The sequence below is a fragment of the Chitinophaga sp. G7 BAM 1005 genome (genome assembly GCF_057126945.1).
The window spans coordinates 2,998,914-3,229,599 of sequence record NZ_CP181478.1; the positions used below are offsets into that span (position 1 = coordinate 2,998,914).

General features: G+C 47.2%; 193 protein-coding genes, 3 tRNA genes, 1 pseudogene and 1 riboswitch (1 of these 198 running past the window's edge). Of the genes and pseudogenes, 107 read left to right on the forward strand and 90 right to left on the reverse strand.

All coding sequences use genetic code 11. The features are described from left to right. The first annotated feature begins 120 nt into the window (after positions 1-120). From ACMXI2_RS11830 to ACMXI2_RS11840, 3 genes are all read left to right on the forward strand, one after another. Positions 121-3,441 carry a HEAT repeat domain-containing protein gene (locus ACMXI2_RS11830; RefSeq protein ID WP_483781792.1) on the forward strand — a complete coding sequence of 1,107 codons (3,321 nt, stop codon included), beginning with the start codon at positions 121-123 and terminating at the stop codon, positions 3,439-3,441. A gap of 14 nt (positions 3,442-3,455) precedes the next feature. Further along, the gene (locus tag ACMXI2_RS11835) at positions 3,456-5,108 is read left to right on the forward strand and encodes an SWIM zinc finger family protein (protein ID WP_483781793.1); all 1,653 of its coding nucleotides are present in this window, start codon (positions 3,456-3,458) and stop codon (positions 5,106-5,108) included. Between the two features lie 437 nt (positions 5,109-5,545). Next, on the forward strand, positions 5,546-7,063 hold the full coding sequence (locus ACMXI2_RS11840) for a reverse transcriptase family protein (RefSeq protein WP_483781794.1): 1,518 nt from the start codon (positions 5,546-5,548) through the stop codon (positions 7,061-7,063). A 73-nt stretch (positions 7,064-7,136) separates the two neighbouring features. Here ACMXI2_RS11840 and ACMXI2_RS11845 read toward each other — a convergent pair whose 3' ends face one another. Both ACMXI2_RS11845 and metX read right to left on the reverse strand, forming a co-directional pair. Next, on the reverse strand, positions 7,137-9,998 hold the full coding sequence (locus ACMXI2_RS11845; protein ID WP_483781795.1) for a TonB-dependent receptor: 2,862 nt from the start codon (positions 9,996-9,998) through the stop codon (positions 7,137-7,139). A 158-nt stretch (positions 9,999-10,156) separates the two neighbouring features. Then, complete coding sequence (metX, locus tag ACMXI2_RS11850; protein ID WP_483781796.1) at positions 10,157-11,194, reverse strand: homoserine O-acetyltransferase MetX; 1,038 nt, start codon at positions 11,192-11,194, stop codon at positions 10,157-10,159. Between the two features lie 125 nt (positions 11,195-11,319). On the opposite strand from metX, the gene ACMXI2_RS11855 reads away from it, so the two are divergent. The 6 genes from ACMXI2_RS11855 (at position 11,320) to trhO (ending at position 17,952) form a co-directional block, all read left to right on the forward strand. After that, positions 11,320-11,739, forward strand: a complete 420-nt coding sequence (locus ACMXI2_RS11855) for an OsmC family protein (protein ID WP_483781797.1) — start codon at positions 11,320-11,322, stop codon at positions 11,737-11,739. Positions 11,740-11,760: 21 nt separating this feature from the next. Next, positions 11,761-12,948 (forward strand): O-succinylhomoserine sulfhydrylase, encoded by a 1,188-nt coding sequence (locus tag ACMXI2_RS11860; protein ID WP_483781798.1) that lies wholly within the window; start codon positions 11,761-11,763, stop codon positions 12,946-12,948. Positions 12,949-13,204: 256 nt separating this feature from the next. Beyond that, complete coding sequence (locus ACMXI2_RS11865) at positions 13,205-13,558, forward strand: hypothetical protein (protein WP_483781799.1); 354 nt, start codon at positions 13,205-13,207, stop codon at positions 13,556-13,558. Between the two features lie 80 nt (positions 13,559-13,638). Next, positions 13,639-16,158, forward strand: coding sequence for a DUF5686 and carboxypeptidase regulatory-like domain-containing protein (locus ACMXI2_RS11870; protein WP_483781800.1), 2,520 nt, complete (start codon positions 13,639-13,641; stop codon positions 16,156-16,158). Positions 16,159-16,615: 457 nt separating this feature from the next. Continuing rightward, positions 16,616-16,822 (forward strand): hypothetical protein, encoded by a 207-nt coding sequence (locus ACMXI2_RS11875; protein ID WP_483781801.1) that lies wholly within the window; start codon positions 16,616-16,618, stop codon positions 16,820-16,822. 113 nt (positions 16,823-16,935) lie between these two features. Further along, positions 16,936-17,952 carry an oxygen-dependent tRNA uridine(34) hydroxylase TrhO gene (gene trhO, locus ACMXI2_RS11880; RefSeq protein WP_336388620.1) on the forward strand — a complete coding sequence of 339 codons (1,017 nt, stop codon included), beginning with the start codon at positions 16,936-16,938 and terminating at the stop codon, positions 17,950-17,952. A gap of 189 nt (positions 17,953-18,141) precedes the next feature. On the opposite strand, the gene ACMXI2_RS11885 is transcribed toward trhO, so the two are convergent. The 7 genes from ACMXI2_RS11885 to ACMXI2_RS11915 all read right to left on the reverse strand — a co-directional run bounded on the left by ACMXI2_RS11885 (position 18,142) and on the right by ACMXI2_RS11915 (position 28,138). Continuing rightward, positions 18,142-21,240, reverse strand: a complete 3,099-nt coding sequence (locus tag ACMXI2_RS11885) for an efflux RND transporter permease subunit (RefSeq protein WP_483781802.1) — start codon at positions 21,238-21,240, stop codon at positions 18,142-18,144. A 12-nt stretch (positions 21,241-21,252) separates the two neighbouring features. Next, on the reverse strand, positions 21,253-21,498 hold the full coding sequence (locus ACMXI2_RS11890) for a carbohydrate porin (RefSeq protein ID WP_483781803.1): 246 nt from the start codon (positions 21,496-21,498) through the stop codon (positions 21,253-21,255). Positions 21,499-21,588: 90 nt separating this feature from the next. Beyond that, positions 21,589-22,680, reverse strand: a complete 1,092-nt coding sequence (locus ACMXI2_RS11895; RefSeq protein ID WP_483781804.1) for an efflux RND transporter periplasmic adaptor subunit — start codon at positions 22,678-22,680, stop codon at positions 21,589-21,591. A 4-nt stretch (positions 22,681-22,684) separates the two neighbouring features. After that, entirely contained in the window at positions 22,685-23,962 is a 1,278-nt protein-coding gene (locus ACMXI2_RS11900; protein ID WP_483781805.1) for a TolC family protein, read from the reverse strand. A gap of 82 nt (positions 23,963-24,044) precedes the next feature. Beyond that, positions 24,045-25,415 (reverse strand): HAMP domain-containing sensor histidine kinase, encoded by a 1,371-nt coding sequence (locus ACMXI2_RS11905; RefSeq protein WP_483781806.1) that lies wholly within the window; start codon positions 25,413-25,415, stop codon positions 24,045-24,047. 9 nt (positions 25,416-25,424) lie between these two features. After that, complete coding sequence (locus ACMXI2_RS11910; RefSeq protein WP_079467387.1) at positions 25,425-26,111, reverse strand: response regulator; 687 nt, start codon at positions 26,109-26,111, stop codon at positions 25,425-25,427. 59 nt (positions 26,112-26,170) lie between these two features. Next, entirely contained in the window at positions 26,171-28,138 is a 1,968-nt protein-coding gene (locus ACMXI2_RS11915) for an ABC-F family ATP-binding cassette domain-containing protein (RefSeq protein WP_483781807.1), read from the reverse strand. Positions 28,139-28,267: 129 nt separating this feature from the next. Here ACMXI2_RS11915 and ACMXI2_RS11920 point away from each other — a divergent pair, with 129 nt between their 5' ends. Both ACMXI2_RS11920 and ACMXI2_RS11925 read left to right on the forward strand, forming a co-directional pair. After that, on the forward strand, positions 28,268-28,858 hold the full coding sequence (locus tag ACMXI2_RS11920; protein WP_483781808.1) for a DUF3347 domain-containing protein: 591 nt from the start codon (positions 28,268-28,270) through the stop codon (positions 28,856-28,858). 69 nt (positions 28,859-28,927) lie between these two features. After that, the gene (locus ACMXI2_RS11925; protein WP_483781809.1) at positions 28,928-31,291 is read left to right on the forward strand and encodes a TonB-dependent receptor; all 2,364 of its coding nucleotides are present in this window, start codon (positions 28,928-28,930) and stop codon (positions 31,289-31,291) included. 78 nt (positions 31,292-31,369) lie between these two features. Here the strand turns inward: ACMXI2_RS11925 and ACMXI2_RS11930 are convergent, their stop codons facing one another. After that, positions 31,370-31,906: a hypothetical protein gene (locus ACMXI2_RS11930; protein WP_483781810.1), complete on the reverse strand. Its 537-nt coding sequence runs from the start codon at positions 31,904-31,906 to the stop codon at positions 31,370-31,372. A 631-nt stretch (positions 31,907-32,537) separates the two neighbouring features. Here ACMXI2_RS11930 and thrS point away from each other — a divergent pair. Beyond that, positions 32,538-34,478, forward strand: coding sequence for a threonine--tRNA ligase (gene thrS / locus ACMXI2_RS11935; RefSeq protein ID WP_483781811.1), 1,941 nt, complete (start codon positions 32,538-32,540; stop codon positions 34,476-34,478). A gap of 170 nt (positions 34,479-34,648) precedes the next feature. Beyond that, positions 34,649-35,347 (forward strand): translation initiation factor IF-3, encoded by a 699-nt coding sequence (gene infC / locus ACMXI2_RS11940; RefSeq protein ID WP_483781812.1) that lies wholly within the window; start codon positions 34,649-34,651, stop codon positions 35,345-35,347. Between the two features lie 84 nt (positions 35,348-35,431). Here the strand turns inward: infC and ACMXI2_RS11945 are convergent, their stop codons facing one another. Then, positions 35,432-36,022, reverse strand: coding sequence for an HD domain-containing protein (locus tag ACMXI2_RS11945; RefSeq protein ID WP_483781813.1), 591 nt, complete (start codon positions 36,020-36,022; stop codon positions 35,432-35,434). Positions 36,023-36,206: 184 nt separating this feature from the next. On the opposite strand from ACMXI2_RS11945, the gene ACMXI2_RS11950 reads away from it, so the two are divergent. Next, positions 36,207-37,184, forward strand: coding sequence for a cation diffusion facilitator family transporter (locus ACMXI2_RS11950; RefSeq protein ID WP_483781814.1), 978 nt, complete (start codon positions 36,207-36,209; stop codon positions 37,182-37,184). 76 nt (positions 37,185-37,260) lie between these two features. Here the strand turns inward: ACMXI2_RS11950 and ACMXI2_RS11955 are convergent, their stop codons facing one another. Next, positions 37,261-38,472 carry a serine hydrolase domain-containing protein gene (locus ACMXI2_RS11955; protein WP_483781815.1) on the reverse strand — a complete coding sequence of 404 codons (1,212 nt, stop codon included), beginning with the start codon at positions 38,470-38,472 and terminating at the stop codon, positions 37,261-37,263. 313 nt (positions 38,473-38,785) lie between these two features. On the opposite strand from ACMXI2_RS11955, the gene serA reads away from it, so the two are divergent. The 3 genes from serA (at position 38,786) to ACMXI2_RS11970 (ending at position 42,566) form a co-directional block, all read left to right on the forward strand. Then, positions 38,786-40,021, forward strand: a complete 1,236-nt coding sequence (gene serA, locus ACMXI2_RS11960; protein ID WP_483781816.1) for a phosphoglycerate dehydrogenase — start codon at positions 38,786-38,788, stop codon at positions 40,019-40,021. Positions 40,022-40,190: 169 nt separating this feature from the next. Further along, complete coding sequence (locus ACMXI2_RS11965) at positions 40,191-40,955, forward strand: hypothetical protein (RefSeq protein ID WP_483781817.1); 765 nt, start codon at positions 40,191-40,193, stop codon at positions 40,953-40,955. A 33-nt stretch (positions 40,956-40,988) separates the two neighbouring features. Next, complete coding sequence (locus ACMXI2_RS11970) at positions 40,989-42,566, forward strand: S41 family peptidase (protein WP_483781818.1); 1,578 nt, start codon at positions 40,989-40,991, stop codon at positions 42,564-42,566. A gap of 108 nt (positions 42,567-42,674) precedes the next feature. On the opposite strand, the gene ACMXI2_RS11975 is transcribed toward ACMXI2_RS11970, so the two are convergent. Beyond that, positions 42,675-42,968 (reverse strand): phosphoribosylpyrophosphate synthetase, encoded by a 294-nt coding sequence (locus ACMXI2_RS11975; protein ID WP_483781819.1) that lies wholly within the window; start codon positions 42,966-42,968, stop codon positions 42,675-42,677. A 106-nt stretch (positions 42,969-43,074) separates the two neighbouring features. After that, complete coding sequence (locus ACMXI2_RS11980) at positions 43,075-58,131, reverse strand: T9SS type B sorting domain-containing protein (RefSeq protein WP_483781820.1); 15,057 nt, start codon at positions 58,129-58,131, stop codon at positions 43,075-43,077. Positions 58,132-58,559: 428 nt separating this feature from the next. On the opposite strand from ACMXI2_RS11980, the gene rpmI reads away from it, so the two are divergent. Beyond that, a complete protein-coding gene (gene rpmI, locus ACMXI2_RS11985) occupies positions 58,560-58,757 on the forward strand; it encodes a 50S ribosomal protein L35 (RefSeq protein WP_079471802.1) in 198 nt (65 codons plus the stop codon). Between the two features lie 49 nt (positions 58,758-58,806). Continuing rightward, a complete protein-coding gene (rplT, locus tag ACMXI2_RS11990; RefSeq protein ID WP_106531095.1) occupies positions 58,807-59,151 on the forward strand; it encodes a 50S ribosomal protein L20 in 345 nt (114 codons plus the stop codon). A 3-nt stretch (positions 59,152-59,154) separates the two neighbouring features. Here the strand turns inward: rplT and ispE are convergent, their stop codons facing one another. The 4 genes from ispE to ACMXI2_RS12010 all read right to left on the reverse strand — a co-directional run bounded on the left by ispE (position 59,155) and on the right by ACMXI2_RS12010 (position 62,571). After that, positions 59,155-59,964 carry a 4-(cytidine 5'-diphospho)-2-C-methyl-D-erythritol kinase gene (gene ispE, locus ACMXI2_RS11995; protein ID WP_483781821.1) on the reverse strand — a complete coding sequence of 270 codons (810 nt, stop codon included), beginning with the start codon at positions 59,962-59,964 and terminating at the stop codon, positions 59,155-59,157. A gap of 69 nt (positions 59,965-60,033) precedes the next feature. Next, positions 60,034-60,633, reverse strand: a complete 600-nt coding sequence (locus ACMXI2_RS12000) for a bifunctional nuclease family protein (RefSeq protein WP_079471804.1) — start codon at positions 60,631-60,633, stop codon at positions 60,034-60,036. Positions 60,634-60,822: 189 nt separating this feature from the next. Continuing rightward, positions 60,823-61,794: an electron transfer flavoprotein subunit alpha/FixB family protein gene (locus ACMXI2_RS12005; protein ID WP_483781822.1), complete on the reverse strand. Its 972-nt coding sequence runs from the start codon at positions 61,792-61,794 to the stop codon at positions 60,823-60,825. Positions 61,795-61,830: 36 nt separating this feature from the next. After that, positions 61,831-62,571: an electron transfer flavoprotein subunit beta/FixA family protein gene (locus tag ACMXI2_RS12010; RefSeq protein WP_111578129.1), complete on the reverse strand. Its 741-nt coding sequence runs from the start codon at positions 62,569-62,571 to the stop codon at positions 61,831-61,833. A gap of 136 nt (positions 62,572-62,707) precedes the next feature. Here ACMXI2_RS12010 and ACMXI2_RS12015 point away from each other — a divergent pair, with 136 nt between their 5' ends. Together ACMXI2_RS12015 and tilS are read left to right on the forward strand one after the other, a co-directional pair. Next, entirely contained in the window at positions 62,708-63,019 is a 312-nt protein-coding gene (locus tag ACMXI2_RS12015; RefSeq protein ID WP_483781823.1) for a hypothetical protein, read from the forward strand. A gap of 24 nt (positions 63,020-63,043) precedes the next feature. Continuing rightward, positions 63,044-64,381: a tRNA lysidine(34) synthetase TilS gene (gene tilS / locus ACMXI2_RS12020; RefSeq protein ID WP_483781824.1), complete on the forward strand. Its 1,338-nt coding sequence runs from the start codon at positions 63,044-63,046 to the stop codon at positions 64,379-64,381. A 46-nt stretch (positions 64,382-64,427) separates the two neighbouring features. Here tilS and ACMXI2_RS12025 read toward each other — a convergent pair whose 3' ends face one another. Next, positions 64,428-65,048 carry a rhomboid family intramembrane serine protease gene (locus ACMXI2_RS12025; protein ID WP_483781825.1) on the reverse strand — a complete coding sequence of 207 codons (621 nt, stop codon included), beginning with the start codon at positions 65,046-65,048 and terminating at the stop codon, positions 64,428-64,430. A 30-nt stretch (positions 65,049-65,078) separates the two neighbouring features. Further along, a complete protein-coding gene (locus tag ACMXI2_RS12030; RefSeq protein ID WP_483781826.1) occupies positions 65,079-65,552 on the reverse strand; it encodes a 23S rRNA (pseudouridine(1915)-N(3))-methyltransferase RlmH in 474 nt (157 codons plus the stop codon). A gap of 124 nt (positions 65,553-65,676) precedes the next feature. Here ACMXI2_RS12030 and ACMXI2_RS12035 point away from each other — a divergent pair. Then, a tRNA-Arg gene (locus tag ACMXI2_RS12035) sits at positions 65,677-65,750 on the forward strand. Positions 65,751-66,085: 335 nt separating this feature from the next. On the opposite strand, the gene ACMXI2_RS12040 is transcribed toward ACMXI2_RS12035, so the two are convergent. Then, positions 66,086-67,201: an Acg family FMN-binding oxidoreductase gene (locus tag ACMXI2_RS12040; protein ID WP_483781827.1), complete on the reverse strand. Its 1,116-nt coding sequence runs from the start codon at positions 67,199-67,201 to the stop codon at positions 66,086-66,088. 391 nt (positions 67,202-67,592) lie between these two features. Between ACMXI2_RS12040 and ACMXI2_RS12045 the strand changes: the two genes are divergently transcribed. The 10 genes from ACMXI2_RS12045 to ACMXI2_RS12090 all read left to right on the forward strand — a co-directional run bounded on the left by ACMXI2_RS12045 (position 67,593) and on the right by ACMXI2_RS12090 (position 76,286). After that, entirely contained in the window at positions 67,593-67,943 is a 351-nt protein-coding gene (locus ACMXI2_RS12045) for a GNAT family N-acetyltransferase (protein ID WP_483782397.1), read from the forward strand. 138 nt (positions 67,944-68,081) lie between these two features. Then, positions 68,082-68,155, forward strand: a tRNA-Arg gene (locus ACMXI2_RS12050). A gap of 145 nt (positions 68,156-68,300) precedes the next feature. Then, a tRNA-Arg gene (locus ACMXI2_RS12055) sits at positions 68,301-68,374 on the forward strand. Between the two features lie 515 nt (positions 68,375-68,889). Beyond that, complete coding sequence (locus ACMXI2_RS12060) at positions 68,890-69,285, forward strand: hypothetical protein (RefSeq protein ID WP_483781828.1); 396 nt, start codon at positions 68,890-68,892, stop codon at positions 69,283-69,285. Positions 69,286-69,333: 48 nt separating this feature from the next. After that, on the forward strand, positions 69,334-70,185 hold the full coding sequence (locus ACMXI2_RS12065) for a universal stress protein (RefSeq protein WP_483781829.1): 852 nt from the start codon (positions 69,334-69,336) through the stop codon (positions 70,183-70,185). Positions 70,186-70,230: 45 nt separating this feature from the next. After that, complete coding sequence (locus ACMXI2_RS12070) at positions 70,231-71,079, forward strand: universal stress protein (protein WP_483781830.1); 849 nt, start codon at positions 70,231-70,233, stop codon at positions 71,077-71,079. A gap of 180 nt (positions 71,080-71,259) precedes the next feature. Continuing rightward, complete coding sequence (locus ACMXI2_RS12075) at positions 71,260-72,270, forward strand: sodium:calcium antiporter (RefSeq protein ID WP_483781831.1); 1,011 nt, start codon at positions 71,260-71,262, stop codon at positions 72,268-72,270. A gap of 10 nt (positions 72,271-72,280) precedes the next feature. Then, positions 72,281-74,878, forward strand: coding sequence for a cation-translocating P-type ATPase (locus tag ACMXI2_RS12080; protein WP_483781832.1), 2,598 nt, complete (start codon positions 72,281-72,283; stop codon positions 74,876-74,878). A gap of 98 nt (positions 74,879-74,976) precedes the next feature. Next, positions 74,977-75,249, forward strand: coding sequence for a hypothetical protein (locus ACMXI2_RS12085; RefSeq protein ID WP_483781833.1), 273 nt, complete (start codon positions 74,977-74,979; stop codon positions 75,247-75,249). 32 nt (positions 75,250-75,281) lie between these two features. Beyond that, complete coding sequence (locus tag ACMXI2_RS12090; protein ID WP_483781834.1) at positions 75,282-76,286, forward strand: glycoside hydrolase family 130 protein; 1,005 nt, start codon at positions 75,282-75,284, stop codon at positions 76,284-76,286. Here the strand turns inward: ACMXI2_RS12090 and ACMXI2_RS12095 are convergent. From ACMXI2_RS12095 to ACMXI2_RS12120, 6 genes are all read right to left on the reverse strand, one after another. Further along, entirely contained in the window at positions 76,274-77,020 is a 747-nt protein-coding gene (locus ACMXI2_RS12095; protein WP_483781835.1) for an HAD-IIB family hydrolase, read from the reverse strand. The genes ACMXI2_RS12090 and ACMXI2_RS12095 overlap by 13 nt on opposite strands. Positions 77,021-77,029: 9 nt before the next feature. After that, the gene (gene tkt / locus ACMXI2_RS12100) at positions 77,030-79,156 is read right to left on the reverse strand and encodes a transketolase (protein WP_483781836.1); all 2,127 of its coding nucleotides are present in this window, start codon (positions 79,154-79,156) and stop codon (positions 77,030-77,032) included. Positions 79,157-79,242: 86 nt separating this feature from the next. Then, a complete protein-coding gene (locus ACMXI2_RS12105; RefSeq protein WP_079471824.1) occupies positions 79,243-79,656 on the reverse strand; it encodes a hypothetical protein in 414 nt (137 codons plus the stop codon). A gap of 8 nt (positions 79,657-79,664) precedes the next feature. Continuing rightward, positions 79,665-80,027, reverse strand: a complete 363-nt coding sequence (locus ACMXI2_RS12110; RefSeq protein ID WP_483781837.1) for a DUF1304 domain-containing protein — start codon at positions 80,025-80,027, stop codon at positions 79,665-79,667. A gap of 28 nt (positions 80,028-80,055) precedes the next feature. Then, on the reverse strand, positions 80,056-80,439 hold the full coding sequence (locus tag ACMXI2_RS12115; RefSeq protein WP_483781838.1) for a ribosomal maturation YjgA family protein: 384 nt from the start codon (positions 80,437-80,439) through the stop codon (positions 80,056-80,058). A gap of 111 nt (positions 80,440-80,550) precedes the next feature. Continuing rightward, positions 80,551-80,871, reverse strand: coding sequence for a KGG domain-containing protein (locus ACMXI2_RS12120; protein ID WP_200817321.1), 321 nt, complete (start codon positions 80,869-80,871; stop codon positions 80,551-80,553). A 270-nt stretch (positions 80,872-81,141) separates the two neighbouring features. On the opposite strand from ACMXI2_RS12120, the gene ACMXI2_RS12125 reads away from it, so the two are divergent. The 3 genes from ACMXI2_RS12125 to ACMXI2_RS12135 all read left to right on the forward strand — a co-directional run bounded on the left by ACMXI2_RS12125 (position 81,142) and on the right by ACMXI2_RS12135 (position 82,865). Beyond that, on the forward strand, positions 81,142-81,561 hold the full coding sequence (locus ACMXI2_RS12125) for a DUF6496 domain-containing protein (RefSeq protein ID WP_483781839.1): 420 nt from the start codon (positions 81,142-81,144) through the stop codon (positions 81,559-81,561). 106 nt (positions 81,562-81,667) lie between these two features. After that, positions 81,668-81,922, forward strand: a complete 255-nt coding sequence (locus ACMXI2_RS12130) for a hypothetical protein (RefSeq protein WP_483781840.1) — start codon at positions 81,668-81,670, stop codon at positions 81,920-81,922. A 58-nt stretch (positions 81,923-81,980) separates the two neighbouring features. Next, the gene (locus tag ACMXI2_RS12135; RefSeq protein ID WP_483781841.1) at positions 81,981-82,865 is read left to right on the forward strand and encodes a mechanosensitive ion channel family protein; all 885 of its coding nucleotides are present in this window, start codon (positions 81,981-81,983) and stop codon (positions 82,863-82,865) included. Here ACMXI2_RS12135 and ACMXI2_RS12140 read toward each other — a convergent pair. After that, complete coding sequence (locus ACMXI2_RS12140; RefSeq protein ID WP_483781842.1) at positions 82,862-83,992, reverse strand: histidine decarboxylase; 1,131 nt, start codon at positions 83,990-83,992, stop codon at positions 82,862-82,864. The genes ACMXI2_RS12135 and ACMXI2_RS12140 overlap by 4 nt on opposite strands. 166 nt (positions 83,993-84,158) lie before the next feature. On the opposite strand from ACMXI2_RS12140, the gene ACMXI2_RS12145 reads away from it, so the two are divergent. Continuing rightward, positions 84,159-84,623, forward strand: coding sequence for an Lrp/AsnC family transcriptional regulator (locus tag ACMXI2_RS12145; RefSeq protein WP_111578145.1), 465 nt, complete (start codon positions 84,159-84,161; stop codon positions 84,621-84,623). Here ACMXI2_RS12145 and ACMXI2_RS12150 read toward each other — a convergent pair whose 3' ends face one another. Next, positions 84,624-86,696, reverse strand: a complete 2,073-nt coding sequence (locus tag ACMXI2_RS12150; protein ID WP_483781843.1) for a tetratricopeptide repeat-containing sensor histidine kinase — start codon at positions 86,694-86,696, stop codon at positions 84,624-84,626. Positions 86,697-86,839: 143 nt separating this feature from the next. Here ACMXI2_RS12150 and ACMXI2_RS12155 point away from each other — a divergent pair, with 143 nt between their 5' ends. The 8 genes from ACMXI2_RS12155 (at position 86,840) to ACMXI2_RS12190 (ending at position 96,642) form a co-directional block, all read left to right on the forward strand. Further along, positions 86,840-87,118 (forward strand): Rdx family protein, encoded by a 279-nt coding sequence (locus ACMXI2_RS12155; RefSeq protein WP_483781844.1) that lies wholly within the window; start codon positions 86,840-86,842, stop codon positions 87,116-87,118. 52 nt (positions 87,119-87,170) lie between these two features. Further along, positions 87,171-88,358: a hypothetical protein gene (locus ACMXI2_RS12160; protein WP_483781845.1), complete on the forward strand. Its 1,188-nt coding sequence runs from the start codon at positions 87,171-87,173 to the stop codon at positions 88,356-88,358. 81 nt (positions 88,359-88,439) lie between these two features. After that, positions 88,440-89,456 carry an outer membrane beta-barrel protein gene (locus ACMXI2_RS12165; protein ID WP_483781846.1) on the forward strand — a complete coding sequence of 339 codons (1,017 nt, stop codon included), beginning with the start codon at positions 88,440-88,442 and terminating at the stop codon, positions 89,454-89,456. A 156-nt stretch (positions 89,457-89,612) separates the two neighbouring features. Next, a complete protein-coding gene (locus ACMXI2_RS12170) occupies positions 89,613-90,431 on the forward strand; it encodes a DUF6630 family protein (RefSeq protein WP_483781847.1) in 819 nt (272 codons plus the stop codon). 87 nt (positions 90,432-90,518) lie between these two features. Further along, on the forward strand, positions 90,519-90,875 hold the full coding sequence (locus ACMXI2_RS12175; protein WP_483781848.1) for a hypothetical protein: 357 nt from the start codon (positions 90,519-90,521) through the stop codon (positions 90,873-90,875). A gap of 66 nt (positions 90,876-90,941) precedes the next feature. Further along, positions 90,942-92,321: a TolC family protein gene (locus tag ACMXI2_RS12180; RefSeq protein WP_483781849.1), complete on the forward strand. Its 1,380-nt coding sequence runs from the start codon at positions 90,942-90,944 to the stop codon at positions 92,319-92,321. Positions 92,322-92,333: 12 nt separating this feature from the next. After that, complete coding sequence (locus ACMXI2_RS12185; RefSeq protein ID WP_483781850.1) at positions 92,334-95,549, forward strand: efflux RND transporter permease subunit; 3,216 nt, start codon at positions 92,334-92,336, stop codon at positions 95,547-95,549. A gap of 4 nt (positions 95,550-95,553) precedes the next feature. Beyond that, entirely contained in the window at positions 95,554-96,642 is a 1,089-nt protein-coding gene (locus tag ACMXI2_RS12190; RefSeq protein WP_483781851.1) for an efflux RND transporter periplasmic adaptor subunit, read from the forward strand. 396 nt (positions 96,643-97,038) lie between these two features. On the opposite strand, the gene ACMXI2_RS12195 is transcribed toward ACMXI2_RS12190, so the two are convergent. The 3 genes from ACMXI2_RS12195 to ACMXI2_RS12205 form a co-directional block, all read right to left on the reverse strand. Further along, positions 97,039-97,686 carry a MarC family protein gene (locus tag ACMXI2_RS12195; protein ID WP_483781852.1) on the reverse strand — a complete coding sequence of 216 codons (648 nt, stop codon included), beginning with the start codon at positions 97,684-97,686 and terminating at the stop codon, positions 97,039-97,041. Between the two features lie 42 nt (positions 97,687-97,728). Next, positions 97,729-97,992 carry a trimeric intracellular cation channel family protein gene (locus ACMXI2_RS12200; protein WP_483781853.1) on the reverse strand — a complete coding sequence of 88 codons (264 nt, stop codon included), beginning with the start codon at positions 97,990-97,992 and terminating at the stop codon, positions 97,729-97,731. A gap of 256 nt (positions 97,993-98,248) precedes the next feature. Then, positions 98,249-98,512 (reverse strand): hypothetical protein, encoded by a 264-nt coding sequence (locus ACMXI2_RS12205; protein WP_483781854.1) that lies wholly within the window; start codon positions 98,510-98,512, stop codon positions 98,249-98,251. A 220-nt stretch (positions 98,513-98,732) separates the two neighbouring features. Between ACMXI2_RS12205 and ACMXI2_RS12210 the strand changes: the two genes are divergently transcribed. Further along, entirely contained in the window at positions 98,733-100,895 is a 2,163-nt protein-coding gene (locus tag ACMXI2_RS12210) for a S9 family peptidase (protein WP_483781855.1), read from the forward strand. 28 nt (positions 100,896-100,923) lie between these two features. Further along, complete coding sequence (locus ACMXI2_RS12215; RefSeq protein ID WP_079471846.1) at positions 100,924-101,319, forward strand: hypothetical protein; 396 nt, start codon at positions 100,924-100,926, stop codon at positions 101,317-101,319. 55 nt (positions 101,320-101,374) lie between these two features. Here the strand turns inward: ACMXI2_RS12215 and ACMXI2_RS12220 are convergent, their stop codons facing one another. The 3 genes from ACMXI2_RS12220 to ACMXI2_RS12230 are packed head-to-tail and all read right to left on the reverse strand — an operon-like array spanning position 101,375 to position 103,592. Continuing rightward, positions 101,375-102,019, reverse strand: coding sequence for a VIT1/CCC1 transporter family protein (locus tag ACMXI2_RS12220; protein ID WP_483781856.1), 645 nt, complete (start codon positions 102,017-102,019; stop codon positions 101,375-101,377). Positions 102,020-102,030: 11 nt separating this feature from the next. Then, positions 102,031-103,269, reverse strand: coding sequence for an ornithine--oxo-acid transaminase (gene rocD / locus ACMXI2_RS12225; RefSeq protein WP_483781857.1), 1,239 nt, complete (start codon positions 103,267-103,269; stop codon positions 102,031-102,033). Between the two features lie 59 nt (positions 103,270-103,328). Beyond that, positions 103,329-103,592, reverse strand: a complete 264-nt coding sequence (locus ACMXI2_RS12230; protein ID WP_079471849.1) for an acyl-CoA-binding protein — start codon at positions 103,590-103,592, stop codon at positions 103,329-103,331. A gap of 249 nt (positions 103,593-103,841) precedes the next feature. Between ACMXI2_RS12230 and lepA the strand changes: the two genes are divergently transcribed. The 11 genes from lepA (at position 103,842) to ACMXI2_RS12285 (ending at position 114,896) form a co-directional block, all read left to right on the forward strand. Then, entirely contained in the window at positions 103,842-105,635 is a 1,794-nt protein-coding gene (lepA, locus tag ACMXI2_RS12235; protein WP_483781858.1) for a translation elongation factor 4, read from the forward strand. Positions 105,636-105,850: 215 nt separating this feature from the next. Further along, positions 105,851-106,405 carry a thioredoxin family protein gene (locus ACMXI2_RS12240; RefSeq protein WP_483781859.1) on the forward strand — a complete coding sequence of 185 codons (555 nt, stop codon included), beginning with the start codon at positions 105,851-105,853 and terminating at the stop codon, positions 106,403-106,405. 257 nt (positions 106,406-106,662) lie between these two features. Then, positions 106,663-106,965, forward strand: a complete 303-nt coding sequence (gene ureA, locus ACMXI2_RS12245) for an urease subunit gamma (RefSeq protein ID WP_079471851.1) — start codon at positions 106,663-106,665, stop codon at positions 106,963-106,965. Positions 106,966-106,986: 21 nt separating this feature from the next. Continuing rightward, positions 106,987-107,361 (forward strand): urease subunit beta, encoded by a 375-nt coding sequence (gene ureB, locus ACMXI2_RS12250; RefSeq protein WP_336388574.1) that lies wholly within the window; start codon positions 106,987-106,989, stop codon positions 107,359-107,361. Further along, the gene (ureC, locus tag ACMXI2_RS12255; RefSeq protein WP_483781860.1) at positions 107,358-109,079 is read left to right on the forward strand and encodes an urease subunit alpha; all 1,722 of its coding nucleotides are present in this window, start codon (positions 107,358-107,360) and stop codon (positions 109,077-109,079) included. The genes ureB and ureC overlap by 4 nt, the downstream gene beginning before the upstream one ends. A 12-nt stretch (positions 109,080-109,091) precedes the next feature. Beyond that, on the forward strand, positions 109,092-109,595 hold the full coding sequence (gene ureE, locus ACMXI2_RS12260) for an urease accessory protein UreE (RefSeq protein WP_483781861.1): 504 nt from the start codon (positions 109,092-109,094) through the stop codon (positions 109,593-109,595). Positions 109,596-109,600: 5 nt separating this feature from the next. After that, positions 109,601-110,281 (forward strand): urease accessory protein UreF, encoded by a 681-nt coding sequence (locus ACMXI2_RS12265; RefSeq protein ID WP_483781862.1) that lies wholly within the window; start codon positions 109,601-109,603, stop codon positions 110,279-110,281. Positions 110,282-110,298: 17 nt separating this feature from the next. Further along, positions 110,299-110,934, forward strand: coding sequence for an urease accessory protein UreG (gene ureG, locus ACMXI2_RS12270; RefSeq protein WP_483781863.1), 636 nt, complete (start codon positions 110,299-110,301; stop codon positions 110,932-110,934). After that, positions 110,931-111,710, forward strand: coding sequence for an urease accessory protein UreD (locus ACMXI2_RS12275; protein WP_483781864.1), 780 nt, complete (start codon positions 110,931-110,933; stop codon positions 111,708-111,710). The genes ureG and ACMXI2_RS12275 overlap by 4 nt, the downstream gene beginning before the upstream one ends. Before the next feature lie 9 nt (positions 111,711-111,719). Further along, complete coding sequence (locus ACMXI2_RS12280) at positions 111,720-112,424, forward strand: hypothetical protein (protein WP_079471858.1); 705 nt, start codon at positions 111,720-111,722, stop codon at positions 112,422-112,424. Positions 112,425-112,469: 45 nt separating this feature from the next. Beyond that, complete coding sequence (locus ACMXI2_RS12285; RefSeq protein WP_483781865.1) at positions 112,470-114,896, forward strand: AsmA family protein; 2,427 nt, start codon at positions 112,470-112,472, stop codon at positions 114,894-114,896. A 43-nt stretch (positions 114,897-114,939) separates the two neighbouring features. Here the strand turns inward: ACMXI2_RS12285 and ACMXI2_RS12290 are convergent, their stop codons facing one another. Continuing rightward, positions 114,940-116,244 (reverse strand): O-acetylhomoserine aminocarboxypropyltransferase/cysteine synthase family protein, encoded by a 1,305-nt coding sequence (locus tag ACMXI2_RS12290; protein WP_483781866.1) that lies wholly within the window; start codon positions 116,242-116,244, stop codon positions 114,940-114,942. 146 nt (positions 116,245-116,390) lie between these two features. Here ACMXI2_RS12290 and ACMXI2_RS12295 point away from each other — a divergent pair, with 146 nt between their 5' ends. Genes ACMXI2_RS12295 through ACMXI2_RS12315 form a run of 5 tightly spaced genes read left to right on the forward strand, consistent with a single transcriptional unit; the run spans position 116,391 to position 123,163 of the window. Next, complete coding sequence (locus tag ACMXI2_RS12295) at positions 116,391-117,764, forward strand: 3' terminal RNA ribose 2'-O-methyltransferase Hen1 (RefSeq protein WP_483781867.1); 1,374 nt, start codon at positions 116,391-116,393, stop codon at positions 117,762-117,764. After that, a complete protein-coding gene (locus ACMXI2_RS12300; RefSeq protein ID WP_483781868.1) occupies positions 117,761-118,522 on the forward strand; it encodes a nucleotidyltransferase domain-containing protein in 762 nt (253 codons plus the stop codon). The genes ACMXI2_RS12295 and ACMXI2_RS12300 overlap by 4 nt, the downstream gene beginning before the upstream one ends. Next, positions 118,512-119,588 carry a DNA polymerase beta superfamily protein gene (locus tag ACMXI2_RS12305; protein ID WP_483781869.1) on the forward strand — a complete coding sequence of 359 codons (1,077 nt, stop codon included), beginning with the start codon at positions 118,512-118,514 and terminating at the stop codon, positions 119,586-119,588. Before ACMXI2_RS12300 ends, ACMXI2_RS12305 begins: the two co-directional genes overlap by 11 nt. After that, entirely contained in the window at positions 119,572-122,175 is a 2,604-nt protein-coding gene (locus tag ACMXI2_RS12310) for a polynucleotide kinase-phosphatase (RefSeq protein WP_483781870.1), read from the forward strand. The genes ACMXI2_RS12305 and ACMXI2_RS12310 overlap by 17 nt, the downstream gene beginning before the upstream one ends. Before the next feature lie 37 nt (positions 122,176-122,212). Then, positions 122,213-123,163 (forward strand): NADP-dependent oxidoreductase, encoded by a 951-nt coding sequence (locus ACMXI2_RS12315; protein WP_483781871.1) that lies wholly within the window; start codon positions 122,213-122,215, stop codon positions 123,161-123,163. A 222-nt stretch (positions 123,164-123,385) separates the two neighbouring features. Here the strand turns inward: ACMXI2_RS12315 and manA are convergent, their stop codons facing one another. Continuing rightward, a complete protein-coding gene (gene manA / locus ACMXI2_RS12320) occupies positions 123,386-124,588 on the reverse strand; it encodes a mannose-6-phosphate isomerase, class I (RefSeq protein WP_483781872.1) in 1,203 nt (400 codons plus the stop codon). Between the two features lie 146 nt (positions 124,589-124,734). Here manA and ACMXI2_RS12325 point away from each other — a divergent pair, with 146 nt between their 5' ends. Both ACMXI2_RS12325 and ACMXI2_RS12330 read left to right on the forward strand, forming a co-directional pair. Then, entirely contained in the window at positions 124,735-125,085 is a 351-nt protein-coding gene (locus ACMXI2_RS12325; protein WP_483781873.1) for a YraN family protein, read from the forward strand. Between the two features lie 87 nt (positions 125,086-125,172). Then, positions 125,173-125,325 (forward strand): hypothetical protein, encoded by a 153-nt coding sequence (locus ACMXI2_RS12330; protein ID WP_483781874.1) that lies wholly within the window; start codon positions 125,173-125,175, stop codon positions 125,323-125,325. Between the two features lie 170 nt (positions 125,326-125,495). Here the strand turns inward: ACMXI2_RS12330 and purB are convergent, their stop codons facing one another. After that, positions 125,496-126,833, reverse strand: a complete 1,338-nt coding sequence (purB, locus tag ACMXI2_RS12335; protein ID WP_483781875.1) for an adenylosuccinate lyase — start codon at positions 126,831-126,833, stop codon at positions 125,496-125,498. Between the two features lie 144 nt (positions 126,834-126,977). Between purB and ACMXI2_RS12340 the strand changes: the two genes are divergently transcribed. After that, positions 126,978-127,730, forward strand: a complete 753-nt coding sequence (locus ACMXI2_RS12340) for a menaquinone biosynthetic enzyme MqnA/MqnD family protein (protein ID WP_483781876.1) — start codon at positions 126,978-126,980, stop codon at positions 127,728-127,730. Positions 127,731-127,925: 195 nt separating this feature from the next. Beyond that, positions 127,926-128,585 (forward strand): NADPH-dependent F420 reductase, encoded by a 660-nt coding sequence (locus tag ACMXI2_RS12345; RefSeq protein WP_483781877.1) that lies wholly within the window; start codon positions 127,926-127,928, stop codon positions 128,583-128,585. A gap of 81 nt (positions 128,586-128,666) precedes the next feature. Here the strand turns inward: ACMXI2_RS12345 and ACMXI2_RS12350 are convergent, their stop codons facing one another. Next, complete coding sequence (locus tag ACMXI2_RS12350; RefSeq protein ID WP_483781878.1) at positions 128,667-130,298, reverse strand: M1 family metallopeptidase; 1,632 nt, start codon at positions 130,296-130,298, stop codon at positions 128,667-128,669. Positions 130,299-130,343: 45 nt separating this feature from the next. Here ACMXI2_RS12350 and ACMXI2_RS12355 point away from each other — a divergent pair, with 45 nt between their 5' ends. Beyond that, the gene (locus tag ACMXI2_RS12355) at positions 130,344-131,987 is read left to right on the forward strand and encodes an ABC transporter substrate-binding protein (RefSeq protein ID WP_483781879.1); all 1,644 of its coding nucleotides are present in this window, start codon (positions 130,344-130,346) and stop codon (positions 131,985-131,987) included. A 112-nt stretch (positions 131,988-132,099) separates the two neighbouring features. Continuing rightward, positions 132,100-132,876: an acyl-CoA desaturase gene (locus ACMXI2_RS12360; protein ID WP_079471872.1), complete on the forward strand. Its 777-nt coding sequence runs from the start codon at positions 132,100-132,102 to the stop codon at positions 132,874-132,876. Positions 132,877-133,160: 284 nt separating this feature from the next. On the opposite strand, the gene ACMXI2_RS12365 is transcribed toward ACMXI2_RS12360, so the two are convergent. From ACMXI2_RS12365 to ACMXI2_RS12380, 4 genes are read right to left on the reverse strand one after another with little or no spacing between them, the layout of a single operon-like run. Further along, entirely contained in the window at positions 133,161-133,748 is a 588-nt protein-coding gene (locus ACMXI2_RS12365; protein WP_483781880.1) for an HAD family hydrolase, read from the reverse strand. Then, positions 133,745-134,476: an SDR family oxidoreductase gene (locus tag ACMXI2_RS12370; RefSeq protein ID WP_483781881.1), complete on the reverse strand. Its 732-nt coding sequence runs from the start codon at positions 134,474-134,476 to the stop codon at positions 133,745-133,747. The genes ACMXI2_RS12365 and ACMXI2_RS12370 overlap by 4 nt, the downstream gene beginning before the upstream one ends. Positions 134,477-134,501: 25 nt before the next feature. Continuing rightward, positions 134,502-135,833 (reverse strand): FAD-binding oxidoreductase, encoded by a 1,332-nt coding sequence (locus tag ACMXI2_RS12375; RefSeq protein WP_483781882.1) that lies wholly within the window; start codon positions 135,831-135,833, stop codon positions 134,502-134,504. After that, positions 135,833-136,720 carry a decaprenyl-phosphate phosphoribosyltransferase gene (locus ACMXI2_RS12380; protein ID WP_483781883.1) on the reverse strand — a complete coding sequence of 296 codons (888 nt, stop codon included), beginning with the start codon at positions 136,718-136,720 and terminating at the stop codon, positions 135,833-135,835. Before ACMXI2_RS12380 ends, ACMXI2_RS12375 begins: the two co-directional genes overlap by 1 nt. 114 nt (positions 136,721-136,834) lie before the next feature. Between ACMXI2_RS12380 and ACMXI2_RS12385 the strand changes: the two genes are divergently transcribed. From ACMXI2_RS12385 to ACMXI2_RS12400, 4 genes are all read left to right on the forward strand, one after another. Then, on the forward strand, positions 136,835-138,466 hold the full coding sequence (locus tag ACMXI2_RS12385) for a hypothetical protein (RefSeq protein ID WP_483781884.1): 1,632 nt from the start codon (positions 136,835-136,837) through the stop codon (positions 138,464-138,466). 330 nt (positions 138,467-138,796) lie between these two features. Beyond that, on the forward strand, positions 138,797-139,411 hold the full coding sequence (locus tag ACMXI2_RS12390) for a CGNR zinc finger domain-containing protein (protein WP_483781885.1): 615 nt from the start codon (positions 138,797-138,799) through the stop codon (positions 139,409-139,411). Next, a complete protein-coding gene (locus ACMXI2_RS12395; RefSeq protein ID WP_483781886.1) occupies positions 139,408-140,310 on the forward strand; it encodes an EamA family transporter in 903 nt (300 codons plus the stop codon). The genes ACMXI2_RS12390 and ACMXI2_RS12395 overlap by 4 nt, the downstream gene beginning before the upstream one ends. Before the next feature lie 239 nt (positions 140,311-140,549). Beyond that, complete coding sequence (locus tag ACMXI2_RS12400) at positions 140,550-142,736, forward strand: bifunctional alpha,alpha-trehalose-phosphate synthase (UDP-forming)/trehalose-phosphatase (protein WP_483781887.1); 2,187 nt, start codon at positions 140,550-140,552, stop codon at positions 142,734-142,736. Between the two features lie 53 nt (positions 142,737-142,789). Here ACMXI2_RS12400 and ACMXI2_RS12405 read toward each other — a convergent pair whose 3' ends face one another. After that, positions 142,790-144,571, reverse strand: a complete 1,782-nt coding sequence (locus ACMXI2_RS12405; protein ID WP_483781888.1) for a glycoside hydrolase family 15 protein — start codon at positions 144,569-144,571, stop codon at positions 142,790-142,792. Between the two features lie 164 nt (positions 144,572-144,735). Here ACMXI2_RS12405 and glk point away from each other — a divergent pair, with 164 nt between their 5' ends. The 4 genes and pseudogenes from glk to ACMXI2_RS12425 form a co-directional block, all read left to right on the forward strand. After that, the gene (gene glk / locus ACMXI2_RS12410) at positions 144,736-145,791 is read left to right on the forward strand and encodes a glucokinase (RefSeq protein WP_483781889.1); all 1,056 of its coding nucleotides are present in this window, start codon (positions 144,736-144,738) and stop codon (positions 145,789-145,791) included. A gap of 16 nt (positions 145,792-145,807) precedes the next feature. After that, positions 145,808-145,879: riboswitch (Fluoride riboswitch) on the forward strand. Between the two features lie 45 nt (positions 145,880-145,924). Next, complete coding sequence (locus tag ACMXI2_RS12415; protein ID WP_483781890.1) at positions 145,925-147,202, forward strand: voltage-gated chloride channel family protein; 1,278 nt, start codon at positions 145,925-145,927, stop codon at positions 147,200-147,202. 50 nt (positions 147,203-147,252) lie between these two features. Further along, positions 147,253-147,570, forward strand: a complete 318-nt coding sequence (locus ACMXI2_RS12420; protein ID WP_483781891.1) for a VOC family protein — start codon at positions 147,253-147,255, stop codon at positions 147,568-147,570. Between the two features lie 15 nt (positions 147,571-147,585). Next, positions 147,586-147,774, forward strand: a pseudogene (locus ACMXI2_RS12425) (RidA family protein); the annotation flags it as partial. 489 nt (positions 147,775-148,263) lie between these two features. Here the strand turns inward: ACMXI2_RS12425 and ACMXI2_RS12430 are convergent. Genes ACMXI2_RS12430 through ACMXI2_RS12440 form a run of 3 tightly spaced genes read right to left on the reverse strand, consistent with a single transcriptional unit; the run spans position 148,264 to position 152,264 of the window. Then, positions 148,264-149,859, reverse strand: coding sequence for an MFS transporter (locus ACMXI2_RS12430; RefSeq protein ID WP_483781892.1), 1,596 nt, complete (start codon positions 149,857-149,859; stop codon positions 148,264-148,266). Positions 149,860-149,861: 2 nt separating this feature from the next. Continuing rightward, a complete protein-coding gene (locus ACMXI2_RS12435; protein ID WP_483781893.1) occupies positions 149,862-150,935 on the reverse strand; it encodes an HlyD family secretion protein in 1,074 nt (357 codons plus the stop codon). Between the two features lie 3 nt (positions 150,936-150,938). After that, positions 150,939-152,264 carry a TolC family protein gene (locus ACMXI2_RS12440; RefSeq protein ID WP_483781894.1) on the reverse strand — a complete coding sequence of 442 codons (1,326 nt, stop codon included), beginning with the start codon at positions 152,262-152,264 and terminating at the stop codon, positions 150,939-150,941. A gap of 86 nt (positions 152,265-152,350) precedes the next feature. On the opposite strand from ACMXI2_RS12440, the gene ACMXI2_RS12445 reads away from it, so the two are divergent. The 5 genes from ACMXI2_RS12445 to ACMXI2_RS12465 all read left to right on the forward strand — a co-directional run bounded on the left by ACMXI2_RS12445 (position 152,351) and on the right by ACMXI2_RS12465 (position 157,311). Continuing rightward, complete coding sequence (locus ACMXI2_RS12445; protein ID WP_483781895.1) at positions 152,351-153,142, forward strand: helix-turn-helix domain-containing protein; 792 nt, start codon at positions 152,351-152,353, stop codon at positions 153,140-153,142. 71 nt (positions 153,143-153,213) lie between these two features. Next, positions 153,214-154,758 carry a S10 family peptidase gene (locus ACMXI2_RS12450; protein WP_483781896.1) on the forward strand — a complete coding sequence of 515 codons (1,545 nt, stop codon included), beginning with the start codon at positions 153,214-153,216 and terminating at the stop codon, positions 154,756-154,758. Between the two features lie 184 nt (positions 154,759-154,942). After that, a complete protein-coding gene (locus ACMXI2_RS12455) occupies positions 154,943-155,458 on the forward strand; it encodes an FUSC family protein (RefSeq protein WP_483781897.1) in 516 nt (171 codons plus the stop codon). Positions 155,459-155,516: 58 nt separating this feature from the next. Next, complete coding sequence (locus ACMXI2_RS12460) at positions 155,517-156,347, forward strand: phosphatase PAP2 family protein (RefSeq protein ID WP_483781898.1); 831 nt, start codon at positions 155,517-155,519, stop codon at positions 156,345-156,347. A 442-nt stretch (positions 156,348-156,789) separates the two neighbouring features. Further along, positions 156,790-157,311 (forward strand): hypothetical protein, encoded by a 522-nt coding sequence (locus ACMXI2_RS12465; protein WP_483781899.1) that lies wholly within the window; start codon positions 156,790-156,792, stop codon positions 157,309-157,311. Here the strand turns inward: ACMXI2_RS12465 and ACMXI2_RS12470 are convergent. Continuing rightward, the gene (locus ACMXI2_RS12470) at positions 157,300-157,944 is read right to left on the reverse strand and encodes a phosphatase PAP2 family protein (protein ID WP_483781900.1); all 645 of its coding nucleotides are present in this window, start codon (positions 157,942-157,944) and stop codon (positions 157,300-157,302) included. The genes ACMXI2_RS12465 and ACMXI2_RS12470 overlap by 12 nt on opposite strands. A gap of 4 nt (positions 157,945-157,948) precedes the next feature. Continuing rightward, positions 157,949-158,380, reverse strand: coding sequence for a DinB family protein (locus ACMXI2_RS12475; RefSeq protein WP_483781901.1), 432 nt, complete (start codon positions 158,378-158,380; stop codon positions 157,949-157,951). Positions 158,381-158,485: 105 nt separating this feature from the next. Here ACMXI2_RS12475 and ACMXI2_RS12480 point away from each other — a divergent pair, with 105 nt between their 5' ends. Then, on the forward strand, positions 158,486-159,316 hold the full coding sequence (locus ACMXI2_RS12480) for an ion transporter (protein WP_483781902.1): 831 nt from the start codon (positions 158,486-158,488) through the stop codon (positions 159,314-159,316). A gap of 4 nt (positions 159,317-159,320) precedes the next feature. Here the strand turns inward: ACMXI2_RS12480 and ACMXI2_RS12485 are convergent, their stop codons facing one another. Then, positions 159,321-159,743, reverse strand: coding sequence for a hypothetical protein (locus tag ACMXI2_RS12485; protein ID WP_483781903.1), 423 nt, complete (start codon positions 159,741-159,743; stop codon positions 159,321-159,323). Positions 159,744-159,777: 34 nt separating this feature from the next. On the opposite strand from ACMXI2_RS12485, the gene pncB reads away from it, so the two are divergent. After that, positions 159,778-160,944, forward strand: coding sequence for a nicotinate phosphoribosyltransferase (pncB, locus tag ACMXI2_RS12490; RefSeq protein ID WP_483781904.1), 1,167 nt, complete (start codon positions 159,778-159,780; stop codon positions 160,942-160,944). A gap of 63 nt (positions 160,945-161,007) precedes the next feature. On the opposite strand, the gene ypfJ is transcribed toward pncB, so the two are convergent. Then, entirely contained in the window at positions 161,008-161,871 is an 864-nt protein-coding gene (ypfJ, locus tag ACMXI2_RS12495; protein WP_483781905.1) for a KPN_02809 family neutral zinc metallopeptidase, read from the reverse strand. A gap of 148 nt (positions 161,872-162,019) precedes the next feature. Here ypfJ and ACMXI2_RS12500 point away from each other — a divergent pair, with 148 nt between their 5' ends. The 4 genes from ACMXI2_RS12500 to ACMXI2_RS12515 are packed head-to-tail and all read left to right on the forward strand — an operon-like array spanning position 162,020 to position 166,731. Then, complete coding sequence (locus ACMXI2_RS12500; RefSeq protein ID WP_483781906.1) at positions 162,020-163,030, forward strand: NADP-dependent oxidoreductase; 1,011 nt, start codon at positions 162,020-162,022, stop codon at positions 163,028-163,030. An 8-nt stretch (positions 163,031-163,038) separates the two neighbouring features. Next, complete coding sequence (fdhD, locus tag ACMXI2_RS12505; RefSeq protein ID WP_483781907.1) at positions 163,039-163,863, forward strand: formate dehydrogenase accessory sulfurtransferase FdhD; 825 nt, start codon at positions 163,039-163,041, stop codon at positions 163,861-163,863. A gap of 18 nt (positions 163,864-163,881) precedes the next feature. Beyond that, positions 163,882-166,176 carry an FdhF/YdeP family oxidoreductase gene (locus ACMXI2_RS12510; protein WP_483781908.1) on the forward strand — a complete coding sequence of 765 codons (2,295 nt, stop codon included), beginning with the start codon at positions 163,882-163,884 and terminating at the stop codon, positions 166,174-166,176. A 3-nt stretch (positions 166,177-166,179) separates the two neighbouring features. Then, a complete protein-coding gene (locus ACMXI2_RS12515) occupies positions 166,180-166,731 on the forward strand; it encodes a putative glycolipid-binding domain-containing protein (protein ID WP_483781909.1) in 552 nt (183 codons plus the stop codon). Here ACMXI2_RS12515 and ACMXI2_RS12520 read toward each other — a convergent pair. Both ACMXI2_RS12520 and ACMXI2_RS12525 read right to left on the reverse strand, forming a co-directional pair. After that, complete coding sequence (locus ACMXI2_RS12520) at positions 166,721-167,788, reverse strand: NAD(P)H-dependent flavin oxidoreductase (RefSeq protein ID WP_483781910.1); 1,068 nt, start codon at positions 167,786-167,788, stop codon at positions 166,721-166,723. The genes ACMXI2_RS12515 and ACMXI2_RS12520 overlap by 11 nt on opposite strands. 57 nt (positions 167,789-167,845) lie before the next feature. Continuing rightward, positions 167,846-169,594 (reverse strand): hypothetical protein, encoded by a 1,749-nt coding sequence (locus tag ACMXI2_RS12525; protein ID WP_483781911.1) that lies wholly within the window; start codon positions 169,592-169,594, stop codon positions 167,846-167,848. Positions 169,595-169,920: 326 nt separating this feature from the next. Between ACMXI2_RS12525 and ACMXI2_RS12530 the strand changes: the two genes are divergently transcribed. Next, a complete protein-coding gene (locus ACMXI2_RS12530; protein ID WP_483781912.1) occupies positions 169,921-170,082 on the forward strand; it encodes a DUF1328 domain-containing protein in 162 nt (53 codons plus the stop codon). Between the two features lie 216 nt (positions 170,083-170,298). On the opposite strand, the gene ACMXI2_RS12535 is transcribed toward ACMXI2_RS12530, so the two are convergent. Beyond that, a complete protein-coding gene (locus ACMXI2_RS12535; RefSeq protein WP_079471908.1) occupies positions 170,299-171,057 on the reverse strand; it encodes a DUF695 domain-containing protein in 759 nt (252 codons plus the stop codon). A gap of 348 nt (positions 171,058-171,405) precedes the next feature. Here ACMXI2_RS12535 and ACMXI2_RS12540 point away from each other — a divergent pair, with 348 nt between their 5' ends. Both ACMXI2_RS12540 and ACMXI2_RS12545 read left to right on the forward strand, forming a co-directional pair. Then, positions 171,406-173,898: a TonB-dependent receptor gene (locus tag ACMXI2_RS12540; RefSeq protein ID WP_483781913.1), complete on the forward strand. Its 2,493-nt coding sequence runs from the start codon at positions 171,406-171,408 to the stop codon at positions 173,896-173,898. A gap of 30 nt (positions 173,899-173,928) precedes the next feature. Beyond that, the gene (locus ACMXI2_RS12545; RefSeq protein WP_483781914.1) at positions 173,929-174,402 is read left to right on the forward strand and encodes an acyl-CoA thioesterase; all 474 of its coding nucleotides are present in this window, start codon (positions 173,929-173,931) and stop codon (positions 174,400-174,402) included. 228 nt (positions 174,403-174,630) lie between these two features. Here ACMXI2_RS12545 and ACMXI2_RS12550 read toward each other — a convergent pair whose 3' ends face one another. The 3 genes from ACMXI2_RS12550 to ACMXI2_RS12560 all read right to left on the reverse strand — a co-directional run bounded on the left by ACMXI2_RS12550 (position 174,631) and on the right by ACMXI2_RS12560 (position 177,054). After that, on the reverse strand, positions 174,631-176,403 hold the full coding sequence (locus ACMXI2_RS12550) for an ABC transporter ATP-binding protein (RefSeq protein WP_483781915.1): 1,773 nt from the start codon (positions 176,401-176,403) through the stop codon (positions 174,631-174,633). Between the two features lie 138 nt (positions 176,404-176,541). Continuing rightward, positions 176,542-176,781 (reverse strand): hypothetical protein, encoded by a 240-nt coding sequence (locus ACMXI2_RS12555; RefSeq protein ID WP_483781916.1) that lies wholly within the window; start codon positions 176,779-176,781, stop codon positions 176,542-176,544. A gap of 75 nt (positions 176,782-176,856) precedes the next feature. After that, positions 176,857-177,054 (reverse strand): hypothetical protein, encoded by a 198-nt coding sequence (locus tag ACMXI2_RS12560; RefSeq protein WP_483781917.1) that lies wholly within the window; start codon positions 177,052-177,054, stop codon positions 176,857-176,859. Between the two features lie 134 nt (positions 177,055-177,188). On the opposite strand from ACMXI2_RS12560, the gene ACMXI2_RS12565 reads away from it, so the two are divergent. Next, complete coding sequence (locus ACMXI2_RS12565) at positions 177,189-177,854, forward strand: MgtC/SapB family protein (RefSeq protein ID WP_483781918.1); 666 nt, start codon at positions 177,189-177,191, stop codon at positions 177,852-177,854. Between the two features lie 19 nt (positions 177,855-177,873). Next, positions 177,874-179,082, forward strand: coding sequence for a DUF763 domain-containing protein (locus ACMXI2_RS12570; protein ID WP_483781919.1), 1,209 nt, complete (start codon positions 177,874-177,876; stop codon positions 179,080-179,082). A gap of 171 nt (positions 179,083-179,253) precedes the next feature. On the opposite strand, the gene ACMXI2_RS12575 is transcribed toward ACMXI2_RS12570, so the two are convergent. The 5 genes from ACMXI2_RS12575 to ACMXI2_RS12595 all read right to left on the reverse strand — a co-directional run bounded on the left by ACMXI2_RS12575 (position 179,254) and on the right by ACMXI2_RS12595 (position 186,887). Next, positions 179,254-180,876 carry a hypothetical protein gene (locus ACMXI2_RS12575; RefSeq protein WP_483781920.1) on the reverse strand — a complete coding sequence of 541 codons (1,623 nt, stop codon included), beginning with the start codon at positions 180,874-180,876 and terminating at the stop codon, positions 179,254-179,256. 60 nt (positions 180,877-180,936) lie between these two features. After that, positions 180,937-182,100 (reverse strand): efflux RND transporter periplasmic adaptor subunit, encoded by a 1,164-nt coding sequence (locus ACMXI2_RS12580; protein ID WP_483781921.1) that lies wholly within the window; start codon positions 182,098-182,100, stop codon positions 180,937-180,939. A 25-nt stretch (positions 182,101-182,125) separates the two neighbouring features. Next, positions 182,126-183,358: a TolC family protein gene (locus tag ACMXI2_RS12585; protein WP_483781922.1), complete on the reverse strand. Its 1,233-nt coding sequence runs from the start codon at positions 183,356-183,358 to the stop codon at positions 182,126-182,128. Further along, complete coding sequence (locus tag ACMXI2_RS12590) at positions 183,355-186,486, reverse strand: efflux RND transporter permease subunit (protein WP_483781923.1); 3,132 nt, start codon at positions 186,484-186,486, stop codon at positions 183,355-183,357. The genes ACMXI2_RS12585 and ACMXI2_RS12590 overlap by 4 nt, the downstream gene beginning before the upstream one ends. 95 nt (positions 186,487-186,581) lie before the next feature. Further along, a complete protein-coding gene (locus tag ACMXI2_RS12595; protein ID WP_483781924.1) occupies positions 186,582-186,887 on the reverse strand; it encodes a DUF6660 family protein in 306 nt (101 codons plus the stop codon). A gap of 103 nt (positions 186,888-186,990) precedes the next feature. Here ACMXI2_RS12595 and ACMXI2_RS12600 point away from each other — a divergent pair, with 103 nt between their 5' ends. The 4 genes from ACMXI2_RS12600 to ACMXI2_RS12615 all read left to right on the forward strand — a co-directional run bounded on the left by ACMXI2_RS12600 (position 186,991) and on the right by ACMXI2_RS12615 (position 190,700). Next, positions 186,991-187,686 (forward strand): LytR/AlgR family response regulator transcription factor, encoded by a 696-nt coding sequence (locus tag ACMXI2_RS12600; RefSeq protein ID WP_483781925.1) that lies wholly within the window; start codon positions 186,991-186,993, stop codon positions 187,684-187,686. Between the two features lie 127 nt (positions 187,687-187,813). Next, positions 187,814-188,008, forward strand: a complete 195-nt coding sequence (locus ACMXI2_RS12605; protein ID WP_483781926.1) for a hypothetical protein — start codon at positions 187,814-187,816, stop codon at positions 188,006-188,008. A gap of 136 nt (positions 188,009-188,144) precedes the next feature. Continuing rightward, a complete protein-coding gene (locus ACMXI2_RS12610) occupies positions 188,145-190,343 on the forward strand; it encodes a hybrid sensor histidine kinase/response regulator (protein ID WP_483781927.1) in 2,199 nt (732 codons plus the stop codon). A 156-nt stretch (positions 190,344-190,499) separates the two neighbouring features. Then, entirely contained in the window at positions 190,500-190,700 is a 201-nt protein-coding gene (locus ACMXI2_RS12615; RefSeq protein WP_142687064.1) for a hypothetical protein, read from the forward strand. A gap of 183 nt (positions 190,701-190,883) precedes the next feature. Here ACMXI2_RS12615 and ACMXI2_RS12620 read toward each other — a convergent pair whose 3' ends face one another. The 3 genes from ACMXI2_RS12620 to gyrA form a co-directional block, all read right to left on the reverse strand. Next, entirely contained in the window at positions 190,884-191,318 is a 435-nt protein-coding gene (locus ACMXI2_RS12620; RefSeq protein ID WP_483781928.1) for a group II intron maturase-specific domain-containing protein, read from the reverse strand. Positions 191,319-192,028: 710 nt separating this feature from the next. Then, on the reverse strand, positions 192,029-193,291 hold the full coding sequence (locus ACMXI2_RS12625; protein ID WP_483781929.1) for a tetratricopeptide repeat protein: 1,263 nt from the start codon (positions 193,289-193,291) through the stop codon (positions 192,029-192,031). 159 nt (positions 193,292-193,450) lie between these two features. Then, on the reverse strand, positions 193,451-196,057 hold the full coding sequence (gene gyrA / locus ACMXI2_RS12630; RefSeq protein WP_483781930.1) for a DNA gyrase subunit A: 2,607 nt from the start codon (positions 196,055-196,057) through the stop codon (positions 193,451-193,453). 423 nt (positions 196,058-196,480) lie between these two features. On the opposite strand from gyrA, the gene ACMXI2_RS12635 reads away from it, so the two are divergent. Continuing rightward, positions 196,481-197,803, forward strand: coding sequence for a saccharopine dehydrogenase C-terminal domain-containing protein (locus tag ACMXI2_RS12635; protein WP_483781931.1), 1,323 nt, complete (start codon positions 196,481-196,483; stop codon positions 197,801-197,803). A gap of 86 nt (positions 197,804-197,889) precedes the next feature. Here the strand turns inward: ACMXI2_RS12635 and ACMXI2_RS12640 are convergent, their stop codons facing one another. The 7 genes from ACMXI2_RS12640 to pdhA all read right to left on the reverse strand — a co-directional run bounded on the left by ACMXI2_RS12640 (position 197,890) and on the right by pdhA (position 202,459). After that, entirely contained in the window at positions 197,890-198,567 is a 678-nt protein-coding gene (locus ACMXI2_RS12640) for an SIR2 family NAD-dependent protein deacylase (RefSeq protein ID WP_483781932.1), read from the reverse strand. Positions 198,568-198,585: 18 nt separating this feature from the next. Further along, on the reverse strand, positions 198,586-198,825 hold the full coding sequence (locus ACMXI2_RS12645; protein WP_483781933.1) for a hypothetical protein: 240 nt from the start codon (positions 198,823-198,825) through the stop codon (positions 198,586-198,588). A 63-nt stretch (positions 198,826-198,888) separates the two neighbouring features. After that, positions 198,889-199,302 (reverse strand): EVE domain-containing protein, encoded by a 414-nt coding sequence (locus tag ACMXI2_RS12650; protein WP_079472477.1) that lies wholly within the window; start codon positions 199,300-199,302, stop codon positions 198,889-198,891. 34 nt (positions 199,303-199,336) lie between these two features. After that, positions 199,337-200,056, reverse strand: a complete 720-nt coding sequence (locus ACMXI2_RS12655; protein WP_483781934.1) for a (Fe-S)-binding protein — start codon at positions 200,054-200,056, stop codon at positions 199,337-199,339. Between the two features lie 25 nt (positions 200,057-200,081). Beyond that, on the reverse strand, positions 200,082-200,582 hold the full coding sequence (gene ribH, locus ACMXI2_RS12660) for a 6,7-dimethyl-8-ribityllumazine synthase (protein WP_483781935.1): 501 nt from the start codon (positions 200,580-200,582) through the stop codon (positions 200,082-200,084). A gap of 65 nt (positions 200,583-200,647) precedes the next feature. Continuing rightward, a complete protein-coding gene (locus tag ACMXI2_RS12665; RefSeq protein WP_483781936.1) occupies positions 200,648-201,346 on the reverse strand; it encodes a tetratricopeptide repeat protein in 699 nt (232 codons plus the stop codon). A gap of 120 nt (positions 201,347-201,466) precedes the next feature. Further along, positions 201,467-202,459, reverse strand: coding sequence for a pyruvate dehydrogenase (acetyl-transferring) E1 component subunit alpha (gene pdhA / locus ACMXI2_RS12670; RefSeq protein WP_079472478.1), 993 nt, complete (start codon positions 202,457-202,459; stop codon positions 201,467-201,469). A 228-nt stretch (positions 202,460-202,687) separates the two neighbouring features. Here pdhA and recF point away from each other — a divergent pair, with 228 nt between their 5' ends. Both recF and ACMXI2_RS12680 read left to right on the forward strand, forming a co-directional pair. Then, positions 202,688-203,767, forward strand: coding sequence for a DNA replication/repair protein RecF (gene recF / locus ACMXI2_RS12675; RefSeq protein ID WP_336388527.1), 1,080 nt, complete (start codon positions 202,688-202,690; stop codon positions 203,765-203,767). Positions 203,768-203,847: 80 nt separating this feature from the next. Continuing rightward, entirely contained in the window at positions 203,848-204,135 is a 288-nt protein-coding gene (locus tag ACMXI2_RS12680; RefSeq protein WP_079471932.1) for a DciA family protein, read from the forward strand. Positions 204,136-204,138: 3 nt separating this feature from the next. Here the strand turns inward: ACMXI2_RS12680 and ACMXI2_RS12685 are convergent, their stop codons facing one another. The 6 genes from ACMXI2_RS12685 to ACMXI2_RS12710 all read right to left on the reverse strand — a co-directional run bounded on the left by ACMXI2_RS12685 (position 204,139) and on the right by ACMXI2_RS12710 (position 208,728). Beyond that, on the reverse strand, positions 204,139-204,648 hold the full coding sequence (locus tag ACMXI2_RS12685; RefSeq protein ID WP_483781937.1) for a DUF4252 domain-containing protein: 510 nt from the start codon (positions 204,646-204,648) through the stop codon (positions 204,139-204,141). Positions 204,649-204,665: 17 nt separating this feature from the next. Then, complete coding sequence (locus ACMXI2_RS12690) at positions 204,666-205,187, reverse strand: DUF4252 domain-containing protein (protein WP_483781938.1); 522 nt, start codon at positions 205,185-205,187, stop codon at positions 204,666-204,668. A gap of 34 nt (positions 205,188-205,221) precedes the next feature. Then, entirely contained in the window at positions 205,222-205,695 is a 474-nt protein-coding gene (locus ACMXI2_RS12695) for a hypothetical protein (protein ID WP_483781939.1), read from the reverse strand. Continuing rightward, entirely contained in the window at positions 205,685-206,200 is a 516-nt protein-coding gene (locus tag ACMXI2_RS12700) for an RNA polymerase sigma factor (protein WP_483781940.1), read from the reverse strand. Before ACMXI2_RS12700 ends, ACMXI2_RS12695 begins: the two co-directional genes overlap by 11 nt. A gap of 381 nt (positions 206,201-206,581) precedes the next feature. Continuing rightward, positions 206,582-207,637, reverse strand: coding sequence for an ABC transporter permease (locus ACMXI2_RS12705; protein WP_483781941.1), 1,056 nt, complete (start codon positions 207,635-207,637; stop codon positions 206,582-206,584). Between the two features lie 8 nt (positions 207,638-207,645). After that, entirely contained in the window at positions 207,646-208,728 is a 1,083-nt protein-coding gene (locus ACMXI2_RS12710) for a BT_3928 family protein (RefSeq protein WP_483781942.1), read from the reverse strand. Positions 208,729-208,975: 247 nt separating this feature from the next. Between ACMXI2_RS12710 and folP the strand changes: the two genes are divergently transcribed. Beyond that, the gene (gene folP, locus ACMXI2_RS12715; RefSeq protein WP_483781943.1) at positions 208,976-209,839 is read left to right on the forward strand and encodes a dihydropteroate synthase; all 864 of its coding nucleotides are present in this window, start codon (positions 208,976-208,978) and stop codon (positions 209,837-209,839) included. A gap of 24 nt (positions 209,840-209,863) precedes the next feature. After that, positions 209,864-210,676 (forward strand): diadenylate cyclase, encoded by an 813-nt coding sequence (locus tag ACMXI2_RS12720; RefSeq protein WP_483781944.1) that lies wholly within the window; start codon positions 209,864-209,866, stop codon positions 210,674-210,676. A 119-nt stretch (positions 210,677-210,795) separates the two neighbouring features. Here ACMXI2_RS12720 and ACMXI2_RS12725 read toward each other — a convergent pair whose 3' ends face one another. Next, entirely contained in the window at positions 210,796-211,671 is an 876-nt protein-coding gene (locus tag ACMXI2_RS12725; protein WP_483781945.1) for an FKBP-type peptidyl-prolyl cis-trans isomerase, read from the reverse strand. Positions 211,672-211,709: 38 nt separating this feature from the next. Continuing rightward, positions 211,710-212,714, reverse strand: a complete 1,005-nt coding sequence (locus ACMXI2_RS12730) for a DHH family phosphoesterase (protein WP_483781946.1) — start codon at positions 212,712-212,714, stop codon at positions 211,710-211,712. A 165-nt stretch (positions 212,715-212,879) separates the two neighbouring features. On the opposite strand from ACMXI2_RS12730, the gene ACMXI2_RS12735 reads away from it, so the two are divergent. After that, positions 212,880-213,296, forward strand: a complete 417-nt coding sequence (locus tag ACMXI2_RS12735) for a nucleoside-diphosphate kinase (protein WP_079471943.1) — start codon at positions 212,880-212,882, stop codon at positions 213,294-213,296. 281 nt (positions 213,297-213,577) lie between these two features. On the opposite strand, the gene ACMXI2_RS12740 is transcribed toward ACMXI2_RS12735, so the two are convergent. Further along, a complete protein-coding gene (locus tag ACMXI2_RS12740) occupies positions 213,578-213,733 on the reverse strand; it encodes a hypothetical protein (RefSeq protein WP_483781947.1) in 156 nt (51 codons plus the stop codon). On the opposite strand from ACMXI2_RS12740, the gene xerD reads away from it, so the two are divergent. Then, positions 213,721-214,620: a site-specific tyrosine recombinase XerD gene (gene xerD, locus ACMXI2_RS12745; RefSeq protein WP_483781948.1), complete on the forward strand. Its 900-nt coding sequence runs from the start codon at positions 213,721-213,723 to the stop codon at positions 214,618-214,620. The genes ACMXI2_RS12740 and xerD overlap by 13 nt on opposite strands. 117 nt (positions 214,621-214,737) lie before the next feature. Here xerD and ACMXI2_RS12750 read toward each other — a convergent pair whose 3' ends face one another. Next, the gene (locus tag ACMXI2_RS12750) at positions 214,738-215,628 is read right to left on the reverse strand and encodes a hypothetical protein (RefSeq protein WP_483781949.1); all 891 of its coding nucleotides are present in this window, start codon (positions 215,626-215,628) and stop codon (positions 214,738-214,740) included. Between the two features lie 484 nt (positions 215,629-216,112). Here ACMXI2_RS12750 and ACMXI2_RS12755 point away from each other — a divergent pair, with 484 nt between their 5' ends. From ACMXI2_RS12755 to ACMXI2_RS12770, 4 genes are all read left to right on the forward strand, one after another. Then, positions 216,113-216,526, forward strand: a complete 414-nt coding sequence (locus tag ACMXI2_RS12755; protein WP_483781950.1) for a hypothetical protein — start codon at positions 216,113-216,115, stop codon at positions 216,524-216,526. Between the two features lie 711 nt (positions 216,527-217,237). Then, positions 217,238-218,047, forward strand: a complete 810-nt coding sequence (locus ACMXI2_RS12760) for a sensor histidine kinase (protein WP_483781951.1) — start codon at positions 217,238-217,240, stop codon at positions 218,045-218,047. 118 nt (positions 218,048-218,165) lie between these two features. Next, positions 218,166-218,822, forward strand: coding sequence for a response regulator (locus tag ACMXI2_RS12765; protein ID WP_483781952.1), 657 nt, complete (start codon positions 218,166-218,168; stop codon positions 218,820-218,822). Positions 218,823-218,841: 19 nt separating this feature from the next. Beyond that, complete coding sequence (locus ACMXI2_RS12770; protein ID WP_483781953.1) at positions 218,842-219,693, forward strand: DUF2911 domain-containing protein; 852 nt, start codon at positions 218,842-218,844, stop codon at positions 219,691-219,693. Positions 219,694-219,871: 178 nt separating this feature from the next. Here ACMXI2_RS12770 and ACMXI2_RS12775 read toward each other — a convergent pair whose 3' ends face one another. The 8 genes from ACMXI2_RS12775 to ACMXI2_RS12810 all read right to left on the reverse strand — a co-directional run. Then, a complete protein-coding gene (locus ACMXI2_RS12775; RefSeq protein WP_483781954.1) occupies positions 219,872-221,581 on the reverse strand; it encodes a sodium:solute symporter family protein in 1,710 nt (569 codons plus the stop codon). After that, positions 221,578-221,709: a hypothetical protein gene (locus tag ACMXI2_RS12780; RefSeq protein ID WP_483781955.1), complete on the reverse strand. Its 132-nt coding sequence runs from the start codon at positions 221,707-221,709 to the stop codon at positions 221,578-221,580. Before ACMXI2_RS12780 ends, ACMXI2_RS12775 begins: the two co-directional genes overlap by 4 nt. 3 nt (positions 221,710-221,712) lie before the next feature. Continuing rightward, positions 221,713-221,889 (reverse strand): hypothetical protein, encoded by a 177-nt coding sequence (locus ACMXI2_RS12785; protein WP_159454401.1) that lies wholly within the window; start codon positions 221,887-221,889, stop codon positions 221,713-221,715. Between the two features lie 12 nt (positions 221,890-221,901). After that, the gene (locus ACMXI2_RS12790; protein WP_483781956.1) at positions 221,902-224,379 is read right to left on the reverse strand and encodes a PIG-L family deacetylase; all 2,478 of its coding nucleotides are present in this window, start codon (positions 224,377-224,379) and stop codon (positions 221,902-221,904) included. Positions 224,380-224,574: 195 nt separating this feature from the next. After that, entirely contained in the window at positions 224,575-226,020 is a 1,446-nt protein-coding gene (locus ACMXI2_RS12795) for a RagB/SusD family nutrient uptake outer membrane protein (RefSeq protein ID WP_483781957.1), read from the reverse strand. 7 nt (positions 226,021-226,027) lie between these two features. Further along, positions 226,028-229,270, reverse strand: a complete 3,243-nt coding sequence (locus ACMXI2_RS12800; RefSeq protein WP_483781958.1) for a SusC/RagA family TonB-linked outer membrane protein — start codon at positions 229,268-229,270, stop codon at positions 226,028-226,030. A 220-nt stretch (positions 229,271-229,490) separates the two neighbouring features. Further along, on the reverse strand, positions 229,491-230,522 hold the full coding sequence (locus tag ACMXI2_RS12805) for a FecR family protein (protein WP_483781959.1): 1,032 nt from the start codon (positions 230,520-230,522) through the stop codon (positions 229,491-229,493). 108 nt (positions 230,523-230,630) lie between these two features. Further along, positions 230,631-230,686 carry the 3' end of an RNA polymerase sigma-70 factor gene (locus ACMXI2_RS12810; RefSeq protein ID WP_483781960.1) on the reverse strand. 511 nt of this gene lie beyond the right edge of the window, so 56 of the gene's 567 nt are visible here — the last part of the coding sequence; the start codon falls outside the window, past its right edge; the stop codon is at positions 230,631-230,633.

A 230,686-nucleotide genomic window follows, 5' to 3' on the forward strand; every position in this document is an offset into this window, starting at 1 on the left:
GGCCATCCGGCCCGTTGCTATGTTACCCCTAACGTATATGCATATATTAATTATATAACCCCCGCGCTCCGAATTTAAAATTCTTTTATTAGCTTAGCCACCTATTTTTAATGTTAGCTCATGCGTATTGTCAGGAACGTAAAACTCTTTTTCCGGGAAGGAAATTCGGATAAGACCTATGAAATCGATCTTTGTGAGGTTGGCCCGGAACAGTATATTGTTAACTTCAGATATGGTAAACGCTTTGGTACGCTGAAAGATGGCACCAAAACAGTAAGCCCCGTAACATTATCTGCCGCCACCACCATATTCGATGGCCTTGAAAAAGAAAAAAGAAGTAAAGGTTATCTGGGAGAACAGGAAGCTGTTCAGGATCTGTCGTTTACACCGGTAGACACTACCCTCGTGGAAAATGTGAAGCACCGTGCCATCCTGAAAAGATTACAGGATGCCGTGGAAGGGAAAAGCAGCTTTAAAACTGCCTGGGGAACTTCCCGCGTAATATGGCGGGCCGGGGAAGAAAAGATAAAGGAAGCAGTTCCTTACCTGATCAAACTGGTGGAGAAAGGCGACGGACTGCAACGCTATGCAGCCCTTTGGGCGCTGGGCAAGTCGGGCGACCCCGCCGCGGCCCCGGTACTCCGCTCTTATGCTGATAACAGCTCCCGCCCGCTGAACATCCGGATGCTGGCCGCCAATGGCCTGTTGCTCGTACTGCCGCCGGAAGCGCGCGCGGAACATGTACGTTCCTACCTCCAACGGCTACCCGAAGTTTTCCAGCAGGCAGTTGCCAAAGGAAATACGGAAGAACTGCTGGCACTGCTGCAGCAACGGGTGATCACACAACAGGAGCAAAGCTATCCTTTGCTGGAAGACTTATACATCGTAGCCTTTGAACAACCCGCGGTAAGGATTGCCATCGGCAACCTCCTCATGCACCTGCCTTTCAGGCCCTCCTGGTTCCGGCATATCCGCCATATCTTCAAACAGGCGGAACTGCGTGGCGACCAGGGAATCGTTGCCATCCTGGCCGCACGCTTTGAAAGGGAAGATGCCATGTTCAGGAATCCGGGTACAAGAATAGATTACAACGATAAACCATTTGTTCCTGCCACCTACATACACGAACTGGAAGAATCTTTACAGGCAGATAAGGAACTGAAAAAGCCCACCAGTAGAGTTGCATTTTCAGACAGGACCCGTAACTACCTTCACTACCGCGTATTTCGCAACCTGCGGCAGTTCGGGGAACAGGATGACGACCATTACGTTCGTCTCGCTACCGCCTTGTTGCTGCAATATGAAGAAAGCAGGGACGCAGCCAAAGAATACCAGACCCGGGAATATACCTGGGTAAATGGCCGTTATGTGGACTTCTACCGGCAGTTCCCGGCCAACTCCAGGTTGGTATACCTCAACTATATCCTCCGCGGAAACGCCGCAAACCTGCAACTGACAGCCAACCGCAGGGAATGGGTTTTCAAAGACCAGGGAACGCCTAACGCACAGGGACAAAGGAAACCGGTACCTGGTAATAACCCCGACGCCGCGAATGACAAAGGCGGCCTCCTGAAAAAACTCTTCGGCTGGCTGGGTGGGGAGAAGAACTTAACCGCATCCGCTGTTCCACCTGAGTATAAAGCCACGCCGGCGCCCGCAAAACCGGCAGGCGACGTACCTTTCCTGCCGCTATGGCAAAAGTTACCACAGGCTTTTATCCAGCTGCTGGTATCTGCCCGCATGGAAGTGATTCACATCTTTGCGATGGAGCAACTGAAAGCCCACCCGGATTACAATGCCCTGAAAGATAAAATGGATGAAGGCGTGATTGCCGGACTCCTCGCCAACGCATTCTCCATTCCATCTATGTTCGGCCTGGAACTGGCCAAAGAAAGATACGATCCCGCCAATCCATCGTTGCGGTTATTATATATACTGGTAATGAGCCCACTGGAACTGGCCCGCATACAGGGCCTGCAGTGGATCAGCGACAATGAAGCCGTTTGCTTTGCAGACATGGATTTCCTCATGCAGCTGATATTCTCACCGTATAAAGAGGTGCGTGATTTTGTCCGTAAAAAACTCAGCCCCGGGTATTTATCACCGGAGAAAATGAGGATCCTCTGCGCAAAAGCAGTTACCGCATTGCTGGCGCTGGAAACATCCACGCCCGCAGGTAATGAAAACCTCAATGACGGCTGCGATATCCTGGAACAATATTGCCGGGAGGCACTAACGGAAACGGGTATGCCGGATATAGAAGCATTGCTGCAAAGCCCGGTGCCCGCCAGTCAGGCTTTCGCCGCGAGGTTACTGCTCCTGAAACAGGGACAGTTTAACTTCAGTAAAGTATCAGACGCTATGCTGAAGCGCCTTATCAGCAATGAGTTCCAGCCGGTAAGAACCGCCGGCGTGAAAGTGCTGGAAGCAATGGGCACGGATGAATTATTGAGAAGACCGGAACTGGTACTCCATATATTATTAAGTACGTACACGGATGTACGTAATGCGGTGCGTCCGCTCATCAGCCGGTTGGTGCAGCAGGATAAACGCCTCGCCGTTTACCTGGTCAATGAACTGGTGCCGTTGCTCATGCGTAAGGAAACCGCCGAAGGTATGCATGCGGATATTGAAGCTACCCTCAGCAATGAGCTGGCAGACTATCTGCAGGACATCGACACCGCTACGGCTTTACGCCTGCTATACGCCAACTACAGGTCGGCACAGCAATTCGGATTACTGGTGTTGGATAAATATATCCCGGCATCGGCGTTATCCCTGAAACAGGTAATTGCGGCCGGTAACCACGAGTTGTTGAAAGTAAGGGAGTGGAGCTGGCATTTCTATTATAATAACGCGGCGCGTATCCGTTTTGAAAGGGATGCTGCCATCGGCATGCTGGATGCAAAATGGGACGACACCAGGCAGGAAGCAATGGAGTTTTTCCGGATGCAGTTTACTGATAACGACTGGTCGCCGGAAACGCTGGTGGCAGTGGCCGACAGCGTACGCCCCGATATACAGGCATTTGGCAGGGAATTGCTGCTGCGCTTTTTCCGCGAGCAGGACGGACAAACTTACCTGTTGAAACTAAGCCAGCACCCAAGTGAAAGCATGCAGCTATTTGCCACCAACTACCTGCAGCAATATGCTGCCGGCAACCTGGTGTTTTTGCAGGAGCTGGAACATTATTTCCGGGTGGTACTGAGCCGGGTAAATAAAGCCCGCGCCGCAAAGGAAAGGATCTTTGTATTCCTGGAGAAGGAAGCCATGAAATCCACGGAAGCAGCCACTTACATCGGTCATATTATTGCGCATATATCCGCTACGGTAGCCATTGGCGACAAAGCCCGCTGTATCGCCATCATGCGCAGTATACAGGAACGGTATGCCGTAGAGCTGCCTGTTAAAATAGTGCCAACAGCGATTAGAGTATCCTAAAAAGTAATCCATTTATGTTATTCAATTACAGATACAGCGGAAACTCCAACGTGTACAGCAATGCCACAGCTGCAGGCATTTCCTTTGCACCGGATACCCGTCGTGATCCCACTTTTTTTGTGGGCAAGCTGCATAAAAAAATAGCCTTCCGGGAAGCCATCTCGGCCCTGCATGATGTAGTGGTATCTGATTTGCGCTTTAAACCGAAAGATAAAACAGCTTATAAGGAATGGGCGGCTCAGCAGGAAACAGTGTGGCTGGCCGAATTCATGAACGGCTATGATATGCAGGCCGCTGATCAGCGGATAGAGGCGCTGAGGGGAGAACTCAACAGTATTTACCAGGAGCAGGACAAAGTGATGGCCCCGTTTTATAAAGCCCGCAAACATTATTTCGATTATTTATACCAGAAGGACCGCGACGCATGGTTTGTGCTGGACCCGGTGATCAGCGTACATCCGGATGAACTGTTTTTTGAATGTTTCAGCCAGGACGAATCTACCTACGGAAAGCTGAGCGCCAGTTATAATGTTTTCAAAGAAGTGAACGAGTTTGAATGCGGTACTACCAACATTGATTATTCCGCCTCTTTATATAACGAGTTCCAGAAGATCCGCGATTATAAGGAAACAGATTTTAAGATTGACCCGGGAGGCTTCCAGGTACAAACCTCACAGGAGGAATTGTATCATGAAGTAAAGATCGACTTGCCGGATAGCTGGGTACGGGGATTTCTGCAGGTAAGCTCTGCGATGACGCTGCCCGCGGCAACGTTTGATCTGCATCCGATGGATGTATATAATTTCTGTTCCTGGCTGCGGCGGTTCAAAGAAAAACGCGGTCCCCGTTCCATCCGTTTTATACTGGAACCCGGCAAACCCGTACGTGCCGTGTTTGAACCGTGGAACCAGGAAATCGTATGTGCGAGATCGTTATACACCGGCCCGCAAAGCAGGGAAATCAGGATATGGGGGAGAAGACGGTTGCTGATCCTGGAGAGGTTGATTCCAATTGCAAAGAAATTTACCGTGCATCTTACCGGCAACGGGCTGCCATCCTTTTATGTGGCGGATCTCGGCGATATGCAGTTTACACTGGGGCTTAGCGGATGGACCGCCAACGACTGGTCGCGCGCCGGGCAGTTTGACCTCATGGCGCCAAGAGCAGAGGTAAACGACCTGGCAAAGCTCACCGTTTATGAAGACCTGAGAACCAGGTGGATGGCCAAACCGGAAACAATTATGGCGGCCACCGGTCTGGATAGGGCTACGGTACTGGGCGCCCTGGGAATTTATACCCAGGCAGGCAAGGTGATTTACGATCTGCACACCGGCTTTTACCGCCTTCGTGAATTGAGCCGTGAACCACTGCCGCTGGACCAGCTGCGTTTTGCCAATCCGCAGGAAGGCGAAGCCACGAAACTGGTGCAGGCCGGTAAGGTAGAACTAACCGCTACCGACATCCCGGGAGTAGGTTTGCAACTGAAAGGAAATATAAAAGGGGCGCAACGTATATACCATCCCGTTATTACCATTGACGCGGATGAAAGATTGAGTAATGCGCACTGCGATTGTAATTTTTACAGTACGAATAAATTATACAAGGGGCCGTGCGAACACATGCTGGCACTGCGTATAGCGCATTCGGAAAATAAAGCGGTAAATTAATTTAAGGAGGTGTTTTATTTCCGGAAATTATTTTCTACCTTGCTGACTCGTTAATAACAAAGATCTTTGTAAAGAGGAATTGATTGCACTTGCGCCCGAAAAGGGACGAATGATGTTTCGTCATTCAGGTATTCTGACTATACATGCTTCACTAAATGCAATCTTTACTTTGGGAGGGGCCTACTGTACGCATATTTCCAGTAGAAGCCCCGGGGGCTGAAATATGCGTACAGTAGGCCCCTCCCTGGAGTTGATTGATTTAGTCAATGGCTTGCACGAAGGCCTTTTCCTCTTTACAGAATTTTGTTTTCCCCTCTCAGCAGGGCTGCACCGCCGGCCATTTTCCACCTCCTTTTATTTTAAGACGCCCTGATATTTATTACGGATAAACTCCGTTATCAAAGTCATGAAACTGAATAAATACAAACATATTTATCATGTCCTTAACCCGTCAACAACTGTACGATAAGATACGTGCATCCTCCAAAGAGGAATATATATTACAGGAAATGACACGCCTGGGTTTCTGGGCCGAAAACGTTGCGCAGCCTTCACCGGCGGCTACCCTCATCCAGAAGGAAAATGAGGTGCGCCGGCAACTGAACGATCTTCTCAGCGAGCGGCAGAAATACCGCAACAAGCGGGCAATGCTGGAAGACATGCGCAAGGCCCGCATGGCAAAAGCCAAACTGAAAAGAGAAGAAACAAAACAACGCCGCGAAACTGCCCGGAAAGAAAGAGCAGCGGCATGGGCCAACACCAAAGAGCAGCAGATTGTATATCTCGGTGAAGAAGTATCTGCCGGCTTAAATAAAGTGACGCCGGATGTAGCGCAACTGCAGAAGTTCGGACTACCCGTATGGGCCGACGCTACCGCATTAGCTACCGCGATGGGAATCACCATCGGCAAACTGAGGTATTTATCTTTTAACCGTAAAGTGGGGCATCATACACACTATCAACGTTTTCAGATCCCAAAAAAATCCGGTGGCGCCCGTACCATTTCTGCGCCCATGCCACAGCTGAAAGCCGCACAACACTGGATCCTGGAAAATATTCTCTATAAAATAAAAAATGATGAATCTGCCCACGGCTTCGTACCGGGTAGATCCATTGTCACCAACGCTGCGCCACATACCGGTCAGGATATCGTGATCAACATCGATCTGCGCGACTTCTTCCCATCCATTGCATACAAACGTGTAAAAGGATTATTCTGTAAACTCGGATACGCCGAACAGGTAGCTACCATACTGGCGCTTATTTGTACAGAACCCGAAGTAGATGAAGTATTGCTCGATGGCCGCAAATATTATGTGGCTAAAACAGCCAGGCATCTCCCGCAGGGAGCCCCTACCAGCCCCGCTATTACAAACCTGATCTGTTATAAGCTGGACAGGCGTTTTGCAGGTTTGGCAGCAAAATACGGGTACGCCTATACGAGGTATGCGGACGACATGACTTTTTCCGCCAAAGGACCCGCTGCAGATAAAGCAGGGCAGTTACTGCGCGCGGTGAAAATGTTTGTAAAGGAAGAAGGCTTTACCATCCACCCGGATAAACTAAAGGTGATGCGTAAAGGAGATAAGCACGAAGTAACGGGCATCGTGGTAAATGAAAAGCTGAGCCTGGACCGGACTACCCTGCGTAAATTCCGCGCGCTGCTGCACCAGGTGGAGAAAACCGGTTTAGCCAACAAAAGCTGGGGCAAAGGAAAAAATATTATCAGCAGCATGGAAGGCTACGCCAACTTTGTATACATGGTAAAACCAGCGCTGGGCGCAAAACTGAAAGCCACGCTGGGCGCATTGTTACAAAGGGAAGATATTAAAGCAGAAGCCCGTGGCTTGTGGACAGGAGAAAGCACGGCTAAAAAAATTACGCCACCGGTAAATGCCACACCACTCAACAATCCAACCACCTCATCAAACAAACCCTGGTGGGATGTAGTATAGCAAGAAGTTAACAAACATAAAAAGCCCCGGGTATTATTTTCTGATCAGAAAACAGTATCCGGGGCTTCTTCTTTTATAAATTATAACCGATAGAAATATAGCCTTGTGTGCCTATAGTAGGATTACCCCACGACTGCACATATTTTTTGTTCAGGATATTGGCTGCGCCCAGTTTTACGGTGGTTTTAGCCTTCGGGAAAAACTTGCTCACCATCGCATCCAGTGTGCCATAGGCCGGGATTTCACTCAAACCGGCAGCATTTAAATTAGGACCCACAAAAGATGATTGCCATATGAAGGACTCCTGCCATTTCCATAATACATTAAAAGCAAAATTGGAATTGGCAATGTTGCGGTTACCAAAATTCAGGCTGTAGCGCACCTTGGGTGTATTGTACATGGTCATGAATGAGCCCAGGTCTTTTTCATTGGTGAGTTCATTATAAGAGATGTTACCACCTGCAGTGAAATTAAGCGGCAGGCTGTAATCCAGTCCCAATGCCCATCCCCAGGAATGTACAACTTCTGTGGCGCTTACCGGCACAGAGAAGATATTGTTTTTTGCAGGATCGGCGGTTGGCTGCACCAGCACCTGCGTACCATTCATATTTTTGAAATCATTTTTATAGATGTAAGCATCCACCAGCAATTGTTTTGCGATCACTGCTTTATAACCGATTTCATATGCCTGGATCCTTTCCGGGAGGAATTCACGGAAAACATACTGCTTGGGAGCGCCCGCCTGTACCGACTGGAGAGAGAATACCGGTCCTTTATCCAAACCATAACGTTCGCGGAGGAAAGGTAACCCACCGATCAGGTGCGCCTGCGGCGTTACAAGATCGATATACTGATCCTGGTTGTGCGGAATACGGAAACCTGTTTGATAGGAAGCGCGGATATTGTGCGTACCGAGGAAGGTATATACAGCCGACAAACGTGGGCTGAACTGACCTTTAAAGTTCATGTTCTTATCATACCGCAGGGAGCCGGTCAGTTTCACATGATCCTCTATTATCTTTTTCATGATCTGCACATAGCCGCCATATTCATTGATACGGAATTCATCGCCGTTGTCGTCTACAGCAAACAGTGTTTTTTCGGAGTTTAGCGCATAGCGGCGATAGTTACCGCCTACCAGTATTTCTGCAAAGTGAATCAGGTTATGAAAGTTGTACATGAACTCTGCCTGATACAGGTTGGTTTTATCGGTAAACTTAGCGCCTACACCGGAAGCATCGCCGGGGATGGGTTTATTCTTCACCTTATCAGCGGCGGCATCGAACTCCGGTGTGCCGGGAATCAGGCGGCCCTTGTCGGCGTTGGTTCTGGCAGCGCCGATGAAATTGGCCTGTTGCGACTGAACTGCCGCCTGGGCAGCAGCAAATGCGGCAGGGATTCCTTGTCCGAGGTTATTGGTAAAAGTTGTTTTAAAAAGATTGCCCGCGGCAAGTCCGTAAGTACCGAAGTATTCGGTATACCACTGCTGGCTGGTTTTCCAGGCTTCATTGATACCGGAAGCCAGCGTACCACCAGCGTAGCTGTCGCCCGCCCTTTCCTGCGTTGTGTATAATCTTACATAGAAGTCGGGGCTTTTCAATTCCACTTTATACTGACCCATGTTGAAGTTTTTCAGGGAATACCTGTCAGCTCCCGTGTATACGGTAGTACCGGAACCATAGCTGCCCTGCAAAATAGCTTCAAGATTGGTAGTTAGCCGGTAATGCAATGCTGCATTCAGTTTCAGGTTTTTAGTGGTATAATCTACTACGTCCGCTTCGTTGTAACCGGTGCGGGTTACGTTCGACATATTCTGCGGGGGCAGGATAGCGTTATATAACTGATCCGCTGTGAGGGCGCCTCCCAGTTGCTGCGACAATGCAACCATTTGCGGCATCAGGGAAGGTTTCAGGCCGGTGTACATATTTACCGTATTCTCATCTCCATACACATTCACCCCATTATAGCCTTCATTATTGGCGCGGGTACCATTTTCGAGGGTATGACCGTTTGCCAGGCTCTGATCCCGGTGATCATATGCCTGCCAGTCCTTCGCCTGTAAATAGCCTACGTTCAGCTTAAAGGCCACCTTATCACTAAAGGCATGTGCGTAACGTACAGATACGTCGTAATAGCCGGTAGTGGCGGTAGAGCGGCCTGCATCATTCAGGAAGCCGGTTTTTACGAGGGCGCTTAATCCCTGGTACTGGAAAGGGTTTTTGCTGTTCATCAGCAGGATCCCGTTGAGGGCATTGGGGCCATACAGTGCGGAGGCTGCGCCGGGAATGAGTTCCATGTTGTCGAGGTCCACTTCAGGAATACCCACCATGTTGCCCACCGCGAAATTGAGGCCGGGCGCCTGGTTGTCCATTCCGTCATTCAGTTGCAGCACGCGGGTATTGCCATTGCTGTTAAAGCCGCGGGTGTTCACTGATTTAAATGTTAAGCTCTGGGTGCTCATTTCAACGCCTTTGAGGTTAGCCAGCGCATCATAATAAGAAGGTGCGGGAGAGGCTTTCAGGGCGCGGGCGTCCAGCTTTTCAATAGACACCGGCGACTGGAGGATGCTTTCCTGTGTACGACTGGCGGCAACCACTACTTCCTGGCCGAGGATCTCAGTGGAGGTGAGTTCTATCGCCACTTTATCAGTGGCGGAAGAAATTTGCTGCTCCTCCGTTTTAAAGCCTACGTAGGAGAACACCAGTGTTAACGGGAACGCATGTGTGGTTCTGAGGGTGAAGGCGCCTCCGCTGCCGGTGATAGTACCGGTATTGGAGCCTTTAACTGCTACGGTTACACCAGGCATGACATTGCCGGAACCTTTTTCGCGTACAGTACCATTAATAGAGACAGAGTTTTGGGCCGAAATTATCTGGGTCAGGGATAATAAAAGCACCAGACAGCCAATGAAGGCTTTGATTAGAATGCTTCTCATACACGATGGATTTATAAAAGGTTTAGACTCGGTTTAAATAAATATAACGAAAAAAAACCGCATATAGCCATCGGGAGTGTGGGGGATTAAAATAAAGATGCAGCAGGATGACCCTGCTGCATCTATCTTCTTATAATACCTTAAAAATCAATGCGCTGTTATTGCATCCATTCCTGTAATATGTTCCCGATTTTCTCAAATTCTATCAGGAAACCATCATGCCCGTACGAAGAATCTATTTCATGATAAGTAGCATGTGGCAGATGTGCGGCCATAAACTGCTGTTCTTCCGGCGGACACAGAATATCGCTGCTGATACCTATCAGCAGGGTAGGTTGCTGAATATGGGAAAGAGTAATAGTAATATCTTCATGCCGGCCACGGGCAATATTATGACTGTCCATTGCTTTTGTGAGCAGCCAGTACGACTGTGCATTGAAACGTTTTACGAGCTTGTCGCCCTGGTAAATGATATAGGAAGAAGCCCTGAAATTATCGGTCTTCTCTTTATCTTCATCGGACTGGGCGCGCACAAAGGTCTGGTAATTGCGATAGGTAAGCATACCGATAGCCCTGGCGGCTTTCAACCCCTTAGACCCCGCGCTGTGGTAGTTGTCTTTCCAGGTATCATCCGCTTCAATAGCCAGTCGCTGCGCCGTATGAATGGCAATACCCCAGGCGCTTTCCGCGGCTCCGGTACATAACAGGAACAGACGGTCGATAATAGCCGGTTCCTGCAACGACCATTCCAGGGCCTGGTAACCACCCATAGAACCGCCGATCAACAGGTGGATACGGGGAATTTCCAGGTGCTGCCTGAGCAGGATATGCGCCTGTACCATATCGCGGATGGTGATGGCAGGGAATTGCTGGTACCACGGATGCCCGGTTTCCGGGTTAATGGTATGAGGCCCGCTGCTGCCATAACAGGAGCCAATAATATTGGCGCACACAATGAAGTGCCTGGCAGGGTCAATCGCTTTGCCGGGACCAATTAAACCGGTCCACCAGTCAGCCGCATCACTGTTGGCGGTTAAGGCATGACATACCCAAACCACATTACTGCTATCTTCTTTCATCGTACCATATGTATGATACGCGATATGTAATCCCGGTAATACTTCCCCGGATTCTAACCGGAATGCTGTTTGACTGTGAAATACCTTTGCCGACAATGCTTCTTCGAATTTGCGCAAAACTACAATATCAGAATTAAAAATTGCAAAATACAGCCGATGAATTACGAATTAGGGAGGAATGACGGCCACTGCATAAATCCTGATGGTTTTATTTTATCTTTGCTGAAGATAACCTAATAATCATGAAGATAGCATTACAAAGAGTAGATGACGGATTTAATATGGAGGCAGTAGATGAAGGCGGCCACAAAGTACTGATGGACTCATCTCTGGAAAATGGCGGTAAGAATAACGGAGTAAGACCTATGCAAATGGTGATCATGGGCCTGGGTGGTTGCTCTGCCATTGATGTGATGATGATCCTGAAGAAACAACGCCAGGAAGTAACAGATTTTCGTATTGAAATAGAGGCAGAAAGAGAAAAAGGAAAAGAACCTTCTCTCTGGGAAACGGCTCACCTGGTATTTCATTTCAAAGGTAATATTGATCCCGATAAAGCAGCACGCGCTGTAGAATTGTCTATGAACAAATATTGTTCTGTAGCGGAAACCCTGCGTCAGGGTAATACCAAACTGACCTGGGAAGTGAAACTGAACGCTTAAAATGCTGTAATTACCATATCCATGAGCAAAGATAGACATCAATACCAACCGGATACCAATGCGGTAAGAATGCAGACGCCAAAAACGGACCAGATGGAACATTCCGTACCCATGTTCCTGACCTCCAGTTTTTGTTTTGACAATGCAGAAGAAATGCGCGCTACCTTCGCGGATGAAACAGACTTTAATATCTACAGCCGTTTCAGCAATCCCAATGTAGACGAATTTGTACAGAAGATGTGCGCCCTTGAAGGGGGAGAAGCCGGGTATGCCACCGCATCGGGTATGAGCGCTATTTTTGCCAGCTTCATGGCCCTGCTCAAAGCCGGCGACCACCTGCTGTCTGCCCGCTCTATCTTTGGATCCACCCACACCGTGATCACGAAGTTCCTGCCTAAATGGGGTATTGAAACTTCTTATTTCGATATGACAGATCCCGCCGGTATTGAAGCCATGATAAAGCCCAATACCCGGATGATCTTTGTGGAAACGCCGTCCAATCCCGGTCTGGAGATCATTGACCTGGAACTGCTGGCCGGCATCGCCAACAAGCACAATATCATTCTGAACGTAGACAACTGCTTTGCAACGCCTGTACTGCAACGTCCTATTGAATGCGGCGCCCACCTGGTCACCCATTCGGCTACCAAATGGATCGACGGACAAGGACGTGTTTTGGGTGGAGTAGTAGTTGGAAAGGCAGCACTGATCAAGGAAATTCATACTTTTTGCAGAAGCACCGGCCCGGCCATGTCGCCATTCAACGCCTGGGTGCTGAGTAAAAGCCTGGAAACCCTGTACGTGAGGATGGAGCGCCATTCGGCCAGCGCCTTGAAACTGGCGGAGCGCCTGGAAAATAATCCGCACCTGCTGTCAGTGAAATATCCTTTGCTGACCAGTCACCCGCAATACAACATTGCAAAGAAGCAAATGAGCGGCGGTGGCGGTATCGTATGCTTTGAGCTGAAAGGCGGCCTGCAACAGGGCGTTCGTTTCCTGGATGCCTTACAGCTCCTTTCGCTTACCGCTAACCTGGGAGACAGCCGCAGTATTGCTTCCCATCCGGCCAGCACCACCCATGCAAAGCTCTCTGATGAAGAACGGGCAATTGCCGGTATAACGCCAGGGCTGATACGCATTTCCGTAGGACTGGAAAATATTAAGGATATAGTGGAAGATATAGAACAGGCATTAGAGAAGAGTAAATAAAAATAATCACGGAGCTGGCTGAAAGGAAACGCGAGATAACAACCCGGCATAACTTTTTTAGTCAGCTCCTGTAGCAGCATATGGATGTTCCCCCGCAACATCAGCATGAATATCCCGATGTACCGACCCAAATGACATCACGTTGGATAGAGACCAACTTGTGTTTTCCCCGCGGATTTTTAAGAGGTTCAGAAAACAATTCCTTTATTGCGACTAACCCTCCTCTTTTTTGAACTTTTCTACTTATATTAGAATCATGAAATCCTTTGCCCATTTTCTCCTGATCCTTCTCCTGGCTTATGTAGCAGGTATGGTGCTGCCCTGGTGGAGCGTAGCGCTCGTGGCCTTCCTGGTAACGTTGCTGATGTCTTTATCACCGGCTAAATCATTCTTCAGCGCCTTTATGAGCATATTTGTGTTATGGATGATCCTGGCTTTTTATATGGATGTAAGAAATGATCACCTGCTCGCCAATCGTATGAGTGAAATGATCTTGAAGGTACGGAGTGCGCCGCTTATGGGTGTAGTCAGTTCATTCATTGGCGGACTCGTAGCTGGCTTTGCCGCCAGTTCTGCTGCGTTTATCCGCGCCAAAAAAAGGCCCGCCTGATTACTTATCCAGGCTGTTAAAATTCTGATAAAACAGGTTACGCAGATAACCCGTAAGCTGTTCGCCGTTACATTTGGAATATGAAGAACTACCTGTCTGCCCTGTTTTGCATTTTCATTTCCAGTTACTGCCAGGCTATTGCGGTGAAAGGCCGCGTAACGGATGATAAAGATCAGCCGCTTCCATTTGCTACCGTTTTCATAAAAGGAACTACCACCGGCACTACTACCAACGCTGCCGGCCAATACCAGCTTGATCTTGCGCCCGGTCAGTATACCGTGGTTTGCCAGTATATCGGTTTTAAAAGAACGGAACTGCCGCTTAACGTAAACGCCTCTACGCAGATACTCGACTTTCACCTGCAGCCCGTTAATATGCAGATAAAAGAAGTGGTGGTGAAAGCCAATGGTGAAGATCCCGCCTATGCCATCATCCGGCAGGCCATTAAGAAACGGCATTTCTACCAGGAACAAGTAAAAGAATATACCTGTATGTCTTATATCAAAGGCACTATAGGGATGAAAAATGTTCCGGGAAGATTCATGGGACAGAAAATAGATAAGAAAGAAATGGGGGTAGACAGCACCGGGAAAGGCATGATATTCCTGTCGGAATCTGTCACTAAAATATCGGCACGCTTGCCGGATAAAATAAAACTGGAAGTAATTTCCTCCCGCAAAAGTGGTGGTGGCTTTGGTTTAAGCTTCCCTGCCATCATCAGCTTCTATGATAACAATGTTTCCGCCGTTATCACACAAATGGGCCCCAGGGGCTACATTTCTCCCATTGCGGAAAACGCATTGGCCTATTACAAATACCGGCTGGAAGGCACCTTCACAGAAGAAGGCAAAACCGTAAATAAAATACAGGTGATTCCCCGCCGTAAGCAGGAGCCCCTGTTTTCAGGCTATATCTTTATTACAGACGACGACTGGCGCATTCACAGCACAGACCTGATCCTCACCAGCGAATACCAGCTGGAACTAATGGACACACTGGAGATCCGCCAAACCCATGTACCCGTTACCGCCGACATCTGGCGCGTAAAAGACCAGGTGATGCACATATCATTTAACAGGTTTGGTTTCCGCATGGGCGGCAGCTTTGTCAACGTATATTCCGACTATAACGTACATCCTGGTTTTCCGCCGAAGTTTTTCGATAATACTTTCCTTAAATATGACTCCGCTTTTGACAAGCAGGGACATACCTACTGGGACAGTATCCGGCCGGTGCCGCTGGAAACCGCAGAGGTAAAGGATTATCACGAAAAAGACAGCACCGCCAAAGCCGCGCGCGACTCTTCTTTTTCCCGCTATCACCTCGACTCCCTGCAACGCAAACAGAAACCGGTGAAAGCAATGGATGTACTCTGGAACGGTGTAAAACATAAATACTATTTCCGCCGCGACAGCTCTATACAATATCATTCCCTCGGCGTAAAAGGACTGTTGAAATCATTGAAGTATAACACCGTGGAAGGACTGGTCATTGCACTGGAGCCCGATCTGAACATCTATACCGGGGAAGAAAGCAGTTTACGTATCACCCCTTTTCTGCGGTACGGATTGAGCAATACTCACTTCAATGCCTATACGCAAATTGACTATAGTAACAGGAGTAAAGTACAAAAACGCTATGGCCGCAACGACTGGTCGCTGGCAGGAGGGAAGCGCATTTCCCAATTCAACCAGGATAATCCCATTGATAATATTGCCAATGAGTTTTATACCCTGCTCCTGAAGGAAAACTATATGAAGCTCTATGAAAACTGGTTTGGTAAACTACGCTACACACGTACATTCCAGACCAATGACCGCCTGTCCCTCGGCGCTACCTATGAAAGCAGGAACCCGGTAGAAAATACCACCGACTTTGTATTCTTTAAAAACGACCATAAACAGTTCACGCCCAATCATCCTTATGAGCTGGCGAATGTGCCCTTTGAAAGGCACCAGGCGTTGATACTGGATGTGGATTTTACCTTCCAGCCCGGTCAACAGTTTGTGGAGTTGCCCGACCGCAAAATTCCTTTCGGCTCCAAATATCCCACGTTCAAAGTAGGCTATAGCAAGGGGATACCCAATGTGGCAAACAGTATTGTTGATTTCGACAAATGGAGTTTTTCCGTTCAGGATAATATGAACTTTAAATTGCTGGGTGAATTCCGCTACCGTATCGGAGCCGGAGGATTCCTGAACGACCGGAACGTACAAATACCCGATTACCAGCATTTCAATGGTAACCAGACATTTTATAACATGAAGTACCTGAACAGCTTTCAGCTGGCGCCGTATTATCAGTACAGTACTACCGCTCCGTTTTACGCTACCGCCAATGTGGAGCACCATTTTAACGGGCTACTCACTAATAAAATTCCATTGTTCAACCGCCTGAAATGGAACCTGGTGGCCGGCGCCAACGCATTTTATGTAAACGGCGATAATAACTATGTAGAAGTTTTTGGAGGTATTGAAAATATTCTGAAGATGATCAGGGTAGATGTGGTAGCGGGTTATCAGAGTAAAGAAGATACCCGTATAGGTGTCCGGGTTGGCTTTGGTGGTATACTGGGTAATATGGTGAAGTTTAAAAACTAACCGGCAGTGATTCCGGGGACCTGTTACCACCTGTTATTGCTTGCCAGGTAACAAAATCCCCGTATCTCATCATTCACAAAACCGGTTCTAAAATTTCTTCCTGCTCTTTATTTCTTTCTTTTGGTCAAAGAAATATGCCAGCAACCTGTAAATCCAGATACCAACAACTGCATAAATAAAGTAGGTAATGTAAATACTCATAAAATAACATTTTCGGGTTAAACAATATTGCTTCTCTTATTTTCAAAAAGGGTGCCAATTGGGGTTGTAACGTATCCGCAAAGATATATACAATAATTATCAAATAATTATAAAAAAATAAATATTTTTTAGATCTCCGGTGAACTTTTGGTTAAGTTAATTCGTTAGTAAGGTAAGTATATTTTGGACCAGCGTAGTGCACATTTTGCTCACATGTTAGTGCCAAAACGAAGTGTCATCCTTTGAACTATCCGGTATGAGAAAAATCGCCCTCATTGCGCTGCTGTCAGGAATTATCCTGGTCGCGGCCGCCTACATTACGGAAACAAATGACCTGCCCGGTGCGGCAGAACTGAGAACTCCCGGCTTTATTGGTTATATCTTCATTATCAGCGCAATAGCCTGGTTTTCCTTACATCTTCTTTATCAGTGGGGGAAGAAATCAGACCCCTATCACTATTGATATTCAGTGAATTTTGCTACCTTTGCGGCCTAAATCAATTGTTCTTTTACGATTAAAGAGGGTTGATTGGAGTTTTGTTCGCGACGCAGGCGTCCTTAAAATTTCAAGCAATTATGGCATTACACAACAGAGTATCTGCCGCCGAACTGAAAGTACGGCTGGCCAATGAAACGTTTAAACGCGTCACTGTTTCTTTCTACCAGTACGCAAAAATCCCCGATCCACAGGCATTCCGTGATCAGCTGTACGAATCGCTTTTTCAACTCGGCACTTTCGGGCGTATTTATGTAGCCCACGAAGGCATTAATGCCCAGGTGAGCGTTCCTGAGCACCACTTTGAGGCATTTAAGCAACAACTGTATGCTATCGACTTCCTCAATGGCATCCGGCTCAACATCGCCGTGGATGATGACGGCAAATCCTTTTTTGTGCTGAAAATCAAGGTCCGCGAAAAGATCGTGGCCGACGGCATTGAAGATCCCACCTTCGACATGGCCAACCGTGGCCGTTACGTGGATGCCGGCACCTTCAACGAACTCACCGCCGATCCGGATACCGTGATCGTGGACATGAGAAACCACTATGAGTATGAAGTCGGACATTTTGAAGGCGCCATAGAAGTGCCCTCAGATACTTTCCGCGATCAGCTGCCAATGGCTGTAGATATGCTTGCAGATAAAAAAGACAAGAATATCATCATGTACTGCACCGGGGGGATCCGTTGTGAAAAAGCATCGGCTTACATGTTGCACAACGGTTTTAAAAATGTATTCCACCTCGAAGGCGGTATCATTGAATACACCAACAAAGCCCGTCAGCAAGGACTCCCCATTAAGTTCAAAGGCAAAAACTTTGTATTCGACGACAGGCTGGGGGAACGCATCAGCGACGATATTATCAGTCATTGCCACCAGTGCGGAGCGCCCTGTGATACACATACCAACTGTCTGAATGATGGCTGCCACCTCCTGTTTATCCAGTGCGAATCCTGCGCAAAAAAGTATGATGGCTGCTGCAGCGAATCCTGCCAAACCACCCACGCATTACCTCCGGAACAACAGGCGGAACTGCGCAAGGGAGTGGAAAAAGGACTGATGTTCAACAAATCCAGGAGAAGAAAAATAGAATAAAAAATCCGCCCCGCGTTGTTTCTTCTCGGCAGGGCGGAGTAGCTGACCATAAAATTGAACCGGCCGGATCACTCCGGCCTTTTCTTTTCTATGACCATTCTATCAACCTATATGCGAACTAAAAATGTGAACGTATAGCCCTCCGCGTTATAACGTACTAAAGGGAAAGGCTACACGCCATTCAATCCATTACATCTGATCCTTCTTATTTTTATAAGCACCGTAGAAAATGATCGGGAACACCAGCAGGGTAAGTACTGTGGCAGTAATAAGCCCGCCAATTACTACGATGGCCAACGGCTTCTGTGTTTCAGACCCGATGCCATGTGAGATAGCTGCCGGAATCAAGCCTATGGCGGCCATCATAGCAGTCATCACCACCGGCCGTATACGGCTCTGCACACCCAGTTTAATCGATTCATTCAACGATAGTTTTGCCTCCAGGTTTTTATGGAATACGGAAATAAGGATTACCCCATTCTGAATACAAATACCAAACAATGCAATGAAACCCACACCGGCGGAGATACCAAAATTCATATTGGTTACATGCAATGCCAGAATACCACCTATCAACGCAAACGGCACGTTCATTAACACCAGCCCTGCATCCTTTACACTGCCCAGCATAATAAATAACACCATGAAGATGGCAATGATACTGATTGGCACTACCTGTCCCAGTCGTTGTGTGGCGCGCACCTGGTTTTCAAATTCACCCGTCCAGCCAATGCTGTAGCCTTTTGGTAGTTTCACTACCCGGTTGATTTTCGCCTGCGCTTCAGCAATGGTGCTGCCGAGATCGCGGTCACGAACCGAGAATTTCACGCCGATAAAACGTTTGTTGCTGTCGCGGTAAATGAAAGCCGGTCCGGTAATGGTTTTGATCTCTGCGATCTCTTTCAGCGGTATTTTATTGTTATTGATCGTAGGCACCATCAGGTTGGCGAGGTCATCTTCCGTTTTACGATAGTTCTCATCATAACGGATACGGATATCAAATTTTTTCTCGCCTTCATACAGCTGCGTAGCGGTTTTACCACCAATAGCCATTTCAATAACCGCCTGCGCGTCGCCGGTGGCTACGCCATACTGGGCCATTTTGTTGTCGTCGAGATTGATGCTCATTTCAGGCTGACCAATATTCCGGATCACGCCAAGATCCTTAATACCCTGCACGGTTTTCAATTGCGCTACTACCTGCTGTGAGAGCGATTCCAGCTTCACGAGGTCGTCGCCAAAAATTTTTACGCCGTTGGCAGCCTTGAATCCGGCCACTGCTTCAGAAACGTTGTCGCTGATAGGTTGTGAGAAGTTCAGGATGATACCCGGGTATTTCTTCAGGCGTTGTTCCATCTGGGAAATCAGTTCATCCTGCGTAATCCTGCGTTTCCATTCCTCCTTCGGCGCCAGGTCTACCTGGTATTGTACAAAGTAGAAGCCGTTGGGATCTGTACCATCATTGGAGCGGCCTACCTGTGATAATACCCTTTTAACTTCAGGGAACCCACCGAGGTCCTGGCGGATATCATGCGCCATTTTGGTGCTTTCTGTAAGCGACATACTCATGGGCAGTTCCGTGGTTACCCAGAGGGAGCCTTCATTCAGTTGCGGAAGGAACTCCGTTCCCAGGAATTTGGCGGAAACAAAGGTGAGTACCATGAAAGCCAGTGCCAGCGTAAGACTCAGGCGTTTATTCCGGTAGGTCCATCCAAACCCTTTCATTACAAAACGGTCAAAGAAATTTACCAACGGGTTGTTCTTCTCTTTTACGTTTTTGTTGAGCAATATGGAACACAGTACAGGCACCAGTGTTAAGGTGAACAGCAATGCGCCCAGTAAAGCAAATCCCAGCGTCCAGGCCAGTGGCGAGAACATTTTACCTTCTACTTTCTGGAAAGAAAATATGGGGATCAGGGAGATGATGATAATGAGTTTAGAGAAGAAGATGGCTTTGGCCAGTTCTCCACCGGTTTGCTTGATCCAGCCAAGTTTCGCCATTTTATTGAACCGCTCCATGCCGAACTTGTGGGCCTTATGGTCCAGCATCACGAAGATGCCCTCCACCATCACCACGGCGCCGTCTATGATGATACCGAAGTCGATCGCCCCCATCGACAGCAGGTTGGCGCTCATGCCTTTGAGACGCAGGCACATAAAGGCAAACAACAGGGCCAGCGGAATAATGATGGACACGATCACGGTGGTGCGCCAGTCGGCCATGAACAGGAATACGATCACGGTTACAAAAATGATCCCTTCAGCGAGGTTGTGCATCACCGTATGGGTGCAGAACTCCATGAGGTTATCACGGTCGTAAAACGTTTCCATTTTAATATCATCGGGCAAAATGGTTTCATTCAGCTCTTTCAGTTTTTCTTTCAGGCGGGCGAGTACTTCTGTGGGATTTTCCCCTTTACGCATTACCACAATCCCTTCTACCAGGTCGTCGTTGCTGCCTATGCCTACCTGGCCCACACGCGGGGCGGAGGCTTCGTGTACGTTAGCCAGGTCTTTCACCAGGAGGGGCACACCGTTGATATTCTGAACAATGATGTTGTTGATATCGGGGATACTGTTCAGCAGGCCGATACCACGCACCACGTATGCCTGTCCGTTCTTTTCAATTACATCACCGCCTACGTTCACATTACTTTTGGTAACGGCCTGGTATAATTCCAGCGGCGTGATATCATATTTGGCAAGTCGTACCGGGTCAGCGGAAATCTCATAGATCTTTTCTTGTCCGCCAAAGGCCACTACATCCGCTACACCGGGCACGCTGCGGATCTGCCGGTCTATCACCCAGTTTTGCCAGGTGAGCAGATCGCGGGAGTCGCGTTTGCTGCTTTTCAGGTAGTACCGGAATATCTCACCGGTAGGACCGTAAGGGGGCTGTACTTCGGGGCCGGCGCCCTCCGGCAGACTAATACTCTGCAGCATGTTGTTGACCTGTTGCCGGGCGAAGAAATCTTCCACGTCATCGTCAAACATGATCTTTACTACAGATAGTCCGAACATGGTAACAGAGCGCACGCTGGTTTTCTTTTGTACTGCATTCATAGATACTTCTATGGGCAGCGTTACAAAACGTTCCACTTCCTGCGCGCTGCGGCCGTTCCATTTGGTTACAATCACGATCTGTGTATTGGTAACGTCGGGGAAGGCTTCAATGGGCGTATGCAAAAATGAGAATATGCCTGCTGCGATCAGCGTAGCCACACTGATAAAAACAAACAGTTTGTTCCTCAGCGAAAAAGCGACAATATTTCTAATGAATTTATTCATAAGTCCTGTTCTTTAGAATGCCACTCTGGTCCTTAACCCGATGATATTTACCGGTCCGCGGTCCCTGTTGTAGGCAGGGTGCATCACAAACTGGTAGTCAGGGCTTAAGGCTATATGTAGCCTGGTAATGTTACATTGATAGAAAACTTCGGCAATCATTTCCGGTGCGTAGTTCAGCTGGCCGTCGCCGATCATGAAGCCTGTACCGCCTGCCGCCAGGTAGTTGCGGTGTTCTGCTGATAATCCGTTTACGACCAACGCTGCGCCGGCGTTGTCTTTTCCTGTGCCAGCAGGCGGGTACTGCCCAGTGCCAGTATTCCTATGGAGAACAACTGCTTCATTGTGCGTTTAATCTTTAAGTGCATCGTAGATGAGCAATTGGTTTTTGGAGATCACTTTCTCTTCTGCTGCTAAGCCGGAGGAGATATAAGTAATATCGCCGGCGGTTTTATCTACCTCTACCTCGCGTACGGCTATATTAAATTTGTCTTTAAATACCAGCACATAATTTTTGCTGTTATCAAAGATGACGGCCGCAGAAGGGACGGCTATTTTCCGGTCGTTATCCTGGTATTTTACATATACCGTGGCAAACATTTCCGGTTTCAGCAGCATGTTTTTATTATCGATGCTGATCCTTACCTGCATCGTTTTGGTAGCGGGGTCCAGGAAGTTATAGATCTTGTCGATTTTGCCGCGGAAGGGCTGATCAGGGTAGCTTACCGTTACCACGTCTGCTTCATAGCCTTCTTTGATACGGGCGATATCTGTTTCAAAAACATTGGCCATCACCCACACATCATCCAGCTCGGAGATCGTGAAAATATTGGAGCTGTTATCGGTACGTATCTCCATGTTATTATTGATATTCTTCTCAATAATATAACCGGAAATAGGGGCGGTTACCAGGTAGGTAGCGCCTTTACCTTTGCGGTATATTTTAAACAGGTCGTTGAGCCGGTTAATTTCTGCGTCAGACTTTTGTACTTCTCCTTTGGCATTTACCACATCTTTATCGGTGTTCAAACGACTGTCGAACAGGTCCTGGGCTACTTTGAGGTTTTTGTCTGCCACGTTGCGGTCCGACTTAGCCTGTGCCAGCTGCTTTTCGTAATCAGCAATTTCGGCGCTGTGTATAACAGCCAGTACCTGGCCTTTCTGTACATAGTCGCCCAGCTGTACTTTGATATCTTCCACATACCCGCTCACCAGCGGATATACTTTCAATACCTTCCCGCCGTTGGGGGTAACCTTACCGGATAAACGAACTTCATTCACCACCGGTTGCAGATGTGCGGTATCGATACGGATATTTTTCAGCATGGTATCGCTGAGCACAAAGGTGGTTTTCTCCTGATCTTCTGCCTGGCTGTGTTTACAACCACTCCATAGAATAGTTGCCAGCAGCGAAAAGCCAATAAAAAGGAAAGGCTGTTTCATGCGCTTAATTTTTAAATAATTCTTGTCCTGTTGCATAGTTGAGTTCTTCGTAGGCATTTACCCGGTTGGATAAAAACTTGTTGATATTTTTTGCGTTATCGCTGTAACTGTTGAAGTAATCGATGAACTGAAGAAGGGAGATATTTCCTTTGCTGAAATTCTTTGCCACTTCCGCAATCAGTGTATCAAATTCTCCCTGGAACTGATGCAGGTCAAACCCTTTGTAACGCTTTTCCAGTGCCAATATCCGCTGATAAGCATTCAGTACTTCCGATTGTGCGATGGATTGTTGCTGCAATAGCTGTTGTTGTTCTGCGCCTATCTGGAGCTGTGCGGCGCGGATATTTCCCTGGTTACGGTTCCAGGTGGGTAAGTCAATGCCCAGTGTTAAGCCAACGAAGTTTGGCGTGTAACTGCCTTGCTTATCGTAGGTAGCGCCTACATGAAGATCCGGTACTGCCATTGATTTCTGGAGGCGGTAGTTCAGCTGTGCGGTCTGAAACTGCACGTCGGCCATCCGTACATCCGGCCTGTTCTGCGCTACGCTGTCGAGCAGTGGTTGCAGCTGGATTTTATCCAGGTTATATGAAGCCAGGTCCGCAGGTTGCAGCCGGGCTTCATAAAAAACGCTGGTATGTAACAACTGTTGCAGGTTTTTCTGTGATTCCAATTCCTGTTGTTTCAGATCGGCAAAGTCGTTTTCAATGCCTACCTGTAATGCCTGCAACCTTACGAGATCTGCATGGGCCACGCTTCCTTTCTTATCAGCCGTTACATATGCATCCACAATTTTCTGCAGGTTATCCAGCTGTTCTTTCAACACGGTTTCGCTCTGTTGCTGGTAGTATACATTGTAGAAGTTTTCCCGGAGTTGTAAGCGGAGGGTGCGCACCAGTTCATCAAAGTTGGCTTCGCTCATTTTAGCTGCAGCTGCGGCCAGTTGTATGGTTTTATTGCGTTTGCCTGCCAGCTGGATAAGCTGATCCAGGTTGTATTGTGTTTCGCCGCCGGCGCCTACATTAAACGGTTTGAAATTATTGGTGCTACCAAAACCCAGTACGGTGCTGAAGGAGGGGTTGTTCCACATCTTCGCCTGCCGGATCAGCGCTTTTGAAGCGTCTACCTGGTAGCGTTGCGCCAGTAATAAATAGTTTTTTGTAAGAAATGAATCTTCAACTGCCTGCAAGGTGACAGGTTGAGAAGTGATTTGCGCCTGTGCATGTTGAATAAAGCCCAGGCCGGAAACACACGCTGTTAGGAACAGCATCCTGATAGTTCGCATAATGCCAGATTTCATGGCACAAAGCTCACAAAGGTGAATTAAAGCGGCCTTTAAGGAAGATTAAAAAAAACTTAAAAGAAATTTAAACATGTGGGAGGATCACGGAGAATGTGGCGCCTCCTTCCGGGTTGGAGGTAACAGTAATATGGCCGTTGTGGATCTGCACAATTTTTTTACAGATAGATAAACCCAGACCATGACCGCGGATCTGAAGGGCGTTTTGGCCACGGTAAAAGGGCTCAAATATTTTGTTAATGTCGTCCGGTGGAATACCGATGCCGGAATCTTTTATCTGTACAAGGATATGCTTGGTGAAAAAGTCTATCGACACATGCGCCGTGTTATTCTCAGAAAACTTACACGCATTATCAATCAGGTTCAGGAAAAGGACCTTTAACAAATTCTCGTTTCCATAACAGGTTACCAGCAAATCATTATCGGGCACCTTCATAAAATGGATCTCTACTTTGCTGGAGGTTTTTTGTTTCAGCCGGATCAGGGTGGTCATCTCCATCAGTAACTCATCGATCCTTACATTACCCAATACAAATTCCTGTTGCCGCATTTCGGACTGGGCCAGTTGCAGCAGGCCGTTGGAAAGGTCGGAGAGGTTCTCTGCATCTTCCAGCACGGAAGTGAGTAGTACCAGGTATTCTTCTTTGCTGCGGTCTTTGGATAATGCCACCTGTAACTGGCTGATAATGGCGGCCAGGGGAGTTCGCAGCTCATGGGAGGCATTGCTCACAAAGCTTTTTTGCAGGTGGAACGACTCACTGAGGCGTTGCAGCATGGTGTTAAAGTTGGCGCCCAGCTTAGCTATTTCATCTTTTCCTTTCACGGCTACCTGCGTATCCTGCATGTTGTTGGCGTTGATACTATCTACCTGTTGTACCAGCTGATCGATGGGCTGTACCATTTTCCGGGCAAAAAAGTAACCTACGCCTACCAGCACTATCACGGCGGTAATCAGCTCCAGCAGCAGGATCTGGCTGAGGTTCTGCAGGTTTTGAAAACCATATTTATCAAAGGAAGATACAATTACGATGACAGACACATTGCCTTCTGTATAATAAACGCCTACTACTTCGCCAACGCCTTTGTCGTAGCTGTACAGTTTATTTTCTTTGATGTAGTCGAGTAAACTGGGATGCGTGCGGATGGTAGTGTCTTTCAGATTGCTGTACAGCAGGTCGTAATTGGGGTTGTATACGAGGATGGTTTCTTTATAAAGATCCTGGAAGGTGGTCCGGTCCAGTTTCCGCAGCAGGTCTACCTTTACGTTGCCGTCTTCAATGATCACATTGGCAATGGAACGGGCGCGGTATTCCAGTCTTTCCAGGTATTCCGCCTTCCGTGATTTGGCAGAGAAATAATAGGCCAGCACGGCAAATGCAACGAGCATCAGGGTGGCCGAGAGGGTATAATAAAGCGCTATTTTATATTTGATTTTCAACCGGGCGTGTTATTCTTCAGAAAGATAATAACCCATACCTGTTTTGGTGTGCAGGAGTTTCTGATCAAAATCCTTGTCTATTTTTTTGCGGAGGAAGTTCATATACACTTCAATCACGTTGGTACCGGTATCGAAGTCGATATCCCATACTTTTTCAGCGATGGTGATTTTGGAGATAACCTTGCCTTTGTGCATGGCCAGGAATTCCAGCAGCTGGTATTCTTTGGCGGTGAGGGCAATTTTTTTGCCGCCACGTGTTACGTCTTTTTTCTCCCGGTCTATTTCCAGGTCGGCAATGCTGATTTTGTACTGGGTACCGTGAGTGGCGTCAGAGCCGGCTCTTTTCAGGAATACGCGGATACGCGCCAGCAGTTCACGGAAGTCGAAAGGCTTAACGAGGTAATCGTCTGCGCCCAGCTCAAAAGCCTGCATTTTGTCTTCCATGCCACCGAGTGCGGTGAGCATGATCACGGGAACGCGGTTGTTTTTATGACGGATCACTTCGCACAGCTCATAGCCGTTGTTGTGGGGCAGGTTCAGGTCCAGGATCACCAGGTCGTAATCGTTGCTGGTGGCCAATCCTTTTCCTATGCGTCCGTCGTAGGCTACATCCACATCAAAACCGTTTTCTTCCAGCCCTTTCTTTACGGCATTGGCTACTTTAACTTCGTCTTCAACAACCAGTATCTTTTGCATAGAAAGGGTTTAAGTATTGTTATACAGGTATCCCGAAAGATACCTGTATAACAGAATAACTAACTGATAAGGTTCGCTTCCAGCTGCATTATTTTCTCAAATAACTGCTCATATTGCTGATTGGCCCTGTCCAGGTATTTCTGAACATCCTGGTATTCGTTTTCTACCTGGGCAAATTTAGCTTTATCGTTATAGATTTCAGGAGAACCCAGGCTGGCTTCCAGGCCGGCCTTACGTTCCTTCAGGCTGGCCACCTGGCCTTCTACCTGTGAAAACTGTTTTTGTTGTTTCTGCAGTTCGCGCTGTATGTCTTTGTTGATAGCGCCTTTGCCAGCATCTGCGGCAGGAGCGGAGGCTTGCTGGCGGCTTTCTTTTTTCGTATCTGCGTTATTGTTAGTGGCTTTGGCATTGCCGGGCTGTTGCTGGGCAGCCATTCTTTTTTTCCACTCTTCGTATTCGTTGTAGGTACCTTTGAATTCCTTGATTTCGCCGTCAACGATTTCCCAGATCTTGTTGGCTGTCTGGCTTACGAAGTAACGGTCGTGCGATACCAGTACCAGGCTGCCGTCGTATTTGTTGAGGGCGTCTATCAGCATTTGCACGGAGTTCATGTCCAGGTGGTTCGTGGGCTCATCCAGCATCAGGAAGTTGGCCTGGCTGATAATGGTTTTTGCCAGCGCCACACGGGCCTTTTCACCTCCGGACAGGATCTTGATCTTTTTAAATACATCATCGCCGGTAAAAAGGAAGCAACCTAACAACTGGCGTAATTCCAGCTCTGTGCGGCCGCTGCCAAAGTTTTTCAGTTCATCCAGTATTTCGCTGTTCATGTCCAGTGATTCCAGCTGATGCTGTGCATAGAAGCTGGTTACCACGTTGTGGCCGGGTACCCGTTCACCTTCCATCGGCTCCATACCAAAGATGATGCGCAGGAGGGTAGATTTACCCTTACCATTGGCGCCGATTAAGGCTATTTTATCACCACGGTTGATTTCAGCGCTGGTATTTTTTAAGATCTCTATCTTGCCGAAGCTTTTACTGATGTTATTCAGGGTACATAAGATCTTGCCTGGCGTTTTATCTACGGTGAAGTTTATTTTGATTTTAGACGGGCCGTTATCGGTTTGTTCCACACGCTCCAGTTTATCGAGCCTTTTGGCGATACTCTGCGCCTGGGCAGCTTTGGACGCTTTGGCTTTAAAGCGCTCAATAAAGCGTTCCTGCTGGCGGATATAGTCCTGCTGGTTTTCGTAAGCACGTTGCTGCATTTCGCGGCGCAGTTCCTTTTCCACTTCATAGTCGGCATAAGAACCGGCGTAGTGGTGCAGCTGCTGCTGGTATACTTCCACGATCTTGTTCACCATACGGTCCAGGAAGAAACGGTCATGCGATACAATGATCACGGCGCCGTTGTAACCTACCAGGTATCTTTCCAGCCATTCGATGGAGGGAAGATCCAGGTGGTTCGTGGGCTCATCGAGCATCAGCACATCCGGCTGCTGCAGGATAAGACGAGCCAGGAGCACACGCATGCGCCATCCACCGGAGAACTGGCTGTATGGCCGTTCCAGGTCGGAGGTGGTAAAGCCAAGACCTTCCAGCACCTGCGCCGTTTTGTGTTTCATGTTGTAGCCGTCGAGCGCTTCAAATTCATGCAGTTTATCGCTGAATTCATGCAACAGTTCTTCTGTCTGGCTGTCTTCCAGCTCCCGGGTAATACGCTCAATGTCTTTCTCCAGCTCCAATGCTTTGCCAAAGGCCATCATGCCTACGGTAAGGATAGACTCATCAGTTTCAAAGCTGAGCAGGTCCTGGTTAAAGAAGCCAATCGTCAGACTTTTACTTTTATTAACACTTCCTTTGGAAATGGAATATTCCCCATTGATAATGCGCAACAGGGTAGATTTGCCGGTACCATTCAACCCGATAAGCCCCACACGGTCGCCCGGTTCTATATGCCACGAGGAATCTTCCAGGATAACCCTGGACCCAAACTCAAATGTAATGTCCTGTAATGCGATCAACATAAAAAATAGAAAAATTGGATAAAAAACGTGCAAAGTTAAGGAAAAATGCGGACTTTAACCTACTCAAATTCAGTACTCCTAAGAAACAATCCGGTCATTTTATTTAGTTTTGTTACAAAGTGTAAGATTATGAATTTTAAAGTATGCGTTCCGGTTGGCTTATTAATGCTCAGTGCGGCGCTGTTTGCCTGCAACCAGCAGGCCGCCCCAAAGGAGGAAGAAGCGGCGGCAGGCGCTTCCACCGCATTACAGGCGCCATACAGCCAGGTGTTTTATGACTCACTCGGCGCCGCTATGCAATCGTATTATCAACTTTCGGATGCGCTGGTACAGGCGGACAGCATTGCCGCCAACACTGCTGCTGCGGCGCTCAAAGGGCATGTGGATAGTCTCCCGGTGAACCTCTTACAGATGGATAGCAGCCACCTGGCCAATATTACCGGCATCACCGGCAGCGTAAGCGCCGAATTAGCCGGGCTGGCAGGGGAAACTCAGCTCGAAGGTAAAAGAGCGGCTTTCCAGATGGTATCCGATATGCTGTTCGACCTCGTGAAGAATACGGGCCTGAAAGGTCATACTATTTATCACCAGTATTGCCCGATGGCATTTGATGACAAAGGCGCTTACTGGCTCAGCGACAAAGCAGACATACAGAATCCTTACTTTGGTCATAAGATGCTCACCTGCGGTGAAACCAAAGATAGCCTGAGCTATAAATAATAAGTAATCGTTGGATCGTGCGCAGTAAATCGTAAATTACTTTTGCATTTGCTGCTCATGATTTACGGTATGTTCACACGATATAGTCCCTTTTTATTGTTCTTCTTTTTGCTATGTTTCTTCCATGAAACAGCGGGACAGCAATTTACCGTAAGCGGTTTTATTAAAGACAGTACCAATGGTGAATCGCTTCCCGGCGCCACCGTGCAGGTGCTGCATTCCACAAACGGAGTACATACCAACAACTACGGATTTTATTCTATTACACTGCCGGCCGGCAACTACATCCTGCTGTATTCTTTTCTGGGCTATGAATCCAAAGCAGTAGCGCTTACCCTGGATGGGAATACCACCCAGCACCTGCAACTGTACCCACGTTCGTACCAGGCAAGGGAAGTGGTGATCACCGACAAAAGAAAAGATGCCAATGTAAAAAGTACCGACATGGGCAAGGCGGAGTTAACGGCGGTACAGATAAAGAAATTGCCCGCATTAATGGGAGAGGTGGATGTGCTCAAAGCCCTGCAGCTCATGCCGGGCGTACAGGCCGCCGGAGAAGGCAATGCCGGTTTTTATGTGCGCGGTGGCGGAGCCGATCAAAATCTTATCCTGCTCGATGAAGCACCGGTGTATAATACGGGCCATCTCTTTGGCTTTTTCTCCGTGTTCAATGCAGATGCTATCCGGAGCACCACGCTCATCAAAGGCGGTATGCCAGCCAATTACGGCGGTCGGTTATCCTCTGTGGCGGATATCGCCATGAAGGAAGGGAATAATAAAAACTTCCAGGGAGAAGGGGGAATCGGGCTGATTTCTTCCCGGTTGTCTTTCCAGGGACCGCTAAAAAAAGATAAAGCCTCTTTTATTGTCAGCGGCCGCCGCACTTATATCGACCTGGTCACAAAACCATTCATTAATAATACTTCGTATAAGGGTTCGGGTTATTACTTCTACGACCTGAATGTAAAGATGAACTACGCCATTTCAGATAAAGACCGTATTTACCTGAGCGGTTATCTTGGAAAAGATGTATTCAGCTTTAATAACCAGGACCGTTCGTTTGATGTAAAGATCCCCTGGGGCAATACCACGGCTACTTTGCGGTGGAATCATGTATTCAGTCAGAAGTTGTTTGCCAACACCTCCCTCATCTACAACGACTATAAATTTCAGTTCAGCGCCCTGCAGAATAATTTTGATATCAGGCTGTCTTCCGGCATCAGTGATATGAACCTGAAAACAGATTTCGACTACTATGCGCATGTGAAGCATCATATCCGTTTTGGCGGCAACTATATCTATCACACTTTTACGCCGTCTACCATCAGCGGGGAGCAGGATTCCACCAGGTTCTCCCCGGAGAACGTGTTTAAGAAATATGCCCATGAAGTGGCGTTGTACCTGATGGACGACTGGGAAATATCTCCCCGGCTGCAGCTGAACGTGGGCGTGCGTTACAGCGGTTTTATGCAGATAGGCCCCTATACCCGCTACACCCGTGATGCAGCAGGGAATAAAACCGACAGCATCGTGTACCGGCGCTGGCAGCCGATATCCCGTCATGGTGGCTTTGAGCCGCGGGTTATCCTGCGATGGTCGTGGAACGAGGAAAGCTCCGTAAAAGCTTCTGCCACCCGTAACTACCAGTTTATTCACCTCGTATCCAACGCAGGAACTACTTTGCCAACAGATGTTTGGGTGCCCAGCACCTACCTGGTGCAGCCGCAGATTTCCTGGCAATATTCCGCCGGCTACTTCCGCAACTTCAATAACAACATGTATGAAGCGTCTGCAGAGATATATTACAAGAGCCTGCAAAACCAGATTGAATACCGGGAAGGGTATACACCTTCATTGAATGATCCGGAACTGGACTTCGTTTTTGGAAAGGGGGAGGCTTACGGAGTGGAATTATTTGTAAACAAAAAGAAGGGGCGGTTTACCGGCTGGCTGGGCTATACACTGGCCTGGACGTGGCGGCAATTTCCCGCGCTGAATGATGGCAACCGTTATCCCGCGAAGTACGATCGCCGGCATGATTTGTCGCTGGTAGGCACCTACGACCTGAGTAAACGGTGGACCGTGTCGGCTGTGTTTATTTACGGCAGCGGTAATACCACTACGTTACCGGAAAAGTTCTATTTTATAGAAGGTACGCTGGTACAAGGTTACGGCAGCATCAACTCCTACAGGCTGGATGCCTATCACCGGCTGGACCTGTCGGCCATATATACACCGGCGCCTAAAAGGCCCAATAAGCGCGTTAAAGGCAGCTGGACATTCTCTGTATATAATGTTTACAGCAGGAAAAATCCTTATTTCATTTACTTTGACCAGGAGGGGAGCGCCGTAGATGGCACGTTGAAGGTAAGTGCGAAGCAGGTATCGTTGTTTCCGGTGTTACCGTCTGTGACATATAATTTCAGGTTCTGATCCGGAATTCAAAGGGGTGATAGTACGGTAAATTCAAAAGAGGGGATAGTACATACAAATGGGGTGATAGTAGGGGCATTATCTCACTAAGCAGTACCTGATGATTCCTACCAGAGCCGCCACTATAGCAATGAACTGCGCAATGGCGGCATAGTGTACTGATTTGTGAATGGTGTTGATCAGTTCTACTTTGACGTCCTGGATAGTGCCGGATAGCTCCGATTTAACCTTTTGAATATCCAGCGTTAGTTCTGATTTGACCCTCTGGATATCCAGCGTTAACCCTGTTTTAACAGCCGACAGCTCGTCTTTAGTGGCCATCAGATCCATGCGGGTAGCAAGCGTGTGGATATCCTGCTTAAGTTCATTTTTAACAGCGGATAGCTCCTCTCGGGTAGCCATCATATCCATCCGGGAGGCAAGCGTGTGGATATCCTGCTTTAGTTCGTTTTTAACGGCCAATAACTCGCCTTTATCAGCCAGTTGCTCAATTTTCGCGGATGATTTCTTCTCATAATGATCATCCAGCGCGTTTACAACTTCCAGGGCTTTGTCGTCCGACAAATGCAAATCCTTGCGGAAGATGTCATACAATTTTAAGTTCCCGATTGTCATATGTAATGGTTTTATATTACAGGATTAAAACTAATTTATTCTTTATTCCGATATCGCAATTATTACAGATATTTCTTTTAAATATATCAAATGCAGCTTCCCGTTATTATTTATTAAATACGAATGATATTTTGAAGTAAATGAACTAAGAACAGCGCCTGGATTATTACCTGGATAGCGCTCCCATACCTTATTGAATCTTGCGTGCCGGATGATTTTGCAGATGCTATCCGACTACGGGAGCAGTCCTATGCAGGGGAGATATTTACATATCTTATATTATACCTGTAGTAAAGACAATGATAAGCCATAGTTAAGCTGTATCTTATAGATATGACTTATATACGGCTTAACTATGACTTAACTATGGCTTATCTATGGGTTATCCTATAAGGACGGATGCCTGGAAATTGACCCGGGTGGAAAGTAATAGTGCCCTTATTGTAATGGTTTATAATTATAAATGTATAATTCAACTGTATTCACACCGCTGTATAAATATTTATTTTTAAAATCCTTAAGTTCAAGGACATGGTTATCTAAATGCTAACAAACTATTTCTTAACTTCGCAAACATTTTATAAAGGAAATATAGCCCATATGAAAAAGTATGGCGCTAACAGCAAAACGTATGATAAATATCACTTTTCCGGATGGCGCAGTTCGTCAGTATGAACCAGGAGTAACTGCATTGGACATTGCCAAATCCATCAGCGAAGGATTGGCACGCAAAGTATTGGCAGCAAATGTTAACGGGCAGGTAGTGGATGCTACACGCCCGATTTTGACGGATAGCACGCTGCAGCTGCTGACGTGGGTGGATAAGGATGGTAAAGCAACAATGTGGCATTCCTCGGCGCATCTGATGGCCGAAGCACTGGAAGCCCTGTACCCCGGCGTAAAACTCGGCTATGGCCCTTCAATTGAAAACGGATTCTATTACGATATTGATTTGGGCGACCGCACGATTTCTGAAGAAGACCTGAAAGCGATCGAAGCTAAAATGGTGGAGTTGTCTAAACATAACAGCGAATACGTGCGCAAAGACGTAAGTAAGGCAGATGCGCTGACTTACTTTACTGAAAAAGGCGATCCGTATAAAATAGAAACGATCAATGAACTACCTGATGGAAGCATCACTTTCTATACCCAGGGCGGATTCACAGATCTTTGCCGCGGACCGCACATTCCGAATACCGGCTTTATCAAATCTATCAAGCTTACCAGCATTGCAGGCGCTTACTGGCGCGGCAGTGAAAAAAATAAGATGCTCACCCGCATCTATGGCATCACCTTCCCCAATCAGAAAGAGCTGGATGAATACCTGGCCCTGATAGAGGAAGCCAAGAAACGTGATCACCGTAAACTGGGTAAGGAACTGGAATTGTTTGCCTTCTCTGAAAAAGTAGGTTTGGGTTTACCGATGTGGTTACCCAAAGGCGCCATGTTGCGCGAACGCCTGCAGCGTTTCCTCCAGGAAGCCCAGCTGGCCAGCGGTTACCTGCCGGTAGTAACACCGCATATCGGGAATAAAAACCTGTACGTGACTTCAGGCCACTACGAAAAATATGGTAAAGACAGTTTTCAGCCAATCCATACACCGGAAGAAGGTGAGGAGTTTATGCTGAAACCCATGAACTGCCCGCATCACTGCGAACTGTATAAGGTATCGCCAAAGTCGTACAAAGACTTACCCGTGCGTTTTGCCGAATTCGGTACCGTATACCGTTATGAGCAACATGGTGAACTGCATGGTCTTACCCGTGTAAGAGGGTTTACCCAGGATGATGCGCATCTGTTTTGCCGCCCCGACCAGGTGAAAGAAGAATTCCAGAAAGTGATAGACCTGGTGATGTATGTATTCAACAGCCTTAGCTTTACGGATTTCACTGCCCAGATCTCGCTGCGCGATAAAGACGATCGCAGCAAGTACATCGGAACCGATGAAAACTGGGATCTGGCGGAACAGGCCATTATTGAATCTGCGGCAGAAAAGGGTCTTAGCACCGTAGTGGAATATGGCGAAGCGGCTTTCTATGGTCCTAAGCTCGACTTTATGGTGAAGGACGCGCTGGGCCGCAAATGGCAGCTTGGAACCATCCAGGTGGATTATAACCTGCCGGAACGCTTTGAACTGGAGTACATCGGGGCTGATAACCAGAAACACCGCCCGGTAATGATCCATCGTGCGCCATTTGGTTCACTGGAGCGCTTTATTGCGGTACTGATCGAACACTGCGCCGGTAAATTCCCGTTGTGGTTAGCGCCAACACAGGTGAAGATCCTGCCTATCAGTGATAAAAGCCAGGCGTATGCAGAAAAAGTAGCAGAATTGCTAAAAAAAGCGGAAATTCGCGCTGAAATAGATGACAGAAGCGAAAAAATAGGCAAGAAGATCCGGGAAGCAGAGCTGGCAAAGATTCCGTACATGCTCGTACTCGGTGAAAAAGAAGCAGCCGATGATGTAGTAGCCGTTCGTCGTCAGTCAAAAGGTGATTTGGGAACTATGCAACTCGGGCAGTTTACCGCCATGATAAACGAAGAGGTAGCAAACCGGAAGCCAATTGAGTAACATCGCATAAATGTGGAAAAAAGGTATATAAAACAATGAACATTACTCGATTGAGGTATGTTAATTGCTGTAATTTTCCCCGTATTTTTGTAAAGATTGTTTTTGGTCCCTGGACGATATGTGGACCACGGACTAAATGGACAATTAATTAATTAATTTTATTTTTCTTAATGCAACAAAGACCCAGACCAAGCAGTTTTGGCGGCAACAACCGGGGAAGAAACCCCAACTTCCGCAGGGAACAACAACAAGAACATCGCACCAACAGGATGATACGCGTTCCTGAGGTACGACTTGTAGGTGAAAATATTGAGGTAGGTGTCTACAAAACAGAGGATGCACTGCGTATGGCTGAGGAACAGGGTTTAGACCTGGTGGAGATTTCCCCGAATGCTGTGCCTCCCGTTTGTCGTATCATCGACTACAATAAATTCCTCTACGAAAAGAAAAAGAAGGAAAAGGAAATGAAGGCGAAGGCGCACAAAAGTGAAGTGAAGGAAATTCGCTTTACGCCTAACACCGACGACCATGACTTCGATTTTAAAGCGAAACATGCTGAAAGCTTCCTGAAAGACGGTAACAAGGTAAAAACCTATGTACAGTTTAAAGGACGTGCCATCATGTTTAAGGAACGTGGTGAATTGATTCTCCTGAAGTTTGCTGAAAGGCTGGCAGAAGTAGGTGGTCTGGAAAGTATGCCTACTATGGAAGGTAAGCGTATGATCGCCATCTTTGCCCCTAAAGCAGCGAAAAAGAAGGAAAAAGAACCTAAGGAACCAAGAGAACCGAGGGAGCCAAGAGAACCGAAAGAAGCAAAGGCGCCCGTTACGCCTCCAGCCGCTGACGCAGCAGGAGATGCGAACGCATAGCCGATGGTTATATCACATTAAAAAGCAGCACAGCAGGGTATCATACCTTGTTGCGCTGCTTTTGCTTTTAGCGTGTAACCCAGGCTAATTATTATCAGAAGGGCTGTTTGCCAACAGGTAGGCAAGCGTTTTTTCGCGCATCCGCTCTACGTCTCGGGGATTTACCGGCATATCCGCTTCCTTGCCCATATCATCCCAGATCCTGATCTGGATGTATTGATGAAATAAAGGATCGTTGCGGAATGCCAGCGCCTCTTCTTCGTTCATGGGGCCACCCTGGTATTCCAGGGTTTGCTTGCTGGCTTCGGAGAGAGTGTCGTAATAGGCGCTGTCGGACCAGGTAAGATAGCGCTTTGCTGCAACATGGCTGCCCACCAGTTGCGCCATACGTTCCGGAAAGCCGCATTCCAGGAGGAAAGCGCTGCCCAGGTCATCGTGTGCACGGGTACCAAGACCGCCCATCTGGGGGGCATTTTCAAAAAAGTGACCAATATCGTGCAGGAACGCGGCAATGATCATTTCATCGTCAAAGCCGGTGCTTTCTGCTATCAGCGCTGCCTGCATCATATGCATCAGCATCGTTACCTGCTCGCCATATTCCTGGTGGCCATATGCATGGTACAGATCGAAAATTTTATTGATCACAGATTGGGCATGTAATTCACTACCGGTCATTTTCGTACGTTTATAAGGGTTAGTACAGTTTTTTTCATAGTATGCCGTGGCATTATCGCAAATGTAATAGCTGCAACTGCTTTATCAGCATGCCTTATGTTATGTTTTTATTAATACCCGGAGTGATTTTCAAACGCCAATAATCCTTTACCTTTGCCCTTTACGATTACACAAAACTGAACCTTTGCTAAAAAAAGAACTGCGCGTCATACTGGTGTCGCTGATTGTTAGCTTTATTCTAACGGTCGCGAAATTCTCGGCGTACTTTATGACCCATTCTGTGGCCATCCTTTCTGATGCCCTGGAATCCATTATTAACGTGGTGGCAGGTGGTTTTGCCTGCTACAGTATTTACCTCGCCAGTAAGCCGAAAGATGCCAATCATCCTTACGGGCATGGCAAAGTGGAGTTCTTTTCGATCGGCTTTGAAGGCGCTATGATCTTTATCGCCGGCGTGTTGATCCTCGTGAAAACGTTCCAGTATTTTATCCTGCCACGCGAACTGCACCGGATAGAAAACGGTTTATGGGTAATAGGCGCTACCACTGTTGCCAACCTGCTGCTGGGACTGTACCTGGTGCGCTCCGGCAAGCAGCTTTCTTCTATTACTATTTCGGGAAACGGGCAGCATATCATGACCGATGTATACAGCAGCGCCGGGTTGATTGCAGCACTGATCGTAATTCATTTCACCGGCTGGACCTGGCTGGATCCTATGGTATCATTGGTGATGGGCGGGTTGATCCTCGCTAAGGGATACCAGTTGCTGCGCCGTTCTATTTCCGGGTTAATGGATGAAACGGATATGAAAATAGTGGACAAGGTGATCACTATTTTATCAGCCCACCGCAGGGAGAACTGGATTGATATTCATAATATGCGTGTACAGCAGTATGGTAATAATTATCATATTGATTGCCATGTAACGATGCCTTACTACCTGGAGCTGAATGATGCGCATGATGAAATGAAGAAGATTGAAAAGCTCGTGAATGAAGGGTTTGCCGGTAGCGAGGTGGAGTTTTTTATTCATATGGATCCCTGTATTCCTTCCTGTTGCCACTACTGCCTGAAAGGAGGATGCCGGGTCCGGAGCCATGCATTTACCGGCGAAATAATATGGACCCGTGATAACGTACTACCCAACAGGAAACATGGATAGTAATATATCTTGCTAAAAAAACCAGCATAACTGATACAAGCTATGCTGGTTTTTTTATAGTAAGATGTTTAATTGTTTATTCTTCTCCCGCTTCTTCACCATCACCGTGACCAATGATATCACGTATAGGTTTTACTGCCTGGTAAATACCGCGGTTGTATTTGTTTCCCAGGATAACAAGGGTGGTAGAGTCCTGTATGAAACGGTAGAACACCGTATTATTACCATGCCACCAGCCGTTGTGATAAATGATATTTTTTGTGCTGTCGGGATATACCATGAGTCGCCATCCCAGTCCGTAATTGCGGACACCGGGTTTCTCATTGCTGTAAGGAGTGTAGGCGGCCTTTAAGGTAGTTTCGTTCAGGAACTGGCCGGAATAAAGCGCCTGGTCCCATTTGAGCATATCCTGGGCGCTGCTGTAAATGCCCTTATCACCCATTACGCCGTCGAAATAAGTATCCGGTTCAAACTGTCCGTTATATTTATGGCTATGGGTTTGATGCGCGCGCACAGCAGAGGAGGGGTCGTATACAAAAGTACTGGTCATATGCAGCGGCCCGAAAATGGTTTGCTGCATGAAGTCGGCATATCTTTGTCCGCTTACCTTTTCAATAATGGAAGCAAGGAGGAGATAGTTGGTGTTGCAATACTGGAAATGTGTACCCGGCAAATGCTGCATGGCGGGCTTATGTTGTTCCATTAATTTGATCACCTCGCCGTTGGTAATAAAGTTGGCTTCCTCTTTCCATAAACTATCGCAGAAGTAAAGATAGTTGGGCAGGCCGCTCCGGTGGTTCAGGAGCATACGGACATTGATTCCTTTATAAGGAAATCCGGGAAAGAATTTTTGCAGGGAATCTTCCAGGCTCAGCTTCTCATTTTGTACCAGCCACATCACTGCTGCGCCGGTAAAGGTTTTTGTTACAGAAGCCAGCTGAAAAGAAGAACTGTCTATCACCGGTGTTTTAGTCCGGGAGTTTTCATATCCATGATATTTTTCAAAGATAACCACCCCTTTCCTTGCCACTATGATGGCGCCGTTAAAGCCGCTGCGTAGCAGCTTCCCGTTGTAAAATGCTTCCAGTTCCTGTTGCATTTGCTTCGTACGCGGTGATTTAAGGATAGCTTCTTTTTCCGAAGCTGATAGTCCCATAGTAAAGCGTACTGAATCTGCTGCTGCTTTCTTTTTACTTTCTTCCCTTCTTGCTGCATTGCTCTGACAGCTGGAGATAATTGCAATTCCCGATATGGTTAAGATAATACTTAATGCTTTCAATCGCTTCATTAGAGGAGTTGTGACTACTTTCTTAATTCAATTTCCGACCCAAAAATACAAAGCGCTAAATTTAGACTCAAAGTAAAAGACTGCCAAATAAAATCAGTGATTTCTGATTCTTTTAATTGATTTTTAAGCAAAAAAGCGAGAAAAACTTTAAAAATTATCTCTGATTGTTCTGTTTTTTTGATAAAATCGAATTGATTCCCCTGCTATTTGAATATTCCTCAACTTCGAGTAGGTTTGTGCCCTGTTTCCCCGCTATCAGCAATTATTAAGCCAATTGCAACATAGAGATACACATATAACTTAGTATAATATTATGGACCAGCAAAAGTCGACAAGTTATCCGAAAGAGAAGATCAGCATTTTATTATTAGAGAACATCAGCGATGCTGCGGTGGCAGAATTTACTACGGCAGGATACCAGGTGCGCAAACTATCGGGCGCACTGAGCGAGGAAGATCTTATTAAAGAAATCAAGGATGTTCATCTACTGGGCATCCGATCCAAAACCAAAGTTACCCGTAAAGTGCTGGAATCGGCCAGGAAACTGCAGGCCATTGGTTGTTTCTGTATCGGTACCAACCAGGTTGACCTGAAAGCTGCTACAGAGCACGGTGTAACCGTTTTTAACGCACCTTATTCCAATACCCGTTCAGTGGCTGAGCTGGTAATAGGCTTGTCTATTATCCTCATCCGCCGTATCGTGGATAAAAACAATGCAGCACATAACGGCATCTGGCTGAAAGAAGCCACGGGCAGCTATGAGCTAAGAGGTAAAACACTGGGGATTGTAGGTTACGGCAACATCGGTAGCCAGGTGAGCGTACTGGCAGAAGGGATGGGAATGAACGTGATCTATTACGATGCAGAAACCAAACTGCCACTCGGTAATGCAGAACAGCAGCGCACCCTGAAAGAACTCTTCAACAAGGCAGATATTGTTTCCCTGCACGTACCTTCCAGCAAAACCACGGCGAATATGATCACCGCAGAAGTGCTGGCAGATGCAAAGCCCGGGGCTATTTTTATTAACTATGCCCGCGGTGAGGTAGTAGACCTGGAAGCACTGAAAGATGCACTGGAAAGTGGTCGCCTGTCCGGCGCCGCCATCGACGTATTCCCCGTAGAACCGGAGAAGAATGGCGCCGCATTCAGCACGCCGCTGCAAAAATTATCCAACGTAATCCTCACGCCGCATATCGGCGGAAGCACAGAAGAAGCGCAGCACAACATCGGGCTGGACGTGAGCAGTAAAATGCTCAACTACCTGGAAAAGGGCGCGAGCTTTGGCTCCCATACGGTACCGGCTATCAGCGTGCCGCCTATTGAAAACACACACCGTATCCTGCATATTCATCAGAACGTGCCGGGGGTATTGTCTGCTATCAATACGGCTTTATCTGCCAACAAGATCAACATCCTGGGGCAGTACCTGAAAACCAATGACCAGATCGGTTATGTAGTACTGGATGTGGATACCAGGTTATCACAGGAGGCGCTGGCTTTGCTGAAGGAAGTGAAGCATACGATTAAAACGAGGTTATTGTATTAATAAAAGCAACAACGGATTTGCGGGCGAACGGTTTCAGTTTCCCGCAAATCCGCCATGCTCACCCACCATATCCCCCCGTTCACCGATTCTTTTTACTCATATACATTTTTTCTGCCCGTATTTTCAAAATTCTTTGTTAACCTTGTAGTGCAACTGAAAAAATTAGCACATGAAAATGAACAGGGCACTGACAGCAGGAGCAGGGGTAATAGCCGGTCTTTTGTTGTATATAAATGCTTCCGCACAAGATAGTGAACCGAATAAATGGGCGCCAGCCAATATTAAAATCGACGGACAGGCTACTGAATGGCCCAAACCCCTGCAGTTCTATAACAACGTAACCAAGTTATTTTACACCATAGCCAACGACCAGGAAAATTTATACGTAATCGTTAGTGTTCCTGATCCGCAGAGCCAGATGAAAATTATGCGTTCCGGACTTACTGTTTCCATCAATGTTACCGGGAAGAAAAAAGGCGGCGCGGGTATTACATTTCCGCTCACTTATAATATAAATACCGGTGCGCCCGATGTACCGGAAGAATCCAGGGCGCTCATTGCAGGCGAATTAAAGAAACAACTCCTGGCGAACGTAAAGGAGATTAAAGTAGAAGGATTCGACAGCATCCCGGATGGCAATATTCCGGTGAAGAATACGTTTGGTATTCAAACCACCTCCTCATATGATGCCGCCGGTAACCTGGTATGTGAACTGGGTATCCCATTGAAAGTGCTGGGCATTCCCGCCGGAAGTGATAAGCCCATTGCCTATCATTTTAAGGTAAATGCTTTGAAGAGAGAGGATAAAAAAGAACTGGAGGCTAAAAGGGCCAAAGGAGAAAAGCCCCCAATGCCGGGTGAGTATGCGGACAATTTCGCCATGTATTATTCAGCCGACTTCTGGACACGCCAAACACTGGCCACCCAAAAGTAAGCCAATCTGACTACCATCGTCTTAACTGTTTTTATGTATAAAAAACTGTTTTCTGCGGGAACTACAACGATATTGGCGGGCGCCTTGTGTACAGGCGCTTTTATGTCCTGCCACAAAGACAAACCAGCCTCTCCGCCACCTGTTGACATTACAGACGCCCTGAAGAAGGACTCCCTGAAATACCTGATGTACCAGATTATGCAGGTAACCTACGGCGATGGCGGACGAACCGTCAGCAAAGGATTGCCTACCTATTACTGGTATGCCGGTGTACCGCAGCTGGATCCCCTGGCCAGCAAGTATACGGATGCAAACGCGCTGCTGACGGAGATGAAAGGCTATGTCATTAACCCGGCTACCAATGCGGCATACGATCATTACAGCTTCCTGGATGAAGATGGTACTATCACCAATCAGCTGATGAACGGCATATCGGAACAGAATGCCGCTGCAAATCCCTCCAAACTGGGATTTGACATCGGCTTCGCTGCCGGAGCAGACGCCAGTAAAGTCAGGTTGTTTGTAAAGTATGCAGATAAGAACAGCCCGGCCGGTAAGGCAGGCGTTTTAAGAGGGTGGGAGATCATTTCCGTAAACGGCAATACTAATTTCTCCAGCGCTTCATCTGCCATTAACTCGCTTTATAATACTATTTCAACGGCATCCACTATCGCGCTGGGATTTAAAAAACAGGATCAGACTACGGTTACCCTCACTATCAATGCAGCTACCTATAATATAAACCCGGTGCTGTTTGATACTGTTTATACCGTTAAAAATACCGCCAACATAAATATCAAGGTGGGCTATTTTGCGATGTATACGTTTTCAAGTGTGACCAATGATGCCGGGAATGCTACTGCTACCAAAACGGCTTTGGATCAGACAATCGCCAAATTCAAGGCACAGGGCATAAAACAGCTGATCGTGGATTTCCGGTATAACGGTGGTGGAGCCACGTCTACAGCGGAGTACCTCGACAATGCCTTTGCTCCTTCTTCCGCTGCCGGTAAGGTGATGTATACCTATAAGTATAACGACAAGATCATGCAGAACCTGGCCGCTACCAAACTGGATGCACAGGTGAACTTTGCCTCTGCTACAGGCGGCATGGGCCTGGATAATGTATTTTTTATTGTATCCGGCGAAACTGCTTCTGCCAGCGAATTAACGCTGAACAATCTTAAACCGTACATGAATGTAAGGCTCATCGGTAAGAAAACATATGGGAAACCAGTTGGCTTTATTGATTTCAATATCACGATGTATGATAATGATCATAAGCCGGTATATCTCGCGGACCTGTATGCCATCAACTTTGAAACCATGAATGCCAATGGAAACGGCGGCTACTACACCGGCATCCCGGTAGATGCAGAAGCTGTTGACTATGTAAATATCGCATGGGGTAACACAACTTCAGATCAGAACCTGCAACAAGCCATGAACTATATTTCAACAGGCAGTTACCTGGATCTTCGCAGCAGCGCGAGAATCAGTGCAGCGGCTGGTAATGATTTACGTGAGGCGATTCCCAATATCACGCCCACCAGAGGATTTAACGGAATGGTTGACTTCAGGCTGAGCAGGAAAGTAGCAGGGCTTCAATAACATATAACCCTTAGCTGGTTAATTGAAAGCCGCATGGATCGAAAGATTCACGCGGCTTTTCTGTTTTGGGAGATAATGAAAAAGTCCGGATACGTATACCCGGATGTATCAGCGGTGACCCAGTTTACGGATCATATCTTCAGACATATCTTCTGAATAAACACCATACCCATACATCAATACGCCTTTGAGTCCGGATTTGGTTTCAATGGCATACACTACTGCCTCATCGCCGGGGTCACTATCTCCTTCAAAACGATAGGTTTCTGTAATTTCAAAATCCTCTGGATGCACATTCCCGCTGTTACACTGAATACTGTCGAAAACAAGATTGAAATCGGTGGTGTATCCGCGTTTGCGCAGATCTTCCATAGCCGCTGTTACGGTGTCGTACACTTTCATATAAAAACAATTTCCGGTTTACAAATGAAACGGCACTAAGTTATAAAACAAAAAGCATAAAGCCGGGTGGCCTTATGCTTTTTGTTTTATGATCGGGTATCCGTTATTACCGGATAACGGTAACTTCTCCTTTCAGTACGTTGGAGGATCCGCCGGCTACTTTCTTGTAGGAAAGCCACCATACGTAGGTGCCAATATCCACCGGAACTCCCTTGTATTTACCATCCCATCCTTTATGGTTGTCGGACGACATAAAGATCAGTTCACCCCAGCGGTTAAAGATCCGCAATTCGTAGTCGAACATTTGTCCTCTTACTACTGGTCTGAATACATCATTACGTCCGTCGCCGTTTGGTGAGAAGGCGTTTGGTAAGGTTGGTTTAGGTTCACATTCTATAAAGCCTACTGTAATGTCGTCGGTAGCCGATCCGCAATCGTTGAATACGGTTACGGTATAAGTACCTCCGTTGGTAACGGTAAGGGATGGGCCGCCGGAGCCGTTATCCCAGCGTACACCGGTAATACCACCACCTTCAGCGCGCAGTATGAGTGTTTCACCTTTACACAGGGTAGTATCTCTTCCCAGGTTGATAACCGGTAAACCGGTGATGTTTACTTTCACGCTGTCGAGGAACACACGTTGACAGTATTTATCCATCACTGCCAGTTTATAGTTGCCGGCCTGAGAAATTTGTTTAACCGGGTTAGGATCGCCGTCGTTCCAGAGATAAGAAATTGCATCCGGGTTGGTACCGTCCAATGTAATGGCGCCACCAGGGCAGATATTCCTGTCGGGTCCCAGCTCCATTGTGAGCGCTGGTTTCATTCTCACATTCACGGTATCTCTTACTACGCAGTTATCTCTGCTTACGGCTACCCAGTATCCGCCTGGTTTGTTTACCACGATAGAGTTGCTGGTTTCACCTGTCTGCCATTTGATACGGCCGCCGTTTGAATTAACGGTGAGCATAATGGACTGGTCCGGACAGATAGACGTGTCGCGGCTGAGGCTAATATCTGGTGGAGGATTCACGCTCACTTTCACGGTATCAATGGTGATACATCCTGACTTCATCACTTTTACCCAGAATTGTTCCTGTGTTCCTACCAGGATAGAAGGTTCAGTAGAACCGTTACTCCAGAGATAGGAGCCACCACTTACATAGGCATCCAGTTTTACGGTTTGGCCGCGGCAGATGGTTGTATCAGGGATATCGACCAGTGGCGTTGGTACCAGACCTACATGAATGGTATCGGTAGTGGCACATTCGCCGTTGCTTACATTTACCCAGTAGGTGCCTGCCTGGTTAATATTGATCCGCTGCGTGGTTGCGCCGGTAGACCATTTAATCTGGTAAGCAAAGTTAGCAGGGCCTGCATCCAGTACCAGGTTGTTACCGCCACAGATAGTGGTATCGTTACCCAGGTTCACCATTGGCTTCTGAATGTAGCTCAGGTTGTAAGTCACGGTATCGGAAGAGCAACCCGTTCTGCCATCTGTAATAATAAAGGAAGCAGAAGTAGCGCCGTTCAGGTTGAACACGTTGTTGCTTTGTGTTCTTGGTAATCCTGTTACTGCGTTGGCCGGCGTAACTGCTACCAGCGTATAGCTGGGCAGGTATACATTGCCAACTTTGCGTAAAGCGATCCTGCCGTTGTCGGAACAGTTGGATGGCAGGGTAGCTTCCAGTTGCGGTTTATCGCAAGGCTTAATAATTACACGTTGGATAACGTCGTTGGCTTTATTGCCGCAGGCATCCATGATAGTCCATCTTCTTACAATCGTATATCCGTTACAGATATCTTCCACATATGGATCTTCTGTATAGATAGCTCTTTTCGGGAAGCTGTTATCACAGTTGTCTGTTGCGGTTAATACCGGTGCTGTTGGGATTTTATCCTGACAGTAGATTTCCACATCTGCCGGAGCAGGCATGATCACTGGTCTGGTGGTGTCTTTTACGGTTACCACCTGTGTGATGGTAGTGGTATTACCACAGGCATCTTTAGCAATCCAGGTTCTGATGATGCGGTAGTTACCCGCACATTCGCCTGGTGTTCTTTCGGTAGTGATCCTGCGGGATACACTAAGACCATTTCCAATGCTGCTGCAGTTATCAGATACCTGTACATCAGTAGCAGGAGCGGGGATGTTATCACAGCTCACTGTTGTGTCGGCAGGAGGCATCACGGTGAATACCGGTTTAGTAGTATCCTGAACGGTAATGATCTGCTGCATCACTGATTTGTTGCCGCATTCGTCGGTAGCAGTCCAGGTTCTTGTTTCCCGGAAGTTACCGGCGCAGTTGCCTGGTAATTTCACGGTTTTGGTACTGGTGAATACCTGGATGCTGCCGCTGCAATTATCGGTGGCGGTGATCGCAGGCCATGCCGGTACCTTATCGCAATCTACTACGGTATCTTTCGGAGCAGGCATGCTGAATACCGGTCTGGAAGTATCCTGTACCCTGATGATCTGTTGTACTGCACGTGCATTACCACATTCATCAAAGGCTGTCCACTTACGGTAGATCACGTAGTTGTTATTACAGTTGTTCGTGTTATGAGCTGCAGAGTCTTCAGGCACTACTGTAATTACGCCTGGCGTGCAGTTATCGGAGGCTGTGAGATTAAATCCGGCAGGGATCTTATCGCAATCCACGGTGGTATCAGCAGGTGCTGCCATGTTGAATACCGGTGCGGTCATGTCTTTCACGGTGATCACCTGTTTCAGGGTCACGCCTGTATTACATTCGTCTTTGGCGGTCCAGGTGCGGATCAGCAGGTAGTTGTTGGTACAATTGCCTGGCAGATCCTGGCGAACTTCCACTACGGGAACAATGATTTCTCCTGCGCAGTCGTCGTTGGTTTTCAGGTCAGTTCTGGCAGGTACCTTATCACAATCTACGGTGGTATCGGCAGGCGCCGGTGTAGTGAATACCGGTGCTTTGGTATCCTTCACCGTAATGGTTTGTGAAGCGCTCACAGAAAGACCGCATCTGTCTGTCGCTGTCCAGGTACGGGTAATGGTACTGAGGCAAGGCGAGGTAACCACGGTTGCATCATTGTAAGTAATAGTGAGTGTTTCGTTGTTGTAAGGCGCATGACTGAACGCCGGATCTCCGAAGAGGGTGGTGTAGTCTTTACCTCTTTCACATTCCGTTGTAATGGCCGGAGGAGTGAAGGTAACAATCGGGCTGATAGTGATAGCGGTGATTTTCACCACGTTGCTGATGTTGTTGATACAAGCTCCGGAAGCTACTACTCTTCTGTACCAGGTGTTGGCTGCAAGCAAACCAGGCTGGTAAGTAGCGCTGGTGGCGCCGGTGATGTTGGTGAATGGTCCGTTTGCACCGGCAGTGCTTTGTTGCCACTGGTAAGTGTAAGTGCCATTACCGCCGGTCAACGCAATACTGCGTATAGCCATTGGCGTTTCTGTTACGCAAACCGTCTGATCATCCTGGATGGTGTTACCGAGTATCGGTTTACGGTTAATCAGGGTGACACTGGAGCTGGAAGCGTCGCACACGCCGTTGCTTACTACCCACGTTAATTGGGCTGTTTCGCCGGCAGGAACCGTGATGGTAGCATCTTTCCTGTTAAAATCACTGATGTTGATCAGGGCTGCGTTGTTGCTGGTTACGATCCAGGTACCTTTTGCCCCTGCAACACCAGGATCGCTGGCATTCATATTAAAGGTAGCATCATCGCAATGTTCCTGATTACTACCCGCATTGGCAGGTACCGGTAACCTATAGTTGATGAGTGTTACATCATCCCAGGTAGCGCTGCACACGCCGTTGGTCACTGTCCAGCGTAAAGTAACTGTATCACCTACGTTGATGTTTACATTGGAAGTTGGACTGTTGATAGACCTGATCGCAGCATTGCCTTTAATCACAGACCAGAAACCTTTGGCACTTGGTACAGATACCGGATCTGCTGCCAGGGTGAAGTCGCCGGTGTTGTTACACATTTCAATGTCTGTTCCTGCATTTGCAGCAGCAGCGGTTTTGTAGTTAATAAGCGTAACTGTGCTGCTGGTGCTGGTACAGCTACCGTTTGTTACGGTCCATTTCAGGATCACCGTATCGCCAACCGGAACGGTTACCGCGGTATTCGGATCATTTACCGATTTGATAACGGCGTTACCAGGAACACGGCTTACATCTGTCCAGGTGCCTGTTGCACTGGAGGCTCCAGGCTGACTGGCTTTCATGATGAAGTCGGCAGCGGTGTTACATTTTTCCTGGTCAGGACCGGCATTTGCCGTGATGGCTGCTTTGTAGTTGATGATAGTTACCCTGCTGAAGCTGGTATCACATACCCCATTTGCGATAGCCCACTGGAGTACCACGGTATCGCCTACAGGCACCGTAACCGCGGTAGTCGGACTATTGGGTGATTTGATCTTCGCTTTTCCAGGTACCGGGCTGATATCAGTCCAGGCGCCTTTTGCGGTTGGTACGCCTGGTACATTTGCCGCCATGATGAAGTCGCCTGTATTGTTACAGATGGCCTGGTCAGGACCGGCATTTGCTTTATTGGCATTGGCGTAGTTGGTAAGCATTACCGTATCATAAGTAGCGGCGCAGGTACCATTGGTGATTCTCCACACCAGTTTTACGCTAACACCTGCTGCAACAGTTACGGTGGTGTTGTATTGATATGGAGATGAAATATTCACCCCGGCGGTGCCGGCAGGATTTGTCCAGGTACCGGTTACGTGTAAACCAGCAGGTTTGCTGCCATTCAGGATGAAGTTGATGTCATCACATTTTTCCTGGTCAGGGCCAGCCGTGGCGGCAGCAGGTGTTTTGTAGCTGGTGATCCTTACGGTATCTGCCAGGTCTGCGGCGCATTTCGGGTTGGTGATCTTCCAGGTAAACAGGATGGAGCTGTCGGCCGGAACGGTAACGGATGTTTTAGGATCGTTGATGTTGGCAATTTTCACGGAAGCCGTAGCCGGTGAGAAGGTCCAGGTACCAATGGCGCCCAGCTCAGTAGTAGCAGTAGCGTTCATGGTGAAGGTCGTTTGCTCACATGCTATTTTAGTAGTGCCGGCATCACGCATTACCGGTTTTTTCAGGCTGGTGATCCTTACGGTATCGATGTTGTCGGCCGCACACTTCGCGTTGGTGATTTTCCAGGTAAACAGGATAGAGCTGTCTGCCGGAACGGTAACGGAAGTTTTAGGATCGTTGATGTTGGTAATCTTTACCGAAGCCGTAGCCGGTGAGAAAGTCCAGGTACCTTTCGCACCCAGCTCAGTAGGAGCGGTAGCGTTGAGGGTAAAGGTGGTTTTCTCACATTCCATCTGATCGGCGCCTGCGCTGCGCATAACTGGTTTGAGCAGGCTGGTGATTAACACGGTATCCACGTTGTCGGCCGCACATTTCGCATTGGTAATCTTCCAGATCAGCTGCACTGCCGTGTTTGCAGGAACCGTTACGCTGGTTTTCGGATCATTTTTATTCACAAAGGTCACCGCAGCAGTAGCCGGGAGGAACGACCAGGTACCTTTGGCGCCCAGCTCCGTAGGAGCCGTAGCATTGAGGGTAAAGGTAGTTTTCTCGCACTCCATCTGATCGGTACCTGCACTGCGCATAATTGGTTTAAGCAGGCTGGTGATCAATACGGTGTCCGCATTATCAGCCGCACAGGTTACGTTGGTAATCTTCCAGATCAGTTGCACCGCGGTGTTGGCAGGAACTGTTACATTGGTTTTCGGATCATTCTTATTCACAAAAGATACTGCAGCTGTGGCCGGGAGGAACGACCATGTACCTTTAGCGCCCAGCTCCGTAGGAGCGGCAGCGTTGAGGGTGAAGGTAGTTTTCTCACATTCCATCTGATCGGCGCCTGCGCTGCGCATGATTGGTTTTTTCAGGCTGGTGATCCTTACAGTATCATAAGTAGCGGCGGCGCACTCGGAGTTCGAAATCTGCCAGAAGAGCAACACGGTGCTATCAGCCGGAACGGTCACCGTAGTGGTGGCGCTGTTGATGTTGGCAAACTTCACGGAAGCCGTAGCCGGTGTAAATGTCCAGGTACCTTTGGCGCCCAGCTCAGTAGGAGCGGTAGCGTTGAGGGTGAACACCGTTTTATCACAGGCGATCTGGTTGGACCCTGCATCACGAACGATCGGTTTTTTCAGGCTTGTGATCCTAACGGTATCATAAGTAGCAGCGGCACACTCGGAGTTCGAAATCTGCCAGAAGAGCAACACGGTGCTATCCGCCGGAACGGTCACCGTAGTGGTGGCGCTGTTGATGTTAGCAAACTTCACGGAAGCTGTAGCCGGAGTAAACGACCAGGTACCTTTGGCGCCCAGCTCCGTAGGAGCAGTAGCGTTGAGGGTGAACACCGTTTTATCACAGGCGATCTGGTTAGACCCTGCATCACGAACGATCGGTTTTTTCAGGCTTGTGATCCTAACGGTATCGTAAGTAGCAGCGGCACACTCGGAGTTCGAAATCTGCCAGAAGAGCAACACGGTGCTATCCGCCGGAACGGTCACCGTAGTAGTAGCACTGTTGATGTTGGCAAACTTCACGGAAGCTGTAGCCGGTGTAAACGTCCATGTACCTTTAGCGCCCAGCTCCGTAGGAGCGGCAGCGTTGAGGGTAAAGGTGGTTTTATCACAGGCAATCTGGTTAGACCCTGCATCACGAACGATCGGTTTTTTCAGACTGGTGATCCTTACGGTATCATAAGTAGCAGCGGCACACTCGGAGTTAGAAATCTGCCAGAAGAGCAACACGGTGCTATCAGCCGGAACGGTAACAGAAGTTTTAGGATCGTTAATGTTGACAAATTTCACGGAAGCGGTAGCTGGTGTAAACGACCAGGTACCTTTAGCGCCCAGCTCCGTAGGAGCAGTAGCGTTGAGGGTGAATACCGTTTTATCACAGGCAATCTGGTTAGATCCCGCATCACGAACGATCGGTTTTTTCAGACTGGTGATCCTTACGGTATCATAAGTAGCAGCGGTACACTGTGAATTTGAAATCTGCCAGAAGAGCAACACGGTGCTATCCGCCGGAACGGTCACCGTAGTGGTGGCGCTGTTGATGTTAGCAAACTTCACGGAAGCGGTAGCCGGTGTAAATGTCCAGGTACCTTTAGCTCCCAGCTCAGTAGGAGCGGCAGCGTTGAGGGTGAAGACTGTTTTATCACAGGCAATCTGGTTAGACCCTGCATCACGAACGATTGGCTTTTTCAAACTGGTGATTCTAACAGTATCATAAGTAGCAGCGGCACACTCGGAGTTAGAAATCTGCCAGAAGAGCAACACGGTGCTATCCGCCGGAACGGTAACAGAAGTTTTAGGATCGTTAATGTTGACAAATTTCACGGAAGCGGTAGCCGGAGTAAACGACCAGGTACCTTTAGCGCCCAGCTCCGTAGGAGCAGTAGCGTTGAGGGTGAATACCGTTTTATCACAGGCAATCTGGTTAGACCCTGCATCACGAACGATTGGCTTTTTCAGGCTAGTGATCCTTACGGTATCATAAGTAGCAGCGGCACACTGTGAATTTGAAATCTGCCAGAAGAGCAACACGGAGCTGTCGGCCGGAACGGTAACCGTAGTGGTGGCGCTGTTTTTATCTGCAAAGACAACCGAAGCGGTAGCCGGTGTAAACGTCCATGTACCTTTAGCGCCCAGCTCAGTAGGAGCGGCAGCGTTGAGGGTAAAGGTGGTTTTATCACAGGCAATCTGGTTAGACCCTGCATCACGAACGATTGGTTTTTTCAGACTGGTGATCCTTACGGTATCAAAGTTAGCAGCGGCACATTCAGTGTTTGCAATTTTCCAGAAGAGCAGCACGGTGCTATCTGCCGGAACGGTAACAGTTGTATTGGCTTTGTTTTTATCAGCGAAGACAACCGAAGCGGTAGCTGGTGTAAATGTCCATGTACCCACCGCCCCCAGCTCCGTAGGAGCGGTAGCGTTGAGGGTGAATACTGTTTTGTCACAGGCAATCTGGTTGGATCCTGCATCACGAACGATCGGTTTTTTCAGACTGGTGATCCTTACGGTATCATAAGTTGCAGCGGCACATTCAGTGTTTGCAATTTTCCAGAAGAGCAACACGGAGCTGTCTGCCGGAACGGTCACCGTAGTGGTGGCGCTGTTTTTATCTGCGAAGACAACCGAAGCCGAAGCTGGTGTAAATGTCCAGGTACCCACAGCCCCCAGCTCAGTAGGAGCGGCAGCGTTGAGGGTAAAGGTGGTTTTATCACAGGCAATCTGGTTAGATCCTGCATCACGAACGATCGGTTTTTTCAGGCTAGTGATCCTTACGGTATCAAAGTTGGCAGCGGCACATTCAGTGTTTGCAATTTTCCAGAAGAGCAGCACGGAGCTGTCGGCCGGAACGGTCACCGTAGTGGTGGCTTTGTTTTTATCTGCAAAGACAACCGAAGCGGTAGCCGGTGTAAATGTCCATGTACCCACCGCACCCAGCTCTGTAGGAGCAGTAGCGTTAAGGGTGAAGACTGTTTTGTCACAGGCAATCTGGTTAGATCCTGCATCACGAACGATCGGTTTTTTCAGACTGGTGATCCTTACGGTATCATAAGTAGTAGCGGCACATTCAGTGTTTGCAATTTTCCAGAAGAGCAATACGGAGCTGTCTGCCGGAACGGTAACCGTAGTGGTGGCGCTGTTTTTATCTGCGAAGACAACCGAAGCCGAAGCTGGTGTAAATGTCCAGGTACCCACAGCCCCCAGCTCAGTAGGAGCGGCAGCGTTGAGGGTAAAGGTGGTTTTATCACAGGCAATCTGGTTAGATCCTGCATCACGAACGATCGGTTTTTTCAGGCTAGTGATCCTTACGGTATCAAAGTTAGCAGCGGCACATTCAGTGTTTGCAATTTTCCAGAAGAGCAGCACGGAGCTGTCGGCCGGAACGGTAACAGTAGTGGTGGCGCTGTTCTTATCTGCGAAGACAACCGAAGCGGTAGCTGGTGTAAATGTCCAGGTACCCATAGCTCCCAGCTCAGTAGGAGCAGTAGCGTTAAGGGTGAATACTGTTTTGTCACATGCAATCTGGTTAGATCCTGCATCACGAACGATCGGTTTTTTCAGACTGGTGATCCTTACGGTATCATAAGTAGCAGCGGCACATTCAGTGTTTGCAATTTTCCAGAAGAGCAATACGGAGCTATCTGCCGGAACGGTAACAGTAGTGGTGGCGCTGTTTTTATCAGCAAAGACAACCGAAGCCGAAGCCGGTGTAAACGTCCATGTACCCACCGCACCCAGCTCTGTAGGAGCAGTAGCGTTGAGGGTGAAGACTGTTTTATCACAGGCAATCTGGTTAGATCCTGCATCACGAACGGCTGGCTTTTTCAGGCTAGTGATCCTTACGGTATCAAAGTTAGCAGCGGCACATTCAGTGTTTGCAATTTTCCAGAAGAGCAGCACGGAGCTGTCGGCCGGAACGGTAACAGTTGTATTGGCTTTGTTTTTATCTGCGAAGACAACCGAAGCCGAAGCCGGTGTAAATGTCCATGTACCCACAGCCCCCAGCTCAGTAGGAGCAGTAGCGTTGAGGTTGAATACCGTTTTATCACAGGCGATCTGGTTAGACCCGGCATCACGCATCACCGGTTTTTTCAGGCTGGTGATCCTTACAGTATCAAAGTTAGTGGCGGCACACTCGGAGTTTGCAATTTTCCAGAAGAGCAGCACGGAGCTGTCTGCCGGAACGGTCACCGTAGTGGTGGCGCTGTTTTTATCTGCGAAGACAACCGAAGCCGAAGCTGGTGTAAATGTCCAGGTACCCACAGCCCCCAGCTCAGTAGGAGCGGCAGCGTTGAGGGTAAAGGTGGTTTTATCACAGGCAATCTGGTTAGATCCTGCATCACGAACGATCGGTTTTTTCAGGCTAGTGATCCTTACGGTATCAAAGTTAGCAGCGGCACATTCAGTGTTTGCAATTTTCCAGAAGAGCAGCACGGAGCTGTCGGCCGGAACGGTAACAGTAGTGGTGGCGCTGTTCTTATCTGCAAAGACAACCGAAGCGGTAGCCGGTGTAAATGTCCATGTACCCACCGCACCCAGCTCAGTAGGAGCGGTAGCGTTGAGGGTGAATACTGTTTTGTCACATGCAATCTGGTTAGATCCTGCATCACGAACGATCGGTTTTTTCAGGCTTGTGATCCTAACGGTATCATAAGTAGCAGCGGCACATTCAGTGTTTGCAATTTTCCAGAAGAGCAATACGGAGCTGTCTGCCGGAACGGTAACCGTAGTAGTGGCGCTGTTTTTATCTGCGAAGACAACCGAAGCCGAAGCCGGTGTAAATGTCCATGTACCCACCGCGCCCAGCTCCGTAGGAGCGGTAGCGTTGAGGGTGAAGACTGTTTTATCACAGGCAATCTGGTTGGAACCCGCATCACGAACGATCGGTTTTTTCAGACTGGTGATCCTTACGGTATCATAAGTAGCAGCGGCACATTCAGTGTTTGCAATTTTCCAGAAGAGCAGCACGGAGCTGTCTGCCGGAACGGTAACAGTTGTATTGGCTTTGTTTTTATCTGCGAAGACAACCGAAGCCGAAGCCGGTGTAAATGTCCATGTACCCACAGCCCCCAGCTCAGTAGGAGCGGCAGCGTTAAGGGTGAAGACCGTTTTATCACAGGCAATCTGGTTGGATCCTGCATCACGAACGATCGGTTTTTTCAGACTGGTGATCCTTACGGTATCAAAGTTAGCAGCGGCACATTCAGTGTTTGCAATTTTCCAGAAGAGCAATACGGAGCTGTCTGGCGGAACGGTAACAGTTGTATTGGCTTTGTTTTTATCTGCGAAGACAACCGAAGCCGAAGCCGGTGTAAACGTCCATGTACCCACCGCACCCAGCTCAGTAGGAGCAGTAGCGTTGAGGGTGAATACTGTTTTGTCACAGGCAATCTGGTTAGACCCTGCATCACGCATCACCGGTTTTTTCAGGCTGGTAATCCTTACGGTATCAAAGTTAGCAGCGGCACATTCAGTGTTTGCAATTTTCCAGAAGAGCAGCACGGAGCTATCTGCTGGAACGGTAACTGTAGTGGTGGCGCTGTTTTTATCTGCGAAGACAACCGAAGCGGTAGCCGGTGTAAATGTCCATGTACCCACCGCCCCCAGCTCAGTAGGAGCAGTAGCGTTGAGGGTGAATACCGTTTTATCACAGGCGATCTGGTTGGAACCCGCATCACGAACGATCGGTTTTTTCAGACTGGTGATCCTTACGGTATCAAAGTTAGCAGCGGCACATTCAGTGTTTGCAATTTTCCAGAAGAGCAGCACGGAGCTATCGGCTGGAACGGTAACCGTAGTGGTGGCTTTGTTTTTATCTGCGAAGACAACCGAAGCCGAAGCCGGTGTAAACGTCCATGTACCCACCGCACCCAGCTCTGTAGGAGCAGTAGCGTTGAGGGTGAAGACTGTTTTGTCACAGGCAATCTGGTTAGACCCTGCATCACGAACGATCGGTTTTTTCAGGCTGGTGATTCTTACAGTATCATAAGTTGCAGCAGAACACTTTGAATTTGAAATCTGCCAGAAGAGTAACACGGTACTATCTGCCGGAACGGTAACCGTAGTATTGGCTTTGTTTTTATCAGCAAAAACTACAGAGGCAGTCGCGGGTGTAAATGACCATGTACCTTTAGCACCCAGCTCAGTAGGAGCAGTAGCATTGAGAGTAAACACGGTTTTATCACACGCAATCTGGTTGGAGCCGGCATCACGAACAGCCGGCTGTTTATAATTGGTAATAAATACCGTATCACTGGTAGTCAAACATGATCCGTTGGAAATAGTCCACACCAATGAGGCGGTATCACCAACAGGTACTTTCACTGTAGCATTCCACTGTGTTGGATTGGTAATAGTCACTCTTGGATTAGGAGATGTCCATACGCCCGTTGCGCCTGCAGGAGTAGGCGTATTACCGGCTAACTGGAAGTCGGTAGCACGGTCACATTCTGTTTGATCGGTACTTGCGTTAGCAGCATTAGGCTTGGCAAACACTTTTACTGTTACACTTGCGCAGGCGGTGTTTCCACAAGGACCGGTACTTTCCGCACGTACATAATAAGTAGTGGTGGCGGTTACATTATTAAACACCACTTCAGCTCCATTATTAATAGAGGAAGCAGGAGTAACAGCTACACTGCCTGGTGAACCAGGACAGCCGCCGGTATACCATTTCCATTTATGGGTATTACCGAGAGAATCAGTTCCCAGGGAACCGCCGGTCACTTTTAAAGTAACATTACCGGAAACGCATATACTATCTGTGCTGGCATCGATAGCAGTAGGAGCTATGGATGGTTTTTCCACAGAAACAGAGAACGGTACAGTAACGCTACATCCGTGTAGGGTATCTTCCTGTGCCGTAATTACGAAGTCGTAACTACCAGCAGGTGTGTTAGCAGGCAGCTTTACATTAAAAGTACCGGAGGTATTGTTAGATGGCCATGCTTTTGTCACTGTTACAAAACCGGGCATCTTCCGGGTGCTGGCTACATCGAGTACATACTTTGTTAAAGTTCCCGGTTTTACATTGGTGTAGGCTACGGTAAAGGAATCCACATTATTACAAACCGCTGCAGCTGTAACACTCAGCGTAGGTTTATCCTTAATGGTGACGTTAACGGTAGTTGAGTTCGGACCAGGACAAACGCCATTGGAGATAGTCCACGTCAGCACAAAGGTTTTAGGCCGTGCATTGCTGACAACGGAAGCAATCGCATTATAAGCAGTGTCGTAATTAATGGTGATATCCGAAGAGGTGGTACCTGGCTCTAATGTCCATTTACCGGTTTCACCAACACCTGGCTTACTGGCGTACAGCGGGAAATCACGTATCTCGCATTGTACCTGATCCAGGCCGGCAACACTTGGCGTGAGCGGTTTGGTATTAATGAGTGTGACCCGGTTGGTATCTGTACACGCAGACAACGCTTTGTTGGTAATGATCCAGAAGAGATGTACCGTGTCACCCGCGGGAACACCCGTTACGCTGGTGGCGGGAGTAGTGGCACTGGTAATAACAGCTCCTTTGTTTGAACCGTTAAATGACCAGGTACCTTTCTGATCTGCGGGAGGCGTGCTTCTTTTAATATTAAAAGTAGAGGAGTTACATTGTCTGTAGGTAGTATCCACATCCGCTACCGGCACCGACCGCACATTTACCCTGAATGTGTCAACCACCACGCAGGTTTTGTTGGTCACCACAACGTTATACGCTTTGGTACCGGTGTCTGCCGGAACATGGGTAATAGCAGGGACTTTACCTTTGATAGAATCCAGGCCGTATTTCCACATCCAGTTCAAACTATCGGCGGGTGCGCCTGTTATGCCTAAGTTCAGGTTAACGGGTGCACCAAGACAAATATTTACCGGTCCGCCTGTGATAGCAGTTACCGGTTTTTTATCTACAATAACCCGGGCAAATCCGCTGTCCTTACATTGCCGTGGTTCATTCTTCACGGAGTTCCAGCCATAATCAGCAATCCCGATAGCCCAGTAGTCTCTGGTGCTGTCGGGAAATACGGTCATTTTAGGGCCAACATAAACCGGGTCCACTTTCCATTCATAGGTACTATATCCTCCATCTGCCGTCAGGTCCACACTTTCGCCGATACAGATCCTGCCGGACGAAATGGTTACTTTAGGTTTTGGGAGAATGGTGATCTTGGTGTATTTCGAGGGAGACGCACAGTTGCTGACGTTCCCCGATTCGAGGATATTTACCCGGTAGTATTTATGTATTATCTGGTTGGGATCCCCTTTCAGCGCACCATCCGCAAATGTGAGCGTGTTGGTGGCGGCACCCGTTATACCGTTTCCGTTTACAACAGGAAACCAGTCTGCCGGGTTATTTTCGTCCCCGGTGTTACTGTAAAACCATTGGTATATTGGATTCTTAAAATAATCCTGGTTGGGATCATAAGTACCATCCGGCAGATGACCATCCGGACTATATAACGCTTTAATAGTAATAGGAGCGCCTTCACAAAGTGAATCTGCTCTTAATTCTGTATCAATCTGACCATCGATAAATGAGTAGATATCCGGGCTGCAATAATTAAAGCCGATATCATCTATTGCAATATCATTTCCGCAATCACCAAGACGGTCGTTCACAATTTCCAGTGTAACGGCAGTTACACCTCCGGGTGTTTTAAAGCTGCCACCATATTGCTGCCACGCTGAATATGACAGGTTCATGGATACATCGTAGGTTTTAAACCTGGCGAGTGTATCCCACAGGGCAGCGTTAGTGCTGCCTTTTTTATTAATGATCAGGAAGGTAACGCCGGCATAGTGATAGCCATCCCAGTTACCTGACGAACAGTTGTAGTTAAATACATTGTAGCTGTTTACGTTCAGGAACCAGGCGCTGAAATTATAAGAAGAGCCGGGGCATACCTGCACATTATTTTTAGTATAGAAAGATTTTTTATTGATAGATGAGTTGGCGATAAGCATACCACCCACGGAATCTATGGTGCTTCCCGTGTGGTCAGTTGCCTTTACCCACTCACTTCTTATTTGTGTATGCCAGAAGATATTGTAACTGTCATCAATAAAATTAGCCCCGTTCAGAGGCATGGGTACATAGTTATATCCGGTAACCGCTGCGTTGGATCGGCTATCGGTAGCATTCTTTTTAAATTTACCAAAGTCCTCCAGGAAATCGCTTTTACTGGTAGTATTACCCAAACAGGGTTGAATAGTACAGTCTTTTACATAAATGGACCTTGTAACAGGATAGGTATTATTTCCCCTGAACAGCACCACCTTCACCGTGTACGGTCCGGCATCATTGAACTTAATGGTCAGGGAGTTCTTATTGATATTTATGCCGCCTGAGTTATAGGTATCTCTCCGCTGGCCAACTAATTCGTGACCGGGCCGGGTATCAGTGGTAAAGAGCACATCGTAAGCTCCTCCCGTGATGGTCCAGGTAGCGGAATCTGCGTAGTTACTGGTGTTATTCCAGAAAAAGGCATTCATACTGGCGAAACTTCCCTTACATATGGTATCGGGAAGGTTCATAAAAGGAGTGCCGTTTGCCGGCGCAGATTGTGCTGCCACCTGCTTATTAAGCAGCACAACCCCCAGTATCAGGTACAAAAAGGTTAATAGTCGTTTCATAGGTGCAAACAGTTAAGTAAGAAAAGGATCGGAATAGAGCAGTTTGTTTACTCAATCCATATTGTATCTCAACTCTTTACATCGGTTATCTTTTCCGGACGGTTTTTTCCGGCAGAGGGTGGCGTAAGTGTAAAATGGTTTCATAGGCGTCAGGTGTTTATACATGGTATGGCTAAAATATGTAAATGAATTAAGATTAAAATTAGATCTAATATAGGAAAATAAAAAAAGTGTTATTATTTATAATATGACAGTGTGCCAGATAAGTTGAGGAAATGGGATAGCGAAAAATTGATTGTCAATTGCTTAAAGGGGGTAAAAAAATATCAGAAAAGTTATCCACATTCAGGAAGGGAGCTGAATTATTTGCAGGAGACTGTGCTTTATTAAATTATTTTCCTACCTTTGCAGACCAAATTTGATGTAAGATGCCCAAAGTAAAGACACATTCCCGTGCCAAGAAAACGTTCAAGGTTGGTGGGAACGGACAGATTAAGCGGTTCATGGCCTTCAAAAGCCACTTACTGACTAAAAAATCTACGAAAAGAAAACGTAGCTTAAGAGGTAGTACACTGGTTCACGAAGCAAATCTTAACCTGGTTAAGAGAATGCTTGGAATGCGCTAGTATCTGTCAAAAGAATCGAATTTTATAACCTGAGAAAAAAACAAAGCAAATGCCTCGTTCAGTTAATGCCGTAGCTTCAAGAGCCCGGAGAAAAAGGATCTTAAAGCAAGCCAAAGGCTTCTACGGTAAAAGAAAAAATGTGTACACCGTAGCAAAGAACGTTCTTGAAAAAGGACTTACTTATAGCTATGTTGGCCGTAAATTAAAGAAAAGAAACTATCGCCAGCTGTGGATCGCCCGTATCAACGCTGCTGTTAGAGCAGAAGGGTTGACCTATTCTGTGTTTATGAACAAATTAGCCGGTAAAAATATCGACCTGAACAGAAAAGTTCTCGCTGATCTGGCTATGAATGAACCAGAAACATTTAAAACACTGGTAGCTTCTGTAAAGTAAGACTTACCTGATAGTAAATACCCGGTAGCTGGCATCCCACAGGATGTCAGCTATTTTGTTTTTAGGATATATCCCGAATATCGCGGAACCGCTGCCACTCATCGCTGCATATATCGCCCCGGAAGCATACATCTGCTCCTTTATCCCCCCCAGTACAGCATGCGCCAGGAACACCGGCGCCTCAAAATCGTTTGTCACTACATCGTTCCATTCCTCCACCGGCAGTTGGATCGCTGCCCGGAGCGAATGAACCGGGGCACCCGGAATGAGTTGCTTAAATGCCCAGCCCGTATTTACATGAATACCCGGATACACCAGCAAAAAGGAATAGCCCGACAGATCCAGCGTTATCTCCTCCATGATTTCTCCACGCCCGGTAGCATAACAAGGCTTATTGACAATAAAAAAGGGGCAGTCGCTACCCAGCTGAGCAGCATAGTTCACCAGCGCAGTTTCAGAAAGCCCCATCTGGTATTTCTGGTTCAGGAGCTGCAGCATAAATGCGGCATCTGCCGAACCACCACCCAGGCCGGCGCCAATGGGTATGTTTTTCAGCAAATGAATGTTCACCGGCTGCAGCTGCGGAAAGTCGGCCTGCAATAACCGGAATGCCCGTATACAAAGATTATCAGCTGCATCACCGGGAACCGGAATGCCGCTGCTTTCAAACTGAAGTTGGGTATGGGTAATTGCCTCCAATGCATCATTAACAGGCAGGGGGTAGAAGATGGTTTCCAGGTTATGGAAACCGTCGGGGCGCTTACCGGTAATATGCAGGCCCAGGTTTATTTTACAGTTTGGAAATACAATCATAATTGCACAGCAAACCAACAGCTACAGTTTTTACACCGCCGGCTGCAGGGGAGTATATAAAATAAAAAGTTATTTGCTTTTGCGGCTGTTGATCTCATCGCGGATAGCGATGGCACGGATATAATCTTCCTGTTCCAGCACTTCTTGTAACAGGGTAGTTAATTCCTCTACATTCAGTGCTTTCAGGTCATCTTCCACACCTTTCTCATGCTCTGAAATAGTAGGGGTTACCGGCTTATTGGTTTTTTTACCGGCAGGGTCATCCAGCAGGATCCCTGCGCTGTTGAGGATATTTTCAAAAGTATAAATAGGGCATCCAAAGCGAACTGCGAGGGCCAGTGCATCCGATGTCCTGGAATCTATCTCTATTGTTTCATCGTTGTTAGAACAGATAAGCTTTGAGTAAAAAATGCCTTCCTGCAGATTACTGATGACCACCTCCTGTAATTCTACATTAAAGGCGTTCATAAAGTTTTTCATCAGGTCGTGTGTTAAAGGCCGGCTTGGTTGCATTTTTTCCAGAGCTACTGCAATCGCCTGCGCTTCAAAGCCACCAATCACAATAGGTAAACGGCGCAAACCGTTTACTTCTCCCAGTACCACGGCATATGAATGAGTCTGCGTAATGCTGTGCGATAAAGCAACTATTTCCAGTTCTATTTTTCTCATATCTGTCTTGCGTTGTCGCTGAATAGTTTGTAAGACCGTGAAGTTAGAAAAATATTCCTTATCTAAAAAAAATCTATAATGATAAATCTATGATATAAGAATTACGGTACAGGAATTACGAATGAAAAATCAACACGATCTTAAAAATTGAATACCTCATTCGTAATTCTTATACCGTAACACGTTTGCTTAGCGCTGTTTCAGTTTTTTCACAGCTTCCGTAAGCCTGGGCACTATTTCAAATGCATCACCTACTATGCCATAATCTGCCGCCTTGAAAAAAGGCGCTTCCGGGTCCTTGTTAATGACCACAATCACCTTGCTGCCGTTTACACCGGCCAGGTGCTGGATAGCGCCGGAAATACCCACCGCGATGTAAAGGTTGGGACGCACCGTTAAACCAGTCTGACCCACATGCTCATGATGCGGACGCCAGCCGGCATCGGCTACCGGGCGGGAACTTGCGGTTGCAGCTCCCAGCGCCTTTGCCAGGTCTTCCAGGATCCCCCAGTTTTCAGGGCCCTTCATACCACGGCCGCCACTTACAATTACCTCAGCTTCCGTTAATGGCACTTCACCGCTTACGGTTTCAGTTTTCACCACCTTCACTTTAAAATCAGCATCGCTGATAGCGGGAGAGAAGGCTTCTACTGTGGCAGTGGCAGTTCCCGGGTTCACAGGGAAAGTATTGGGTATAATAGCAATCACTTTCTTATCAGAAGTAATATTGATATTGGCAAAAGCCTTCCCGGAGAATACGTTCTTCTTTACCACAAATCCATTGGTCGTATCCGGATAGGAGATGGCGCCAGCTACCAGACCCGCTTTCAGCCTGGCAGATACTCTTGGCGCAATGGCTTTACCATCAAAATTATGAGGGAAGATCAGCACCTTACTGCCTTCTTTTTCTGCTGCTTCAGCAATGGCTTTGGTATATACAATGCTTTCCACTTCATGTAAGCGGGCATCTGAGGCGTGTAAAACTTTCTGTGCGCCATAGTTGCCCAGTGCGGTCAGCTCGGCAGCGTCAACAGGACCCAGTACCAGCGCTGTAGCAGTAGTACCCAGCTGTTCAGCCACTTTAGCGCCATATTGCACGGCTTCCAGCGCCGCTTTCTTGATTTTACCCTGTGCCTGGTCGGCGAATATTAATATAGACATGAATAATTTAATTAGTAGTTGAGAGATAGTTTACCCTTAGATCACTTTGGCTTCTTCGTGGAGTAATTTCACCAGTTCGTCCACGTTATCAGGACTGATCAGCTTAACGCCGGCCTTTGCAGGAGGCAGTTCAAAGCTTACTACGGAAGTGAGGGCATCTGCAGCAACAGGTTCCACCACCGTCAGGGGTTTGGTTCTGGCGGCCATAATACCGCGCATATTGGGGATCCGGGCTTCTGCCATTCCTTTCTGGCAGGAAACAACTACCGGCAGCGATACTTCACATACTTCTTCTCCACCTTCTATTTCCCTGTTAACAGTAGCTACTGTACCATTCAGGTCAAATTTGGCGGCAATGGATACATAGGGCAGTTCCAGCAGCTCCGCCACCATACCGCCTATGCCGGAACCATTGTAATCAATGGTTTCTTTCCCGGTAAAAATAATATCGTATTGTTTATCCTTTGCATGCGCAGCTATCTGCGATGCAATATAGTAACTGTCTGCACTATCCGCATTTACGCGGAAGGCCTCGTCTCCGCCCAAAGCAAGGGCCTTTCGGATCACCGGATCACAATCTGCACCGCCTACCGTAATGAGATGCACATCTGCCCCTATGGTTTCTTTCAACTCCAGCGCCCTTACCAATGCATACCATTCATCGTATGGGTTAATAATAAACTGTACACCAGCCTCATTGAATTTCGTGTTATTGTCCGTGAAAGCTATTTTTGCAGTCGTGTCCGGAGTTTTGCTGATACATACTAAAATCTTCATGGCCTTAAACTGTTTTGTTTTAAAATGCGGTAATAGCAAATATATCTAAATAATATAAGCCAACCGCAGGAAGGGAAGATGATTTTAATCAGTGTCAGTGGTCGACATATTGTACAATTAAATAATAACAAACAGAATGGACAGAATCGCACAAATAAGGCAGTTCCTGGCAGCCACACCAAACGACAGCTTCCTGAAGCATGCGTTGGCACTGGAATATATTAAGCTCAACGACGATGTAACCGCCAGGCAGTTGTTCGAAGAACTGCTGGCTCATGAACCCGGCTATGTAGGCTCTTATTATCACCTGGGGAAGTTACTGGAACGGGCAGGTGATAATGCCGCCGCCATCAGCACCTATGAAAAAGGGATGGCAATGGCTAAAGCAGGTAATGAAAGACATGCATACAACGAATTACAGTCGGCCTACGAAGACCTGGTATACTGATATTATTAATCCAACAAACAACGCATGCCTCAACATCTAGTAACTGATTTCGCTGCTTATATCTCCCGCCGGCAATTATTTGATCCTGCACAAAAGGTGCTGCTGGCCGTAAGCGGCGGTGTGGATTCCATCGTAATGGCCTGGTTGTTTAAAAATGCCGGTTACCGTGCCGGTATTGCCCACTGCAACTTTCAGCTGCGGGGCGAAGAATCTGAACGGGATGAAGCCTTTGTGCGGAAGATGGCTGCGACCCTGGAACTGCCGCTGCATGTGATAAAATTCGATACCAATGCCTATGCGGCCAGGCATCGTGTAGCCATACAGGTAGCCGCCCGCGAACTACGCTATCAATGGCTGGAAGAAGTACGCGCTGCTGAAGGATATGCGTATGTGGCTACTGCCCATCATATGCAGGACAGCGTGGAAACAGCGCTGATGAATTTTGCAAAAGGTACCGGCATCGCCGGCCTGCATGGTATTCTGCCAAAGCAGGAGTATCTGATCCGGCCGTTGTTATTTACGGAGAAAGACAGGCTCGTAGCTTATGCTGCTATGAATAGTATATCTTTTGTAGAAGACAGCTCCAATATAACTGATAAGTATACACGTAATTATTTTCGTCACCAGGTAATCCCACGCTTACAGGAAGTGTTTCCCGGTGTGGTGAAAAATATGTCGGCTACCATCGAACGGATGAAGGAGGCGGAAACCCTTTACCAGGAAGCATTGACAAAGCACCGTAAACGGCTGCTGTTTCAGCAGGGAAATACCTGGATGGTGCCTGTGCTGAAGCTGCAGAAAACAATTCCGCTGCAAACAATTGCCTGGGAACTGTTCCGTACTTTTGGCTGTTCTTCTGCGCAAACGCAGCAGGTATTGTCATTGCTGGAAAGTGAGTCCGGCAGATATGTTGATACTGCCAGTCACCGCATAGTGCGTAACCGCCAATGGCTGCTCATTACCCCGCTGGCAACGGAAGCGTCGCCGCTGGTGGTGATTGAAGCGGGGCAACAACACATTCACTTCGGCGGCGGGCAATTACAGATCCGTGAGCAGGAGCGGGGCAATGCCGGTATTCCAACAGCGCCGGAAATTGCCTGGCTGGATGCCGGGCAGGTTAGCTTTCCGCTGATCCTGAGAAAATGGAAACAGGGCGATTACTTTTACCCGCTGGGTATGCCTAAAAAGAAGAAGGTAAGCCGTTTCCTGATTGATCAGAAGTTATCAATGCCGCAAAAAGAAAACGTATGGGTGCTGGAATCCAACAAACGTATTGTGTGGCTGGTAGGAATGCGGGTAGATGACCGTGTGAAGATTACTCCCAAAACGAAAACAATGCTTAGTATCGCTTTTGCGAAATAACAATCAGCCGGCAGGAGTGGAGTACCAACACTGCCGGCTGTTTCATTTATCGTCCGAATCTTGGATGCATGAGCATCTCCAGGAAATAGGTGCCCAGTTCAGGATGGAAGATCAGTGGAAATATGATGCCAAATAATGCGCCCCACATATGTGCATCATGGTTGATATTGTCTCCGCCTTTTCTCGACATGTACGCCGATAAAGCGAGGAATAAAACGCCATAAATTACAGCAGGGATAGGGATGAAAAACAGAAAGATCGTATTCCACGGATCTATCATGATGGCTGTAAACACTACCGCGGAGATAGCCCCGGAAGCCCCAATCGAAGAATAACTGGAGTTGTTCCGGTGCTTTATATAAGATGGAATATTCGCAACAATGATTCCCAGTATATAGTATAAAATATAAACCAGCTTGCTGTGAAAAAGCTGCATAAATAAATTTTCAATGGCCGGACCAAAGAAAAATAACGTAAGCATATTGAAAATGAGATGCTGTAAATCGGCATGGACAAACCCTGAAGTAATAAAGCGGTAATATTGTTTGTAACGTTGTACCATATAGGGCTGCAGGCTCATCTTGTCCAGCTGGTCATAGTTTTTAAGGGCAGTATAGGAAACAAGACAGGTAATAATGATAATGATCAAACTGATGGAAAGCGTCATATAACCGTTTTATTTAGATGGTAAAGGTACTTATTGATGATGATACTTTTCTCTGTTTAAAACTGTATAGGCACGATACAATTGTTCAGCAAAAATGAGACGTACCAGTTGATGCGGGAAAGTAAGCGGGGACAGAGACATTTTCAGCTGGGCTCTTTGCAGCACGGCATCGTCGATCCCAAATGCGCCGCCAATTAATATGATGAGCTGCCGCGTACCTGCGTTATTGCGTTGTTGCAGGAAGTCTGCAAACTGCATGGTGGTCATCATTTTTCCCTTCTCATCCAGCGCCAGCAGAAAATCGGTGGGCTGCAACATATCCAGGATAATTTTTGCTTCCTGTTTCTTCAATTCAGGAACAGATAAACTGGCCGCCTGCTTTACCGTTGGGATCAGTTTTACCTCAAAATCCACGTAATGCTGCAGTCTCTTCTGAAAAACAGCCATCCCATCCCTGATGTAGGGATCATGTTCTTTTCCTATGCTCCAGAGTTGAATTTTCACTTCTTATAATAATTAAACAATTGTTGTAAAAGTAAGTGTAAATCAGAAGATTGCGGAGATTTTTTAACAACTATTTGGGATTTTCAAAAAATCTCCTACCTTTGGCGTCCATTCATAAATACATGGCTCCGTAGCTCAATTGAATAGAGCATCTGACTACGGATCAGAAGGTTTCAGGTTTGAATCCTGACGGGGTCACAAGAAAGTAAGTTCTCAAATCGAACCCCGCTGTGTAAGCGGGGTTTTACATTTTATAGCATCATTCCTGTTTTATTTTTTTATATAAACTTATTTGCCCCAAAACGACTTTTGCGTACCTCAGCTTTATTTCAAAAAAATATTTTGCAATAATGTTCGCTCAAAAATAAATTTCACCAACTACTCACAAATTCTCTGAGAAAGCTGTTTTAATATGGGGGATGTAAAAAAGAGAATGTTAACCAACTCGATCTATTGCCTCCCGAAACCCATACAGGCGCATATACATTTGGATGCCTGGTTAATGGTAATCATTTTGCATGATGCGTCAAAGTTTATATATGCACAAACAAATCAACACGTCTCCGAAGTGAAACAGGTTGCGGGTAATTTGTTACATAACCAGTCCGCAAAATAAATTGTATGTTATCGTTAATGCCGATAGATGAATGTAATATTTGCCTGGTTGCGGATTCTTCCAGAATTTGTGTCATAGGGTGAATGGCAATGTGTCTTTCCCGGATTTTCAAAAGTAATCTCTGAAGCCTTTTTCCCGTTTCCAGCAATGTTGCTACCGAATTATCATTACTTGTAATGAGTAACCAGCCTGCCGATTTATCAACTTGCTTTTTCACGCTGTCAATACTTTTGTCTCTAAAACTATTTTTCATTACATCAGATTCTCCATAGAAATTTCTTAGATACCATGCTGCAACGCCTTCTATTTCCATACTTGCAATAGTTAATCCATCGCAATGCGCTTTAGCATCTTTACTTGAAAAACGTATCCAGGTTGCCAATTCTTTTTCGGCATCATCACGGTAAGCCTGAATTCTGTTTGCCTCAATGGTTTGTTCATTCAGCCATTGACATTCTTTTGATGAATTTGGAATGTAGTGGATGCAATCAGGTTCATTGTCTGTTAAGTAAGCGATATCTTCTTTCTTTAAAATATCACTCAAATAATTTGACCGTAAGGTTCTTCGCTGTTTAATTTTTTGAATGTCGTATTTTATTGAATTGATTGCCTGGATCAATTTAACTTCTACCACATTTTCATCCTGATTGGTAGTTGCCAGCAAAGTAAATTGGCAGGCATACCCTGATTTACTTGCGGCATATTCTAAATTTTGCAGAAAAGCACCTATAGATAAAATTGTTTCCCGTTGAGTTGGGTCAACACCTGATAGCCATTTGCTTTTATCGTTGCCAATAATCCAATGATAAGGTTCAATATATTTAACAAACCATGGTTGCGTATTATGTCCGCTTGGGGCAAGTGAGGCTAAGTACAAAATAGCCCGTTCGTCATCTTTAAGAGGAATATTCCCGGATGAATCATCTTTAACATCCGCTCTTACAAAATTGCTTTTGTCGGTTGATAGGTAATACGCTCCTCCTGCTACTATAATGGTAATTCCTGCAATAGAAATGAAATTTCTTCTGTTCATGATTGCTTTATTTATGCCATTTTGTGGGCAGTATCGTCAAACCTTGCGTAAATCTTCTATATACCCGTTCAGAATTAGTACAGCCCCCGAATGTTCTCTATTGACTATTTTATTCCATTGCCTTATTGCTAATACCCAACATAACTGCCATCCAGATGGGCTTCAAGATAATTATAATTATGTGGTTATCAATTTATTTAATTCATATAAAGCCTTCAATTGCTCATGAAACCGGTTCGGGAATTGTCCTGACGGCGTCACAAGAAGAGAGAAAAAACCTGCGCGATGCCTGGGGTTTCCTTTTTTAGCCGGTTTCCTTTTATAAAATACCGGATCAAGAGCATCTGTCGTTTCAAAATTAACGATTTTCGCTTCTACAACGATAGAAGATATTGTTGGATACATTTTACAGACAAAGCTCAGCATCAAAAACGGCAGCAATGAATGGCCATCATTGGCTTTAGCTCCCGTAGCTGTAGATCCTGATTTCCAGGGACGAGGAATTGGTGGGAAATTGATTATGGCTGCGCATCGTATCGCAGTTGAATCAGGCCACAAATCAGTACTATTACTGGGACATGCTGAATATTACCCGAAATTCGGTTACGTGCCAACAGTTAGCTTCGGTATTTCCTTACCCTTTGAAGTTCCTGCGGAAAATTGTATGGCTGTGGAACTTGTCCCGAAAGGGCTGGAAGGGATTACAGGAACAGTTGAATATGCGCATGAATTTTTTGAGTAGTGTTCATGATGCCAGGACATTATAGCTATTTACATAAGCTGCGTATACCCGTTAACGATAGCCTTCTGGAAAAATAGAGCTAATTTTTTTTGTTTAATTTAAAACAATTCCTACATTTGCAATCCCAAACGGGGAAATGGCTTCATAGCTCAACTGAATAGAGCATTTGACTACGAATCAAAAGGTTTCTGGTTTGAATCCAGATGAGGTCACAAAAAGACAGAAAATGCTGCAGTTAATGCAGCATTTTCTGTCAAAAGAAAAAATCTGAAGAAAAGCGCTCAGGTATAAAAAATTGAAAAATAATTTGTTAGAATAAGAAATTGTTCTACATTTGCAATCCCGAAACGGGGAAACGGCTTCATAGCTCAACTGAATAGAGCATTTGACTACGAATCAAAAGGTTTCTGGTTTGAATCCAGATGAGGTCACTGAATTGGACAAATCAGTATTAAGGCTGGTTTGTCCATTTTTATTTTTGCTGAAACCCTTGCCCAGACTGTATATCATATTAACGGCCTCGTTCAGTCGAGTGGTTCCATAATTCATTCAGTCAAAAACGAGATTTTCCGGGAATATCGAACCGATGATCTCACGCTTGCTTTTTCCTCATATCTCCGTCCATATACAGGCAATTAATCTTTCGAAGCGTGCCGGGGGCTTTGTCCAGTAATTCGCTGATATTGTCGATAGCCCTACCAGCATCAAACAATTTAACTTCCAGGGTACCGGTTAATATTTTACCGCAAGAAGAGCAAATAAGAAACGCTCTTAACTGCTAATCGGTTGATTCTTTTTTGAGGTTATACAGCCTTTCCTTCCCATTTCTTACCTGTTGAAACATTCTTCCGTCCATTTAGCATGACAGGTATCATCTATGTTCTTGATTCACATCATGGGGTTTTCGTGTTTATAAAATTAAATTGAACCTCTTCAAAGCAGTGCTATGACATACTTGAAATTAAATATCACCGGATCACATTGTACTTATCCCGGCGAATATATACCAGCGCCGCTTACTATGGATGAAATATGCACAGCGCTGCAACAATCGCATGAAGGGTCCTCGGTTCCATTGATGAATGTGGTGGAAACTCCAGATGCTTTTACCGTTGAAGTGGCAGCTCCCGGTCTTAAAAACAGTGATTTATTGGTGAGGCCAATTTCCTTTACCACGTTTAAGATAAAAAGAAGTCTGAACTGTATGATTTCGGTGGTGGTAATCAGCCCCGAAACCGGAAAGCCTGTTTTTGTAACCGGAAGTCCCAAGCTGGTGGAGCTACTTTGTAACAGCCGTGCTGAAGCCAGAACTGGGATTATTGGAGAACAAAAAGGAATATAGACAATTTTAACCCGATTTTAGTCGGACAACAATGATAAAATAACTAAAATGAAAAAGATATTGGTTCCTACTGATTTTTCTGCTTGTGCTAATAATGCAATTGACTTTGCAGTTCAATCTGCTAAAATACTCCCGGCAGAAATCATCTTGCTCCATGCCTACGATTTAGCAGGAGACATTTATACCGACTATATGGGGGTACGCAAAGAATTCAACCAATCTGTACGGGATGATATGGAAAAGCAACTGGAGCAGGTAAAAAAAAGCATTGAAGAAGCGGAGGAAGTTGTTGTTGCAACCAGGATATTCAAGGGAGCAGTAAAAGAGGCAGTGGTACAAACAGCCATTGCAGTAAATGCTGACCTGATTGTAATGGGCACATTAGGAGCAAGCGGGTTTAAAGAAAAGATCCTGGGTAGCAAGACTGCATCCATTATAGGGAGTGTCGGCATACCAGTTATGGCGATACCTTATGAATACGAATGGAAGAAACCGGAAACATTCCTGATTGCAACGAATCGTTTTGAAAAGGAACCAGCCATACTTGATTATATTTTTGAGTTGGCAGATCTATATATGGCGCAGGTGCAGGTGGCTGTATTTACAGACGAAGATGATGACAAAGCCGCTACTTACATGGAGCATATCCGCAAAACACCACAATATGAAAACCTACTCAAACAACGGTACAAGGAGGAAACACTTATTGCCACACATTTGTACGGATTGGAGTTTGAAGAAACCCTTCAGAAACATATTAAGGAAAAAGGCATAGATATACTGGTGATGATTACTTATCAGAAAGAAGAAAATATCTGGAGAAGGATATTCAACCCCAGTAAAACAAAAAAGATGAGTTATCATATCAACATTCCACTGCTGGCTATTCCGGCAAAATGAGAAGGCGGGTAATCGAAATACGTTACTTCTATAAGCTGATATAACATGAAACGAATATTAGTGCCTACAGACTTTTCCCCTACTGCTGAAAAAGCTTTCCGCTTTGCTGTTGATATAGCAGCAAAAGCCAGGGGAACGGTTATCCTCTATCACACTTATATACCGGTGGAAAGCACTTTTATAGGTACTGAGGAAACCCGGAAACAATATAATACGCAAAACGAAGCCAATATTGCGAAGAGGCTGCAACGGCTAAAAAAGAAAGTAATGGGGGATGCTGCTGATGTGGCTGTTTCAACCATTGTTGGGCGTTCGCCATTGATAGACAATATCCTTGGTTTTGCCGAACATAACTACATTGACCTGATAATAATGGGAACGCAGGGAGCCAGTGGCTTGAAAAAAACAATCATAGGTTCTATAGCGGCACGGGTTATAGAAAAGTCGGATCTGCCGGTATTACTTGTTCCTGCAAAATATAAAATGGAAGAGCCCCGGCAATTTGTTTTTGCTACCAACTATCAACCTTCAGATAAGCGGGCTTTAAGGATAATTGAAACAATATCGAAACTATACAATGCAGACATCACCATTTTACATTTTCTCAGTACTGACACCGCAGAATCAGAAAAAATAAAGGAAAAAAATGATTTTGATACCTACGCATTCTCTATTCAAAGAGAATTTAATGAATCCAAAATGAAATTTCACCTGTTGGAAACACCTTCCGTCTCTGAAACAATGGAAACACTGGATAAAAAGTTTCCCTATGATATCCTGGCGATGGTGAGGAGAAAGAAAACATTTCTTGAAAAGTTCTTTATAAAAAGCCTCACACAAAATATGGCTTATGTAACCAATAAACCTTTGCTGGTAATTCCAGAAGAAGAGTAAGGTAAGCGTCTGCTAAATCATAAAAGTTAATACAATGAAAGAATATATTCTTCCTTTCAACAAAATAAATGGGCTTGTCTTTGTTTGCCTCTGTAATAGCAGGTCTGGCGGGATATTTTATTTTGAAGAAATCGCATCCAAACTAATTAAATCTTTTTTTTAAAGGCCATTATTTTAACCATGGAGAATTTATACCTGCACATTCTTGGTTTTGTTGCATGTGCTGCTGTAATAATTTACAGCGGAACCAAACTTTCTTTCTATGGCGATAAAATTGCTGACCTTACCGGTATGGGAAAAGCATGGATAGGACTTATCTTAATGGCGTCCGTCACCTCGTTACCGGAACTAATAACAGGTATAAGTTCCGTAGCTATTGTTAAAGCTCCGGATCTGGCAGCCGGTGATATTTTTGGCAGTTGTGTTTTTAATTTGCTCATACTTTCTGTGCTGGACGCCCGTAATAAGAAACCTCTTTTCTCTATAGTCAAATCCAGCCATATTGTTGCCGCTATTTTTGGAATCATTCTGTTAATGGTGGCAGGCATGGCGATTTACCTGTCTGATGAAATTCCGTCTTTCTTGTGGATAAGCAGTTTTACATTTTTACTTTTTGCAATTTACCTGGTAGCTGTGTGGGGTATTTTCAAATATGAACATACTGCACTAATTGAATCGCCGCCCTCCACTATCCTACACTCTGCCTCCCGATCTGCCGACCTGAAAAAGGCAATCGGAGCGTATGCCATGAATGCCCTGATTGTGGTAGGAGCTGCCGTATTCCTTCCTTATTTTGGCGAACACATTGCAGCGCATACCGGTTTGGGCAATACATTTTTCGGCACATTATTTATAGCTGCCGCTACTTCGTTACCTGAATTGGTGGTTTCCTTAGCTGCACTAAGAATGGGTGCACTGGATATGGCTGTAGGAAATTTATTGGGAAGCAATATATTTAATATGTTTATCCTGGGTATAGATGATGTTTTTTACAGGGAGGGTTCTTTATTTAAAGATATATCAACATCTCATTTATTATCGGTATTCATAACAATAATTATGACTGCCGTAGTTGGGCTGGGGCTTCTTTTTAAGCCAAAGAAAAAACAGTTATGGCTTTTAAGTCTGGATACTTTCATCCTTCTTTTTCTATACGTGTCACTTATTATGTACTTATTCATGAAAAATTAAATCAGGCTGAATGAACTGGCATAGATTAAACATAGAAGAAACTTATGAATTGCTGGATACGAAGCCACAGGGATTAAGTACACCGGATGCTGATGCTAAACTGCTGAAATACGGCGCTAACGAGTTGCAGGAAGGGAAAAAGAAAAGTATAGCTGTTATGCTGCTAACCCAATTCAGAGATGTGATGATTTTGATTTTACTGGCGGCAGCAATTATATCTGGTATTATCGGTGATCTTACTGATACAATCGTTATTCTTATTATTGTTTTCTTAAACGCTATTATTGGATTTCTTCAGGAATACCGCGCTGAAAAAGCTATGCAGGCTTTAAAGCAGATGGCTGTTACACAGGCCAGGGTTTTGCGTGATGGGATAAGCACCTGGATGCCAGCTACGGGATTAGTGCCTGGCGACGTAATTGTATTAGAAGCCGGTAATGCAGTTCCGGCTGATGTACGGATCATTGAATCGGTGAATCTGAAGATTGAAGAAGCTGCTCTGACCGGCGAATCACATGGCATCGATAAGATTGTTCATTCATTGGAAATAGATGATTTGCCTGTAGGAGATAGAAAGAATATGGCCTTCAAGGGAACGTTTGTAACATACGGACGGGGTACTGCCATAGTAATTGCTACTGGTATGCAAACAGAACTTGGGCGGATAGCCAACATGCTGCAGGAGGAAGAGCCCCTTACACCATTACAGCAGCGCATGGCTTCGTTTGGGAAAAAACTATCAGTATTGGTATTATTCCTGTGCGTTTTATTTTTTGTTGCAGGCTGGCTGCGGGGGGAGGACGTAATTAAAATGGTTATGACAAGTATTTCACTGGCTGTTGCTGCTATCCCGGAAGCATTGCCTGCTGTTATCACCATTTCGCTGGCACTGGCGGCTAAAAGAATGATCCGGTTTAACACGCTTATCAGAAAATTGCCAGCAGTAGAAACCCTGGGATCCGTTACCTATATCTGTACTGACAAAACAGGTACCCTTACCAAAAACAAAATGCATGTGGATGAACTGTTTGTCAATGGACAACGGTATGAACGAAAAGAACTGGCCTCTTTCGAACAGCATGAATATGGGAAATTGATGCTAAAGGCATTTACATTAAATAATGATGCAGTCAAGGATGCGGATAGTAATATAAAGGGTGATAGCACTGAAATTGCCTTAATGGAAGTAGCGATTGAACAACATGTTGAAACAAGCGACTGGCCACGAATTGCCGAAATTGCTTTTGATGCCGACCGAAAATTAATGACAACCTTTCATAAGCATGATGATCGAATAATTGCTTTCACAAAAGGAGCTCCGGATATTTTGTTGCAGCGATGCGTTGACGTTGACGTTCAGGCTATGCAAAACCAGATAGATGTAATGGCTGCTAATGGTTTGCGGGTGCTGGGATTTGCCTTTCGCTACTGGGATAGAATACCTGAAAATCCAGAAAGTGAAACTCACGAAACAGGGTTACAATTTTTAGGTTTAACTGGAATTATTGATCCGCCAAGAGAAGAAGTATTTGAGGCAGTATCCCAATGTAAAACTGCAGGTATTGTACCCGTGATGATAACAGGCGACCACCCCCTTACTGCAAAAACCATCGCACAGCGCATAGGAATTTTAAGTGGGGATGAGGATTTGGTTGTTACAGGTCAGGAACTGGCGGCGATGGATAATGACATTTTTCTTTCCAAAGCCGAAAAAATAAAGGTTTACGCCCGCGTATCTCCTGAACAAAAATTGCAGATCGTAAAAGCACTGCAACAAAAAGGTCATTATGTAGCAATGACAGGTGATGGCGTCAATGATGCGCCTTCTCTTAAACGGGCAAATATTGGTATAGCTATGGGGATTACGGGAACAGACGTTTCTAAGGAAGCAGCCCACATGATTTTGATGGATGATAATTTTTCCACAATCGTAAAAGCGGTGAGGGAGGGTAGAAGAATTTATGATAACATACTTAAGTTTATTAAATACCTGATGACAACCAATTCCGGTGAATTATGGACCTTGCTGTTAGGCCCTGTAATCGGTTTGCCTGTGGCATTGTTGCCAATACATATTTTATGGATAAACCTCGTGTCAGACGGTTTGCCAGCTATTTCTTTATCATTTGAAAAAGGTGAAAAAAATATTATGAACAGGCCACCCCGTCCTCCGCAGCAAAGTGTTTTTGCCAACGGTCGTGGATTGCACATGATCTGGGTAGGAATGTTGATGGCGGGCATTACGTTGTCGCTTCAGGGATGGGCTATTCGAAATGGTCTACATTGGCAAACTATTGTTTTTAATGTACTATGCCTATGCCAGATGGGGCATGTTTTGGCTATCCGCTCTGAAACCCAATCCCTTTTTGGTGTAGGAATATTTTCTAATAAGCCGCTTATAAGTGCAGTGCTTATCGCTTTTCTGCTTCAGTTTATTATCACGTATCTTCCCTTTTTTCAACCCATCTTTCAAACTGAAGCATTAACGCTAAACGAATTTTTGCTGGTTGGCGCAGCTTCATCGCTGGTGTTTTTTGCTGTTGAATTGGAGAAAGCAGTTTTCAGAAAACGAAGGAGAGCTCAAAGTCCTGCATTGATTTTTTTATAATGCGATTACGAAATGAAGAATTCTTTGTCGCCTGGTAAAGTTGGCGGGATACAGGTTTATATACACTGGACTGTCCCCGTTAATTGTATTATTTATATTTGGTATACATTTATTTCCTTACCTATGACTTCCCGGATGTTGAAAGAGTGGAGATGGAGCAGGCCATTGCCGGAAAATGGGGCTTTGCCTTTTATACGGTAGGAGAGTGTACCATCGATCAGGCGCTTATCGACAGCCTGCACTATGCCTGGGCTACCACCGGAAGAAAAGGCGTTTATAAGGTAATCGTTTCCGGATCAGTAAAAAATACTATCTTTTACAAGCTGCTGGTGGACTATCCAAAATATAAAGTTTCCCTGCTGACAAACTGATAATTGTTTTACCCAAAAGGAAACCGGGAATTATGATACGGATCAAAAAAGAAGGCATACTCCTGAAACAGAGCGATCTGGAATTTGAAAACGAAGGCGTGCTGAATCCAGCCACTATCCGCGCGGGAAACCAGGTGCTCTTTTACTACCGGGCAGTGCAGAAAGGCAATCACTCCAGTATCGGTTTTTGTAAATTAAGCGATCCGCTCACGATAGAACAACGCCTGGGTAAACCCATTTTATTTCCGGAATACGACTACGAGGCCAAAGGGTTGGAAGACCCGCGTATTGTGCATATCGACGGGTTATACTACCTCACCTATACCGCTTACGATGGGGTGAGCGCCTGTGCAGCACTGGCCACTTCTTCAGATGGCCTGCAGTTTGAAAAACATGGGCTGATAGTGGCACAGATGGACTTTGCCGAGTTTAAACAGCTCGCGGAAACCAATGCACCACTGGATGAAAAATACATCCGGTACAACGATTTTAATCCCCGTTTATGGGATAAGGATGTTGTTTTTTTCCCAAGAAAGATTAACGGCAAATTCTATTTTCTGCACCGTATAAAGCCGCATATACAACTGGTGGCGGTGAGCGAAATAACGGACCTCACGCCGGGGTTCTGGAAAGATTATTATCTCCATCTCCGGGATCATATCATACTAACGCCAAAGTATAAGCATGAAATGAGTTATGTGGGCGCTGGTTGTCCGCCGGTGGAAACCCCGCATGGCTGGATTTTCATATACCACGGTGTGCATGAAACGCCTGAAGGGTATGTATACGTTGGCTGCGCGGCATTGTTCGATCTGGATGACCCCATGAAGGAAATTGCGAGGTTACCTTACCCCATACTGGCGCCGGAGCGGGATTGGGAAATCAGGGGAGATGTGGACAATGTTTGTTTTCCTACAGGCACGGTCGTATTTAACGATACCCTCTATATTTATTATGGCGCCGGCGATGAGGTGATCGCCACCGGAAGCATCAGCTTAACTGCATTGCTCAATGAGCTGCTGGCTTATCCTGCATAGCAGGCTATAATTGTTTCTATTACCCGTTTCGTTTCATCAGGGTTACGCACTTTGATACAGGTTACGCCGGTTTCTTTTGCCGGGTAATCATTGCCACCGGGAAAAATGGCATCTCCCGCAAACAACATTTCTTTAATAGGGATACCTAAAATGTCCCGGAGTTTACGGATGCCATAAGCCTTGTCGATGCCGGGTTTAGTGATATCCACCGAAGTGGTGCCGCCCAGGCTCACAGAAAATTCAGGAATGATGTCACCCAGCAAAGCTTTCATTTTTTGCCGCTTTACAAAGTCAGGGTCCCACTTCTTCTTTTCTTCCAGTGGTGCTTCCTGTCCTAACGCGGAAAAGGTGATCTGGCTGCCGCGGTCTTCAATAGCGGGTCCCCAGAGTTTGGTAGCCTTGTAGCCCAGCGTGTTTACCACTTCCTTCAAAGCATCGGTTATTTTCTTTTTTTCTGCTGTGGTAAAATCTTCCGCATATAGTTTATTCCATTTACCGGTATACTTATAAAATTGCGTGCCGCAGGTAGGGAGAATGGATAACCGTTCCAGCCCTTTTTTGCCTGGCAGTTTTGCCAGTACCTGCTGCTCAAACTGTGGCCAGGCGCCGCCGGAAATAATCGCCATCCGGGCCACAGTTAAGAGTGAATATAATAATCCGCTCATTTCTTCATCAATGGCCGACTTGCTTTGCGCCAACGTGCCATCAAGGTCAAATACCACCAGCTTCTTCATTTGTTGCGGTTATTTTTTTAGTAAGGCCAGTGCGTGTTCGCAGATGTTATCGGCAGTAAATCCAAACTCGCGTAACAACACAGGTCCCGGTGCGGACGCGCCAAAGTGGTCGATGGATATAATCCCGCCTTTGTCGCCCGCATAACGGTGCCACCCCTGTGAAATACCCGCTTCCACTACTATCCTGTTAGTGACATCAGGTGGAAGTATCTGGTCGCGGTAGGCCGGCGACTGCGCCTCAAACAGCTCCCAGCTGGGCATGGATACGGTGCGCACGGCAATATGAAGTGCTTGCAGTTTTTCCTGCGCAGCCACAATCAAATCCACTTCAGCGCCGGTGGCTATCAGGATCAGCTCAGGTTTTGCATCGGGCGCATCTGCGAGGATGTAACCGCCATAACGCAGGCCATTGGCTGCTGCATATTTGCTGCGATCCAGCGTAGGCACCGCCTGGCGGGAGAGGATCAACGCCACTGGTTTGTCCGGTTCAAGTATCGCAATCTGCCAGGCTGCAATGGTTTCATTGGCATCTGCCGGGCGGATCACTACCAGGTGAGGTATGGCGCGAAGTGCAGCCAGTAGCTCCACCGGTTGGTGTGTAGGGCCATCTTCTCCCATCGCAATACTGTCGTGCGTAAAAACATAGATCACCTTCAGCTCTGAAAGTGCCGCCAGCCGGATAGATGGCCGCATATAATCCGAAAAGGTGAGGAAGGTGGCGCAATAGGGGATGATACCGCCATGTGCAGCGAGACCGTTGGAAATAGCGCCCATAGCATGTTCGCGCACCCCATACTGGATGTTCCTGCCATCGTATCCCCATACGCCGCCGGCTGCGCCCTGCAGGTCGCCCTGCTTCATAGCCGGACTTTCAAAATTACCGGCATCCTTTAATTCAGTGTTGGTGGAAGTGTTGAGATCCGCAGAGCCGCCGATGAAGCCGGGAAGATGTTTGAAAAATGCCTGTATCACTTTTCCTGATGCAGCGCGGGTAGCCAGTCCTTTAGGATCTGCGGCGAATGGGCTGATATCTTTATCCCAGTTCTCCGGAATACGATCATGTATCAGGGAACGTAATTCTTTTGCCAGCTCCGGGTATTTTTGTCCGTAGATGATCATTTGCTCTTCCCATTTGGAAGATAATGTTTTCCCAACGTCTACGGCTGAACGAAAATGATCCAGGGCTTCCGCAGGAACTAAAAAATCCGGTGCTACCGGCCAGCCGAGTTTCTCTTTCGTCAGCTTTACATCTTCAGGCCCCAATGGGGAACCATGTGCGCCGGTGGTATCCTGTTTCGGGGAACCAAAACCAATATGCGTGCGCACCAGGATGACAGAGGGACGGTCTGTTTCCGCCTGCGCATTACGAATTGCTTCATCAATGGCTTCCAGGTCGTTGCCGTCCGCTACTTTCTGGGTATGCCATCCATATGATTCAAACCGTTTGGCGTGATCTTCTGTAAAGGTAACCGGTGTGGCAGATGCCAGGGTAATCCGGTTATCATCATACAAATAGATCAGCTTGCCCAGCCGTAAATGGCCGGCAAGGGAAGCGGCTTCGGAGGCCACGCCTTCCATCAGGTCGCCATCGCTCACCAGCGCATAGGTATAATGATCAATTACTGTATCACCCGGACGGTTATACTTCTCTGCCAGGTAGGCTTCTGCCATAGCGAGGCCCACACCGTTGGCAAATCCCTGTCCAAGCGGACCGGTAGTTACTTCCACGCCCGGCGCCAACCCCCGTTCGGGATGCCCCGGCGTTTTACTGCCCCATTGCCGGAATCGTTTTAGTTCTTCTAACGGTAAATCATACCCGGTAACATGCAGCAAACTATATAACAACGCAGAGCCATGCCCGGCAGATAAAACAAACCGGTCGCGGTTAAACCAGTGCGGATCTGAAGGGTCGTGGCGCAGGAACCGGGTCCACAATACATAGGCCATCGGCGCAGCTCCCAATGGCAGCCCCGGATGTCCGCTGTCTGCCTTCTGCACGGCATCCACCGATAAAAAGCGAAGCGTATTGATACATAGTTCATCCAACGCAGCAGGATTGGGAATAAGAGAAGTGTTGTTGGTCATGGTATTCCTTTTTTGTATAAAAATGATCACACATAGGTCAACAAACTTCATGCGCAGAAGGTTGCCGTAAAAGAAAATGTATTATTGTGCTTCGTAGGCATTCCCGTGTTGTTCAAGCCGGGAAAATGGAAGTGATCTTACTCAAATAAGGTCAGTTCATCGCGGGTAACTGCGTGAAAAAGGTTTTGTAACTGGTGTACATGTACAATGGCGCGGCCGTAGGGTACCAGTCCTTCTGCGGCATCTGTAAGCGGCTGGAATACTTCGTTTTCGTGCCTGATATGTACACTGTGCAGCCGGTTATATTTCAGGGAATATACATTTACATCTTCGCCGTAGTCGGGATCTCCTTTGATAAAGCCAAATCTCAGCAGCAGGTCCACATCCAGCACCATCGGGTTTACTTTTGCATAGGGGAGTTTACTGAGAGGCAGTCCTGAATTATACACAAAGCCCTGCAAAATGCCTTCTACTACAAAGGCTGTTTCTTCCATGTTATAATCAAAGTAGGATACATAGTTGCCTATCCGTATGTCTGATTCTTCTATCATGTTTTATCTTAATAAAATATAATCAGCAACAGGGTGATCAATGCCGGTAATGCCTGTACGAAAAAGATCTTTTTATCGGCGGTAAGCGCTCCATATATACCGGCAATGGCCACACAACCTGAAAAGAAGGTGGCTACCCGTAAGCTCCATACCGGGTCTGAAATAAAAAAGGTCCAGGCGAGGCCTGCAGCCAGGAATCCGTTGTACAGGCCCTGATTAGCCGCCAGGGCTTTGGTAGGAGGAAACAGCTCTTTGGGCAGTTGCTTGAATATTTTAGGTCCCCTGCTGGTCCATGCGAACATTTCAAACCAAAGGATATAAAGATGTTCCAGCATCACAAAAGCGATCAGTATTTTGATGAGTACCAGCATAGTGTTGTGGTTTATAAATAAATATAGGTCAAATTATTCTTTCTGCAAGCCAGGCAACTGCCAGTGCCAGCAAGGTGCCTATGGCATAACATACGCAGTCGCTCCACAGGAATCCATGTCCCAGCAGGATGCCGGCAGGCGTGTTCCGGAACTTCACGGCCCATTCTGCCTGGTACAGCTGTTGTATTTCTATCAGCAGGCAAACCACGTAGTTGCTGATGCCAATTTTCCACAGGGGGGCCACCGGGAAAAGGAAGCGAATGCCAAAAAAGATACAGGTGGCAGATAATACATCGCCTCCATATATACGTATGATGTCAGGAAAATATTGAGGAGCCCACCTGGTGGCGAGTCCTAAAGGGATATTCAGTAAAATAAGGGAAAGGTAAATCCAGCGCCTTTTTGCTACCATACGTTAAAAAAGCGGTAAATATAGCAAAGAAATCTGGAATATGAATGTGGTCAGGAGAGAGAAAAAGGGACCTGCGGCCCCTTACGCGATGCAATAACCCGGGCGATCGGGTTATTGCTGATTATCACTTTCAACGCTGCTTTTCTTTTTTCCGCGGTTGGTTCCACCTTTACGGCCAATAGCGGCCATGTGTTCGCGGTTTCTGCTAACGGCTTCACCGCCTTTTTTGCCTGCAGCACGGGCTTCCTCAGAAGTGAATTTGTGGGCAACACCTTGCTGGTGCGCAGCTTTTCCACCTTCTCTAGAAATAGCACGTTGCTGTTCAGGGTCCATAGAAGCAAATCCGCGTTTACTGTGTTTACTCTTTTGATCGGAGTTTTTTTCCGAAACATGATTAACCGGCATGGCAGTTTGATATCTGATGTCTTCCATAATCCTGAGGTTTTTTTAATGATAGTAGTTAAACATTTACGCTAACCCGGAACAAGATATGTGCCATCACGGATCAGCCGCTCTGGTAGCGGACTTCAGGCTCATGGGGGTATGAAATGGGGCAATACATTCCACAATCCATAGAATTTTCCACACACTTTTATTGTCCATTCTACAGTTTTTAAACAGGAACTCCCTCATTTTCTGTGGCTTATATTTTGTTTTTGCATCAGCGTTATTTCTTTCTTAACCCATCTAAATTTTTTTGTTATGGCAAAATATTCAAAAGAATCACAGAATAAAGTGAAGAAAAGTATGCACGAAATGCATGAAGGAAAACTGAAAAGCGGAAGAAGCAATAAAAAGGTTACGAATCCTAAGCAAGCTATCGCTATAGGTTTGTCTGAAGCCCGCGAAGAGGGCGCAAAGGTGCCTGAAAAGCCGGCGGCGGGAAAATCCACTACCAGGAAATCCACTGCAAAAAAAACAGCGCCAAAGAAAGCAGCAGCGAAAAAATCTCCCGCTAAAAAAACAACCGCTAAAAGAGCCGCTCCCGGAAAAGCCGCGGCTAAGAAATCTGCCGGAAGAAAAACGGCTGCTAAAAAAACAACGCCCAGAAAAGCTACCGCAAAAAAAGCAGCGCCTGAGAGAAAGTCAGCCGCCCGTAAAAAATCGACCACAACTGCATGAATAACGGGCTTCCGTGAACGTTTTATCCGTTCAATATATACAAAAGGACCGGTGACTGGATAGCGCCGGTCTTTTTTTATGGTATATCGCTTGCAGCGTTTCAGGTATGGAAAAACACAGCATTACTGTGATCATCAGAGGGAAGCCCTATGGGTTGATTATTACGATCGACAAGGGCGCTCTGGAAACAGCATTTCAAGTGATTCCTGATGTGAGCGCACATGTGCTCGATGAATTTGAACCCCATAGTACGGCTTTTACTGCTGATCACGAAGATACCCTGGAGGGAAGCATCCGCACGGTAGAAACCGAACAGATTGCCCGCATTATCTGGGAAGATATTCTGGATAAAATGAAATAAGGCTTTGTTGCTTCACCACTACGGTTGTACCTTCGCAGCAAAGCGAGTATGAATTGCTATGATGGTAACCGATAAAACCTATAAGAACGCTAATCGCAGGGAAAGGGTTATATTTCTCGTAAAACTGCTGATATATCTGGGCATTGTTTATTTTAACCTTGAACACCCTGCCGTATATGATAAATTTACATGGCTGTTTAAGCTCACCAACGCGCTCTCTTTTTTCCTGGGCGCCAATCTCCTCATCTCCCTGGCCTGGCTGGTGATCCTCTCGTGGTATACCCGCCGCCGCAACAGGCAACGGCCTATCGAAAAGGATAATTTTATCCTCGGCATCAACCGCATCTCTTCCGTTTTAAATACACTTTTTCTCATATTGGCCATCACCATTTTTTTTGGTGTAGACCTCCTGAAGCTTGTAACCAGCATCACTATTGTGGCAGCAGCTATCGCCCTGCTTACGAAAGATTATATCACCAATATGATCAATGGCCTTATCATTATGTTTTCTGATCAGTTGTCGCTCGGCGATCACATACGGATCGGTGAAGTCAAAGGCAGGGTGATGGATATTACCCTCATTAACCTGGTATTGCAGAACGATGACGATGATATTGTTATTATTCCTAATTCGGTAGTGTTTACTTCGACTGTACTGAACCAGTCCAAACAAAATATCCGGAAACTGACTATTGAATTTGAACTGGATCATAAACATCCATTCACGATCCGCGGACTGGAAGACCGGCTGCAACGCTCGATAGACGCCTATTCCCGCAGCTATACCCCGGAAAGTTTCTCGCTGAAAACAATCGAGATCAAGAAAGATTTTGTACAGTTTAAAGTACAGTTGCTGATGCCGCAAACCAACAGGGAAACGGAACGCCTCATCAGACGGGCGCTCAACACCGAGATCATGGCCATTGCAGAGGGTGTAAATTAAACCAACGCCATCGCGCCTACGAAGCTGTCCACAAATTCATCTACCTGCGCCTTACTTACGTTAGGCATGCAAATGATATGCGAACAACCGTTTTCTGAAGCCAGTTGCCACTTCCGGCGGATGCTTCCGGGAGGATCCGGAAACACCACCGTAATAGCATCGGGATTGCGCCATGCCGGAATGCCGTTTTCGTTAAGGTGTTCCACTGCATACGCAGCTACTGTTAAGCTGTGCCTGGCCCTTTCCCGCATACCTTCCACACCCAGGCTTTTCAGTGCATACCACAGGAACAATGGACTATGGCCGTTTCTTGAGCCGGTAATGGTGGTGTCCATACTCCCGATATACGCCACCGACCGGGCAATCCGGTCGCGGTTGGATTTTCTTGCAATCACCACGCCGCAGGGGCTGGGGGCGCCAATAAATTTATGCCCGCTGATGGCAATACTATCTGCCCCGTCCGCAAAATCAAAAGCGGGCCGCGGTTCCAGGAAAGCGCTGTAGCTGCCTGACAGCGCCCCATCTGCATGGATATAGTGATGACGTATCGCCAGGTTCTTCAAAATGCCCTTGATCCTTTTTACATCATCCCGCGCCTCCGTCATGGTAGTACCAATGTTGGCCAGCATGATCACCGGCAGATGCCTGTTCATACGGATCGTATTTTCCAGGTCGTCGTAATCTATTTCGCCATTGGGCAATGTGCGGATAATAATCCCCGGCATATTGAGCAGATGCAGGTTCTTTTGCACACTGTAATGAGTAGCTTCGGAATAATAAACCATCCCTTTGGGATACAACTCCCGCGCGAGATACAGGCCATATAAATTGCCCTCGGAGCCGCCGTTGGTAACATATCCCCACCAGTCGTCTTCCGGTGCACGGAAAAGGCCGGCAAAGAAGGAAACAACGTATTTCTCCATCTCCCTGGATCCCACTGCATAAGTGGCGGGTACAAAAGGATCACCGAGGTTATTTAACGGATATTGTAAAAAAGGCAGGAGGGGACTATAATCAAAATCTTTGGATACAGGATATCCCAGGAAATCCCTGGTACGTGTTTGTACCTGCGCTAACAGTTCATTCAGCGCCGCGGCATCTGCCGCAGCCAGCCGGTACTCTTTCATAATCGTATTTTACAGGTGTATGATGCTGTAAAAATAAGTATTGATAATCTGATTGAACTGGTATATTGATATGATTAGAAAATATATACTACTTTTAAGTTTTTGGAAGATAAATAGCACTACCCGGCAACCGCAGGACATCTTTTTAAAGAAAAATATAACTACTATGGATACACTGGATAAAACAGACCGGAAAATACTGGAGGCACTCCAGGCAGATGCCCGCCTGAACACCAAAGAAATTGCGCATCGTATAGGGCTGTCCGTTACACCCACCTATGAACGGCTGAAGAAAATAGAGAAAAGCGGGGTGATCAAAAGCTATGTAACCCTGCTGCATGGCGATAAAGCCGGCAAAACGCTGGCAGCCTACTGTAATGTATCGCTGCAGCTGCATTCACAGCCGCTGATAAAGAAATTTGAAACCGCTATCGCAAAAATGGAAGAAGTGATGGAGTGTTATCATGTGGCCGGTACCTACGATTATCTCTTGAAGGTAGTGGTAAACGATATGCGCAGCTACCAGCATTTTTTAACCAATAAACTGGCGGCCATTGAAAATATCGGGCAGGTACACAGCTCTTTCGTAATGACGGAAATTAAGCACACCACAGCTTTCCGGCTGGGATAGTTATCGCCTCAGCACACTTACGCCGCCCAGCGGATGGTCCTGCAACACCACCGTATAGGCGCGGGGGGTAGGTTCCGGTTCTTCAGACAAAGGGATGGTAAAGGAGAAACTGCTTCCGCTGCCAGGCATACTGTTAAACCAGATCTGCCCGTGGTTGCGTTCTACAAAGTCTTTTGAAAGATGCAGCCCCAGTCCGCAGCCCTTTTCATTCTGCGTACCGGTAGTAGAGTAGTAGATGTTGGAGAAAATACGGTGCTGGTTTTCCACGGGAATACCGGTACCATTGTCTTTTACCGTGATTTCCGCCTGTTCATTATCATGTGTGGCGGTAATCAGTACTTCACCGCCGGAAGGGGTGAATTTAATCGCGTTATTGATCAGGTTACGCATTACCAGCCTGATCATATCAGGGTCTGCGTATACCATAATGCATTCATTCAGTTCGTGCGACAGCTTCACTTCTTTCTGCCGCGCCAGGGTTTGCAACAGCTCAAATTCGCGGTTTAATAACAAGGTCACATCAAAATCATCCGCTTTCACACCAATACCTTTCATCTGGTTGCTGGCCCATTGCAGCATATTGTCCATCATGTAAGCCGTGTTTTTTACATCCCTCCATAATTCATCGGTATAGATGCGGAACTGCGCCGCATCTATTTTTTCATCTTTCAACAAAAAGAGTAATCCTTCCAGGATGGCCAGTGGTGAACGCAGGTCGTGAGAGATAACCGAGAATATTTTATCCTTTACCTGGTTGAGGTTTTCCAGTGTGGCATTTTGTTCCAGGATAATGCGGTTCTGCATGGATACTTCCCGGTTCTTGTTATTCAGTTCGAGATACAGCTCCTGTTGCCTTTTATAAAGGCGGTACACCATTACGGTAATCAGTAGCAGCGCCAGGAAAAGTGCCGCAGCCGACAGTACCAGCACCCGCTGTTGCTGTATGGTAGCGAGGTGCATGTGTTGTTCCTTCTTCAGCAAAATATTTTCGCGTTGCTTTTTTTCAGATTCGTATTTTTCCTGGGAGCGGGATATCAGCCGGCCTTTTTCGGCGTTGAAAAAGTCGATGTTCCGGTTACTGAATTCCTTGTAGCTCTCAAAGGCGGAGGCATAGTCTTTACGGGCAGAATCCAGCTCATAACGGATCTTGTAATAGATCATCTCATTTTTCACATTGCCCAGCGTATCATTTAACAGCTTCGCTTTTTCCAGGTTTTTGGCTGCGCCTTTCAGATCGCCCTGCATGGTTTGTATTTCAGCGAGATTCAGGCTCGATTTCACCGCACCGGGTAAATTGCCGGCATCCTGGTAATAGGTGTTGGAGAGCTGGTGGTAGCGCAGCGCATCATTATACCGGTGCCGGAGCATGGCAACAATACCCATGTTTTCATAGGTATAGGCCAGTCCGCGCTGATCATGCAGCTCCAGTTTTATTTTTTCGGCCTTTTCCAGGAACAGCATGGCGGAATCTGGTATTTTCAGGGAGATATAAGCGGAGCCAATATTATTCAGGGTCTTGGCAATCTCTGTTTTTTCGTTTCTTTTCAGCTTGATGGCCAGGGCCTTTTTAAGATAAATGAGCGCGTCCCGCGGGGTGTTCAGTTCTGTGAAAATATTCCCCACATCGTTATTCAGTACGCCCAGGGTATAAGAATCGCCCAGTACTTCCGCCAGTTTCAGGGCATTGAGGGTCAGCTGCATCTGTTGATCCAGGTGCCCTTTGGTATTTTCCACGAGGGCAAGGTTGCGCCAGGCCCATATTTTTCCTTTGGTATAATGAAGACTGTCGCTCAACCGGAGCGCTTCGGCGCCATACTTTGCTGCAGTAGGGGCGTCTATAGTGAAATACGTCCTGGACACCTGGTTCAGCAGGTTCACCCGGGTGGTATCGTTTTGTGAATGGGAATGCAGTACTGCCAGCAGGCTGTCGTTGATAAACTGTTGCGCTGTTACCGCAGGCGACAGCAAAATCAGGTATAATGGGATTAAAACGCACTTCTTCAAAGGACTAGCCGGCAGCATATTTAATAGTGTTGGCAGTGACAAGGGTGGAGCGATTCGGGGACGGTCCACTTTATTAATATTGGTTGAAATTAAAGATAATGTGCCACGATTCAAAGTAAGTTTGAGAAAAAAGTGAGGAACGGGGCGATGAATTTAGTGTTATGACCCTATAAATCAATTAGGGTTGTATCTTTCCGCAAAGTTTAATAACCATGAAACCGCTCATTACCATAGAATATTGCCCGAAATGCGGCTGGCTGCTCCGGGCTGCCTACATGGCCCAGGAACTCCTCACTACTTTTACAGATGAGCTGGGAGGCGTTACCCTTCGTCCCAGTGAAATTGGCGGCTCCTATATTATCTGGCTCGGTGAAGAAAAGATCTTCGACCGCAAGGAAAGCGGGCATTTCCCGGAAATCAAATTCCTGAAGCAGCTGGTACGGGATCACGTGAATCCTGAAAAGAGCCTGGGGCATTCGGATCGTCCGTAGCAGAGGGCCCGCCTTTGGTGATCCTCCGCTAAAATCTTTACATTTGCAGCCTATGCGTAAATACCTCCATATCACGGCTTTATCACTTTTATTAGCAATAGGCGCAAAGGCTCAGCAGGATAGCACTACAACAACCCCTTCTTCTTTACGGGAAGGGCTATACGACAGCGTATGGTTACGTAAGCGGAGCTTCTTTCCGTTGCCGGTGCTGGGCTACTCCCAGGAAAAAGGACTGGAAATCGGCGCCGCCATGTTGTATTCTTTTTATACAGATAATAAGAATCCCGACAGGGCTACCCGGAACTCCACCCTCAACCTGATCCCCGCGGTTACCACGGAGAGCCAGTTTAAGATAGACCTGAAAGCAAATATCTGGACCCGCAGCAATACCTGGCATTTTAAAAGTAATCTCCGGTATCATAACTACCCGCTCTATTTCTTCGGCATAGGCGATACTACCCACTACGATAACCGGTCGCTGGTAAACAACAGCCGCTATAAAGTACAGGTGGAAGGAGAACGGCGTATTGGCGGACACTTTTACGCAGGCGCTTCCATATTATACCAGCACGACACTTACAGCAGCGGCGACGATAAAGGCATTTATACCACCATGCCGCTTACCGACAAAGAAGGCGGATATGTTACCTTTCTCGGGCTCACGGGTATCTTCGATAACCGCGATAATGAAAACTATGCCCGCCACGGCTCCTGGCTGAAACTCAACCTGGCATACGCGCCTTCTTTTTTAAGCAAACATCCGCTCTTTAAAATAGAAGCACAGGGTACACATTTCCTGTCCATCTCCCGCAAAAGTACACTGGGCTTTAATGGCATCTTCAATAGTCTCCAGGGCAATGAGCTGCCCTTTTACCTGCTGCCTGAAATGGGGAACGACCTGATCATGCGTGGCTATTACACCGGCAGGTACCGCAACCAGAACTACCTGGCCGGGCAGGCGGAATACCGCTATCTCATCGATCCTAAAATGCGCATTCATATCTGGTTTGTAGATATCAAACCAAAATTTGCACTGGCTGCATTTGCAGGTACCGGTGCCGTATTCGCCAATCATGATTTCCGTTTCGGCGGATTTAAACCAAGCTATGGCGCCGGAATCCGTTACTTCTACGACGAAAATGCAAGGCTCACTATTCGTATAGACTATGCCGTTGGAGAGATACGTAGCGGCGAATCCAGGCAAAAAGGATTGTATCTGTCTCTGGCGGAAGCATTCTAGTTAATGCTTCCGGTGCTGGTTATGTGGTAATAATTTGTTAACTTTCAATAGATTAAATATCGTACTCCAAAACCGTTGCATATGAAAAATCTATTCCTGCTAGGGGCAGTCGCCATGCTTTTGATTGTTACCCACAGCACACAGGCCCAGGACAATTCCAGCACCCAATCTTCTTCACGCTCAAAATTTTATCTGAAAGTTACCGGTGGTTATTTCTTCAGCGTATCCCCGGGGCAGTTCCCGAATGTTGGCCCATATCCTCCGCAGGATCTGCACACAGAGTTTAACCCGGCCTCCGGCGTGGACACTATCAGCCGTAAGGTACTCACTGGCTCCTACGGAGAAGGTTTCAGGGGAGGGCTTTCCGTTGGCTACAATATCAACAAATATTTTGCGGTAGAAGGAACCTTTAATTATTTCCACAGCAAGAAAAACCTGATGACCCGTCAGCGCACCACCCTCGCCGGTTCCGGCAGGGAATTGGGACATGTGGAATCGCACGGATATGTAAACGCAATAGATTTTGCACCGAGTCTCGTGGTAAGTCCGGGTTTCGAAAAAGTAAATCCATATGTGCGTTTCGGGGTAATAATACCATTATGGGGCCGACTGTATATTGAAACAGATGCCACCCAGGTGTCCAGTCCTGCCGGCATCCCCACCGGTACGCAGGTAGTTACCAGTATCAACAGGAAAGAAGAAATTAAGCCTAACCCTACCGTCGGCTTCCAGGGAGCATTCGGTGTATCCTTTACGGTATCGCCGCGCTTTGACGTTTTCGTGGAAACAGAATACAAAAATGTACCGGTGCGCAGCAAAGAAAAGGAGATCACTGAATACAATGAAACCAATACCCTCATCAACGGTACCACCGGTGCGGTAATGCAATCCCTGCCAGGCCGTACTATTAACGATTTGTCGGTAGCGGAAAAGAATACAAAATACGTAACCACGCTGGATCAGAGCTCCAATACGCCGGTAAACCAGCAGGGCACCAAAGTAATTTATAAAGATGATAATAAACCGGCCAATGACCTGAAATCCTATATCAATATCGGGGGATTGGGATTGAATGCGGGATTGAAATTCCGGTTGTGACAATAAACAAACAGGTAAGATAGGGAAGGCTAAAAACCTTCCCTTTTTTATGCACCGGTTGCAGTAAATTCATCCGGTATTTTTCTTTATTGATTCATACTACGGGTACATCCCGTACGTAATTTAACTACTTTTGTCTTTCACCGACTAATTTTTATGCCAGAACAGATGCCTGCTATTTCACGCGAAGATTTTAACTGGTTAACACAAACCTATGGAAAGAAGAGTGGCTACTCGCACATAGATACCAAAGAAAGCGTGGTACATGAAATATTCATGGATAAGGTACTTATTGGTACTGCCTTCCTGAATTGTGCTTCCTATGAGCTTTCTTTTGGTACGCCAGGATTGCACATCCGGAAAAACAGGCTGGATAATTATAAGTTGCACGACAAAGCAGTGCTTATCCCGGATGAGATGAATGAGGAAGATGAAGAAGAGCTGTTGCTCCGCTGGGCTGCCCTCATGCAGGAACTAAAGATGCTGGAAAACCTGCACGGTCTTTCCAATGCCCGTGAACCACTGGTACAGCTATATCTCGATATCTTTAATGAAGACGATGCCGAAGAGCAGATCAGCCATTTGCCGGATATCGTGCTGCCAAATGCCACCGCCATCTGGGAAGAATTATACACGGCATTATCAGCCACCGGCAACGTGGTGGAATTTGAATGGCAGCAATTTGCGGAAAGCGGCATTGATGCGCTGAATGAACTTACCCCTTTGCGGCAGGCCGGTATTACGCTGAATGCGCCGGATGCGGCCGACTTTGAAGCCATCATCGGTGCGGAGGATTTCGCCAAAGGCGTGCTGGACTTTGTAAATGATCAGCTGGATGAACATGAGCTGAAAATAGTTGCAGCCGGTACCTGCCTGGATGAATATCAATCCTTCACCTGTCTTAATATGCAGGACTTCCGCCTTGCCAACGCCCTCCTGAAAATGGAAGAACTCTGTCTGATCTGTTTTTTCTAGTATATTAAAATCAGGTTAAAAAAACACAAACGGGCTACCAAAGCTGGTACTTTTAAATACCTTAGTAAATTCATTACAGTATACCACATGAAATTATTCCGGCATTTATTTTTTGTATTAATCGCGGTGATGTTCCTGCCACAGGTGCAGGGGCTGGCCGGGAAGATACAGTTAAAAGGCACGGATAATATCCACGCAGCCACCGGCAGCACATTTAAAGCGGTAGAGAAAGCGCCCCGGTTCCGCGCTACCATTAACCGGTTCAAACGCCGCCCCGTTGGTATCAACGACAGCTACGGCCACGAAAAGGTTTGCCCGCTTTTATTGTCGGCGGTTACTACCCGGTTTATTTATGTAGACAAAATCCTCAAAGGATATTATTTCAATCCTTACCTCAGCGTACCCACGCCGCTAAGAAGCTGGAGAGGCCCACCTGCCGCCTGATAACCCGTTTTATCATTTTATTTATTTCATTTTCTTTTTTAGCGATTTATGAACTTACATAGGATCGTGAAGAAGAGGTGTTGGTGGTTGCTATGTATTGTCCCCTTCACTTCTTTGTTCGCACAATCTGCAGCGGATAGCTTTTCGCTGCAGCGGGCTATTACGCTTACCCTCGCGCATTACCCCGCTATTAAGGCCAAACAGGCCCAGGTAAACGCCGGACAGGCCAGTCTTACAGATATTAAACACAATTGGTATCCGGCCATAAAACTGCACGACCAGGTAGATGCCGGTACAGACAACAGCATTTATGGATCTTACTTCACATTGGGCATGATCCCTTCCACATCAGGTGGTATCCGCGCAGAAAATAACAGCGCCCTAATGAGTGGCAACATCGCAATGGCAGCCATGCAATGGGAGATTTACAACTTCGGCGCCTATGGCAGTGAACAGAGAGAAGCGGCCCAGTCGCTGAAAGTACAGCAAACAGATCTGAACAATACCGCTAACCAGCTCACTGTATCCGTTATTCAAAACTACCTGGAACTGCTCCGGCTATACGAATTGCAGCAAATAGCCACAGACAATATCCAACGTAATGCAGAAGTGTTAAAGGCGGTAACGGCTACCGTGCTGCATGGCCTCAAACCAGGGGTGGACAGCGCCGTAGCAGCCGCGGAGTTGTCGAAAGCAAGACTCACCCTGTTGGATATAAAAAACAACTACAACCAGGTGCGCATCCAGCTGGGCGTTTTTACGGGTCTTGATACTGCACAGATACAGCCCGATACCGTTAATAACAAACGCTTGCCGGTACTGCTGGACAGCGAAGCGCCGGACAGCCTGGCGGCCCATCCTATGCTGGCGTACTATAATGCCGTATACCAGCAACAACGCGCCGCCGCAGATGTGATCCGCAAATCACGGCTGCCAAAAGTAAACCTGATGGCAACTGGATGGATGCGCGGTTCCAGCGGATCATTCAATGATGTATATGATAAAAACCTGTGGAGCGGCCTGGGATACAGCAGGTACAACTATTTACTCGGACTGGGGATCACTTACAATCTTACGGACCTGAAACGTACACATGAAAAAGTAGCCGTACAGCAATACCGCTCGGAAGTAGCCGCGCAACAACTGGCCACTACCCGCACCACGCTCAGCGGCTTATTGCAACAGGCGCAGTCGGATATACAAACATCGCGTGATAAACTGAAGGAATTGCCTTTGCAACTGGCGGCTGCCCGTGCTGCTGCAAGGCAGAAAATGGCGTTGTATAAAGGAGGACTCACCAATATTATTGATGTCACCACCGCTTTGTTTGTGTTGAACCGCGCTGAAACAGACCTGGTACAAACCCGCGATGCCGCCTGGAAAGCGCTGTTCCGTGCCGCTTATGCGGGCAACACTATTTCACAACTTTTACCTGATCTGAACTAAACGCTATTCATTATGTCATTTGTATCTTCGGCACTGAAGAAGCCCATTGCGGTGGTGGTGATCACCGGCGGACTGCTGCTTTTTTCTTTGCTGTCTATCTTCAATATACCCATCGACATCTTTCCGAAATTAAACCTGCCCACTATCTATGTGATAGAGCCATACGGGGGAATGTCGCCTCAACAGATGGAAGGCTTCTTTGCCACCCGGCTGCAGGATCAGTTCCTGTATGTAAATGGTGTAAAAAGTATTTCCACCAAAAACATACAGGGGTTAACGTTATTAAAACTCACCTTTTATGAAAATACAGATATGGCGGAAGCTTCCGCCCAGGTGGCATTACAGGTAAACCGCGCCATGAAATTTTTTCCGCCCGGAGCCCTTCCGCCGCAGGTAATGCGTTTCGACGCATCATCCCTTCCGGTAGGCGAGCTGGTGTTCAGCAGCCCGAAAAAGTCGCTGAAGGAAATTTACGACCTGGCCGCTACCCGCATCCGGCCTATGTTTGCTTCGGTACCCGGCCTATCCGCGCCACCGCCCTTCGGCGCCAACTCCCGGTCGGTGGTCATAAATGTTGATCCGCAAAAGCTGCGCAGCTTCAACCTCAGCGCCGATGAAGTAGTGGAGGCCGTCGCAAAAAATAATGTGATGACGCCCTCCGGCAATATCCGTATCAATAATACGATGTTCGTGACCACCATCAACTCCCTCGAAAAGGAAGTGGCGGGCTTTGGCGATATTCCCATCGTTACCAATGGCAACAACAATGTGTTTGTACGCGATGTAGCCCGCGTGGCCGACGCCACGGATGTAACGGTGGATTATGCACTGGTCAACGGTAAACGCTCGGTGTACATCCCCGTAGTAAAAACAGCCGACGCCTCCACCTGGGACGTGGTGAAAACACTGAAATCCAAAATCCCGGAAATGCAAAGCCTGCTGCCGGACGATGTAAACGTATCGTACGAATTTGACCAGTCGGTATTTGTGATCAATGCCGTGAAAAGCCTGATCACAGAGGGCGCTCTGGGAGCATTGCTCACGGGCCTGATGGTACTGCTGTTCCTGCGGGACCTGCGCAGCTGCCTGGTGGTGGTAGTTACGATACCGGTGGCGGTGTTATGCGCGGTAATGGGGCTTAAATTAGCCGGGCAAACCATTAACATCATGACGCTGAGCGGCCTCGCACTGGCCATTGGCATCCTGGTGGACCAGGCCACGGTGACTATTGAAAACATCCACCAGCACCTGGAAATGGGGAAATCCAAGCGGCAGGCGATTTATGATGCGTGCGAGGAAATTGCATTCCCGCTGTTGCTCATCCTGCTTTGTATCCTGGCGGTATTTGCGCCGTCATTTATCATGACGGGCGTACCACGCGCCATGTTCCTGCCACTGTCACTGTCAATCGGTTTTGCGATGGTAGCTTCCTATTTCGCGGCGCAAACACTGGTGCCGGTTATAGCCAACTGGTGGCTAAAGGCAGATAAATACCAGCATCATGCGCACGCCGTTATGGCACTGGATGCGGAAGAAGTAAAAGAAGTGAATGAGCACCTGCAACACGCCGCGCAGCATCCGGAAAAAGCGACAGGCTTCGAACGTTTCAAATCAGGCTTCATGCAGGTCCTTGAAAGCGGCATGAATAAATCGCGTGTAGTCGTTACCGTTTATATCATAGGCTCGCTGCTGCTGGCAGGTGGCTGTTATGTATGGATAGGAAAGGACCTCATGCCCCACATCAACGCAGGGCAGTTCCAGCTTCGTTTACGCATGCCCGATGGCACACGCCTGGAACGCACAGAAACCGCACTGCATGAGGTGCTGTCGGTAGTGGACAGCACCGTGGAGGGGCATGTGGCCATCAGCTCGGCTTATGTGGGATTAATTCCCAGCAGCTATGGCACCAGTAACCTTTATATTTTTAACAGCGGCACCCATGAAGCTGTGTTGCAGGTGAACCTGGAGGAAAACTACAAAGTAAATATTGAAACACTGAAAGATCAGCTCCGGAAGAACATCACGGCGAAAATACCGGAGATGCGATTGTCTTTTGAGCCGATAGATCTCACGGAAAAAATTATGAGCCAGGGAGCCGCCACACCCATAGAAGTAAGGGTGGCAGGGAAGAATATGCAACAGATCTCCACCTATGCACAACAACTGGTGAATAAGCTCCACGACATTCCATTCCTGCGGGATGTACAGATTGCGCAGCCACTACATTTCCCGGTGATCAGCATTCACATCGATCGCCTTAAACTGGCGCAGATGGGGTTAAATATTTACCAGGTAGCCCGCTCTGTTACCGCATCCACCTCCTCCAGCCGCTTTACTGAAAAAAATCAATGGCTCGATGAAAAGGTAGCCTATACCTACCAGGTGCAGGTACAGGTGCCGGAGTATAACATGACAGCATTAAATGATCTGAAAGAGATCCCGCTGGTGCAAGGCCAGCCGCGGCCCGTACTGGCAGATGTGGCCACTTTTACCCAAACGGAAATGCCGGGGGAATACGACCGTTCCGGTCCGCGTAGGTTCGTTACCGTTAGTGCCAATATTTCCGGTAAAGATCTTGGCGCCGCCACCGCGGCGGTACAGCAGGCAATCCGGGAAACCGGTACGCCGCCGAAGGGATTAATCACAGAACTGAAAGGCGCATCCAGTCTCCTCGTGGAAACGCTGAACAGCCTGCAGAACGGGCTGATGATAGCAGTAGCCGTTATTTTCCTGTTGCTGGCGGCCAACTACCAGTCGTTTAAATTATCACTGGTGGTACTTACTACCATCCCGGCGGTGATCGCCGGCGCACTGATCGCATTGTTGCTCACCGGGGCCACGCTAAACCTGCAGTCTTATATGGGCATGATCATGTCTACCGGTGTGTCGGTGGCCAATGCCATCCTGATTGTTACCAATGCGGAAAAGCTCAGGGTGGAATACCGCGATGCCCGGAAAGCAGCCGTCGTGAGCGCCGGCGTAAGATTACGCCCCATCCTTATGACCAGCCTGGCCATGATTGCAGGGATGATCCCAATGGCCAGCGGCCTGGGGGAAGCAGGTGATCAGACGGCGCCGCTGGGCCGCGCCGTAATCGGCGGACTGATAGCTTCCACACTCGCAGCCCTGCTCATATTACCGCAGGTATATGCGCTGGTGCAGCGTAAAACAGGCTACCAGTCGCCTTCCTTAATGCCCGACAACGGCAATATTCAAAATAAAATCTAACAAGATGAAGCACTATAAATATTATCTGTTCACTGTAAGTATGATCGTTGTCATGGCCGCCTGTAATTCAGCCGCCATGACCGATAAAAAGAAAACAAGTAAGGACGAACGTCATTATACCCTCGCAACGGTGGTACAACGGCCGCTGGCAGGGAGTATCCGCCTGCCTGGTACGTTGGCTGCTTTCCAGAAAGTAAGCATCTACCCGAGGATCAATGGTTTTGTGAAAAGCATTTCGGTAGACCGCGGCTCCAAAGTGAGAAAAGGACAGGTACTGCTGGTGCTGGAAGCGCCGGAAGTAACCCAGCATTACTTCGCCGCACAATCCAAATACCTGCAGGCAGCGGCCATGTTCGCCTCCAGCAAAGATAACTACGAACGCACCGTGGCCACCAGCGAAGAACCAGGCACCATTTCCCCGCACGACCTGGAGCTGGCCAAAGCCCGTATGCTGGCCGACAGCGCATTAATGAACAGCGAACAGGCCAATTTCCGCGCACAGGAAGTGAACCGCGGTTACTTAACCGTTACGGCGCCCTTCGATGGTGTGATCACGGAACGCAATATTCACCCCGGCGCGCTGGTAGGGCCGGATACCAAAGTAGATGATAAGCCCATGTTGATGCTGGAGCAGGAAGATAAGCTAAGGCTGATGCTGGAGGTGCCCGAAATATACAGCGCCCAGCTATCAGAACAATCGGGGATTACATTTGAGGTAAACGCCATTCCCGGCGAGCACTTCCAGGGTACCATCGCCCGGCAGGCAGGTACGCTGAATGATAAATACCGCTCTGAAGCTGTAGAAATAGATGTACAGAATGCGAAACGGTTACTCAAAGCAGGAATGTATACGGAAGTAATGCTGCCGCTGAAAGGCTCGGCACAGGCGCTGCTGGTGCCCGCCAGCGCCATCGTGATGTCTACGGAAAGAAAGTATGTTATCGCCGTAAGAAATCATCATACAAAATGGATTGATATAGAAGAAGGTAATCACCACAATGATTCCACGGAAGTGTTCGGCCGCCTGCAGGCAGATGAACGTGTGATTGCGCCTGCAACAGATGAAGTTAAAGAAGGTATCATGATTCCGTAACGCAAAAAAAAGTGCCGTCCCGAAGAATCGGGACGGCTTTTCTGCTAACTGTTCCGTCTATATTGATTTTCTTATGTTCTTATTAAAAAAAGAGAACAAATAACATCCACCTAGTAATCAATAACGGATTTACCTGTTGTTCAACTAAAAAAAGTTTTTAAAGAAGGCAATAAGATTCCCTTACGCTTTTTACGTGAAGAGTTTCAATAGGATAAAATGGTTTTGGATTTTTTGTATGATGCGTAATGACAGTCATAGCGGGCTAACGCTATGCGGATGATGGCTGCTATCTTCTTAAATATTTTTTCCTTTTTGTTTTTCCCCTAAATAATCCTTTTAATGCGCATCTGAAATAATAACACGAAACAATTTAAAATTGTTCTCTGAAAAATTATTTTAAAAATTAAAAAGTTCGCGGATGCCGAGGGCAAACATCTGAACGCCGATAACGGCCAGGATAAGTCCCATCATTTTTGTGATCACCATCATTACATTGGTGCCGATAATTTTTACAATGCGTTCACCTGCAATAAAGAGGAGATAGGTGATATAACATATAAATGCATAAATGCCTATTACAATTGCGAGATGTGAGAGATCTTTGGCAGCTGAATAGCTCATAGAAGTAGTAATAGCGCCGGGGCCCGCCAGCAGCGGCATCGCCAGCGGGGTAATGGCTACGCTGATCCCGTGGTCGGCCTTCACCGGTTGTGTACCGAGTTTTGGATTCTCATTTTTATTCTCCTTTTCTCCGCGTACCATTTCATAACCAATCACAAAAACAAGGATACCGCCGGTAACCCGCAGTGCGGCCAGCGTGATGCCAAAAACATGAAAAATGAGTTTGCCCGCCACACTGAATACAAGAATAATACAAAAGGCAATGATCACAGATTTGGTGGCAATGTTTCGCTTCGCTTTTTTATCCATATTGGATGTCAGCTCCATGAAAACAGGGATGGCTGAAACAGGATTTACAATTGCCAGTAATCCCATGAATACTGTAGTCGCAAACGCGATATAATTATCAAATAATGCCATCATATCAGCAATATAATAAATTTTATTTATCAGCAAATATCCCCGCTAGGAACGTAACCGGGGTAGTTGCCAGTTATGACGCAGACTTATCAGCCGGATGCTCACTATAACGGTAACGGCTATACCCTGGGCGATATCTCCGGAAATACCGGTAAAGTGCCCGGCAACCAGGTACAGGATGCCGCCGGCTATGGACGCGGCTGCATATATTTCACGGGTAAAAAGAATGGGCTGCTCCCCGGTGATAACATCGCGCAGCAGCCCGCCGAAAGTACCGGTAATTACGCCCAGCGCCACACATATAGGCATGGGAAGCCCGCTGCCAGTCCTTTGTTGATTCCGGTAATAGTAAAGAGTCCCAGCCCTATCGCATCAAAAGTGCTGAGTAAACGGGTGAGTTTTTTTACATAGGAAAAAAATAGTGCGGCAATAATGGCGGCCACAATAATAGCACTGTTGGTGAGCCTCGATGAAGGTAAGCTGCATTCTCCTTGTCTTATTTATGAACTAAGGTAAGGATACTTTATATGACTATAACAGGAGAGAAGCAACTAATCAGTGCTGCTTAATAATCATCCTCATAGGCAGATTCACCACGAAGCGTACGCTCTATCTGGTTACGCAGGCCATGACTGAATCCTTCCACTTCAATTTTCGGATGATGATCCAGGTAGATCAGGAAACGGCCCGTTTCCTTCGAAACAAGGTCATAAATGTCTTCCAGTAAAGCACAAAGTAATTTCCGGGTGTTTTCGGCAATCTGTGCAAGGGGGGAATCTTCAAAATGCCGGTATTCACGGTTTTTATAAGATAAGGTAATCTGTAACATAACTGATGGTTTTTCTGCAGGATTTAGGATTACCGGTTAAAATATGGTTAACCGGCTGGTTTTCATTATCTAATTATTAATTCTGACATAAAAATAGGTAAAAAGAAATTGTTTTTTTAATACGAAAGGGTGATTTTTTATCCAGTTAACGCTACCATCCCTATATTGTTCATTTTTTTTCTATTATAATTTGGCTACCATTGCAAATTATTCTTACATAATGAAGAAACTTACGCTACTCATTGTTTTTATTGCGCTGTATTATTTACCCGCACAGGCGCAGCCCGGGAAGGGCATCCGGTGGAGCCCCGACGGCAAATCTTATTTTAAAGCCACCCCGGCCGGGATCGAATCTTTCCCGCTATCCGGTGAACCTTCTTCCGTTAAAATTCCCGCAGCCAGCTATCATAGCCTTGCCATAAAGGATTTTTATTTTTCGGGAGATGAAAAAAAAGTACTGCTTTATACCAACTCAAAAAAAGTATGGCGCTACGAAACCCGCGGCGATTACTGGTTACTGGACATTGCCAGCGGAAAGCTGTTGCAGCTCGGGAAAGATAAACCCGCGTCTTCCCTTATGTTCGCTAAATTATCACCGGATGGCGCCAAAGCGGCCTATGTAAGCGGGCATAACATTTTCGTGGAAGACCTCTCCACCGGCGTCATTACTCCTATCACCACCGATGGCACCCGCCGTTTTATCAATGGCACATTCGACTGGGCCTATGAAGAAGAATTCGGCTGCCGCGACGGCTTCCGCTGGAGCCCCGACAGTAAGCGCATCGCCTACTGGCAGATTGATGCGACAAAGATCCGCGACTTCCTCATGATAGACAATACCGACTCTATATACTCCTTTACGGTTCCGGTGGAATACCCGAAAGCAGGGGAGAGCCCTTCCGCCTGCCGCATCGGCGTGGCAGATATACAAACTGCTAAAACAACCTGGATGCAGGTTCCCGGCGATCAGCAACAACACTATATTCCCCGTATGGAATGGGTACCCGGTAAAAATACCCTTATCATCCAGCAGCTGAACCGCAAACAAAATGAAAGCAAAGTAATGCTCTGCAATGCAGCTAATGGAAACGTTCGCTCTATTTACCAGGAAAAAGACAGCGCCTGGATCGATGTAAAGTCGCGCTGGGATGATGACAACATCGCCGGATGGGACTTTATCCGCAACAGCAAATCCTTTATCTGGGTAAGTGAACAGGATGGCTGGCGTCATCTTTATAATATTTCTACAGAAGATGGTAAAGCTACCTTACTCACACCCGGTAACTATGATGTGATCAGCATTGCAAAAATTGATGAAGCCACTAATACCATCTATTTCCTCGCCTCACCGGATAATCCCACCCAGCAGTATCTTTACAGGGTGCCGTTAAACGGCGGCAAGGCGGAACGCATCACGCCGGCCAACGAACCCGGCTCCCATGAATATAAAATTTCGCCTTACGGGATCTGGGCTATCCACGACTTCAGCAACGCCTATACTTATCCAGTGAGCGAATACCTCCAGCTGCCGGCGCATAAAAGCAATGGCAATACAGTATTGAATGCCATCTCCAAAGGCGCCGCAGCGCCCAACAAACCGGAGTTTTTCAGCATCACTACTGTTGATGGTGTTACCATGAGCGGCTGGATGAGCAAACCTGCCAATTTTAATCCCGCAAAAAAATACCCCGTGGTATTTTATGTATACGGCGAACCCGCTGGCGCTACTACACTGGACGCCATCGGCGCAGGCCGCAACTTTCTCTATGATGGCGACATGGCCGCCGATGGATATGTATACGTGTCAATGGACAACAGGGGCACCCCGTTGCCGAAAGGCCGCAGCTGGCGTAAATGCGTGTACCGCAAAGTTGGATTGATCAATGCACGCGACCAGGCAATGGGCACTAAAGCGTTATTGCAGAAATATACTTTTCTTGATCCGCAACGCACCGCTGTATGGGGCTGGAGCGGCGGTGGCTCTATGACGCTGAACCTCCTGTTCCAGTATCCGGAAATTTATAAAACAGGAATCGCTATTGCGGCAGTAGGCAACCAGCTTACTTATGATAACATTTACCAGGAACGCTATATGGGCCTGCCCGAAGAAAACCGGGACGACTTTGTAAAAGGTTCGCCTATCACTTATGCAAAAAATCTCCAGGGCAACCTGCTGTACATCCACGGCACCGGCGATGATAACGTACACTATCAGAATGCGGAAATGCTGCTGAATGAACTGATCAGGTATAACAAGCAGTTCCAGTTTATGGCTTATCCTAACCGCACGCACAGTATCTCTGAAGGACAAGGAACTTTCGAGCACCTGTCTACTTTATATACTAATTATTTGCGTTCGCATTGTGAACCGGGCGCAAAATAAGTACCTTTGCCTCCCTAAATTGAAAAGTATGTCCAGGACAGCTATTATTGGAATACTGGCAGTGTTGCTGGTGATTGTATGCGCTTTTTTGCCGTGGTCGGTGGTAGACGTGGAAGGCAGGCACCTGGTATTTACAGGCGTAAACGGAACAGGTTCCAATTACGGGGAGCCCGGCCGGTTATGTATTATCCTTTCTGTACTGGCCATTGGAATATTCCTGGTGAAGAATAAGTGGGTGTCCAGGGTGAACCTCTTTATTGTAGGGTTCCTGCTGGCCTGGACTTTCAGGAATATGTTGTTGTATTCAAGATGTGAAATGGGCGATTGCCCGCAGTCGCAACCCGGTCTGTACCTGTCTTTCGCCGGTGCGCTGGTGGCTTTTGCCTGCGTGTTGTTTACACGCTCGCCAAAAAGCAGTAAATAAGGAACGAATAGCAAAAGCGGCATCCGGGTAATTTCCGGATGCCGCTTTTTTATTTTCAGAAGATGGTTTTATGTAAGATCCATGCGCCTGCAAGGATACCGGCTCCCATCAGCCAATACCGTAAAATTACCGGGAGTGGACGTTGCGCAGTTACCTTCGCCTTGATAAAACTAAAGACGGTGAGCCCCAGGAAAACCAGCAGGATACTGGTTTGTGAGGCAGCCGCGAAATTTTCATTGGAGAGATAAGGTCCCAGCGAAAGGATACCGCCAAGCAAAAAGAAAAACCCCGTCATCAACGCACTCTTGATAGCACGGGAACGGCTAAACGCAGATTCCTTTACTTTTTCATGTTCCAGTATCAGCTCCCATGAATGGGCATCCTTCTCCATTTCCTGTTCTATATGCGCAATCATCCGTGGGGTGATATCCAGGCGTTGCAACTTGGTTCGTTCCTGGTCCGACAACAGGGCGTTGTCGTGCTGCAGGTCGCCTTTATTGGCCTGGAACGCACTGATCATCACCAGCATCGCGCCGATGATCCACGCACACAGGTGGATGGTGTAAAAGGTCTGGATCTCAATGGGAAATACCTGTATCACCTGCGTAGCAAAGAACAGCAGGAAAAGCCCATCGGGGAACCCGATTAAGAAATCTGTCTTCCATCCGGAACTACGGATGGCTTTATGGGTTGTAGTCATACAAAGGTTCACTAACTGAAAGCCTGCTCCAGGCTTCTTTTAATGATTTGCACACAATCGCTGATCTGTCCGGCATTGATAGACAGGGGAGGTGCAAACCGTATTTTATCACCGTGTGTAGGCTTGGCCAGCAGGCCGTTTTCTTTTAAAGTAAGACAAAGGTCCCAGGCGGCTTCCGGGTCTTTATGTTCGATAACGATGGCGTTCAGCAGTCCTTTACCACGGATGGTGGTGATGTATGGCGAATGAAGTTCCTTCAGGCCGTTGCGGAGCAACAGGCCCATTTCCGCGGCGTTTTCCGCCATCTTTTCATCTTTCAGTACCTGCAGGGAAGCAATGGCCACTTTGCAGGCGAGCGGGTTGCCGCCGTAGGTGGAGCCATGTTCGCCGGGCTTGATGGTGAGCATGATCTCATCATCGGCCAGTACGGCGCTCACCGGCAGGGTGCCGGCAGATAATGCCTTTCCAAGTATCAGTATATCCGGGCGCACATTTTCATGATCGCATGCCAGCATTTTACCGGTACGGGCCAAACCTGTCTGGATCTCATCTGCAATGAACAGTACATTGGCGTCCTGGCAATACTGCCGCGCTTTGGACAAATATCCTTCATCCGGTACCATCACACCGGCTTCCCCCTGTATGGGTTCCACCAGGAAACCGGCTACATTTTTATCCTGTAAAGCCTGTTCCAGTGCGGTTAAGCTGTTGTAAGGAATTACTTCATAACCCGGCGTAAACGGACCAAAGTTATCACGTGCTGAAGGATCCGTACTAAAAGAGATCACATTCAGCGTACGCCCGTGGAAGTTATTGGCGCATACAATGATTTTTGCCTTGTCTTTCGGAACGCCTTTTACAATATATGCCCAATGGCGGCAAAGCTTCAGCGCTGTTTCCACCGCTTCCACACCCGTGTTCATGGGCAGCACTTTATCATATCCGAAGTAAGTGGTGATGTATTGTGCGTATTCTCCCAGCAGATCGTTGTGAAATGCGCGGGATGTAAGTGTCAGCTTTTTTGCCTGCTCTATAAGGGTGGCAATAATTTTAGGGTGACAATGCCCCTGGTTTACGGCAGAATAGCCGGATAGAAAATCATAATAACGTTTGCCGTCCACATCCCATAAATAAACACCTTCGCCCCGGTCCAGTACAACCGGCAGCGGATGATAATTATGGGCGCCATACTGTTCTTCCAGCGCCAGGTAATGTTGTGATTTTTCGCTTATCGTGTATGAAGGTACCATAACTCAAAAGTAAGGAAAAAGATGAAAGAAGCTGTTAGCCGTCAGCTAACAGCTTCGGGCTAATTGCCTCCTTTCAGCTTCTTTACCAGGTCCACATATTCCTGCATGGCCGCATCTTTCGTTTTACCTTTCAGCTCCGCCCACGCTTCATGCTTGGCTTTCGCCACAAAATCAAATGGGTTGGAAGGGCCGTCATTATCCACGTCGCCGGTTGTTCCCTGTTTGTACAAGGCATACAGCTGCAGCAAAATTTCATTGGACGGTTTCTCCGGCAGGGTTTTACTGGCTGCCACTGCCTCTTCAAACTGACTAGTTAGTTCCATGTGCGGTGAATTTTGAATTTTTAATAATACGGGTTAACACCCTCATTTTTCCCTTATGTCTATAAAGTTGAGCTTTATATATTAATATATCAAAAAAAGCCCGCGCTATGGTTTCTATCTCCTTAAAAACCAAATAACAAAACATAATTACTAAACGCATTAACTAATGAACTAATTTCAATACCTTTGCCGGCTGAAAAGGTCCGATGCAATACATTGCAGCAGGGCTACGGAACAGCAAAACATCATATGAAGAATATTCGCAATTTTTGTATCATTGCCCATATTGACCACGGTAAAAGTACCCTGGCAGACCGATTACTGGAGTTTACACATACTATTTCAGACCGCGACATGCAGGCCCAGGTGCTGGATGACATGGATCTTGAACGTGAAAAAGGTATCACCATCAAGAGCCACGCCATCCAAATGGATTACACTGCAAAAAATGGTGAAAAATATATCTTTAACCTGATCGATACACCCGGCCACGTGGACTTCTCCTACGAAGTATCCCGCGCACTTGCCGCCTGCGAAGGCGCACTCCTCCTGGTAGATGCCGCACAGGGTATCCAGGCGCAAACTATCTCAAATCTTTACCTGGCACTGGAAAACGACCTCGAAATCATCCCCGTTATCAATAAAATTGATATGCAGGGCGCCATGATCGAGGAAGTGAAAGACCAAATCATTGAACTCATCGGCGTAAAAGGAGAAGATATCCTGCTCGCCTCCGGTAAAACCGGTATCGGCATCGAAGATATCCTCGAAGCCATCGTAAACCGTATTCCTGCTCCCAAAGGCAGTAACGACGCGCCATTGCAGGCACTCATCTTCGATAGCGTATTCAATTCCTTCCGTGGTATCATCGCGTATTTCCGCGTGTTCAACGGCTCCATCAAAAAAGGAGATAAGATCAGGTTCTTTAACAGTGGAGAAGAATATTTTGCAGATGAAGTAGGCATCCTGAAACTGGGCCTCGATCCCCGTAAGGAAGTGTTCACCGGGGATGTAGGGTATATTATTACCGGTATCAAAAGTGCTAAGGAAGTAAAGGTAGGAGACACCATCACGTTGTCAAATAACCCCTGCCTGGAAGGTATCAACGGATTCCAGGAAGTAAAACCAATGGTATTCGCCGGTATCTATCCTGTAAATACAGAAGATTTCGAAGAGCTGCGTGAATGTATGGACAAACTGCAGCTGAACGATGCTTCCCTGACCTATGAGCTGGAAACCTCACAGGCGTTGGGTTTTGGCTTCCGTTGCGGATTCCTCGGCATGCTCCACATGGAAATCATCCAGGAACGCCTCGAAAGGGAATTCAACCAAACCGTTATCACCACCGTTCCCAACGTAAGCTTCATTGCACACACCACCCGCGATGGAGTACTCATCGTAAATAACCCGAGCGAAATGCCCGATCCTACTAAGCTGGACAGGATCGAGGAACCTTTCATCCGCGCACAGATCATCACCAAACCCGAATATATCGGTAACATCATGACCCTGTGCCTCGGCAAACGCGGTAATCTCCTGAATCAAAGCTATCTGACCACCACCCGCGTGGAACTGATGTTTGAAATACCTCTGACGGAAATCGTATTCGACTTTTATGATAAACTGAAAAGTCAGACACGCGGATACGCCTCCTTCGATTATACGCCGATCGGATTCCGCGACAGCGATATCGTGAAAATGGATATCCTCCTGAACAACGAAAAAGTGGATGCACTCAGTGCCCTGATCCACAGAAGCCGCGCACAGGAGTTTGGCCGTAAACTCACCGAAAAACTGAAAGAACTGCTGCCACGCCAGCAATTCCTCATCGCCATCCAGGCTGCCATCGGCGCAAAGATTGTTGCCCGCGAAAATATCAGCGCTATGCGTAAAGACGTAACCGCGAAATGTTATGGCGGTGACATCTCCCGTAAACGTAAATTACTGGAGAAACAAAAAGAAGGTAAGAAACGTATGCGCCAGATAGGTAACGTGGAAATACCACAGGAGGCATTCCTGGCGGTACTCAAACTGGATGATTAAGCGAATTTTGTCTTTCTCAGGATTAGACTGATTTTACTGATTATATTTTAAAAATGATTTTGGGAGATATCAGCGAAAATATTTTCGCTGATATCTCCCAAAATCATTTAAAACCCAAAGTGATCAAATCCCTAAATCAGCATAATCAGTCTAATCCTGAGAAAGACAAACTCCGCGTTCACCAAATTTATTATATTTGAGAAAACCAATCACCCATGCGTTCTTTAGTTCTCTCTTTAACATTCGTTTTATCCGCGCTCACGTTCTCTGCTGTAAAAGCCCAACAGGCCCCGCCTGCGGCCGAAGAGGTAGTAAAAGATGCCTGCGCACAGGCAGCAAAAGCCAATAAAAAAGTAATCCTCATCTTTCACGCATCCTGGTGCGGATGGTGTCATAAAATGGATACCGCGATGAACGATGCCAGTGTTAAGAAAGCATTCGACAATAACTACGAGATCCGTCATATCACCGTGCTGGAAAACGGCGCCAACAAAGCACTGGAAAACCCAGGCGGCGCTGACCTGCTGGCAAAATACCACGGCGATCAGGAAGGTATTCCCTTCTGGCTGGTATTAAACACCAACGGTGAAATGCTGGCCGACAGCCGCATGAAAAGTCCTACAGGCAAATTGCAGAATGTTGGTTGCCCTGCCCGGAAAGAAGAAGTGGAATACTTTGTAGGCATCCTCGAAAAAACATCAAAAATGAAACGCGGAGAACTGGACGCAGTACGCACCCGGTTTGGTAAAATAGCCTCCGCAGCACATTAAAGCGGAATTTGTCTTTCTCAGGATTACACTGATTTTACTGATTATATTTTTTAAAAAGATTAGGGGAGATAAAAGCGAATGTTCCGCTTATATCTCCCCTAATCTCTTTAAAAATCCAAAATGATCAAATCAGAAAAATCAGTATAATCAGTGTAATCCTGAGAAAGACAAATTCCGCGGAAAATTCGTACTTTACCACTCCTTTCATACACCAGCCAATCTCCCGGAAACAAGTTTTTATACAACAATCTATTCATATGCACCTGACTGCACGGGAAACCGAGAAATTATTACTGCACCTGGCCGGAGAACTGGCCGAGAAAAGAAAAGCAAGAGGACTGCGCCTTAACTACCCGGAAGCCATTGCCCTTATCAGCAGCCGCTTAATGGAAGCTGCCCGCGACGGAAATACCGTGGCTGCGCTCATGCACTACGGCGCTACCATTCTTACCCGCGAAGATGTAATGGAAGGAGTACCCGAAATGATACATGAAGTTCAGATCGAAGCTACCTTTCCCGATGGCACCAAACTGGTCACCGTACACGATCCTATCCGCTAACCATTACTAAATCTTACAACCATGATCCCCGGAGAATATTTTTTGAAGAAAGAAGATATCATTGCCAATGCCGGCCGGAAAACGGTCAGGGTAAGTGTGGTGAATACCGGCGACAGACCGGTACAGATAGGCTCCCACTGCCACTTTTTTGAAGTGAACCGCATGATGTCCTTCCCCAGGGAAGCAGCATTCGGTATGCGGCTCAATATTCCCTCCGGCAACGCAGTACGCTTTGAGCCAGGCGAAGCCAAAGAAGTAGAACTGGTGGAACTGGGCGGCGCCCGGAAAGTGATCGGTATCAACAACCTCGTAAACGGCGATACCACCGATCCTGCCGTAAAGGCCGCTGCCATCGCCAAAGCAGCTTCCCTCAACTTTAAATCTGAACAACTATGAGCCTGTCCATCAGCAAAACAAAATATGTAAACATGTACGGTCCTACCACCGGCGATCGCGTACGGCTGGCAGATACAGACCTCATCATCGAAATAGAAAAAGACTACAATGTATACGGCGATGAAAGTAAATTCGGCGGCGGAAAAAGCGTGAGAGACGGCATGGCGCAATCGGCCACTGCACTGCGCAGCGAAGGCGTGCTCGATTTTGTGATCACCAACGTTACCATCATCGACCATTGGGGTATTGTGAAGGGAGATATAGGGATTAAAGACGGTAAGATCGTTGCAATAGGGCAGGCCGGTAATCCCGACACAATGGACGGTGTACATCCGCAGCTCATCATCGGTGCATCTACCGAAGTACACAATGGCGCCAACCTCATCGCCACCGCCGGGGGGATTGATACGCATATTCACTTTATCTGCCCGCAACAGGTGGATCACGCGCTCTTCAGCGGTGTAACTACCCTGATAGGCGGCGGTACAGGCCCGGCTGATGGCACCAGCGCCACCACGGTAACACCAGGGAAATGGAACATCCAGCGCATGCTGCAGGCCGCAGAGGCATACCCGGTAAACCTCGGCTTCTTTGGTAAAGGCAACTGCGCTACCACAGGACCACTGGTGGAACAGATCGCCGCCGGCGCGCTGGGACTCAAAATTCATGAAGACTGGGGTTCCACACCAGCCGTAATAGACGCTTCCCTGAAAGTAGCAGACGAACTGGATGTACAGATCGCCATTCATACCGATACGCTGAATGAAGCCGGTTTCCTCGAAGATACACTCAACGCCATCAACGGCCGCGTAATACATACCTTCCACACCGAAGGCGCCGGTGGCGGCCACGCACCGGATATCATCCGTGCAGCCTCCTTCCCGAATGTATTGCCCGCATCTACCAATCCCACGCGCCCCTACACGGTAAATACCATCGATGAACACCTCGACATGCTGATGGTATGCCATCACCTGGATAAAAAAGTGCCGGAAGATGTGGCCTTCGCAGATTCCCGTATCCGCCCGGAAACCATTGCAGCAGAAGATATCCTGCACGACATGGGCGTATTCAGCATCATGAGCTCCGATTCACAGGCGATGGGCCGCATCGGTGAAGTCATTATCCGCACCTGGCAAACCGCAGATAAAATGAAGAAACAACGTGGCGCACTGGAAGAAGATAAAAACAGCGACAACGATAACTTCCGCGTAAAAAGATACATCGCCAAATACACCATCAACCCGGCTATCGCACACGGCATCTCCACGCATATCGGTTCCCTGGAACCCGGTAAGATGGCTGATCTCGTGCTGTGGAAACCCGCTTTCTTTGGCGTGAAACCGGAAATGATCATCAAAGGCGGCATGATCAATGCCAGCCGTATGGGCGATCCCAACGCATCTATTCCAACACCGCAGCCGGTGGTGTACCGCCATATGTTTGGCGCACACGGAAAAGCACTGCTGCATACCAGCGTACTGTTCGTATCTGCGTTATCGTTAGAGAAAGGAATTAAAGAAGAATATGGTTTGCAGAAACAGCTGTTACCGGTGAGCAACTGTCGTAACATCTCCAAAAAAGACCTGATCCACAACGATAAAACACCCGATATCACCGTAAATCCTGAAACATATGAAGTACAGGTAGACGGTGAAAAAATTACCTGCGAACCGTTAAAGGAACTGTCGTTGGCACAGCGCTATTTTTTATTTTAACCCGGAGGAGATATGTTGGTAAGGGAAATCATAGGAAATACGGATACGCATACACGCAGCAGTAAAGAAACAGACCTGCTGCCGCTGGAGTGGTTTGAAACCTCCCGGCGTATTCAGCGGAAACACACTGCCGGCGGCCGTGAAGTAGCACTGAAATTTACAAAGGAAGGGCAGCAGCTCAGGCAAAATGATATCCTTTATCAGGACGACGACCTGATGATCGTGGTAGATATCCTTCCCTGCGAAGCCATCGTGATCAGCCCGCGGAACATGGCCGAAATGGCAAAGGTGTGCTACGAGATCGGCAACAAACACCTGCCGCTTTTCCTCGAAGAAGAACAACTGCTGATTCCGGCAGATGAGCCGCTGTACCGCTGGCTGCATGCAGCCGGGTACCCGGTGGTAAAAGAACGGCGTAGGCTCCTGCACATCCTGCGTACTAACGTGCAGCCACACACGCACGGAAACAACGGCCCTTCATTTTTTGAGAAGATTTTGGAACTGGCGTCAAAATAAAGCATATGGAACAGCATTATCTCGGCAGCTTACTACACCTGGCAGACAGCACGCTGCCTATTGGCGGCTACACACATTCTGCCGGGCTGGAAACCTTTGTGCAACAGGGACGGGTGAACAGTGCCGCTACCGCGGCCACCTTTGTGCGTAATATGCTGCAGAATAATATCCGTTACAATGATGCTGCATTTATGAGCCTGGCTTACACCGCAGCTACACAAAACAATGTGAGCGAACTGCTGGGGCTGCATCACTTATGCACCGCCGTAAAAGCGCCGCGTGAACTCCGGGAAGCCAGCCAGAAGCTGGGCGCGCGGCTCACACGCATTTTCAGCCGCAGGTATACCAGCGAACTGGTTACGCAATATGAAACAGCTGCGGGTAACAGCCCGCACTACTGCCTGGTGTTTGGCATCTATGCGCAGCTCACCGGTATTCCATTGCCGGCTGCGTTGTACGCATTCTACTACAACGCCGCTATGGGAATGGTGACCAACTGCGTAAAGCTGGTGCCCCTCGGGCAAATGGACGGGCAGGATATCATCTTTGACCTGCAACCTTTACTGAAAGAACTGACGGAAGCAACAATACAACCCGATAAATCGTTGCTCGGGCTTTGCAACACTGCATTTGATATCCGCAGCATGCAGCACGAACGCCTGTACAGCCGGTTGTATATGTCGTAACTATAATTAATGATACCATGAGCAGAGAATATATAAAAGTAGGAGTGGCCGGCCCCGTAGGTTCCGGGAAAACAGCGCTCATTGAGCGGTTAACAAGACAAATGGCGCAACACTACCAGGTGGCCGTGATCACCAACGATATTTATACAAAGGAAGATGCGGAATTCCTCACGCAGAATAGCCTGCTGCCACCGGAAAGGATCATCGGCGTGGAAACCGGCGGTTGCCCGCATACCGCTATCCGTGAAGATGCCAGCATGAACCTCGAAGCCGTGGAAGAAATGGTACGCCGCTTCCCTGATATCGAAATCATCTTCATAGAAAGCGGCGGCGATAACCTGTCCGCCACTTTCAGCCCCGACCTGGCGGATGTCACCATTTTTGTGATAGACGTAGCGGAAGGAGATAAAATTCCGCGTAAAGGTGGTCCGGGTATTACCCGCTCCAACCTGCTTGTCATCAATAAAATTGACCTCGCCCCCTATGTACATGCAGATCTTGGCGTAATGGAAAGGGATGCCCGCAAAATGAGAGGCGGACAGCCTTTCGTGTTTACAGATCTTATGAGCGGCGCCGGGCTGGAACACGTGATCAACTGGATTAAAAGATACGCATTACTGGAAGACATCGCAGCGCCCAATCTCTTAACATGATCAGTGAACTGAAGATATTGACCGGTAAAAGAGACAGTGGCACCTATCTGAAGGAATGCTACTGCACACGGCCTTTTAAAGTGGCAAATGTGCGGGAAGAACGCGGTGACCCCGTATTGCGCCTCATGATGATGAGCTCTTCGCCGGGAATGCTGGATAAAGATCATTACCAGCTGGATATTACCGTTGCCGCAGGCACGGCTTTACACCTGCAAACGCAGGCATACCAACGGCTGTTTAATATGGAAACAGGCGCTACACAGGAAATGCGCGTATGGCTGCAAGCCGGAAGTACGTTCACCTTTTTACCACACCCGCTGGTGCCGCATGAAAAGGCTACCTACACCGGCTATACGAACCTGCACCTGGCAAACAACTGCCGTCTCATCTGGGGAGAAATCATTACCTGTGGCCGGAAATTAAACGGGGAAGTATTTCTCTTTACAAAACTGCATAGCATCACGCAGGTATTTTCAGGAGAGCAGCTGTTGTTAAGGGATAACCTCCTGATGCAACCCGGCGTTACCAGTTTGGAGGCAGTGGGCTGGATGGAAGAATACACCCACCAGGCTACCTTCCTGTTTTTCGATACCCATGAAAAGGTTACTCTTAACGAAACTGCGGACAGGCTTCACCGTTACCTGGAAGAACAACCGCATATACTGGCAGGCGTAACCCGCACTGCCGGCAACGGTATCATGGTAAGAATACTGGGCCATAGCGGGGAACAACTATTTGAATGTCAGCAACACCTGGCAAAGCTTTTACCTGTTTAAAACAGTAGTATGTCATTTATCGATAACAGTTTATTACTAACGGCAGTTACTATCAGCTGTCTTCATACGGCTTCCGGACCGGATCATTACGTGCCCTTCATCGTTTTTTCCCGTACGCGGAAATGGTCGGTGGCTAAAACCATCGGGTGGACGGCCCTCTGCGGCCTCGGACATGTAATGAGTTCACTCGTGATCGGGATGATCGGCGTGGTGCTGGGATGGCAGCTGTCGCGCTTTACTGCTATTACAGAAGTACGCGGCGGCATTGCGGGATGGGCATTGCTGATATTGGGGCTTTTTTACCTCATTTGGGGATTATACAAGGCCATCGCCAACAGGCCACACAAACACTTTGATGTATACGACGACGGCGATATGTATGTTTATCAGCATCGTCATAATGAAGCCTATGTAGCGCCGCAGAAAAGGATCCGCGTAACGCCGTGGATCTTGTTTGTGATATTCGTAATGGGCCCCTCTGAACCCTTGCTGCCGTTATTATTTTACCCGGCCGCGCAACAATCTGTACCCGGTATTGTAATGCTGATAGCTACTTTTACCTTCTTCACGATCCTCACCATGATCATCATGGTACTGCTGGGATATTATGGGTTTTCCCTCATGAAACCTGTTGCCACGGAAAGATATATGGCAGCCATCAGTGGCGCTGCTGTTACGCTTTGTGGAACGGGCATGGTTTTTATGGGTTGGTGAACTGTTTAAGCAGCTTGGCTGTTATAGCAGATAAACCTTTACCACATGAGAAAATGGCTCAGGATCACCCTTATTACCGGCGGTATATTTATGGCACTCCTGGTGTTGTTAATCCTGGGTATGACCTGGTACATACATGCTAATAAAGACAATTTCCTGAAACAGATCACCGTCCAGCTGAATGATCACCTGAGCGGGAATATCCGCATCGGGGATATGGAGCCGTCCCTGTGGAAGAGCTTTCCCAACGTATCTATCGCCCTGGAAAAAGTAGTGCTGGAAGACAGCCTCTTTCAGCAACATCATCACCCCTTGCTGGATGTTAACTATATTTTCGTACGGGTAAACACGTTATCACTGTTACGCAAACACGTAAATGTAAATGAAATCACCCTGCAGGATGGTACTATCTTCCTGTATACAGATACCACCGGTTATTCTAACTCATATGTGCTGCAACGGAAGTCGGAGCCAAAGAAAAGTAATGGCTCAAAAGATGTCAACATCAAAAAACTGACATTAGCGAACATCAGTTTTATTATAGATAACCGGCAGAAGTTTAAGTTATTCCAACTGGATATACGCCAGCTGGATGGCAAGGTAAGTGCTTCCGATAGCAGTGTCCAGGTTACCATAATATCAGATATCCTGTCTAAAAGTTTTGCTTTCAACACCGTTAAAGGAAGTTATCTGAAGGATAAAAAACTGCAATTAAACCTCTCCGTGATCTTCAATAAGCGCACAAAAATTCTCACTATACCATCACAGGAAATCCGGATAGATGACCACCCGGTGCTCATTACAGGGCAGTTTGGCTTTAGCGAAAAGCCGCCGCCCTTCCAGCTGAAAATTAATGCCAACCAGGTATTGCTGCATGATGCCGCATCCTGGTTGCCGCCCGCTATCAGCACTAAATTAAGCAGCATTACCCTCACCAAACCACTGGACGCAGAGGCTAACCTCAACGGACATATGAAATACAGGGATACGCCTAAAGTACTCATCACCTGGAAGACTACCAACAACGTACTGGTGACTACAATGGGCGAATGGACCAACTGTAATTTCACGGGAAGGTTTAATAACGAGGTGTTAGCTGGACAAGGCCACAATGATGAAAATTCCGCCGTCAATATTTTCCAGCTGAGCGCTACGCTGGCAGGAGTGCCGCTGAAAGCGGATACCATCCGGGTGGTAAACCTGAAGCAACCTTTGCTCCACGGCCACTTCCGGTCAAATTTCCCTTTGACCAACCTGAACAGCGATACAGGGGAAAGCCCCATCCTGTTCAAAGAAGGTAACGCCAATGCCGACTTGTATTACACAGGCCCCGTACTGGCCAACGATAACACACCTTCATCCCTGCAGGGCGTGGTACAGGTAAAACAAGGCGCATTTACCTACCTGCCGCGTAACCTGTCTTTTCATGATGCCAGCGCCACACTGCGTTTTACCGGGCAGGATCTGATGTTGGAAAATATCCACATACAAACACAGAAAAGTAGCCTGCAGATGGACGGTATGGTGAAGAATCTCCTGAACCTCTATTTTACCACACCAGACAAAATTGAACTCACCTGGAATATCCGTAGCCAGCTGGTAGATCTGAATGAATTCAAAAGCTTCCTGGCGCCCCGGCGAAAAGCCAGACCATCCCGCAGCCAGCAGAAAGCAAAAATGACGCGCGTGAACCGGCAACTGGATGTGGTGCTGGCTTCCAGCAATGTAAACATGCTGGTGCAGCTGGATAAGATCATCTTTCAGCGTTTCACCGCGCAAAATGTAAAAGCATCCGTGCAACTAACGAATACGGATATACTATTAAAGCAAATCGCCCTGCAGCATGCAGGCGGAAATATGCAGATGGCCGGCGTGCTGCACCAGCAGGGGAATAACAACAACTTCAACATGAACGCCACTGTGAACAATGTGCACATCAGCCAGTTGTTTTACGCATTCGATAACTTCGGAATGGCGGCCCTGCAATCAGATAACCTGAGAGGAAATGTATCAGCAAAGGTGAACCTGAAAGGGAATGTGCTGGATAATGGAAGTTTGGCTAAACACTCCCTCTACGGTGCCATCAACTTTAACCTGAAGAATGGGGCCCTGATCAACTTTGGTCCGCTCGCAGATATCGGCAACTTCGCCTTCCGCAAACGCCGCCTCGATAGTATTACCATCGACAACCTGTCCAACACCTTGCAGGTGCAGGGAAATAAAATACTGATTCCACCCATGCGCATCGCTTCCAGCGCCATAAATATTGATGTGAACGGGGTATACGGAATAAATGGGGGTACCAATATCAACCTGGATATTCCGTTGAGAAACCCGGCGAAAGATTCGGCCATTACGGATAGGGCAGAGAAGCGCAAACGCAGCAGGAAAGGGATTGTTATACACCTGCACGCCGTATCTGAAAAGGATGGTAAAGTGAAGATCAAGCTGGGGAAAGGAGATGGCGGTTAAAGGGTGACTCTTGCGGACCATCGCAAAAGTCACCGCACTATTTTTAAGCTACCGTTTGGAAAGCCTGTTCAAGATCTCCCTTAATATCATTAATATGTTCAATACCCAGCGAAATGCGTAGCACGCCCGGCGCAACACCCGCTTTCTTTTGCTCTTCCTCACTCAGCTGCTGATGGGTAGTAGTAGCGGGATGGATGATCAGCGTTTTGGAATCGCCTACATTGGCAAGGTGGTAAATTAACTTTAACGCCTGTACGAATTTATCGGCCGTATCTTTTCCTCCTTTGATCTTAAAGCTCAATACGCCACCAAAGCCATTTTGCAGGTACTTCTTTGCCAGTGTATGGTATTTGTTATCGGGAAGCCCCGGATAGTTTACCGATTCTACCTGCGGATGTTGTTGCAGCCATTGTGCCAGCGCCAGCGCATTATCTACTGTTCGCTGTACCCGGAGGGAGAGGGTTTCCAGCCCCTGCAGGAACAGGAAAGAGTTTTGTGGCGCCAGTGCCGGTCCCCAGCTGCGTAAACCGGCCACACGCGCCCGGATAATGTAGGCAATATTGCCAAACGGACTATGCGAGCCAAATACTTCCCAGAACTTCATACCATGATAAGCCTCATCTGGCTCGCTGAACTGTACAAACTTACCATTGCCCCAGTTATAGTTGCCGCCATCCACAATGATACCGCCAATACTGGTGCCATGCCCGCCAATCCATTTGGTGGCTGCTTCTACCACCACGTTGGCGCCATGCTCCAGCGGACGGGCCAGATAACCCGCCGCACCAAAAGTATTATCCACCACCAGCGGAATATCATGCTTCCGCGCAATGGCACTGATCTTTTCAAAATCCGGAATGGCAAACCCCGGGTTGCCGATGGTTTCCATATAAAGCGCTTTTGTATTTTCATCGATCAGCGCTTCAAAGCTTTCCGGCTTATCAAGATCCGCAAAACGCGCCTCTACACCAATACGCTTGAAACTCACTTTAAACTGGTTAAAAGTGCCGCCATACAGATACGAGGAAGTCACAAAATTATCGCCCGGTAACAGGATATTATGCAGGGCGATGAACTGCGCGGCCTGCCCGGATGCCACTGCCAGCGCGCCTACGCCGCCCTCCAGCGCTGCCACTCTCTTCTCAAACACATCCGTGGTGGGATTCATAATACGGGTGTAAATGTTACCAAACTGCTTCAGCTGGAAAAGATCCGCCGCGTGTTCCGCACTCTCAAAAGTATAGGAAGTGGTTTGATAAATAGGCACCGCAGCCGCATGGGTAGATGATTCTGGCTGATAACCCGCATGAACCTGTAAGGTGTCAAAATGTAATGGCTGATTGGACATAACCGGAAAATTTAAAGGTTTGAATATAAGTCTACAAATATAATAGACTAATCGTAATAATAAAGTATTTTAACATGATTCTCACACAAAAAATAATATCTTCGGCGCCATAAATGAATGTTTACGTGAAGAAATGCAGTTGACCGATGTTATTAACTATTACCACCAAACGTTACCCCGCCACAGACCTGGGCTACCTGTTGCATAAACATCCTGCAAAAGTACAAACCGTTGAACTGACCGCAGGGAGTGCACATATCTTTTACCCGGAAGCAACAGACCATTCCTGCACCGCCGCTTTACTGCTGGACATTGATCCGGTACGACTGGTACGCGGAAACGGAAACGGCCACGACTTTGCACTGGAACAATATGTAAACGACCGCCCATACGTAGCCTCGTCGTTTATGAGCGCGGCTATATCACAGGCTTACGCCACGGCCATGAACGGCCGTTGTAAAGATAAGCCACACCTGGTGGATGAAGCCATTCCATTTGAAATAGGACTGTCTGTTTTGCCGGTGAAAGGCGGTGAACCTTTACTGCGCCAGTTCTTTGAACCGCTGGGCTATGAAGTGAATGTGCAGTCGCATCTGCTGGACGAACAATATCCCGCATGGGGCCAGAGCCGTTACTTCAATGTAACACTCCGCCACACATTACCGCTGAAAACAATCCTGAAACAACTGTATATCCTGGTGCCGGTTTGCGACAACGACAAACATTATTTCGTGGGCGGCCATGAAATTGAAAAGCTGATGGAGAAAGGAGAGGGATGGCTGGATAGTCATCCTGCTAAAGAACTCATTACCCGCCGCTACCTCCGGAATATTGCGCCACTGGCAAAACAGGCGCTGGAGCTGATCATGAAAGACGAAGTACTACCGGTAGAAGAAAAACCGGCGAAAGACAAAATAAAACTGCATGATCTCCGCCTGCTAACGGTAAGGGATATACTCCTGGAACTAAATGTATCCACCGTAGCAGATATGGGGTGCGGGGAAGGGAAGCTCCTCCGCTTGCTGATGGAGAAACCGCAATTCAAAAAGATCCTGGGAATGGATGTGAGCTACCGCACACTGGAATTAGCACAAGATAAGCTGAAGCTTGATCGCCTCCCCGAAATGCAGCGTAACCGCATAGAACTCATCCAGGGATCACTAACGTACAGGGATATACGCCTGGGAGGTTTTGATGCCGGCGTGCTGGTAGAAGTGATTGAACACCTGGATGAATCCCGCCTCCAGGCACTGGAAAAAGTAGTATTTGAATACGCCCGGCCTGCCCACGTGATCATTACCACGGTAAATGCAGAATATAATGTGATGTATGAAAAGCTTACCGCTGGCACGTTCCGGCATGGAGATCACCGTTTTGAATGGACACGCGCACAATTTGAAACATGGGCAAACCGCGTAGCCGCACAATTTGGTTATATTGTATCCTTCAAGCCACTTGGAGAAATAGATGAAACACTGGGCGGACCCAGCCAGCTGGCCTTGTTTAAACGATCATTATGAGAGATATTATATTAGAGAAAATAGAGGAACTGGAACAACAGCACCAGGTAAAAGTATTGTATGCCTGCGAATCCGGCAGCCGCGCATGGGGCTTTGCCTCCCCCGACAGCGATTACGATGTGCGCTATATTTACACCCGGCACAGGGATAGCTACCTGAGTATCACGGAGCCACGGGATGTGATTGAATTACCGGTAGATGAAGTACTGGATGTAAGCGGATGGGATATCCGCAAAGGATTACAGCTGTTCCTGAAATCCAATGCCCCGCTGTATGAATGGTTACAGTCGCCCATCATCTACAAGGAAGAAACAGATTTTAAACAAACCATGACAAACCTGATGGAAAAGTATTTTTCACCACGCTCAGGTTGTCATCACTACCTCTCTATGGCTTTCAATGTTTTCTCCAACGAATTACAGGGAGAAGCCATCAAGCTGAAGAAGTACTTCTATGTGTTACGTCCTATGCTGGCCTGCCAGTGGATCCTCGCCGGTAAAGGCGTGCCGCCGATGGAGCTGGAACCGTTACGTACGTTAATTACGGACGGTGCTATTCATACCACTATCGACAAACTGCTGGAGTTAAAAGCCACTGCGGATGAACAAGCCACGGTAACACCCGATGCTGCACTGCACCAGTGGATGGCATACACATTGGAAGATTGTAAAATGCAGGCAGCAGAATTGCCGGCCATAAAGAACGATACCGCAGAACTGGATACGCTTTTCCGGAAATATATTTCGTATGACTTTTGAGACACTGCAACAACAACGGGAGTACATCCTGCTGGAATGTATCAGCGGGAGCAAGGCGTATAACCTGCAGGTACCCACGTCAGATACAGACATCAAAGGCGTATTCATATTACCGCAAAGCGAACTGTACGGAATGACCTACACCCCGCAGGTGGCTAATAAAAGCAACGATGAAGTATACTTTGAAATAAAACGCTTCCTGGAACTCCTGGATAAAAACAATCCTAATATCCTGGAACTGCTGAACACCACAAATGGCAGCCTGTTGTTCCGTCATCCGCTGATGAACCTCATTCAGCCCAAAGATTTCCTGTCAAAGCTATGCCTGGAAACTTTTGCAGGCTATGCCAAAACACAGATAAAGAAAGCAAAAGGACTGAATAAAAAAATCAATCAGTCGCACGGAACAGCACGGAAAAACGTAACCGAATTTTGCTACGTGATTGCCGGCGGCCAAAGCGTTCCCTTACAGGAGTGGCTACACGAAAATAACCTTGTGCAAAACGATTGCGGCCTTGCACGGATAGACCATTTCCGGGATGTATACGCGTTGTATCATATCAGCCAGTTTGAACCCGGCGTTACCTTTAAAGGGATCTTCTCCGGCGCAGATGCGAATGATGTACAACTCAGTAGCATCCCGAAAGGTCCGGCCCCATTGGGGATTATGCAGTTTAATAAAGATGGCTATACGGTGTATTGCAAAGACTTTGCAGCCTATTGGGAATGGGTGGAGCTGCGCAATGAAGCCCGCTATGAACATAACCGCGAACTTGGCGCTGACTACGACAGCAAACACATGATGCATACCTTCCGCCTGCTCGCAATGGCGGAAGAGATTGCACGATATAAGGAAGTACGGGTGTATCGTCACGACCGCGATTTTCTGCTTCGTATCCGCAACGGTGAGTTTACATACAACGAACTGCTGGATATGGCTGCCCAAAAATTAAATGACATGGAACAGCTGTATGCCGCTTCCGATCTTCCGGATCACCCGGACCCGGAACTGGCGGCCACCCTGTTAATCAGAATAAGAGACGAATTTTATGTCCCGAAGAAATAGACAATTATCACATATCTCCATACCGGAATTATCACTGGTATTATTAATCGGCCCATCTGGCGCCGGTAAGTCCACCTTTGCCCGCCGCTTTTTTAAGCCCACCGAAATTGTTTCGTCGGATGTTTGCCGGGGTTTGATCAGCGATGATGAAAACAACCAGGCGGTTTCTGCTGACGCTTTTGAAGTAGTTGGATTTATTGCTGCAAAACGGTTGAAGCTGGGGTTGCTCACCGTGATTGACGCCACCAATGTGCAGCCGGAAGCCCGCAAGGAATGGGTGCGGCTGGCCCGCGAGTATCATGTACTCCCGGTGGCCATTGTACTTAATATGGCGGAGAAAGTATGCCAGGAGCGCAATAACCTGCGGAGCGACCGTAACTTCGGTACGCATGTGATCCCGCAGCAGATCAGCCAGCTCCGGCGCGGTATCCGACACCTCCGGGAAGAAGGCTTCCGGCATATTTTTGAACTGCACTCACCGGAAGAGGTGGAGCAGCTGGAAACCGTTACCCGTAACCCGTTGTACAATAATAAGAAAGATGAACACGGACCTTTTGATATCATAGGAGATGTACACGGCTGCTACGACGAGCTGTGTACCTTGCTGGGTACACTGGGCTACGAAGTAGATAAAGAAAACAGTACCCTGATCACTGCACCGCTCACTACTAACGCAGAAGGATATACGCGTTTCCGCAAACCTGTGTTTGTAGGCGACCTGGTAGATCGTGGCCCGAAGTCACCGCAAGTACTACGCCTGGTAATGAACATGGTAAACAATGGCATGGCGCTTTGTGTACCGGGAAACCATGATGCCAAGCTACTCCGCTACCTGAATGGAAAGAACGTAGTGTTACGGCACGGTCTCGAAGCAACGGTGGCCCAGCTGGCAGGTGAAACACCGGAGTTCCTTGCGGCGGCAAAAGAGTTCCTGGATGGCCTCGTCAGTCACTATGTGCTGGACAATGGTAAACTGGTGGTAGCGCACGCCGGGTTAAAAGAAAGTATGCAGGGGCGTGGCTCCGGCGCGGTAAGAGAGTTCTGCCTGTATGGTGAAACCACCGGCGAAACAGATGAATTCGGCTTGCCCGTAAGATATAACTGGGCGCTGGAATACAAAGGCAAAGCAATGGTAGTATACGGCCACACACCGGTTCCTGAAGCCAAATTCTTAAACAATACCATCGACATAGATACGGGTTGCGTATTTGGCGCTACCCTTACCGCACTGCGCTACCCTGAAAAGATATTGGTGTCAGTACCCGCACAGGAGCAATACGCCGCGCCTGCTCGTCCCATTGGCTACAACCTGGAAAGTGCGCTGAGCCTGGAGCAGCAGTACGATAATGTACTGGATATAGCAGATTTTATCGGGAAGAAAATATTACAGACAAACTACAGTCATAGCATCACCATCCGGGAAGAGAACAACATTGCAGCACTGGAAGCGATGAGCCGTTTTACCATCAACCCGCGATGGCTCATATACCTGCCACCCACCATGTCGCCCGCTGAAACCAGCCGGGAAGAAGGAATGCTGGAGCATCCTGTAGAGGGGCTGCAATATTATAAAGAGGCAGGTATAGCAAAAGTAATTTGTGAGGAGAAACACATGGGCTCGCGCGCTGTGGTAATTGTTTGCCGCGACGAAGCCACCACCGTAAAACGGTTTGGCATTGCAGGGGAAGGTAACGGTGTGGTATATACGAGAACGGGCCGCAGCTTCTTCAGCGATAAACAAACGGAGCAGGACTTTATTGCCCGCATCAACACCGCGTTGATCAACACCGGCTTTTACGAAACCTTTGAAACCGACTGGGTATGCCTGGATACAGAGCTGATGCCCTGGAGCGCAAAAGCCCAGGCATTGCTGCAAAACCAGTACGCAGCCGTGGGTACTGCCGCAGGGCAGGCGTTGCCTGTAGTGGTGGATGCGTTGCAGCAGGCCATTACACAGGGCGTGCCTGCACAGGCGTTACTGGAAAAGTATTCCCGCCGCCTCGAACAAACCAGCAGTTACGTAAAGGCATACCGCCGGTATTGCTGGCCGGTGGAGTCGTTGAACGACTATAAGCTGGCGCCGTTCCATATCATGGCCACGGAAGGCAAAACGTATTTTGATAAAGACCATGCATGGCATCTGTCTGCCATAAAAAATATCTGCGCCGGCGATGAACAGTTACTGATCGCTACCCCTTTCCTGGAAGTGGAAATAGGGAATGAGGCCAGTGAAAAAGCAGCCATCACCTGGTGGGAAAACCTTACAGCTACTGGTGGCGAAGGCATGGTGATCAAGCCATCCACTTTCATGGCCAGGGATGCAAAAGGACTCATTCAGCCTGCTGTAAAGATCCGCGGAAAAGAATACCTGCGCATTATTTACGGTCCTGAATACGATGCGCCGGAAAACCTCCACCGTTTGCGCAGCCGCAAGCTGTCGGGCAAACGCTCCCTGGCGTTGCGTGAATTTGCACTGGGCCTCGAAGGGCTCGACCGGTTTGTAAATAATGCGTCGCTGCAGGCGGTACATCAATGCGTATTTGGTATTTTAGCACTGGAGAGCGAACCGGTAGATCCGAGACTGTAACCATGTAAGCATCTTTCTACATTAAAAAAACATAATTATGAAAGCCGTAGCCGTATCAAAATTCAAAGACATTCCTGTGGTGATGGACCTGCCAAAACCTGTAGTACGACCAGGCACTGTGCTGGTGAAAGTAGCCGCAGCAGGGATGAATCCGTTCGACTGGAAAATGATCGATGGCATTATGGACGACGGGAAAACCAAACACCAGTTTCCGCTTATCATGGGCGTAGATGGTGCAGGCACCGTAGAAGAAGTGGGAGAGGGCGTTACCCGGTTCAAAGCAGGCGATAAAATCTACGGTCAGTTTATTCATTCGCCCATCGGCGAGGGCTCCTACGCTGAATACGCCATCGTGCCTGAAAAATCAGGGATTACCAAAGCGCCCTCCAGCCTGTCGGCCGTTGAAGCCGCAGCGGTACCCACTGCCGGTATGACCGCCCAGCAACTATTGGATAAACTGGACCTCCAGGAAGGAAATACGCTGCTGATCAACGGCGCCACCGGGGGCGTAGGCTCGTTTGCGGTACAACTGGCAGCCGCACAGGGCTTACAGGTAATTGCCACCGTTTCAGATGAAGCCGGTGCTGAAAGGATGAAGAAACTAGGCGCCGCAGTAACTATCAACTATAAAGAAGCGCCATTAACCCAGCAGGTAAAAGAAAAGTTCCCCCAGGGACTCGATGGGCTGATCGACCTGGTAAGTAAAACAGACGGATTTGAGGCGAACCTGGATCTGTTGAAACCCGGCGGCACTGCATTTACCACCCAGTTTGTAGCAGAAGAAAATGCCCTGAAAGACAGGAATATCCGCGGAGGCAACTTTGAAACACAAGGAAGCGCAGCTTCGCTGGATACCTTAACATTGGCCATCGACCGGGGTGCGCTCACTATCCCCGTAGAAAATAAAATTAAACTGGAAGACGTGCCGGCTGCCATAGCCCTGAGCCGCCAGGCGAAAGGGAAAGGAAAAACAGTGATCGTTATTTGAGTGATCGCCTTCGGCGATGAAATTGTCTTGGAGCATGATTACGCTGATTTTACTGATTTTAAGGATTTGATCATATATGATTTTTAAAGATTAGGGGAGATAAGGTGAATACTCACTTTATCTCCCCTAATCATTTATAAAAAAATCAAAAAAATCAAATCCTTAAAATCAGTAAAATCAGCGTAATCATGCTCCAAGACAATTTCCAAACGCCGAAGGCGTTCAAATACCCGCCGTTGCCTTAAACAACTCCGCCCCGCTGTCAGTACTGATCTCGTAAGAAGCGCCATAGGCCGTAAAAGCGCATTGTCCTTTTTGCAAAGTCAACGTATCCTCGCCTTTAATAGTGACGTTACCTTTCATTACAATCAGTATTTCTGCAGCTTTGGCGGTATGCTTATATACCTGGCCGGCAGTAAGATCAATTTTACTCACCTCAAAGTCCGGCGCGGGGGAAGGATAAATTCTCTCCAGTCCATCAGCGCTTACATCGCCTTTAATGATATTCGGATGCACGCCCTCAAAGCGGGTATGCTTCAGGAGTTCCGGTACATCCACATGTTTCGGGGTAAGACCGCCACGCAGCACATTGTCTGAATTAGCCATCAGTTCTACATTCTGGCCTTCCAGGTAAGCATGCGGAATGCCGGCGTCCTGGAACACCGCATCACCAGGTTGTACCTGCATGATATTAAAGAAGTAAATAGAGAAGATGCCACGATCGAGTTTTTCCCTGCTGTTCGGGTCATTTAAAACCGCGCGGGCAGCCCAGAAACCAGGATCATTTTTCGACAGCTTGTTGGATTTGTAAGGAAGGATCATGCGGTCTGTCAGCGGGCGGAGGATGATATTCACCAGCGACTGTGGCATTTCCATTACATTTTTATACAGGCCATAATAACCTTCTTTTTCGTATATGCTTACCAGTGAAGTGAACTCCGGAACTGTTTTCAGCACTTCCAGTAATTGTTCATGTGGCAGGAAGCCGTGAAGGAGATAGAACTCACTCAGGGCCACCATAATTTCAGGTTTATGGTTATCGTCTTTGTAGTTACGGTTTGGGGCGCTCAAAGGAATGCCTTCTGCATTTTCCCTTGCAAATCCTTTCTCTGCTTCACTTTTGGTAGGGTGTACCTGGATAGATAACATGTCTTTTACATCCAGGATCTTAAAGAGAAAAGGCAGCTCCTTAAACCGTTCCCATACTGCCGGACCGGTGATGTTGGCCGGGTCCTGACCAATCAGTTCATTCAGCGGCAGTTGTCCGCTGGCGGTAGTAATAGTGGAAGGAGCGCTGGGATGCGCGCCCATCCAGTATTCTGCACTGGGTTGATTTGAAGGGGCAATTCCCAACAGCGCAGGAATATAGTTATATCCGCCCCATGCGTAATGCTGTACTTTTCCTTCCAGTCTGAATAAGTTCATATATAGTAATCTGTTTTACTTGTTAAATACCAGAGAATTGATAATTTTATATGCCTGCAAAAATAGGTGTTAACCATAAATAATTCCCCTGCACCGGGAAGTAAATTATTCAGGCAGTTGTTTGTGATACCCAAACCCAATAGCAAATGGTAAATCATCTGGCCCTCGGGCAACAGGGCGAGTCAATTGCACAGGCATATGTTCGCCGGTATTGTACCATCCTGCATGTAAACTGGAAATCCGGCAGGAAGGAAATCGATATCATCGCCCGGAAAAACGAACAGATTTATTTCATAGAAGTAAAAACACGCAGTACAGATCGCTTCGGCTGGCCCGAAGAAGCCGTGAACGCCCGCAAGGAAGAACATATCCGCAGCGTGGCGACCGACTATCTCCTGTATTATAACCTTAACCCGGCAGCCATCCGGTTTGATATTATTGCCATCACATTTTCAGGAGAAAATTATGAGTTGGAACACCTGAAAGATGTGTTCTGAACGCGGGTTTCCTGCTTCTGATCGTTAACTAGTTATTAACAAAAAAATGCCTGTGATTATTCTTTAATGCTATGATATTATATATCTTTGTACCAGCTTTTAGAACCTACCCCTGAGTTGTTATACACCCCCGGTATCCCGGTAGATTTCAGGCAAAACATTTTCTCTGAAAAGATCTGGTGCAATGGTCAGCGCGACCTGTGCAGGCAGTTTATTTATACCAACAGGAGAGATGAATAACGGCGATACCAGTAACAAAGAAAGAAACAGGGGAGTAAAAATTAATACACATTTGACAGCGTTTGTTTAACCGCGGCTATTACGCTACTAAACGCATTGATCACAGGAAGTTGCTTTCGGGAGTCAGAAAGTAAAAAAAAGCTCCGTCTTGCAAGACGGAGCTTTTATGCTTACCACAAACCGGTGTAGTTGTGTGGTGTAATGGCTTTCAGTTCTTTTTTGAGGGCAGCGCTGATCTTCAGTCCATCCACAAATTTATGCATACTTTTTTGTGTAATCTGTTCTCCGCCACGGGTCAGCTCTTTCAGTGCTTCATATGGCTGCGGGTAATTCTCCCGGCGCAATACGGTTTGAATGGCTTCTGCTACTACAGCCCAGTTATTTTCCAGGTCGTCTTTCAGCCTGGCTTCATTCAGGATCAGTTTACTCAGTCCTTTCTGAATAGATTTGGTAGCCAGCAGGGTATGACCAAACGGAACGCCGAGGTTACGCAATACAGTGGAATCGGTCAGATCGCGCTGCAGGCGGGAAATAGGCAGCTTGGCGCTCAGGTGCTCAAACAGGGCATTAGCCAGTCCGAGATTGCCTTCCGCATTTTCAAAATCAATCGGGTTTACCTTATGCGGCATCGCAGAAGAACCCACTTCATTCTTCTTGATCTTCTGTTTGAAATAATCCATAGAGATATAAGTCCATATATCACGGCAGAAGTCCAGCAAAATAGTATTAATCCGTTTCAGTGCATCAAATTGAGCAGCAATGTTATCATAATGCTCAATCTGCGTGGTATATTTCATACGTTGCAGGCCCAGCGTGGTGTTCACGAACTTCTCGCCAAACTTTTCCCAGTTGATCTTAGGAAAAGCTACGTGATGCGCGTTGAAGTTGCCGGTAGCGCCGCCAAACTTCGCTGCGAAAGGAATATGCCCCAGCAGGTTCACCTGTCCTTCCAGTCGTTCCACAAACACCAGGATCTCTTTACCCAAAATGGTAGGAGAGGCAGGCTGACCGTGGGTACGCGCCAGCATCGGTATTTTCATCCAGGACAATCCCAGCTTCTTCAGCTCCAGGATCAGATTGGCCAGTGCCGGCATGTACACGTGTTCTATAGCGTCTTTCCAGAACAGCGGGGTAGCGGTATTGTTTACATCCTGTGAAGTAAGACCGAAATGCACCCATTCCAGTTTATCTTCCAAACCCAGATTCTTCAATTCATTCTTCAGAAAATATTCAACTGCCTTTACGTCGTGGTTGGTAATTTTCTCTGTGTCTTTGATCAGTTGTGCGTTCTCGATGGTGAACTCCTGGTAAATTTTACGCAGGGCGGGGAACTTGGCTTTCGGCAGCGTAAACAGCTTCTGCTCGGAGAGCGCAATAAAATATTCCACCTCTACCATCACACGGTAACGGATCAACGCAAATTCAGAAAAATAATTGGCCAGCTCGTCCAGTTGCTTGCGATAGCGCCCGTCCAGCGGAGAAATGGCAGTTAAAGGTTGTAGTTGCATAATGTATGTATTCCAGTATTACTATTAAGTAGCGTTTGAATGGCTGCAAGTTCTCCCTAAATCCTGATTTACAGTATCACAATTATTCATTTGGAACTTGTTAACCGGGATTTAACTACTTTTGCAGCTTCAAAATTACTGAAATTGGAACGGAAAGTAAAAGTTGCGGCTGTAAGTTATTTGAATACGAAGCCTTTATTGTATGGATTCAGGAATCATCCGGTGATGGAGATGATGGAATTATCGATGGATTATCCCGCTAAAATAGCCCGGCAGCTGATAGACGGAGAGGTAGACGTAGCGCTCGTGCCGGTAGCCATTATTCCTGAATTAAAGGAATATCATATCATAGCAGATTACTGTATCGGAGCCGAAGGACCAGTAGCATCTGTTTGTTTATACAGCGAGGTGCCTCTGAATGAAATAAAACGTATTTACCTGGATTACCAGAGCCGCACTTCTGTAGCGCTGCTCAAAGTACTGGTACACGAATACTGGAAGCTTGGTGTGGAGTTTGTAGATACCAACGGGGATTACCAGGACAAGATCAGGGGAACCGATGCCGGCCTGGTAATCGGCGACCGCGCCCTGGAACAACGCAAGGTATCACCATATATATATGACCTCGCAGAAAACTGGGTACGTTTTACCAGCCTGCCATTTGTTTTCGCCGCCTGGATCAGTAACAAACAACTGCCGGCAGCGTTTATAACGGAGTTTAACAATGCCACCGGTATCGGAATTCAGAATATTCCGGCGGTAGTAGCCGAAAACCCATACGCAGTCTACGATCTTACCACTTATTATATTCATAATATCAGTTATCCGTTAACGCCGGCGAAGCGACAGGGGATGCAAAAATTCCTCGGATACCTGCTACAGGAGAGGGTTGTATGATCAAGTCAACGTCCCCTCCACGTCACCTCCACATAAAGTCCATGTCAAAGGCATGTCCTAAGCATGTTCAAAGCATATCTGAAGCATAGGCAAAGTATATCTGAAGCAGAAAGGATAAAGCATCACTTTATCCTTTCTGCTTTTTTAAGTATCTTCATGATTCGCACAATTATCTGCTTAAATTAATCTACGCTCATGAAAATCGGTATCCTTGGAAGCGGTCCCGTTGGATTAACTCTTGGTAAAGGGCTTATTCAAACAGGACATCATGTTACAATCGGTACCCGTAACCCCTCGAGGGAATCCCTGCAGCAATGGATAAAAAAGCAAGGTAAACAGGCGATGGCAGGCACTTTCAGACAGGCATCCGAATTCGGGGAACTGTTGCTGATCTGTACCAGCTGGGCCGGTACCAAAAAAGCCATTGAAGCCGCCGGGATATGGAACTTCAAAAACAAAACAGTAGTGGATGTTACTAATCCACTCGATGGTAAAGGCCCCGATGAAAACGGACGACTTACCTTCACCATCGGTCATAATAACTCGGCAGGGGAACAAATACAAGCCTGGCTACCTCCGGATACCAATGTAGTAAAGGCCCTCAGCTGTATTGGCCATGAAAAAATGCTGCTCCCGGATTTCAAAGAAGGAGCCCCCACCATGTTTATCGCCGGTAACAGCAACGATGCCAAACGGGAAGTGACTAATCTCCTGCACCAGATAGGCTGGCTCGATGTGGCTGATATGGGAAAGATAGAAATGAGCCGCAGCATAGAACCTCTCTCCATTTTATGGGCCGCCTACGGCTTTCTGAATGACAGCACCGGTCATGCATTCAAATTACTGAAACGATAAAATAAAAAGAGGGACCCGCTTTCAGCTGATCCCTCTTTTTATGTAGCAGGTGCTTTGCGTAAAATGCACGCGCCCATATACTTACTTCACCTGCCTGGAATTTATATAGAAATTTTTATCTACCTCAAAGTTCTTCAGATTACTTAAAGTAATATTGGAACTCCGCCATAAGGTTCCAGGATATATCAGCTTAAACCCGTTATCACTCAGCTTCACCTTCACCGGCATATTAAAATCCTTTACATCAGATACCCAGCGGTATTGGATCTGCTGTCCATTGAAACGGTACTCCAGCGTAGGAATGGTGGTATGGCGCAGATACTGGTCAAATACCTTGCTGAGGTTCATACCTACTACCTGGCTTATATACTGTTCTATCTCCTGCGTGGTTACCGTTTGGTGATAGAATGTTTTGTTCAGCCCGCGCAGCAGCTGGCGGAAAGCTTCGTCGTCTTCCATGATCTGCCGGATATTGTGCAGCATGTTGGCGCCTTTATAATACATATCGCCGCTTCCCTCTGCGTTTACGCCATAAGGAGGAATGATGGGCACATCGTTTAAGATATTCTTACGGATACCCTGTACATATTCCTCTGCGGCCTTATGCCCATACTGGCATTCAGTAAAAAGGGTTTCGGAATAGTTGGTAAAAGACTCATGAATCCACATGTCTGCCAGGTCCTTGCTGGTAATACTGTTACCAAACCATTCATGACCGCTTTCATGGATAATGAGGAAGTCCCACTTCAATCCCCAGCCGGTACCGGAAAGATCCCTGCCAGAGTAACCCATGAGGTATTTGTTGCCATACGCCACACCGCTCTGGTGTTCCATACCCAGGAACGGCGCTTCTATCAGTTTGTAGCTGTCTTTATAAAAAGGATACTTGCCAAACCAGTATTCAAAACATTTCAGCATAGGCTTCACCACTTTGAAATGTTCCCGCGCTTTGTCTTCATTATAATCCAATACCCAGAAACCAAGATCCAGTTTGCCGCCTTCGCCATGCCAGGTATCTTTCATCTCTATATAATTACCTACGTTCACCGCTACATCATAATTGTTGATGGGGCTGCCCACATACCATACAAAGGTTTTGGTGCCATCCGCGTTGTCGATGGTCTTTTTTAAACGGCCATTGGATACATCGGTCAGGTCGGCCGGAACGGTTACGCTGATGGTCATGTCTTCCGGTTCATCGCTTTGCGTGTCTTTGTTCGGCCACCAGATGCTGGCGCCCAAACCCTGGCAGGCAGTGGCTATCCACGGACGGCCCTTTTCGTCTTTGGCCCATACTACGCCGCCATCCCACGGAGCTTTTAACGCCTTGCGGGGCTTGCCGCTGTAATACACCGTGATCTTTTTTGATTTGTCTTTTGCCTGCGGCGATTTCATCTTTATAAACCAGGCATTGCCGTCGCGGGTAACGGCGAGCGACTTCTTTTCCTGTACCACACTGTCTATCACCATTGGCGCCTGGAGGTCTATCTGCATTACGGAATCGCTTTTCAGCACCTGGTAGGTAATGATATTAAAGCCGCTGAAGGTGCTGTCGTCGGGATTTACCTGTACATGCAGGTCGTAGCTGGTCACATCCCACCAGGCGCGCTGAGGAGTAATGCTGCCTCTCAGCGTGTCAGCCCTGCTGAACTGTTGTGCCCCTGCAGTTAATGTTGCCAGAAGGGCCATACAAAGCATTGGTATGCCGCGCATATTTATTCGTATATTTTAACCTGAAAGATATTAATTTACTGCCAAATGAAAAGTTGTTATTGTCAGGTGGTTATATGCAGATGGGGGCTTGCAGTGCTATGCAGCCTCTTACTTAGGGCATGCGGTAGCCCGGAAGAACAGTCGCTGCGGGTATTCCGGTATAACAGTACCAACGGACTTGCCAGCCTCGACCCCGCATTTGCCAAAAGCCAGGAAGTAATATGGGCGGTAAAGCAATTGTACAATACGCTGGTGGAACCGGACACCAACCTGGTGATCCGCCCCTCGCTGGCCAAACAGTGGCACGAATCCGCCGACCACCGCACCTATACATTTGATCTCCGGACAGACGTGTACTTCCACGACAGCGACATCTTCCCCGGGGGGAAAGGCCGCCGGATGACCGCCCACGACGTGGCGTATAGTCTCAGACGTATTATGGACCCGGCCACGGCCTCGCCCGGCGCCTGGATCTTCAACGGCAAACTCTCTGCCGACAGCGGCTTTAAAGCCCTGAACGATTCCACCTTTGAACTCACACTCTACCGGCCGTTTCACCCGGTGCTGGGAATTCTCAGTATGCAGTACTGCTCCATTGTACCACATGAAGCCATTGAGAAATACGGGAAAGACTTCCGCAACCATCCCTGTGGCACCGGGCCATTCCGCTTTTTCCTCTGGGACGAAGGACAGGCGCTGGTGCTGCACCGCAACCCCGCTTACTTTGAAACAGACGACACCGGCCATCGCCTGCCTTACCTCGAAGCCGTGCAGGTAGGTTTCCTCGAAAGCAAAGCATCGGAGTTCCTGCTGTTCCGCCAGGGACAACTGGATTTCATGAACGATATAGACGCTTCCTTTAAAGATGAAGTGCTCACCAAACAAGGGAAACTACGGAAGGAGTGGGAGGGCAAAATGGTGCTGAACAAACATTCTTATCTGAATACAGAATACCTCGGATTTCTTGCAGACAGCACCAATGCGCTCGTAAAGGAATCACCGCTCCGCTGGAAAAAAGTCCGCCAGGCCATCAACTACGGTATCGACCGTACGAAAATGATGACCTATCTCCGCAATGGCATAGGCGCCGCCGCCACAGCAGGATTTGTGCCCGCAGGGCTGCCTTCTTTCGACGCACAGAAAGTAAAGGGCTATCCCTGCAACCCAGCTATGTCACGGCAGCTGCTCCGCGAGGCCGGCTTCCCGGACGGAAAAGGACTGCCCGTTATCAAACTGTTGTCTATTCCCATCTACGCCGATCTCGCCAACTACGTGGCCAATGAGCTGGAAAACGTTGGCATCCGCATCCAGGTGGAGGTGGTGCAGAAAAGCCTGCTGCTGGAGCAAACCGCTAAATCACAGGCGCTGTTTTTCCGCGGCAGCTGGATCGCCGATTACCCCGACGCAGAAAGCTACCTGGCCATGTTTTACAGTAAAAACCCGGCGCCGCCGAATTATACCCGCTACCATAACCCGGCGTTCGACCGGTTGTACGAAACATCCCTGGAGGAAAACAACGACAGCATCCGGTACATCCAATACCGCGAGATGGATAACATGATCATGGCAGACGCCGTAGTAGTGCCGCTGTTCTATGATGAAGCAGTGCGACTGGTACAGCCAAACATCTCCGGATTCAGTGGTAACGGCATGAATCTCTTAGAGTTACGTCGGGTAAAGAAAAATTAAAATTTAAAATTATTTTAACATTTCCTTCACCACCTGTGACCGTAAAACTGGCTTGATATCCGCTAAATTAGCTTACCTTTGGCGCTTATTTGTCACTTTATAACGTATAGAAATGACGGCGATCCTGATATTCTTTTGTGTGCATTGGTTCTTTTCCTTGTTTTTTCACACATTCTACTTACACCGTTATGCATCTCACCAGATGTATACTACCAGTAAATTCTGGGAACGATTCTTTTATTTCAGCACCTGGTTTTTCCAGGGTTCATCATACCTGATTCCAAGAGCTTATGGCGTTATGCACCGCATGCACCATGAATTCAGCGATACCGAACACGATCCGCATTCTCCACACTTCTTTAAAGACGTTTGGGGCATGATGGTACAAACCCGCAAAATCTACAATGGTTTTGTAACCCGTACCAGTGAAGTGGATCCTAAATTTACCAAAGACCCGTTACCTGAGTGGGATGCAATGGATAAATTCGGCGACAGCAACATTACCCGTTTCCTCTGGATGGGCGCTTATGTAGCATTTTATGTAGCATTCGTTCCTGCCGGTATGTGGTACCTTTATTTACTGCTGCCCATCCATTTCCTGATGGGACCTGTACAGGGTGCAATCGTTAACTGGTGCGGACATAAATACGGTTACCAGAATTTTGATAACAACGACCATTCCAGGAATACTTCTCCGTGGGGTATTGTACTGATGGGCGAACTGTTCCAAAATAACCACCACAAATTTAAAGACAGTCCTAACTTTGCCAAGAAATGGTATGAACTGGATCCAAGCTACCAGGTAATGAAGTTGCTGAACTTCGTTGGTATCATTAAGCTGAAACCCGCAATGGTTACGGCGCAGATGAAGAAAGCGAAAGCTGCCTGATCATACTTCGTACAATCAATCTGTTACAATAATAGAAAGTGCCTTGCCGTAATGGTGAGGCATTTTTTATTTACGCGGAGGTTGTCTTTCTCAGGATTAAACTGATTATGCTGATTATTTTGATTTGATCATTTTTGATTTTAAAAGATTAAGGGAGATATAAGCGGATATCCGTTTATATCTCCCTTAATCTTTTAAAATCCTTATAAAATCAAAAGTAAAATCAAAGTAATCAGCATAATCAGTTTAATCCTGAGAAAGACAACCTCCGCGACAAACCTGCATCACCGGAAGGGTTTAAAAGAAACATGTTGCGCCAGCGCCAGCATAGGCCGGTCGCCCTCACTATCGCCGTAAGCATATATTTCCCCGAAGTTTTCCAGGCGGTACGCTTCGTGGATGCGTCTTACCTTTTCTTCTCCATTGCAGTTGATACCCTGTATATTACCGGTGATGACTTTATTTTTTACTTCGAGACGTGTAGCCAGGCAAACGATGTTTTCCCTCCGGCACCAGGGCGCTACCCAGTCCTGCGCGGAAGCGGATACCACCACCACATGATGTCCCTGTTGCTGGTGATTTCGTATAGCAGCCAACGCCTGCGGACGAATTAAAGCCGGTAGTTTTTCCCGGCAGAAACTTTCGCAGCCTGCGGAAAAATCATGGGCCGGCATCTCTCCAAAAAAATACTGTAATACTTCCTCCTTCATCTGCTGCGCCGGCAACATTTTTAATTTGAAACGCAGCAGCGCCGGCAGCAGTTGGATCATACCTGCATACATGGCGGCACGGCCCCTGTGATGGCGGATGATTTCCCATAGGGTATCCCTCGTAGTAATGGTTCCGTCGAAGTCGAAAAAAGCGATGGTCACAGGGAGAGTTTTTTGAAAATACCTTCAGGTATTAATTTGATAATGAGCATAATGTATCTCCAATGCCACTTTACATACAGCACATTCTTTTTACGGTTCACTGCTTTAAAAACAGCGGTAGCCACTTCTTCCGGCTGGGCGGTCAGCAAGGGGGGCAGGGTCAGGTGCTGAGTCATACGGGTGTTCACAAATCCCGGTTGCACACTTATCACGTGAACGCCACTACGAAAAAGACGGTTTCTTAACCCGCTGAGATAAGCGGTAAAACCTGCTTTCGCACTGCCATAAATATAATTGCTTTGCCGTCCTCTTTCACCCGCCACAGAGCTGATCCCCACAATGGTTCCCTGCTTCCTGGCTGCATAGCTTTCCGCTACAATGTTCAGTATAGAAACGGCCCCGGTATAATTGCTGTTAATGATGGTAGCACTTTCCTGCCAGTTTTGCTGTGCTTTTTCCTGGTCGCCCAGGTAACCAAAAACGCAGATGGTGATGTCGGGGGGAACAGGCAGGCCGGCGTAAAAAGCCGCGTGCGAGGGAAAGTTGGCTGCATCAAACACATGTGTGGTGGCTTTAACGCCGTAACGCACCTGCAGATCCTGTTGTTGCGGCATCAAAGCGGCCGTGTTCCTGCCGGCCAGTTGAATATCATATTTTTCAGACGCAAACTTCCGGGCAATGGCAACCGCCATGTCTGAACCTGCGCCAAGTATTAAAAGGGTAGGCATGAGTGTACTTGATTATCAGGGTAAACTATTTCGTCAGTGATAAACGCGCCGATTGGAGGGATTCAAAACGCGCGTTGTTGTTATATTGTTTTACAATTTCGGCAAACCGGCCGGCATTAGGATAGCTGCTCCAGAAAATTTTCTGCTTCATCCTCGCGTCTTTCGACAGGTACAAACGGCCACCATACTGCAGTACAATCTCATCCAGTTCATCCAGGAATTCAAATAAACCTTTACGGATCGGGAAGTCCAGCGCCAGGGTGTATCCTTCCATCGGAAAGGAGATCAGGCTGTCCTGTTTACCAAACACCTTCAATACCGCCAGGAACGAACCCCAGCCTTTTTCACTGATCCGCTGCAGGATAGCCACCAGGCCATCTTTCTGCTCAAGGGACACCACAAACTGATATTGTACAAACCCGGCCTTGCCATACCCGCGGTTCCAGTGAAGGATGGCGTCCAGCGGATAAAAGAAGGGTTCATACGGGATTACCTTATGCATCACCTTTTTATAATTCTTCCCATAGTATAACCAGTTAAACGCTTTCACGGTAAAAGTGTTCAGTGCAAAGGAGGGGAGGTTGAACGGCAGGGTCAGTTTTCGTTTAGCCGGGAGGGTAAGCGGAGCTTTCTGTTGTGCTGCATTAAGCTCTTCCGGGGTGGCATGCTCACCAACAATCAGGATACTCCGGCCAAAGGAATCGCCCTTCTGGAGGCAATCGATCCAGGCCATAGAGTAGGTATAGTGTTTATATTCATCAAACAGGCGGATCACTTCCTCCAGGTTTTTAGCCTTCAGTTGTGTTTGTCGGATATAGGCAGTGGCTATTTTTTTGAGGCCGAATTTCACACGGGTAATCACCCCGGTAAGGCCCATGCCGCCGCAGGTAGCCCAGAAAAGATCTTCATGTTGTGTGGCGGAACAGCAAATGGTTTCGCCGCTGGCGGTTAATACATCCATATCAATGATATGGCCTGAGAAGGCGCCATCTACATGGTGGTTTTTTCCATGTACATCGGAGGCTACTGCGCCGCCTACGGTAATATATTTGGTGCCGGGTGTTACAGGTAAGAACCATCCTTTCGGAACAATAATATCCAGTATCTGGTCCAGCGTTACGCCTGCCTGTACATCCATGATTCCGTTGGCCGTATCAAAGGAAAGCATCTTATCATACTTCAGCATGGAAATGGTGTGCTTTCCCAGGGATGCGTCGCCATAACAGCGGCCATTGCCCCGCGCAATCATGTGGGTATTGGCCACCACATATTTACGAAGCTCATCTTCCTGGGTAAAAGCCTTTTCGTCGCTGTCAACAGCAGGGAAGTTCCCCCAGTTAGCTAACCGTGTTTGCATTATTCAAAAAATGTTTTATCTGTCGGTAAATAAATTAATACATAAAAACTCAGGACCCACAGGAAGATGGTTAATTGAATAAAACGGTCTTTATATAGGATTTTGGTTGGAGAACCAGTACTGTTCTGTACGTAGGTTATTTGCAAATATCGTAATAATCCGCCAATTACAAACAGGGTGGTGTAATAAAGGCGGTAGGTATGAAATCTGGCCTGGGTTTCAGGGGAAATCGTATACATCAGGTAAGCTACTATGATAACAGCGGAAACAAGCGCCAGCATGACGTTCAGGAAATCCATGTTGTAACCGCTCGACGCTTTGCGCATATCTATCCCGGAATCCTGTTTGATCAGGATATCGTCACGGCGTTTGGCAATAGCCATAAAAAGAGACAACAGGAATACCATAATCACCAGCCACTCCGATAACGCTACTTTGGCGGCCACACCTCCGGATTTAACCCGCAGCACAAATCCGGTCGATACAATTATAATGTCGAGGATCGAAATATTCTTTAACCCCAGGCAATACAGGATGTTTAACACAAAATAGATACTCAGCACAAAAACGAACTTTTCACCCACCATAGCGGCGAACGCATAGCCGCCGAAAACGCAGATGATAAAGAGGGCGAGGGCGGCCGGCCGGCTGATAGCCCCTGAAGCCAGGGGGCGTTTGCATTTTACCGGATGGAGGCGGTCTGCCTCAATATCGCGGTAGTCGTTCAATATATAAATACTACTGGCAATGAAACTGAAGGCAAAGAACCCTACCAGGACATCAAGCAGTTTATCAGGATGAAAGATCTCGCCCGCAAAGAACAGGGGAATAAACAGGAAGGCATTCTTTACCCAGTGTTTGGGTCGTAGCAGCTTTAAAAATTTCACGGAACCTGGAGTTGTTTGGTATGTTATACGGGTCTAATTTACAATTTATTCAATTACTTTTGCAGCTATTCATATTACTGAATAGTCAGCAATTACAGCGAATCCCAATCTACTATGCCCAAATTTTCACTGAAAGGCCGTCGGCCGGCCATTGCCGAAAGCTTCATTATCATCGCACTGGCCCTGGTGCCGTTATTTGTAACATTCCCGTACCGTGTTAATATTTTCCTCTCCTGGGAAGGCGCTTACCGGATATCATCCGGCCAAATTCCCTTCCGGGATTTTGGCTCACCACTCGGCTATGGCTTCTGGATCTTCCCGGCCATCTTCTTTAAACTATTCGGACCGGAACTCATTTCCCTTGTAAAGGCGCAGGTGCTCCTGAATATCATGGCCGGCTTTGCTTTCCGTTCTATCCTGAAAAGCATGGGCGTACAGCCTGGTGTCAGGCTCCTGTCGGTGCTGGTATTTGTATTATCCTATTCCTTCTTTAATTTCTGGCCCTGGTATAATCATACGGTAATTGTATTTGAACTGGTAGGACTCAGCTTCCTGTTCCGGTCCTTCTTTTCGGATAGCCGTTTACGCAGTTACCTGTGGATGTTTGGAGCTGCCTTCTTTATCTTCCTCTCTGTTTTCACCAAACAGGACGGCGGCGGAATGGCGTTTATGCTATGCCTGCTGTTCCTGGCGTATAATAGTTTTCAGACCCGCCGCTGGCTGGACCTGCCCATCTTTGTAGCCATGTTCGCCGTGATTGCTGCCATCATGATCCTGCCCCTGATGCCGGGATTCGGGTACTGGTTTAACCACGGGCAGCCACCACACAGCTCCCGCCTGGCCTTCAACGATTTTACCGATGAAATATTCGGCAATTCCAACTGGATCAAGGCATATGTAGTGCTGGTGGTGCTGTGTATTGTGGCAAAAGTGAAAGCATGGGGCGGCTGGCTGCAGCAGCGCCGGGAGGTACTGTTTGCATTGCTTACGCTGGGTATGTTGGGCGAAGCCGCTATCTTCCAGGTAACGAGCTACACGCCGCCGGATAATAATATCTTCTTCCACAGTTTTGCGTTTGCGTTTATTGCTTCTTATTTATTGGATCTACTGAAGATAAATATCAACTCGTTCCGCCCGTTGCTCGGAGCTGCCTTTCTCGTGCTTTTCTGGTGGTCTGGTACCTGGTGGAAATATATAGGCCGTTTCACCGACCGTTTGTTTCCGGCGCAGGAAACAGTGGCGATGGGAACTCCCGGTCATGAAAATGTAGTGAACCGGCATAACTTTATGTTGAATACCGACACTACCGATGTGCCGGTATCGTCCTGGGTGTTTTCCGATCTCCGTCCTTTCCGTAAAATATATATGCCTGCTTCCACGGTAAAGGGAATGGAGAAGATCATGGCGCTGCCGGTGGTGGCCGAAAAGAAAGGAGATATCAAAGTACTGAACATGTCGGAGCTTACCCCGCTGGCGGCAGCAATGCCTTACAAACTGGAAACCGGTCCCGATTACCCGTTATGGTATCACCTGGGAGTAGGGATGTTTAACAGGCAGCTGGCCACCTTTACCCAAAAGATACGCGACCATCATTACGACCTGGTGATCTATGAATATGCCCCCAACTTAAACAACTTTTATCCCTTTGCATTGAGGGGTGAACTGAAGCAACATTACCACCAGGTAGACAGCTTTCTCGCTCCCAGAAGACCTACTAATGCAATTATAGAAGTATATGTTAAATAAATAATGTATCTTGTAGAACGAAATAACGAAAATAACGTCGCCCGGTAATCACCAGGTATTAAAATACTATTATTATTACTGGTAAAACAGCTCTTACGGGAGCTGTTTTTAGTTTTATAACAAATTGATTATTAATATTTAAATAAGCAGGTATTTAAGTATTGTTTCAAGTAGATGAATACCCTGTTTTCCCCCCATTTATTATTAACCAGTAAAATAACTTTTACCGGTTAATAATAAGATTTACCTTTACGCAAAGTACCAGAAATGGTCAGGAGAAATTCATCGTAATCAGTATAATCAGTTTAATCCTGAGAAAGACAAAATCGTATGTCAGCTCCCAAATCTATCACATCACTCCGGCTCGACGGCGGTATCCTGTGTCTTGATTTTGTGAACACCATCGACAACCGGAAGAAGGGAATACCGCTCGACTATCTCAACGGTTTCAAAGAGCTGTTGCAATGGTATGGTCATACCCGTGCTTTATCTCCCAAAACTATCCATACCCTCGAACGGCTGGCGAAAGATTATCCGCAAAAGGCGGCAGTGGTTTTCGGGAAAAGCATCGCTTTGCGGGAGTTACTGCACCGGTTGTTTACGGCAGGCATTGCAAAAAAGCAACCCTCCGCGGCCGACAGTATGCAGTTCAATGCGTATATCGGGGAGGCATACGCCAACATTGAAATCAGCTGGTCGGCCGGCGCGGGCGCCTTGCAGTTCAACGCGCCCGCATTGGAGCAGGTGTATTGGTGGCTGGTGAAATCGGCAGTGGAATTGTACACCTCCGGCAAACCGGCGGAAGTAAAAGAGTGCCCTGCCTGTGGATGGCTTTTCCTGGACAAAAGCCGCAACGGTTCCCGTAAATGGTGCAGCATGAGTACCTGCGGGGATGTTAGTAAAGTAACCCGGAACTATCAGCGTACCAAAAGAAAGAAAACATGAACAAGAAGATAGGCCTGTTATCCTCCAAAATGATCTTTTGCCTGCTGGCCGTATACATCATCTGGGGTTCCACCTACCTGGGCATGAAGATAGCGACGAAAGTGGTACCGCCATTTCTGTTATCGTCGATGCGTTTCCTCGTAGCGGGCGGCATCCTGCTGCTGGTAGGCTGTTTGCGGGAGAAAACATGGCCCGGACGCCAGCAGTTTATCTCTGCCTGTTTTATTGGCGTGCTGCTCATAGGTATCGGGAATACCACCGTAGCGCTGGCCGTACACTACATGCCTTCCGGGATTGTGGCGCTGATAGTGGCCGCCATGCCAGCCTGGATCATGGGCATGGACTGGGCCTTTTTCAGCAGGCAACGCCCTTCATCTATGACCATGCTGGGAATTATAGTAGGGTTTATAGGACTGTTCCTGTTGTTTAACCCTTTTGCCCACCATGAAGCAAGACAATTTCCTTTGTGGCCCGTTATCGTTATCGTGGCAGGAAATATCTGCTGGGCAGTAGGAACCCTGTTGGTACAGCGGCTCCCCATGCCCACGCAAATTACCAGCACCGCCATCCAGATGCTGGCCGGTGGCGTTTTCTCCCTGTTGATGAGCTTTGTGCTTGAACCCGGTGGCCTCAGCACTTTACCTTTGATGACCGCCGAAGCCTGGCAGGCATATTCCTATCTTGTACTGATCGGTTCTCTGGTAGGATACACCTCTTATAGCTGGCTATCAAAGAATGCGCCGCCACGGCTCACGGCCACCTATGCTTATATTAACCCCATCGTAGCCTTGTTCCTGGGATGGGCTATCGGTAATGAAGCCATTACCTCCCTGGTAGGTATTGCCGCCGCCATTGTCATCTGCGGCGTGGTGCTGATGACGCTCGGGCGTAAGTCGTAACAGGGTAGTGGAGATATTTCCACTTCCTTTTCCCCCTGATAATGATTATCTTGCATTTTCACACATGTACAGGTGTAGCCCTTATCCGCTCCGGATAAACCCTGTTGATGAACCATAGCCATTGTAGCAGCATTGTATTTATTTATATATGTAGGTTCCGCTCTTTGGGGTGCATTTTTTGTTTTGTTGGGTGCTATTCCAATTGAATGTAATTAGATAATAGATTATATAAACTGACTATGCGAAAGACTATTATTGTATCGAACAGGCTGCCAGTAAAGATTTCGGAAACAGAGGGGGACTACTCTCTTCAACCCAGCGAAGGGGGCCTGGCAACGGGTTTAGGCTCCATCTACCGCGAAGGAAATAATATCTGGATAGGCTGGCCGGGACAGGAAATCACAGACCAGAAAGAACAGGAGAAAGTAACAAAAAAGTTGCGCAAGATGAACCTGATGCCGGTATACCTGTCACAGGACGAAATCAACAACTTCTACGAAGGCTTTTCTAATGAAACACTGTGGCCGGTTTTCCACTATATGGCTGTTTATGCCCACTATGAACAAACCTATTGGGATGCCTATTACCAGGTAAATAAAAAATTCAGGGATATTATTATGAAGGTAGCAGAACCCGGAGACACCATCTGGATTCACGACTACCAGCTGTTGCTGTTACCAGGAATGATCCGCGCAGAGATGCCGGAAATCTCCATCGGCTTCTTCCAGCACATTCCTTTTCCTTCGTTTGAATTATTCCGCCTCATCCCCTGGAGGGCCGAGATCCTGGAAGGGATGCTGGGCGCCGATCTGATGGGGTTCCACACTTTTGATGATACCCGCCACTTCCTGAATGCTGCCAGCCGTATCCTGCCGGTGAACACCACCGCCAACGTAGTGTCTTATAACGACCGCGCCATCGTAGTGGAAACATTCCCGATGGGAATCGACTATAACAAGTATGCAGAGATGGGCAGCGACCCGGAAGTACTGCAACAGATAAAAAGCCTGAAGGAGAACTTCCAGAACGACCGGCTCGTACTATCTATCGACCGGCTGGACTACAGCAAGGGAATCCTGCAACGGCTCCAGGCTTTTGAACTGCTGCTGCAACTGCATCCCGAATACATAGGGAAGGTGGTATTGTATATGATCGTGGTGCCTTCCCGCGACCAGGTGCCACAGTACAAAGAGCTGCGCGACGAAATAGATAAACAGGTGGGAAATATTAACGCCCGGTTCCGTACACTGGCCTGGCATCCCATCCAATACTTCTACCGTTCGTTTCCGCTGGAAACATTATCGGCCCTCTATAATTTCGCAGACATTTGCCTCGTAACACCTATGCGCGATGGCATGAACCTGGTAAGCAAGGAATACGTAGCCAGCCGGAATAACAACGATGGCGTATTGATCCTGAGCGAAATGGCGGGAGCATCTAAAGAACTGATAGATGCCATCATCGTCAATCCAAATAATATCGGCGCCATTACCCGCGCCATCGTGGATGCCCTGAACATGCCGCTGCCGGAACAACAACGCCGCATGAAACAAATGCGCACCGTGGTAGCCAAGTTCAATATCAACCACTGGGTAAAGCTGTTTATGACCCGCCTGCAGGAGGTAAATGAAATGCAGCAAAACATGCTGGCCCGCCGTGTAAACCAGGAAACGGCCGTATTGATCCGGCAACAGTATTTCAACAGCAAAAAGCGGATCATCTTCCTGGATTACGATGGCACACTGGTTGGTTTCCAGCCCAACATCGATATGGCATCTCCGGATCCTGATCTGTACCAGCTGCTGCGGGAGCTGGCGGCCATACCGGGAAACGATCTCGTAATGATCAGTGGCCGGAATCATGATACGCTGGGTGAGTGGTTTGGTCATCTGAAACTGGATCTCATCGCAGAACACGGCGCGTGGCAAAAAACAAAAGCAGGGGAGTGGTACCAGTTACCCGGTCTCACCGACAAGTGGAAAAAGGAATTGCTGCCTATCATGGAACTGGCTACCGACCGTACACCCGGTGCTTTCATTGAAGAAAAAAGTTTCTCGCTGGTATGGCATTACCGTAAAGTAGAATCGGGGCTCGGCGAATTACGCGCCAATGAACTGATGAACACTTTGCGTTACTTTACAGTGGAGAAAGGATTACAGGTATTACCCGGCGACAAGGTAATAGAAGTAAAGAACATAGAAATCAACAAAGGCAAGGCCGCATTGAGCTGGCTGAATCATAAGAAATACGAGTTTATTATGGCGATGGGCGATGATGTAACAGACGAAGACATCTTCAAAGCGCTTCCGCATAAAGCCATTACTGTTAAAGTGGGCAGCCAGGTATCTGCCGCGCAGTATTACCTGCGAAGCTATCATGAGGTGCGGCATCTGCTGAGAACATTACGCAACAGGGAAAGCGTTTAAATAAGAAAAGGAGGGGAGCACAAACTCCCCTCCTTTATTATATGTATACATAACTATAAAAAAATGGGGGTATCCAGTTTCATAGCAATCCGGTAGGCGGCATTCATCAATCCCACATGACTGTATGCCTGCGGGAAATTCCCCCACTGGCTACCGGTATCAGATTCCACGTCTTCGCTGAAAAGCAGCAGGTGATTGGAATATTGCAGCAGCTTACCAAATTCCCGCTTGGCATCATCCAGCCGGCCTACGCAGGCCAGGGCTTCCACATACCAGAATGCACACACGAGGAAAGTAGTTTTGGGCTTACCAAAATCATCGGAGTGGCGGTAGCGGTAAAACAATCCTTCCGGTGTTTTCAGTTCTTTCTCCAGCGCAATGAGGTGATCGCGGGCCCGTTCAGAGGCCGGATCCAGGTAGTTCATCATAATGAGCTGGAGGGTGCTGGCATCCAGGTGCTGACTGCCAGCTGCGTTGGTATATACTTTTCTTACCGGGTCGTAGCAGCTCTCAATATGAGCCGCAGCGCGGTTCTTCAATGCAATTGCCTGTTCCAGCAACGACTCGTTTCCAATGGTGCGGGCCATCTTTTCGGCGGCTGCGCAGCCTGCCCACTGGAACAGGTTCGTATAGCAATGAACGTTAGCCATATTCCTGAACTCCCAGATGCCTGCATCTTTTTCGTCGATCGTTTTTTCTATCTTCTTCAGCAGCAGTTCAATCCACCGGTCAGAATCTTTTCTTTCAGAAAAAATAAATCGGTGGTCAGTATATAATGGAAGCATGGAAATAAGCACCTGTCCATATATATCGTTCTGGATATGCTCAAATGCCTGGTTGCCGATACGCACCGGTTTATTTCCCATGTAGCCGTCGAGGTGTGGCAGGATGGTTTCCGATAAGGTTTTCTGGCCGGTAATTCCATACAGCGGCTGGTACCGGAAGTCGCCGGAAAAAGAGATATCAGTGATGTATCCGAAGTACCGTTCCATTTCTTCAAAATGGCCGATGTGATTCAGGGCGGTGATAATATAGTAGGTATCGCGCATCCAGCAATAGCGGTAGTCCCAGTTACGCCCGCTTTCAGGAAACTCGGGTAAGCTGGTGGTACTGGCTGCAATGATGGCGCCGGTATCTTCGTACTGGTGTATTTTCAACGCTAAAGCAGAGCGGATTACATAAGGCTGGAAGTAATTGGCGATGGAAGAATGCTTGATCCAAGTTCTCCAGTACGAAATAGTTTCCCGGAGAAAACGTTCTGCGGTACTGGCTAATGGAGCTTCGAGCGGATGCCCGTAGGTAAGGATCAGGTACCGGGTATCATTCAGCACAAAAAATTCGCCGTCAATCAGGTAACTGACAGGGATGTTGGTAGTGAGACGGATGTTTTCTTCGCAGCCCGTAAATTCAATATGACTGCTACCTCGCATTGGACGCAGCTTTGACGCGCCATAGTCGCAGGTAGGCTCACATTTTACCTGGATCCGCGGAGAGCCTTCCAGTGGTTCTACTATCCGGATCAGCATGAGCGGTTTAAAAAAACGTTCGTACTGGAGGAAGCGCGGGGCAAAATCGGTTACCCGGTAGCTACCCTCCGTGGTAGTAATTTCAGTACACAATACATTGGTGTTTTCCAGGTAATACTGATGAGAAGAAAAATCCGCTTCCGGTAAAACAGAGAAGGAACCGCCATTCTTCTTATCAAGCAGTCCGCCGAAAACAAAGGAGCTGTCCATGCGCGGCCAGCAAAGCCAATCGATGTTTGTATTCTTGTTAATATGCGCCAGAAACGCACAGTTGCCAATAAGTCCTGTCTGATAGGTGTGTCTTTCCATATGGGCCTTACGTTTGTGTTTTGAATTACATTTTTCTACTGGAATTGTTCATCCCCCGGAACAAAAGCTGTTCCAATAATGTATCCGGGACAATTATTAACAAAACATATTCCTGTTGTATTCTTGGTGGAAACCCTTATTTTTAAGTATAAAGTTCCACAAAGATGCAAACATTGAAAAAGCAGCAATACCTTCCTTATTTTATGGAGCCGGTAAACAGTGGTGATACCAAAACCTACCTGCTGGCGGGAGATCTGGGAGGCACCAAAACAAACCTGGCCTTGTTCAGCAGCGGGAATGGAGAACTGGATCTGATAAAGCAGGAGAAGTATGCTTCGCGTGATTATCAGAATTTTTCGGAGATGATTAAGCACTTTCTCAGTGGATGTAACGATACTCCACCGCAGCGTATATGCATTGGCGTAGCCGGGCCTGTGGTGAAGGGAAAGGTGGAACTGACCAATCTGAGCCGGGAGCTGAGCGAGGAGGAAATCCGGCAGAGCACGGGGATCCACACCGTGGCCCTGATCAACGACCTGGAAGCTACCGCCTACGGATTAGCTACCCTATCACCGCAGCAGCTTATCACCCTTCACAGGGGCGCGCCGGATCATACCGGGAATATGGCCATCATAGCGCCGGGTACCGGGCTTGGTATGGCTGGGCTGTATTGGGATGGCCAGTATCATCACCCGTTTCCCACGGAGGGAGGCCACACCGATTTTGCGCCCAGAACAGACCTGGACATTTTATTACTCAGGTACCTCCAGGAAAAATATGACGTAGTGAGCTGGGAGCGTCTTATCAGCGGCCCGGGTATCAACGATATCTTTGAATTTCTCCGGGATATAAAAGGTATGGACGAACCCGCCGAATTGCGGGCTGCAATGAATGCCGGCGACGCGGCTGCTGAAATCAGCAAAGCTGCAATAGCCGGAAGGATTCCTGTTTGCATAAAAACGATGGAGCTGTTTGTACGTTACCTTGCCAGGGAATCCTGCAACCTGGTGTTGAAAATGAAAGCCACGGGCGGCTTGTTCCTGGGTGGTGGAATCCCGCCAAAGATAGCGGTGCTGCTGGAAACGGGCGAGTTCTATCATCATTATATGCAGGGCGATCGCATGGCTGAATTACTGGCCAGTGTACCCATCCACATCGTGAACAACGATAAATCCGCCTTATGGGGCGCTGCATTTTATGCCGGATTATTAAAAGAATAAACTTATTTTTGGGAGACAGATAACAGGAAATGGTGTCTTCCTGACCCAAACCGTCAGCCCAGGGCTGTCTGATGGCGCCTACAAATATTATAATGGTAGCAAAGCTGCCATATAACACTGCTATTTGTAGGATATGAAACAAACGAAATCTTTGCTGGAACAATTGTCCGTGGCTAATCAATTGCTGCGCTGGACCTTATTGGTAACACCGGTTGCCATTATTGTAGGATCTTTAGTAGCCTTGTTTCTTTGGCTGCTGGATGTAGTAACAAGCCTGCGTATACAGCATGAGTGGCTGATTTTTGGTTTGCCGCTGGCGGGCATACTGGTTTACTGGCTCTATCGCATTGGCGGAAGCGATTCAGAGAAAGGCAACAACCTGATCATGGAAGAGATCCATCAGCCCGGTGGCGGCGTACCCGCGCGTATGGCGCCACTGGTATTGATCACCACTATCATCACCCACTTGTTTGGCGGCTCCGCCGGACGGGAGGGAACAGCAGTGCAGATTGGCGGCAGCATGGCCGGTTTTATAGGCAAAAAACTGGGGCTACCGGCGCCGGATATACGAATTTTACTGATGACAGGGATTGCCGCGGGATTTGGCGCTGTATTCGGTACACCGCTTACGGGAGCCGTGTTTGCGCTGGAAGTACTGGCCATCGGCGTAATGCGGTATGATGCATTGATACCCTGTTTAATTGCCGCCGTTTTCGCAGACATCGTATGCACCTCATGGGGTATTGAACATACCCATTACCATATATTCTATAAGGGCAATCCCTTCATGAACTGGCTTCCTTTTGTTCACCGGGATCTCTGGTTATTGGCGAAGGTAATTGTAAGCGGTGTGTTTTTTGGATTGAGCAGCCTCTTATTCTCCAAACTCATTCATAACATCAGGTATAACGCAAAGACCTATATTAAAATACCCTGGATGATTCCGGTGGCAGGTGGCGTAATGATCATATTGCTGACTTATGTAGCGGGAACCACCGATTACCTGGGCCTGGGCGTCTACGGTAAAAACGTTAGTATACTGGCAGCCTTTGATTCTAATAGTCATATTAGCGACTGGAGTTGGCTCTGGAAGCTGGTTTTCACGGCTATTACCCTGGGAATGGGATTCAAAGGGGGAGAGGTGACACCCCTGTTTTTTATAGGCGCCACTTTAGGCCATACACTGGCGCTGATATTCAATGCACCGGTAGATCTGTTTGCAGGATTAGGTTTCATTGCTGTTTTCGCAGGCGCCACCAATACACCCATTGCCTGTACTTTAATGGGTGCTGAATTATTTGGCACCGAACACATTTTATACTTCGCGGTGGCTTGCTTTACGGCTTATTATTTCAGCGGCCACTCTGGGATTTATGGCGCCCAGCGACTGGAAGTAAGAAAGTTGCACTAACAATTTTGTCAGTACCATATTCTTTTGTCGGCAGCTTTTACATTTGCTGGATGACAAACATAACAGGCATGCACCATGTCGCCATCCAGGCGAAAGATTATAAGGCTACTATTAAATTTTATGAGTCGCTGGGACTAACCTTGTTCCACAGCTGGACTTTGCCGGAGTTCAATATCGAATACGCTGCGCTAATGCGCATTCCCGGAACCTCTTCCTTTGTGGAGATATTTGACAGGGGAGCGAATGTTGCTACCCAGGGCCGTCGTGCCCAGGACGGCGAAACACCGGTGGCCGGAGCTTTACTTCATTTTTCATTTACTGTAAAAGACGCCACGGCGGCTTATCACGCTGATTCTGTTATGCTTTAATCTCAGGGGTTAGCATTCAGCGATGTGGTGAAGTTAACCACGCTGATCGTAGATCATAATGAAGAAAAACTGCAAATCTTCACCGAAGAATCCCTGCGTCGCTGGGCAGATAAAAAGTTTCCTGCGAATACGTTGATTCCCGTTCCGCGACTTGCGCTGGATGGTATGCTGGTGGAAATAGATGCGACTGCAGTGAAAAGATAAGTCGTTTGCGCTGGCGTCAATGCTGGCGGACTGCCTGTAAATATTTCGCGCAACTCAGATTAAAGCCGTTTGAATGGGAGTGAACAACTCACTCTTATTCAAACGGCTTTTTCGATGCGGATCCTGAAAACCCAATCCCGCTGTAGATGCGAAATCCCACCGGATATACGGATATTATTTTTATACGCGATTCTCAGAGAACTCATTTTTAAGTAATTATCACATTTTAAAGGGTCGAAAGACGCCTGGCTTATTAAGGACTAGTATTCTTTATAAAGGATCCAGATTAATCTTATAATTTATATTATGTTAAATAAAGAAATGGACTACGGCATTTAGATCTGTAATCTATCTTCTTTAGGCAAAATTCTAAAGGCAGTAAAAGAATTGGTTCAGAGCACTCCCCCATTAACAGGCAGAATTTATTCGCACGCCAAACGACGAAAAGTACGGTGAAATGTCTCCGCAACTTTAGGCCCAACCACACCGTTATACGGTTGCCGCGGCCGGCTGTTTACTTTTTACATTGATAGTGGTACGGTTGATGTATGGCGTTAACACAATCAACAGCATCAGTATCAGTATGAGAATGCCCATTAGCTCATAATAATCCATTGCATACTTCAAGAAAGCCTGTTTCTGTATAGCTTTATCCAGCAGCCCCGGCGCCAGCTTTGCTGCCTGGTCTGCCATCAGTCCGCGTGATTGCAATGCCGACTGGTACGTATACAGCCGCTCCGCGAGGCCATTATCTGCTTTTGAAATCCCGTCGCTGAGCCGCATGGTGTGGATTTTAGTAAAATACAGGGAGCTGTAATTGATAAGCGCAGAACTCATTCCAAAAAAGGTGAACCGGACAAACACTCCTGCCGTGGAAGCCGACACACTGATACTTTCCGGTACCGAGGAAATGATGAACAGCACAATGGGTGTAAGCAGCATTCCCGCCCCGCTACCCTGGATAATCAATGGCAGTATAAAGATCGATTGGTCCGCCTCAGACGTGAAAAGGAAATACATAGCGCCATGAAAAATCAGTAAGAGGAAAAATCCCACCAGCCAGATGAATTGTAATGGCCGCTTTTTTATGACCAGCCGCCCGGCAACAACAGTGCCTATCAAATTGCCCACGAGATTATAGCCGAGCAATTCGTAAGTATGTATGGGGTCCATACCCAATACTGTGGAGAAAAAGCTGGTGGTTACATTGAACGATCCCCTGATTAGGTAAAGCCCTCCCAGTAACGTGATGCCAAACAGGAATCCCCTGGATTTAAACACCTCCATATTAATGAACGGCCGTTTGCTGTAACGCTGCCTTATTACAAATACAGTAGTCAGGAAAATAATTCCCGCAATGCTCCACACTATCCGGCTGTCCTGCAACCAATAATATTGCTGTCCGTAAATCATCACATATCCCATCAAAATGAGCATGGGCGCATATATTACAAAGCTGGTCCAATCCAGTTGGTACAGCGGCGTTTTACGGACCAGATGCACGCGGTTCATTAACAGCAACAATAACACGGCACCGGGAATAAAGGTGTATATAATCATCTTATACAGCGCATTGTATTCATAATCATCCACCAACGGTGCTGTTACCAGGGAAGTTAGTGAGCCGGAACAAAGGATCATGCCATAGAAAATGGCATATCCTGTTTCACGTGCGTGCTCCGATTTCAATCTGCTGAACAGCAATGTTAAACAGATGCTGGTAACCCCGCAGTTCAAAATGCCTTGTAAAAAACGGCAGATAAAAAGTACAGATACTTCCCTTGTATGATAACAGCAGTACGTAACAATTACCTGCAGCACCAGGCAGATCAGGAAATATTCTTTAGTGGCAATACGGCTGAAGAACCGCTTCTCCAATGGTGTAAAAGCCACCAGGGCGGCATAATACACCAGCATCGAAAATTGGATATCGGATGGTTCTGCGCCATAAAATCCCGTTGCTGCGTTCACGTTAGCCGTTGATAATGCGAACAGCATCACCGTTGGAAATAATACCAGTAAGATCGTGAGCCGGATCAGCCATTCGGGTACCCAGGAACGGAATGTCTGTTTACTTTGCCCCATGATTATTTACGTTCTTTTGCAATGGATACATTCACATTCATTCCAGCGGAAAGTTGTTTTAGTTCTTCAGGGGTACCGTTGAGGCGTATACGAGCCGGGATCCGTTGCGCTATTTTCACGAAGTTGCCTGTGGCATTGTCTGGTGGTAACAATGAAAAACGGCTGCCAGTAGCGCCGGACAGCGATTCAATTTTCCCCGTGAACGTGGTTCCCGGGAAAGCATCCACTGATATATGCGCGGTTTCGCCTATGGTCATATGTCGGATCTGTGTTTCCTTGAAGTTGGCCACTACCCACTTACCGGCTTCCCAGTCCACGATGTAGACCAGTACCTGTCCGGCTGAAACCAGCTGTCCGCGTTGAATGGTACGACGTCCCATTTTACCGTTATAAGGCGCCGTGATAATTGTATAGGAAACGTTGAGGTCATTTTTTGCCACCACGGCCACTCTCCTTTTGATTTCAGCTGCCAGCGCGCGCTGTTGTATGCTGACATCATTGATCTTTGCGAGGGAAGCCTGGTACGCATCGAGCGCGGTATTATACTCCGACCGCGCCACTGCCAGCGCCGCTTCTACACTTTCCAACTGCTGTTTGGTAGCGGATTCCACGTCATATAATTTTTTATAACGATCGTATTCCTGCTCCTGATGCGTTTGTTTTGCTTTTGCAGCGGCAATCTGTGATTGATAAACTTTGGAAGACCGGGCGGTGGTGGAAACATTACTTTCCAATATGGATACCTGCGCTTTGGCATTCATCAGGGAAGCTTCGGCTTCCTGTTGTTGCGCCGCATATTCACTGTTATCAATGATAATCAGGGTGTCGCCTCTTTTTACTTCCTGATTTTCTTCATACCGGATCTCCTGTACATATCCGGTTACTTTAGCTACAACAGGATTAATATATTCATCGATCTGTGCGTCATTTGTTTCCTCAAACTTCCATTGATGCAGCAACGTTTTTATTCCCCATATCACCAGGAATACCACTACAACCAAAGCTATGATGGTAGTGATACGGGAAATAAGCCTGTCGGTTTTGTTGGTAGTAGTGTTAGTGTTCGTCTTGTTCATATATTAAAGGTTGCCTGTTGCTTTCAGTAATTGATAGTATTGTAACTGCGCTGTTACCTGTGCGGTGGTAAGATCAAAGCGGGATTGCAGCAGCTGCGTTTCTGCATCCAGCAGGTCGGTCAGCAGTGATAACTGGTTGAAGTAAGTATTATTTACAATGCGGAAGTTCTCTTTTGCCTGGATCACATTGTTGTTAGCTACATCTATCCGGGTGATAGCCTCAGTATAATGCAGGTAGGCGGACTTCACCTCTTGTCTTACCTGGTCTTTGGTATTAGCATGTTCTATCTCCTGCCGTTGCAGGTTAATCTTTGCTTCCTGTTTCCGGTGTTTGTTCTGATAAAATGCGGAGACAGGTATTCCTGCTTTTACGCCTACCTGTCCTAAGCCATAAAGTGCGATGGAGTAAGGATAAAAGAGGATCTGCGGATACGTATAGGCGTATTCAGCATACAGTCCTGCTTTAGGCAGGATATTGCTCTTTACATCTTTCAGTTTCAATTCACTCAGGGCTGTTTCCTTTTCTGAAATCTTAAAGGCAAAAGAATGTTCATAGGCATCTGCCAGGTAATCTTCGTAGGTGCGTGCAGGTAGTATCAGCGTATCCGGTGCTACGATGTTGTCTGTGCTGTCGGGTTGCCCGATCATGATGTTCAGGCGCTGGTTGGAGATCAGGATGCCGTTCCTTATTTCCAGCAGCGTCATTTTCTGTTTGGAGAGTTTCAGCTCCGCGCGTAACAGGTCGCTTTTCAGTACCACGCCGTTTTTGTTCAGCTGCCGGATCTCTTCCAGCTCTTTTTCCCGCTCGGTAATATCCTGCAGCAATACTTTTTCGTACATGCGTCCACGATAGATATCGAGGTATATGGCGGCAGCTTTGTACCGGATTTCTGCAGCCGTGAGGTTCTTCTGCTCCTGCGCCAGTGCTGTTTCGGTTTGTCTTACTTTAATTTCGCGGGTAGTTTTACCTCCGTTATATACGTTGAGATAGGCATCTGCGCCAAACTGGTAGTAACCATGCACTACCGGGTATTGCGTGGGACTATTGAGCAAGCCATCTTCATAAATAGCCAGATTAGAAACACGGGCATACATACCATTGGCCTTTACTTCTGGCAAACGCTCATCCCTGGCGGCTTTGGTCCGCTCATCCATGCTCTGCACACTGAGATATTGCATCTGCAACTGCCGGTTATAGGTTGCTGCTTTATTCCATACATCCGTTAACGTTAGGGTGTTCTTCTCAGGGTTCTGACTAGTGGCAGTTTGCGTAGAGAAAAGCGTTAACATGACTGCCCTTCCAAGCCACTTATTAATAATTGTAGACATATTTATAGTGATGAAGATGCAAAGTTCCGATCCAGCCAGTTAATTTATTTTCTATAAATTGCCATAAAATTGTTAGAACCGGCCAAATGAAAGATACTAATCCACGGCTTATACTGGAAGATGTTGATGCCATCCCGGAGTCCGCGTATATATGGCACTGGAAAACAGAACATCACTTTTCCCTTCATAAGCATAATAAAGGACAGCTGACCTATGTGGAAGGTGGCGCGGCTTTCCTGTACACAAAGGACAAAACTTATTTTCTGCCCGCCCGTCATTATATGTGGGTGCCGGCTGGTGCGGAGCATTATTTTCAGCACAGGTACCCGGCTAACTATGTACGCACTATTTATTTCTTTGGTGAGCCGGAAGACAGTGAACATCCTTTTTATACCAAAACGGGCATCTACCCTGTCAGTAATCTCCTGTTGGAAATGATCCTGCATACGGCTGCCTGGGATGGCGACATATTGCCGGGCGACAAACGCTTTGTTTTTATCAAAGCCATTAAATACATGCTGCCGGCAATCAGCTCGGTGCCGCTTCCCATTACCTTACCCACTACCGATAATCCCCGGCTTCAACCGGTTTTAAAGTATATAGAGGAGAATCTTGGCGAACCACTTACCCTCGAAACGGTTGGCCATGAATTCAACCACAGTGAACGCACACTCACACGCCTTTTCCGCTCCACAATGGATATTTCTTTCTTTCAATACCTGAAACTGGCCAGGATGATTAAAGCAATGGGTTATTTGCTGGAAACAGAGAAAACGATCAGTGAAATAGCCTGGGATACCGGTTACAACAGTGTTTCCGCATTCAGTAATACATTCTTCAAACTGGTAGGTAAAAGACCGAGCGACTTTCAGCCATAACCCATTCATCCGAATATGCTTGATTTTTTGCGGCAATTGCACAATCTTTAAGTGCAATCAAGATCCGATCCATGAACGTAACAAGAAATCAACTATGGCTGCCGCTATTGCTGGCAGGCACTATTAGCCTGCAACTAAAGGCGCAGCAGAAGAACGGTAAAGCTAATCCCACTGCCAGAGAAGAAACGCCACCACAGAGGTCAGTGGTACTGAACCCGGATACGGCAATTACCACCTTCCATGAAGTAACGGTAAAGGGTCTGAAGATCCCTTATAAGGCCATTGCTGGTACCCAACCCGTATGGGACCAGGATGGCAAAGTAATGGCGGGGCTCTTTTATACCTATTATGAAAGGACCGATGTAAAAGACCGCGCAGCAAGACCACTGGTCATTTCTTTTAACGGCGGCCCCGGTACCCCATCCGTATGGATGCAGATTGCCTATACCGGCCCCCGGCTACTCAATATCGATGACGAAGGATACCCGGTACAACCCTATGGCATACACGAAAATCCGGAAACCATCCTGGATATCGCAGATATCATTTATATAGATCCGGCCAACACCGGCTTCTCCAGGCTTGTGGGAAAAGATGTACCCCGTGAAAAATTCTTCGGAGTAAATGCAGACATCCGTTACCTGGCAGAATGGATCAACACTTTTGTATCCAGGCAAAACAGATGGGCTTCTCCCAAATACCTGATCGGTGAAAGCTATGGTACTACCCGTGTTTCCGGCCTGGCGCTGGAATTACAGAATGCCCAATGGATGTATCTCAATGGCGTGATCCTCGTATCCCCCACCGAACTGGGTATTTCCCGTAATGGCCCTGTGGATGCGGCATTGCGGCTTCCTTACTTTGCCGCCACCGCATGGTACCATAAAATGCTGCCACCGGATCTGCAACAGAAAGATCTCACCGCAGTGTTACCGGAAGTAGAAAACTTCACCATCCATGAATTAATACCGGCTATCAGCCAGGGCGGATTCCTGGAAGATCAGCAAAGAAAGAATATCGCAGCAAAGATGGCCCGCTACTCCGGGTTGTCAGAAAAAGTGATCCTGCAACATAACCTGGATGTACCACCGAATTTTTTCTGGAAAGAATTACTGAGAGATAAAGGGTTTACAGTAGGCCGGCTGGATTCCCGCTACCGGGGCCTCGACCGCGAAGATGCAGGCAACGGCCCTGATTACAATGCGGAACTGACTTCCTGGCTGCATGCGTTTACGCCGGCGATTAATATCTACCTGAGACAGGAACTGAAATTCAGCACCGATCTTAAATACATGATGTTTGGGCCGGTACATCCGTGGGATAAGAACGGCGACAATACCGGCGAAAACCTCCGCGAAGCAATGGCTGCCAATCCCTACCTGCACGTAATGATCCAATCGGGCTACTACGATGGCGCCTGTGACTATTTCAATGCCAAATACAGCATGTGGCAGATGGATCCGGGTGGAAGGCTGAAAGACCGCCTCTCGTGGCGCGGCTACCGCAGCGGTCATATGATGTACCTCCGGAAAGATGATCTGACAACAGGCAATAATGATATCCGCGATTTTATCCGTGCATCCCTTCCTAAAAAAGGACAGGCAGCGAAATACTAATCCGGATTGGATAAAAAAAAGCAGCAGTGACCTTGTCGCTGCTGCTTTTTTTTATTGATTTCCATCCGGCGCCACATATTCGCTTACCCGCATAGTCAGCGTGGTCAAATAATATAGTTTCCTTATTTTCACGCCGTTATTGGTTAAATAACCGGAACAACTCCCAACCGCCAAAAGCTCAATCATGATTGACAAAATAAGAATCAGGCGAATATTAATCTATGCAGCCAAATGCGTAACCGGCGTACTGGTAGTGCTTGGTCTATCGTGGTTAGTAAATTACAACGACATCATCTGGGTGCTTATTTCCGTGATGCTGGTGCTATCACCGGATGGATCAGACGCAGTAACGTTGGCGGTTACACGTATTAAGGCAAATGTGGTGGGTGGTATATCGGGGTTCCTGCTGATATTGGTGCATCCGAATATGTTACTGATGATGAGTACTTCTGTATTTGTTACTGTGGTGATCTGCAACCTGCTGAACCTGGAAGCGGCTACGCGTACGGCGTTGGCGGCCACTATTATTGTAATGACCCACGAGGCTGGTGAACATGTATGGGATACTGCGGTGGCGAGGGTACTGTCTGTGTTAGCCGGTTGTTTGCTTGGATTGCTGATTACTTTCATCTTCCATAACCGTTATACAAAACAAACTGCTGAAATGATCCTTCCGAAACCCGACCGCGGCGGGGAATAAAATAATACAGATTTGCTTCAGAATCGGCCTTTATTTTTGTTGCTATAAGGACTGATGCATGAAGAAGATGATATTATCAACAGGTTTGGCATTAGGCGCCCTCTCCTGTTCTTATTGTGCTGATGCACAGGAAATAGATTCTCTGCCTGCCGGAAATGATGCTATCCGTTTCACGTATCCTGTACAAAAGAGCCAGCTGCCTGCCTGGCAAACAAAACAGTTTCATACCAGTGTTACTGGTATTGCCGTTCCGGCGGCGATGATCGGTTATGGCGTACTTGCGCTCAACAATCCAACCCTCCGGGACCTGAACGCCACTACCAAGGCGGAAATCAAGGAAGACCATCCTCTATTCCGCACCCATATTGATAACTACCTGCAGTATGCTCCCGTTGCAGCTGTTTATATCCTGAATGCCGCCGGTATACAGGGAAAACATAACCTGCGCGACCGCACCATCCTCCTGGGTATTTCTGCGGTGATTACCGCCAGTACGGTGGAAATTGTAAAAAATGGTACGCATGAAGACCGGCCGGATCACTCCGATTACCTGTCCTTTCCTTCCGGGCATACAGCCACGGCTTTCGCTGCCGCAGAATATCTCCGGCAGGAATACAAAGACGTATCTCCCTGGTACGGCGTGGCGGGCTATTTAGCGGCTACCACCACCGGCGCGTTAAGAATGTATAATAATAAACACTGGCTCAGTGATGTGGTAGCCGGCGCCGGAATAGGTATACTGGGTACCAAAGCGGCCTATTGGATGTACCCCTGGATACAACGACAGCTCTTTAAAGATCCTGCACGCTCCACAGATAAGGTAATCATGCCTTATTACAACCCGCAATTTCACAGCGCTGGCCTCAGCTTTATCTTCTTTCCCCACTAAACAACTTGATAAGTATAAAACATGTCATAACGCCTATATAGCGCCATGATGCTGCATCTCTCCCGGATGTGAAAAATACATATATTAAAATATTAATTGGAGTGTTAATTAAAGAATACATGGGGGTTAACCCCTAAAGCTGACCTGGTTACAAACACCTGTTTTTGGCAATTCAGTAAAGTTGCAGGTTTATCCTGAGAAATTTTGTGATTTAATTGTTAACGTGAAAAAAAAATGTCCATTTTTGCACCAGGCCCCGTGGAAAACCAGTGATCTGTGCAAAATATCGTACTTTCATTAACATAGAATTTACAGTTGCCTGTGCCGGACCCGTTATTTTTGCATTATCAATATGATAATAATTAAAGCCCTCTGACCTGCAAACGACTCAAAATAAAACTGATCCCGTGTTTACCAAACCCATCCTCAAAAGCTGTTAATTATGTATGTTCCGGTAATTATTTTCTTCTTTTTCACGTTGTGGTACATTCATTTCCGAACCCAAAGCTTTCGCAGTGCGTCTTTCAAAGAAAAGAAATTAAAGCCTATAGCGGGAGAAGATGCCATTCATGCCGTCAGGATAATAGGTGTTTCCAACAGTGTATTCAGCGTATCCAAATATCTCCGCAGTGTAAAGAACCTGTCGGACAAACGGTTTATGACCGTGGCGATTGACCAGGTGATCACTACCACTATGGGAACCACCCACCAGGCCCGCCTCATCGAAAACCTCGCTCCCGGAGAAGAACGCCGGCTGGGACACACCGATCATGTGAGGGAAGGGAAATACCAGATCTACATCGGGTATGAAATACTGTGGGCACGGTACACTCCTGCCCCTGTATGGCACAAAGAAAAAGACACCGAAATGACATCTCCCGCAAAACTATATAATGAAATGCTCACGCAGCACCAGGACTCGCTGATACAGGAAATGGAGGACAAAAAAGATTTATTGTCCTGACAGCTGTGCCGTTTTACCCCTGAAGATGCTTAACCAAACCATAGAGAAGAAAACGCCCAAGGTAGCGCCGGCGGTAACATCTTCCAGGAAATGCTGGCTCATATACATCCGGGAATATCCCACCATCATAGCCAGTGCCAGGTATAACAGCGACCAGTACTTATTTTTTGCGTAATAGGAAAGCACAGTAGCTGCCGTAAACGCACATACGCTGTGCCCTGAAGGAAAGCTCCTGAAATTATCAAGTACAGACACACCGGGTACAAAATAAATTTCCTGTAAACGGCTGGCAAAATAACGGTGCGGACGGGGAAAGCCGATCAATGATTTCAGTGTGAAACTGATAGCTGCAGTAAACAGGTAGGCAGTAGCCATCATAGCGCCGGTACGCCGGTTAATAACCAGCAGCAGCAATGAAATGAGTACTGCCGCTGAAACGCTTCCCAGCTCTGTTATCCGGGGAAACAGGAAGTCGCCCGCAGGCGTATTCAGTTTATTGATAAAGAAATATGCATCCTGACGACTAACCACCAGCCGCATTATCAGCACCGTGATTACTAAGACTGCAAATGGCCATACCAGCCATTTCAGTTCCTGGTATACTTTAATGAAATTTTTCAGAAAGGCATTCATGGTATCACGACTGGGTTAATCGGCGATGATAATTTATTTGTCCGAGATGGTAATTAAGATGTGTACTCAGGTGTACCAGGAAGTGCCCGGTAGACATGGCGCTTGAAAAAACCTTTTCGGGGTAAGTTTTCTCAAGATCTTCCGCTGTTAAACCGGCTATAACGGTAAGGATTACACGACGGGTGGAACTGATCAGCACCAGCAGGTCTTCCGTGGGTATATTCCGGGCGCTGAATTCCAGTTCCCTGTTGCGGACATACCCCGTTTTTCCCAGTACCGCGCCTATATAATGTTGCAGATTACCACAGAGATGCAGACAGAGGTTTCCTGCAGCATTTGTTATACCGGGAGGAACCCGCCAAATGCCTGCTGCTGTTTCATATGCGGCTATCTCTTCTTCCAGTTTGCTGAGATCCCGCTCAAATAAATTAATCAAAATTCCGGTTAGCATATGCTAAAGATAGGAAAAGCAGGGAATCATCTAAAGTTTTCCCTAAACATAAACTAACATGTTTTTGTTTAAAGTGCATAACTCAACAGGATGACTAACAATATCAAACGCGAACTCACTCCCTTCCAGGAGAAATGGCATACTATCATTTTTGAGGCGGACACACCGGCAGGAAGGGCTTTCGATATTATCCTTCTCGTTGCCATCCTGATCAGTGTTGTTATTGTAATGATGGAAAGCGTGATGCCTTTGCAGGAGAAATTCGGGCGCCTGTTTCATATACTGGAATGGATATTCACTATTATCTTCACCCTTGAATATCTCTTCCGGGTATGGTGCAGCTACCGCCCAAAGGCTTATATCACCAGCTTCTACGGGCTTGTTGACCTGCTCTGCATTCTACCCACCTATGTGGAAGCTTTTTATGGCGGTGCGCATTTCCTGCTCACTATCCGGATACTACGGCTCATGCGTATCTTCAGGATATTTAAACTGGTTCCCTTCCTGAATGAAAGCAAACAACTGTCGCTTGCTTTACAACAAAGCAAGCGTAAAATATTTGTTTTCCTTTTTTTTATTGGATTATTAACCGTTGTTTTAGGCGCTATCATGTATGTGATAGAGTCTGAGCACAATTCGGGATTCACCAGCATCCCGGTAAGTGTGTACTGGGCAGTAGTTACACTAACAACCGTGGGTTACGGGGATATTGCGCCTATAACACCGCTGGGACAAGCATTTTCAGCGCTCATTATGATAATGGGTTATGCAATCATAGCAGTGCCTACAGGGATCGTTACAGTAGAGATGAGCAGGATACGTAGCCGTGAAGACGTAGACCGGAGAGTTTGTCCGCATTGCATGCGTGAAGGACACGATGCCAATGCGGACTTCTGCAAATACTGCGGCAATAAACTCTGAGTAATTAATTTACACTGAATAATGGCTGTACATCCATCATCGCCTTCTGGTAAGCTGCATCAAAAACTTCCCATTTACCGGAAACACCGATGCGTACAGTGCGGCCATCTATCAGGTCAAACTCGGCCACTTTTTTATTAAACCCGTGTTTAGTTCTTCTGAAATCCGTAATATCGGACAGCTGAAATTCCAGGGTGATCTTTTTACGGGTAAGCAACCAACCAATGATACCAAATAAAAGAAACATCATCATAGGCTTTGATTCAAGAACAATTCTCTCATTTGTAATATACAATGTACCTTGTTTTGCCTGAAAGTTGTTTTTGATGTACACACCATTTACTTTGAATAACACGGTTTCCTTTGGGTTAAGGGGCCATTTAACTTTAAACTGCTGCATGGTAACTAACAATATGGTTAACCGCAAAAATATAATTTTATTGTGAATCTAAACGGCAAATATGATCCTTACTTCGCTACTTGATAATGATTTCTACAAATTCACCATGCAACATGGTGTTATCAAATTGTTTCCGAAGGCCCGTGCCCGTTATACTTTCATTAACCGCGGACAGCACGCATTTCCGCCGGGTTTTGCTGAAGCCCTCCGGGAAGCAGTGAATAACATGCAGGAACTGCAACTTACCCCGGAGGAAAAAGAATACCTGGCTGTTACCTGTCCATACCTCGATCCCACCTACCTCGATTTTCTGCAGGGCTACCGCTATAATCCTGCTGAAGTACATATTGCACAACAGGGCGAAAACCTGGAAGTACGTGCAGATGGCTACTGGTACCGTACCATCCTTTGGGAAGTACCGCTGATGTCGCTCATTTGTGAACTCTACTACCAGTTAACCGGCCAGGAACGGGTAGCCGATGAAGAAGTAATCCGTATTACCCGGGGAAAAATTGAGAAATATAAAGAGATGGATATTACTATCGCGGACTTTGGCACCCGGCGGCGGCATTCCCTCGCCGTTCATAAGCTGGTGGTGAAAACGTTGCGCGACTATGGAGAAGGCTGTTTTATTGGCACCAGCAATGTACACCTGGCCATGCGGAATGGCGTAAAGCCCGTGGGGACCCACGCACACGAATGGTTTATGTTTCACGCAGCTAAATACGGCTTTAAGATGGCTAATATGCTTGGATTGGAAAACTGGGTACAGGTATACCGCGGGGACCTGGGAATTGCGCTTTCAGATACCTATACCACGCCTGTTTTCTTTGAGCAGTTCGATAAAAAATTCGCCCGGCTGTTTGACGGTGTGCGGCACGACAGCGGCGATCCTATATTATTTGCAGACCGCACTATTATTCACTATAAGGGCAAAAACGTAGATCCACTCAGCAAAACCATCATTTTCTCGGACGGCCTTAATTATGAGAAAGTAGCAGATATCGCCGCCTATTGCCGGGGAAAGATAGGGATGTCGTTTGGCATCGGTACCAATTTTACCAACGATGTAGGATTAACAGCCCTGAATATTGTAATTAAGATGTATGAGGCCCTGCCCGAAGATGCTACCCGGTGGACGCCTGTTGTGAAGTTGTCTGATGTAAACGGGAAATATACCGGCGATCCCAGGATGATTGAACTGGCAAAGGAAATGCTGGATATTTAACAGCAGACCGTTTCCGGATTTGTTTGGCTGCATATTACAGGTAACAAATCCGGAAACCGTCACTTACCAGTTCCCCAGGCCGATACCTGTATCCCCTTCAGCCACATTCCCGGATTCAAAGCCTTTCTTAAACCAGAACATTCTTTGTTCGGAAGTTCCGTGGGTAAAAGCATCCGGTACCACCTGGCCGGTACTGGCCTGTTGAAGCCGGTCGTCGCCTACCGCGCTGGCGGCATTCAACCCGGATTCAATATCGCCCGGATCCAGGAAAGGCCTGATCTTATTGGCGCGGTTGGCCCAAACGCCGGCAAGGAAATCCGCCTGCAATTCCAGCATCACCGATAATTTATTGTATTCCTTTTCGCTGAGCCGGGAACGCATGGATTGTAACTTATTACTGATACCCAACAGGTTCTGTACGTGATGCCCTACTTCATGTGCAATCACGTAAGCTTTTGAGAAATCGCCCTTTACACCAAATTGCTGCTCCAGTTCATTGAAGAAAGAAACGTCCAGGTATACTTTACGGTCGGCCGGGCAGTAAAACGGTCCCATAGCTGATTCCGCAAAGCCGCAACCGGAATTGGTACCTTTTTCAAAAGACACCATACCCGGTACTTCGTAGGTTTTGTTCCTCTCCTGGAATCCCTGCTTCCATACCCGTTCGGTACTGCGGAGTACCTTGGAAGACATCACCTCAAAAGGACTTGCATTTTCCTTCGTGAGTTTTTCAGATGTTCCGGCCTGTTCCTGGCCAGGACTTACCTGCTGAACTGCCTGCATTATCTGCTGCGGGTCCTGCTTAAAGATCAATGCCAGCACTATAATGACAATGGTGCCAATACCGCCGCCAACACCGATTTTGCGCATGCCGCCACCGGTCCGTTTCTCGACGTTTTCGCTCATTTCTTCATCATCAAGACGCATAGTAGATTTTAAATTTAAGTGGTGAAGATTCTTACCCCGAATGTACATTTTTCATCGTTAATTCCACTCTTTTCCCCCAGGGTAAACAAAAGCATTTTTTACCTGTTAAATAGTCATTGCCATTCCTCACTTATAAACACCCCTGTGTATGAAAATAAAGCAGATCCTCCTCTCCGCCAGGCCCAAAGGATTACCTGTAGCCAGCAACTTTGAAATAGTGGATGCCATCTTGCCGGAACTGCAGGAAGATGAAGTAATGGTAAAACCACTTTACTTTTCCGTAGATCCGTATATGCGTGGCCGTATGAATGACGCAAGGTCCTATATCCCCCCGTTCCAGGTGGGCGAGCCTATTGAAAGCGGCGGCGTGGCAGAAGTCACCAACAGTAAAAGCGCCCTTTTTAAAGCCGGTGATAAAGTAATGGGCAGCGGTCCCCGCCCCTTCCTGCCCTGGGCAACAGCCGCCATTTTTCCTGCCGGCCATCTCCGTAAAATTGATGACAGCATCCCGCTTACTTATTATCTCGGTCTCCTCGGCGTACCTGGACTAACCGCCTACTTTGGTATGGTCGATATCGGCAAGCCCAAAGCCGGGGAAACGGTGGTGGTATCCGGTGCTGCCGGCGCGGTAGGCATCATTGTAGGGCAAATTGCGAAAATAATGGGTTGCCGTGCAGTAGGTATTGCCGGCGGCGCCGAAAAGGTAAAGATGCTCACAGATATTTTTGATTTCGATGCCGCCATCGACTACAAAGGCAACGCCAATATGGATGCTGCCGTAGCTGCGGCCTGCCCTAATGGCGTAGATATTTATTTCGACAACGTAGGTGGCGATATTTCCGACGCTGTGATCAAACACCTCAATTTCTTTGCACGGGTACCGCTATGCGGGCAGATTGCGCTGTATAATTCCACGGAAATACCCGTGGGGCCACGTATCCAGCCCCTTATGGTAACCAGGAGCATCCTTATGCAGGGCTTTACTATCGGCAACTATTCCAGCAGGTTCGGCGAAGGTTTCAAACAATTGTCGGAATGGGTAAAAGCCGGGAAAATAAAATATACCGAAACTGTGGAAGAAGGATTTGATCATTTGCCATCAGCACTCCTCGGATTATTTTCGGGAAGAAACAGCGGTAAGATGGTAGTGAAAGTGTAATTTTGAGTATGACAAATGCAGTTGTTCACACCCGCGTTAAAAAAGTAGCCGCCGGAAATATCACTGATGCCAGTGATACGCTTGCTACAGAAGATCCACTCGAAATAAGACTGGTGCATGGGCCTTCTCATAACCGCCGGCAGCAGAACATTTCTGTTACCATGCGTACGCCTGGTGAGGATATTGAACTGGCCGCCGGCTTCCTGTTTACAGAAGGGGTGATCGGTAACCAGGCTGCCATCCAGGAAATCATTTTGTCGGAAAATGATAGCGGCAGCGTTGCTACCGTTCATCTGAAACCTGCCATAGTAGCTCAACTGGGCAATACCCAGCGGAATTTTGCCGCCACGGCCGCCTGTGGTGTGTGTGGCAAAACTGATATTGCCGCCATTCATACAGGCGTTTCCGTTAATCGCACTTCCTTACGCCTCACGGCCGGACAATTATTCGGGCTGCCTGCTATACTGCGTAATGAACAGGCGCTGTTTGAATCTACCGGCGGATTACACGCCGCCGCTCTCTTCAACCGCAACATGGAATTACTCCTGCTGCGGGAAGATATTGGCCGCCACAATGCGGTGGACAAACTCATAGGCGCCGCCCTGCAACAACAGTTAACACCGCTGGATGAATGTATCCTGCTACTCAGCGGCCGTGCAGGATTTGAGCTGATACAGAAAGCCGCTATGGCAGGGATACCTGTTATTGCCGCCATAGGCGCCCCTTCCAGCATGGCAGTAAAAATGGCCGTTGAATGGAACATTACCCTGCTGGGATTCCTGAAAGATCAACGTTTTAATATTTACAGCGGAGCAGAAAGAATTGATGCTTAATTAATAAAATTACCTTTTATGGATAGTGCAGAAAACCCGGTGCGGTTCACTGGTATCAGACTGGAGCCACCCAAACAAGTAGCAGCAGGCATTCCTGCAGTAGTGTCCAGCATGCGGCACATCCTCCATGAAATGAATGCCTTTCGTGGCATGAAAGCACTCCTGGAACTCAATCAGAAAGATGGATTCGATTGCCCCGGCTGCGCATGGCCCGATCCCGATGATGAAAGATCCGGCATCGCGGAATATTGCGAAAATGGCGCTAAAGCCGTTGCGGAAGAAGCCTCTACAAAAAGAGTGACACCTGACTTTTTTGCGCAGTACAGCGTCGCTGATCTAGGGGAATTAACGGATTACGAAATAGGCAAGAAAGGCAGGATAGCGCAACCTATGCACCTCGCTCCCGGCGCCACACATTATACTCCCATCGCCTGGGCAGACGCTTATAAAATCATTGCCGGTCATCTTCATAAATTATCCTCACCGGATGAAGCCGTATTTTATACCTCCGGCAGAACCAGTAATGAAGCGGCTTTCCTCTACCAGTTAATGGTCCGCGAATATGGCACCAACAACCTGCCCGACTGTTCCAATATGTGCCACGAATCCAGTGGCGTAGCCCTGAGTGATGCTGTTGGAATAGGTAAAGGATCTGTTACCCTGGAAGATATACATGAGGCAGAAGTCCTTATTATATTAGGACAAAATCCCGGAACCAACCACCCGCGTATGCTCACGGCTTTGCAGAAGGCAAAGGCCAACGGCGCTACCATCATATCGGTAAATCCTTTACCCGAAACAGGTCTGCTGAATTTCCTGAATCCGCAAACCATTAAAGGGGTATTAAATATAAAAACGCATCTCACAGATATTTTTCTGCAGGTAAAGATCAATGGAGATATGGCCCTGCTGAAAGCCTTGTTGCTGCTGATGTTACAGGAAGAAGAACGTGTGCCCGGCAGCGTATTCGACCAGGAATTTATAGCCGGAAATACCCAGGGCTATGAGGATTATATCGCCCATCTGAAAACGCAGTCGCTCCCGCAATTGATAGCCGATAGCGGCGTAGCGCCCGAACTGATACAACAGGCGGCACAGACCCTGTTCCATAAAAGGAAGATCATTGCCTGCTGGGCAATGGGACTCACCCAGCACAAAAATGCAGTAGACACGATCCGCGAAGTGGTGAACCTGCTGCTGCTGAAAGGCAGTATCGGCAAGCCCGGAGCAGGTACCTGCCCGGTACGCGGGCATAGCAATGTGCAAGGCGACCGGACGATGGGCATTTATGAACAACCTTCTGCTGAGCTCCTCAATAAAATTAACGCTGTATACGGATTCCAGCCGCCACGGGCACACGGCTACGATGTGGTACATGCCATCAACGCCATGCACCACGGAGATGCCAAAGTGTTTATGGCAATGGGCGGCAACTTTCTCTCCGCCACACCGGATACGTTGTATACCGCGGAAGCACTGCGTAGCTGTGATCTTACCGTGCACGTATCTACGAAATTAAACCGCAGCCATGTTGTGCATGGCAAAGAAGCCCTGATACTGCCCTGCCTCGGCCGCAGCGATAAAGATATCCAGCATGGCGAACAACAATTTGTGACCTGCGAAAACTCTATGGGCGTCATCCAGATGTCCAAAGGTAACCTGCAACCGGTATCCAACGATATGAGAAGCGAGCCCCTTATCGTCTGCGAACTGGCCATGACCCTGCTCGGCGAAAAGTCGCGCGTACCCTGGGCGGACTATGCCCGGCACTATGATCACATACGCAACGATATTGAAAAAGTAATTCCGGGTTTCGATAATTATAATAAAAGGGTGAGGCATCCGGGAGGGTTCTATCTGCCCAACGGTGCGCGGGATGGACAGTTCAATACCTACAATGGCAAAGCCAATTTCAACATCGCGGATGTATTAACCACACCGCTGGCCATCGACGAGTATATGATGATGACCATTCGCAGCCATGATCAGTTCAATACTACTATATACGGGCTGGACGACCGTTACCGCGGTGTGTACCATGAGCGGCGGGTGATATTCATGCATCCTGCGGATATTGCCGCTGCCGGATTCCACCCGGGCGATGTGGTAGATCTCTATAATTATCACGGTGGCAAAGAACGTGTAGCATATGGCTTCATTATTGTATCTTATCACATACCTGAAAAATGTACCGCCACCTATTTCCCGGAAACCAATGTACTGGTGCCGGTAGATAGCGTAGCAGATAAAAGCAATACGCCTACATCAAAACTGGTGATTATCAAAATAAAATCATCGACTATAAAAAAATAGCGCATGCAACCCATTATATGGCAGGCATTATTATGGCCGGCAACTGAATATTTTACCCTGCAGGAAAGTGGAACGGGGAAGCTCGCCACCGGTTGTATCAACGGAGTAAGGAATCAACAACCATTTTGTATTCATTATAAAATTGAGATCACAGCATTATGGCAGGTGTCGTCCTTTCATATTAAACAGGAAGGACTCACGCCAACAGAACTAAAGCTCACTTCCGACCTGCATGGCCATTGGTTTGATAAAGATAATAACCACATCGACGCATTTGATAATTGCATCGACATTGATATTTCACTGACTCCTTTTACCAATACACTACCGGTAAAACGACTCCAATTCGAATTACAGGAAAGTAAACTGCTGGATATGCTGTACATCAACCTGCCGGAATTTGAACTGCAGAAAGTACAGCAACGCTATACCCGCATTGGCCAGCACGAATACCTGTATGATAATGTATCCACAGATTTCACGGCAGAACTGCCTTTTGATGAAAATGATATTGTGAAAGATTATCCCGGGATCTTCCAACGCATTACTTATTAAAGAGCAATGCCGTTTCACGGACCAGCTCCGCAAAAATATCTGCAGTACTCCAGGCACGCGCTTTTCCGGCTGCCTGTCCGGCCCACATATTTACAAACGCAGGATTACCCAGCTCCCTGGCTACTTTACGGATCGGCTGCGTTAACGCATCTTGGTAAGGATACTCACTGATGGGTAGTCCGGAGGCTTCAATTTCCGTGATCAGGGTATTGCGGACGCCTCTTGCCCAACGACCGGATAATGCGCGGGTAAGCAGTGTACCCGTGTCCGTTATATCGGCCAATGCGGCTTTATGTGCAGGTGTAGCAAGGCTTTCATGGGCCTTGAGGAACAGGCTGCCCAATTGAACCCCGGCGGCGCCCAGCATTTTTGCAGCGGCTACTCCCCTGCCATCCATTATTCCCCCGGCGGCAATAACGGGCACGTGTACACGATCTGCCACCTGTGGTATCAACGCGAGCGTGCCTACCTGCGGCAGCCTCCCCGGCAGGAAAGAGCCACGGTGCCCACCCGCTTCAAAGCCCTGTGCAATCACCACATCCGTTCCGGCTGAAGCGAGTACGGTGGCCTCTTCCACCGAGGTGGCTGTTCCCATCAGCAGCACATGATGCTCCTTCAGCAGCCGGAACCCATCTTCATCAGGCATCCCAAATGTAAAGCTCACATATTTGATACCGGCTGCCAGGATAAGCGGCAGCTGGTCTCTCCATGAATAAAAAGGTACTTCGTCGAAGTTCACCGGTGCAGCGGCAAGCCTGTTGGCGCCATACAGGAATTGCAGGAACTCCTGCATATCTTCAAATATCTTCCGGTCGTAATGTTCCGCTGGCTCATAAACAAAGAGGTTCACGGCAAACGGTTGTTGTGTTAATCCTTTTACCTCCCGGATCAGCGCTGTTATTTTCTCCGGTGGCAGTCCGCCTACCGGTAAGGACCCCATTCCCCCGCTATTGCTCACGGCGGCTACCATCGCCGGCGTGGTGATTCCCAACATAGGCGCCTGTATCAGCGGATAAGTGATCCCCAGCATACGGGTCAGTTCATTCTTCCATTCCATGACACAACGGTTTAGTATTATAAATTTACGGAATGACGAGCTTTCCGGTGCATGATTTTAGCGGAAGTTCAGCACCGTGGGTGCGCGTAGTGCAGATACATCAAAGCGAAAATCAACGATCGTGGTAATTTCCAGCATCAGCTTGTTCATGGGGGCCGGCGCATTGGGATAATAGTAGCCGGAAACTTTGATCGTGTTCAGCGAGAGGTTTTCATTACGCACCCGGAAACCGCCTCCCAGTCCGAGGTAAACCGGGTTGCGGAGCAGGTCATCACTTTTGTTGGTGATCATGGATGCCTGTAGCGCCGTAAAGAAATTGAATTTGAAACCTAGGAATTTCAGGGGACTGTAGTACACGGTTTCTGATCCCAGGTTTAGGCGTTGAAAGCCATTGATCATAGTATTCCTGTACCCCCAGATGCCGTATTCCATATTGATGTTGAGCGGCTTATTAAAAAACGGGTTAGGGCTGTTGAGGTAATCGATGTTCAGGAACTGGCGGAACCGCGATTTCCGGATATTCAGCAACCGGCTGTAATATTCCAGGCGGGCATGTATTACGCCGTCTTCCCAGGCGTTGTTGAGCCAGAAGGTGCTAAGACCGATGGTAGAATTAAAAAGTCCCTGGTTCCTGGTGGTCCAGAATTTCTGTGCTTCAATACCGGTGTAGATCCTTCTCCGGTCTTTCCAGCTTTCCCAGCCGCTGGTGGCGCTGATATTGTATCCCAGGGGAATATCCTCTGTACGGCCAAAGCCAAAAAAGTAGTGGGCTTTAAAGTAATCGATGCGGTAAGCCTGTAGTTCCAGCAGGTAGAGGCGGTGATTATTATAAACGGGATCGTCTTTATACCTTAGCTGGTCCGGCTTTCGCTGAAAAGATAAGTTATAGTGCCTGGCCAGCACCGCAAAATTGGGCTTTTTCCCGATGGTGCCATCGTGTTTATAGTTGTTGATGAAGTTATAGCCGATCCACCCGTCTATCACAGAATATACATAGTCGCGGTAAATGCTGTCGCCGGATTCCGGTAATGATCCGCGGATATTAATGGACCAGTTCTTTGACAGTGCAAAACCGCCCACCACCTTAGCAGAGTTGCGGTACAACGGTTTATTGAAATTAATAAATACCGCGCCTTCAAAGGCGTTGGTATCCAGCTGGGCATAGTTATTCAGGGTGGTATAGCCGAGGCTCATATCTATGAAAGATCCCAGCAGGTTGTATTTTGTATACCTCATTTCCGTGTTCCAGGTGGGGGAATAATCGGAACGCCACTGCATGCCAACTCTAAGGCCCTGTCCTGCGCCAAACAGGTCATTGTTGGATACATTAGCCCTGATATCTTTGGCGCTAAACTGTGAAATGTCTACGCCATATTCAAAGAGATCTTTTGTCACCACTTCCACGTCGATGGAATCGCCGGCGGCGTTTTTCACATACAAACGGGCATCTTGTATAAACGGCCGGTTACGCAGGTAACGTTCATTGTCGGCCATTTCAAAGGGATCCAGCGGTTGATCTTCCCGGAAGAACAATGACTGCCGGATCACCCATTCCCTGGAATCGTAGTGCATACGGTTGGCCAGGTGGATTAGCTTCATGCTGGTGGTGAAGGTGGTATCATTGATATTACGCGGACCAAAAACCTTTACTTTTCTATAGTAGATATTTCTGATCACTTTGCCCGCAAAGGGGGTAAAATACGCCTCACTTTTGATGATGGTGCTGTCGTTATCATTGGAATGTACCGGTTCGTCCTGTTTGGTAATACGTTTTATCAGCAATTGACGGTACTCTTTATTGCGCATAGAATCGCGGTATTCCCCGATTTTTTTGAAGAGGCCACTACTTTTATGGGGGATAGTGTCCGCTGCAAGCGGGAACTGTTGGCCTTCTGCGTATAAACAGACAGGACTCTGCAGGCCAATCAGCCAGCATAAGACAGTTAGTGTAGGCCATATTTTGAAATAATTCCTCAAATCTAGCAGCAGGTAACAAGTATATCGAAAAAAAATGAAATAGTAACAACCGCAATTATTGTACTTACCGGAATGATAATTGTGTAAAATTGAACGGATTACCTGGAAAAGTGTTACAGATATTAATATTATTTGTTCACCTTAAAGTTCTCGTTATGTTACGCTGGGCACTCATCTTTTTTATTGTAGCTATTATCGCAGCTGTATTTGGTTTCGGAGGCATCGCCGCCGGAGCAGCATCTATCGCCAAGATCCTCTTTTACATTTTCCTGGTGTTATTTGCTATTTCTTTACTGACAGGCATGCTGCGAAAATAGGTGTTGAACCGCCTTCGGCGGTTGTAAATTGTCTTGGAGCCGGATTACGCTGATTATGCTGATTTCCTTGAATTATTTTTTGGATCTTTTAGAGGATTCTGGGAGATAAAAGCGAATAAGTCGCTTTTATCTCCCAGAATCCTCTAAAATCAGACCTGATCAAATCAAATTAATTAGTATAATCAGCGTAATCCTGAGTCAGACAAAATCCACAAACTACTTCATGATGCTGGTTTCCCAGCCGTCATATTCTGCATTCACCTGCTGGGCCAGTTCCCAAAGGCTCATTACCACGCTGTCGATGGTGGCCTCACTGGCTTTGTCGGAGCGGGAAATGCATAATTTATAGGGAAATTCAGGGTTGTCTGTTTTTTCTTCTCTGGCCAGCGCAAAACCATTTTCCTTGATATGCTCCCAGTAAGCAATTTTATCTTCCTCTGTTCTGAAGTGGATCCAATGCTCAATGATACGTTCTTTTTCTGACGCATCCCCGTGCTGGCGCAGCATACGAAGCACCTTCCTGTTTTGAATGCGCTGAAATTCGTATACATCAGGAAAGAGAAAATCAAAATATAGTTCCCAGTTATTATCTTCCTTTACGCCGTAGTCGTAACGGTAATCAGGAAAATTAACCATTGCATCCGCAATGAATTTGTCATGCAGCAATGTGGTGCCTGAATAAAAGTAAAAATCACGTACGCCATTTGAAAAGGTGCGGCCTACAAAATGCGCATCCAGTTTGGTTTGCAGTTGCTCCACCAAACTGTCCTCAATTTCACCCATGACGGCAAATTCATCGTTCTGCGGGAATCCGTCCTCACGTGGATTGTTAAGATATACCGTTATATATATGGCATTCGGCTTTTCCTTTAATGGTGCAAATCGTCTCAGATCAAGGTCAAGGCCTATTACTGCTGGACTTTCTTCAATATGGCACGTATAAATATCCCAGTCCGGTCGGTAATCCTTATGCATATAAAAAAATTAAAATAACGCAACAGCTGGCTGTAAAGATACGTAGCTCTGTAATACAATAGAAACGATAAACTTGTATTGACCTCTTTTTTATCCACAAAAATTAGCGTATGCTATGCGTTGGCCTCCACTCAATTATGCCGGTTTAAAAACAGGCTTAACACTAATTAACACTTGTGGTATTTTCTCTGCATATTCCTACAACCGGCTACCACAAGGAATCCTGCGTAATTATGTAGTTGAAACAGCGGACTGTAAAGGGTTCCAACCAACCTTTCATCCTAAAAACAGGTGATTCTTCATTCATAAAAGGTAATTTTACAGGGCTATAAATTGTTGGAAGCTATTATGAGAAAAATTGTATCGTTAATTACAGGCTGGCTGTTATTGTTTTGTATTACTGCTGTGGCGCAACAACCGGGTGGGAAAGCCGCCTCCGCCAGCACGGGCGTTATTTACGGCAAACTGCTGGATGCACAAACCGGCAAACCTATTGAGTACGCATCTGTAGCGCTGTTGCGCCCTGACTCCTCTGTGCAGACAGGTATGCTCTCCAAAACCAACGGGGACTTCAGTTTTGAAAATATTGCGCTGAGTAAATATATCCTGAAGATTAACTTTATCGGGTATGAAACCGTTTATAAAACTACGGTGCTGTCTGACAGAACCAACAGTGTAGACATCGGTAATATCAAACTGAAAGCGAATGTAAAATCGCTCGCCGCCGTGAATGTAGTGGGCGAGAAACCAGCCTTTACAATGGCTATCGACAAAAGAGTATTTAATGTAGAAAAGAACCTCGCCAGTATCGGCGGTACCGCCACTGATGTACTGAAACAAGTACCTTCTGTGAATGTGGACATCGACGGAAACGTAACCGTGCGCAATGGCGCTCCCACCATCTTCATTGACGGCCGCCCTTCTACCCTCACACTGGACCAGATCCCCGCAGACGCTATCCAGAACATTGAAGTGGTCACCAACCCTTCCGCCAAATACGACGCAGAAGGCATGAGCGGGATCCTCAATATTGTGCTGAAGAAAAATAAGAAAGCAGGCATCAACGGCGCTGTCAATGCCGGCATTACTTCACTCGGCAGCACCAATGTTGGTGTCGACTTCAACCTGCGCCAGGAGAAGTTTAACTTCTTTATCAATTATAATCTCCGTAACCGCAAATCACCTATGACCAGCCGCCTTTTCCGTAAAAACCTGGGGGCTGATACCACCTCATATACGGAACAGCTGGAAGACGGTGACTTCTACCGGAAATTCCAGACCGGCCGCATCGGGTTCGACTGGTTCATCGATAACCGTAATACCATCACGATATCTGAAAATATCACCGGCGGTAATTTCAACCGGTATAATAATCAAATATTAAATGAGCTGGACGACAAGCAGCAGAAAGTACGCTATGGTACAGGGATCAACAATACACTGAACGGATTCCGCAACTACACTACACAATTGGGTTATAAGCACACGTTTGCCAAAGAAGGAGAAGAACTGACCGCAGATTTCACCTATAACTATGCTACCGGCAACAACAGTTCCGATTATTCCCTGCAATATTTTGATCTTTCCGGCCGGCCGATCTATGATCCTAAAAAGCCCGAACTACGCTATGGCAGCGGAGAAGGAACTACCAAATATATTACCGCCCAGGTGGATTATGTAAAACCGCTGACAGAAAAATCCAAAATTGAAATGGGGCTGCGCAGCAACACCCGCCAGTTTGATAATTTTACCAATACCTATGGCCAGAATTATCCATCCGGCGATTTCTCACTGGATACAGCACTCTCCAATAGTTATCACTACCAGGAACAGATCAACGCGGGTTATGTAAGCTACACCGGCGCTAAAGATCATTTCGGCTACCAGGTTGGCTTAAGGGCAGAACAATCGAACTACGACGGAGAAACGAGACTGGGGCAGAAATCTTCCTATAAGATCAATTATCCCATCAGCCTGTTCCCGAGCATTTTCCTCTCGCAGAAATTTAAGGGCGATCATGAGTTGCAACTCAACTATAGCCGCAGGATCCGCCGGCCCTGGTTCCGCGATCTGCTGCCCACCATCGACTACAGCGGGCAAAGCGCCAGTACCGGTAATCCGCAGCTGAAACCGGAGTTCACCAACTCCTTTGAATTATCTTACCTGAAAGACATTGCGCATAAACACAACCTGCTGGTATCCCTATACTACCGCAATACCAACAATGCCATCACTGATTTTTATGTAGATACCACTCTCAACCTGAACGGGCAGGATCAGCATGTATTGCTCTCCTATCCTATTAATGCCAGTACCCGGAATTCATATGGCGCAGAATTTACGCTGAGAAGTCAGCTTACAGAAATATGGGACCTGACCACCAACGTAAACCTGGCACAAACAAAGATAGACGCTACCAGCAATGGCAGCAATCTTTCTAACCAGGGACTTACCTGGTTTGGTAAATTGAACAGCAACACCAAACTGCCGTGGAACCTCACTTTCCAGGTGAGCGCTGAGTATGAATCTAAACAAATTCTGCCACAGGGCGAAAGAGAGCCGAAATGGTCGGCCGATGCTGCCATTAAAAAGGACCTGCTTAAAAATAAAGCATTGTCCATCTCCCTCGGGATCGCGGATATATTCAATACCGATCGTAATCTTACCTATACCACTACCAGCTTTTCCGAGCAGGAAAATTACCGTAAACGCGCCACCCGTGAGCTGAGACTCAACGCCACCTGGCGCTTTGGTAAAATGGACACGCATCTCTTTAAAAGAAAGAATAACAAGTCCAAAGAAAACAACAACGGAGAAATGGGTGGAGGTGATAATTTTTAATTCGTATTTTGTCGTTTGTAAACGACACTTATGGATTCTATTTATCATACTATTACCCTGCGGTTTCTTGCTGAACCATCAGATGTAAATTTCGGCGGGAAAGTACATGGCGGCTCTGTTATGAAATGGATTGACCAGGCAGGGTATACCTGTGCGGCCAACTGGAGCGGGCAATATGCCGTTACGGTATACGTAGGGGGGATCCGTTTTTTTAAACCAATCTCCATCGGCGACCTGGTGGAAATAGATGCGAAAATCATTTATACCGGCAATACCAGCATGCATATTTCTATTGATGTATTTGCGGGCAATCCGCGTCAGCAGCAGAAAGCAAAAACCACCCACTGCGTAATGGTTTTTGCAGCTGTGGACGATCACGGCAAAACCGTGCCTGTTCCTAAATGGACGCCACAAACTGCCAACGAAATAAGTATGGAAGGCTATGCAAAAAAACTAATGGATCTGCGGAAAGATATCGATGAGGAGATGAGACCCTACATGTAGTGGAGATCGCCTTCGGCGATTTAAATTGTCTTGGAGCATGATTAAACTGATTATATTGATTAGCTTGATTTTTACTTTTTGATTTTATAAAGGATTAAGGGAGATAAAAGTGAATATATCCGCTTTTATCTCCCTTAATCCTTTATAAAATCACATATGATCAAATCCTTAAAATCAGTATAATCAGTTTAATCATGCTCCAAGACAATTTAAAAGCGCCGAAGGCGCCTAACTTGCGAACTGCATATCGCTCAGCGTCCGGTACAGGCCATCCAGTCCTATTAATTCGCTGTGTGTACCTTCTTCCACAATATGCCCTTTGTCCAGTACAATTATTTTATCGGCCTGGCGTACAGTAGCCAGCCTGTGCGCAATTACGATCGAGGTCCGGCCTTCCATCAGCTTGTCCAGCGCGTCCTGCACCAGTTTCTCTGATTCAGAGTCCAATGCAGATGTAGCTTCATCCAGTATCAGGATGCGGGGATTCTTCAATACCGCCCTTGCTATGGCAATACGCTGCCGCTGTCCGCCGGAAAGTTGTATTCCCCTTTCCCCCACCACTGTTTGAAGACCTAACGGGAACCGCTGTATGAATTCCCAGGCATTGGCCTTTTTCGCGGCTTCCTCCATTTCTTCAGGAGTGGCGCCAGGCTTGCCATAGGCGATATTTTCTGCAATGGTGCCGCCGAAAAGGAACACATCCTGGGGCACCACCGCCATTTGTGAACGGAGCTGCGACAGCGGAAATGCGGTGCTTTCCTTGCCATCAAAGAGGATGCTGCCGCTTACCGGATCGTATAGGCGTAGCAGTAAGGACACGACCGTACTTTTCCCGGCGCCGCTGGGGCCAACCAATGCCACCTTCTGATCGGCATATACATCAAAGGAAACATCGTTCATGATAGTAAGATCCGGACGGGAAGGATAATGAAAGGATACATTGCGGAAGCTGATTTGCCCGTCCAGCTGGTTTTCCGGTGCAATGGCCGTTACCGCGGTGATATCTTCCGCAGGTTCATCCAGTATTTCCAGCAGGTGTTCCGTAGCGCCGATGCTCTTCTGCAGGTTGGTATATACTTCTGCAAGCCCCGCAATAGATCCGCCTATGAACAGGGAGTACAGTACAAATGACAGGAGGTCTGACGTAGGCATACCGATGGAAACGCCTCTCCAGATAACGGCTACCAGTGCACCAAAGATGCCCATGATGATAAAGGAAGAGAAGGCCCCGCGGAATTTCCCGCTTTTCATACCCAGCCTGGCTGCTTCATTGGTGCGCTGCCGGTAGCGGGCAATTTCAAAAAATTCATTCGCAAAAGCCTTTACATTCAAAACGCCCTGCAATGTTTCCTCCACCACGGTGTTGGAAGCAGCTACCTGTTCTTGTACCTGTTTGGAAAAACGACGGATAAATTTGCCAAAAACCACGGCGGCTACCATCATCAGTGGTAAAATGGCCAGCATAAAAATGGTCAGATGCGGCGAGGTAACCAATAAAATAACCACTCCCCCGATGATGATAATCATCTGCCGGATAAACTCTGCCAGGGTGGTGGTAAACGTTTCCTGTAAGAGGGAAATATCTGAGGAAATACGGCTGCTAAGCTCTCCCACCCTTCTTTCCAGGAAAAATTTCATCGGCAGGCGGATCAGATGGCTATAAATAGTTTGGCGAAGCGTTGCCAGTGTTTTTTCTGTTACATTAACGAATAACACAATGCGAAAGAAAGAAAAAATGGCCTGGGCCACCAGTACGCCAATCAGCAGTACGCCGGCTTTATTCATGCCATTAAACAAGTGTTCATTGCTTTTCGGATCTACCAGGTTACCCAATAGTTTCGGGAAGGCCAATCCGGCTAAACTTGAAATCAGGAGAAAAATAAGACCTAACGAAAACTCAGGCCAGTAGGGTTTTACATAACGGAAGAGGCGGAATGTTTTTTTCAGAGCGGCTACCTTAATGGGTTGCTTTGCCGCCGGGGTTGTGGTGTCGTTTTGCATTCGGATATAATCTTTATTGATAGAGGTAGACGAAACGTATCCAAATATATTGCAAAAAGCGGGATAAAATCTATAATGCCTCCGGGGAATCGCTTTCCGTTACAGGAAATACAAATACCAGAGGCATTATAAGTACGGCTAAGGCCGTGGTCTGTTTTTGGATGAATCGCCGGCGCCTGTCCCAAAGCGGGAAGAATCTTCCCCCGGATTGATGGCTCCCGGAGGCGCCTGTGCCGCAGGTACAGTGTCCTGTTGTATCATACCGGCCGTATCGGTGGTGTTTACCGTTGAATCGGTCCCGGACTTATTACCGTTTCCGCATGCAGCGAGCATTAATGCCGATATACCTGCCAGCATGAGCATGTGTGTTACTTTCATAAACTGAGTGTTTAAGGGTGAGGTAATGCGTTTATATCAGTTAACAAAGCGTCCTCCTTAAACAGGCGTAACAGTTTACAAACGGGTTGAATCCGGTTTGGTTTTAGTGGTATCTACAGGTATAACGCTGGTACTGTCTACCGAAGGCATGGATACAGCGGCGGAATCGGCTTCCTGGCCGGCCTCTTTGGAACTGTTACACGCAAAGAGAAAAAAACTCAGGATACCGGCTAAACAAAGTACCACGCATGATTTATAGAAAAAGGCTTCCATTGTTGATTTTTTTATAGTGATAGATAGATTGTATTTATAACAGACATTAAAGCAAGCAGTTCAATATCCTGTTACAATTGTTAAAGGAAAGAATTGTGCCAACACGTACATTTGCAGGTATATATTTTCAGACAATGAAAGATGTATTGCATATCGTAGAAGAAGACCAGATACTGAAAGTGCTGATAGCATTGGTAATGGGTGCATTACTGGGTCTTGAAAGAGAATATAAACGAAAGGCGGCAGGCATGCGTACCATGACGTTGATATGCATGAGCAGTACCGTATTCACGATACTTTCTGCTGAATTGGGATATCCACATTCGGCAGACCGTGTAGCCTCCAACATCCTTACGGGCGTGGGTTTCATCGGAGCGGGCGTTATTTTCAAAGGGGATTACAGCATAGATGGCATTACCACTGCAGCATCTATCTGGATTGCCGCCGCCATTGGCATGGCCGTTGGTATGAGTCAATACCTGCTGGCTGCTTCAGCCCTTGCCGGTGCGCTGATTGTACTGATTATACTGGAATTTGTAGAAAGAAAAATTGCGGACATAAATGTTAAACGTTATTACACAATTTTTTTTCATGAAGAAAAATTTCCACATATAGAGGTTGAAAATATCCTACAGGGGTTTAACCTGAAGTATAAAAGAATGATGATACTAAGAAAGGACCATATTGTGGAAGTAAATTACGCGGTGCGGGGCAGCCACGAAAACATGGAGCAGTTTGATAATTTCCTGCTGACTAACAGCAACATCTCCCAATACGAGATACAGGCCAACCCATCGTAAGATCTTTAATTGAAATATTATGCCATCATATGCAGATCTGCCTTTACATTACGGCCAGGTTCCACCCTGGCTGGCAAAGCGGATGAGCCTTCTGGGCGGCGCTATTGTAGAGGCTATTGTGACCGATTACGGTAAAGGAGAAGTGGTTAGAAAACTCAGTGATCCCTGCTGGTTCCAGGCGCTGGGCTGCGTGTTGGGTATGGACTGGCACTCTTCAGGCATTACCACCAGCGTAATGGGCGCCCTGAAAAAAGCAATCAATCCCCGCTCTGCTGAACTGGGTATCTATATCTGCGGCGGTAAAGGGCGCCACAGCAAACAAACGCCGGCAGAACTCACTGCCATTGCCAACAAAACCGGCCTGCCCGGCGACCAGCTCGTGTACAGCAGCAAACTTACCGCTAAAGTAGATAACACCGCCGTTCAGGATGGCTTTCAGCTTTACCTGCATTCCTTCATTTTGTCAGATGAAGGCGAATGGGCAGTAGTGCAACAGGGCATGAATGATGCGAGCAGTATGGCCAGGCGCTATCATTGGCATTCGTCGGCCTTCCAATCGTATACTGAAGCGCCCCATACCTTTATCTATGGGCGTAACCAGGGCAGGATCCTTAATCTCACCGACTTACAGGCCGGTGCTACCAAAACAGGGATCCTTCAGCTTACAAAAGAAAAACCGGCGCACCTGCTGCCCGAAATACGCAACCTCATAATGCCTTCCCATCATGATGTGAGAGCAGAAAATGTAAACCTGAAAAGACTGGGAAGCGTGCTGGCCCTGGCACACGATACCAACCCCGCAGATTTTGAAACCCTCCTGATGCTGGAAGGCGTAGGCCCCAGAACGCTGCAGTCGCTTACGCTGGTGAGTGAAGTGATTCATGGCACTCCTTCCCGGTTTGAAGATCCCGCCCGCTTTTCGTTTGCGCATGGAGGCAAGGATGGTCACCCTTTCCCTGTACCCACGCGGATCTATGATGAAACCATTCATACCCTGAAGGAAGCGTTGCAAAAAGCTAAGGTCGGGGAATCAGATAAGAAGGATGCCATCAGAAAGCTATCGGTACTTTCGCAGCAGATTGAAAAAGATTTTGAGCCCAATACCAATTTTGATAACGTAATAGAACAGGAACGCCGTGATTCCTGGAGATACGGCGGCAGAACCGTTTTCGGAAAAGCTGTAAAACCTTCCGCACCCAAAGGCGGCGACCAGTTAACCCTTTTCTGAGCAGAAGATAAATAACGGAATCCATGATCAATTACAATAGACTTACCGTTCCGGAAGTCACCATCATGCAAAAGGAATTAAAAACTGGCGCATAACGCGGTTAACCAATTCCGGACGAACGTAATACCCAAAGGTTGGACCAGCCTTTGAACCAATACTGCATCTGTCCGACTAGAACTTTATCCACGCAATATTCGCTTTTTTCTCCAGGCCCTTTCTTGAAACCAATACCGTGGCATATATCCGCGTTTGTGCGTTATAGTCTGCCGCTCCCATCATACACGCATATCCCTTCGTTACTTCCGGCGCACCGAAAAGAAACAACCGGTCCATCTTTCCTTTATAAAAACGGTAGCAAACAAAGTTTGCATCTGTTGCATATTTCAGGGGCTTACGCACTTTATCCTGTCCGCCGGTATCGAGGTACTGGAGATAGTCGTTGAAAAGTACAAAGGATACATCGGGCACGGGGATATAGTCGTACGACAACCAGGTGTTGGTATTCAGCGCGGCGATCTTATTGCGAAACACCCATTCACTTTTACTGCGGCGTTGCAACTGAAAAGGTTCACAAACACCTGTAATCACCTGGTATTTGGAAACGGCCAGGGTGGAATTCTCCCTTCCTGCCGTATCCAGTAAGGTGATCCCGATATCACCAAGATTAGTGTGCAGTTTGTTCAGCTGGGAATTGCCCTGTTTAAAAAATGAGAGACTTTCCATCAGCAGGGTGCTGCTTCCATCTTCGTTCAGGTATAACCGTTGTGGTGTGCCTGTATATTCCTCTTTATAATTCAGGTTTTGCTGCACATTACGTGAAAGCTCCGGAAACGACAGCTGCACGTGCTTCTTCAGTTTACCGGTAGATTCCAGGAAAGTATTCATCATTATGCCCGTGTACCCTTCTTTTTGTTTGGAAGATACATAGAGCAGCAGCCGCACCTGTGAAGCAGCCACCTGGATTTCTCCGCCTACATTTCCAAAACCGGCGGTATAATCCAGCACCTCGTGTGCAAACGTAGCCGAATCGGGTGATAACATGGAGAAGAGTACCTTCGCCGCTGCGTCGTCTTTTCGTTTGGCATTAAAACCCACTGTGCCCAGGTATACTTTTTCTTTTCCCTTCACAGCCATGTTGATATAACTGAAATAGCTATACGAAGAATCCGGCAGATAAAACAATCCGCTGTTAATGATTTCATGAGCCGGTGAAAAGTGCAGTACGCGGATGCGTTCATGAGCGCTGTCGTTTTTCTGGATAGTTGCACCCGAAAACAGGGCTACTGCATAGTAATCGCTGTAGGCATCTTTCTCCACATACATATCATGGGAGGCGAGGTTGTCATCTACAAATACGCTGCGATGCTGTATGGTAGGCAGTTCCCCCAGTTTGTCCTCCCGCAGTAACTTCCCTGTTTCCCCATCCAGTACCAGGCGGTACATCACGGGATTGTACTTTACAAGTTGCTGTAAAAAGAGTACCGGCTGACCGTTTATTTCAAAGATGCCATCTATTTCGGTAGACTCCAGGTCGGCCGCATTCCATTGCTGCGCGTGCACGGTATCTGTCGCTTTCAGCGCCCGGGCTGTGTCATAAATATTTACCAGCAGCCCGTCCTTTTTGGAGAAATGCAGGTATACCGTGTTACCATTCCTCAACTGCATCAGTTTATCCCAGCCATCCCCCGGCCCGGCAAAGTCGGGTCCCAGGGTTACTACCGGAACCTGGGCTATGGAGAAACTGGTGATCAGCAAAGCACCCAAAAGAGCGGGCCATCTCAAATAGTTCATCATCTTACTAATTAATAATTTCAAATATATGAAATTATTTAAATTAATAAGATGAATACCTGGCTAGTGCCCTTCATGTTCGCCGCTGTTTTTCAGCTTAGCCAGCAGATCATACGCGCCTGTTACCACCACCTCACCTTCCGGCGCATCTTCCGGGAAGGTCACTTCCGTATAACCCAGTTCGCTGCTGCCTTTCTTTATTTCCAGCATATTGAAATGAAAGGTGCTGTCTGTGCCCGGTTTCTTCACAAATACATATGCCTTGTTTTCAAAATTCACCACAGCGGCATCGGGCAATGCCTTTACGGCAGCAGCACCGGTTTCAATCATCGCCTGGAGGTAAGTGCCCGGAAGCAACTGTGTATCTTCTTCCTCCAGGTGGCAATGCACCCTTACTGTACGTTCCGGGCTTATTTCGCGGCCAATCAGGTGAACCGTGGCTGTGCGCGGCGTAGTTTCATTGGCGAGCGTGAAGCGCACCAACTGACCGATCTTTAGCCGGGGTACATCTTTTTCAAACACGGTCAGCTCCGCATGCAGATGCTCCGTATTCACAATGCGGAAAAGTATATCCGTCGGCGTTACAAATTGGCCCAGGTTCACATTCACCTGTGTTACGTAACCGCTGATTGGCGCATATACGTTAATGGTACGCTGAATATTCCCTTTTTGTAAAGCAGGCAGGTTGATGTTCAGTACCGACAATTTTTGCCTGAGTCCATTTTCTCTGGCCTGCAGGGTTTGCCAGCTGGCTTTGGCCTGCTGCAGCGTTTTCCGGGCATTCACATTTTCTTTGGCCAATTCCTGCTGGCGGTCGTATTCCTTTGTGGCATACTCCAGCTGACTGCTTACTTCGAGGTAATCCTGCTGTAACTGGATGTAGTCGAGGTTTTCCAGTACCGCAATTACCTGCCCTTGTTTTACCGGCATTCCCTGCAACAAACTGGTTTGCTTTATAAATCCACCCATCGGTACAGAAATACTTACCTGTTGCTGCGGTGGTACATCTAGCAGCCCGTTTACTTTCACGGCGCCGCTGATCTGCCGGTTCTCAGGTTTACTATAAGTGATACCTGCTGTTTTAAACTGCGCAGCAGTCAACTCTACAACACCGGACTCCTCTTCATGATCATGGGCATCTGTAGTAGTGGGTGTTTGTTTACTTCCACAGGAAACAAATAAAAAGATGATAACGGTAAAGGCTATATGTTTTTGGAATAACTGCATAATGATATTTTTTTTGTTGATGACCTTACTGCTGACCGGCCAGATAAGCCATGTATAATTCTGCCTGTTTTACTTCATTGCGGGCAAGCAGGTATCCCTGCCTGGCTGAGAGCCCATGCTCCAGGTTAAGAAAATATTCAGCGTAGCCAATGTCTCCGCTGCTATATGATTTCTCAGATTGCTTCAGCAGCAACTCCACGTTTGGCAGCGACGTGCTTTCATAAAACTGCAGGCTGTTCCTGTTTTTGATAAACTGTTGTACCGCCTGCTCATACTGGGATTTCAGCTGTATCACATTATTATCAAACTGTAAACTGGCAGCCTGCTGCTGCTTTCCTTCCGCCTTTACTTTTGCTTTAAGTGGTCCCATCCAGATCGGCAATGCCAGTCCTACCTGGAATCCCTGGAAACGGTTGCTGTTGGTGGCCACCGGAGTGCCCGAAGCATTCAGCGGGGCGCCGATAAACGACTGGTTAAAATAACCTACCATGATATCCGGCAGTATCGCTGCTTTGAACAGCTTCTTTTGCTTTTCCGCAATGGTTACCTGCTGTTTCAGGTATTGCAGTTGCGGATTGGCAACTACTGCAGCGGAATCATTCACGAGGGAGAGCGTAGCTTCCGGTATAGTCGTTTCCGTTATAGTAACGGACGTGGTGATGCCCAGCAATGCCTGCAGCCTGGCAGTATAAATTTTAAGATCCGCCTCGTTTTGGCGCAGGGAGTTCTTTACTTCGTTGAGCCGTCCTTCAGCAGCGATCTTCTCCAGCATCCGGCTTTCCCCGGTGCGGTAGCGCAGATCCGCGCTGCGGACAAAGCTGGTGAAGATGCTTTCCTGCCGCATAATCAGGGCTTTGACCTCCTGCAGGTATAGCAGCTGTACATATACCTGTTTCACCTGGTACACCAGTTCATTCTGCGTAACGGCTTTAAACCAAACGGCTTTATCTACCTGCGCATTATTCAGTTCTTTCCTGGCGCCAAATACGGTGGGAAAAGGAATAGTTTGTGTTACGCTGTAGTTGTTGTCATTAGAAACATAACTATTCGTTTGTCCGTATTGCAGGTTCACATCTGTTTTGGGGATCTCTCCGCTGGCGCCTGTCATTTTACGGTAGTAACCGACGGAAGCATCGGCAGCCTTCAGTCCTTTGTTTTGCTGTAAGGCCAGCTGCACCGCTGTTTCCAGCGTCAGTGCCTGCGATTGCGCCACGGCTATCGCAGGAAACAGCAAACCTGTTAATATCCAGATCTTCATAATGTATGTTTTGAAAAACCTTTCTCAAAATAGATGTATAAACAGGGTAACACCAGGAGGGTGAGCAAGGTAGAAGTAATCAATCCTCCTATTACCACGGTAGCCAGCGGACGTTGTACTTCCGCTCCGGCGCTGGTTGCCAGGGCCATCGGCAAAAATCCGAGAGATGCCACAAAGGCTGTCATGAGCACCGGCCGTAATCGTGTAGCCGTTCCATTTAGTACCACGCTGTTCAGCTCATTCATGCCTGATTGTTTTAACCGGTTGAACTCTCCTATCAGCACAATGCCATTTAATACGGCCACGCCAAACAATGCAATGAATCCTACCCCGGCAGAAATACTAAAAGGCAACCCGCGCAGCATGAGCGCAAAAACGCCGCCTATGGCCGACATCGGGATAGCGGTAAATATGAGCAGCGATTGTTTTACAGAGTGAAAAGTAAAATAGAGCAAGCCAAAAATCAGCAACAGCGCCACGGGCACGGCAACGGCTAAACGCCGGTTGGCTTCTTTCAGATTTTCAAACTGCCCGCCGTACCGGATAAAATAACCAGCCGGGAGTTTTACCTCTTTGCCGATAGCTGCTTCAATCTCCTCTACCACGCTGGTGATGTCGCGACCACGAACATTAAAACCAACGATGGTACGCCTTTTCGCATCTTCTCTTTGCACCTGGTTGGGACCAGTCGTCATTTTTACTTCGGCTACCTCCTGTAGTGGCACCTGGTTGCCGGATGGCGTGGTGATGTACAGGTTTTGTACATCCGCCAGCTGCTGCCGGCTTTGCTGATCCAGTCGCAGTACCAGGTCGAAACGCTTCTCCCCTTCATATACCAGTCCGGCGCTCTGGCCGGCGAAAGCGGTATTGATAGTTTGATTAATGGTAGCGATATCCAGTCCGTAACGGGCTATCTTGTCCCGGTCGGCTGTCACCACTATCTGTGGCAGCCCGCCGGTTTGCTCTACGTACAGGTCTTTGGCGCCGGGCGTGCGGTTCACAATACGGCCTATCTTGTTGGCCAATGAAGCCAGCGTGGCGAGGTCTTCTCCAAAAATCTTAATTCCCACATCCTGTCTTACCCCGGAAATCAGTTCATTGAATCGTAACTGGATGGGTTGCGAAAAGCCAAAACTCACACCAGGTATGACCTCCAGGGCTTCCTGCATTTTATTAGCCAGTTCTTCCCGGCTGCGGGCGCTGGTCCATTCCTTCCTGGGTTTCAATAAAATGGTGAGGTCACAGGCTTCCATCGGCATCGGGTCTGTAGGTATTTCTGCTGCGCCTATTTTCCCAATCACTTCTTTTACTTCGGGAAACTGTTTCATTAATATACCGGAGGCCAGGCTCACTTTGTCGATTGTTTCCGACAGGGAGCTACCGGTGAGCAGCCTTGTTTCCACGGCGAAATCCCCCTCTTCCAGGGTGGGAATAAATTCTCCTCCCATCTTACCAAATAAAAATAAGGCGATCACAAAAAGCAGTATAGCCGCTCCCGTTACCAATGCTTTTGCGCGCAATGCGCCCCGGATAACGGGGTCGTATATACGCTGAAAGAAACGCATGAGGCGGTCGGCCACCGTAACTTTATTATCCAGGTTTTTACTCAGTATCAGCGCAGACATCATAGGCACATAGGTGAGCGACAGGATGAAAGCGCCGAGGATGGCAAAGGAAACGGTTTGCGCCATAGGCCGGAACATCTTACCCTCAATACCGGTTAAGGCGAGTATAGGCAGGTATACGATGAGGATAATGATTTCACCAAAGGCGGCGGTGCTGCGGATCTTGCTGGCAGCATCAAATACTTCGGTGTCCATTTCCTGCTGTGATAAGCGTACCAGTTGCCCGGCTTTGTTTCTACCGGCAAGATGGTGTAAAGTGGCTTCTACTATAATGACGGCGCCATCTACGATCAGCCCGAAGTCGATAGCTCCCAGGCTCATCAGGTTGCCCGATACCCCGAACAGGTACATCATGGAAATAGCAAACAACATCGACAGCGGGATCACGGAGGCTACAATCAGCCCTGCGCGCAGGTTACCGAGGAATAGTACGAGTACGAAGATAACGATGAGCGCTCCTTCTACCAGGTTCTTTTGTACGGTGCCCACTGCCCTGCCCACAAATTCGCTGCGGTCCAGGAAAGGTTCTATTACCACGCCGGGCGGCAGGGTTTTCTGTATCTGCGCGATCCTGGCTTTCACCGTTTTCACTACCTCATTGGAGTTTTTCCCCTTCAGCATCATTACAATGCCGCCAACGGCCTCTCCGCTTGCATTACGGGTAAGCGCTCCATAACGAACCGCGTCTCCCAGCTGCACAGTAGCAATATCTCTTATCAGTACGGGTAACCCATCCGGTGTATTCTTCACCACTATCTTTTCTATATCCGCCAAACTGCTGATCAGTCCTTCGCTACGGATGAAGTAAGCGTTGGGCTTCTTATCGATATAAGCGCCGCCGGTGTTCTGGTTATTCCTTTCCATTGCGTTAAACACATCGGCAATGCCCAGATGGTGGCTGCGGAGTTTGTCCGGGTTCAGCGTTACCTGGTATTGCTTCAGCATCCCGCCAAAGCTGTTTACTTCGGCCACACCCGGTGTTCCGAGCAGCTGCCGTCTTACATACCAATCCTGTATGGTACGCAGCTCGCGGGCGTTAAACTTTTCCTCATACCCCTTCTGCGGATGCAGCACATATTGGTATACTTCTCCCAGGCCGCTGGAAATGGGCGACATTTCCGGGGTGCCGATGCCGGGCGGTATATTGGTTCTGGCTTCGCCCAGCTTCTCATTCACTTGTTGGCGGGCCCAGTAAATATCTACATTATCATGAAATACAATGGTGACCACCGACAGTCCAAACCTTGAAATAGAGCGTATTTCCGCCAGTTCCGGTATTACCGCCATCGTTTGCTCAATGGGAAAGGTGATGAGCCTTTCCACTTCCTGCGCCGCGAGGGAAGGCGATTGTGTAATCACCTGCACCTGGTTATTGGTGATATCCGGTACTGCATCTACAGGTAAACGTAATAAGGAATACACGCCAAATGCCGCCAGGGCACACGTAAATATCCCTATCATTAATTTGTTCCTCACAGAGAAACGAATGATCTTATCCAGCATGATTGATTCAATAAGTAATAAAATGACGTACCATAGCCATATCACCACCGGTAAAAGGCACGGATATGCTCATAGCAAAACATCTGTAAAACGGATTAAACCAGCTGTGGGGGCTGCCAGATATTATCTGATAAGGAAGGAAGCGGGTTAACGGGCAACAACGGGTAATCCATAATGATCCGTTGTGCCATAAAATAAACGGAGACTGCCACACCGGGAGTAGCCTGTATATTACAACAACTGCATACGCACAGCGGCGAGCAGTAGTCCGGTTGCGTTTCGTGGTCGTGGGAAGTGGTAAGTTGTACCGCTACACTGCTGTTTACCGGCTGATAGTCGTTGCAGGGAATGCACGACAGCAGCAGGATATAACAGCTTAGTATGTAAAGTAACCACTTCATCTTTACAAATGTAAAAATTAAACTTAAAACCCCGCCGGAAAAAACTGCATCGCAGTTGCGGCTGAGATGATTTTATATTACGATTTGTACTTAAATTAGCCGCATGAATTGCCTGATAGTAGACGATAATAAGCTGGCACGTACCGCCATGAAGCAATTAGCCAGCCATGTGGAACAATTACAGGTGGCAGGTGAGTGCAGCAGCGCTATGGAAGCATATAATTTTTTACAGAAAGAAAAGATAGATCTCCTGTTGCTGGATATAGAAATGCCCGGTATGAGTGGCCTGGAGCTTACCCGCAACCTGGGGAAGAAACGTCCGGTGATCATCTTCACCACGGTAAAAAAAGACTATGCGGTAGAAGCGTTTGAGCTGAATGTGGCCGACTACCTGATTAAACCCGTACAACCCGCCCGTTTTATCCAGGCCATTGAAAAGGCCCGCGAAATCGCCGACAGTAATCACCGCGAACTACAGGTATCCGATACCGAGTTTGTATTTATACGTGATAATGGTATTCTGAAAAGAATAAAAACAGAAGACATCCTTTTCCTGGAAGCAATGGGCGATTATGTAAAGTTAAATACCCCGCAGAAATTCCACGCCATCCATACCACGCTGAAAGCATTGGAAGAAAAGCTGCCAGCAGGGAAATTCATGCGCGTGCACAGGTCTTATATCGTAGCGCTCGACAAAATTGAGTCTATTGAAGATGGCGCCATCATTATCAATAAGAACGCGATTCCCGTAGCAGATGCTTACCGTTCTGCCCTGAATAATAAACTGAACCTCCTGTAGCTCAACGACACTTTCCCCTTTTTGACCGATAGCTGCTGCCTGTTGGGCCATTAGTATTACCATCACTTTGGAAGCGGATGTACCTTTAGGTCGTCAAACAATTGATCACTAAATAAAATATACAGCCATGAAAAAGTTTGGTATTGTAATCGCCGCAGCTATGTTGTTTATGAGTGCATCATCTTTTGCACAGACCACTGCGCCTAAAAAAGAAACAAAAAAAGAAGCGACTGCAAAGGCGCCTGCTCACAAAACACATACGAAGCATCATCATACAGCAAAACCTGCTGCTGCTGCTCCGGCTGCACCCAAAGCAAAATAATTACATTGCTTTGTCAACATAATTAGCCTCAGCGAATTATCACGCTGAGGCTAATTATCTGAAGGAAGGAGCAATAAAATTGCTACTTTTATTGAACCGGCTTTCCTATATCAGCGTTTATATGTACTAAACTGTCATGCAGCCTAAAAGAATCAAATATTACCTCCTCGGCCTGTTCATTACCGGAATGATATTATTTGTGGTGCTGCAATTCAACTCCGCCAACAATATCCATAAGCTGATCAAAGGCAATGAACAGCTGTTACAGGAACTGAATGTAAAGAACGAACTCCAGAAGCTGCAAACCAATATGGCCAAAACCGACAGCAAGGTACGCGGCGCTGTTATTTCCCAGGACACTATTCATATTACCGGCATTGAAGCCGAAATAGCCATTATTAAGGCCGATCTTAAAGAGATCAATAAAATCATCAAAAACGATAGTACCGAGAAATTGCTCACCCAGCTCAACTACCTGGTAGATGAAAAGAACACTTTTAACCTGATGGTGCTGGATACGTTTTACAGTCAGGGTAAATGGGCAGCTGAAAGATTGATCAACAACCAGAAAGGAAAACGGCTGGGCGAAGCCATCAACGGCATTCTGCGGCAACTGGATACCACCCGGCAATCGGAGGTGAACCGTACTACCCACCTGATAGACAGCAGCGGGCAAAAAGCCCAGCGCTGGGGCACCGTACTGGTGTTCTTTGCCTGTTTAATGAGCCTGCTCGCGTTTTTATATATCACCAGCCGTATCCACCGCCAGGAGCAGCTCATAGAAGCGTTGGATGAATCGCAGCAGCAGGAGAAGAAACTGGCTACCATAAAAGACCAGTTCCTGGCCAATATGAGCCATGAGATACGAACCCCCATGAATGCAGTGATTGGCTTTACCAACCTGCTCAAAGCACAGCCTCTCAACGATAAATCAAAAGAATATGTAGGCGCCATAGAAAGCGCCGGCCAGAGTTTACTGGAGATCATCAACGACATCCTGGATATCTCCAAAATAGAATCCGGTATGATGCGCATAGAAGCTACCTCCTTTAGCCTGCGCAGTGTACTGCATGGCATAAACACCATGTTCAAACCCAAAGCCGAAGAAAAGCAACTCCGGCTGGTTGTTACCATTGAGGAAGATGTACCGGATATTTTATATGGAGATGTAATGCGGCTGACACAGGTGCTGGTAAATCTTACCAGCAACGCCATTAAATTTACCGGCGAAGGCGAAGTACGCATACATGTGGCAAAAGTATGGGCAGAAGAGAATGCAGTTCGTATATTGTTCTCCGTTAGTGACACCGGCATTGGTATTGACCCCGCTATGCAGCAAAGCATCTTCGACCGCTTTCACCAGGCGGAAGCCGCTACCACGCGCAAGTTTGGAGGAACAGGCCTGGGGCTCGCCATCGTAAAACAACTGATAGAATTACAGAATGGTTTTATTTCCGTGGAAAGCAAACCCGGTGAAGGCGCTACATTCAAAGTGGAATTGCCCTATACATTAGGTGAGTCATTATCAGAAGAAGGACATCACTATTTTACAGAGAACGACCAACTCCCCTTACACCCCGACGTGCGGCTGCTGGTGGCAGAAGATAATAAGATGAACCAGAACCTGCTTCGTCATTTGTTGGGTACCTGGCAGTTGCAGCATAAAATTGTTAACAATGGCAGGGAGGTATTGCAGGCATTAGACCGGCAACACTACGACCTGGTGCTGATGGATATACAAATGCCTGAAATGGACGGCTATACCGCTGTACGGGCCATCCGGCAGGAGCTGCATTCCACTATTCCCGTAATCGCCATGACCGCCCACGCAATGGCCGGAGAGCGTGAAAAATGCCTCCAGATGGGCATGAACGAATATATCTCCAAGCCTATTATTGAAGAGGAACTGTATAAGATGATCCAGGTGTACATTGGTAAACTGCCGCCCCGGGAGTTGCCGGCTGTTTATCCCCTGCCAAATGAAAATGGCGCGCAGCATCTTATCAACCTGAATTATCTCCATGATCTCTCCAAAGGCAATAGCCACTTCGAAAAAACGATGCTGGAGCAATTCATTGCGCAACTGCCTGAGGAATTATCATTGCTGAAACAGGCGGTGGTAGCGGAAGACATTCCTGTTATACGTTCCACCGCGCACAACCTGAAAACAACCGTATCCTTTATCGGTTTACAGGATCATTTGTATCCTATCCTGGAACCGCTGGAAAAACTACAGGAAAACAACTATCACCCCGGTATGGTGGCCAACCAGTTCAATACCCTGAAACAGCTGTGTATACAGGCTGTACAGGAGGCAATCCATATCCTGTTATAATTCCCTGCTATATATTACCGTACAATTTCCCCTGTTCAACGACAGTAATTCCCTGTTCACCGAAACATGCTGCCAATCCCTCCTTTGCTGATGTATTTTTACTACAGAAACTATAACAAAATATTCTTCATCTAATCATTTTAAAAAGACAACATCATGAAAAAAAGCCTGATCGCCGCTGTAGTAGTAATGAGCATTTCTGCTGCATCTTTCGCACAAGCACCAGCTGCTAAACCTGCAAAGAAAGCTGCTAAAACTGAAGCAAAAGCTGAAGCAAAACCAGCTGCTGATACTACTAAGAAAGCCGCTAAACATGAACATGCCAAGAAAGCTGCTCCTGCTGCTAAGAAAGCATAATTCAGTACCATACAGCGTTTGAGTTAATTGTCCCGTTGGCCTTTCCGGCTGGCGGGACTTTTTTCTTGTGTGAGGAATCGCCTTCGGGATCCCACACTACAGGATCGAGTAGGAAGTGAGGGATTATTTCCCTCACTGTCCTCTCACACCACCGTACGTACCGGTCTGGTATACGGCGGTTTGTTAGAATAATTTCTTCTGATGTTCTGTTTTCAGATAATAGTGTTGGTGGAACCCTACATACCCCTGCTTCCTGAAGTATTCACCCGTGAGTGTACTACATAGTATCGGACTGTGGGCTGTACGGCAATAACCCAAACTTGTGTTACTCCATCGCCACGCCTGACGCTTACTGATGCCTAGTTTTGTAAGATGTCGCCATCGCCCTTTGATCGTCTTCCATTGTTTCCACGCGCATATTCTTAATCGTTCGTATACCTTGCTATCTAATTTTTGCATCAACTTCTTGCCATCAGCTATTCTAAAGTAGTTTACCCAACCTCTGATGATAGATTCCAACCGCGATATCCGGTCTTTTTCTGGCATTGCGCTACTGCGGCCGGTTAACTCTCTAATTTTGGCTTTGATCCGTTGTTCGCTTGACAATGGTATTCTCATTCGATACTTCCCTTTAAAATCGCGGTAAAAAACAGAACCTTAATAATACACTGCTCGTTGGACAGCTGATTTTTGTCTTAGCACCGTTTACCTCACTCTGTCTGAAAAAAAAATTACAGGGCATTGTCCTTTACCCGGTCGAATAACGCGGCTCAACTCCTGCTGTATGGTCTTCTACTTCCGGCTTCCAACTCAATATAGCAGTTCTCTTACGTGTTTCGGTTGTTAACGCTTTGTTATGTATCGGCCAATTTCTTTGCCATTCTAACATTCGGTCCTTCGGTTTGTCTGTGAGACTTCCAACTTTACCCTTGTACTTCGGGAGATGGCTCACTTCCTACCTACTATGACCTCGGCTGACTCCCTGTCTGAAAAAAAAAACAGGGCCTCCCAGGGTAAGTGTTATCGCTTTCCATTCATGTAGCCGCTGCATCTACGTTGTTACAATCTGTGTAGCATCGGGCTTCTGTTTCTTTGGCAACATCACCCTTGTAACCCCGCCTCATATACAGTTTCTGTTCGTCAGCTCGAATGTTTGCCGCCAGCTTCCTTCAGATTCCACCTTACGATGGACACCCTTGCTTTGGGCTAATGCTCCCTGCTACAAAGCGCATTCGGGACTTGCACCCCAGAGCTATAACACATGCCTGGCACACCAAAAAAAAGAGCCCGCTTTGCAGCGGACTCTTTTCAATGATATCAATACACGGTTATTGTTTAGCACCCAAACCATCCAGTTTCTTTTTCACTTCTTCTACTTTTGCAGTGTTGTTTTTGATCGCATAGATCTTCTGCAGTGCATAGAGGCAGCTTTCGTAAGTTTGTTTGTCGCTTGCATCGAGGCTGCTGGCTTTAGCAGTAAAGCCTGCATCAGCTTTCTCGAAGAAAGGTAATGCCTGACCCATCAGTCCTTCTACTTTTCCCTGTAATTCTTTGGCTTTGGGAGAAGTTTGCTGTTTGCTGTCCAGACCATTCAGTTCTTTGTTGAAAACAACTGCGCGGTTAAAGTACAGTGCGCCCAGCTGGAAGTTAGCAGTAGCATCAGCAGGATTCATTTCGATAGCTTTCTTGTAAGCTGCTTCTGCTTTACCTATCAGTTCTTCGTAGTTAGCTGGTTTAGGAGCATCACCGCCTTTATCATCGCGGGGATTAGCCAGGTTATCTACGCGGATAGCGTAATCCAGTACAGCTGGCTGGTCGTTTGGATTTTCGGCAATCTTCTTTTCCAGCATGGTCAGTAATTCGTTGGTTTTACCTGTTTTGCTGTAGAAAGCCATTTCCATATCGTTAAAGCGTTTATCCTTAGGGAATAAAGCTTTAGCCTGTTCAATAGTTTTCAGCCAGTTTGCCTGGTCGCCTTTTTCTTCATACAGCTGACCCAGGATTACATAGAGTGCAGGTTCGCCTTTGAACTGCAGATCTGCTGCTTTTTTCAGATAAGTGAAAGCATCATCTTTTTTACCGGCCTGGTTGGCAGCGTAACCAACGTAGAAAGTGAGGGCAGTATCTGTAGGAATAGAGCCACCGAGGTTTTTACTGTTATAGAAGTCAGCTACTTCAAATGCCTGTTTGAAGTTGTACAGGGAGGAGTCCCATTTCTGCTCATTCAGGTTAGCATAACCGGCGTTGGCGATAGTAGCATATACATTGAATAACGGCTGGTTCATTTCCAGAACAGCTTCTTTCATTTTAGGATCTATTTCCAACGCTTTTTTGAAGGCAGCAAAAGCTTCTGTTGCGAGTGCAGAACTTTTCTGCTTGGTGCCCATAGCTTCCAGGATCTTACCATCTACCAGCCATGTTTTAGCGTCGTTCTTGGTCTTTTCATTCTGTAATGCTGCGTCAATATCCGCTTTGGCTTTTTCCAGATCTTGCTTCTTCAGGTTCTCATCCGCACTGCTAACTTTTGCCCGTTGTGCCATAACCGATACACCGGCCGTGCAAAAGAGAAGAGATACCAATAATTTTTTCATGCTTTTGTTTTTTTTAGTTGCTGATTACAATAAGAGTATGGTGCTCCAATAAACAGTAATACAACCAGTAGTATAGTTACCACTAAAAGCTGGCTGTATTTTTTTTATCAGAAACCGGTAACAGACCGGGTTAAGGACCTGTTACCGGCTATAATTTATTTATTCTTCTGTAGTGTCAGTAGCTTCACCGTCGGTTCCTTCCGGTGTATTGTCATTTTCACCTGCTTCAGGTGTTTCATTACTTGCTACAGCGGGCGTTTCGCTACCTTCTTCGCCTTCTTCTGCGTGGCTTACTTCTTCTTCCTGTTCATCCAGCCGTGCTACAGCGGCAATTTCGTCGTTATCATCCAGGCGGATCAGGCGTACCCCCTGTGTGGCGCGGCCGGCTTCGCGGATATCTGCAACAGCCATGCGGATGGTGATACCGGACTTACAGGTGATCATCAGGTCATGTTTCTCTGTTACATCGAGTATTGCGATCAGGTTACCGGTTTTCTCCGTGATATTAATGGTTTTCACCCCTTTACCGCCACGGTTGGTAATACGGTACTCATCGATGTTGGTGCGTTTACCGAATCCTTTTTCAGAAACCACCAGGATGGTTTTCTGCTCATCTTCTTTATTAACACAAACCATACCAACCACCTCATCTTTGTCGCTGTCTACCTCAATTCCTCTTACTCCGATGGCGCCGCGACCGGTGTCACGCACCGTAGCTTCAGGGAACCTGATAGCGCGGCCGCTCTGGATGGCCATCATGATCTGGCTGTCGCCGGTGGTCAGTTTAGCTTCCAGCAGTTCATCGCCTTCGTTGATGGTAATGGCATTCACACCGTTCTGACGCGGGCGGGAAAACTCTTCCACCATCGTCTTCTTGATGATACCCTTCTTGGTACAAAGTACAATATAATGGTTATTGATAAAATCTTTATCACTCAGGTCTTTAATATCGATGATAGCGCGGATCTTATCATCGGCCGGCAGTTGGATCATGTTCTGGATGGCACGTCCTTTACCGCTCTTCTCCCCGTCCGGAATTTCATAAACCTTCAGCCAGTAGCAGCGGCCTTTTTCCGTGAAAAACAGCATGGTATGGTGGGTGGAGGCTACGAACAGGTGCTCGATATAATCCTCATCACGGGTTTTACCACCAATGGCGCCACGGCCTCCGCGTTTCTGCTGACGGTAATCGTAGGCAGAAGTACGTTTGATATATCCCAGGTGAGAAATGGTGATCACCACATCTTCTTCTGCAATAATATCTTCAATCCTCATTTCGCTGGCGAGGTACTGAATTTCTGTTTTACGTTCGTCACCAAATTTCTTCTTCACTTCTTCCAGTTCTTCGCGGATGATCTTCATACGTAAAGATTCATCAGCCAATACTTCTTTCAGGTAAGTGATCAGTTTCATGATGTCGTCGTACTCAGCGCGGATCTTATCGCGTTCCATACCGGTAAGACGTTGTAAACGCAGTTCCAGAATAGCTTTCGACTGTAACTCAGACAATCCGAATTCTGTCATCAGCCCTTCCTTCGCAATATCAGGCGTAGCAGCGGCGCGGATCAGTGCAATCACCTGGTCCAGGTGATCCAGTGCGATCAGGTAACCGGCGAGGATATGCGCTTTTTCTTCTGCTTTACGCAGGTCGAAGCGGGTTCTTCTCACTACTACTTCATGACGGAAATCGATGAACTCCGCGATCATATCTTTCAGGTTCAGGATACGCGGACGGCCTTTTACCAGCGCCACGTTATTGATACCGTAAGATGTTTGCAGTTCGGAGTATTTAAATAACTGGTTGATGATCACATTGGAGATAGCTTCTCTTTTCAGATCAATTACCAGGCGCATACCTTCACGGTCACTTTCGTCGCGTACATCGGAAATGCCTTCAATTATTTTATCATTTACCAGCTGTGCAATTTTCTGGTGCAGCACTGCCTTGTTGATCTGGTAAGGCAGTTCGTAGATCACCAGCTTTTCGCGGCCGTTTTTCGCGGTTTCGGAGGTAATTTTACCTCTTACCACTACCCTGCCCCTGCCGGTTTCAAAACCCTGCTTAACGCCTTCAAAACCATAAATAACACCCCCTGTCGGGAAATCCGGTGCTTTGATGTGTTTGATCAGCTCTTCTATAGTGATCTCTTTGTTTTCAATGTAGGCAATGGCGCCATCCACCACTTCGCTGAGGTTGTGGGGCATAATGTTGGTAGCCATCCCAACGGCGATACCGGAAGCGCCATTCACCAACAGGTTGGGAATGCGGGTAGGCAACACGGTAGGCTCTTCGAGGGTGTCATCGAAGTTGTTGGTAAAGTCCACCGTTTCCTTTTCGATGTCTTCCAGCATGGCTTCTGCGATCTTCTGCAGGCGGATCTCGGTGTAACGCATGGCAGCCGGCATATCGCCATCTACCGAACCGAAGTTACCCTGACCATCCACCATCGGGTAACGCATGCTCCAGGGTTGCGCCAGTCGTACAATGGTGTCATAAATGGAAGCATCACCATGCGGGTGATATTTACCCATTACCTCACCCACAATACGCGCTGATTTCTTGTAGGCCTTGTTACTGTGGTTGCCGAGTTCATTCATTCCGAATAAAACGCGCCGGTGCACAGGCTTCAGACCATCTCTCACATCGGGCAAGGCACGGCCTACGATCACGGACATAGAGTAATCTATGTAGGCCGTTTTCATTTGCTCCTCGATATTTATCTGGACAATTCTCCCTTCCTGATGATTTTCCGTATGCTCTGTCATTTTGTGTGTTGATTTACAGTTTTTTCTGCGTAAAACAGATAAAGGCAAATATAGCCATTTCAGCCCTTATTCCGGCCTAAAAATCAAAGAATGTGAATAAAAAACACCATAGGGATTAACGATTATATGGCAATATCGATATATGATTGATTTACACAATGAATAAGAACCATTTATATGGCATTTGTGTTATAGTAAAACAACCCTGTTTTTGATTTATCTGCAATATGTTAAGACCCTTTAATATATTAGAATATAAATATTGGCAAAGTATTTGTTTCTAAGAGACTGATAATCAATTGTTCGAATCAACGGAAAACATATATATAATAAGAACAAATCCGAATTTGCCTTAAAATTCGAACATAAGTATAAAAAGTGCTGTTATTCCCCTGATTCTTAATCACTTTTCTAAAGAAGACTATGAAGAACATACTGTTGTTTGGAGCCGGTAAATCGGCCACCAGTTTGATCGACTATCTGTTGGCAAATGCACCCAGGCAAAAATGGCATATCACTGTGGCCGATCACGATCTTTCGCTCATCAAATCCAAAACAGGAAAATCATATTATGCTACCCCCGCCGCACTTGATATCAAAGACAGTGCGGCCAGACAACAACTGATCCGGGACACTGACCTCGTGATCTCCCTTTTACCCGCCACCCTGCATATCCTGGTGGCTAAAGATTGCCTCGCGGCAAAAAAGAACCTGCTCACCGCCTCTTATATCGATGAAGAAGTACGGCAACTGCAACCCGAAATTGAAAAAGCCGGTTTGCTCTTTATGTATGAAATGGGACTGGATCCGGGCATTGACCACATGTCGGCCATGAAGCTCATTCACTCCATTGAAAAGAAAGGCGGACAGATCTTCTCCTTTAAATCCTACTGCGGTGGTCTTATCTCCCCCGACAGCAATGATAATCCCTGGCAGTACAAAGTATCCTGGAACGCCCGGAACATTGTAATGGCAGGCATTTCCGGCGCCACCTACAAAGAAAAAGGAAAAGTAAAGGAACTCAGCTACGAACAACTTTTTGATCATACCAAAACCATCCAGGTACCCGGCATCGGTAAACTGGCCTTCTATCCCAACCGCGATTCACTCGGATATATGCAGGCGTATAAGCTGGAAGAACTGGCCACCTTTATGCGCGCAACCCTCCGGTACCCCGACTTTTGTGAAGGCTGGAATGCCCTGATAAAGCTGGGTCTGACAGACGATCGTCATAAAATTGCCACAGATAAACTTACGTATACTGACTGGTCCACCAAATCCGTTAAAGAAGGAACAGGTACCCCGGAAGAGAATATAGCCCAGTTCCTGGGCGTTAGTACCAAGTCCAAAGTGATCCGCCAGTTAAAATTCCTGGGATTATTAAATACAGAAGTCATAAATTTAGGGGAGCAAACCAACGCCGGCGTCCTCCAGTTCCTGGTAGAAAACAAACTTAAAATGGAACCTGCCGACAAAGACATGATTGTAATGATGCACGAAATTGAGTTTGAACGGCGCAACATGGCCACCAGGATGCACAGTTACATGATTGTTCAGGGCGAAGACAACATACACACCGCAATGGCTAAAACAGTGGGGCTTCCGCTGGGCATCATGGCCAAGATGCTCCTCCAGGACAAGGTAACATTAACAGGACTACAAATACCGGTAATGCCGGAAGTATATAACCCCGTTCTAAAAGAATTAGAAGAGTACGATATCAGATTTGAAGAAAGCTTTGAATAAGCGCAAAGTTATTTTTTTCCTATGATGGACTCTAATCGGGCACAAGGACTTGTGATACCTCCCCTGAAACGGGGAGGTTTTTATTTTTATAAGATACTTAGTAATTCCAACACGCCTTCTGTAGCGGGCTTTTCAATCAGGTGCAGGTTATCTGCTGCTCCTACTTCAGGAATTTTACGGTCGATGATATACACCGGCACATCCGGCTTTACATACTGCAACAGGCTTGCCGCCGGGTATACCTGCAAAGAAGTACCTACTACCACAAATACATCAGCCTCCCATACCTCCCGCGCGGCCTTTTCAATCATAGGCACTGCCTCGCCAAACCAAACGATGTGCGGGCGCAACTGTCCGCCGTCTTCTGCCAGATCGCCCATCTTAATATCTTCATGGATCTCATAAATCAGTTCCTCGTTATCTACGCTGCGCATCTTGAAAATTTCGCCGTGCAGATGCAGCACACGGGTAGAGCCTCCCCTTTCATGGAGGTCATCGATATTCTGGGTGATAATCCTTACATCATACTTTTCTTCCAGCTTTGCCAGGCCCGTATGCGCGGCATTGGGAAGCGCCGCTTTCACATCCTGCCGGCGGCCGTTGTAAAAGTCCTGCACCAGGGCAGGGTTCTTCTGCCAGCCCTGGGGGGAAGCTACTTCATATACATCGTAGCCCTCCCATAATCCGTCCGTGTCTCTGAAAGTCCGGAGGCCACTTTCGGCGCTGATGCCGGCTCCGGTCAGCACCACCAATCTTGGTTTCATGTGAATTCGTTTATTGGTTTACGTTAGTTGGGGTTCTGCGGGATTTCCATCTCCCAATTCCTTTTTTATAAAAATAAAAATAAAAACAATACCAACAATCAAAGGCCATGCACTCAATATGCCCAGTGCAAAAGATAGAAGCCCGTTCCAGCCGTCTTTAAACGACAACCAGGACCGCTGCAGGAATCCCGGCGACTGCGGATCTGAATTGGCCATGAGCTGGAATTTTCTCTGACGAATAGCTGACCGGAATTCCATAAACGGCGAAGGTTATCTTCCAAAAGAAAGACAACCTTCGCATTCATATCTCTGTAAAAATACTTACTTCTTCATACCTCCCATTTCCATGATCGCCTCAAACTCTTCCGGTTTCACATCGCATACAGATAAGCGTCCCTGGCGGATGAGCGACAGGTTAGCCAATCGTTTTTCGGCTTTCATCTGTGCCAGCGTTACGGCTTTTTTAAAGGGTTTTAATGGTTTAAGGTCTACCACTACCCAGTTTGGATCGGGTGTAGTGGGGTCCTGGTAGGCTTCTTTGGCAACAGTGGCCAGCCCTACTATTTCCATCCCTTCATTGCTGTGATAGAACAGTACCTGGTCGCCTTTTTTCATGCCCCGGAGATTGTTGCGTGCCTGGTAGTTACGCACGCCATCCCAGAAGGTGATCTTATCTTTTACAAACTGATCCCAGGAATATTTAAATGGTTCAGATTTCACCAGCCAATAGTTCATATAGCATTCAATTTTCGTAATCAGATTGTTGGAATTACCAGCCGCTGGCCAATACATCTGCTATGTGCATCACTTTGATGTTGGTACCATGTTTACGGATATAACCATCCAGGTGCATCAGGCAGGAAAGGTCGGTGGAGATCAGGTAATCGGCGCCGCTGTTAACAGCGTTGTGTACTTTCTGTTCGCCCATTCCAATTGAAATAGGTTCAAACTTAACGGCGAAAGTACCGCCAAATCCGCAGCAAACTTCGCAGTCGTTCATCTCTTTCAGCTCCAGTCCTTTTACTTTTTCCAGCAGTTTGCGGGGGCCTTCTTTAATATGGCATTCCCGCAGGGCGCCGCATGCGTCGTGATAGGTAGCCACCCCGTTGAGGGTAGCGCCCAGGTCTGTTACATGCAATACGTCTGTGAGGAATTCGGTAAACTCGAAGAGGTTTTTCTTCAGCAGTTTCACATCGTTGTGTGCGGCTGAATTATCGAACAATTTGCCATAGTAGTTTCTTACAAAACCGGTGCAGGAACCGCTGGGCGCAACAATGTAGTCGAAGGTTTTAAAGTCCTTTACAAACTTGGTAGCTACGGTACGGCATTCATCCTGGTACCCGGCATTGTAGGCCGGCTGACCACAACAGGTTTGTTCCGCATTATACATTACATTACATCCCAGTTTCTCGAGTACCTTCACCATATTGAAGGCAGTTTCAGGAAACAGCTGATCTACAAAACACGGTATAAATAACTGTACATTCATCTCTATAGCTTTTAGCGATTAGCCCTTAGCTCTTAGCTAACTTTCTTTGCAATGCAATCATCTTCAGTGCAGTAATGGCAGCTTCTTCCCCTTTATGGCCGTGAGCCCCGCCGAGTCTGTCCTGCGCCTGCTGTTCGTTATCTACCGTCAGAATTCCAAATATAACAGGAATGGGTAACTGAAGGTTCAATTGAAGAATACCTTCTGTTACGGCTTTACACACATAATCAAAATGAGGTGTTTCGCCACGGATCACGCAACCGAAAGCAATAATAGCGCCAGGCTGTTTGCCGGTGCCTTTGGTGGTTTCCCAGTATTGTTTACAGGCATAAGGTAATTCGAAAGCGCCAGGGACAATTATTTTTTCTGATTTGGTGATGTTGTACTGTGTGAGGGTCTTTTCGCAGCCGTTTACCAGTTCATTCACGATGGCATCATTCCATTCGGTATACACCATAACAACACTGGCATCCTCCAGGTTGAGAATGCCAGCGTCATTTAATAAGCTTTTATTGTGCTCGGACATATTCTATAGCTTTGGGCTGTTGGCAGTTAGCTGTCAGCTAAAAACTAACAGCTAACGGCTAATAGCTAGTTCTTTACATCTCCCAGTCTTGCCAGGTATTTGTCCATTTCACGACCTTCGTTAGTCGTAGGAAACTTCTCTTTAATTTCTTTGTAGATAGTGATGGCATCCTGTGCTTTACCAGCTCTTTCCAGGGCCTGGCCTGCACGGAACAGGTATACAGGGGCCGTCAGTTCATTATCGTTGTAGTGACCTGCTTTTTTGTAAGATTCAATACCTTCTTCTGCTTTATTCAGCTCCATGTAAGCGTCGCCGATCAAACCGTAGGCAGTGGGTTGCAGCAGCAGATCATTGGAACTAAAAGATTTCAGCATGTCGATACCTTTCTGGTAATCGCCCAAACGGATATAGCAAACGCCTGCACTGTATTTAGCGAGGTTACCGGCTTTGGTGCTGCCGTATTTATCTGCTACCTGGATGAAACCATAGTTATTACCGTCGCCGTTCAGTGCCAGTTTGAATGAATCTACCGCGAAGTAGTTCTGCGCATGGAAAATCATTTCCTGTGCTTTGTTTTCATTTGGCTGTTTTACAAAACGGTTATAAGCGAAGAAACCGCCTACCACTACTACTACAGCCAATACGGCTATAGAAATAACATTTTTGTTTTTATAGAAGAAATCTTCCGCCTTGTGCATGGATTTCTCCAGGTTAAAATCTTTTGTAGGTTGAGGCACGGTGGCTTTATCTTTAGTTTCTGCCATTGTAAGGTGTAATTGTGATTGCTTGGTTATTAAATATAGGGTTTAGCTGTAGGCTTTAAGCCTTTAGCAGATGCAGCCGGGCTACATTTACTAAAGGCTTAAAGCAGATAGCTAAATACATTAGTCAACGATGAATGGATAATCTTCCTGAACGTAAACGTCTTTCAGCAATTCATCATCGGCTGGCCACGGAGATTCTTCTGCGAATGTTACACACTCTTCCACTTCTGCTTTTACGCGTTCGTTGATCGCTTCGATTTCTGCTTCGGTAGCCCATTTATTTTTCTGAATAACTCTCAGTACTTCGTTGATCGGATCTTTTTCCTTATATTCTTCGAGTTCTTCTTTTGTGCGGTATTTGGCGGGATCACTCATAGAGTGACCACGGTAACGGTATGTTTTGATTTCCAGGAGAGTTGGACCGCCGTTTTCACGACCACGTTTCACCGCTCTTTCGATACCATCGTGTACAGCTTCGCAGCTCATACCATCGATAGAATCGGCCGGCATTTCGTAAGCATCCGCCAGCTTATAGATATCCAGTACGTTGGAGGTACGTTCTACAGAAGTACCCATAGCGTACATGTTATTTTCACAAATGAAAATTACCGGGAGCTTCCAGGTCATGGCCATGTTAAAGGTTTCATGGAGGATACCCTGACGGGCAGCGCCATCACCAAAGAAACACAACACAACGTTGTCTGTTCCTTTGTACTGCTCTGCAAGCGCCAGTCCGGCACCCGTACCTATCTGAGCTCCAACAATACCGTGGCCACCGAAGAAGCCATGCTCTTTGGAGAAAAAGTGCATACTGCCTCCCTTTCCTTTCGAACAACCGGTTGCCTTACCATACAGTTCAGCCATACAAGCTTTAGCGGAAATTCCTTTTGCAATTGCCAGCGCATGATCGCGGTAGGCCGTGATGAATTTATCCTCCGGCTTGGTAGCTGTCATCGCACCAGCAGCAATTGCTTCCTGTCCTATGTACAAATGACAAAAGCCACGGATTTTTTGCATCCCGTACAATTGGCCTGTCTTTTCTTCAAAGCGGCGCAGCAAAAGCATCAATTCATACCAGTACAGATATGTCTCTTTGGTGAATTTCGTCTTCACGTCTGTTTTAGTTTGCACTCTTTCTAAATTTGTTCGCAAATATAACAGGAAAATCGTAAAATATAAATATCAATTCTAATTCCCATTAAATTATGCAATTTCATCAATTTCAAACAGTTTTGCATTTATTTGCACGGGAATCACAGGGAAGTTCCCATTAGAGCGGTTTTTTATCACTTATATAAGTAATAAATTTCGCATATTATTATTTACGAATAATCTTTTTCTTTGCTTTATATAAATAAAATATCACTCGTCCAGTTCAAAAATTACAGCCAGGCGACCTTTTCCTTCGGACACAGGATCGTAGGCATCACCGGCCGCAACGGCGCCGGTAAAACAAACCTGCTGGACGCCATCTACTACCTTTGCTTCACCCGCAGCTATTTTACCAGCAGCGAAAGTCAGAATACCCAGTACCAAACCAACGGCTTCCGCCTGGAAGGCTATCTTGAAAAAAATAACCAGGAAGAAAAAATCGTATGCACCCTTAAAGAAGGCCGGAAAGAGGTAAGCCTTAACGAAGACCGGTACGACCGCTTTTCACGGCATATCGGGCAGTTTCCCGCGGTAATGATTGCCCCGGACGATGCGGACATCATTCTGGGAGGCAGCGAAGAAAGACGCAAATGGCTGGACAGCCTCCTCTCCCAGCTGTACCCGGAGTACCTGGATCACCTGATCATCTATCAGAAAATATTATTACAACGGAACAGCCTCCTGAAAAATATGGCAGCTACCGGGCAGAACCAGGACAGCCTGCTGGATGTATTCGATCTGCAACTGGTGATGCACGGCGTACCTGTGTACGAAACCCGCAAAGCTTTTCTCCAAACCTTTATCCCACAGGTACAGCGCCTGTACGATTATATTGCCGGCACCCACGAAGTAGTGAATATTCAATACCAGTGCACCCTTCAGGAAGAGGATTATGCGGTACAGCTGCACCAGTCCAGATACCGCGACATGCAATTGCAACGCACCACCACCGGTATTCACCGCGACGACCTCCTCTTTTTACTGAACGGCCACCTCATGAAAAGCAGCGCTTCACAGGGACAGCGCAAAAGCTTTTTATTTGCACTGAAGCTGGCACAGTTTGAAGTGATCCGCCAGCATAAAAAGTTTCCTCCGCTCCTGTTGCTCGACGATATATTTGAAAAGCTGGACCAGGAAAGAGTGAGCCGCCTGATTGCATTGGTAGCCAGCGATAATTACGGCCAGGTGTTCATCACCGATACACACGCAGAGCGCCTGCAACAGGCATTTGCAGGCACCGGCGAAGCTATACAGCTGATAACGATATAGCTTTTAGCTTCCCCGGCAAAGTTGATCACCAAAAGCTAAAAGCCAATCATTGAGAAGCAAAAAATCACTAGCTTCGCACCATGCGTCATGGAACTACCAGTATCGGAGATGCGCTCCGGGAATTTATGAACAAGAGCAGGATGAAACCCCGTCTCACGGAAGTGCGCATCCAGGAAAACTGGGAGAAACTGATGGGTAAAACCATCGCCCGCTACACACAGAGTATCCAGTTGATTGATCATAATCTGATCGTTACAACTACGGTAGCGCCGCTAAAACAGGAATTAACTTATTCGAAAGACAAGATCATCAAGCTGGTGAACGAAATGCTCGGAGAGAACATTGTAAAAGAAGTGATGATCCGGTAAGTATCAGTTGGAGGCAAACTGGTGAATCAGTTCGTTGATATCGCTTATTTTCAGGGAGGTTTGCAGGTTTACGATCAAAAAATCATTTTCGTCCTGCACCAGCATTACCACATTACCCAGCTCGTCGTCTTTCCCCTTGTTGAGTATATGAACCAGGCTTCCCTTTTCTCTCACTTCCATCAGCATCTCAAAATTTTCATTCCGCTGCAGGTTACTTTTCAGATCGGCGATATCGTCGTAGCTCACCGTAGCGCCCTTTACGTTGGAGATGGTATACATCTTTACCCTGCGCACATTTTTAAGCGCATGTTTGATCGCCCTGGCATCGGCATCTTCGCTATCAAACGACAGGCATAAACTTCCCAGCTGGAGCGCAAATTTGCCAATGTTCACAGTATGCACTTCCGCGCTTCCCTTGTACTTGTTGCGGAATTCACGCAGGCATTTATCCTGGGCTTTTACAGCGGTAGCAGATAGAACAATACAGCTTGCAGCAATGAGTAATGATTTCATGGGGGTGGTTTTAAAAGTTATTTCTTCTTCACATTTTTTAGTTTATCCATTCCCTGGATATTCACGCCGTTGGCGATCTGGGATATTTCATTGAGATCCATTGTGCCTACGAGGCTCATAGCCAGGAACTCATCGGAGCTGCCTACCAGCATTACCAGTTCATTGATATTGCCTTTTGCATCTTCCTTGACAAGGAACTTCAGGTCGCTGTCTTTATCGCGTACCGTCATCAGCTCTTCAAAATCGCTGCCCAGGAAGGCCGCTGCCTCTTTGTATAACCGCGGGCCGTCTTTCGTGCTTTCCTTTGTGAGGATACGGAGTCCCTTCAGTTTCTGGATCACCTTCATCATGCTTTTGGCATCTGCATCGCCGGGATCTACTTTGGCGAACATGCTGAACATTTTGGGTGTGATGGTGATAACGGTGAAACTGCGGTCGTTCTCATACTTCTGGAAAAACCGTTCTATAACGCTTCCCTGCTGCGCGAAGAGGTGAAAACTGGCGAAGACCGCCAATAGTAATAACAAGAATCGTTTCATCTTTCTAAATTTATATCAGGTTTTAAAATGGCCGTTAGTCTTCCTTGCCTTCTACCACGGCGGTAGCTTCATTGAAATAAGACAGCTGCTGCATCTTTGAAGTGCCTTTGTGCAGGTTTTTAGCCAGCAGCTGCAAAGCTCTCTTTGTTTCATCCAGCGCTTTCTGCGGATCGTTCATTTCCTGCTGCTGTAAGGCCACCAGTACCTGCTGCTCACGCTGCTGGTGCTGTTTGAGCGCATAGCCGATACCTACCGCTACCATGATCACGGCAGCATACTTCATCCAGTGCCGCCAGGGCGACAGCTTCACCACTTTTACCGGCGGCGCTTCCCATACTTTTTCCGCCTCCCGGTGAAAATATCCGAACAAGGGGGCTGCTTCCTGCAATGCTTCCGGCAGGGCCGGATGTGGTGTACTGAAAAAATCCCGCAACACCGCTTCCTCTTCAAGGGAAGTTTCTCCTTCCCAGTACTTTTCCACCAATACAGTGATTTCTTTATAATCCATATACCTGCAGGTTTTGTAGTTTTTCGCGTACCGTTTTACGGGCACGGTGCAAATTCACTTTAACGTGGTTCATGTCTATATCGAGTATGTCGGCGATCTCCTGGTAGGAATGTCCGTCGATGTCCCTCAGCTGAAGGATGGTACGGTACTTTTCCGGCAGGGCATTGATGGCCACATGCACTTTTTCCATTACATCGTTCTGTTCTGTGACCGCATGCGGACTTTTCTGGTGCATTGCCGGCAACTCTCCTGCCTTGTCCAGTTCATCAGACATCCGGTATTTCCTGGCTTTGATTTTGTCCAGGGCCAGGTTGCGGGTGATGCGCATACACCATGCTTCCATGTTTTGCAGCTCCGCCATCTTCTCCTGCATGTCCCATACTTTCATCAGGGCATCCTGGGTAATATCCTGCGCGTCTTCCTCGTTGCCCAGCAGGCGGAAAGCAAAGCGGTAAAGCTTTTGCCTGACTGGAACTACCTGGGTAAGGAATCGATCTAATGACATGCAGAATAGTACGTTTTGAAAGAAGACGACTGTAAAAAGAAGATGTTACAAAGATGCGGATATTTTTTTTGCGGGGATCGCCTCCGGCGATGGAAATTGTCTTGGAGCAGGATTACGCTGATTATACTGATTTTAAGGATTTGATCATATATGATTTTATAAAAGATTCGGGGAGATAGAAGCGAATGTTGTCTTTCTCAGGATTAAACTGATTTAACTGATTATATTTTTATAAAGATTCGGGGAGATAAAAGCGGAACATCCCCTTCTATCTCCCCGAATCTTTTATAAAATCATATATGATCAAATCCTTAAAATCAGTATAATCAGCGTAATCCTGAGAAAGACAAAATCCGCATCGCCGAAGGCGATCCCTCCGCCCTACTCCAGCTTGATCCGCGGATCGATGAGGGTATAGAGCAGATCGGCCAGGAGGTTGACGATCACGAAGATGCCGGCCGTAAAGAGGATGGCGCCCATTACAACGGGGAAGTCGAATTTGTCCAGCGCCTCCACGGTTACCTTGCCGATGCCTTTCCAGCCAAAGATGTATTCCACGAAGAAAGCGCCTGCCAGCAGTTCCGCAAACCAACCGGTGATGGCGGTGATCACCGGGTTGAGTGCATTGGGCAGTGCATGCCGCCAGATCACCGTGGAGCGGGAAAGCCCTTTGGCGTAGGCGGTGCGGATATAATCCTGGTGCAATACATCCAGCATAGCGCTGCGGGTGAGCTGCACAATGATGGCCAGCGGGCGGATACCGAGGGTAATGGCCGGCAACACCAGGTTGCGCAGGTTTAGTACCCTGCCTTTGAACGGATCTACATCAAACAGGTTGCCCGACATATGCAGGCCGGTGTAATCACTCAGTACAAAGCCAAACAGGTACCCGAGTACAATGCCGGCAAAAAATGAAGGGGCCGAAATACCCGCCACGCTGGCGAACACCGCACCGGTGTCCATCCAGGTATTTTGCTTCACCGCCGATAATACGCCCAGGGCGATACCGGTGATGGTGGCAAATACCATTGCTGCTACCGCCAGCAGCAAGGTACCCGGCAATGCTTCCATTAAAATATCCCACACCTGTTTTTTACCCTGGTACGAGCGGCGTAGATAGGGTGCTTTCAATACCAGGAGCTTATCATTTGATATACGCGCTACCGTTAGATAGCGGAGATTTTCATCTGCCTCCTGTTGGGAGTGGATCCCAACCGGCAGGAGGTCGTTCAGATAATACAGGAACTGCGTCCCAACCGGCTGGTCGAGATGCAGTTCCCGGCGCACGTTTTCCAGGGAGGCCACGTCGGCCCGCTGCCCTAATGTAAGCCGCGCCGGATCGCCGGGCAGCACATTGAACAGGAAGAACACCAGCACCACTACGCCGAGCAGTACCAGCAATCCATATCCGGTTTTACGAAGCAGAAAACGAAGCATACATATTATTATGGTATATCATTGTAGTGCCATTTCCCTTTAATGGTGCCTTTGTTCAGCAGGATCAGGGCAGGATTGCTTCTGCCGGCGGTTTTAATAGCCACGCCATCCATCTGTACAAAAGGAAACTCCAGGCCGTGTTGTTGTTTGAAGGCGGCAATTTCCTCTTTGGTGGAAGCGGTTACTCCATATATAACTACCTGCTGGTTTTTCCATTGCTGTTGCAGCGCTTTTATTTTCTCGTCCCACCCGCTGCCGGCCTTCTGGGTATTCAGTACCAGGAAGAGATATACCGGTTTCGATTCAGACAGGATGGCGTTCGTTTGGTTAACCCCATCGAGGTCCGTAAGGATGAAATCCTTGATGGCCGGTTCCGCGTTTCCTTTCTTCACCAGTTTATCTTTGCGGTCTACAAATTTCCAGGTGCTGTCTGACCAGGGGTAGTTGTCGGCAGTAAATTCTTTCTTCTCCCCATTCTTTTCATATATAAAGATCATCTCGTACACGTCTGGTGTAGCGCCGGGAGGCAGTTTCATCTTCTCCGGAATATTATTACCTACTTTATAAGGCAGGCAATCAAAGAGAGGCAGGTGTTTTAAAGTATACCGCTGGATACCGAAGGCGAACAGGACGGAGAGCAGGAATACCGCGCCGGCTCCTTTAAAGAGCGGCTGTATTGTGTTGCGGTAAAAGAAGATAACGAGGATCATTACCAGCAGGATCACATCTTTCCAGAAAGTTTCCTCGGCGGTGAGTTTGATACAATCGCCAAAGCAGCCGCACTCACGGATGGTACCACTGAACAGCGCATATCCTGTGAGGAAAGTAAAGAATATAATAAGCAGCAACAGCAGTACGGAAAAGACCCGCATACGGTAGCCGATGAGTACTGCCACGCCGGCAATAATTTCAAAGGCATTCATGATAATGGAAAATGCCAGCGAATAGGGAGAAAGGAATGTGAGATGGAGCACCTCGAAAAACTCCTCCATTTTATAGCTGAGTCCTAACGGATCATTGGCTTTAATCAGACCAGAGAAAATGAATAACACCCCAACGATTATACGTAACAGGTTAAGGATAATCTTCATAAAATAGTTTAATGGTTAAGTGATCCGTGAAGATAAGAACAATCAGGGTTTACCTTTCCGGGAAATTGATGAGCGTATCTGAAAGTGAGTTGACAGCGCGTCAAATCTATTTCTGAAATTAAACATCTAAATTCCTAAATTCGGAAATGATTGATTTTCCTTCTTAGATTTGCAGGCAAAATAAAGAATTTCAGGTAAAAGGCCGGAACTATGTGAAAAATCAGGAGCAACTTCTTAACGCATTCAAATGAAACCACACCATATCCCGACAACAACATCTTCACCGGTAATAAATTGCAGGGGCCAATTGTTATCCCTGGCTACTCCTGCTGTAATGGGTATTATCAATGTTACCACCGATTCCTTTTATGAGGGCAACCGCATGCATGAGCTGCACCAGGTGATGGAGAAAGCGAAGCAACACCTGGAGGAAGGCGCCGCCATACTGGATCTGGGCGCGCAAAGTACCCGGCCTGGTGCGGAGATGGTGGGGCCGGAAGAAGAGATGCACCGGCTGATCCCTGCTATCCATGCCATCCTGAATAAGTATCCTGCCGCCATCATATCTGTAGATACGTGGTACGCCGCTGTGGCAGAAAAAGCGGTACATGCCGGCGCCGCAATTATTAATGATGTAAGCGCCGGGGATATGGATGCAGCTATGATTCCGGTTGTTGGTACGCTGCAGGTACCTTATATTGCGATGCACATGCAGGGTAAGCCTGCCACCATGCAACAAAATCCGCAGTATGAAGAGGTGGTTTCCGACGTACTGGATTACCTGAAAGAAAAGCTGGCCGCCTGCCGCGCTGCGGGTATAAAGGACGTTATTGCAGATCCGGGATTTGGCTTTGGAAAGACAATTGACCATAACTATGCCTTGCTGAAAAACCTGCGCCTGTTTTACGATATACTTGGCGTACCTGTGCTGACGGGCATTTCCCGTAAGTCGATGATCTATAAACTACTGAACATAACCCCTGCCGAAGCGCTGAACGGCACCACCGTATTAAACACTGTTGCCTTGCAACAAGGCACGCATATATTAAGGGTACACGATGTAAAAGCCGCTGTGGAAGCGGTAAGGATTATGGAGAAAATGAATGGATAATTTAATCTTGCTATTTTTACAACTATGAAGGAAGTAATAGAATTTTATGGAGTTGAGTTTCGATGGCTGGATCTACTGGACCTGCTGATTGTTGTTTTTTTAATCATTCAGTTGTATCGTTTATTAAAGGGTAGTCTTGCTTTTAATATTTTCGTTGGCCTGTTAATGGTATATGCGGCGTATTTCCTGGTGAGGGCATTGAAGATGCCTATCCTCACCATTATCCTGCAGAACTTTATTAATGTGGGTATCATTGCCATCATCATCATTTTCCAGCCGGAGATCAGGAAGTTCCTGCTGGTGCTGGGCAAGAAAACGCCGTTGAGCAAGGATAGTTTTTTAACCAAACTGTTCCTGCCTGATAAGTTTAAGAGTTATAAAGAAGAAGAAAACATTATTAATGAACTTATTGTGGCGGTGAGCCGGATGCAGAGCACCTGTACGGGGGCTTTGATAGTGATTGCCACTACCTACCGGTTGAAATTTGATTCTGCATCCAGTATTCCTATTGATGGGAACGTGAGTGCGAAGCTGATTGAAAGCATTTTTGAGAAGCACAGCCCGCTGCACGATGGAGCGCTGATCATTGTGGGCAATAAGATCCTGGCGGCCAAAGTGATCCTGCCGGTGTCGGAGAATCCGAACCTGCCTACCCGTATCGGGTTGCGTCACCGGTCGGCCGTGGGGATTACGGAGCATAGCGATAACCTGGCGATCATTGTTTCTGAAGAAAGGGGTACGGTGTCTTATGCGATCGACGGGGTGCTTACCCAGGATGTATCGCTGGAAGACCTGAAGGTGAAATTGTACGAGGTGTTGATAGACGGATACTCCTGATCAGTCAACCGACGCTTCATCCATGCTTCATCTACGACGATGAGGCGGACCTGAAGAAATCTTATAAAAGGAAAGCCCCCTGCCAAGCGGCAGGGGGCTTTCCTTTTATAAGCTGATAATTACTTACCTGGAGTAATTGGTTGAGCCGGAGCCGGAGCGCCTGCTTTAATGTCTACCAGTTGTACATCAAATACCAGGATAGAGTTTCCAGGAATTACCGGAGGACTTCCCTGTAAGCCATAAGCCAGTACAGAAGGAATTACCAGGGTAGCTTTGGAACCTTTTTTCAGGCCGCTTAAACCAGCATCCCATCCTTTGATCACGAAACCGCGGCCGATAGGGAATTTAATTGGTTCTAAAGGCATACCTGGGCGCATAGTTGAATCCTGGCTGGAATCAAATACTTTACCGGTGGTGAGCTTACCAGTGTAGTGTACATAAACGGTATCACCTGGATTAGGCGTACTGCCGGTACCTTCCTGGGTTACTGCTACGTATACGCCTTCAGCATTTTTAGTGGCGTTGATCTTGTTTTTATCCAGGTACTCTTTAATGAGTTTTTCGTCTTTTTCTTTCTGGGCAGCAGCAGAGTATTTGTTTTCTACTGCGAAAGTGATTTTCAGTTTATCACCTTTTTTACCAAATGGAGGACGCTCCTGAGCTGGTAATGAATCCCACGGAATAATAAAAGTAGCGCTATCACCTTCGTGGAGGAGCGCAATACCTTCCATCAGATCGTACTTGTTCTGTGGTTTTGCCACCAGCACCGGAATCGCAGCACCTACCATTTTACGGGAATCGCCCAGCAGGGAGTCATTGATACGCTGGGTAACATTCACCAGGGCAGTATCGCCTAATTTCAGTTGTGCTCCGCTGCCGGATTTGTGAACGATATACTCAATACCGCCCGGTGTTTTTTTAACACCTGTACCGCAACTGGCTAAAAGAAAGCCTAAAGCCGCAGTTGCAACTAAAAACTGATTGTTTTTTTTCATTTGATTGTATTAGTAGGTTGAAATACTTTATTTACAGTTTATTGTAACAGGTCTTCGTTCTCTTCCACGGCTTTGATAAAGCGGTCCACTGTTTTTTCCAGCGGATCGGTGCTGCGACCTCCTGAAGCGTTGAAATGCCCTCCCCCGTCGAAATATTTGCGGGCGAAGGTATTTACGTCGAAGTCGCCTTTGGAGCGGAACGACAGTTTCACTTCTGAGTTGCGGTCAATGATCAAAGCGGCCATCTTGATACCCTGTATGGATAACAGGAAATTCACGAGTCCTTCGGTATCCCCGGTCTGGAGGTCGAACCGTTTAAGATCGGAATACGGGATGGCCAGCATGGCGGTATTATATTCATAGAACACTTCCATGCGGTTCAGCAGACTATGTCCGAGGAAGCGCAGGCGGTTTTCCAGGAAGTTATCATAGATCGCCTGGTGGATCACCTCGTGTTTCAGTCCTCTTTCCATCAGGTCGGCTACCATACGGTGTACGGCAGCGGAGGTAGATGCAAAGCGGAAAGATCCTGTATCTGTTACAGTGCCGGCATAAATACACTGTGCAATTTCGAGGTTAATATACTGCTCATCTCCCAATTTATATATAGTTTCATAAACTAATTGGGCGGTGGAGCTGGCTTTTGTATCGCTCACCCCGTAGTCAAAGCCGGGCTGTGGCTCCAGATGGTGATCTATCAGAATTTTGATACAATCCAGTTTTTCCAGGTGGGGCGCCAGATTTTTGGTGCGGTAGAGTGCGTTGAAATCCAGGCAAAACAGGAGATCAATGCCTTCCAGTGCCTGAATAGCCCGATCCATAGAGGATTCGTAGTCAATCACGTCGTCCGCGCCTGGCATCCACTTCAGGAAATCCGGAAAATTTGTAGGTGAGATTACAGTTACCTGATGCCCTTTCTGTACTAAGTAGTGATACATTGCTAAGGAAGATCCCATCGCATCCGCGTCCGGCTTCTGGTGCATCGTAATCACCACTTTCTTAGGGCTCTCCAGCAAAGGCTTAATTTCCTCGATCGGCTTCATTAAAAAACTGTAATGTTAAGAGTTGATTTCCAATCACAACAAGTGGTTGAAACAGAAAACGAAGTGCGAAGATCTTTATTTGAGCCAGAATTTCAAAATTTTTTACCACTAAAGAAAATGTAATTACTTTTGCGGCCTAATCTGTAATTCGGAATTAAACATTATATGAGCAACAGAACATTTACTATGATCAAGCCTGATGCAGTAGCAAACGGGCACATTGGCGGCATTTTAAACATGATCAACGCTGCAGGTTTCCGCATCGTAGCCATGAAAATGACGCAGTTATCTACTGCTAAAGCTGGTGAGTTTTATGCAGTACATGCGGAAAGACCATTTTACGGTGAACTGGTAGAATTCATGAGCAGCGGCCATATCGTAGCGGCTATCCTGGAGAAAGACAACGCCGTAGAAGATTTTCGCAAACTGATCGGTGCTACCAATCCTGCCAATGCAGAAGAAGGTACCATCCGTAAAAAATACGCAGAGTCTATCGGCCGCAACGCGGTTCATGGTTCCGACTCTGATGAGAACGCTGCTATAGAAGGTAACTTCTTCTTCAGCGGTCTGGAGAAATTCTAGTACTGATTGGTAAAATCATTACGAAAGGGGGCAGCTTCAAAAAGCTGTCTCCTTTTTATTTTTATATCATTCTAACTAATTCATTTAAAATAATTTATAAGACTTATAAGAAGAATTACTTTAGACAGGAAGATAAAACTGACAAAAAGGCGCAATCACATGGTTTTAAATGAAAATATGATACCTGAAAACAGGCGAAAATGAACGCTTCAGACGCAAAAACAAGCAGTTTTGATTTCTCACTAAAAATGTCATTATCAAACAATTACAGCAAAATACCATCATCTTACTTTAAGTAAAACTTCTACCCTCTTTTCACCTCCAAAAACACCTGTTTTTCCTGGTATTATTTTACCACTTAAAGGATATTTTCCCGGATAGCCGTTACCGTGGTTTTGTAAAAAAGCATTTAACTTGCCGGCATATGTGGGAATCATTCCGGAAACTATTTAAAGGGTATTTAAGATTGGAGCGGTCCATGTCCGACCACTCCGTGGAAGCATATGTAAGGGACGTGGAGAAACTGGAGCAATACCTCCTCGCTCACGGGAAAGAGAAACTCCGGCCCCAGGATGTGACCTTTGAAGATTTGCAGGATTGTGTACAATGGATCGCCAAGCTTGGCATGACCGCCAGCTCCCAGGCCAGAACCATTTCCGGACTCAAAGCCTTTTACAAGTTCCTGCTGCTGGAAGACATGGCCCATGAAGATCCTACCCAGCTGCTGGAAGCCCCGAAAATTTTACGCAAGCTGCCCGACGTGCTCACCTTTGAAGAGATCGAAAAGATCATTGCCCAGATACCGCTGGACACCGCGGAAGGACACCGGAATAAAGCAATCCTTGAAACCATGTACAGCTGCGGGCTGCGGGTAAGCGAGGTGATTAACCTCCAGATCACCCAGCTTCATATGGATGTGGGATTTATCCGGGTAATCGGGAAAGGCAACAAAGAAAGGATGGTGCCTATCGGGAAAGACGCCATGCGGCAGATAGATATTTACCGGAGAAATGTTCGTATAGCGCTGCCCGTTAAACACGGCCAGGAAGACACCCTTTTTCTCAACCGCCGGGGCGCCGCACTGAGCCGGGTGATGATCTTCCTTATTATAAAGGAGCTGACCCAAAAAGCGGGTATTCATAAAAATGTGTCGCCCCATACTTTCCGGCACTCCTTTGCCACCCACCTGGTGGAAGGCGGCGCCGACCTCCGGGCCGTTCAGGAAATGCTGGGGCATGAGAGCATTACTACCACGGAGATCTATACCCACCTGGACAGGGAATATTTAAGAGATACCCTGATGCGTTTTCATCCCAGGTTTTGAGCGTATAAACGAAAACAGCTACCGGGGAAAGGTAGCTGTTTCACTTCTGCTGTTAGAAGGTCACAAACAATCGGGTAGTTTTTGCCATGATAAGGAAGGTATACACAAACAATGTTGTTACAATAAGCTATGGGTTAGTAAGCGGTATTTATCACTCTTCTTTCTCTTCTGGCTGGTGAGGGTGATTACATCGCTGAACCAGTGGCCAAGCTGGTCGGAGGCGCGTTTCACCCGTGACGGCCGGTAAATTATATTTACATTGCTGCAGGGGCCCAGGTCTTGCCGGTTAGGCATCCGGGCCATCTTTTCGTCTTCTGCCCACAGTAACTCGTTGTTCCTGTAAATTTTGAAATATACATCCGGGCCCAGGTTCCTGCGGCCGGGAATGAGGGAGTGCATTACACCATTTGCGAGGTGCTGTCTTGAAAAGTGAAGGGTGTAGCGTCCTGCCTCATTGGTGTGCGCCTGCCCGATCAGTTTACCGGTAAGGGCATTATAGGCTTCTACTTTCAGGTGTGGTTGTCCTGATGCCGCCATGTGTGGCTTTACCAGTCCGGTAATCACCCAGGCGCCTGCGTTGGCGTATATATTATGCCAGGCGGCAGCTGGAATAACATAGGCATAGGCGCCTACATAGCCGCCGCTGTTGCGTTTCCAATGCAACACCAGTTTACTCAGGTGGAAATTGCGGGACTGTTTCGTACCGTTTTTCCCGGGCAGCTGATCCAGGCACAGATCCAGTTCCAATGCTTCGGTGAACAGGTGTACTTCCTGCCAGAGGAGATTGAAGTTGCCTTTTTCATCCAGGGTAGCTTCCGCCAGTAACCTGTCTGCCTTCATCAGTACTTCCCGTGCCGACAGCGGTTTCATGTCGTTAAAAATTCCGTGGGGCTGATCTGCCGCCTGCAATACGGCAGGCAGGTAAACCCGGATGCGCGCATTTGCCAGGGGCTCTACGCAATCGTTACAAATAAGTGCAGAGATGTTTCCGATTAATAGGTAACTCATAATTTTATTTTTTTTAAAGAAAAAAAAAGGGGTTAACGAGCATCACCTGATGAATTGATTCTGCATAATACTAACCGAAAAAAACAAACATGGTAGAAAGGCCAATTACTATGAACTTTTCTGAGGACAATAGATTTAAAGCCGGTTGACAATACAAAGATTGAGAACTTTAAAGGAGCAGTCAAGCGTTTAACAACTGAAAAAAAGCTTTGCGTAGAATTACGCAAAAAGAGGAAGGGAAATACGGTATCCGCCTTTTAGCTGTTTCCTGGTATGCAAAAAGTGATGCGTATAAATACGCATTTTGAAGTGCCGGCTACGTAATCCGGTATGGGTATGGAGATCCATAAAATCGCGCAAAGCCAATAGCACACCGCATTCCCCCTGCGTAAAAACGCAGTTGCGACTTATATTAGCAGTCAGTGGCCGGATTGTATATGCGATTATTTATAATAATTTTACAGCAAACTAAAACTTACCCACTATGAATGATTTTCCAAAAAGGCCGATCCCTTCGGATACCGGCGCTTTCATTTCCCTGGAAGAAATGACCACCCTTACAAAAAATCACGACGAGGATCATGTAAATCAGAAATCCTTTGGTACCCATGTTAAGGCGATGTGTTTTGGTAAGGATAAAATTATTGAGTTGCTGGACCAGCCTGGCGCCACTGCTTTAAGGATCTATTATGGTATTAAGGTAGATACCGACGGAGATGGAATAAAGGAGAAGAAAATGATCCTGGTAGCTGTAGATGAAGAGGGCAACGATATACTGCCTGCAGAAACCACCAATGCCGGCCCTGGTGGCGTAGTGTCCAAAGGTGCTATGGCAAAAATTCTTGATTCTGGATTACCATGCCCGGAATATTGCTCAAAACCAGGAGGAAAAGAATAAGTGATAAATAATATCATCAACACAGCCATCTCGTGAATGTAACTATATTTTTTACCATTTTTTACAGCATGATGGGGGTCGAAGCGCTGGTCTTGATCCCCTTCCTTTTAAATTATAAGTCCCTGGATTTTTCATCCAGGTGCCTGTTTTTTTATATAGTAAGCTGTATTGTCTTTGCAGGGGGGTCCGATCTTGTACAGCGGTATATCGGGAATAACATGTGGTTTTTCAGTCTTATGCACTTCATCCAGTTTGCGATCCTTTCTATATTTTACTATCGGAGTATTCATAGCCCCACTATGAAAAACATTATAAAGTATATGCCTTTCTTGTTACTGGCGATATTTATATTTGACCTGTTTTTCATAGAGGGGGTGCGTGCCTTTAATTCCATCTCATCGGGTGTTAAGCAGCTTGTAGTACTTACCTATGGTCTTTATCTCTTTTTACAACTGCTGAGAGACCGGAATCTTATTGAAAATTCAATATACATTGACTCTTTACCAATATTCTGGTATAATTCAGGGATCTTCATTTTTGCCTGTACCGAATTTCTATTTTGCATCAGCTATAACCACTTACAGGCGCTCTTCACCACGGGAGTTGCCAGAATGGGTATGACCATCGCAATATTGAGTATCAATTATATTGTTGGAATGATATCAATGATTCTTCTTTATATTGGGTTCTCTAAGATCAAAAAACTAAAACATGCGAATTATTGATGTTATTGTAATTGGTACTACAGTAATGTTAATGCTGGGAGTTATCGTGATATTGCTGGTAATGCTCCAACAAAAAATGGTTATCCAACATAAACTTGATATACGTGACAAGGACCTCCAGCTCCAACGGGAACGCCTCATCGCAGTACTCCAGGGGCAGGAACAGGAACGTAAACGTATTGCGGAAGACCTGCACGACGAAGTGGGCGCGCAGCTATCCGTACTGAAACTCAACCTGGGCGGCCTGCAGCCACTGCTGAAAACCGGCAACGGCGAAACGGAGCGGCTTAAGGAAACCAAAGACTTCACAGATACCATTATACAACAACTGCGGTTCATCTCCCAAAGCCTGCATCCACAGGCGTTGGAAAACCTGGGCCTGGCACATGCGCTGGACTCCTTCTGCAACCTGATGAACAAAAACAAGCAGGTAAAAATAGCTTTTAAAACAGCCGGCAACGGGCAAACAGTTGACCGTGAGAAAGCACTGAACGCGTACCGTGTAGTGCAGGAACTGATCAATAATATCCTGAAACACGCACAGGCAACGGAAGTACTGATCACTTATCAAACCACTCCTTCCCTGCTTACCCTCACCGTGGAAGACAATGGAAACGGCGCTTTATTAACGTCGCTGGCCGCTTCCCGCACCAAAACCGGTAGCCTGGGGCTTAAAAATATTGAAAGCCGCCTCAATATTATCGGTGGAAACATTAACTTCACTCCCAGAACACCACAAGGTACCATTGCTACGATAAGTGTAGAGAATTATCAGTCACCTGCACAGAATAGTTGATACTTATGTTGTTTTATTACTAAATTGCCATCCGGTTGTGTTGAACCCGCTTGTAACAACATGACTCATAGTAATTTATTCTAAATAAAATAATAGCAAATCTTCTAACTGTCCACCTATGGCACACATAAAAGTGGCCATTGCTGATGATCACAAGATCTTCCGCAGTGGAGTCATAAACACACTGATTCCTTATGAAAATATCAGCTTCGTTTTTGAAGCCGACGACGGCGTACATCTGCTGCAGATCATGGAAACACAACAACCGGATGTTATCCTGATGGATCTTAAAATGCCTAATATGGATGGTATAGAAGCCACCATTAAGGTAAAGGAAAAGTATCCCGATGTAAAGGTCATTATACTCACCATGTATGAAGACGATAACTTCATTGTACACCTGGTGGAAAACGGCGCCAACGCCTATCTATTGAAAAATGCGGAACCGGAAGAGATCTATGAAGCCATCTGTACTACCTTTGAAAAAGGATTTTACTTTAATGATAACGTAAACCTGGCACTGTTAAAAAAAGTATTACACAAAAACAAACAACAATTTAAGCCAACACTCAAGAACGAAATCCAGCTCAATGACCGGGAGCAGGAAGTACTGAAGCTGATCTGCAATGAACTGACGACCCAGGAAATTTCTGAACAGATTTTCCTGAGTCCCCGCACTGTAGAGGGTATCCGTCAAAAATTACTGGAAAAAATCAACGTTAAAAACAGCGTTGGCCTGGTACTGTATGCATTCCGTAACGGATTAATAGAATAATTTTAAATACCCACCAAATATGAGTACTATCAGAACCTTTGCCGCTACAGCGGGCGCTATGCTGCTGTTGTATGCCGGCACTACCCTGGCCCAGGGCATTAAAATGCCTGCGCCAAGTCCTACGCAAACCATCAAACAGGACTTCGCTTTATCCAATATAGAGCTGAGCTACTCCCGTCCGCTGAAAAACGGCCGTGTAATCATGGGCGACCTGGTGCCTTATGGTAAAGTTTGGAGAACCGGCGCTAACAGCGCCACCACCGTTACCTTCGGAGAAGATGTAACTTTCGGCGGCGTACCCGTGAAAGCTGGTAAATATGGTTTACTTTCTATCCCCGGCGCCCAGTCGTGGACCGTTATCCTGACCAGCAGCCTCGATGTAACCAGCCCCTCCGCCTACAAACCTGAAAACGATGTTGCCCGTGTAAACGTAAAACCGGTAGCCACTCCTTTCAGCCAGGAAAGCTTTACCATCGGATTTGAAAATGTACGCTCCAACTCCGTGGTACTGGCCCTCAGCTGGGATAAAACCAAAGTACCCGTAGTGATCAAAGCGGATATCGACGACAAAATCACCGCCCAGATCAACGACGCCATGCAGAACGCTGAAAAGAAACCTTACTTCCAGGCAGCTGTATATTACTACGAAAGTGGTAAAGACATTAACAAAGCCGTAGAATGGATCAATGAGGCTGCTACACAAAGCCCCGACGCTTTCTGGATATGGTATCAGAAAGCCCGCATTAACGCGAAAGCTAAAAATGTAAAGGTGGCAAAAGAAGCAGCACAGAAGTCAATAGAACTGGCTACTACTGCCAAAAACGACGACTATGTAACGTTGAACAAGAAGTTACTGGCTACCTTAAAATAAGTAGAAAGCGAATTTTGTCTTTCTCAGGATTAAACTGATTATACTGATTTAGGGATTTGATCACTTTTGATTTAAAATGATTTGGGGAGATATAAGCGGATATTTTCGCTTATATCTCCCCGAATCTCTTATTAATCTTTTATAAAATCAAAAAAGTAAAATCACTAAATCAGTATAATCAGTTTAATCCTGAGTCAGACAACCTCCGCGTATTTACAAAATACTGGAAGATCCAACCCAGCAATACTACCAGCAGACACCCAATCGCATTAAGCCAGAGGAAAGACACTGTACCGGTCCAGTAAATCACCAACACCACTATTTCCCCGATAATAGCCGCCCAGAAAGTAGCGGTGCCGCCTACCCGCTTCAGGTAAAAAGCCACCATGAAAATGCCCAGGATCACCCCGTAAAACCAGGAACCCAATACATTCACCACTTCTATTAAACTACCCAGGCTGCCGGCAAACTGCGCTACCAGGATACAGAATACCCCCCAGATCAATGTCCACAGTTTGGATATTTTGAGATAATGCGCTTCCGATGCCTGCTCGTTATACAATCTTTTGTACACATCTATCACCGTGGTGGACGCCAGCGAATTCAGCGCCGCAGCAATACTGCCCCAGGCGGCCAGGAAAATGATGGCAATCAGTAGTCCTACCAGCCCTTTTGGCAAACTGTTCACCACAAAATGAAGGAATATATAATTGGTATCATTGGTATCTGCAGTAGGGTCAGATGCTTTGATAAGCGACAATGCTTCAGTTCTTACCACCTGCGATGCATCATCCGTTTGCTGCAACGCTTTCTTAGCAGATGCAATCTGTGTATGGTTGTCTGTTTCCAACGCAGCGGCCAGTTGCTTTACCTGCTGCTGTTTCAACGAACCCAGTTCATTGTACTGATCTTCCAGCTTCAGCAGCGCCGGCCCCTGTTCGGTTTTATGTACCTTTGCCAGCTGTGCCTCATTAAAGAAAATGGGAGCACGGAAATACAGGTAAAAAACGAACACCAGGGCGCCTATCAGCAGGATCAGGAATTGCATGGGCACCTTCACCAGGCCATTCATCAGCAGACCCATACGGCTTTCTTTTATCGATTTCGCTGTAAGGTACCGGCCTACCTGCGACTGATCCGTACCAAAGTACGACAGCGCCAGGAAGAACCCTCCTATCACCCCGCTCCAGATGTTATATTTATCCTGCCAGTCGAATTTCGTAACAATCACATTCAGCTTATCCATTTTACCGGACACCTGCAACGCCTGTTTCAAACCAATGTCGGCCGGTAACAGGTGAACTACCATCCAGCCTGCGAGGAACATACCACCAAAGATGATAGCCAGCTGGAACGTTTGTGTGTAAGCCACTGCGCGTGTACCGCCCGCCACGGTATAAATAATCAGCAATCCGCCCATGATCATATTTGTCCAGTACAGGTTCCAGCCCAGCAGGGAAGACAAGATGATAGAAGGTGCGCAGATACTGATACCTGTTGATAAACCGCGTTGGATCAGGAATAATGAGGAAGCGAGGGTACGCGTTTTCAGATCAAACCGTTGCTCCAGGAATTCATAAGCCGTATATACTTTCAGTTTATGGAAGATGGGAACAAACGTAATACAAAGCACTACCATTGCCAGGGGCAAACCGAAGTAATATTGTACAAAGCGCATCCCATCCGTATATGCCTGGCCGGGCGCTGATATAAAGGTAATGGCGCTGGCCTGGGTACCAATGATCGACAGCAGAATGATATACCAGGGCATAGACTGGTTATCCAGGAAATAACTTTCCATGTTTCGCTGGCCACGGCTTTTCCAGACACCATAAAATATGATTACAGTGAGGGTACCAATCAGTACCATCCAATCTAAAGGACTCATGAAAACGTTTTGGTGAATAAGTAGAAGAGTACTACCAGTAACAGCAACCATGCTATTACCAGTACATACCACCACGCCCATGATGGAAACAACGGCGGTTTTTCTTCCTGCAGGTTATCTGCTGCCATAGTTTAATCGTTTGAATTGCTTTTAGTCCACATACTGCTGGTCAACAGTCCCAGTGCAATACCAATGATCAATCCCACCTGCACACGCTTGATGGTAAATCCGATCAGCAGGCCGAGGATAATACAAAAGCCGGCGGCGATCTTTAGCCTGGGACGATTTTGTTGATGCTTCTTACTCATTTTCTTTCATCCCTATTTTACAGAAATCAGGTTTACAAATAAACGATAGGCGCCGGGTACGCCGGCAGGCAGCTGCCTGAAAAATGATAAGCCGGTATACACGTAGCATCCTTTTCCATAGTGAGCAACGAGGGTGGATCCATCCAGTGGCCCTTCCCCTTTGTCGTTCATGCTGAAAGGCTTATCATATGCTTTGTCGGCATTAGCCGTGTAATATAATCCTCTTTCCTGTACCCATCCGTTAAAATCAGCGGCGGTAATTTCGTTTGGATAATGCAGCACCGGGTCTTTCGGGTTGTTGAATGTTACAGTAGCATTTTCATCTGTTACCCTGTCGCGCGACAGGCTGAACGGATACGGTCCCAGGTTGCCGGTTACCAGCGAACCATTCACGTTGTACTGGATCACCAGTTTGCCGCCGTTATTTACATATTCCATCAGCTTTGGCTGCCAGTATTTCATACGTGCGTTTACGTTATAAGCGCGCACCCCTGTGATAATGGCGTCGTATTGCCGGAGGTTACCATTCATAATATCTTTTTCGCCCAGCTCGGTTACATCGTATCCTACCTGGCGGAGCGACGCCGCTACCATATCGCCGGCGCCGGGGATATATCCGAGGCGGTTGCCGTTATGTTTGAGGTTAACAGATACCAGCCTGGCCTGCGCCGGTGGGAACAGGGTGATCACCGGAATATGATCATAGCGGATCTGCTGCAGGCTTTGCGTATATTCTTTACCGTTACAGGTCATTACAACAGTAAAAGTATCTGCATGATTTTCCACTACTCCTTTAACCGGCTTAATATCAAACCGGAGTTCCACCTCATCCCCTTTCTGTTTTAGGCTAAAGGGCTGGCTGTTGCCATCGGCAAAGCCGGCGGGTAATTGCAGCCGCACAGTTCCCTGTGTGTTATCGGACATAGCGCGGAGCTTCACCGGTACCGACTGCGCTTTGGTATCTGTAAATATATATACCTGGTTGCTGAGATCGGCCACCACTGGCGGCGCTATCACCAGCGGCTGGTACAGCTCTCCTTTTACAGGGTCGGTGTATTTATATTGTAAGGGGCGCGCAATGGTAAATGGCTGTCCGCCGATAGTAAGATGGATTTGCGCCTGCAACGCAGGAATATTCTCCGGGTTGCCTACCAACAGCGGATCATTGATGATGTAGGTGCCTACCGGGTGCGCGTCTGCCAGCCAATAGGGCTGCGACTCCGGTGTGCCGGCGGGTACCTGCAGTGTTTTAGAGATGCTGGTAAATTTATTGAAGGCCAGTGGTTGCGGATCTCCTGCGGTGGTGTTGCCGGGCAGATCGATTTTATCCAGCGTTATTTTTACCGGGCCCCTGTTGATCAGCTGCACGGTAGCTTCCATATTGGTTCCGGGCACTACGGTGGGCGATGTGCTGTATGCTTCTGCCCATAAGCCTGCACAGGCGTAGATCAGCTGCTCGGTTTCTTTCAGTTTGAGATTGCGCCAGTATCCTTCGGGTAAAGCCTGGATAGCGCTGCGTATTTCCAGCAGGGCCGGTACGGAGGCCGCAGGATCTTCCATGTTGTAAGCCGCCAGTGCGGCGTTTACCAGGGCGCCTACTTTAGCGCCGCCGGAAATCCTTGTCCAGCTGGTATTGATATCGTCGAGTAAGCTCTTTTTGGGTGTGTTACCTTTAATGGTCAGGAAGTATTCCTGCGAGGTGCCACGGGATGCAGGTACGCCAAATCCCTGGCTCTTGTGCTGGGAGCGGCTTTCAGCGGCTATTTCCCCGAAGCCTTTTCCAAGCAACGGGTTGTAAGCGCCTACATCTATTTTAAACTGGTCGTCGGAGGTAGTGTTTACATTGCCGAAGCTGAAGGTATTCCAGAGGATGCGTTTGGCCTGCCAGGGTTTTACCAGTTTTAACTGTTCCGGAAAGCGTTTTGGATCGGCGGCGGCGCTATAGGCTTCTTCCGCCAGCATGGCCGAAGCGGTATGATGTCCGTGTCCGGCGCGACTGTCGGCCGGGAAGCGGCAGATGATCACATCCGGTTGAAATTTACGGATCATATATACTACATCTCCCAGGATCTGTTCCCGGTTCCAGATGGTAAATGTTTCCTGCGGATTTTTGGAGAAGCCGAAGTCCTGCGCGCGGGTAAAGAATTGTTCTGCTCCATCGATGCGGCGCGCTGCCAGCAATTCCTGCGTACGGATCAGGCCCAGTAACTCTGACTGCTCATTGCCTACGAGGTTTTGCCCGCCATCACCGCGGGTGAGCGACAGGTAGCCGGTGCGATACAGTTTTTCCTTTGCCAGGTAACCAAGCAAACGGGTGTTTTCGTCGTCAGGATGGGCGGCAATGTACAATACGCTCCCGAGCGTATCTAACTTTTTTAATTGCAGTTTTATGTCGGCTGCGTTCCATACAGGTGAAGGCTGTGCCAATGCGGGTAAACCCAATGCTGCCAATAAAATTATAACCAGTGCGGTAGATCGTTTTATAAACATTTGATGGTACGTGAATTTACAGATGGTCAAAAGTAATAATTAAATAGTGGGACAGGAAGATAAATATGATGAGCGTAGCAGAACATAGGATAATAGAAAAGTCCCGGTGAGAACCACCGGGACTTTATTTCTTCATAAGCAAAAATCCAACCAGCTCGTAAGCAAAAACCAATTATTAACAAAGGCGGTTTAGATTTAATTGTAACCTTCGTTCTGCTGGTTGCGTATGTTGGGGTTAGCATCCAGTTCTCTTTGTGGTATGGGCAATATTACTTTCGTATTAGGCCACACTACGGGTATCGTTTTGTCACTCGCCAGGAATTTGGTGAATGAACGTTTTGTTCTGATTAAGTCAAACAGCCGGTGCCCTTCAAAGGCCAGTTCCTTTCTTCTTTCCAGCAGGATTGCGTCCAGGAGGGCCGGTCCGGTAACCGTTACCGGCGGGGCATTATGATCGGCGCGTTGTGCCACCAGTTCCAGGTCAGCCTGTGCTTCCGCGGTGCTTCCAAGGTGTGCTGCTGCTTCTGCACGGATCAGGTATAATTCCGCCAGCCGCATCACTTTAATACTTTCTGTAAACGTGCTCACATCCTTGTATTTGGTAATGATGTTAGCCGGATCTTCGCCGCCGTTGCCGGAGCGTTTACCTTTCAGCAGAAAGTCCCTTCTTACATCTGTTGCCTGGTAGATATTGTAGATGTTATTTGTTGCGAGTACATCCCCATATCCATCCTGGCTGAACATATAACTTAAACCATCTGTGTTCCGGTTATCTACCGGGGTATTGATGATTTCAAAAACTGTTTCATTGTTATTGGTGATCTTAAAATCGCTCACCAGTTTTTCGTTGGGCAGCAATGCGTATTTATTGGACTGGATCACCGCATTCGCATAAGTGGCGGCGCCCTGCCAGTCTTCCTTATACAACAGGATCCTCGACAACAATGCTTTGGCGGAATACACATTAATACGTCCGGAAGAAAAATCGGTGCTTTTGCTTTCTTCAAACCTGCTGATTGCCGTAGTAAGGTCGCGGATGATTTGCGCATAGGTATCTTTTATACTGCTGCGTGAGGGCGACTGTACCGAATCCACGTTAGTGATGGTCACAATAGGAATTCCCATGTGAGTGGCGCCGGGCGTATAATTATACGGTTGCGCAAACATGCGCGCTATATCAAAGAACACCTGCGCCCGCAATGCGTATGCTTCTGCCACAATCTGTTTTGCCTCTGTGCTGTCGGCCGCCGATGGTAACAGGGAAATGTAAGGTCCTTTCATAATTACCATATTGGCATTGGCTACTACGGCGTATAACTGGTTCCACGAATCGGTGGTATACTGATCGTTAGCAGTAACGATGTACTGATCCTGGTTACGATACCGGTTGCTGTTGATGACGCTGATAAAACCATTGTCGGACCGGAGATCCGGCAACAGCGGCATGGTACGTCCATAATAATTTTCATTCTGCATCAGCGAATACACCCCGTTAATGGCTGCCCGCAGTCCGGGCAGATCGGTAATAGCGCGGCCGGTTTCTGTTGACTGATCCGGCTTCTGATCAAGGAAATCCTTGCTGCAGGCGCCGAGTAAGCCAGCCAGTAATATCAGTACGCCGTATGTATATTTCTTTTGCATGAATACCTTAAAAGTTTACATCCAATCCTATCAGGAAGGTTTTAAATACCGGCGGACGCTGGTCGTAATCCCCTGTTACCGGTACTTCCGGGTCCATTGTGAGATACTTGTCTTTTACATACGTCCATAAGTTATTGCCGCGTACATATATTTTCACTTCGTTGATGTTGGCTTTCCTTAACCAGTTTTGTTGCAGGTTGTAAGCCAGCATCACATCCCTCAGCCGGATGAAACTACCATCGTACAGGAACCTGGACGAGCTTTGGTTGCTTAACCCTGATTGTGTGCCACCGAATACCACCTTTGGTACGTTGGTGATATCACCTGGTTTCTGCCAGCGGTTTTCGTAGATAAGGCGCGACATTTTTGCGCCGCCGCCGAATCCGCCGCTGCCGTCTGATTCAGTGAATGTGCCCCAGTTGTCGTATACTTTATTTCCCCAGTTATAAAAGAACTGGAAGCTCAGATCAAATCCTTTGTAGCTGAAGTAGTTGGTAACGCCGCCATAAAATTTTGGCAGGGCGCTTCCCTGGTTAAACCGTTGCGCTTCGCCGTAAGAATTGGTGGTAGTGGTTTTAGACGCATCTTTATACCACAGCGCTTCACCAGTTTGCGGATCAGCCCCTGCAAATCCTACCAGGAAAAACTGGTAGAAATCTGTCCCCACTTCTCTTTTGTATGGGACGTTGGTAATCGGATTATCCAGCCGGGTAATTTTATTGTTCAGCGTTGAGATGTTGGCATCTGTACGCCATGAGAATTCACTTTCATTTTTTGCGATGATATTGCGGGAGGAAAGAGATATTTCCCAGCCGCTGTTTTTCATCTCTCCGTTATTTCTAAAAACAGTGGTAATACCATTTGCAGAAGATACCGGTACATTAAGCAGTAACCGCGACGTGGTTCTGTTATAGTATTCCACCGTACCGGACAACCTGTTTTTGAGCAGGGCAAAATCGAACCCTATATTAAATGGCCTGTTCTGTTCCCATGTAAGAAAGGGATTGGGGTATTGCGTGAGCACATACCCCGGTTTCCCGTCATAATCATTTGCCGGACTATACAGCGACAATGAAGCATAGTTATCAATAGCCTGGTTTCCGTTGCTGCCGTAGCTCGCTCTTATCTTTAATTCGTTAATGACGTTTACATTCTGGAGAAATGGTTCCCGGTAGATATTCCACGCGGTTCCGATGGACCAGAATGCGGCACTTCTTTTCTGGCGGCCAAATCTCGAAGAGGCGTCTCTCCGGATGGAGGCTGTCAGGTAATATTTCTGCTTGTAGTCGTAACTGTTATTCAGGAATAATCCTGTTAGTGAATTGGCACTGGATACAGAGGATACACTTTCCGGTTTGGAGGCGTCGGCCAGCAGTTGCAGATCCGGCAGCAGGTTGGAGGCTGCCGATGCGTTGCCGCTGTTGGTTGTTTTTTGCGCTTCATATCCTACAAAAGTGTTGATCCCGTGGTAGCCCCATCTCCTGTTGAACCGCAGGATATTGGTAGATACCCAGTTGTTCCACAGGCTGTTGTTCACCGATACCCAGCCATTGGTATTTCTTCCGTCCCCGAATCCCGGTGCAAAAAATGAATTGCTGCGGGCGTAGTTGAGGTCGAGGCTGATTTTCGTTTCAAAGGAAAGAAAATCAGTGAATGCGTATTTGGCGCCGGCGCCTCCGAGCAGGCCATAGATGGTACCTGTGCGGGTATCGCCGTTCAGTACGGCCACCGGGTTAAAGGTGTTGTTGTAGCTGAAATCGTAGCTGCCATCTGCATTATACACTTTCAGCCACGGTTGTAAGCGGACGAGTGAGCGTACCGGGTTGGCCATTAGTCCTACATCTCCTACTGCGTTTGCGCGCTGGTAGGATAACGACAGGTTAACGTCGAACGATAAGCGGTTGGTGGCCTGGTTGCTCAGGTTGAGCTTACCCGTCATACGTTTATAGTCCACTCCTTTCAGGGCTGATTTAGAATCATATAAGCCGCCGGAAACATAAAATTTTGTTTTATTACTTCCGCCTGCGGCAGATAGATTAGCCTGTGTATAGCTTCCGTGGCGCGTTAGCACATCGATCCAGTTGGTATTAACGGTGGTATCCACGCCACGTGCGCGGAGTTCCCGTTGAAAACCGGCTTCTCCTGTGCCATCTGCTTTGTGCGCCCATCCTTCGCGGAGGAGTTCCATCATCTCTTTGGTATTGAGCGGATAGTTGGCCTGCGGGATGGTGAGCTGGTTGCTGCCTCGTTGTATCGCTGCGCTGATCTTTGTTCTGCCCTGGCTGCCGGATTTCGTCGTAATCAATATTACGCCGTTGGCAGCGCGGGAGCCATAGATCGACGCAGAAGCAGCATCTTTTAAAACAGAGATTGAAGCGATATCTGCGCTGTTAATTCCTGCGAGGGAATTAACATTATAATCGGTGAGGTTGTCTGTTACCACAGGTGTGCCATCTACCACGTAAAGTGGCGAGCTGCCTGCGGTAATAGAACCTATACCACGTATGTGAATACTGGGTATGGAACCGGGCTGGCCGGAACCATTGGTAGATTGTAAGCCGGGTACATTGCCTTGTAAGCTTTCCTGGAAGCTGCTACGGGGTGCTTTATCATACAATGAAGTACTTACCATAGTAGCTGAACCTGTCAAAGAACTTTTTGTTTGCACGCCATAAGCCACTACCACCACTTCGTTCAATCCTTTGGAATCGTCTTTCAGCATGATGTTGAGAGGGGTGGTGTTGTTAACCGTCACCCGCTGTTCTTCATAACCGATGAAAGAACAGATCAACGTTGCTGAGGAAGGCGCTTCCATATGGAATGCTCCATTCTCATCTGTAGTAGTTCCCTTATTGAGCCCTGCAATACGCAAACTCACACCTGGCAACGGATGTCCGAAAACATCTGTTACTGTTCCGCTGATACGGATATTCCTGATCTCTTTGTTTTCAGGCGCTATTGCCACGAGGGTGGCAGAAAGCTGCTTAAACGTGAGGCCGGTGTTTTTCAGTATCTTCTTTAAAATATCTTCAGTCAAAGCATTGGTTTCATTCACCGACACTTTTTTACCTGCCGGAATAAGATCGTTGCGATAAACAAAACGGTAACCGCTTTTCTTTTCGATCATCTTCAGCAGCCGTGTCAATGGCAATGAATCTGCTTTGATGGAAATGCGACGATCCTGTTGACCGAAGACATTCCCCGTTATTTGCAAACAGGTAATAAGAATAATAAAGGACACCAGTTTCATTATCAGTACAACTTTTCCCTATGTTTTTAGACGCAAAAGGATTACATAATGTATGTTTTTTTTCCATACATTTAGGTTGTAAAAGGTCATAAAACTACGACAGGACTACATTGCCAAGTGAAGCTGACTGCCGTTTGATCTCAACAAAAGGGGTAAATGTTTGCAGCATTTGCCCTTTTTTTTATCTGAGAGGTATCGATTTTCTGTTGACTTTCCCCCTTTACTGGGTAATAAATACTTCATTGCTTACTATCCTGCAATGAAATGATGTTGTAACCTTCAGCGCTTCCAGTACTTCTGAAAACGATTCATTTTTAAAAGTGGCGGTGAAATGGTAGTCTTTTAATTTGCTACCGTTGAGATGGATTTTAATACCATACCAGCGTTCCATTTTCAGCGCAATATTTTCAAAGTTGTCGTTGTCGAACACGAGGTAGTTGTCGCACCAGGCGGTTTCCGCCACCATGCTGTCCTGCGTGTTACTGCGAATATTTTCTACCTTGTAGCCTGCTACGAGGTTGGGTTGGGTCAGTTTATCTGCTGGTGTATGTTCTAAGATGATCTTTTGATTAGGCGCCAGTTTCACATTCCTTTCCACGCCGTCGTACAGTGTTACTTCTACTGCGCCGGTGATGAGCGTAGCCTCTGTAGTATGATCTCCTGTGTATGCTCTTACATTAAAGGAGGTGCCCAATACTTTGATCTCCATTTTGGAAGTATGGATAGAAAAAGGTTTGGCTGCATTCTTCGCTACATCAAAAAACGCCTCTCCTTCCAAAGTAACTTCCCGGCTGCCCAGGTTGTTCATGTCAGGATCATAGGTTAAACGGCTGCCGCCATTGAGCCATACTTCCGTTCCATCGGGCAATTGTGCCCGGGAGCGGGAGCCATCGCGGGTATAAATGGCCGCCACCGCTGCTTTTCCGGCTTTTTGCGGATACTTTACTGATAAGAGATAAATACAATAGCCTCCCAGTACCACTACCAGTATGGAAAGAACAGCCACCCATTTGCGGAAGTTCCTTCTTACTCTTTTAACGGGCAATTCTTCCTGTGGAAACTCCTGTTGCATTCTTTCCAGGTGTTTATCCAGCGCACGTTCCGTTCTGGTTTCCCATTCTGTATTACCGGCCGGCTGGGGCCAGTTGCTTAATACGGATAATTTATATCTCAGATCCGGATCTTTCTGCAATGATGCTTCCAGTTCACGCAACTCCTCCATCGTGGCCTCGCCCGATACTTTCCTTCCCATCAAAAGCCATATTCTTTCCTGTTCCATGTGTATGATACAAAAGCATGATTATATAGAAGGACAAGTAAATTGCAGGAATCTACTACTCCGTCTGAAAAAAAATTTAAATTATTTTGTTTTAATGAAGGAGAGGTTAATTACCTCGCTGATTTTTTTGAGTGCCT

Bases quoted from the DNA above. Each gene is read 5' to 3' on its own strand.
- ACMXI2_RS12610 (WP_483781927.1), top strand. From the start codon at position 188,145: ATGCAGCCTAAAAGAATCAAATATTACCTCCTCGGCCTGTTCATTACC.
- ACMXI2_RS12065 (WP_483781829.1), top strand. From the start codon at position 69,334: ATGAAAAAGATATTGGTTCCTACTGATTTTTCTGCTTGTGCTAATAAT.
- ACMXI2_RS12390 (WP_483781885.1), top strand. From the start codon at position 138,797: ATGTCAGCTCCCAAATCTATCACATCACTCCGGCTCGACGGCGGTATC.
- ACMXI2_RS12775 (WP_483781954.1), bottom strand. From the start codon at position 221,581: ATGAGTCCTTTAGATTGGATGGTACTGATTGGTACCCTCACTGTAATC.
- ACMXI2_RS12375 (WP_483781882.1), bottom strand. From the start codon at position 135,833: ATGCAAACACGGTTAGCTAACTGGGGGAACTTCCCTGCTGTTGACAGC.
- ACMXI2_RS12305 (WP_483781869.1), top strand. From the start codon at position 118,512: ATGACTTTTGAGACACTGCAACAACAACGGGAGTACATCCTGCTGGAA.
- ACMXI2_RS12460 (WP_483781898.1), top strand. From the start codon at position 155,517: ATGAAGAAGATGATATTATCAACAGGTTTGGCATTAGGCGCCCTCTCC.
- ACMXI2_RS12545 (WP_483781914.1), top strand. From the start codon at position 173,929: ATGGATTCTATTTATCATACTATTACCCTGCGGTTTCTTGCTGAACCA.
- ACMXI2_RS12175 (WP_483781848.1), top strand. From the start codon at position 90,519: ATGAAATTATTCCGGCATTTATTTTTTGTATTAATCGCGGTGATGTTC.
- ACMXI2_RS11830 (WP_483781792.1), top strand. From the start codon at position 121: ATGCGTATTGTCAGGAACGTAAAACTCTTTTTCCGGGAAGGAAATTCG.
- ACMXI2_RS12280 (WP_079471858.1), top strand. From the start codon at position 111,720: ATGTCATTTATCGATAACAGTTTATTACTAACGGCAGTTACTATCAGC.
- ACMXI2_RS12025 (WP_483781825.1), bottom strand. From the start codon at position 65,048: ATGACGCTTTCCATCAGTTTGATCATTATCATTATTACCTGTCTTGTT.
- ACMXI2_RS12165 (WP_483781846.1), top strand. From the start codon at position 88,440: ATGAAAAATCTATTCCTGCTAGGGGCAGTCGCCATGCTTTTGATTGTT.
- ACMXI2_RS12710 (WP_483781942.1), bottom strand. From the start codon at position 208,728: ATGAAGATTATCCTTAACCTGTTACGTATAATCGTTGGGGTGTTATTC.
- ACMXI2_RS12395 (WP_483781886.1), top strand. From the start codon at position 139,408: ATGAACAAGAAGATAGGCCTGTTATCCTCCAAAATGATCTTTTGCCTG.
- ACMXI2_RS12040 (WP_483781827.1), bottom strand. From the start codon at position 67,201: ATGAACAGAAGAAATTTCATTTCTATTGCAGGAATTACCATTATAGTA.
- ACMXI2_RS11855 (WP_483781797.1), top strand. From the start codon at position 11,320: ATGAAGATAGCATTACAAAGAGTAGATGACGGATTTAATATGGAGGCA.
- ACMXI2_RS12555 (WP_483781916.1), bottom strand. From the start codon at position 176,781: ATGAAAGTAACACACATGCTCATGCTGGCAGGTATATCGGCATTAATG.
- ACMXI2_RS12445 (WP_483781895.1), top strand. From the start codon at position 152,351: ATGAAAGATACTAATCCACGGCTTATACTGGAAGATGTTGATGCCATC.
- ACMXI2_RS12620 (WP_483781928.1), bottom strand. From the start codon at position 191,318: ATGAGAATACCATTGTCAAGCGAACAACGGATCAAAGCCAAAATTAGA.
- ACMXI2_RS12690 (WP_483781938.1), bottom strand. From the start codon at position 205,187: ATGAAACGATTCTTGTTATTACTATTGGCGGTCTTCGCCAGTTTTCAC.
- ACMXI2_RS12405 (WP_483781888.1), bottom strand. From the start codon at position 144,571: ATGGAAAGACACACCTATCAGACAGGACTTATTGGCAACTGTGCGTTT.
- ACMXI2_RS12600 (WP_483781925.1), top strand. From the start codon at position 186,991: ATGAATTGCCTGATAGTAGACGATAATAAGCTGGCACGTACCGCCATG.
- ACMXI2_RS12290 (WP_483781866.1), bottom strand. From the start codon at position 116,244: ATGTCCAATCAGCCATTACATTTTGACACCTTACAGGTTCATGCGGGT.
- lepA (WP_483781858.1), top strand. From the start codon at position 103,842: ATGAAGAATATTCGCAATTTTTGTATCATTGCCCATATTGACCACGGT.
- ACMXI2_RS12515 (WP_483781909.1), top strand. From the start codon at position 166,180: ATGCAACCCATTATATGGCAGGCATTATTATGGCCGGCAACTGAATAT.
- ACMXI2_RS12420 (WP_483781891.1), top strand. From the start codon at position 147,253: ATGACAAACATAACAGGCATGCACCATGTCGCCATCCAGGCGAAAGAT.
- ACMXI2_RS12800 (WP_483781958.1), bottom strand. From the start codon at position 229,270: ATGAAACTGGTGTCCTTTATTATTCTTATTACCTGTTTGCAAATAACG.
- ACMXI2_RS11865 (WP_483781799.1), top strand. From the start codon at position 13,205: ATGAAATCCTTTGCCCATTTTCTCCTGATCCTTCTCCTGGCTTATGTA.
- ACMXI2_RS12525 (WP_483781911.1), bottom strand. From the start codon at position 169,594: ATGCGCAATAAAGAGTACCGTCAATTGCTGATAAAACGTATTACCAAA.
- ACMXI2_RS12135 (WP_483781841.1), top strand. From the start codon at position 81,981: ATGATGGTAACCGATAAAACCTATAAGAACGCTAATCGCAGGGAAAGG.
- ACMXI2_RS11970 (WP_483781818.1), top strand. From the start codon at position 40,989: ATGTATAAAAAACTGTTTTCTGCGGGAACTACAACGATATTGGCGGGC.
- ureA (WP_079471851.1), top strand. From the start codon at position 106,663: ATGCACCTGACTGCACGGGAAACCGAGAAATTATTACTGCACCTGGCC.
- ACMXI2_RS12070 (WP_483781830.1), top strand. From the start codon at position 70,231: ATGAAACGAATATTAGTGCCTACAGACTTTTCCCCTACTGCTGAAAAA.
- ACMXI2_RS12700 (WP_483781940.1), bottom strand. From the start codon at position 206,200: ATGTCATTAGATCGATTCCTTACCCAGGTAGTTCCAGTCAGGCAAAAG.
- ACMXI2_RS12780 (WP_483781955.1), bottom strand. From the start codon at position 221,709: ATGGCAGCAGATAACCTGCAGGAAGAAAAACCGCCGTTGTTTCCATCA.
- ACMXI2_RS12590 (WP_483781923.1), bottom strand. From the start codon at position 186,486: ATGCTGGATAAGATCATTCGTTTCTCTGTGAGGAACAAATTAATGATA.
- ACMXI2_RS12665 (WP_483781936.1), bottom strand. From the start codon at position 201,346: ATGGCAGAAACTAAAGATAAAGCCACCGTGCCTCAACCTACAAAAGAT.
- ACMXI2_RS12125 (WP_483781839.1), top strand. From the start codon at position 81,142: ATGGCAAAATATTCAAAAGAATCACAGAATAAAGTGAAGAAAAGTATG.
- ACMXI2_RS11925 (WP_483781809.1), top strand. From the start codon at position 28,928: ATGTTCACACGATATAGTCCCTTTTTATTGTTCTTCTTTTTGCTATGT.
- ACMXI2_RS12080 (WP_483781832.1), top strand. From the start codon at position 72,281: ATGAACTGGCATAGATTAAACATAGAAGAAACTTATGAATTGCTGGAT.
- ribH (WP_483781935.1), bottom strand. From the start codon at position 200,582: ATGTCCGAGCACAATAAAAGCTTATTAAATGACGCTGGCATTCTCAAC.
- ACMXI2_RS12705 (WP_483781941.1), bottom strand. From the start codon at position 207,637: ATGCTTCGTTTTCTGCTTCGTAAAACCGGATATGGATTGCTGGTACTG.
- ACMXI2_RS12215 (WP_079471846.1), top strand. From the start codon at position 100,924: ATGTCCAGGACAGCTATTATTGGAATACTGGCAGTGTTGCTGGTGATT.
- ACMXI2_RS12385 (WP_483781884.1), top strand. From the start codon at position 136,835: ATGCCCAAATTTTCACTGAAAGGCCGTCGGCCGGCCATTGCCGAAAGC.
- folP (WP_483781943.1), top strand. From the start codon at position 208,976: ATGAAACCACACCATATCCCGACAACAACATCTTCACCGGTAATAAAT.
- trhO (WP_336388620.1), top strand. From the start codon at position 16,936: ATGGCATTACACAACAGAGTATCTGCCGCCGAACTGAAAGTACGGCTG.
- ureE (WP_483781861.1), top strand. From the start codon at position 109,092: ATGTTGGTAAGGGAAATCATAGGAAATACGGATACGCATACACGCAGC.
- gyrA (WP_483781930.1), bottom strand. From the start codon at position 196,057: ATGACAGAGCATACGGAAAATCATCAGGAAGGGAGAATTGTCCAGATA.
- ACMXI2_RS12435 (WP_483781893.1), bottom strand. From the start codon at position 150,935: ATGAACAAGACGAACACTAACACTACTACCAACAAAACCGACAGGCTT.
- ACMXI2_RS12195 (WP_483781852.1), bottom strand. From the start codon at position 97,686: ATGATGGCATTATTTGATAATTATATCGCGTTTGCGACTACAGTATTC.
- rocD (WP_483781857.1), bottom strand. From the start codon at position 103,269: ATGGTACCTTCATACACGATAAGCGAAAAATCACAACATTACCTGGCG.
- ACMXI2_RS12130 (WP_483781840.1), top strand. From the start codon at position 81,668: ATGGAAAAACACAGCATTACTGTGATCATCAGAGGGAAGCCCTATGGG.
- purB (WP_483781875.1), bottom strand. From the start codon at position 126,833: ATGCAACTACAACCTTTAACTGCCATTTCTCCGCTGGACGGGCGCTAT.
- ACMXI2_RS12760 (WP_483781951.1), top strand. From the start codon at position 217,238: ATGCGAATTATTGATGTTATTGTAATTGGTACTACAGTAATGTTAATG.
- ACMXI2_RS12190 (WP_483781851.1), top strand. From the start codon at position 95,554: ATGAAGCACTATAAATATTATCTGTTCACTGTAAGTATGATCGTTGTC.
- ACMXI2_RS11870 (WP_483781800.1), top strand. From the start codon at position 13,639: ATGAAGAACTACCTGTCTGCCCTGTTTTGCATTTTCATTTCCAGTTAC.
- ACMXI2_RS12795 (WP_483781957.1), bottom strand. From the start codon at position 226,020: ATGCAAAAGAAATATACATACGGCGTACTGATATTACTGGCTGGCTTA.
- ACMXI2_RS12015 (WP_483781823.1), top strand. From the start codon at position 62,708: ATGGACAGAATCGCACAAATAAGGCAGTTCCTGGCAGCCACACCAAAC.
- ACMXI2_RS11895 (WP_483781804.1), bottom strand. From the start codon at position 22,680: ATGAAACAGCCTTTCCTTTTTATTGGCTTTTCGCTGCTGGCAACTATT.
- ACMXI2_RS12520 (WP_483781910.1), bottom strand. From the start codon at position 167,788: ATGGAATGGAAGAATGAACTGACCCGTATGCTGGGGATCACTTATCCG.
- ACMXI2_RS12355 (WP_483781879.1), top strand. From the start codon at position 130,344: ATGAAAAGTTGTTATTGTCAGGTGGTTATATGCAGATGGGGGCTTGCA.
- ureG (WP_483781863.1), top strand. From the start codon at position 110,299: ATGAGCAGAGAATATATAAAAGTAGGAGTGGCCGGCCCCGTAGGTTCC.
- ACMXI2_RS12310 (WP_483781870.1), top strand. From the start codon at position 119,572: ATGTCCCGAAGAAATAGACAATTATCACATATCTCCATACCGGAATTA.
- fdhD (WP_483781907.1), top strand. From the start codon at position 163,039: ATGACAAATGCAGTTGTTCACACCCGCGTTAAAAAAGTAGCCGCCGGA.
- ACMXI2_RS12565 (WP_483781918.1), top strand. From the start codon at position 177,189: ATGAAAGATGTATTGCATATCGTAGAAGAAGACCAGATACTGAAAGTG.
- ACMXI2_RS12205 (WP_483781854.1), bottom strand. From the start codon at position 98,512: ATGTTACAGATTACCTTATCTTATAAAAACCGTGAATACCGGCATTTT.
- ACMXI2_RS12695 (WP_483781939.1), bottom strand. From the start codon at position 205,695: ATGGATTATAAAGAAATCACTGTATTGGTGGAAAAGTACTGGGAAGGA.
- ACMXI2_RS12110 (WP_483781837.1), bottom strand. From the start codon at position 80,027: ATGCTGGTACTCATCAAAATACTGATCGCTTTTGTGATGCTGGAACAT.
- ACMXI2_RS11885 (WP_483781802.1), bottom strand. From the start codon at position 21,240: ATGAATAAATTCATTAGAAATATTGTCGCTTTTTCGCTGAGGAACAAA.
- ACMXI2_RS12230 (WP_079471849.1), bottom strand. From the start codon at position 103,592: ATGGAACTAACTAGTCAGTTTGAAGAGGCAGTGGCAGCCAGTAAAACC.
- ACMXI2_RS11930 (WP_483781810.1), bottom strand. From the start codon at position 31,906: ATGACAATCGGGAACTTAAAATTGTATGACATCTTCCGCAAGGATTTG.
- infC (WP_483781812.1), top strand. From the start codon at position 34,649: ATGCAACAAAGACCCAGACCAAGCAGTTTTGGCGGCAACAACCGGGGA.
- pncB (WP_483781904.1), top strand. From the start codon at position 159,778: ATGATCCTTACTTCGCTACTTGATAATGATTTCTACAAATTCACCATG.
- ACMXI2_RS12360 (WP_079471872.1), top strand. From the start codon at position 132,100: ATGACGGCGATCCTGATATTCTTTTGTGTGCATTGGTTCTTTTCCTTG.
- serA (WP_483781816.1), top strand. From the start codon at position 38,786: ATGGACCAGCAAAAGTCGACAAGTTATCCGAAAGAGAAGATCAGCATT.
- ACMXI2_RS12740 (WP_483781947.1), bottom strand. From the start codon at position 213,733: ATGATTCCCACATATGCCGGCAAGTTAAATGCTTTTTTACAAAACCAC.
- rplT (WP_106531095.1), top strand. From the start codon at position 58,807: ATGCCTCGTTCAGTTAATGCCGTAGCTTCAAGAGCCCGGAGAAAAAGG.
- ACMXI2_RS12010 (WP_111578129.1), bottom strand. From the start codon at position 62,571: ATGAAGATTTTAGTATGTATCAGCAAAACTCCGGACACGACTGCAAAA.
- ACMXI2_RS12765 (WP_483781952.1), top strand. From the start codon at position 218,166: ATGGCACACATAAAAGTGGCCATTGCTGATGATCACAAGATCTTCCGC.
- ACMXI2_RS11845 (WP_483781795.1), bottom strand. From the start codon at position 9,998: ATGAGAAGCATTCTAATCAAAGCCTTCATTGGCTGTCTGGTGCTTTTA.
- ACMXI2_RS12095 (WP_483781835.1), bottom strand. From the start codon at position 77,020: ATGAAGAAGCTGGTGGTATTTGACCTTGATGGCACGTTGGCGCAAAGC.
- ACMXI2_RS12060 (WP_483781828.1), top strand. From the start codon at position 68,890: ATGACATACTTGAAATTAAATATCACCGGATCACATTGTACTTATCCC.
- ACMXI2_RS12300 (WP_483781868.1), top strand. From the start codon at position 117,761: ATGAGAGATATTATATTAGAGAAAATAGAGGAACTGGAACAACAGCAC.
- ACMXI2_RS12220 (WP_483781856.1), bottom strand. From the start codon at position 102,019: ATGACTACAACCCATAAAGCCATCCGTAGTTCCGGATGGAAGACAGAT.
- ispE (WP_483781821.1), bottom strand. From the start codon at position 59,964: ATGATTGTATTTCCAAACTGTAAAATAAACCTGGGCCTGCATATTACC.
- ACMXI2_RS11980 (WP_483781820.1), bottom strand. From the start codon at position 58,131: ATGAAACGACTATTAACCTTTTTGTACCTGATACTGGGGGTTGTGCTG.
- ACMXI2_RS12200 (WP_483781853.1), bottom strand. From the start codon at position 97,992: ATGCCTATATGTGTGGCGCTGGGCGTAATTACCGGTACTTTCGGCGGG.
- ACMXI2_RS12145 (WP_111578145.1), top strand. From the start codon at position 84,159: ATGGATACACTGGATAAAACAGACCGGAAAATACTGGAGGCACTCCAG.
- ACMXI2_RS12265 (WP_483781862.1), top strand. From the start codon at position 109,601: ATGGAACAGCATTATCTCGGCAGCTTACTACACCTGGCAGACAGCACG.
- ureC (WP_483781860.1), top strand. From the start codon at position 107,358: ATGAGCCTGTCCATCAGCAAAACAAAATATGTAAACATGTACGGTCCT.
- ACMXI2_RS12790 (WP_483781956.1), bottom strand. From the start codon at position 224,379: ATGTTTATAAAACGATCTACCGCACTGGTTATAATTTTATTGGCAGCA.
- ACMXI2_RS11835 (WP_483781793.1), top strand. From the start codon at position 3,456: ATGTTATTCAATTACAGATACAGCGGAAACTCCAACGTGTACAGCAAT.
- ACMXI2_RS12580 (WP_483781921.1), bottom strand. From the start codon at position 182,100: ATGCAGTTATTCCAAAAACATATAGCCTTTACCGTTATCATCTTTTTA.
- ACMXI2_RS12325 (WP_483781873.1), top strand. From the start codon at position 124,735: ATGGTAAATCATCTGGCCCTCGGGCAACAGGGCGAGTCAATTGCACAG.
- ACMXI2_RS12430 (WP_483781892.1), bottom strand. From the start codon at position 149,859: ATGGGGCAAAGTAAACAGACATTCCGTTCCTGGGTACCCGAATGGCTG.
- ACMXI2_RS12625 (WP_483781929.1), bottom strand. From the start codon at position 193,291: ATGAAAAAATTATTGGTATCTCTTCTCTTTTGCACGGCCGGTGTATCG.
- ACMXI2_RS12755 (WP_483781950.1), top strand. From the start codon at position 216,113: ATGAATGATTTTCCAAAAAGGCCGATCCCTTCGGATACCGGCGCTTTC.
- ACMXI2_RS12115 (WP_483781838.1), bottom strand. From the start codon at position 80,439: ATGGTAGCAAAAAGGCGCTGGATTTACCTTTCCCTTATTTTACTGAAT.
- ACMXI2_RS12350 (WP_483781878.1), bottom strand. From the start codon at position 130,298: ATGCGCGGCATACCAATGCTTTGTATGGCCCTTCTGGCAACATTAACT.
- ACMXI2_RS11915 (WP_483781807.1), bottom strand. From the start codon at position 28,138: ATGTTGATCGCATTACAGGACATTACATTTGAGTTTGGGTCCAGGGTT.
- tkt (WP_483781836.1), bottom strand. From the start codon at position 79,156: ATGAAGTTTGTTGACCTATGTGTGATCATTTTTATACAAAAAAGGAAT.
- ACMXI2_RS12605 (WP_483781926.1), top strand. From the start codon at position 187,814: ATGAAAAAGTTTGGTATTGTAATCGCCGCAGCTATGTTGTTTATGAGT.
- ACMXI2_RS12480 (WP_483781902.1), top strand. From the start codon at position 158,486: ATGACTAACAATATCAAACGCGAACTCACTCCCTTCCAGGAGAAATGG.
- ACMXI2_RS11975 (WP_483781819.1), bottom strand. From the start codon at position 42,968: ATGAAAGTGTACGACACCGTAACAGCGGCTATGGAAGATCTGCGCAAA.
- ACMXI2_RS12575 (WP_483781920.1), bottom strand. From the start codon at position 180,876: ATGATGAACTATTTGAGATGGCCCGCTCTTTTGGGTGCTTTGCTGATC.
- ACMXI2_RS12160 (WP_483781845.1), top strand. From the start codon at position 87,171: ATGCGTAAATACCTCCATATCACGGCTTTATCACTTTTATTAGCAATA.
- ACMXI2_RS12770 (WP_483781953.1), top strand. From the start codon at position 218,842: ATGAGTACTATCAGAACCTTTGCCGCTACAGCGGGCGCTATGCTGCTG.
- ACMXI2_RS12470 (WP_483781900.1), bottom strand. From the start codon at position 157,944: ATGAATGCCTTTCTGAAAAATTTCATTAAAGTATACCAGGAACTGAAA.
- ACMXI2_RS12685 (WP_483781937.1), bottom strand. From the start codon at position 204,648: ATGAAATCATTACTCATTGCTGCAAGCTGTATTGTTCTATCTGCTACC.
- ACMXI2_RS12155 (WP_483781844.1), top strand. From the start codon at position 86,840: ATGAAACCGCTCATTACCATAGAATATTGCCCGAAATGCGGCTGGCTG.
- ACMXI2_RS12075 (WP_483781831.1), top strand. From the start codon at position 71,260: ATGGAGAATTTATACCTGCACATTCTTGGTTTTGTTGCATGTGCTGCT.
- ACMXI2_RS12240 (WP_483781859.1), top strand. From the start codon at position 105,851: ATGCGTTCTTTAGTTCTCTCTTTAACATTCGTTTTATCCGCGCTCACG.
- ACMXI2_RS12140 (WP_483781842.1), bottom strand. From the start codon at position 83,992: ATGAAAGAGTACCGGCTGGCTGCGGCAGATGCCGCGGCGCTGAATGAA.
- ACMXI2_RS12315 (WP_483781871.1), top strand. From the start codon at position 122,213: ATGAAAGCCGTAGCCGTATCAAAATTCAAAGACATTCCTGTGGTGATG.
- ACMXI2_RS11900 (WP_483781805.1), bottom strand. From the start codon at position 23,962: ATGCGAACTATCAGGATGCTGTTCCTAACAGCGTGTGTTTCCGGCCTG.
- ACMXI2_RS11840 (WP_483781794.1), top strand. From the start codon at position 5,546: ATGTCCTTAACCCGTCAACAACTGTACGATAAGATACGTGCATCCTCC.
- ACMXI2_RS12730 (WP_483781946.1), bottom strand. From the start codon at position 212,714: ATGAAGCCGATCGAGGAAATTAAGCCTTTGCTGGAGAGCCCTAAGAAA.
- ypfJ (WP_483781905.1), bottom strand. From the start codon at position 161,871: ATGCGTCTTGATGATGAAGAAATGAGCGAAAACGTCGAGAAACGGACC.
- ureB (WP_336388574.1), top strand. From the start codon at position 106,987: ATGATCCCCGGAGAATATTTTTTGAAGAAAGAAGATATCATTGCCAAT.
- ACMXI2_RS12635 (WP_483781931.1), top strand. From the start codon at position 196,481: ATGAAGAACATACTGTTGTTTGGAGCCGGTAAATCGGCCACCAGTTTG.
- ACMXI2_RS12615 (WP_142687064.1), top strand. From the start codon at position 190,500: ATGAAAAAAAGCCTGATCGCCGCTGTAGTAGTAATGAGCATTTCTGCT.
- ACMXI2_RS12400 (WP_483781887.1), top strand. From the start codon at position 140,550: ATGCGAAAGACTATTATTGTATCGAACAGGCTGCCAGTAAAGATTTCG.
- rpmI (WP_079471802.1), top strand. From the start codon at position 58,560: ATGCCCAAAGTAAAGACACATTCCCGTGCCAAGAAAACGTTCAAGGTT.
- ACMXI2_RS11965 (WP_483781817.1), top strand. From the start codon at position 40,191: ATGAAAATGAACAGGGCACTGACAGCAGGAGCAGGGGTAATAGCCGGT.
- manA (WP_483781872.1), bottom strand. From the start codon at position 124,588: ATGAACTTATTCAGACTGGAAGGAAAAGTACAGCATTACGCATGGGGC.
- ACMXI2_RS12785 (WP_159454401.1), bottom strand. From the start codon at position 221,889: ATGAGTAAGAAGCATCAACAAAATCGTCCCAGGCTAAAGATCGCCGCC.
- ACMXI2_RS11920 (WP_483781808.1), top strand. From the start codon at position 28,268: ATGAATTTTAAAGTATGCGTTCCGGTTGGCTTATTAATGCTCAGTGCG.
- ACMXI2_RS12510 (WP_483781908.1), top strand. From the start codon at position 163,882: ATGGATAGTGCAGAAAACCCGGTGCGGTTCACTGGTATCAGACTGGAG.
- ACMXI2_RS12090 (WP_483781834.1), top strand. From the start codon at position 75,282: ATGATACGGATCAAAAAAGAAGGCATACTCCTGAAACAGAGCGATCTG.
- ACMXI2_RS12645 (WP_483781933.1), bottom strand. From the start codon at position 198,825: ATGGAATTCCGGTCAGCTATTCGTCAGAGAAAATTCCAGCTCATGGCC.
- ACMXI2_RS12550 (WP_483781915.1), bottom strand. From the start codon at position 176,403: ATGCAAAACGACACCACAACCCCGGCGGCAAAGCAACCCATTAAGGTA.
- tilS (WP_483781824.1), top strand. From the start codon at position 63,044: ATGCCTCAACATCTAGTAACTGATTTCGCTGCTTATATCTCCCGCCGG.
- ACMXI2_RS11945 (WP_483781813.1), bottom strand. From the start codon at position 36,022: ATGACCGGTAGTGAATTACATGCCCAATCTGTGATCAATAAAATTTTC.
- ACMXI2_RS12345 (WP_483781877.1), top strand. From the start codon at position 127,926: ATGAAAATCGGTATCCTTGGAAGCGGTCCCGTTGGATTAACTCTTGGT.
- ACMXI2_RS12465 (WP_483781899.1), top strand. From the start codon at position 156,790: ATGTATGTTCCGGTAATTATTTTCTTCTTTTTCACGTTGTGGTACATT.
- ACMXI2_RS12720 (WP_483781944.1), top strand. From the start codon at position 209,864: ATGAAGGAAGTAATAGAATTTTATGGAGTTGAGTTTCGATGGCTGGAT.
- ACMXI2_RS12725 (WP_483781945.1), bottom strand. From the start codon at position 211,671: ATGAAAAAAAACAATCAGTTTTTAGTTGCAACTGCGGCTTTAGGCTTT.
- ACMXI2_RS12535 (WP_079471908.1), bottom strand. From the start codon at position 171,057: ATGCATAAGGATTACCGACCGGACTGGGATATTTATACGTGCCATATT.
- ACMXI2_RS12500 (WP_483781906.1), top strand. From the start codon at position 162,020: ATGAAAATAAAGCAGATCCTCCTCTCCGCCAGGCCCAAAGGATTACCT.
- ACMXI2_RS11875 (WP_483781801.1), top strand. From the start codon at position 16,616: ATGAGAAAAATCGCCCTCATTGCGCTGCTGTCAGGAATTATCCTGGTC.
- ACMXI2_RS12295 (WP_483781867.1), top strand. From the start codon at position 116,391: ATGTTATTAACTATTACCACCAAACGTTACCCCGCCACAGACCTGGGC.
- ACMXI2_RS12450 (WP_483781896.1), top strand. From the start codon at position 153,214: ATGAACGTAACAAGAAATCAACTATGGCTGCCGCTATTGCTGGCAGGC.
- ACMXI2_RS12170 (WP_483781847.1), top strand. From the start codon at position 89,613: ATGCCAGAACAGATGCCTGCTATTTCACGCGAAGATTTTAACTGGTTA.
- ACMXI2_RS12370 (WP_483781881.1), bottom strand. From the start codon at position 134,476: ATGCCTACCCTTTTAATACTTGGCGCAGGTTCAGACATGGCGGTTGCC.
- ACMXI2_RS12640 (WP_483781932.1), bottom strand. From the start codon at position 198,567: ATGAAACCAAGATTGGTGGTGCTGACCGGAGCCGGCATCAGCGCCGAA.
- ACMXI2_RS12120 (WP_200817321.1), bottom strand. From the start codon at position 80,871: ATGGAAGACATCAGATATCAAACTGCCATGCCGGTTAATCATGTTTCG.
- ACMXI2_RS12585 (WP_483781922.1), bottom strand. From the start codon at position 183,358: ATGAAGATCTGGATATTAACAGGTTTGCTGTTTCCTGCGATAGCCGTG.
- ACMXI2_RS12275 (WP_483781864.1), top strand. From the start codon at position 110,931: ATGATCAGTGAACTGAAGATATTGACCGGTAAAAGAGACAGTGGCACC.
- ACMXI2_RS12415 (WP_483781890.1), top strand. From the start codon at position 145,925: ATGAAACAAACGAAATCTTTGCTGGAACAATTGTCCGTGGCTAATCAA.
- ACMXI2_RS12655 (WP_483781934.1), bottom strand. From the start codon at position 200,056: ATGAATGTACAGTTATTTATACCGTGTTTTGTAGATCAGCTGTTTCCT.
- ACMXI2_RS12000 (WP_079471804.1), bottom strand. From the start codon at position 60,633: ATGAGAAAAATAGAACTGGAAATAGTTGCTTTATCGCACAGCATTACG.
- ACMXI2_RS12105 (WP_079471824.1), bottom strand. From the start codon at position 79,656: ATGATAGAAGAATCAGACATACGGATAGGCAACTATGTATCCTACTTT.
- ACMXI2_RS11860 (WP_483781798.1), top strand. From the start codon at position 11,761: ATGAGCAAAGATAGACATCAATACCAACCGGATACCAATGCGGTAAGA.
- ACMXI2_RS12595 (WP_483781924.1), bottom strand. From the start codon at position 186,887: ATGAAGTGGTTACTTTACATACTAAGCTGTTATATCCTGCTGCTGTCG.
- ACMXI2_RS12750 (WP_483781949.1), bottom strand. From the start codon at position 215,628: ATGAGTTACCTATTAATCGGAAACATCTCTGCACTTATTTGTAACGAT.
- ACMXI2_RS12570 (WP_483781919.1), top strand. From the start codon at position 177,874: ATGCCATCATATGCAGATCTGCCTTTACATTACGGCCAGGTTCCACCC.
- xerD (WP_483781948.1), top strand. From the start codon at position 213,721: ATGTGGGAATCATTCCGGAAACTATTTAAAGGGTATTTAAGATTGGAG.
- ACMXI2_RS11910 (WP_079467387.1), bottom strand. From the start codon at position 26,111: ATGCAAAAGATACTGGTTGTTGAAGACGAAGTTAAAGTAGCCAATGCC.
- ACMXI2_RS12540 (WP_483781913.1), top strand. From the start codon at position 171,406: ATGAGAAAAATTGTATCGTTAATTACAGGCTGGCTGTTATTGTTTTGT.
- ACMXI2_RS12005 (WP_483781822.1), bottom strand. From the start codon at position 61,794: ATGTCTATATTAATATTCGCCGACCAGGCACAGGGTAAAATCAAGAAA.
- ACMXI2_RS12440 (WP_483781894.1), bottom strand. From the start codon at position 152,264: ATGTCTACAATTATTAATAAGTGGCTTGGAAGGGCAGTCATGTTAACG.
- ACMXI2_RS11955 (WP_483781815.1), bottom strand. From the start codon at position 38,472: ATGAAGCGATTGAAAGCATTAAGTATTATCTTAACCATATCGGGAATT.
- ACMXI2_RS12805 (WP_483781959.1), bottom strand. From the start codon at position 230,522: ATGGGAAGGAAAGTATCGGGCGAGGCCACGATGGAGGAGTTGCGTGAA.
- ACMXI2_RS12185 (WP_483781850.1), top strand. From the start codon at position 92,334: ATGTCATTTGTATCTTCGGCACTGAAGAAGCCCATTGCGGTGGTGGTG.
- ACMXI2_RS12530 (WP_483781912.1), top strand. From the start codon at position 169,921: ATGTTACGCTGGGCACTCATCTTTTTTATTGTAGCTATTATCGCAGCT.
- glk (WP_483781889.1), top strand. From the start codon at position 144,736: ATGCAAACATTGAAAAAGCAGCAATACCTTCCTTATTTTATGGAGCCG.
- ACMXI2_RS12455 (WP_483781897.1), top strand. From the start codon at position 154,943: ATGATTGACAAAATAAGAATCAGGCGAATATTAATCTATGCAGCCAAA.
- ACMXI2_RS12285 (WP_483781865.1), top strand. From the start codon at position 112,470: ATGAGAAAATGGCTCAGGATCACCCTTATTACCGGCGGTATATTTATG.
- ACMXI2_RS12735 (WP_079471943.1), top strand. From the start codon at position 212,880: ATGAGCAACAGAACATTTACTATGATCAAGCCTGATGCAGTAGCAAAC.
- thrS (WP_483781811.1), top strand. From the start codon at position 32,538: ATGATAAATATCACTTTTCCGGATGGCGCAGTTCGTCAGTATGAACCA.
- ACMXI2_RS12650 (WP_079472477.1), bottom strand. From the start codon at position 199,302: ATGAACTATTGGCTGGTGAAATCTGAACCATTTAAATATTCCTGGGAT.
- ACMXI2_RS12680 (WP_079471932.1), top strand. From the start codon at position 203,848: ATGCGTCATGGAACTACCAGTATCGGAGATGCGCTCCGGGAATTTATG.
- ACMXI2_RS12210 (WP_483781855.1), top strand. From the start codon at position 98,733: ATGAAGAAACTTACGCTACTCATTGTTTTTATTGCGCTGTATTATTTA.
- ACMXI2_RS12560 (WP_483781917.1), bottom strand. From the start codon at position 177,054: ATGGAAGCCTTTTTCTATAAATCATGCGTGGTACTTTGTTTAGCCGGT.